This is a genomic window from Thermasporomyces composti, assembly GCF_003386795.1.
Taxonomy (GTDB): Bacteria; Actinomycetota; Actinomycetes; order Propionibacteriales; family Actinopolymorphaceae; genus Thermasporomyces; species Thermasporomyces composti.
Window position 1 is genome coordinate 4,024,898 of sequence record NZ_QTUC01000001.1, and the last position, 230,199, is coordinate 4,255,096.

General features: G+C 69.6%; 208 protein-coding genes, 4 tRNA genes and 3 pseudogenes (2 of these 215 only partly in view). 124 read left to right on the top strand and 91 right to left on the bottom strand.

All coding sequences use genetic code 11. The features are described 5' to 3' along the window. From DFJ64_RS17515 to DFJ64_RS17545, 7 genes are all read right to left on the bottom strand, one after another. On the bottom strand, positions 1 to 486 hold the 5' end (the start) of the coding sequence (locus DFJ64_RS17515; protein WP_115851417.1) for an LLM class flavin-dependent oxidoreductase. It extends 960 nt beyond the left edge of the window; the window shows 486 of its 1,446 coding nt (coding positions 1-486); it begins with the start codon at positions 484 to 486; its stop codon lies beyond the left edge, outside the window. Continuing rightward, positions 479 to 2,170, bottom strand: a complete 1,692-nt coding sequence (locus DFJ64_RS17520) for a dipeptide ABC transporter ATP-binding protein (RefSeq protein WP_115851418.1) — start codon at positions 2,168 to 2,170, stop codon at positions 479 to 481. The genes DFJ64_RS17515 and DFJ64_RS17520 overlap by 8 nt, the downstream gene beginning before the upstream one ends. Further along, entirely contained in the window at positions 2,167 to 3,045 is an 879-nt protein-coding gene (locus DFJ64_RS17525) for an ABC transporter permease (RefSeq protein WP_115851419.1), read from the bottom strand. Before DFJ64_RS17525 ends, DFJ64_RS17520 begins: the two co-directional genes overlap by 4 nt. Further along, positions 3,042 to 3,974 carry an ABC transporter permease gene (locus tag DFJ64_RS17530; protein WP_115851420.1) on the bottom strand — a complete coding sequence of 311 codons (933 nt, stop codon included), beginning with the start codon at positions 3,972 to 3,974 and terminating at the stop codon, positions 3,042 to 3,044. Before DFJ64_RS17530 ends, DFJ64_RS17525 begins: the two co-directional genes overlap by 4 nt. 2 nt (positions 3,975 to 3,976) lie before the next feature. Further along, positions 3,977 to 5,623 carry an ABC transporter substrate-binding protein gene (locus tag DFJ64_RS17535; protein WP_115851421.1) on the bottom strand — a complete coding sequence of 549 codons (1,647 nt, stop codon included), beginning with the start codon at positions 5,621 to 5,623 and terminating at the stop codon, positions 3,977 to 3,979. Positions 5,624 to 5,688: 65 nt separating this feature from the next. Further along, entirely contained in the window at positions 5,689 to 6,915 is a 1,227-nt protein-coding gene (locus DFJ64_RS17540) for an acyl-CoA dehydrogenase family protein (RefSeq protein WP_115851422.1), read from the bottom strand. 363 nt (positions 6,916 to 7,278) lie between these two features. Beyond that, positions 7,279 to 7,794 carry a flavin reductase family protein gene (locus DFJ64_RS17545; RefSeq protein WP_115851423.1) on the bottom strand — a complete coding sequence of 172 codons (516 nt, stop codon included), beginning with the start codon at positions 7,792 to 7,794 and terminating at the stop codon, positions 7,279 to 7,281. 595 nt (positions 7,795 to 8,389) lie between these two features. On the opposite strand from DFJ64_RS17545, the gene DFJ64_RS17550 reads away from it, so the two are divergent. Continuing rightward, on the top strand, positions 8,390 to 9,226 hold the full coding sequence (locus tag DFJ64_RS17550) for an alpha/beta fold hydrolase (RefSeq protein ID WP_115851424.1): 837 nt from the start codon (positions 8,390 to 8,392) through the stop codon (positions 9,224 to 9,226). Positions 9,227 to 9,264: 38 nt separating this feature from the next. Here DFJ64_RS17550 and DFJ64_RS17555 read toward each other — a convergent pair whose 3' ends face one another. Beyond that, complete coding sequence (locus DFJ64_RS17555) at positions 9,265 to 9,759, bottom strand: P-loop NTPase family protein (protein WP_115851425.1); 495 nt, start codon at positions 9,757 to 9,759, stop codon at positions 9,265 to 9,267. Between the two features lie 78 nt (positions 9,760 to 9,837). Between DFJ64_RS17555 and DFJ64_RS17560 the strand changes: the two genes are divergently transcribed. After that, positions 9,838 to 10,227, top strand: a complete 390-nt coding sequence (locus DFJ64_RS17560) for a VOC family protein (protein ID WP_115851426.1) — start codon at positions 9,838 to 9,840, stop codon at positions 10,225 to 10,227. Positions 10,228 to 10,247: 20 nt separating this feature from the next. Here DFJ64_RS17560 and DFJ64_RS17565 read toward each other — a convergent pair whose 3' ends face one another. After that, entirely contained in the window at positions 10,248 to 11,087 is an 840-nt protein-coding gene (locus DFJ64_RS17565; protein ID WP_115851427.1) for an ABC transporter permease, read from the bottom strand. Next, entirely contained in the window at positions 11,084 to 12,082 is a 999-nt protein-coding gene (locus tag DFJ64_RS17570) for an ATP-binding cassette domain-containing protein (protein WP_115851428.1), read from the bottom strand. The genes DFJ64_RS17565 and DFJ64_RS17570 overlap by 4 nt, the downstream gene beginning before the upstream one ends. A gap of 299 nt (positions 12,083 to 12,381) precedes the next feature. On the opposite strand from DFJ64_RS17570, the gene DFJ64_RS17575 reads away from it, so the two are divergent. Continuing rightward, positions 12,382 to 13,155 (top strand): TetR/AcrR family transcriptional regulator, encoded by a 774-nt coding sequence (locus DFJ64_RS17575; RefSeq protein WP_115851429.1) that lies wholly within the window; start codon positions 12,382 to 12,384, stop codon positions 13,153 to 13,155. A gap of 10 nt (positions 13,156 to 13,165) precedes the next feature. On the opposite strand, the gene DFJ64_RS17580 is transcribed toward DFJ64_RS17575, so the two are convergent. From DFJ64_RS17580 to DFJ64_RS17590, 3 genes are all read right to left on the bottom strand, one after another. Further along, entirely contained in the window at positions 13,166 to 15,187 is a 2,022-nt protein-coding gene (locus DFJ64_RS17580) for an elongation factor G (RefSeq protein ID WP_115851430.1), read from the bottom strand. A 227-nt stretch (positions 15,188 to 15,414) separates the two neighbouring features. After that, positions 15,415 to 17,997 carry a sialidase family protein gene (locus tag DFJ64_RS17585; protein WP_115851431.1) on the bottom strand — a complete coding sequence of 861 codons (2,583 nt, stop codon included), beginning with the start codon at positions 17,995 to 17,997 and terminating at the stop codon, positions 15,415 to 15,417. Positions 17,998 to 18,167: 170 nt separating this feature from the next. Then, positions 18,168 to 18,344, bottom strand: a complete 177-nt coding sequence (locus DFJ64_RS17590; RefSeq protein WP_115851432.1) for a hypothetical protein — start codon at positions 18,342 to 18,344, stop codon at positions 18,168 to 18,170. Between the two features lie 526 nt (positions 18,345 to 18,870). Here DFJ64_RS17590 and nhaA point away from each other — a divergent pair. Continuing rightward, positions 18,871 to 20,247: a Na+/H+ antiporter NhaA gene (gene nhaA / locus DFJ64_RS17595; protein WP_115851433.1), complete on the top strand. Its 1,377-nt coding sequence runs from the start codon at positions 18,871 to 18,873 to the stop codon at positions 20,245 to 20,247. On the opposite strand, the gene DFJ64_RS17600 is transcribed toward nhaA, so the two are convergent. Next, a complete protein-coding gene (locus tag DFJ64_RS17600) occupies positions 20,209 to 20,811 on the bottom strand; it encodes a DsbA family protein (protein WP_211310657.1) in 603 nt (200 codons plus the stop codon). The two genes, nhaA and DFJ64_RS17600, sit on opposite strands and share 39 nt — an antisense overlap. 142 nt (positions 20,812 to 20,953) lie before the next feature. On the opposite strand from DFJ64_RS17600, the gene DFJ64_RS17605 reads away from it, so the two are divergent. Both DFJ64_RS17605 and DFJ64_RS17610 read left to right on the top strand, forming a co-directional pair. After that, a complete protein-coding gene (locus DFJ64_RS17605) occupies positions 20,954 to 23,539 on the top strand; it encodes a wax ester/triacylglycerol synthase domain-containing protein (protein ID WP_115851435.1) in 2,586 nt (861 codons plus the stop codon). 1 nt (position 23,540) lies between these two features. Next, complete coding sequence (locus DFJ64_RS17610; protein WP_115851436.1) at positions 23,541 to 24,452, top strand: DMT family transporter; 912 nt, start codon at positions 23,541 to 23,543, stop codon at positions 24,450 to 24,452. A 22-nt stretch (positions 24,453 to 24,474) separates the two neighbouring features. Here DFJ64_RS17610 and DFJ64_RS17615 read toward each other — a convergent pair whose 3' ends face one another. Further along, positions 24,475 to 25,176 carry a hypothetical protein gene (locus tag DFJ64_RS17615; RefSeq protein WP_211310658.1) on the bottom strand — a complete coding sequence of 234 codons (702 nt, stop codon included), beginning with the start codon at positions 25,174 to 25,176 and terminating at the stop codon, positions 24,475 to 24,477. Between the two features lie 219 nt (positions 25,177 to 25,395). Between DFJ64_RS17615 and DFJ64_RS17620 the strand changes: the two genes are divergently transcribed. Next, a complete protein-coding gene (locus tag DFJ64_RS17620) occupies positions 25,396 to 26,496 on the top strand; it encodes a CobW family GTP-binding protein (protein WP_147304748.1) in 1,101 nt (366 codons plus the stop codon). Positions 26,497 to 26,519: 23 nt separating this feature from the next. Here the strand turns inward: DFJ64_RS17620 and egtD are convergent, their stop codons facing one another. The 5 genes from egtD to DFJ64_RS17645 all read right to left on the bottom strand — a co-directional run bounded on the left by egtD (position 26,520) and on the right by DFJ64_RS17645 (position 32,202). After that, on the bottom strand, positions 26,520 to 27,524 hold the full coding sequence (gene egtD, locus DFJ64_RS17625) for an L-histidine N(alpha)-methyltransferase (RefSeq protein WP_245941205.1): 1,005 nt from the start codon (positions 27,522 to 27,524) through the stop codon (positions 26,520 to 26,522). A gap of 36 nt (positions 27,525 to 27,560) precedes the next feature. Then, on the bottom strand, positions 27,561 to 28,286 hold the full coding sequence (gene egtC, locus DFJ64_RS17630; RefSeq protein WP_115851438.1) for an ergothioneine biosynthesis protein EgtC: 726 nt from the start codon (positions 28,284 to 28,286) through the stop codon (positions 27,561 to 27,563). 12 nt (positions 28,287 to 28,298) lie between these two features. Continuing rightward, positions 28,299 to 29,651, bottom strand: coding sequence for an ergothioneine biosynthesis protein EgtB (gene egtB / locus DFJ64_RS17635; protein ID WP_115851439.1), 1,353 nt, complete (start codon positions 29,649 to 29,651; stop codon positions 28,299 to 28,301). Next, positions 29,608 to 30,942: an ergothioneine biosynthesis glutamate--cysteine ligase EgtA gene (egtA, locus tag DFJ64_RS17640; RefSeq protein WP_115852209.1), complete on the bottom strand. Its 1,335-nt coding sequence runs from the start codon at positions 30,940 to 30,942 to the stop codon at positions 29,608 to 29,610. The genes egtB and egtA overlap by 44 nt, the downstream gene beginning before the upstream one ends. A gap of 81 nt (positions 30,943 to 31,023) precedes the next feature. Continuing rightward, positions 31,024 to 32,202, bottom strand: coding sequence for an acyl-CoA dehydrogenase family protein (locus DFJ64_RS17645; protein WP_115851440.1), 1,179 nt, complete (start codon positions 32,200 to 32,202; stop codon positions 31,024 to 31,026). Positions 32,203 to 32,586: 384 nt separating this feature from the next. Here DFJ64_RS17645 and DFJ64_RS17650 point away from each other — a divergent pair, with 384 nt between their 5' ends. Continuing rightward, complete coding sequence (locus DFJ64_RS17650) at positions 32,587 to 32,937, top strand: hypothetical protein (protein WP_115851441.1); 351 nt, start codon at positions 32,587 to 32,589, stop codon at positions 32,935 to 32,937. On the opposite strand, the gene DFJ64_RS17655 is transcribed toward DFJ64_RS17650, so the two are convergent. The 3 genes from DFJ64_RS17655 to DFJ64_RS17665 form a co-directional block, all read right to left on the bottom strand. Beyond that, positions 32,925 to 33,851, bottom strand: a complete 927-nt coding sequence (locus tag DFJ64_RS17655; RefSeq protein WP_115851442.1) for an SPFH domain-containing protein — start codon at positions 33,849 to 33,851, stop codon at positions 32,925 to 32,927. The genes DFJ64_RS17650 and DFJ64_RS17655 overlap by 13 nt on opposite strands. Beyond that, the gene (locus tag DFJ64_RS17660; RefSeq protein WP_115851443.1) at positions 33,839 to 34,285 is read right to left on the bottom strand and encodes an NfeD family protein; all 447 of its coding nucleotides are present in this window, start codon (positions 34,283 to 34,285) and stop codon (positions 33,839 to 33,841) included. The genes DFJ64_RS17655 and DFJ64_RS17660 overlap by 13 nt, the downstream gene beginning before the upstream one ends. A 351-nt stretch (positions 34,286 to 34,636) precedes the next feature. Next, the gene (locus DFJ64_RS17665; protein ID WP_115852210.1) at positions 34,637 to 36,397 is read right to left on the bottom strand and encodes a GAF domain-containing sensor histidine kinase; all 1,761 of its coding nucleotides are present in this window, start codon (positions 36,395 to 36,397) and stop codon (positions 34,637 to 34,639) included. Positions 36,398 to 36,805: 408 nt separating this feature from the next. On the opposite strand from DFJ64_RS17665, the gene DFJ64_RS17670 reads away from it, so the two are divergent. From DFJ64_RS17670 to DFJ64_RS17725, 13 genes and pseudogenes are all read left to right on the top strand, one after another. Then, positions 36,806 to 37,702 carry a universal stress protein gene (locus DFJ64_RS17670; protein ID WP_115851444.1) on the top strand — a complete coding sequence of 299 codons (897 nt, stop codon included), beginning with the start codon at positions 36,806 to 36,808 and terminating at the stop codon, positions 37,700 to 37,702. A 168-nt stretch (positions 37,703 to 37,870) separates the two neighbouring features. Next, positions 37,871 to 38,551 carry a response regulator gene (locus DFJ64_RS17675; protein WP_115851445.1) on the top strand — a complete coding sequence of 227 codons (681 nt, stop codon included), beginning with the start codon at positions 37,871 to 37,873 and terminating at the stop codon, positions 38,549 to 38,551. A 149-nt stretch (positions 38,552 to 38,700) separates the two neighbouring features. After that, a complete protein-coding gene (locus DFJ64_RS17680; protein WP_115851446.1) occupies positions 38,701 to 39,621 on the top strand; it encodes a universal stress protein in 921 nt (306 codons plus the stop codon). Positions 39,622 to 39,763: 142 nt separating this feature from the next. Then, entirely contained in the window at positions 39,764 to 40,276 is a 513-nt protein-coding gene (locus DFJ64_RS17685; protein ID WP_115851447.1) for a hemerythrin domain-containing protein, read from the top strand. A gap of 156 nt (positions 40,277 to 40,432) precedes the next feature. Beyond that, positions 40,433 to 41,320: a nitroreductase family protein gene (locus DFJ64_RS17690; protein ID WP_115851448.1), complete on the top strand. Its 888-nt coding sequence runs from the start codon at positions 40,433 to 40,435 to the stop codon at positions 41,318 to 41,320. After that, positions 41,317 to 42,195, top strand: a complete 879-nt coding sequence (locus tag DFJ64_RS17695; protein WP_115851449.1) for a universal stress protein — start codon at positions 41,317 to 41,319, stop codon at positions 42,193 to 42,195. The genes DFJ64_RS17690 and DFJ64_RS17695 overlap by 4 nt, the downstream gene beginning before the upstream one ends. Continuing rightward, positions 42,192 to 42,473 (top strand): annotated as a pseudogene (locus DFJ64_RS20265) (acylphosphatase); the annotation flags it as partial. The gene DFJ64_RS17695 and the pseudogene DFJ64_RS20265, both read left to right, overlap by 4 nt. A 126-nt stretch (positions 42,474 to 42,599) precedes the next feature. Beyond that, entirely contained in the window at positions 42,600 to 44,300 is a 1,701-nt protein-coding gene (locus DFJ64_RS17700) for a Kae1-like domain-containing protein (protein ID WP_425452218.1), read from the top strand. 79 nt (positions 44,301 to 44,379) lie between these two features. Further along, on the top strand, positions 44,380 to 44,853 hold the full coding sequence (locus DFJ64_RS17705) for an Hsp20/alpha crystallin family protein (RefSeq protein ID WP_170152660.1): 474 nt from the start codon (positions 44,380 to 44,382) through the stop codon (positions 44,851 to 44,853). A 437-nt stretch (positions 44,854 to 45,290) separates the two neighbouring features. Next, on the top strand, positions 45,291 to 45,560 hold the full coding sequence (locus tag DFJ64_RS17710) for a DUF1876 domain-containing protein (protein ID WP_115851452.1): 270 nt from the start codon (positions 45,291 to 45,293) through the stop codon (positions 45,558 to 45,560). Between the two features lie 202 nt (positions 45,561 to 45,762). After that, positions 45,763 to 46,509 (top strand): hypothetical protein, encoded by a 747-nt coding sequence (locus tag DFJ64_RS17715; RefSeq protein WP_147304749.1) that lies wholly within the window; start codon positions 45,763 to 45,765, stop codon positions 46,507 to 46,509. 156 nt (positions 46,510 to 46,665) lie between these two features. Next, the gene (locus tag DFJ64_RS17720) at positions 46,666 to 47,556 is read left to right on the top strand and encodes a class I fructose-bisphosphate aldolase (RefSeq protein ID WP_115851454.1); all 891 of its coding nucleotides are present in this window, start codon (positions 46,666 to 46,668) and stop codon (positions 47,554 to 47,556) included. Between the two features lie 46 nt (positions 47,557 to 47,602). Then, complete coding sequence (locus tag DFJ64_RS17725) at positions 47,603 to 48,745, top strand: baeRF10 domain-containing protein (RefSeq protein WP_115851455.1); 1,143 nt, start codon at positions 47,603 to 47,605, stop codon at positions 48,743 to 48,745. On the opposite strand, the gene DFJ64_RS17730 is transcribed toward DFJ64_RS17725, so the two are convergent. Continuing rightward, a complete protein-coding gene (locus DFJ64_RS17730) occupies positions 48,713 to 49,627 on the bottom strand; it encodes a universal stress protein (RefSeq protein WP_115851456.1) in 915 nt (304 codons plus the stop codon). The genes DFJ64_RS17725 and DFJ64_RS17730 overlap by 33 nt on opposite strands. Before the next feature lie 248 nt (positions 49,628 to 49,875). Here DFJ64_RS17730 and DFJ64_RS17735 point away from each other — a divergent pair, with 248 nt between their 5' ends. Continuing rightward, entirely contained in the window at positions 49,876 to 50,487 is a 612-nt protein-coding gene (locus tag DFJ64_RS17735) for an Rv1733c family protein (RefSeq protein ID WP_147304750.1), read from the top strand. A 157-nt stretch (positions 50,488 to 50,644) separates the two neighbouring features. Next, positions 50,645 to 52,105 (top strand): AMP-binding protein, encoded by a 1,461-nt coding sequence (locus DFJ64_RS17740; protein ID WP_170152661.1) that lies wholly within the window; start codon positions 50,645 to 50,647, stop codon positions 52,103 to 52,105. Here DFJ64_RS17740 and DFJ64_RS17745 read toward each other — a convergent pair. Both DFJ64_RS17745 and DFJ64_RS17750 read right to left on the bottom strand, forming a co-directional pair. Then, positions 52,092 to 52,976 carry an HAD family hydrolase gene (locus DFJ64_RS17745; RefSeq protein WP_115851459.1) on the bottom strand — a complete coding sequence of 295 codons (885 nt, stop codon included), beginning with the start codon at positions 52,974 to 52,976 and terminating at the stop codon, positions 52,092 to 52,094. The genes DFJ64_RS17740 and DFJ64_RS17745 overlap by 14 nt on opposite strands. A 62-nt stretch (positions 52,977 to 53,038) precedes the next feature. Next, positions 53,039 to 53,827: an HAD family hydrolase gene (locus tag DFJ64_RS17750; protein WP_245941206.1), complete on the bottom strand. Its 789-nt coding sequence runs from the start codon at positions 53,825 to 53,827 to the stop codon at positions 53,039 to 53,041. A 129-nt stretch (positions 53,828 to 53,956) separates the two neighbouring features. On the opposite strand from DFJ64_RS17750, the gene DFJ64_RS17755 reads away from it, so the two are divergent. From DFJ64_RS17755 to DFJ64_RS17770, 4 genes are all read left to right on the top strand, one after another. Next, entirely contained in the window at positions 53,957 to 54,955 is a 999-nt protein-coding gene (locus DFJ64_RS17755) for a type I glyceraldehyde-3-phosphate dehydrogenase (protein ID WP_115851460.1), read from the top strand. Positions 54,956 to 55,081: 126 nt separating this feature from the next. Continuing rightward, positions 55,082 to 56,077, top strand: a complete 996-nt coding sequence (locus DFJ64_RS17760) for an Acg family FMN-binding oxidoreductase (protein WP_115851461.1) — start codon at positions 55,082 to 55,084, stop codon at positions 56,075 to 56,077. Beyond that, positions 56,077 to 56,946 (top strand): universal stress protein, encoded by an 870-nt coding sequence (locus DFJ64_RS17765; RefSeq protein WP_115851462.1) that lies wholly within the window; start codon positions 56,077 to 56,079, stop codon positions 56,944 to 56,946. Before DFJ64_RS17760 ends, DFJ64_RS17765 begins: the two co-directional genes overlap by 1 nt. Positions 56,947 to 56,999: 53 nt before the next feature. Next, the gene (locus DFJ64_RS17770; protein ID WP_147304751.1) at positions 57,000 to 57,572 is read left to right on the top strand and encodes a CBS domain-containing protein; all 573 of its coding nucleotides are present in this window, start codon (positions 57,000 to 57,002) and stop codon (positions 57,570 to 57,572) included. Between the two features lie 22 nt (positions 57,573 to 57,594). Here DFJ64_RS17770 and typA read toward each other — a convergent pair whose 3' ends face one another. Both typA and sppA read right to left on the bottom strand, forming a co-directional pair. Beyond that, positions 57,595 to 59,454, bottom strand: a complete 1,860-nt coding sequence (gene typA, locus DFJ64_RS17775; protein ID WP_115852212.1) for a translational GTPase TypA — start codon at positions 59,452 to 59,454, stop codon at positions 57,595 to 57,597. 66 nt (positions 59,455 to 59,520) lie between these two features. After that, entirely contained in the window at positions 59,521 to 61,209 is a 1,689-nt protein-coding gene (gene sppA, locus DFJ64_RS17780) for a signal peptide peptidase SppA (RefSeq protein WP_115851464.1), read from the bottom strand. A 216-nt stretch (positions 61,210 to 61,425) separates the two neighbouring features. On the opposite strand from sppA, the gene DFJ64_RS17785 reads away from it, so the two are divergent. Then, positions 61,426 to 62,433: a TerC family protein gene (locus DFJ64_RS17785; protein WP_115852213.1), complete on the top strand. Its 1,008-nt coding sequence runs from the start codon at positions 61,426 to 61,428 to the stop codon at positions 62,431 to 62,433. Between the two features lie 58 nt (positions 62,434 to 62,491). Here DFJ64_RS17785 and DFJ64_RS17790 read toward each other — a convergent pair whose 3' ends face one another. The 8 genes from DFJ64_RS17790 to DFJ64_RS17830 form a co-directional block, all read right to left on the bottom strand. Continuing rightward, on the bottom strand, positions 62,492 to 63,442 hold the full coding sequence (locus tag DFJ64_RS17790) for a C40 family peptidase (protein ID WP_115851465.1): 951 nt from the start codon (positions 63,440 to 63,442) through the stop codon (positions 62,492 to 62,494). A 69-nt stretch (positions 63,443 to 63,511) separates the two neighbouring features. Then, positions 63,512 to 64,279: an endonuclease V gene (locus DFJ64_RS17795; protein WP_115851466.1), complete on the bottom strand. Its 768-nt coding sequence runs from the start codon at positions 64,277 to 64,279 to the stop codon at positions 63,512 to 63,514. A 39-nt stretch (positions 64,280 to 64,318) separates the two neighbouring features. Further along, complete coding sequence (locus DFJ64_RS17800) at positions 64,319 to 65,443, bottom strand: mandelate racemase/muconate lactonizing enzyme family protein (RefSeq protein ID WP_115851467.1); 1,125 nt, start codon at positions 65,441 to 65,443, stop codon at positions 64,319 to 64,321. A gap of 63 nt (positions 65,444 to 65,506) precedes the next feature. After that, entirely contained in the window at positions 65,507 to 68,203 is a 2,697-nt protein-coding gene (gene lanL / locus DFJ64_RS17805; protein WP_115851468.1) for a class IV lanthionine synthetase LanL, read from the bottom strand. 338 nt (positions 68,204 to 68,541) lie between these two features. Then, complete coding sequence (locus DFJ64_RS17810; protein ID WP_211310659.1) at positions 68,542 to 69,420, bottom strand: serine hydrolase; 879 nt, start codon at positions 69,418 to 69,420, stop codon at positions 68,542 to 68,544. A 48-nt stretch (positions 69,421 to 69,468) separates the two neighbouring features. After that, on the bottom strand, positions 69,469 to 70,449 hold the full coding sequence (locus tag DFJ64_RS17815; protein ID WP_170152662.1) for a hypothetical protein: 981 nt from the start codon (positions 70,447 to 70,449) through the stop codon (positions 69,469 to 69,471). A gap of 174 nt (positions 70,450 to 70,623) precedes the next feature. Next, entirely contained in the window at positions 70,624 to 71,625 is a 1,002-nt protein-coding gene (locus DFJ64_RS17825; protein WP_245941208.1) for a zinc-dependent alcohol dehydrogenase family protein, read from the bottom strand. 64 nt (positions 71,626 to 71,689) lie between these two features. Further along, positions 71,690 to 72,727, bottom strand: a complete 1,038-nt coding sequence (locus tag DFJ64_RS17830; RefSeq protein ID WP_211310660.1) for an NAD(P)-dependent alcohol dehydrogenase — start codon at positions 72,725 to 72,727, stop codon at positions 71,690 to 71,692. 323 nt (positions 72,728 to 73,050) lie between these two features. Between DFJ64_RS17830 and pfkB the strand changes: the two genes are divergently transcribed. The 3 genes from pfkB to DFJ64_RS17845 are packed head-to-tail and all read left to right on the top strand — an operon-like array spanning position 73,051 to position 76,584. Next, on the top strand, positions 73,051 to 74,049 hold the full coding sequence (gene pfkB, locus DFJ64_RS17835; protein WP_115851472.1) for a 1-phosphofructokinase: 999 nt from the start codon (positions 73,051 to 73,053) through the stop codon (positions 74,047 to 74,049). A gap of 3 nt (positions 74,050 to 74,052) precedes the next feature. Continuing rightward, complete coding sequence (locus tag DFJ64_RS17840; protein WP_115851473.1) at positions 74,053 to 75,090, top strand: 2-hydroxyacid dehydrogenase; 1,038 nt, start codon at positions 74,053 to 74,055, stop codon at positions 75,088 to 75,090. Between the two features lie 6 nt (positions 75,091 to 75,096). Next, a complete protein-coding gene (locus tag DFJ64_RS17845) occupies positions 75,097 to 76,584 on the top strand; it encodes an FGGY-family carbohydrate kinase (RefSeq protein WP_115851474.1) in 1,488 nt (495 codons plus the stop codon). Here the strand turns inward: DFJ64_RS17845 and DFJ64_RS17850 are convergent. From DFJ64_RS17850 to DFJ64_RS19295, 3 genes are all read right to left on the bottom strand, one after another. Next, positions 76,524 to 77,393, bottom strand: a complete 870-nt coding sequence (locus DFJ64_RS17850; protein WP_115851475.1) for an alpha/beta fold hydrolase — start codon at positions 77,391 to 77,393, stop codon at positions 76,524 to 76,526. The genes DFJ64_RS17845 and DFJ64_RS17850 overlap by 61 nt on opposite strands. A 75-nt stretch (positions 77,394 to 77,468) precedes the next feature. After that, entirely contained in the window at positions 77,469 to 77,960 is a 492-nt protein-coding gene (gene ybaK, locus DFJ64_RS17855; protein WP_115851476.1) for a Cys-tRNA(Pro) deacylase, read from the bottom strand. Positions 77,961 to 77,969: 9 nt separating this feature from the next. Continuing rightward, positions 77,970 to 78,167: a hypothetical protein gene (locus DFJ64_RS19295; protein ID WP_147304753.1), complete on the bottom strand. Its 198-nt coding sequence runs from the start codon at positions 78,165 to 78,167 to the stop codon at positions 77,970 to 77,972. Positions 78,168 to 78,466: 299 nt separating this feature from the next. Between DFJ64_RS19295 and ligD (DFJ64_RS17865) the strand changes: the two genes are divergently transcribed. After that, positions 78,467 to 79,384, top strand: coding sequence for a non-homologous end-joining DNA ligase (gene ligD / locus DFJ64_RS17865; RefSeq protein ID WP_245941209.1), 918 nt, complete (start codon positions 78,467 to 78,469; stop codon positions 79,382 to 79,384). Between the two features lie 147 nt (positions 79,385 to 79,531). On the opposite strand, the gene DFJ64_RS17870 is transcribed toward ligD (DFJ64_RS17865), so the two are convergent. Together DFJ64_RS17870 and DFJ64_RS17875 are read right to left on the bottom strand one after the other, a co-directional pair. Continuing rightward, positions 79,532 to 79,831, bottom strand: coding sequence for a hypothetical protein (locus DFJ64_RS17870; protein ID WP_147304754.1), 300 nt, complete (start codon positions 79,829 to 79,831; stop codon positions 79,532 to 79,534). A 368-nt stretch (positions 79,832 to 80,199) separates the two neighbouring features. Beyond that, entirely contained in the window at positions 80,200 to 80,856 is a 657-nt protein-coding gene (locus tag DFJ64_RS17875) for an MBL fold metallo-hydrolase (RefSeq protein WP_115852216.1), read from the bottom strand. 64 nt (positions 80,857 to 80,920) lie between these two features. Between DFJ64_RS17875 and argS the strand changes: the two genes are divergently transcribed. The 4 genes from argS (at position 80,921) to DFJ64_RS17895 (ending at position 85,229) form a co-directional block, all read left to right on the top strand. Continuing rightward, entirely contained in the window at positions 80,921 to 82,660 is a 1,740-nt protein-coding gene (gene argS / locus DFJ64_RS17880) for an arginine--tRNA ligase (protein WP_115851480.1), read from the top strand. A 72-nt stretch (positions 82,661 to 82,732) separates the two neighbouring features. Continuing rightward, complete coding sequence (locus DFJ64_RS17885) at positions 82,733 to 83,323, top strand: DUF5998 family protein (protein WP_115851481.1); 591 nt, start codon at positions 82,733 to 82,735, stop codon at positions 83,321 to 83,323. Then, the gene (locus DFJ64_RS17890) at positions 83,320 to 84,477 is read left to right on the top strand and encodes an alkaline phosphatase family protein (RefSeq protein ID WP_115852217.1); all 1,158 of its coding nucleotides are present in this window, start codon (positions 83,320 to 83,322) and stop codon (positions 84,475 to 84,477) included. Before DFJ64_RS17885 ends, DFJ64_RS17890 begins: the two co-directional genes overlap by 4 nt. Positions 84,478 to 84,581: 104 nt before the next feature. Then, a complete protein-coding gene (locus DFJ64_RS17895) occupies positions 84,582 to 85,229 on the top strand; it encodes a thymidine kinase (protein WP_115851482.1) in 648 nt (215 codons plus the stop codon). A 28-nt stretch (positions 85,230 to 85,257) separates the two neighbouring features. Here the strand turns inward: DFJ64_RS17895 and DFJ64_RS17900 are convergent, their stop codons facing one another. Both DFJ64_RS17900 and DFJ64_RS17905 read right to left on the bottom strand, forming a co-directional pair. Next, positions 85,258 to 86,601 carry a M20/M25/M40 family metallo-hydrolase gene (locus DFJ64_RS17900; protein ID WP_245941210.1) on the bottom strand — a complete coding sequence of 448 codons (1,344 nt, stop codon included), beginning with the start codon at positions 86,599 to 86,601 and terminating at the stop codon, positions 85,258 to 85,260. 96 nt (positions 86,602 to 86,697) lie between these two features. Further along, on the bottom strand, positions 86,698 to 87,621 hold the full coding sequence (locus DFJ64_RS17905; protein WP_245941211.1) for a S66 peptidase family protein: 924 nt from the start codon (positions 87,619 to 87,621) through the stop codon (positions 86,698 to 86,700). Positions 87,622 to 87,806: 185 nt separating this feature from the next. Between DFJ64_RS17905 and DFJ64_RS17910 the strand changes: the two genes are divergently transcribed. Continuing rightward, a complete protein-coding gene (locus DFJ64_RS17910; RefSeq protein WP_211310663.1) occupies positions 87,807 to 88,697 on the top strand; it encodes a sulfurtransferase in 891 nt (296 codons plus the stop codon). 55 nt (positions 88,698 to 88,752) lie between these two features. Here DFJ64_RS17910 and DFJ64_RS17915 read toward each other — a convergent pair whose 3' ends face one another. The 3 genes from DFJ64_RS17915 to DFJ64_RS17925 form a co-directional block, all read right to left on the bottom strand. Beyond that, on the bottom strand, positions 88,753 to 89,220 hold the full coding sequence (locus DFJ64_RS17915) for a hypothetical protein (protein WP_115851486.1): 468 nt from the start codon (positions 89,218 to 89,220) through the stop codon (positions 88,753 to 88,755). Positions 89,221 to 89,448: 228 nt separating this feature from the next. Beyond that, entirely contained in the window at positions 89,449 to 90,507 is a 1,059-nt protein-coding gene (gene sepH / locus DFJ64_RS17920; RefSeq protein WP_115851487.1) for a septation protein SepH, read from the bottom strand. 206 nt (positions 90,508 to 90,713) lie between these two features. Beyond that, complete coding sequence (locus DFJ64_RS17925; RefSeq protein ID WP_115852218.1) at positions 90,714 to 92,054, bottom strand: MFS transporter; 1,341 nt, start codon at positions 92,052 to 92,054, stop codon at positions 90,714 to 90,716. Between the two features lie 212 nt (positions 92,055 to 92,266). On the opposite strand from DFJ64_RS17925, the gene DFJ64_RS17930 reads away from it, so the two are divergent. Then, positions 92,267 to 93,355: a ferrochelatase gene (locus DFJ64_RS17930; protein WP_115851488.1), complete on the top strand. Its 1,089-nt coding sequence runs from the start codon at positions 92,267 to 92,269 to the stop codon at positions 93,353 to 93,355. A gap of 37 nt (positions 93,356 to 93,392) precedes the next feature. Here DFJ64_RS17930 and DFJ64_RS17935 read toward each other — a convergent pair whose 3' ends face one another. Then, positions 93,393 to 95,345 (bottom strand): ABC transporter substrate-binding protein, encoded by a 1,953-nt coding sequence (locus DFJ64_RS17935; RefSeq protein ID WP_115851489.1) that lies wholly within the window; start codon positions 95,343 to 95,345, stop codon positions 93,393 to 93,395. A 612-nt stretch (positions 95,346 to 95,957) separates the two neighbouring features. Here DFJ64_RS17935 and DFJ64_RS17940 point away from each other — a divergent pair. From DFJ64_RS17940 to DFJ64_RS17965, 6 genes are read left to right on the top strand one after another with little or no spacing between them, the layout of a single operon-like run. Beyond that, positions 95,958 to 97,037, top strand: a complete 1,080-nt coding sequence (locus tag DFJ64_RS17940) for an ABC transporter permease (protein WP_115852219.1) — start codon at positions 95,958 to 95,960, stop codon at positions 97,035 to 97,037. A 3-nt stretch (positions 97,038 to 97,040) separates the two neighbouring features. Next, positions 97,041 to 97,961: an ABC transporter permease gene (locus tag DFJ64_RS17945; RefSeq protein WP_115851490.1), complete on the top strand. Its 921-nt coding sequence runs from the start codon at positions 97,041 to 97,043 to the stop codon at positions 97,959 to 97,961. Between the two features lie 9 nt (positions 97,962 to 97,970). Then, positions 97,971 to 98,846 carry an ABC transporter ATP-binding protein gene (locus DFJ64_RS17950; RefSeq protein ID WP_115851491.1) on the top strand — a complete coding sequence of 292 codons (876 nt, stop codon included), beginning with the start codon at positions 97,971 to 97,973 and terminating at the stop codon, positions 98,844 to 98,846. Continuing rightward, a complete protein-coding gene (locus DFJ64_RS17955) occupies positions 98,839 to 99,723 on the top strand; it encodes an ABC transporter ATP-binding protein (protein ID WP_115851492.1) in 885 nt (294 codons plus the stop codon). Before DFJ64_RS17950 ends, DFJ64_RS17955 begins: the two co-directional genes overlap by 8 nt. Continuing rightward, positions 99,720 to 99,905, top strand: a complete 186-nt coding sequence (locus tag DFJ64_RS17960) for a hypothetical protein (protein WP_115851493.1) — start codon at positions 99,720 to 99,722, stop codon at positions 99,903 to 99,905. The genes DFJ64_RS17955 and DFJ64_RS17960 overlap by 4 nt, the downstream gene beginning before the upstream one ends. Before the next feature lie 49 nt (positions 99,906 to 99,954). Further along, the gene (locus DFJ64_RS17965; RefSeq protein ID WP_115851494.1) at positions 99,955 to 101,805 is read left to right on the top strand and encodes an ABC transporter substrate-binding protein; all 1,851 of its coding nucleotides are present in this window, start codon (positions 99,955 to 99,957) and stop codon (positions 101,803 to 101,805) included. A gap of 123 nt (positions 101,806 to 101,928) precedes the next feature. Here the strand turns inward: DFJ64_RS17965 and DFJ64_RS17970 are convergent, their stop codons facing one another. From DFJ64_RS17970 to DFJ64_RS17990, 5 genes are all read right to left on the bottom strand, one after another. Continuing rightward, positions 101,929 to 103,122: a glycosyltransferase family 4 protein gene (locus DFJ64_RS17970; RefSeq protein WP_115851495.1), complete on the bottom strand. Its 1,194-nt coding sequence runs from the start codon at positions 103,120 to 103,122 to the stop codon at positions 101,929 to 101,931. 85 nt (positions 103,123 to 103,207) lie between these two features. Continuing rightward, entirely contained in the window at positions 103,208 to 104,026 is an 819-nt protein-coding gene (locus tag DFJ64_RS17975; RefSeq protein WP_245941212.1) for an ABC transporter permease, read from the bottom strand. Beyond that, positions 104,019 to 104,819, bottom strand: a complete 801-nt coding sequence (locus tag DFJ64_RS17980) for an ABC transporter permease (RefSeq protein WP_115851496.1) — start codon at positions 104,817 to 104,819, stop codon at positions 104,019 to 104,021. The genes DFJ64_RS17975 and DFJ64_RS17980 overlap by 8 nt, the downstream gene beginning before the upstream one ends. A 155-nt stretch (positions 104,820 to 104,974) precedes the next feature. Next, a complete protein-coding gene (locus DFJ64_RS17985; protein ID WP_115851497.1) occupies positions 104,975 to 106,189 on the bottom strand; it encodes an ABC transporter permease in 1,215 nt (404 codons plus the stop codon). Next, on the bottom strand, positions 106,186 to 107,094 hold the full coding sequence (locus DFJ64_RS17990) for an ABC transporter ATP-binding protein (RefSeq protein ID WP_425452219.1): 909 nt from the start codon (positions 107,092 to 107,094) through the stop codon (positions 106,186 to 106,188). Before DFJ64_RS17990 ends, DFJ64_RS17985 begins: the two co-directional genes overlap by 4 nt. Before the next feature lie 428 nt (positions 107,095 to 107,522). On the opposite strand from DFJ64_RS17990, the gene DFJ64_RS17995 reads away from it, so the two are divergent. After that, the gene (locus DFJ64_RS17995) at positions 107,523 to 107,822 is read left to right on the top strand and encodes a DUF4193 domain-containing protein (RefSeq protein WP_115851498.1); all 300 of its coding nucleotides are present in this window, start codon (positions 107,523 to 107,525) and stop codon (positions 107,820 to 107,822) included. 247 nt (positions 107,823 to 108,069) lie between these two features. On the opposite strand, the gene DFJ64_RS18000 is transcribed toward DFJ64_RS17995, so the two are convergent. After that, entirely contained in the window at positions 108,070 to 108,354 is a 285-nt protein-coding gene (locus DFJ64_RS18000; RefSeq protein WP_115851499.1) for a DUF4235 domain-containing protein, read from the bottom strand. A gap of 137 nt (positions 108,355 to 108,491) precedes the next feature. Between DFJ64_RS18000 and dut the strand changes: the two genes are divergently transcribed. From dut to DFJ64_RS18020, 4 genes are all read left to right on the top strand, one after another. Then, positions 108,492 to 108,977, top strand: coding sequence for a dUTP diphosphatase (dut, locus tag DFJ64_RS18005; RefSeq protein ID WP_245941216.1), 486 nt, complete (start codon positions 108,492 to 108,494; stop codon positions 108,975 to 108,977). 1 nt (position 108,978) lies between these two features. Next, a complete protein-coding gene (locus DFJ64_RS18010) occupies positions 108,979 to 109,689 on the top strand; it encodes a DUF3710 domain-containing protein (RefSeq protein WP_115851500.1) in 711 nt (236 codons plus the stop codon). Between the two features lie 66 nt (positions 109,690 to 109,755). After that, a complete protein-coding gene (locus DFJ64_RS18015; RefSeq protein WP_115851501.1) occupies positions 109,756 to 110,157 on the top strand; it encodes an OB-fold nucleic acid binding domain-containing protein in 402 nt (133 codons plus the stop codon). Beyond that, complete coding sequence (locus DFJ64_RS18020; RefSeq protein WP_170152663.1) at positions 110,154 to 110,915, top strand: DUF3159 domain-containing protein; 762 nt, start codon at positions 110,154 to 110,156, stop codon at positions 110,913 to 110,915. Before DFJ64_RS18015 ends, DFJ64_RS18020 begins: the two co-directional genes overlap by 4 nt. A 112-nt stretch (positions 110,916 to 111,027) precedes the next feature. On the opposite strand, the gene DFJ64_RS18025 is transcribed toward DFJ64_RS18020, so the two are convergent. Continuing rightward, positions 111,028 to 111,693, bottom strand: coding sequence for a potassium channel family protein (locus tag DFJ64_RS18025; protein WP_115851503.1), 666 nt, complete (start codon positions 111,691 to 111,693; stop codon positions 111,028 to 111,030). Next, entirely contained in the window at positions 111,693 to 112,340 is a 648-nt protein-coding gene (locus DFJ64_RS18030; RefSeq protein ID WP_245941334.1) for a potassium channel family protein, read from the bottom strand. The genes DFJ64_RS18025 and DFJ64_RS18030 overlap by 1 nt, the downstream gene beginning before the upstream one ends. A 221-nt stretch (positions 112,341 to 112,561) precedes the next feature. Between DFJ64_RS18030 and DFJ64_RS18035 the strand changes: the two genes are divergently transcribed. From DFJ64_RS18035 to DFJ64_RS18070, 8 genes are all read left to right on the top strand, one after another. Next, on the top strand, positions 112,562 to 114,622 hold the full coding sequence (locus DFJ64_RS18035; protein ID WP_115851505.1) for an APC family permease: 2,061 nt from the start codon (positions 112,562 to 112,564) through the stop codon (positions 114,620 to 114,622). Between the two features lie 52 nt (positions 114,623 to 114,674). Then, positions 114,675 to 115,607: an LLM class F420-dependent oxidoreductase gene (locus DFJ64_RS18040; RefSeq protein ID WP_115851506.1), complete on the top strand. Its 933-nt coding sequence runs from the start codon at positions 114,675 to 114,677 to the stop codon at positions 115,605 to 115,607. Positions 115,608 to 115,852: 245 nt separating this feature from the next. Continuing rightward, positions 115,853 to 116,413, top strand: coding sequence for a hypothetical protein (locus DFJ64_RS18045; RefSeq protein ID WP_115851507.1), 561 nt, complete (start codon positions 115,853 to 115,855; stop codon positions 116,411 to 116,413). A gap of 185 nt (positions 116,414 to 116,598) precedes the next feature. Beyond that, positions 116,599 to 117,309: a YcnI family copper-binding membrane protein gene (locus DFJ64_RS18050; protein WP_211310664.1), complete on the top strand. Its 711-nt coding sequence runs from the start codon at positions 116,599 to 116,601 to the stop codon at positions 117,307 to 117,309. Positions 117,310 to 117,473: 164 nt separating this feature from the next. After that, positions 117,474 to 118,046 carry a copper resistance CopC family protein gene (locus DFJ64_RS18055; RefSeq protein WP_170152664.1) on the top strand — a complete coding sequence of 191 codons (573 nt, stop codon included), beginning with the start codon at positions 117,474 to 117,476 and terminating at the stop codon, positions 118,044 to 118,046. After that, positions 118,039 to 120,090: a bifunctional copper resistance protein CopD/cytochrome c oxidase assembly protein gene (locus DFJ64_RS18060; protein WP_147304755.1), complete on the top strand. Its 2,052-nt coding sequence runs from the start codon at positions 118,039 to 118,041 to the stop codon at positions 120,088 to 120,090. The genes DFJ64_RS18055 and DFJ64_RS18060 overlap by 8 nt, the downstream gene beginning before the upstream one ends. A 218-nt stretch (positions 120,091 to 120,308) precedes the next feature. Continuing rightward, positions 120,309 to 123,116, top strand: a complete 2,808-nt coding sequence (locus DFJ64_RS18065; protein WP_115851510.1) for an aconitate hydratase — start codon at positions 120,309 to 120,311, stop codon at positions 123,114 to 123,116. Next, positions 123,113 to 123,856, top strand: a complete 744-nt coding sequence (locus DFJ64_RS18070) for a sulfite exporter TauE/SafE family protein (RefSeq protein WP_245941217.1) — start codon at positions 123,113 to 123,115, stop codon at positions 123,854 to 123,856. The genes DFJ64_RS18065 and DFJ64_RS18070 overlap by 4 nt, the downstream gene beginning before the upstream one ends. 34 nt (positions 123,857 to 123,890) lie before the next feature. On the opposite strand, the gene DFJ64_RS18075 is transcribed toward DFJ64_RS18070, so the two are convergent. Further along, the gene (locus DFJ64_RS18075; protein ID WP_115851511.1) at positions 123,891 to 124,385 is read right to left on the bottom strand and encodes a hypothetical protein; all 495 of its coding nucleotides are present in this window, start codon (positions 124,383 to 124,385) and stop codon (positions 123,891 to 123,893) included. A 605-nt stretch (positions 124,386 to 124,990) separates the two neighbouring features. Between DFJ64_RS18075 and dxs the strand changes: the two genes are divergently transcribed. After that, entirely contained in the window at positions 124,991 to 126,916 is a 1,926-nt protein-coding gene (gene dxs / locus DFJ64_RS18080) for a 1-deoxy-D-xylulose-5-phosphate synthase (RefSeq protein WP_115851512.1), read from the top strand. 78 nt (positions 126,917 to 126,994) lie between these two features. Continuing rightward, positions 126,995 to 128,494, top strand: a complete 1,500-nt coding sequence (locus DFJ64_RS18085; protein ID WP_115851513.1) for an amino acid permease — start codon at positions 126,995 to 126,997, stop codon at positions 128,492 to 128,494. Between the two features lie 60 nt (positions 128,495 to 128,554). Here DFJ64_RS18085 and DFJ64_RS18090 read toward each other — a convergent pair whose 3' ends face one another. The 4 genes from DFJ64_RS18090 to DFJ64_RS18105 form a co-directional block, all read right to left on the bottom strand. Beyond that, positions 128,555 to 130,666 carry a 3-hydroxyacyl-CoA dehydrogenase NAD-binding domain-containing protein gene (locus tag DFJ64_RS18090; RefSeq protein ID WP_115851514.1) on the bottom strand — a complete coding sequence of 704 codons (2,112 nt, stop codon included), beginning with the start codon at positions 130,664 to 130,666 and terminating at the stop codon, positions 128,555 to 128,557. A 69-nt stretch (positions 130,667 to 130,735) separates the two neighbouring features. Beyond that, on the bottom strand, positions 130,736 to 131,932 hold the full coding sequence (locus tag DFJ64_RS18095) for a thiolase family protein (protein ID WP_115851515.1): 1,197 nt from the start codon (positions 131,930 to 131,932) through the stop codon (positions 130,736 to 130,738). Between the two features lie 281 nt (positions 131,933 to 132,213). After that, positions 132,214 to 133,428: an HRDC domain-containing protein gene (locus DFJ64_RS18100; protein ID WP_115851516.1), complete on the bottom strand. Its 1,215-nt coding sequence runs from the start codon at positions 133,426 to 133,428 to the stop codon at positions 132,214 to 132,216. A gap of 26 nt (positions 133,429 to 133,454) precedes the next feature. Continuing rightward, positions 133,455 to 134,039: a DUF3000 domain-containing protein gene (locus DFJ64_RS18105; RefSeq protein WP_115851517.1), complete on the bottom strand. Its 585-nt coding sequence runs from the start codon at positions 134,037 to 134,039 to the stop codon at positions 133,455 to 133,457. A gap of 100 nt (positions 134,040 to 134,139) precedes the next feature. Here DFJ64_RS18105 and hemE point away from each other — a divergent pair, with 100 nt between their 5' ends. The 4 genes from hemE (at position 134,140) to DFJ64_RS18125 (ending at position 137,959) form a co-directional block, all read left to right on the top strand. Next, positions 134,140 to 135,210 (top strand): uroporphyrinogen decarboxylase, encoded by a 1,071-nt coding sequence (gene hemE / locus DFJ64_RS18110; RefSeq protein ID WP_115851518.1) that lies wholly within the window; start codon positions 134,140 to 134,142, stop codon positions 135,208 to 135,210. A 55-nt stretch (positions 135,211 to 135,265) separates the two neighbouring features. Beyond that, entirely contained in the window at positions 135,266 to 136,705 is a 1,440-nt protein-coding gene (gene hemG / locus DFJ64_RS18115) for a protoporphyrinogen oxidase (RefSeq protein WP_115851519.1), read from the top strand. Beyond that, complete coding sequence (hemQ, locus tag DFJ64_RS18120) at positions 136,702 to 137,409, top strand: hydrogen peroxide-dependent heme synthase (protein ID WP_115851520.1); 708 nt, start codon at positions 136,702 to 136,704, stop codon at positions 137,407 to 137,409. The genes hemG and hemQ overlap by 4 nt, the downstream gene beginning before the upstream one ends. A 112-nt stretch (positions 137,410 to 137,521) precedes the next feature. Then, the gene (locus DFJ64_RS18125) at positions 137,522 to 137,959 is read left to right on the top strand and encodes a hypothetical protein (RefSeq protein WP_147304756.1); all 438 of its coding nucleotides are present in this window, start codon (positions 137,522 to 137,524) and stop codon (positions 137,957 to 137,959) included. A 127-nt stretch (positions 137,960 to 138,086) separates the two neighbouring features. On the opposite strand, the gene msrB is transcribed toward DFJ64_RS18125, so the two are convergent. Then, positions 138,087 to 138,527 carry a peptide-methionine (R)-S-oxide reductase MsrB gene (msrB, locus tag DFJ64_RS18130; RefSeq protein WP_115851522.1) on the bottom strand — a complete coding sequence of 147 codons (441 nt, stop codon included), beginning with the start codon at positions 138,525 to 138,527 and terminating at the stop codon, positions 138,087 to 138,089. A gap of 236 nt (positions 138,528 to 138,763) precedes the next feature. On the opposite strand from msrB, the gene DFJ64_RS18135 reads away from it, so the two are divergent. Together DFJ64_RS18135 and DFJ64_RS19570 are read left to right on the top strand one after the other, a co-directional pair. Beyond that, positions 138,764 to 139,228, top strand: a complete 465-nt coding sequence (locus DFJ64_RS18135) for a WXG100 family type VII secretion target (RefSeq protein WP_115851523.1) — start codon at positions 138,764 to 138,766, stop codon at positions 139,226 to 139,228. 15 nt (positions 139,229 to 139,243) lie between these two features. Further along, positions 139,244 to 140,893, top strand: a complete 1,650-nt coding sequence (locus DFJ64_RS19570; RefSeq protein ID WP_170152665.1) for a WXG100 family type VII secretion target — start codon at positions 139,244 to 139,246, stop codon at positions 140,891 to 140,893. Between the two features lie 141 nt (positions 140,894 to 141,034). On the opposite strand, the gene DFJ64_RS19575 is transcribed toward DFJ64_RS19570, so the two are convergent. Further along, positions 141,035 to 141,184, bottom strand: a complete 150-nt coding sequence (locus DFJ64_RS19575; RefSeq protein WP_170152666.1) for a hypothetical protein — start codon at positions 141,182 to 141,184, stop codon at positions 141,035 to 141,037. Positions 141,185 to 141,717: 533 nt separating this feature from the next. On the opposite strand from DFJ64_RS19575, the gene ligD (DFJ64_RS18150) reads away from it, so the two are divergent. Together ligD (DFJ64_RS18150) and DFJ64_RS18155 are read left to right on the top strand one after the other, a co-directional pair. Next, positions 141,718 to 142,764 (top strand): non-homologous end-joining DNA ligase, encoded by a 1,047-nt coding sequence (gene ligD, locus DFJ64_RS18150; protein ID WP_115851526.1) that lies wholly within the window; start codon positions 141,718 to 141,720, stop codon positions 142,762 to 142,764. A gap of 110 nt (positions 142,765 to 142,874) precedes the next feature. Further along, positions 142,875 to 144,080, top strand: coding sequence for an RNA polymerase sigma factor (locus DFJ64_RS18155; protein ID WP_115851527.1), 1,206 nt, complete (start codon positions 142,875 to 142,877; stop codon positions 144,078 to 144,080). Between the two features lie 21 nt (positions 144,081 to 144,101). Here the strand turns inward: DFJ64_RS18155 and DFJ64_RS18160 are convergent, their stop codons facing one another. The 10 genes from DFJ64_RS18160 to DFJ64_RS18200 all read right to left on the bottom strand — a co-directional run bounded on the left by DFJ64_RS18160 (position 144,102) and on the right by DFJ64_RS18200 (position 156,425). Further along, the gene (locus DFJ64_RS18160; protein ID WP_115851528.1) at positions 144,102 to 144,635 is read right to left on the bottom strand and encodes a hypothetical protein; all 534 of its coding nucleotides are present in this window, start codon (positions 144,633 to 144,635) and stop codon (positions 144,102 to 144,104) included. 115 nt (positions 144,636 to 144,750) lie between these two features. Beyond that, entirely contained in the window at positions 144,751 to 145,824 is a 1,074-nt protein-coding gene (locus DFJ64_RS18165; RefSeq protein ID WP_115851529.1) for an ATP-dependent DNA ligase, read from the bottom strand. Positions 145,825 to 145,902: 78 nt separating this feature from the next. Then, the gene (locus tag DFJ64_RS18170) at positions 145,903 to 146,622 is read right to left on the bottom strand and encodes a pyrimidine reductase family protein (RefSeq protein WP_115852225.1); all 720 of its coding nucleotides are present in this window, start codon (positions 146,620 to 146,622) and stop codon (positions 145,903 to 145,905) included. Positions 146,623 to 146,685: 63 nt separating this feature from the next. Next, positions 146,686 to 148,797: a glycogen debranching protein GlgX gene (gene glgX, locus DFJ64_RS18175; RefSeq protein WP_115851530.1), complete on the bottom strand. Its 2,112-nt coding sequence runs from the start codon at positions 148,795 to 148,797 to the stop codon at positions 146,686 to 146,688. Between the two features lie 110 nt (positions 148,798 to 148,907). Beyond that, entirely contained in the window at positions 148,908 to 150,116 is a 1,209-nt protein-coding gene (gene cobA / locus DFJ64_RS18180) for a uroporphyrinogen-III C-methyltransferase (protein ID WP_115851531.1), read from the bottom strand. Beyond that, the gene (locus DFJ64_RS18185; protein WP_115851532.1) at positions 150,113 to 150,838 is read right to left on the bottom strand and encodes a phosphoadenylyl-sulfate reductase; all 726 of its coding nucleotides are present in this window, start codon (positions 150,836 to 150,838) and stop codon (positions 150,113 to 150,115) included. Before DFJ64_RS18185 ends, cobA begins: the two co-directional genes overlap by 4 nt. Continuing rightward, on the bottom strand, positions 150,835 to 150,981 hold the full coding sequence (locus tag DFJ64_RS19580; protein ID WP_170152667.1) for a hypothetical protein: 147 nt from the start codon (positions 150,979 to 150,981) through the stop codon (positions 150,835 to 150,837). Before DFJ64_RS19580 ends, DFJ64_RS18185 begins: the two co-directional genes overlap by 4 nt. After that, positions 150,978 to 152,678 carry a nitrite/sulfite reductase gene (locus tag DFJ64_RS18190; RefSeq protein WP_115851533.1) on the bottom strand — a complete coding sequence of 567 codons (1,701 nt, stop codon included), beginning with the start codon at positions 152,676 to 152,678 and terminating at the stop codon, positions 150,978 to 150,980. The genes DFJ64_RS19580 and DFJ64_RS18190 overlap by 4 nt, the downstream gene beginning before the upstream one ends. Positions 152,679 to 153,127: 449 nt before the next feature. After that, the gene (locus DFJ64_RS18195; RefSeq protein ID WP_115851534.1) at positions 153,128 to 154,411 is read right to left on the bottom strand and encodes a serine hydroxymethyltransferase; all 1,284 of its coding nucleotides are present in this window, start codon (positions 154,409 to 154,411) and stop codon (positions 153,128 to 153,130) included. 325 nt (positions 154,412 to 154,736) lie between these two features. Next, a complete protein-coding gene (locus tag DFJ64_RS18200) occupies positions 154,737 to 156,425 on the bottom strand; it encodes an acyl-CoA dehydrogenase family protein (protein ID WP_115851535.1) in 1,689 nt (562 codons plus the stop codon). Positions 156,426 to 156,488: 63 nt separating this feature from the next. Here DFJ64_RS18200 and DFJ64_RS18205 point away from each other — a divergent pair, with 63 nt between their 5' ends. Next, complete coding sequence (locus DFJ64_RS18205; RefSeq protein WP_245941218.1) at positions 156,489 to 157,667, top strand: YihY/virulence factor BrkB family protein; 1,179 nt, start codon at positions 156,489 to 156,491, stop codon at positions 157,665 to 157,667. Here DFJ64_RS18205 and DFJ64_RS18210 read toward each other — a convergent pair. The 4 genes from DFJ64_RS18210 to DFJ64_RS18225 form a co-directional block, all read right to left on the bottom strand. Further along, positions 157,655 to 158,941: an ArsB/NhaD family transporter gene (locus tag DFJ64_RS18210; protein ID WP_115851536.1), complete on the bottom strand. Its 1,287-nt coding sequence runs from the start codon at positions 158,939 to 158,941 to the stop codon at positions 157,655 to 157,657. The two genes, DFJ64_RS18205 and DFJ64_RS18210, sit on opposite strands and share 13 nt — an antisense overlap. 42 nt (positions 158,942 to 158,983) lie before the next feature. Then, positions 158,984 to 160,567 carry a potassium/proton antiporter gene (locus DFJ64_RS18215; protein WP_115851537.1) on the bottom strand — a complete coding sequence of 528 codons (1,584 nt, stop codon included), beginning with the start codon at positions 160,565 to 160,567 and terminating at the stop codon, positions 158,984 to 158,986. Positions 160,568 to 160,954: 387 nt separating this feature from the next. Further along, positions 160,955 to 161,371: a hypothetical protein gene (locus tag DFJ64_RS18220; RefSeq protein WP_147304757.1), complete on the bottom strand. Its 417-nt coding sequence runs from the start codon at positions 161,369 to 161,371 to the stop codon at positions 160,955 to 160,957. Positions 161,372 to 161,528: 157 nt separating this feature from the next. Further along, on the bottom strand, positions 161,529 to 161,879 hold the full coding sequence (locus tag DFJ64_RS18225; protein WP_245941219.1) for an ArsR/SmtB family transcription factor: 351 nt from the start codon (positions 161,877 to 161,879) through the stop codon (positions 161,529 to 161,531). Positions 161,880 to 161,931: 52 nt separating this feature from the next. Between DFJ64_RS18225 and DFJ64_RS20270 the strand changes: the two are divergent. From DFJ64_RS20270 to DFJ64_RS18230, 3 genes and pseudogenes are all read left to right on the top strand, one after another. Further along, positions 161,932 to 162,084 (top strand): annotated as a pseudogene (locus tag DFJ64_RS20270) (SDR family NAD(P)-dependent oxidoreductase); the annotation flags it as partial. Beyond that, a pseudogene (locus DFJ64_RS20275) lies at positions 162,011 to 162,205 on the top strand (hypothetical protein); the annotation flags it as partial. The pseudogenes DFJ64_RS20270 and DFJ64_RS20275, both read left to right, overlap by 74 nt. Then, positions 162,166 to 162,687, top strand: a complete 522-nt coding sequence (locus DFJ64_RS18230; protein WP_425452220.1) for an SDR family NAD(P)-dependent oxidoreductase — start codon at positions 162,166 to 162,168, stop codon at positions 162,685 to 162,687. The pseudogene DFJ64_RS20275 and the gene DFJ64_RS18230, both read left to right, overlap by 40 nt. 225 nt (positions 162,688 to 162,912) lie before the next feature. On the opposite strand, the gene DFJ64_RS18235 is transcribed toward DFJ64_RS18230, so the two are convergent. The 4 genes from DFJ64_RS18235 to DFJ64_RS18250 form a co-directional block, all read right to left on the bottom strand. Beyond that, the gene (locus tag DFJ64_RS18235; protein ID WP_115851540.1) at positions 162,913 to 163,206 is read right to left on the bottom strand and encodes a hypothetical protein; all 294 of its coding nucleotides are present in this window, start codon (positions 163,204 to 163,206) and stop codon (positions 162,913 to 162,915) included. 247 nt (positions 163,207 to 163,453) lie between these two features. After that, positions 163,454 to 163,528 (bottom strand) — tRNA-Val (locus DFJ64_RS18240). Between the two features lie 15 nt (positions 163,529 to 163,543). Beyond that, a tRNA-Cys gene (locus DFJ64_RS18245) sits at positions 163,544 to 163,614 on the bottom strand. Between the two features lie 61 nt (positions 163,615 to 163,675). Continuing rightward, positions 163,676 to 163,748 (bottom strand) — tRNA-Gly (locus DFJ64_RS18250). A 352-nt stretch (positions 163,749 to 164,100) separates the two neighbouring features. Between DFJ64_RS18250 and DFJ64_RS18260 the strand changes: the two genes are divergently transcribed. Next, positions 164,101 to 164,922 carry an aminotransferase class IV gene (locus DFJ64_RS18260; protein WP_115851542.1) on the top strand — a complete coding sequence of 274 codons (822 nt, stop codon included), beginning with the start codon at positions 164,101 to 164,103 and terminating at the stop codon, positions 164,920 to 164,922. Positions 164,923 to 164,987: 65 nt separating this feature from the next. On the opposite strand, the gene DFJ64_RS18265 is transcribed toward DFJ64_RS18260, so the two are convergent. Continuing rightward, entirely contained in the window at positions 164,988 to 165,404 is a 417-nt protein-coding gene (locus DFJ64_RS18265; RefSeq protein ID WP_245941220.1) for an SsgA family sporulation/cell division regulator, read from the bottom strand. 343 nt (positions 165,405 to 165,747) lie between these two features. Here DFJ64_RS18265 and DFJ64_RS18270 point away from each other — a divergent pair, with 343 nt between their 5' ends. The 3 genes from DFJ64_RS18270 (at position 165,748) to DFJ64_RS18280 (ending at position 167,714) form a co-directional block, all read left to right on the top strand. Beyond that, complete coding sequence (locus DFJ64_RS18270; protein WP_211310666.1) at positions 165,748 to 166,278, top strand: TIGR02611 family protein; 531 nt, start codon at positions 165,748 to 165,750, stop codon at positions 166,276 to 166,278. A gap of 58 nt (positions 166,279 to 166,336) precedes the next feature. Beyond that, a tRNA-Val gene (locus DFJ64_RS18275) sits at positions 166,337 to 166,411 on the top strand. 502 nt (positions 166,412 to 166,913) lie between these two features. Then, entirely contained in the window at positions 166,914 to 167,714 is an 801-nt protein-coding gene (locus DFJ64_RS18280) for a GNAT family N-acetyltransferase (protein ID WP_211310667.1), read from the top strand. 350 nt (positions 167,715 to 168,064) lie between these two features. Here DFJ64_RS18280 and DFJ64_RS18290 read toward each other — a convergent pair whose 3' ends face one another. Beyond that, positions 168,065 to 169,042 (bottom strand): AraC family transcriptional regulator, encoded by a 978-nt coding sequence (locus DFJ64_RS18290; RefSeq protein WP_115851544.1) that lies wholly within the window; start codon positions 169,040 to 169,042, stop codon positions 168,065 to 168,067. 110 nt (positions 169,043 to 169,152) lie between these two features. Here DFJ64_RS18290 and DFJ64_RS18295 point away from each other — a divergent pair, with 110 nt between their 5' ends. Next, complete coding sequence (locus DFJ64_RS18295) at positions 169,153 to 169,638, top strand: anthrone oxygenase family protein (protein WP_245941221.1); 486 nt, start codon at positions 169,153 to 169,155, stop codon at positions 169,636 to 169,638. A gap of 78 nt (positions 169,639 to 169,716) precedes the next feature. On the opposite strand, the gene DFJ64_RS18300 is transcribed toward DFJ64_RS18295, so the two are convergent. Then, positions 169,717 to 170,229 (bottom strand): beta-class carbonic anhydrase, encoded by a 513-nt coding sequence (locus DFJ64_RS18300; protein WP_245941222.1) that lies wholly within the window; start codon positions 170,227 to 170,229, stop codon positions 169,717 to 169,719. A gap of 171 nt (positions 170,230 to 170,400) precedes the next feature. On the opposite strand from DFJ64_RS18300, the gene DFJ64_RS18305 reads away from it, so the two are divergent. The 5 genes from DFJ64_RS18305 (at position 170,401) to DFJ64_RS18325 (ending at position 176,338) form a co-directional block, all read left to right on the top strand. Further along, positions 170,401 to 171,942: an Hsp70 family protein gene (locus DFJ64_RS18305; RefSeq protein ID WP_115851545.1), complete on the top strand. Its 1,542-nt coding sequence runs from the start codon at positions 170,401 to 170,403 to the stop codon at positions 171,940 to 171,942. A 5-nt stretch (positions 171,943 to 171,947) separates the two neighbouring features. Continuing rightward, positions 171,948 to 173,021: a tetratricopeptide repeat protein gene (locus DFJ64_RS18310; RefSeq protein WP_115851546.1), complete on the top strand. Its 1,074-nt coding sequence runs from the start codon at positions 171,948 to 171,950 to the stop codon at positions 173,019 to 173,021. A 2-nt stretch (positions 173,022 to 173,023) separates the two neighbouring features. Continuing rightward, complete coding sequence (gene grpE, locus DFJ64_RS18315) at positions 173,024 to 173,530, top strand: nucleotide exchange factor GrpE (protein ID WP_170152669.1); 507 nt, start codon at positions 173,024 to 173,026, stop codon at positions 173,528 to 173,530. Positions 173,531 to 173,680: 150 nt separating this feature from the next. Then, a complete protein-coding gene (thrS, locus tag DFJ64_RS18320) occupies positions 173,681 to 175,684 on the top strand; it encodes a threonine--tRNA ligase (protein ID WP_245941224.1) in 2,004 nt (667 codons plus the stop codon). Between the two features lie 108 nt (positions 175,685 to 175,792). Continuing rightward, complete coding sequence (locus DFJ64_RS18325; protein WP_281268522.1) at positions 175,793 to 176,338, top strand: HIT family protein; 546 nt, start codon at positions 175,793 to 175,795, stop codon at positions 176,336 to 176,338. A gap of 63 nt (positions 176,339 to 176,401) precedes the next feature. Here the strand turns inward: DFJ64_RS18325 and DFJ64_RS18330 are convergent, their stop codons facing one another. The 3 genes from DFJ64_RS18330 to DFJ64_RS18340 all read right to left on the bottom strand — a co-directional run bounded on the left by DFJ64_RS18330 (position 176,402) and on the right by DFJ64_RS18340 (position 180,231). Beyond that, positions 176,402 to 177,364 (bottom strand): acetylxylan esterase, encoded by a 963-nt coding sequence (locus tag DFJ64_RS18330; protein WP_115851548.1) that lies wholly within the window; start codon positions 177,362 to 177,364, stop codon positions 176,402 to 176,404. A 105-nt stretch (positions 177,365 to 177,469) separates the two neighbouring features. Beyond that, entirely contained in the window at positions 177,470 to 177,883 is a 414-nt protein-coding gene (locus DFJ64_RS18335) for an HIT family protein (protein ID WP_115851549.1), read from the bottom strand. Between the two features lie 170 nt (positions 177,884 to 178,053). Beyond that, complete coding sequence (locus DFJ64_RS18340) at positions 178,054 to 180,231, bottom strand: elongation factor G-like protein EF-G2 (RefSeq protein WP_115851550.1); 2,178 nt, start codon at positions 180,229 to 180,231, stop codon at positions 178,054 to 178,056. Between the two features lie 283 nt (positions 180,232 to 180,514). On the opposite strand from DFJ64_RS18340, the gene pgsA reads away from it, so the two are divergent. From pgsA to DFJ64_RS18410, 14 genes are all read left to right on the top strand, one after another. Continuing rightward, entirely contained in the window at positions 180,515 to 181,180 is a 666-nt protein-coding gene (gene pgsA, locus DFJ64_RS18345) for a phosphatidylinositol phosphate synthase (protein WP_115851551.1), read from the top strand. Further along, on the top strand, positions 181,177 to 182,169 hold the full coding sequence (locus DFJ64_RS18350) for a phosphatidylinositol mannoside acyltransferase (RefSeq protein WP_115851552.1): 993 nt from the start codon (positions 181,177 to 181,179) through the stop codon (positions 182,167 to 182,169). The genes pgsA and DFJ64_RS18350 overlap by 4 nt, the downstream gene beginning before the upstream one ends. Before the next feature lie 7 nt (positions 182,170 to 182,176). After that, positions 182,177 to 183,373 carry a glycosyltransferase family 4 protein gene (locus tag DFJ64_RS18355; RefSeq protein ID WP_115851553.1) on the top strand — a complete coding sequence of 399 codons (1,197 nt, stop codon included), beginning with the start codon at positions 182,177 to 182,179 and terminating at the stop codon, positions 183,371 to 183,373. Further along, positions 183,373 to 183,921, top strand: a complete 549-nt coding sequence (locus DFJ64_RS18360; protein ID WP_115851554.1) for a hypothetical protein — start codon at positions 183,373 to 183,375, stop codon at positions 183,919 to 183,921. Before DFJ64_RS18355 ends, DFJ64_RS18360 begins: the two co-directional genes overlap by 1 nt. Positions 183,922 to 184,038: 117 nt before the next feature. Beyond that, positions 184,039 to 184,980 (top strand): pyridoxal 5'-phosphate synthase lyase subunit PdxS, encoded by a 942-nt coding sequence (gene pdxS, locus DFJ64_RS18365; RefSeq protein WP_115851555.1) that lies wholly within the window; start codon positions 184,039 to 184,041, stop codon positions 184,978 to 184,980. Between the two features lie 126 nt (positions 184,981 to 185,106). After that, a complete protein-coding gene (gene pdxT, locus DFJ64_RS18370; protein ID WP_115851556.1) occupies positions 185,107 to 185,706 on the top strand; it encodes a pyridoxal 5'-phosphate synthase glutaminase subunit PdxT in 600 nt (199 codons plus the stop codon). Positions 185,707 to 185,712: 6 nt separating this feature from the next. Next, on the top strand, positions 185,713 to 186,474 hold the full coding sequence (locus DFJ64_RS18375) for a YebC/PmpR family DNA-binding transcriptional regulator (RefSeq protein WP_115851557.1): 762 nt from the start codon (positions 185,713 to 185,715) through the stop codon (positions 186,472 to 186,474). Between the two features lie 106 nt (positions 186,475 to 186,580). Further along, positions 186,581 to 188,362: a serine/threonine-protein kinase gene (locus DFJ64_RS18380; protein ID WP_147304759.1), complete on the top strand. Its 1,782-nt coding sequence runs from the start codon at positions 186,581 to 186,583 to the stop codon at positions 188,360 to 188,362. 156 nt (positions 188,363 to 188,518) lie between these two features. Then, complete coding sequence (ruvC, locus tag DFJ64_RS18385; protein ID WP_115851559.1) at positions 188,519 to 189,106, top strand: crossover junction endodeoxyribonuclease RuvC; 588 nt, start codon at positions 188,519 to 188,521, stop codon at positions 189,104 to 189,106. 154 nt (positions 189,107 to 189,260) lie between these two features. After that, on the top strand, positions 189,261 to 189,890 hold the full coding sequence (gene ruvA, locus DFJ64_RS18390; RefSeq protein WP_115852232.1) for a Holliday junction branch migration protein RuvA: 630 nt from the start codon (positions 189,261 to 189,263) through the stop codon (positions 189,888 to 189,890). 37 nt (positions 189,891 to 189,927) lie between these two features. Next, positions 189,928 to 191,025 (top strand): Holliday junction branch migration DNA helicase RuvB, encoded by a 1,098-nt coding sequence (ruvB, locus tag DFJ64_RS18395; RefSeq protein WP_115851560.1) that lies wholly within the window; start codon positions 189,928 to 189,930, stop codon positions 191,023 to 191,025. Positions 191,026 to 191,269: 244 nt separating this feature from the next. Then, positions 191,270 to 191,659, top strand: a complete 390-nt coding sequence (gene yajC, locus DFJ64_RS18400; RefSeq protein ID WP_115851561.1) for a preprotein translocase subunit YajC — start codon at positions 191,270 to 191,272, stop codon at positions 191,657 to 191,659. 123 nt (positions 191,660 to 191,782) lie between these two features. Continuing rightward, positions 191,783 to 192,325, top strand: a complete 543-nt coding sequence (locus DFJ64_RS18405) for an adenine phosphoribosyltransferase (RefSeq protein ID WP_115851562.1) — start codon at positions 191,783 to 191,785, stop codon at positions 192,323 to 192,325. A 466-nt stretch (positions 192,326 to 192,791) separates the two neighbouring features. Then, positions 192,792 to 195,017, top strand: coding sequence for a RelA/SpoT family protein (locus DFJ64_RS18410; protein ID WP_211310857.1), 2,226 nt, complete (start codon positions 192,792 to 192,794; stop codon positions 195,015 to 195,017). Positions 195,018 to 195,021: 4 nt separating this feature from the next. Here DFJ64_RS18410 and DFJ64_RS18415 read toward each other — a convergent pair whose 3' ends face one another. Together DFJ64_RS18415 and DFJ64_RS18420 are read right to left on the bottom strand one after the other, a co-directional pair. Then, positions 195,022 to 196,263 (bottom strand): DUF349 domain-containing protein, encoded by a 1,242-nt coding sequence (locus DFJ64_RS18415; RefSeq protein WP_245941226.1) that lies wholly within the window; start codon positions 196,261 to 196,263, stop codon positions 195,022 to 195,024. A 20-nt stretch (positions 196,264 to 196,283) separates the two neighbouring features. Continuing rightward, the gene (locus DFJ64_RS18420) at positions 196,284 to 197,180 is read right to left on the bottom strand and encodes a peptidylprolyl isomerase (RefSeq protein ID WP_115851565.1); all 897 of its coding nucleotides are present in this window, start codon (positions 197,178 to 197,180) and stop codon (positions 196,284 to 196,286) included. A gap of 266 nt (positions 197,181 to 197,446) precedes the next feature. Here DFJ64_RS18420 and DFJ64_RS18425 point away from each other — a divergent pair, with 266 nt between their 5' ends. The 20 genes from DFJ64_RS18425 to aroB all read left to right on the top strand — a co-directional run bounded on the left by DFJ64_RS18425 (position 197,447) and on the right by aroB (position 220,421). Further along, a complete protein-coding gene (locus DFJ64_RS18425) occupies positions 197,447 to 198,187 on the top strand; it encodes an MBL fold metallo-hydrolase (protein WP_115851566.1) in 741 nt (246 codons plus the stop codon). After that, positions 198,184 to 199,455, top strand: coding sequence for a histidine--tRNA ligase (gene hisS, locus DFJ64_RS18430; RefSeq protein ID WP_245941228.1), 1,272 nt, complete (start codon positions 198,184 to 198,186; stop codon positions 199,453 to 199,455). The genes DFJ64_RS18425 and hisS overlap by 4 nt, the downstream gene beginning before the upstream one ends. 123 nt (positions 199,456 to 199,578) lie before the next feature. Beyond that, entirely contained in the window at positions 199,579 to 201,411 is a 1,833-nt protein-coding gene (gene aspS, locus DFJ64_RS18435; RefSeq protein ID WP_115851567.1) for an aspartate--tRNA ligase, read from the top strand. Positions 201,412 to 201,679: 268 nt separating this feature from the next. Then, positions 201,680 to 202,666 carry an ABC transporter permease gene (locus DFJ64_RS18440; protein ID WP_115851568.1) on the top strand — a complete coding sequence of 329 codons (987 nt, stop codon included), beginning with the start codon at positions 201,680 to 201,682 and terminating at the stop codon, positions 202,664 to 202,666. Positions 202,667 to 202,695: 29 nt separating this feature from the next. Further along, complete coding sequence (locus DFJ64_RS18445; protein ID WP_115850934.1) at positions 202,696 to 204,486, top strand: ABC transporter substrate-binding protein; 1,791 nt, start codon at positions 202,696 to 202,698, stop codon at positions 204,484 to 204,486. A gap of 99 nt (positions 204,487 to 204,585) precedes the next feature. Then, complete coding sequence (locus tag DFJ64_RS18450; RefSeq protein WP_115851570.1) at positions 204,586 to 205,578, top strand: ABC transporter permease; 993 nt, start codon at positions 204,586 to 204,588, stop codon at positions 205,576 to 205,578. Positions 205,579 to 205,580: 2 nt separating this feature from the next. Then, positions 205,581 to 206,627 carry an ABC transporter ATP-binding protein gene (locus DFJ64_RS18455; RefSeq protein WP_115851571.1) on the top strand — a complete coding sequence of 349 codons (1,047 nt, stop codon included), beginning with the start codon at positions 205,581 to 205,583 and terminating at the stop codon, positions 206,625 to 206,627. Between the two features lie 13 nt (positions 206,628 to 206,640). Continuing rightward, positions 206,641 to 207,747 (top strand): ABC transporter ATP-binding protein, encoded by a 1,107-nt coding sequence (locus DFJ64_RS18460; RefSeq protein WP_115851572.1) that lies wholly within the window; start codon positions 206,641 to 206,643, stop codon positions 207,745 to 207,747. A 44-nt stretch (positions 207,748 to 207,791) separates the two neighbouring features. Continuing rightward, a complete protein-coding gene (locus DFJ64_RS18465) occupies positions 207,792 to 209,159 on the top strand; it encodes a replication-associated recombination protein A (RefSeq protein ID WP_115851573.1) in 1,368 nt (455 codons plus the stop codon). 114 nt (positions 209,160 to 209,273) lie between these two features. Next, a complete protein-coding gene (locus tag DFJ64_RS18470) occupies positions 209,274 to 209,693 on the top strand; it encodes a DUF948 domain-containing protein (RefSeq protein ID WP_115851574.1) in 420 nt (139 codons plus the stop codon). Then, on the top strand, positions 209,690 to 209,989 hold the full coding sequence (locus tag DFJ64_RS18475) for a DUF6167 family protein (protein ID WP_211310668.1): 300 nt from the start codon (positions 209,690 to 209,692) through the stop codon (positions 209,987 to 209,989). Before DFJ64_RS18470 ends, DFJ64_RS18475 begins: the two co-directional genes overlap by 4 nt. Beyond that, positions 209,989 to 212,670 (top strand): alanine--tRNA ligase, encoded by a 2,682-nt coding sequence (gene alaS, locus DFJ64_RS18480; RefSeq protein WP_115851575.1) that lies wholly within the window; start codon positions 209,989 to 209,991, stop codon positions 212,668 to 212,670. The genes DFJ64_RS18475 and alaS overlap by 1 nt, the downstream gene beginning before the upstream one ends. A 13-nt stretch (positions 212,671 to 212,683) precedes the next feature. Continuing rightward, complete coding sequence (ruvX, locus tag DFJ64_RS18485) at positions 212,684 to 213,184, top strand: Holliday junction resolvase RuvX (protein ID WP_115851576.1); 501 nt, start codon at positions 212,684 to 212,686, stop codon at positions 213,182 to 213,184. Continuing rightward, positions 213,181 to 214,284: an endolytic transglycosylase MltG gene (gene mltG / locus DFJ64_RS18490; protein WP_147304760.1), complete on the top strand. Its 1,104-nt coding sequence runs from the start codon at positions 213,181 to 213,183 to the stop codon at positions 214,282 to 214,284. The genes ruvX and mltG overlap by 4 nt, the downstream gene beginning before the upstream one ends. Before the next feature lie 17 nt (positions 214,285 to 214,301). After that, a complete protein-coding gene (locus DFJ64_RS18495; RefSeq protein WP_115851578.1) occupies positions 214,302 to 215,165 on the top strand; it encodes a shikimate dehydrogenase in 864 nt (287 codons plus the stop codon). A gap of 43 nt (positions 215,166 to 215,208) precedes the next feature. Further along, positions 215,209 to 216,675, top strand: coding sequence for an FAD-binding oxidoreductase (locus tag DFJ64_RS18500; RefSeq protein ID WP_115851579.1), 1,467 nt, complete (start codon positions 215,209 to 215,211; stop codon positions 216,673 to 216,675). Positions 216,676 to 216,750: 75 nt separating this feature from the next. Next, entirely contained in the window at positions 216,751 to 217,458 is a 708-nt protein-coding gene (locus DFJ64_RS18505; RefSeq protein ID WP_211310669.1) for a prepilin peptidase, read from the top strand. A gap of 123 nt (positions 217,459 to 217,581) precedes the next feature. After that, a complete protein-coding gene (aroC, locus tag DFJ64_RS18510) occupies positions 217,582 to 218,763 on the top strand; it encodes a chorismate synthase (RefSeq protein WP_115851580.1) in 1,182 nt (393 codons plus the stop codon). Continuing rightward, positions 218,763 to 219,266 (top strand): shikimate kinase, encoded by a 504-nt coding sequence (locus DFJ64_RS18515; protein WP_115851581.1) that lies wholly within the window; start codon positions 218,763 to 218,765, stop codon positions 219,264 to 219,266. Before aroC ends, DFJ64_RS18515 begins: the two co-directional genes overlap by 1 nt. Before the next feature lie 48 nt (positions 219,267 to 219,314). Further along, the gene (gene aroB, locus DFJ64_RS18520; protein WP_115851582.1) at positions 219,315 to 220,421 is read left to right on the top strand and encodes a 3-dehydroquinate synthase; all 1,107 of its coding nucleotides are present in this window, start codon (positions 219,315 to 219,317) and stop codon (positions 220,419 to 220,421) included. Positions 220,422 to 220,442: 21 nt separating this feature from the next. Here aroB and DFJ64_RS18525 read toward each other — a convergent pair whose 3' ends face one another. After that, entirely contained in the window at positions 220,443 to 220,703 is a 261-nt protein-coding gene (locus tag DFJ64_RS18525) for a Prokaryotic metallothionein (RefSeq protein ID WP_115851583.1), read from the bottom strand. 256 nt (positions 220,704 to 220,959) lie between these two features. Continuing rightward, positions 220,960 to 221,442: a hypothetical protein gene (locus DFJ64_RS18530; RefSeq protein WP_115851584.1), complete on the bottom strand. Its 483-nt coding sequence runs from the start codon at positions 221,440 to 221,442 to the stop codon at positions 220,960 to 220,962. Positions 221,443 to 221,559: 117 nt separating this feature from the next. On the opposite strand from DFJ64_RS18530, the gene DFJ64_RS18535 reads away from it, so the two are divergent. The 7 genes from DFJ64_RS18535 to DFJ64_RS18565 all read left to right on the top strand — a co-directional run bounded on the left by DFJ64_RS18535 (position 221,560) and on the right by DFJ64_RS18565 (position 227,802). Next, complete coding sequence (locus DFJ64_RS18535) at positions 221,560 to 222,645, top strand: M24 family metallopeptidase (protein ID WP_115851585.1); 1,086 nt, start codon at positions 221,560 to 221,562, stop codon at positions 222,643 to 222,645. Between the two features lie 93 nt (positions 222,646 to 222,738). Next, on the top strand, positions 222,739 to 223,296 hold the full coding sequence (efp, locus tag DFJ64_RS18540) for an elongation factor P (protein ID WP_115851586.1): 558 nt from the start codon (positions 222,739 to 222,741) through the stop codon (positions 223,294 to 223,296). Positions 223,297 to 223,298: 2 nt separating this feature from the next. Next, complete coding sequence (gene nusB, locus DFJ64_RS18545; protein WP_115851587.1) at positions 223,299 to 223,709, top strand: transcription antitermination factor NusB; 411 nt, start codon at positions 223,299 to 223,301, stop codon at positions 223,707 to 223,709. Between the two features lie 449 nt (positions 223,710 to 224,158). Further along, positions 224,159 to 224,806, top strand: coding sequence for an ABC transporter permease (locus DFJ64_RS18550; protein WP_211310670.1), 648 nt, complete (start codon positions 224,159 to 224,161; stop codon positions 224,804 to 224,806). After that, positions 224,799 to 226,025: an ABC transporter ATP-binding protein gene (locus tag DFJ64_RS18555; protein ID WP_115851588.1), complete on the top strand. Its 1,227-nt coding sequence runs from the start codon at positions 224,799 to 224,801 to the stop codon at positions 226,023 to 226,025. Before DFJ64_RS18550 ends, DFJ64_RS18555 begins: the two co-directional genes overlap by 8 nt. Next, positions 226,022 to 226,804: an ABC transporter permease gene (locus DFJ64_RS18560; RefSeq protein WP_115851589.1), complete on the top strand. Its 783-nt coding sequence runs from the start codon at positions 226,022 to 226,024 to the stop codon at positions 226,802 to 226,804. Before DFJ64_RS18555 ends, DFJ64_RS18560 begins: the two co-directional genes overlap by 4 nt. Before the next feature lie 14 nt (positions 226,805 to 226,818). Next, a complete protein-coding gene (locus DFJ64_RS18565) occupies positions 226,819 to 227,802 on the top strand; it encodes a glycine betaine ABC transporter substrate-binding protein (protein WP_115851590.1) in 984 nt (327 codons plus the stop codon). 69 nt (positions 227,803 to 227,871) lie between these two features. Here the strand turns inward: DFJ64_RS18565 and bldD are convergent, their stop codons facing one another. Next, complete coding sequence (bldD, locus tag DFJ64_RS18570; RefSeq protein ID WP_115851591.1) at positions 227,872 to 228,375, bottom strand: transcriptional regulator BldD; 504 nt, start codon at positions 228,373 to 228,375, stop codon at positions 227,872 to 227,874. A gap of 357 nt (positions 228,376 to 228,732) precedes the next feature. Between bldD and pyrR the strand changes: the two genes are divergently transcribed. After that, positions 228,733 to 229,338, top strand: a complete 606-nt coding sequence (gene pyrR / locus DFJ64_RS18575; protein WP_115851592.1) for a bifunctional pyr operon transcriptional regulator/uracil phosphoribosyltransferase PyrR — start codon at positions 228,733 to 228,735, stop codon at positions 229,336 to 229,338. Continuing rightward, on the top strand, positions 229,335 to 230,199 hold the 5' portion of the coding sequence (locus DFJ64_RS18580; protein ID WP_115851593.1) for an aspartate carbamoyltransferase catalytic subunit. 119 nt of this gene lie beyond the right edge of the window; the window shows 865 of its 984 coding nt (coding positions 1-865); the start codon lies at positions 229,335 to 229,337; its stop codon lies beyond the right edge, outside the window. Before pyrR ends, DFJ64_RS18580 begins: the two co-directional genes overlap by 4 nt.

A 230,199-nucleotide genomic window follows, 5' to 3' on the forward strand; every position in this document is an offset into this window, starting at 1 on the left:
GTAGCGGTAGTCGTGAGGGACCTCCTCGTCGTAGCCGAAGTTGCGTGCCGCGTTGGGCAGGTAGGACGTGACGACGTTCCAGCCGACGCGGCCTTTGGTGAGGTGGTCGAGGGTGCTGAGACGCCGAGCCCATGCGAATGGGGGCTCGTAGGTGGTGGAGAAGGTGATCGCGAAGCCCAGGTGTTTCGTCACCGCGGCCATCGCGGGAACGATCATGGCCGGGTCGTTGTTGGGGATCTGGACGGCTTCCCGGAGCGCTGTCTCCGGACCTCCGCGGAAGCCGTCGTAGGCACCGATGACGTCGGCGAGGAACACCGCGTCGAAGAGCCCGGCTTCCAACAGCTGGGCCAGCTCCGTCCAGAACTCGATGTCGTTGAACCGGTGCCGGTTGTTGTCGGGGTGAACCCACAGACCGTGCGAGATGTGGCCAACGGTGTTCATCTCGAACAGGTTGAGATGGATCTTCTTGGGTTCGTGACTAGCCATGGCGTCGAACTCCTGCCGTGTCGAGTCGAGGGATCGCCTCGAGAAGGGCCTTGGTGTAGGGATGGCGCGGTTCGCGGAAGACCGTGTCGACGTCGCCGGACTCGACGACCACGCCGTCTTTCATCACCAGGACGTGATCGGCGATGTGGTGGACGACACCGAGGTCGTGGGAGATGAAGAGGTACGCGAGGCCGAGCTGGCGTTGGATGTCGACGAGGAGATCCAGGACCTGAGCTTGGACGGAGACGTCGAGCGCCGACACCGGCTCGTCGCAGACGATCACGTCGGGCTCGGCGGCGAGTGCTCGCGCGATGGCCACGCGCTGACGTTCGCCTCCGGACAGCTCGATCGGTCGGCGATCGAGATAGTCCTCGCCGAGGCGGACCCACTCGAGCAGCTCGACGGCACGGTGACGTCGCTCCCGTCCCCGCCGGACCCCGATCGCGCCCAGCGCCTCGTCGATGACGCGACCGACGGTGAACCGAGGATCGAACGAGCTCAACGGGTCCTGGTAGATCGCCTGAACGCGGCGGTGGGTGCGCCGACGGCCGACCCGGTCGAGCTCGGTCCACGAGCGGCCGAGTACCCGGACCGCGCCCTCGTCCGGTGTCTCCACGCCCAGCACCATGCGGGCGGTCGTGGTCTTGCCTGAGCCGGATTCGCCGACGATACCGAGCGTTTGGCCGGCGTGGAGAGTGAAGGACACTGCGGAGACGACCGTGCGGCGCCGGTGATCGGGACCGGTGAAGACCTTCGTGAGGCCGTCGGCCTCCACGATCGGTCCATCGGGTCGAGGTCGCGTCGGGTGTGTCAGCCGCACCGGAGGCGTCGGGGAGAGTCTGCTGCCCTTGGATGCCGCTGACGGGACGGCGGCGAGCAGGTTCTTGGTGTAAGGGTGCTGCGGGTCGCCCAGCACCGCGTCAACAGACCCTTGCTCGACGATCCGACCATGACGCATGACGAGCACCCGGTCGGCGATCTGGGCGACGACGGAAAGGTCGTGGCTCACCACGAGCATGCCGGTGTCCCTGGTCTTCAGCGACCGCAGGAGGTCGAGAATCTGGGCCTGGACGGTGGTGTCCAACGCGGTCGTCGGCTCGTCGGCGATGAGGAAGGACGGTCCGGCGGCGAGCGCGGAGGCGATCAGCGTCCGTTGCCGGAGGCCACCGGAGAGCTCGTGCGGGTACTGCCGGGCACGCAGCTCCGGTTCGGGGATGCCGACGAGGGTGAGCAGCTCGAGGACCTTGCGTTCGCGCTCTCGCGCGGTGAGGTCGGTGTGCAGCTTGAGCGGCTCACCGACCTCCTGACCGACGCGACGCAAGGCGTCGAGGGAGGCGAGAGCGTCCTGGAGCACGAACCCGATCCGCGCGCCGCGGATGCGCCGCCAGCGTCGCTCCGGCAGCCGCAGGACGTCCTCGCCATCGAAGCGCAGCCGGTCGGCAGTGACCGTCGCTCCCGCGCCCGTGAGCCCCACCAGGGTTCGGGCGGTGACGCTCTTGCCCGAGCCTGACTCGCCGACCAGCGCGACGGCCTCCCCTCGGCCGACGGTGAACGAGACCCCTTCGACGACCGTGGTCGGACGATGCCGAGGACCGAACCGTACGGTGAGGTTCGCCACCTCGACCAGAGGAGGGGCCACGTGGTGGGTGTCTGGACGGACGTCCGTTCTCTCGGCGAGGCTCATCGGCCCGTCCTCCCTTCCGAACGCCGCCGCAGCTCGCGACCCACGACGGTGATCGACACGACGGTCAAGGTCAGCGCGGCCGCGGGGACGATCACCAACCACGGCGCGTTGGCGATGAAGTTCCGGCCGATGGACAGCGCCGCACCCCACTCGGGGCTTGGAGGCTCCGCACCCAGGCCGAGGAAGCTGAGCGACGCGCCGGCGCCGATCATCGAGCCGACGCCGATCGTGGCCAGCACGACGAGTGGCCGGATGGAGTTCGGCAGGACGTGCCGGAGGATGACGGTGAGCCTCGTCAGCCCGAGAGTCGTGGCCGCCTCGACGTAGGTGGACCGACGTGCGAGGTGAACCTGGGCGCGAACCATCCGGGCGTAGTAGGGGATGCCGCCCACGCCAAGTGCCCAGATCGCGTTGCTCGTCCCTCCGCCGAGCAAGGTGATCACGACGAGCGCGAGGAGCAGCTCGGGGACCGCCAGCGTGATGTCGAGCAGCCGCATGATCACGCCCTCGAGGACACGGTGGCCGAGCCCGGCGATCAGCCCGACGACCGTGCCACCGGTCGCCGCGATCGCGGTCGCGGCGAGCCCGGTGAGCAGGGACAGCCGGGCGCCGTGGACGATGCGGGTGTAGACGTCGCGACCCGAGTCGTCGGTCCCCAGCAGGTGCTCACCACCCGGCGGCTGGAAGCTCCGCTGTGGATCGACCGCGAGGGGATCACCAGGGGCTAGCAGGTCCGGGGCGACGAACGCCACAGCGAGCAGGACGAGGTACCCGATCGCCAGGAGCAGACCTGGCCGTAGATTCCACAGCGTGACACGTGGCCGAGCCACCGACCGGAGCGCGCGCGTCTCGCTGGCCCTGATCTCGGCTGTCATGCTGTCACCACCCGAGGGTCGATGAGGGAGTAGGCGATGTCGACAGCGAGGTTGATGACGACGTAGACGCCGGCCGAGAGGATGACGACCCCGAGCACGACCGGGACGTCCTTGGCGTAGACCGCGTTGAGCAACAGAGTTCCGAGGCCCTGCCGGGCGAACAACGTCTCGGTGATGACAGAGCCGCCGAGCAATGCGGCGACGAGGAAGCCCGACATCGTCACCGTGGGAATCACCGCGTGCCGGAGCGCGTGGAGCACCCGCACTGACGCGTCGCGCATGCCTCGCGTTCGGGCGGTGAGGATGAACGGTTGCTCCAGCACTTCCTCGAGCTCGTTGCGCAAGACCTGGGAAAGGGTTCCGACGACCGACAGTGCCGACGTCAGCGCCGGCAGGACGACCGACGACGGGCCGCTGTTGCCGCCGATCGGGAACAGCCGGAGCGTGAACGAGAAGACGATGAGCAGCGCGAACCCGATCACGAAGGTCGGTGTCGCGGCGAGCACCACCTCGACCCCGGACACGAGCGAACGCAGCCACGGTCGACGCCGTGCGGTCAGCAGCGCGATCGTGAGCGCGAGGAGGATCGCGGTGGTCGCGGCGATCAGCGCGAGCTGGGCGGTGGACCAGATCTGCTCGCCGATCGCGTCGAGGACGGGGACGCGCAGGACGTACGACTGGCCCAAGTCCCCGGTCGCCACGCGGCCGAGGTAGTGGAGGTACTGCACGATCACCGGGTCATCGAGTCCGTACTCTCGGCGGACTTGCTCCAGCACCTCCTGCGTCGGCCGGGCGTCCGGTCCGCCGAGGATCGCGAGCGCGGGATCACCGGCGGTGAGGTGGAGGGCGGCGAAAGCCAAGGTTGCCGCGCCCCACAGCACGCCGACCCCGACCAGGAGCCGAAAGCCGATTCGCTTGAGGAGTCGCATCGCTATCCCTCGATCCAGGCGCCGGTGAAGACGGGGATGGGGTGTGAGGTGTCGATCTCGATCCCCTTGACGTAACGGTGGTAGGCCCACTGGCTGTGGTTCTCGTGAACGGGAAGACCAGGGACGAGCTCGATCAGCCGATGCTGGGCCGCGGCGTAGAGACGGGCGGCCTCCTCGCCGTCGGGCGCCTCTCGCGCACGGCGTAGCAGGTCGTCCAGTGTGGGGTCGGAGAGGTACGCCGCGTTCTGCCCGATGCGCCTCCCGGTGATCTCGGAGGAGTGATAGCGGATGAAGAGCACGTCGGGAGTGTTCGTGTGCCAGACGCCGCCGAGTGCGTCGTAGTCACCGGCGTAGCGGCGTTCGGTCAGCTGCGCCTGCGGAAGCTGCTGGATGCGCAGGTCGATCCCGACCTTGCGTACCTCGCCTTGGATCTGGACGAGCTCTGGAGTCACCGAGCTGCCCTCGGCGGTCGGCGCGTAGGCGACGAGCCGCTTGCCGTCCTTGGTGCGGTACCCCTCGCTGTCCCGGCCGGTCCAGCCCGCCTCGTCGAGCAGCCGGTTCGCGAGTGCCGGGTCGTGCCGGAGAAGGCCTTCGGTTGACTTGTCGTAGTACTTGGTCGGTGTCGCGAGGTAGTTGTCCTTCACGTGGTAGGTGCCGAAACCGATGCTCCTCGTCACGGCCTCGGTGTTGACAGCGGCGACGAACGCCCGTCGAACCCTGATGTCGTCGAACGGGGGTCTGCTGGTGTTGAAGTGGAGGATCCACGGGTTGCCCGCCCGCACGAGGTTCTCGTAGACGAGGTCAGGGTTGGCTTGAATGGCGGTCGCGTTCTGCGGAGGTGCCGCCTCGGTGATGTCGTACTGTCCGCTCACCAGGGAGTTGAAGCGGACCACGGGCTCGGCGACCACCGTGATTTCGATTCGGTCGACATGGGCAGAACCCTGGTGTCGCAGCCACGAAGGTCCCCACGTGTAGTCCTTGCGGCGGACGTACGTGATGCTCTGGTTGTGTCGATAGCTTTCGAGGACGAAGGGGCCGCTGGCGATCGGATGGTCGCACAGGGTTTCCGGCGACTCCTTGATCGCCTTCGGCGAGTTCATGCCGAGCCAGGACTGCGCGAGGTTGTAGAGGAAGGGCGTGTAGGGGTAGGCGAGGTGGACCTCCAGGGTGTACTCGTCGATGATGCGGCTGCTCTCGTAGGGGGCGATGTAGGCGGCGGCGAGCGGTGACTTGGTGGCGGGGTCGCGCATGTGCTCGAGGTTGACTTGGAATGCCTCGGCGTTCCACGGTGTGCCGTCGCTGAACGTGACGCCCTTGCGCAGGTGGAAGGTGTAGGTCGTGCCGTCGGGGGAGATGTCCCACGACTCGGCGAGGTAGGGAGCGATGTTGCCGTCCCTGTCGAGCGTGGTCACTGTGTCGTAGAGGATTCGACCCAGCAATGCCTGTTGGGTCGCTGAGATCGCGTGGGCATCCAGGCAGCCCGGCTCAGCCGAGATGGACATACGCAACGTGCCGCCCTCGACGGGGCCGCTCGCTGAGGCGGCGTTCGGGCCGGCGGCGACGGATCCTTGCTGACTCGCGCACGAGGTCAGCGCGGCCGCGAGGACGGCCGCGGAGACACCGGCCAGCGTGGACCTGAGGGTGCGCATGGGTGGGAGAGTCCTTGTCGTGTCTCGTTGCCAGGAGGGGAGGACCGTTTCACGGAAGGTGGGGCTCATCGGTAGGGAGAGGGCGCGGGAACCGCGTCTTTGAGAACGAACGCCCCCAGCTCCTCCTCCTTGTAGGCGACGGGATCGTGCAGGCTGTGTGTGCGCACGTCGCGCCAGAAGCGGTCGAGGCCGTACTTGGCTTGTGTCGAGCGCGCTCCGGTGAGGTCGAAGATGCGACTCGTCACCTCGAGCGCGACCTTGGTGGAGATGATCTTCGCACTGCAAATCAGCTCCGCCACTTCACCGCGCTCTCGGGCGGTGAGGTCCTCGCCACGGCTTTCCGCCCATTCGAGAGCGGCGACCGCCTGATCCTTGAGCGCACTCGCCGCCTGGACTCGTGCCGCTAGGTCGCCGGCCGTGCGGAGGAGGTGGAGGTCATCGACGGCCTTGTCGACAGCGGCGTGGTGCCAGGGCCGGGAGTACGTCCTGGTGTAGTCACGGGCGGCGAGGAGCGCGCCCTCGGCGATCCCGACGTAGAGGTTGACGAATGTGAGCTGGAAGCCGAACACCCCGATGGTCCGGTGAGGAGGCTGCTCGGCGGGGTCACGCGGCCAGGTGCCGACGATGTCGGACTCGGCGACGAAGTAGTCGCGAAACTCCAAGGGGCCGCTGGCCGAGAGCCGTACCCCGAGCAAGTCCCAGTCGTGGTGGATGACGGAACCGTCGTCACGCTGAGGGTCGAGGAGCGTTCGCAGCCGTACACCAGTGTCCCGCAGCGTGCCGCTGCCGAAGATGCGATCGGCGACCCTGGCACCGGTACTGAAGTTCTTGCGTCCGTTGAGCAGATAGCCGCCCTTGACCGGGCGCAAGTCCAGGTCGTCTTCCTGCGCGCTCCCGGTGCCGCCGAGGTACCACTGGTTGGTGAGGGTCTGCTCGGCGACCCAGGCACGTCGATCGGGGTCCTCGATGCGCGCGATGTGCCGGACACGCTGGTAGTGGTAGCCCAGCAGGGTGGCGGTGGAGGGGTCGACGTGTGCGATGCGTCGGACGACGCTGTAGATGGTGCGCAGCCCGCGGCCGGGACCACCGAGGCTGGCGTCGAGAGGGAGCAGAAGCAGGCCAGACTTGCGCAGCCGGCGCACTTCGTCGAACGGTGGCTGGTTCGCTCTGTCCCGCTCGACGACATCGCGGGCAAGGTCGGCTTGCAGCGCCTCGACCGCCTCGTCAAGGTCGTCGACGGTGTCGGGTGTGCCCGGTGGCCAATGGGTGGGAATGATGGAGGCGTTGGACATGGTGGTCCTCCCTGGTGGCGGTCGCGGTGGATCGGCGTTGACGTCAGGCGAGGCGGATCGTGGACAGGTCGCTGAGTAGCGAGAAAGGGTGAGCGCCTACGTCGTCGTTGACGAGGTCAGCAGAGAGCGAGAAGCGGAACGACGGATCGCCCGATGGCACGCGAAGAATCAGCGACAGAGCAGGCTCGCGACTCGCATCAGGTCGATTGCGCGTCGCGTGGTGAGTGCCGGATCCCGTGGCGTCGTCACGTTGTGAACTGTCCTATCTGAAAAGTAGGGATTCAACCGAGGGTCCGCACTCTGAGACTGAGTTTCTTGTTCTGGACATCGTGCGGACGTCTGTCGCGACCTCGTCGATATTTGTCAGTGCCATGGCGCAGTCGTGGCGACCGTCGTGTAGGACCCGGCGTGGTAGAGCAGGGGAGCGTGGTGGCGAGTGGAGGCGTCGAGGACCTCGGCAACGACCAAGTGGTGGTCACCGGTCTCGTGGCGTTGGAGGACTCGCCCGCGTAGGTGGCCGGGCACGTCAACGAGAATCGGCTCACCTGTCGCCAGCCTCGACCATCGTGTGGGCGCGGCGAAGCGGTCGATGCCGCTCGTCGCGAACCTCGCTGCAATGGCGTGTTGCTCGGCGTCCAGGAAGTTGACGACGAGGGTCTCGGCGCGGGCGATGGTTGGCCAGCTGGATGCACTTGTGGAGAGCGCGAAGGACACCAGCGGTGGCTCGAGCGAGATCGAGGCGAGGGACGTGGCGGTGAAACCCGCCGGTCCGAAGCCGGCGTCGGCGGTGATCACCACGACCCCGGCAGCGTAGCGGCGAAAGACGGCGCGATACAGGTCAGGTGTGACAGTGCTGGTCAGCTCGACGGAGCTGGTCATGCGGCACCTCCAGGCAGGCAGGAGACCTTCGTGGCGCGCCGGCGATGCGTGACAGAGGGCGCGACGAGGTCCGAGGAGAGCGGAAGCAGGCAGGCGGGGCAGCGTTGCCCACACGGTCACGTCGATGCGGGGACCTGGTTCGCCTGATCGGAGCTCACGTACGACTGCGGAGCTCAGGGGAGACTGCGGTCGCTGGACGCATGAGAAGAGACGGTGAGCCGGCTTGCGGTCAGCGACACAGCTCGCTGGCCACGCGCATCAGGTCAACGGCCCGGCGGCTGGTGAGGAGGAAACACCGGCGCATATCCCCACTATTCATGTAGGGAATGAATTGATCCAGGCCTGTCCCATGCTGTGGACGCGATTCCACGTCCGACTTGTGCCACCCAGACCGGCCATGCGCTCGGCCACGCTGACCGTCGGTCGCGACCGTGTTCAGGGGCAGAGGACACCGATCGAGGGACGAAGGTCTCCCACATCGACGCTCGACCGTCGGCAGCCTGAAGAGAAAGACGTGAGTGCAAACCGACTTGGCGGAGGTGGAGACCGCCCCGTCGGGCGAAGACCAACGGCTCACCTGCGAAAGGAACGCACCGTGCCCTACGTCACCGTCGGACGCGAGAACACCGCCGACATCCAGCTCTACTACGAGGATCACGGGACGGGCCACCCGGTCCTGCTCATCCATGGATTCCCCTTGAGCGGGCGGGCGTGGGAGAGGCAGGAGCGCGCACTGCTCGACGCGGGCTACCGGGTGATCACCTACGACCGTCGGGGATTCGGCAAGTCGAGCCAACCCAGCGTTGGATACGACTACGACACGTTCGCAGCCGACCTCTCCCACCTCATCAACGGACTGGAGCTGGACGACGTCGATCTTGTCGGACACTCGATGGGCGGGGGTGAGATCGCTCGCTACCTCGGAACGTACGGGTCGGCACGTGTGCGGAAGGCCGTCATCGTCTCGGGCGTGCCGCCGTTCTTGCTCAAGACGCCGGAGACTCCCCACGGCGTGCCGAAGGAGGTCTTCGACGAGATCGTGGCGAGCCTCCGCGCCGACCGCTTCGCGTACTTCACCGAGTGGAACAAGAACTTCTTCAACCTGGACGAGAACCTGGGGACCAGGATCAGCGAGGAGGTCGTTCGGGACGCATGGCACAGCGCGGTGAGCGCGTCGCCGATCGGGACGATCGCCTGCGTCTCCACGTGGTACACCGACTTCCGGGAGGACCTGCCGAAGATCGACGTGCCGGTGCTCGTCCTGCATGGCAGCGCTGACCGCATCCTGCCGATCGAGGCGTGTGGACAAGCCACCCACGAGGCCATCGCCGGGAGCCAGTACGTCGTCATCGACGGTGCCGACCACGGTCTGTGCTGGACCCACGCCGACGAGGTCAACGACGCGCTGCTGTCTTTCCTGGGGAGCAGCTGAGGCGACACTCGCGGGTGCCTTGTGTCACGCGCCTCATGTCACGAGCATGGCGGGCGGACCGCGGTCTCGTCCGCCGCAACGCGGGCGAGGAAGTGGTCGACGGCACGTTGGCTTCGGAGGACATGAACGTCCGCGTCGCGCGCGTGAACCTCGATCTGTCGCAGGACGTGCCGACCCCACCTGCGGCGGTACGTCCACAGCCAGTGCCAGAAGTCGGCACGTTCCCGCCCACGTCGTCGTGCCCGCCAGGCGCAAGTCAGGAGCGGAAAGTCGAGCATGATCACCGTGTCGGCGGCGCGAAGTCGGACGTTGAGGACGTCGTACGGCCCGAGATCTCCGTCCATGATCCACGCGGGGCGCCGAGCCAGCTCACGCTGCGTGGCCGCCCACTCCTCGGGCGGTGTGGCGGTGAGGCCGGGACGCCAGAACACCGTGTCGAGCTCGATGACAGGCAGTCCGGTGAGCGTGCCCAAGCGGAGGGCGAGAGTCGACTTGCCCGCCGCGCCACGACCGACGATCACCACGCGCTTCATCGGACCCCATGCTCCCACTGGCGGGCCAGGACGTCGACGTCGGCGTCGTGGGGGTGGCGCCCTCTAGGCTCCCGAGTCATGTTCTCCACGCCGCAGGTCAACATCTACTCCGCGGGCGTCGAGCGGTCGGTGGGCTTCTACCGGAGTCTCGGGTTCGAGGAGACCTTCCGAACGCCTCGCGAGGGCACACCGATCCATGTGGAGCTCAAACTCGACGGGTTCACGCTGGGCATCGCCGCGGTGACGTCGGCCGTGGCCGACCACGGACTCGAGCTGGACTTGAGCAAGCCGGGCCGTGGCATGGAGATCGTGCTGTGGACCGATGACACGGACGCCGCCTTCACCACGCTGGTGGCAGGCGGCGCCCGTGTGCTCTCCGAGCCGCACGATTGGCTGGGTCGCCTGCGGGTGGCGTGGGTCGCCGACCCGGATGGCAATCCCATCGAGCTCGTCGAGCGTCGGCGCTGAGAAGGCCGGTCGTCGATCGGTCACCTGCTCAGCTTTCGGAACGTGCGGACCGCCAAGGGCAGGAAGACCGCGGTGATGAGCAGCGGCCACGCCACGGCCATGAGCAAGGCGTTCTCCTCGATCCAGGCGCCTCCCGTCGGGAGCGGGTTGCCGAACAGCTCGCGGATGGCGTTGGCCGTCGCGGAGACGGGGTTCCACATGGCGATCACGCCGAGCCAGTCCGGCATCAGGTGCGGTGGAGTGAAGACACTCGAGATCATCCCGAAGGGGAAGGCGAGCGCGAAGAGATTGCCGACGGTCTCGACGCTGCGGGCGACCAAGCCGAGGTACACGCCGACCCAGATCAACGAGAAGCGCAGCAGGAGCAGGAGACCGAACGCCGCGATCGTGGCGAGGAGACCACCCTGCGAGCGCCAGCCGATGACGAGCGCGATGGCGGCCAGGATCACCAGATCGAGGCCCGCGTGCAGCACGTCGGAGACCCCGCGTCCGGTCACCACGGCCGAGTCGGCCATCGGCATCGAGCGGAACCGGTCGGTGACCCCCCGCTCCTTGTCGACCGCGACGGCCATGGCGGTGTTCATGAACCCGAAGGCCATCGTCATGGTGAACATGCCCGGCATGGCGTACGCCGTGTAGTCGGCGCCGCCTCCGATGTCCATCGCGCTGCCGAACACGTAGACGAACAGCAGCACCGAGACGATGGGGAAGCCGAGCTGCCAGGCGATGAGCGACGGCTGCGCGACGAGGTGAGTGAGGTCGCGACGGACGATCGTCCAGCAGTCCACGACAGCCCACGAGGCACGGCGTCCCAGGCTGTCGGGTTCGGTGGTCGACGGATTGGCGGTCGATGTGGTCACGCGCGTGCACCTTCCTGAGTGGCGGTTGCGGATGGCGACGTGTTCGGGTCGGCCTGGTGACCGGTGAGCTGGAGGAAGACCTCGTCGAGGGTCGGTCGGCGCAGACCCAGGTCTTGGACGTCGATGCCCGCCTCCTGCACACGGCGGGCGACCTCGGCGACGGCGTGGACCCGGTCGGTCGCGGGTGCGTGAACCCGCAGCTCGTCGCTGTCGACCTGGGGTTCGGCGCCATTGGAGACCTCCGCGAGCAGCTTGGCGGCGGCGGGCAGGTCGGCCGGGTCGGTGACGACGACCTCGATGCGGTCGCCTCCGATGGCGCGTTTGAGCCCGGCCGGGGTGTCCTCGATGACGGTCCGGCCGCGGTCGATCACGGCGATGCGGTCGGACAGCTTGTCAGCCTCGTCGAGGTAGTGGGTCGTCAAGAGGACCGTCGTGCCCTCGGCGGCGAGACGTCGGACCGCCTCCCACACCTCGATGCGACCCCGCGGGTCGAGACCGGTCGTCGGCTCGTCCAGGAACAGCACCTCTGGCGCCAGGATCATGCTGGACGCCAGGTCGAGGCGACGCCGCATGCCTCCGGAGAACGTCTTGGGGCGCGCGTCGGCGACGTCCTCCAGGTTGAACTGCCGCAACAGCTCTTCGGCGCGCTGCTTGGCTCGATGGGAGTCGAGGTGGAAGAGCCGGCCGAACATGACGAGGTTCTGCCTGGCGGTGAGGACCTCGTCGACGGCGGCGTTCTGCCCGGTGAGTCCGATCCGACGACGGACCTGACGGGGCTGCGCCGACACGTCGTACCCCGCGACCACGGCTCTCCCTGAGTCCATCCGGGTGAGGGTCGACAGGATCCGCACCGCTGTGGTCTTCCCTGCGCCGTTGGGGCCGAGGAGGCCGTAGACCGTGCCTCGCCGGACGGTCAGGTTGAGCCCGTCCAGCGCCTGGGTCTCGCCGTATCGCTTGGTGACACCCTCGGCTAGCACCGAGTAGTCCGAGTGCATGAACCGTTGCCTTCTGTGTTGGGCATCTCAAGAGCGACGTTTTCGTACACCGTACTACATAGTACGGTGTACGAAAACCTTTCGCGGGAGGTCGAGGCTGATGGCACGGCCGGGCATTCCGGATGGACCGGGCATGAGACCTCCTGGCGGCGCCGAGCACCTCGGCAGGGCCTCGGCGGTCAGCAGGAGCCGCGGTCCCAGGTGCGTGCCGGTCGCGGTTGCGCAGGTCCCGCGCGTGGGCGTTGTGGTCCAGTTGCCCACGAGTCGTCGAAGGGTGGTGGCACTAGGATGAAGCCGCCATGACGACCGCGCACAGTGGCAGCGGCGATCCGCGCCGGAGCCTTGAGCTGCTCTGGCGAGGACGGGAGCCCGCGGGCCGCGGACCGAGGCCCGGCTTGAGCCTGGAACGCATCGTCGGCGCGGCTGTGGAGCTCGCCGACAGGGAGGGCATCGCCGCCGTGTCGATGCGCAAGGTTGCGGCCGAGCTCGGCGTGGGCACCATGTCGCTGTACCACTACGTGCCAGGCAAGGGTGAGCTGCTCGACCTCATGCTCGACTACGTGGTCGAGGTACCCCAGGCGCCGAAGGGGAAGCGGCGTCAGACCTGGCGCGAGGTCCTGGAGACGATGGCGTGGCGTACGTGGCGTCTCTACCTCAGCCACCCGTGGTTGCTGCAGGTGAACCAGGCCCGTCCCGTCGTGGGACCCAAGGCGTTCGCCGCGCTCGAGTCGGTCGTCGCCGGGCTGGACGGGCTGAGCCTCACCGGGCAGGAGAAGATGGCGGCGATCGCGGCGGTCGAGAACTACGTGACTGGCGCCGCCCGCACGTACCTCATGCGGCAAGAGGCGAGCCAGCGGTCCACGATGACGGAGGAGGATTTCTGGGCGCTGCAGGCGCCCTACCTCTCTGAGGCGATGGCCGATGGCGCGTGTCCCCATCTTGCGGCGCTGCCCGAGGATTCCTTCCAGCTCGTCCCTGAAGACGCATTCGAGTTCGGGCTCCAGGCTCTGCTGGACGGGTTGGCGGCGACGATCGAGCGACGGAAATCCGCTCCGAGGCGGAAGACAGGCTGACCGGTCGGGCTCAGGTCCGTCGAACGTTCCGCAAGTACTCCTTGCGGTTGAGTGGGTTGTGGTCGGTGCGCGGCCGCACCGGGATCCGGCCGCGCACAGGCGCGTAGCGGTCGAAGCCGCTCTCCAGAATGCCCTCGCCGCGGGTGAGCCCTGGCAGCCTGCTCTGCAGCGCGCGCACCCGCGCCGCGGGTATGTCGCCCTCAAGCACCCAGGTCGTTCCGAGATCTCGTTGCGTCCGTGGCACCGCGTCGACCGTGGCGAGCGTCGGCAGAAGCGCTCCCACGGTGTCGGATGGGACCTCCAGGCGGAAGCGGTGGAGCGGCTCGAGGACGCCGGTGCCGGCGCGCCGCAACGCCGCCATGAGGACGAGTGGTGTCAGCGCGCGGAAGTCGTTCGCGGAGCTGGAGACTCTGGGGTCGAAGGTCACACCGCGTCGACCCTGACGGGCGGCGTACCCCGCGTGGGTCATGGTGACGAGGCAGTCGATCACCTCCCAGCCATAGAGCCCTTGGCGCAGCGTCTGGCGGACGGACTCCTCGACCGCCTTGAAGAACGCTGGCGGCATGGCGCCTGGCTCGACCTCCAAGCGGAACTGGATGCCGCTGCCGGTTGGTGCCGGCTCGACACGCAGGCCGACAGTGGCAAGGAACGGGTTGGGCTCCGCCGTCGTGGGCGCAACGCTGTGGTGCGTACTGACCCGATGGGCGCCAAGGAACTCCACCGCCGCGCCGACACCGATCGGTCGTTCGACGCAGACCGTCGTGGTCTCGCGGAACTCGACGTCGATGCCGTAGTCGTCGGCGAGGGTCGCCTGGATGACCTCCTTCTGCACGTCACCGTAGAGAGAGACGAGGAGCTCCTGGCGACCATCCTCCTGGCGCAGATTGATGAGGGGATCTTGCTCGGCGAGCTGGGACAGCGCGGCGTGTAGCCGACCTCGGTCGGCGGCTCGCCTCGGAACGATCACGGCCTCCAGGGAGGGTGGGGGGACGTACGGTCGTCGCGACCGATGACGGGTGGCTCCGATTCGGTCGCCGATCTGAACGTCGGCTAGGCCCCACACCTTCGCGATGCGTCCGGCCCGGACCAGTGGACTGGGCGACGCTGTACCGCGCTCGAAGACGCTGATCGACGTGACCTTGGCGTCCTTGTCTGGTCCGAAGCTGACGCGATCCCTGGTCCGGAGGGTTCCGGTGTGCATGCGGACGTACGCGATCTTCTCACCGCCCGCACCACGCTCGATCTTGAACACCGTTCCCGACACCGGGCCGTCGGCGTCGCCGGTCGCGGCGGGCAACAGCTCGGTCATGGCCGACATGAGCTCGGCCACACCCGTGCCCGTGATCGCCGACCCGAAGAGCACCGGATACACGAGCCCTTGTCGACTGAGCGCGGCGAACGACGTTCGCAGTCGTGCGGTGGGAATGGTGGCGCCGTCGACGAAACGGGCGAGCATCTCCTCGTCATGGTCGGCGAGCACCTCGACCAGCCGAGTCGTGAACGTCGGATCGTCACCACGGTACGGCACGACGTGAGCGTCGCGGGTTCCGCTTCCGCGGACGAGGTTCACGGGGGCGGTCGAGGGCGACAGTTTCTCGGCGATCTCGCGGAGCACGGCGTCGTCTCGGGCGCCGGTGCGGTCGACCTTGTTGACGAACAGCAAGGTCGGGACGCCCAGCCGCCGCAGTGTCCGCATCAACACACGGGTTTGCGCCTGTACGCCCTCCACCGCCGACACCACCAGCACCGCGCCGTCGAGAACGTCTAGCACCCGTTCGACCTCGGCGATGAAGTCGGGATGCCCGGGGGTGTCGATGAGATTCACGAGGACGTCGTCGATGACGAACGACACCACGGCGGACTTGATAGTGATGCCACGCTGGCGTTCCAACGCCAAGGTGTCCGTCTGGGTGTCTCCGTTGTCGACCCTGCCCAGCTCGTCGATGACGCCGGCGGCGTAGAGCAGCCGCTCGGTCAGGCTCGTCTTACCGGCGTCGACATGGGCGAGGATCCCCACGTTCAGCGTGCGCAAGCGTCATGTCCTCCAGGTAGGCGGGCTCCTGCTCGTGGGACATGGACGCCGCTGTCATCGCCTTTTCCTTGCCCGATCCGATGTAGCCGATCCGATGAGCCAGATCGGATGGCTCGATCCGATGGCTCGATCCCAGTGCGCCGACAGTCGAGCAGACCGACGCCGACGCGGGCAAGTGGTTTTCGGCTCACGAGGCGCGCCGCTGGGCGCTGCGGGCGGTGGTGTCCTTACTCCGGATCGATGGCGGAGTAGGGGTGCCACAGGACGAGTCCGTCGCCGATGGCGTCGTTGCTGTGCCGGATCCGCTCCAGCTCAGCCGGTGAGAGGGCACGTCGGTAGATCCGTACCTCGTCGATGGTTCCGCGGAAGCGGTCGGCGCCGTCGAGTCGTTGCCCGACGTGGAGGCCGTCGACGTCGGCGGCTGTCACCGATCCGCTCGGCGCGGTCGTCTCGGCGACCCGCGTGCCGTCCACCCAGAGCACGAACCGTTCGTCGGCTCGCTGGAGGACCACGTGGTGCCACTCGCCGTCGTTGTAGGCCGACGGGGACGCCACCGTCGCGGTGCCCTCAGCGGTCGCGATGAGGGCACGGATCCGGTCGCTCGCGGGCTCGGCCCGCAGCCACACCTGCGGCGTGGGACCTGAGCCTTGTTGGTGGGCCCAGAGGATCGCGTGCCCTCCCGATGTGGCGTCGTACCGAATCCATACTGTCCAGGTGAAGTCGTCCTCGCCCAGGGCGAGCGAGTCACTGTACGGGACCTCGACCCGATCGTCCTCGCCATCAAGTCCGATCCCCGTGCCGAAGCGTCCCTCGGTGAGGGTGGCACCGCCGCGCACGTACCCGTGGTTGCCGTACGACGAGAGATCCGGTGTGGTGGCTCCTGGCTCCGGCGGCGGGGTCTCGACTCGCTCGAAGGGAAGCCAGAGGGAAAGCTTTCCTTTGATGGGCGTATTGCGTGTGCGAACTCGCTCCAGCTCCGCCTCCGAGAGCGCACGCCGGTAGATCCGCACCTCGTCGATCGCCCCGCGGAAGCGGTCGAAGCCGTCGAGGCGCTGCCCGACGTGAACACCCCAGATTCCGAAGTCCTTGCCCGCCGTCACCGAGCCCGGGGGCGCCTCCGTGGCCGCGACTTCGGCCCCGTCCACACGCAACACGAACCTGCCCTTGGTTCGCTGGAGGACGACGTGGTGCCACTCGCCGTCGTTGTAGGCGCCCACCGAGGCGACGGAGCGGTTGCCCTCCTCGGTGCTGATGAAGGCGCGGATGCGGTTCTGGGAGGGCTCGGCGCGCAGCCAGACCGCCGGAGTCGCGGAGATGCCCACCCGGTACGCCCACAGGATGGCGTGGCTACCGGAGGTCGCGGTGTAGCGAATCCACGCCGACCACGTGAAGTCGCCGTCGCCGAGATCGAGCGAGGGTGAGTACGGGATCTCGACCCGATCGTCGATGCGGTCCAGGACGAGCGCGCTTCCGAACACGCCCTCGCCGCGCTGCGCGCCGCCGCGGACGTAGCCGTCGTTGCCGTACGGCGAGAGATCCGGCGTGCGCGGCCCGGGCGCGGGAGGCTCGGGGACATTGGGCGGGACGCCGTTCGGGGTCGCGAGGAAGGCCTCGTTGAAACGAGCGAACCGGATCTCCTGGTATGGGTCATTGGCGCCGTGCTCGTAGAGCAAGCCGATCGTGTCCTCACCGAGCTTCACCATGTCCGAGTACGCCGAGAAGCCCCAGTTGATGACCTTTCCTTCCTGCCAGGTCTCCCAGGTGCGAGCCTCGTCGTACGAAGACCGGACGGTCATCGCCTCGCGGGAGGCGGGGTGGGCGGGGGACGAGAACAGGATGCGGTCGTAGGCGTCGCCCTCGTCGGTGGCGCGCAGCCGCAACAGGGCGCCTTGCACGGTTGGCGCCTGCAGCTCGGGGACGGTCCGGACCGGCCCATCGAAGGTCTCGCCTCCGTCGCTGCTGGTCACGTAGCCGCGATGGCCGGGATCGGTGCCGTGCTCCCGCACGTTGACGTAGATCCGGCCGTCGGTCAGCTCCACCAGCGTCGTCTCGTTGGGTCGCACCGAGCCGTCGGAGTGGTCGACGATCGCTCCGAGGCGCCAGGTCTCGCCTCCGTCGTCGCTGTAGGCCAGGTGCACGCCGTAGACGTGCTCGCCGGTCGCGGCGTCGTAGGACTCGTGGTTCGCGCTGATCACCAGTCGGCCGGCGTGGGGACCTCGCTTGAGCTGGATGCCGTGCACCGGACCGGTGGCGTACCAATGGTTCCACTCCGGCAGCTTCAGCTCGGGAAGTTCACGTGCGGGTGACCACGTGAGGCCGTTGTCCTCGCTGATCTGGACGAAGGGGTCTCGATCGCAGCCGTTGGCGCAGGGATCCGGTCCGTTGCGGGTGGTGAAGAGGACGACGCGGCCGGTGCGCTCGTCGACGACCGGCATCGGGTTGCCGCGGGTCTCCCCATGGCCCTCGAGGACCACGCGGAGCGGCGACCAGGTGGCGCCACCGTCGGTGGAGCGTTTCACGACCAGGTCGATGTCACCGTCGTCGCCGCAGTCGGTGACCCGACCTTCGGCGAAGGCGAGCAGTGTCCCGTCGGTCGTGCGGACGATCGCGGGGATGCGGAAGCAGGAGTAGCCCTCCTCACCGCGCCGGTAGAGGACCTGCTCGTCGAAGAACGGCTCCGAGGTGGTTGTGACAGTCGCTCGGTCCGAGCCGGCGTCGGACGCGGTGGCTGGCGAAGGGTGGAGTGCGGCGGGGATCGCGGGGAGGACGAGCGCGGGAAGCACGAGGGCGGGAAGGAGGCGTCGGCTCATCGCGGGCTCCCAGAGACGGGGGAGACGACGCCGACATCCTACGTCCGACGTGGGATGTCTTCTCTCGCCATGACCTCGTTCGGTCACCAACGCGGATGTGCGCGGATGTGTCGAGAAGGTTCTCGCTCACAGGTGGACGACACCGACCGTGTGCGAGACCTCAGACGGAATCAGTCGGCGCTTTGCCCGCCTTCAGCGAACTCGTACCAATGGAGCGGTAGCCAGTCGCCGTCGACGAAGCCGTCCACAGTCGCTCCACGTCCCCGGACCACGACCGCCGTCCCCGCGGGGTAGACGACGCCGGACAGCCCGGCGACGGGAACGAGGAGAGTTCCACGGCGCGTCACTCGATCTCCCTTCGATCTCCGCACACGTGATGCCAGCGTGGACGGAGGTACATCGTGCGGGCGGATGTCTGGTCCCGGCTACGAGTTCAGGGGGTCGTGGGCCAGCCCGCTCACCAAGCTTGCCCAGGGTAATCGGTGGGCCAGACCCGCCTGTCAGGCGGCTCGGTCCGACTCGGCATCGGTGAGACTCGGCATCGGTGATGCGTGCCCACCGAGGCCGCCCAACGGCGTGCGCGTTCGTCTCCCGCGGCTCGGCGCCGGAAAGACGTAGATCTGGAGTGCGGGGAAGCTCACGCAAGCCTGGCAGCACAGGTCTTGGCGAGGAAGGCGCGCGAGTGTTCCTTTTCGCCTTTGTCGTACCGGCCCTGTCACCGACAAACCTGGCATCGGTGACCACCGTCTCATCCGGCGATGTCAATCACTCCTTGTCATGAGCGGCCGTGTCACTGCCCGGCCGCCGCATCGGACTCTCCGGGGACGAGCGCGAACAGCGCGCAGAACGCGGCGGAGGCGGTAAGAGAACGGCATGAGCGAGCCTCCCCGGCCCGGGCCGGAGTTGCGGATCCACGGCCCGTGGCTCAGCCCGTCTGTCCGGTCCTTCCTCGCCAACGAGACCGGCGGGGCGTTCATGCTCCTCCTCGCCACCATGGTGGCGCTGGCGTGGGCCAACTCGCCGTGGTGGGAGACCTACGAGGTGTTCTGGCGGACACCTGTGTCGGTGTCGGTCGGCCAGACGCACCTCGACCTCAGCGTCCACGACCTGGTGAACGACGGGGCGATGGCCCTGTTCTTCCTGGTCCTGGGGCTCGAGATCAACGAGCAGCTCACCACGGGATCCCTGCGTGATCGGCGAACGGTGATGGTCCCAGCCTTCGGCGCCCTCGGCGGCGTCGCTGTGCCGATCGCCATCTACCTGGCCATCAACCCAAGCGGCGACGCTGTCCACGGATGGGGCACCGTGATGTCCACAGACACCGCGTTCGTCCTCGGCATCCTGGCGCTCTTCGGCCCCGAGTGCCCGGACGCACTCCGGCTGTTCCTCCTCACGCTGGCCGTGGTGGACGACGTCGTGGCCATCACCTTGATGGCCGTCTTCTACAGCTCGGAGGTGCAGCCGTGGGCGTTGCTCGCCGCGGCGGTCATCGCCGTGACGATCATGGTCGTGCGCTGGATCGGTGTCTGGCGCCTCACACCCTACGTGCTCCTGGGCATCGCCCTATGGGCGGCGACCTTCCGCGCCGGTGTGCACCCCACCCTCGCTGGTGTCCTCATGGGGCTGCTCGTGTCCATGCGACCGACTGGTGTGGAGCACGCGAAGCGCCTGCGGATCTACGGGCGAGCGCTCCTGGAGGAGCGGAGCGCCGAACGCGCACGGATGGCACAGCTCGCCGTGGCGGCCACCGTGCCGGCTGGAGAGCGGCTGCAGCGGGCCGTGCACCCGTGGACGGCGTACGTCATCGTGCCGGTGTTCGGCCTAGCGAACGCGGGCGTCCATCTCGACGCGGAGCTGCTGCGCGCCGCCGCCACCTCGCCGGTCAGCCTGGGCGTCGTGGCCGGCCTCGTGGTGGGCAAGGTGGTCGGGATCAGCGGGGCGTCGGCGCTAGCGCTGCGCACCCGTCTCGGCGTGCTCCCGGGACAGGTGCGCTACAGCCATCTGGTCGGTGGCGCGGCGCTGAGCGGGATCGGCTTCACGATCTCGCTGTTCATCGCCGAGCTCGCCTTCGGCCACCCAGTCCTGCGCGAGGAGGCCACGATCGGCATCCTGATCGCCTCGTTGGTCTCCGCCGTCGCGGGATCGGCGTTTCTGCGTCTGATGGGACGCCGCTGGTCCCTGTGCTCTCCGGAGTCGGAGACCCCACCCGACCTACCGCCGCCACCATGGACGGCGCCGGAGAGACCGTGACAGACCAGTCGCCCGTTGGAGGGCGCGAAGCTCGACCCGATCGGCGTACGGCTCGTCGTTGACGAACAGGGTCGGGGTGCCGCGCACGCCCTGGCGGACACCAGCCGCGTAGTCGCTGCGCACCTTTGGGACGAAACGTTGCGCGGGCTCTCCGACGGCCAGGTCCGGGTCGGCGCCGACCGCGTCGGCGTACCCGCGCAGGGCTGCGTCGTCGAGTCGGTGCTGTCGCTTGAACAGCAGGTCGTGCATCTCCCAGAAGACACCGCTCAACTGCGTCGACTCCACGGCCAGGGCGGCGGTCAGGGCGTGCGGATGGGTCTCGAAGAGCGGGAAATTGCGGAAGACGAGACGAACCACGCCGTCGGACATCTCGACCAGCTCACGCAGAACCGGCGCGGCGGCCGCGCAGTAGGGACATTCGTAGTCGCCGTACTCGAGGACCGTCACCGGTGCGTCGAGAGCGCCCCGGATGTGCTCGACCACCTCGTCCGACATCCGTCCAGTGTGCCGCGCCGAGCGCGCGACTCGGCTCCGGTCGACCCGCCCCACCTCGAGGGCAGGCATGCCGGGAGGATGAAGCGGGAAGAGGACAACTGCCGCGCCGCAGATCGGCGAGTGTGGCAGGACGGCGGCTCCCACGGCCGGAGATCGCCACCAGCTCCGGCAGGAACGCCTGCGACGATGAACTCGGCGGAGGGATGCCAGCGTGGTCGGTGTCGCGCGATCGTTGCCGTCCACCGCGCGCCCGCGCATCTTGGTCGTCTCGGCGAGGATCGGCGGTGGCCACGACGCCGCCGCCCGCGCGCTCATCGAGGCCGTCCGTCAGCGGTGGCCGCGCGCCCACATCCGGTGGGTCGACACGCTCGACGCGATGGGTCCCGGTGTCGGGCCGGCCTTCTGCTGGACCTACGCCACGAGTGTCGAGCACGCTCCGTGGCTCTACGAGCTGTTCTACGCCGCGACCTGGCACGTCGGGTGGTTCCGTCGGGCGTCCAAGCGCTTCACGGGGAGCTGGGCGGGTCGACGGTTGGCGCCGGAGATCGACGCTTTCGCCCCCGAGCTGATCCTGAGCACCTACCCGCTCGGCAGTGGAGGCTTGGCGTGGTTGCGCCGCCATCGAGGGCTCACCGTGCCCACGCTCGCGTGGGTCACTGACTTCGCTCCCCACCCCTTCTGGGTGTACGGCGACCTCGACCTCACGCTTGTGCTCCACGAGGTCGCTGTCCCGGTGGCCAGGATTGCTGAGCCGTCCACGAACGTCGCGGTGTCAGCACTGCCCGTGCAGCGAGACTTCCGACCCGGCGACCAGGTGGCCGCCAGGCGACGGTACGGCTTGCCCAGCGATGCCTTCGTCGTCCTGCTGTCGTGCGGAACCTTCGCGTTCGGCGTGCGTGAGTCGGTCGTACGCGCGCTCCTCGACGTGGACGACCGGGTTCACGTGGTCGTGGCGTGCGGGCGCAACCGTGCCGCACTCGCTCGACTCGAGCGACTGCGAGTTCGTCTCCGTCACCGGGACGCTCACGAGGGAGGCCACCTGCGTCCCGCCTGGCGCCGCCTGCTGCCGTTGGGGTGGACCGACGACATGGCCGGCGTCAACCAGGCCGCGGACGTCGTGGTGACCAACGCCGGTGGGGCGACGGCGCTGGAGGCGATCGCCACCGGTCGTCGGGTCCTCATGCTCGACCCGATCCCAGCGCACGGCACCGCCAACGCGAGCCTCATGGCGGTGGCCGGCCTGGCGGAGGTGTGCCGTTCACCAGCCGAGCTCGCCGCCAGGGTCCGCACCCTGGTCGACGAGGCCGGGGCGGAGGCGCCCGGGCTCGCCGCTCGCGAGCCGCTGCCAGGTCAGGACCTCGCGGGTCAGGTGGTCGAGCTCGCGACCAACGCGGTGGCCGCCTCGACCGTGGACCCCGGTGAGCTCGAGGTCGGCACACCGGGGCCGGTCTGGCCCATGCGCCCGCAGGACGCCTTCTTCACCAGGGCCGAGCGTGACGGTGAGCCGCAGGAGCTCGGCGTGGTGCTGGAGCTCGAGCCTCCGGAGTCGGGACCACCTGTCGACCTCGACGTCCTCGTCCGGCTCTTCACCGAGCGTCTCCCACACCTTCCACCGCTGCGGCGGCAGCCGATGCGACGGGGGGCGAAGCTCGGCTGGTCACCCTGCGTCGACGTGGACGTGCGGGCTCACCTCGCCGAACGAGTCGTCCACTCGCCGGAGGAGGCCGCGGAGGCGATCGACGCGTTCTGGTCGACGCCGATCCCACGGGACAGGCCGCTGTGGCAGGCCCTCCTCGTCCGCCCACCGGCCGACGGCGGTTACCAGCTGGCCCTCAAGCTCCACCACAGCGTCGGCGACGGGCTGTCCGCCCTCGGGCTGCTCGAGAACCTCTGGGACGCTGAAGCCGACCCGAGCCGAGGGGCCCACGCAGGTGACCACATCGAGCGCGGAGAACGAGGGCGGATCCGGCCGCATGGAGCACGTCGGGCGCGTGGCGGGCTCGGGGAGTATGGCGGCCTCCGTACCGCGCTCCAGACGCTGCGAGGTTTGGCCCGTCTAGCGGTCCAAGGGGGCGCGCCCGCCCACCCGCTCAACAGGGTGGCCTCCACGCCCGATGGGTCTCAGACGGAACCGTCTGCGGCCTCTCGGACGGTCGTGGCGGCCGCGCTGGCGGCCGACGAGCTTCGCCGGACGGCGCGTCGCCACGGCGTCCGCACGTTCGAGCTGGCGCTCGCCGTGATGGGTGAGGTCGTGGACCGCATGCTCCGACCGGCCGGCCTGCTCGCACCCGGTCGACCCCTGCGCGCGTTCGTTCCGCTCACGGTCCGACCGCGCACACCGTGGCGGGTGTTCGGCAACTGGACCACCGCAGTCACGGTGGAGCTGCCGACCGGACCGCTGGCGCCAGCGGAGCGACTCGCTCGGATCCGAACCGGTCTCCACCGTGGCGTCGCGCGCGGCGAGCCCGTGGCGGCCGCGTTCGTCACAGGGCTCGCGGGACATCTCCCGGCCGCGGCTCATGCCTGGTTCGCTCGGCACACCTACACCAGCCGATTCCTCAACCTGGTTGTGACGTACCTGCCCGGTCCACGTGAGACACGCCGCCTCGCCGGCGCGAAGGTGCGCGCGATCTATCCGGTGGCGCCTTTGACTCGAGGGGTTCCGCTGACCATCGGAATGGTCACCACCGGCACCACGGCGGGGATCGGCCTGCTCGCTGACAGGAGGCTCGGCCTAGACGCCAAGACGCTGACCGCGACCGTCCGCGACGTCATGCAGGACTTCGCGGAGGGCTGAGGTGGGCCCGGGTGACGCGCTCGCCGTCCTCTTCGCGCTGAGCGCGGCGGCGTCCTTCGGCGGTGCCGCAGCATTGCAGGAGAGAGCCGCCCACCGAGTCCCCGACACCGGCCTGGCCAGCGTCCGGCTGCTGTTGGCGCTCCTCCGGCAGGAGGGTTTCGTGCCGAGCCTGTGGCTGGCGATGCTCGGGTTCGTCCTCCAGGCGGTGGCCTTGCGGTTCGGTCCGCTGACCCTCGTCCAGCCTTTGCTCATCACCGGGACGCTGTTCTTCATCGGCTTCACCTGCGTGATTCGTCGGCAGTCTCCCGACCTGTGGCTGGTTGTCGGGAGCGTCTTGGCCCTGGCCGGTCTCACCGCCTTCATGCTGGTCGCGCAGCCGTCCGGTCAGGCGAACGAGTTCCACCCGAGCAGGTCGATCCCGCTCGTCATCGGCCTGGTGGCGACGGTCGTCGGCTGCCTGTTCCTCGCTCGGCGACTCTCCGGCGGCGTGCGCGCCTTGCCCCTCGCCGTGGCGACGGCGATCTGCTATGGGGTCACCGCCGGTCTGGTTCGCAGTCTGGCCGCCAGCTTCGACGGCGACCTGCTCTGGCTCGTCGGGCAGTGGCGGCTCTACGCGATTGCGCTCGTAGGGGCGGCCGGCTTCGCGCTCAACCAGCAGGCCTACCAGAAGGGCATCATCGGTGTCCTCGCGGTTGCCACGATCACGGTGGGGGATCCTGCGGTCTCGATCGGCGTCGGCGTGGCGTGGCTGGGGGAGTCCATCCGGGGCGGACCATGGGCCACCTTCGGGGAGGTGGTGTCGCTGTTGGTGGTCGCGGGCGCCATCGTGCTGCTCGCCGCTCGGTCTCAGCGCCTCGGCGGGCGGATGGCCGGGAAGCCGACGCACACCGTCCAAGCGATCGATCGCGACTGACCGTGGCGCGGGTCGTCCGCCGCTAGCCTGTCCCACCCACCTTGTCGAGCACCTTGTCCCACCATGTGCGCATACCGCTCGGGTAGCGGGCTCGCGACCTGGCCAGCCGCTGGCTCCCGGGCCGGTACCACCGACGCGCCCACAGCGAGCCCGGCTTGGCCAGCCGCAGCGCCGCCACCACGGCGACGATCGGCACGACGATACCGATGATCCCGGCGCTGGTCTTGCCCTTGGCGATCGCCACGAACGCGAAGGTCAGGTTGACGGCGACCGTCACGCCGACGGCCAGCGCGCCGGTTCCGGCGTCAGGGGCCAGCGGATCAGCGCCGAGGAGCAGCAGGCCGCCGATGGTCGCAGTGACCAGCACGGCATCGACCGACGTGCGGCCCTCGTTGGTCCAGTAGACGTCCTGCAGGCGCAGCCACAGCGCGAACTCGTCCAGCGTCAGCGCAGCGCCGCACGCGAACGCCGCAGCGAGCACCTCCAGCCAGGGCGACGGCGGCTGGTAGGCGAACTCGAGCGCGCCGGTGACGAGCATGAGGAAGATCCCGTAGACCTCGTGGTGTACGTGCACGTTCCCGAGGCGGAGGTTGTGGAACGGGCCACGGTGTGCCCGGATCATCCGCGTGATGAGACGAGTCACGAGGAATGTCACGACGAAAGCGAGGAGCATCCAGGCCAGGACGCCGCGCCCGGGACCGCCGCCCAGCTCGATGTCGATCACGCCGGTGACCCCCTCCTCGTCGCGCGCCGGTGGCGACGTGGCTCGCCTCGGACTATTAGGGCCTTGACCCGCGACTCACACCGCAAACGGAGGTCTCGCCGGCAGGGGCGGAGAGCGCGACCAACCGCCCGCCTCGTGACCTTGTGCCTTGCGAATCCCTCACAGGGACAGGAGACTGAGGCCGACGACGGGCTTTCGAGCGGGGGGCGGGAGGTGCTCATGGCGGACCCGCTGCCGATCACCATCCTCACGTCGACGAGCGAGGTTCTGCGGCAGACCGCCGTCTCGGCGCTCCTGTGCGACGTCCCGCGGTTGGTCGTTCTCCAGCACGACCTTGACACCCGCCGAGGTGACGAGCCACTCCGCCGAGTGGTCTACGACCTCGAGGGTGTGGTGGAGAGCGGCAGCGTCCCGCTCGAGCACGCGTGCTTGAGCTGTGCGTTGCGGGAAGACGTCGTCCCCGCTCTCGTGCGCCTCGCGCTTCGCGGTCGGTGGGAAAGGGCCATCCTCGCCCTGCCCGTCACGGCCGAGCCGGGTCTGGTCCTCGACGCGTTGACCGTGGGCGTGGTCGCCGGACGTCCGGTCTCCTCGGTCATCCGCCCAGGTGGTGTGGTGGCCACGGTCGACCTGACCAGCGTGGTGGCTGACCTGTTCGGTGACGACTTGCTCATCGAGCGGGGTATGGCGATGACCTCCGACGACCGACGGGCGGTCGGCGAGGTCCTGGCTCACCAGATCGAATGCGCCGACGTGGTGGCAACGTCGGGGCGGCCCGTGCCGGGTGATCGCGAGGCCGCGGTCCTGCGACATCTCGCGCCCGCGTCGTCGATGGTGGGGGACGTCCACGAGCTGGACTGGATCGAGGCACTTCGCCACGCGGGTCAAGCGCAGGGACCCGCGCGTGGGGACTATCGGCGTGCGGTCCTCCCGCCCGCCACCGAGGAGCACGGCGTGTGGACGGTGGATCTCACCTCGTGGCGTCCGGTCCACCCGGCTCGGCTCCACGACCGGATCGTCGAGTTGGCCGGGGGTCGTCAACGCAGTCGCGGGTGGTTCTGGTTGCCGACGCGACCGCACGCGGTGTGCGGCTGGGACAATGCGGGTGGCCAGCTGAGCATCGGCACGGTGGGACGGTGGTCCAGCACCCCGCGGCATACCCGCATCGTCGTGACCGGGATCGACGACAGTCGTGCGAGGCTGCGAGAGGTCTTCGAAGGCGTGCTGATGACCGACTCCGAGCTCGCCCGCGGGCTAGCGCACTGGGAGGACCGCGACGACGGCTTCTCCCCGTGGCTGGGCGAGATCGACGAGGCGGCCTGAGGACACCGGCGAGGCAGGCCCGGCTAGACGGGCGCCGCGAGGCAGACGGCGAAGTCTCCGGCCGGGTCGGTCCACCACGCCTCGAGCGCGAGACCGGCTGCCGCGAGCTCCCGCTCCACACCGTCGCGGCGGAACTTCGCCGAAACCTCGGTGCGCATCTCCTCGCCTTCGGCGAACTCCACGGTGAGGTCGAGACGGGCGATGCGAACCCGCTGGCGCACGACCGAGCGCAGCCGCATCTCGATCCACTCGTGCTCGGCGTCCCAGAGCGCGACATGCTCGAACGCCTCTGGGACGAAGTCCCCGTCCAGCGCCCGGTTGATGACATGGAGCACGTTCCGGTTGAAGTCGGCGGTGACACCGGCCGCGTCGTCGTAGGCGCGGACCAGACGGTCCGGGTTCTTCACCAGGTCGGTGCCCAGGAGGAGGCGGTCGGACTCGCCGAGACAGGCTCGACAGGCGGCCAGGAACCTCGCACGGGGGCCCGGGGTGAGGTTGCCGATCGTGCCGCCGAGGAAAGCGACGAGACGGGTTCCCACGCGTGGCAGCAGGGAAAGGTGGCGCTCAAAGTCGGCGACCACGCCGTGGGTGTCGACGTCTGGGTAGTCCACCCGGAGGGACTCGATCGCCCCCTGCAAGGCGCTGTCGCTCACATCGACCGGGATGTATCGAGTGAGCGTCTGAGCGGCCCGCATGCCGTCCAGCAACAGTCGGGTCTTCGTCGACGAGCCGGAGCCCAACTCCACCAGCGTGTCCGCTCCCGCCCGCGTCGCGATCTCAGCCGCGTGGGCGGCGAGGATCGCCTGCTCCGCACGGGTGGGGTAGTACTCCGGCAACGTGGTGATGCGCTCGAAGAGGGCGCTGCCCCGGGCGTCGTAGAAATACTTCGGCGGCAGAGACTTCGGCGTACGACGCAGTCCGTCGCGGACGTCGCGGGCGAGGCTCGCGGCCAGGTCCGCGTCGGTGAGGTAGCGGGTGAGCTGGACCACCTCGCGGCAGCCGGACTGGTGGGTCACGCGGTCGGTCACCTGAGCCTCCCTTGCGGACACGCGGCTGGTCGAGTGCTAGAGCGGGGTGATCTCGACGCCGTCCTCGTTCGCCTCGACCAGTGAGCGGGGAGGAACGGCCGTCCAGTGGAGGTCATCGTGGGGCTCAGACGCCAGGACGATCGCCGTCGGCGTCTGTCGGACGAAGAGCGTGTCGCCCCAGGTCGTGCCTGCGACACGGGCGCCGTCGGTGGCCAGCAGGTTGAGCCGACCGCCGCCGACCGCCACGACGTCGCGGATCGTCTGGGCCAGACCGGTGGCCAGGTCCGCGCCGGCCTGCCAGTGCGCCACGGCGCGTCCGAACAGCAAGGCCGAGTCGAGCGGGGCGAGGGCATCCGGAACCCATGCCGTGGCCTCCGTGAGCGCCTTCCGGGCGAGCTGGAGGTCGTGGAGGACGCCGTTGTGGCTGAACAGCCAGCGGCCGTAGGTGAACGGCGCGACGCCGGACTCCTCGCAGGGGTAGCCGGGAGTCGCGGACCGAACCGCGGCGAGGACGGCGGTGGAGACGATCGTCGGGGCGAGGCTGGCGAACGACTGGTCGCTCCAGATCGGCTGCGCGCGCCGGTACCGAACCGGCTCCGGACGCAGCGGGGAGTACCAGCCCACGCCGAACCCGTCGACGTTGACCGAGCCGAACCGCTGCTGGCGAGGTGCGTACGCCTGCCGGGACAGCGAGTGCGGCGGCTCGAGCAGCAGGGCCGACAAGGTGATCGGGTGGCCGAGGTAGGCAAGGTGGCGGCACATGGTCGGGACCCGTCAGGCGTCGCGAGCGCAGCGGAAGCCGACGAAGATCTGCCGGCGGATGGGGAAGTCCCAGTTGCGGAACGTGGTTCGACAGGCAGTGGGATCGGTCGCCCACGAGCCGCCGCGCAGCACCTTGTACTTGGAGCCGAAGAACACCTCGGAGTACTCCCGATACGGGAACGCCCGAAAGCCGGGATAGCCGGTGAAGGACGTGGACGTCCACTCCCAGACGTCGCCCACCATCTGGAGTGCCCCGACCGGCGAGGCTCCGCGCGGGAACGAGCCCACCGGAGTCGGCTGAAGACGGACCTGGCCGAGGTTGGCGTGCTCGGCTCCGGCCTGCTCGTCACCCCAGGGGTAGCGGTACTTGACCTTCCGCACCGGATCCCAGGACGCCGCCTTCTCCCACTCCTGCTCGGTCGGCAGTCGCTTGCCGGCCCAGCGCGCGTAGGCCTCCGCCTCGTACCAGCACACGTGCTGCACCGGCTCGTCCATCGGCAAGGGCTCGACGCGGCCGAACCTGCGCCGGAACCACTCGCCGTCGGATCGCAGCCAGAAGGCCGGGGTGCGCTTGTTCGACCGTTGCCGCCACTCCCAACCGGCCGGCGACCACCACCGCGGGTTGTCGTATCCGCCGTCCTCGACGAAGGCGACGTACTCGGCGTTGCAGACCGGGGTGGTGTCGATCCAGAACGCCGGGAGATTGACGACGTGGGCGGGGCGCTCGTTGTCGTAGGCCCACGGGTCGGTCGACGTGCCCATGACGAACTCGCCGGCCTCGACCAGCACCTCCGCGGGCGTCGGCGCCGTCACGCGGGGAACGGGCGGCGGGTCGGTGCCGAGCAGGACCGGTTCGCCGCGGCGTAGTTGGTGGGTGGCGAGCATGGTCTCGTCGTGCTGGTGCTCGTGTTGGATCACCATCCGGTAGACGAAGCCGTCGGCGAGGAGCGGCTTGTCCGGGGAGAAGCGAACACTCGCCAAGGAGTCGAGCACCTTCCGGCGGACCAGGCCGATGTAGTCCTCCGCCTCGGTCGGGTCGAGCAACGGAAGTGAAGGCCGCTCCGCCCGAGGATGCTCGAAGGCGTTGTACAAGTGGTCGATCTCGGGGCGCATCGGAGCGACGCCGACCGCGGCACGCAGCAGCCACAGCTCCTCGTAGTTGCCCACGTGGGCGAGATCCCAGACCAGCGGCGACATCAGACGCGAGTGCTGCTTGACCAGCTCGTCCTCGTCCAAGACCCGGGTGGTGAGGGCGAAGCTGCGGGCGCGGACTCGCTCCAGCTCGCCGGCGAGGAGCTCCCTGAGTCGCTCGGTGTCGGTCTCAGTCGGCGCGTCGGAGGACGTGAGCGGTTCGGTCTCGTTCATCTGGGTCCTCCCTGTGGATCCCGGTCTTCGCGGCCTCCCCGTCACCGCCCGCCTTCGTGGTGGCCTCCGACCGCCACGCGCGTCGGGACCCGGTGGTCTCGGCGCACGCGGAAGAGCGGACGTCGTCGGCCGGGCTGCGGCCTCGGGCCACGTAGCGGTCGGTGTAGGACTCGACGAGCGAGATGAGCGCCGGATCGGCGTTCGAGGTGGTCAGCTGGTCGAGCGCGGCGTCGAAGCAGACTCGGGCGGCGCGCGCGAGGGCCGGGGAGGCCAGACCGTCTCGCGCGGCTTCCTCCCAGGCGTCCCGCACCGGCTCGACAGCGGCCTCGACCCGGTCGCCCACCGCTGGGTCGTCGACCAGCGCGCTCAGCACCGCCAGCGGAACCGGCCAGTACGCGGTCGATTGAGCGTCGAGGTAGCGGACCTCGAACCAGCCGCGGGGCCGTACCGGTGGAAAGAGGGTGGTGAGGTGGTAGGCGAGGTCCTCGGTGGTGGGTCGCGTGTCGACGCTCTCGACCCACTGCCGGAAGGTGAGTCCGGGATCGGTTCGGCGGCGTCCGTCGGAGAGCCAACGCACCATGAGAGGTGCGTCGAGCGCGTAGTCGGTCCAGGCGCGCACAGGGTTCGCGCCCTCAGGCGGGCGTGTTCGAGGAGGATCGAGGCGTAGCCACACCGCCTGTCGGGTTGACTTCCAGCCGGTGTCGCGTCCGGCGTGTCGCGACGAGTTGGCGAACGCGGCGACGAGCGTCGGTCCGATGGCGTGGAGGAGCCGCCAGCGGCGGGCGACGTCCGCGCAGTCGACTCCGACGTCCAGATTGACCTGGAGGGCCGCCGTGCCGCACATCATGACCCTGCCAGCCGGGCCGCGCCGGTCGAAGTAGGCCTCCATCGTGTCGTAGCGCGGGTTGAAGACCTGGCGTCGCGGACGTCGCACCGGGTCGGTGCCCGTCCCCAGCAACGCGAGTCCGCTGGCGGCGAGCGCGGCCTCGACGTGCTCGAGGTCGGCTGTCACGCCTTTCCAGCAGGCCACGACTCCTGGCGCGGCTGGGGAGCTCAGCTCGAGCTGACCGCCAGGTTCGAAGCTCACGCGGCTCCCACCCGGCAAGGGTTCGGCATGGTCGAGGACCGAGCGGATGGCGTCCAGCGGGACATGGCGGCTCGGATCGGACGGAGCGATGACGAACCACTCCAGTTCGACACCCACCGTGACAGCCGGGCCGGTGGGGAAGCAGGTGGTCGCGACGTACCGATGGACGTCCTCGCTCGTGCTCAGCTGTCTCGCCCCGGCCACGGCACCTCCCACGAGCACTTCGAGGTGAGGATGCCCGTGTCCGTGCGGGGCTAACTTTTGTCGGTGGTTTGCGGACCGGGCTCAGCGGAACGCGCTGAGCCCGGTGATCGCCTCCCCGAGGATCAGCGTGTGGATCTCGTCCGTGCCTTCGTAGGTTCGGACCGACTCCAGGTTGTTGGCATGGCGGAGGACGGGGTACTCCGACGAGATTCCGTTCGCGCCCAGGATGGTGCGAGCCGTCCGGGCGATGTGGAGTGCGGCGCGAACGTTGCTGAGCTTGCCCATGCTCACCTGCTCAGGCCGGAGTCGACCTTGGTCCTTGAGGCGACCGAGGTGTAGCGCCAGCAGCAGACCTCTGTTGAGCTCCACCGCCATGTCGACGAGCTTCTCCTGGGTCAGCTGGAACGCGCCGATCGGCTTGCCGAACTGCTCGCGTTCCCGGGCGTAGCGCAGGGCAGTCTCGAAGCAGGTGCGAGCGGCGCCCAGCGCGCCCCAGATGATCCCGTACCTCGCCTCGTTCAGGCACGACAACGGCGCCCGCAGGCCCCGCGCCTTGGGCAGCTCCGCATCGTGCGGGAGACGGCACTGGTCGAAGATGAGCTCGGAGGTGACCGAGGCGCGCAAGGAGAGCTTGCCGCGTAGATCCCTGGTGGTGAACCCTGGGGTATCCCGCGGGACGCAGAAGCCCTTGATCCCGTCATCGGTTCTGGCCCACACCACGGCGACGTCGGCGATGCCGCCGTTGGTGATCCACATCTTGGTGCCGTTCAACACCCAGCCCTGGCCGTTGCGCCGGGCGGTCGTTCGCATCGCACTCGGATCGCTGCCGTGGTCGGGTTCGGTGAGGCCGAAGCAGCCGACCGCCTCGCCCGAGGCGAGCCGAGGTAACCAATGATCCTTCTGCTCGGTCGAGCCGTACCGCCACAGCGCCTCCATGGCGAGGGAGCCCTGCACGGAGACGAAGCTGCGCAACGCGCTGTCGGCCGCTTCCAGCTCCAAGCAGGCAAGCCCATAGCTCACCGCGTTGGCGCCGGCACCGCCGTAGTCGGTCAGTCGCATACCGAGCAGGCCGAGCTCACCGAGCCGGGGGATGAGGTGCGTAGGAAAGCGCCCTGTCTCGAACCACTCCGCCACGAAGGGGTGAGCGGCCTCGTCGAGAAACCGTCGAACCGTCTGCTGGACCGCTCGTTCCTCGTCGCTGAGCAGGTCGCGGAGGTCCAACAGGTCGGACGGGTCGAGTGGTCGGGAACCGCTGGTCATGCACCGCATCCTGGCAGGCGCACGGTGTCGAGAGCGAACGCCCTCGTGGCCAGCGCGGATCACCCTCGGAAGAGGAGGACGGCCTTCGCGACGCGCCTCATACTGTCGGCGTCTCGAGACGGGGAGCACACGATGCGGGGTGGAAATCGGGTGGTCGGACCGCGGTCACGCGGTCCTTGGCGCGTGTGGGTGAGCGGGGCTGTGAGCCTCCTGGTACTCGCCACCGGATGCGCGGAGGAGCCGGCTCGCCCGAGTGCCGCCCACCATCGGCCCGACCCCACGCGGGCCGTCCGCACGTCAACGCCGTCGCCCACACCGTCGACGGACCGGGGCGCTCATGATGAAGTCAGCGACCCGCGAGACGTGTGCGCGCGTGCCCGAGCCTTGCAGGTATCCGTTGACGCTCTGCTGGGACTCGATCTCGCGGAGCTCGACGCGGTCGAGCTCTTCCAGGTGCCGCGGCTCGTGGGACGAGTCCAGGCTGATGTGCGGGCGTTTCGTCACGCCGTGCGGACCGAGTGGGACGCCCAGGTGGCCGCGCTGTCTGCGGACCTGGCTCGACTGCGCGAGACGATCGACCGGATCGGTGAGGCTCAGGACCCGTCGGAGGCATGGAGGGCCGTCGAGGCCGCGGGCGAGCGAGCGGTCTCGAGCGCGCGTGCGCTGCGGGACCGCCTGCGGGCCGTCTGCGGGTCGAGCACGACGCCGCCGGCCGACCAGGCTCAGGTGCGCTGATCCACGCTCGGTTGGGCGGTCGCGGGCTCGGCGGTCCGTTGCTGCGGCACCGACGCAGTGAAGGCCTTCGTGACAGCTTGCAGAGCGGCGGTGACCTCGCCTGGGATGATCACGAAGGTGCTTCCCGAACCTGCGGCGATCTGTGGCAGCGCCTGGAGGTACTGGTAGGCGAGGAGCTTGGGATCCGGGTCGTTGCGGTGGACGGCCTGGAACACCTGATCGATCGCCTGAGCCTGGCCGTTGGCCCGCAGCACGGCGGCCTGCTGGTCGCCCTCGGCGGTGAGGATGGCGCTCTGCTTCTCACCCTCGGCGGTCAGGATCTTCGACTGGCGGACGCCCTCCGCGGTCAGGATCGCGGCTCGCTTCTCACGGTCCGCGCGCATCTGGCGCTCCATCGACTCCTTGACCGACGGCGGTGGGTCGATGGCCTTCAGCTCCACGCGGTTGACCCGAATACCCCACTTGCCCGACGCCTCGTCGAGGATACCGCGAAGGGTGTCGTTGATGTGCTCCCGCGAGGTGAGGGTCTTCTCCAGGTCCAGCCCGCCGATCACGTTCCGCAAGGTGGTGACGGTGAGCTGCTCGATGGCCTGGATGTAGTTGGCGATCTCGTACTGAGCGGCACGCGGGTCGGTGACCTGGAAGTAGAGCACCGTATCGATGTGCACGACCAGGTTGTCCTCGGTGATCACCGGCTGGGGATCGAACGAGACCACCTGCTCGCGCAAGTCGATCAACGGACGGACGCGGTCGACGAACGGGATGACGACGTTCAGGCCGGCATCCAGCGTGCGGTAGTAGCGGCCGAGCCGTTCGACGTTGCCGGCGCGCGCCTGAGGGACGATGCGGATCGTGCGAAGGCCGATGAAGATCACCGCGAGCGCCACAGCGATCCAGGCCACTACCTCGACCATGGGTCCTCCTGGGGGTGTACAAGCGCGGTCGCGCCCTCGATGGCGAAGACATCCACCGTCGTCCCCGGCGGGATGACGAGCGAGGAGTCGTACGGACGCGCGGTCCACTCCTCCCCGCCGATGCGGACTCGGCCGGAGTGCCTGGTGACTTCGCTCACGACGAGTGCCTCGCGTCCGACGAGCGCGGAGACACCCGAGCGCAGCACCGGAGCTCGACGGAGCGCGTGCTGAGCGAGTGGGCGGACGAAGACGATGAGAAGGATCGCGCTGACGGTGAACGCGATGAACTGGAATCCACTGCTCACGCCAGTGCTCGCGACCAGCATCGCGACCAATGCGGCGACCGCGGCGAGACCGAGGTAGAGCGTCAAGGTGACGAGCTCGGCAACCCCGAGGAGCAGTGCGATGATCAACCAGACGACCCACGCATCCATAGCCCACCTGCCCATAGGACGTTTCAGGGCTCACTCTCGACCGTAGCTCCGAACGACCCCGCGGGCAGGCCGATACCGCCTGGATACATGGGGGCGGATCCACACAAGGCGGGTGGACTTGGGCAGCGAAACGACAGATTTTCTTGGACGGTCATCTTTTCTCGGACGGTCATCACGCGTTGACGGAACCCGGCCTCGACGCTGCTGCACCTGACGTGCCCGCATCGAGGGAAGTGAGGTGCCTGTATCGGGGGATCGGTCAGACCGTCCGACGTCGCCGGAGGTGCTGGGCTCCCCCGGGAGCGTGCAGCGGCTTCGGTCAGTGCTGCCTCGGGCCGCTCGCTGGAGCCCTCACGGCGAGAGCGGAACCTTCAGGGTCAGGACTGTCCCGCCCTTCGGACCCGGTTCGACCGAGAAGGTGCCTCCGAGGCGTGTGGCGCGTTCGGCCATGTTCGTCAGGCCGCTGTAGCGCGGCGGATTCTCGGGGATACCGACGCCGTTGTCTGTCACCCGCAGCTCGACGCTGCGATGGAGGACGTTGGCGCGGAGCAGGACCTCGGCTCGGGTGGCGTGGGCGTGCCGGACCACGTTGCTGAGCGCTTCCCGTAGCGTCGCCAGGATCTCCGGGCGCATGGGGTCCGGCACGAACGTGTCGAGCGGGCCTTCGAGGACGACCTGCGGCTCGAAGCCCAGGGCTTCTCCGGCCTCCTCGGCGATCTCGATGACCTGGGCTCGCAGGCTGCACTGGTTGTCGCGCTCCTGCAGGGAGAAGATGGTCCGCCGGATCTCTTGGATGATCGAGTCGAGGTCACGCACGTAGCCGACGACGCGGTCGGCCACGTCGACGCGATCCACCTGCCGCGAGATTCCCTGGAGCCCGAGGCCGACGGCGAACAGTCGCTGGATCACGTGGTCGTGGAGATCGCGAGCGATCCGGTCGCGCTCTTCGAACACCGCGAGTCGATCCCGCTCCTCCTGAGCACGGACGAACTCCAAGGCGAGCGCAGCGTGCCCGGCGAAGGTCGTCACCATGTGCATGTCCGGCGGCTCGAAGGCACCCTGGATGTCGCGCCGGGTCACGATCAAGACGCCAAGCGTGTGAGGACCTGAGGCCAGCGGCACCAGGAGCACTGACCCGTCCTTCAGATGTGTGGAGTTGGCGCTCCCATCGGCGAACCCCAGGGCCGCGACGTCTCCGCTGTAGACGTTCGGACGTCTCGTGCGCATGACGTCGCCAACCGCCGTGCCGTCTGTGGAGAGCCGCTCGTTGCGAAGATGCTCTGCGCCGGGCCCAGCGGCCGCCTTGATGATCAGGTCGCTCGCGTCCTCCTCTGGTTCGAGCAGAGCCAGCAGACACACGCGAGCTCCCGCGACAGCTCGTGCCCGCTCGACGATCAAGTCGAGGGTCTCACCGAGAGACGCGCCGCTGAGCAGGTTCGCGGTGATCTCCGTGGACGCCAGCAGCCAGCTCTCGCGCCGTCGTGACAGGTCGTACAGCCGCGCGTTCTCGATCGCGATTCCCGCGGCCGCCGCCAGCGCGACCACGACCTCCTCGTCCTCGTCGGTGAAGTCTCCGCCACCCTCCTTCTCGGTCAAGTACAGGTTCCCGAAGGGCAGGCCGCGCACCAGGATGGGGACGCCGAGGAACGACCGCATCTGCGGGTAGCCGGCGGGGAAGCCACAGGAGCGCGGGTGCTCCCGGAGGTCATGCAAGCGGATGGGGCGCGGCTCGTCGATGAGGAGGCCCAAGATTCCCTTGCCGCTCGGCAGGTGGCCGATGCGCTCGCATTCCTCCGCGCTCATCCCTGTGTGGATGAACTCCTGCAGCGTGCGGTCGGCGCCGATCACACCGACCGCACCGTAGCGGGCGCCTACCAGGTCGCACGAGGCACGGACGAAGTTGTGGAGTACCTCAGGCAAGGACAAGCTGCTCGAGACCGAGACGACCGCCTCCAGCAGCCGGTGGACCCGGCGCTCGTTCTCGACGAGCTGATCGGCGCGATCGACCAGTTCGCCAAGCAACGTGTGCAGGCGCAGCCGACTTAGGTCGGGCAGAACCAGGTCATGCTGAATCTGGGCATCCCCGGGACCAGGACCTGGCAGTTCGTCCATGTCCATGGGGCCTCCTACGGTGAAACCAACCATCAGGCTAGTCGACGGTTGTTCGTCACGGCGGTCAATCTGTCCCGTATTTCCCGAGTTCGCTTTTCGGTTGGACAGAAAGCGCGAGCGCCAACACCAGGGATGTTTCTCATCATGAAGGAGCGCTCAACCGGCGTAATCTCTACCGGCAATACTGTGAAGGTTGGCCTGCTCCCGAGAGGGAAGAAGGGGCGAAGGTCCCGCGACTGACGCGCGAGGTCGACATCCGGTCCGCGCTTCCTGGCCCAGGTTTACGCGGGCGGGCCCTTGGTCATCAGGACCTTGGTCCCTGTACGCGCCCAAGTGTCGCACGAAATTCTGACCGCTGGGTCGTCGTGGGTCGTCGCTGCCGAGCGGGGACCTCGAGGAGGTGTCCCGATGAGCAGGCGTCCGCCGCTGGGCGGGGTTGTCGTAGGGGTGAATGACGGGTCGTCGGCTCGTGGTGCGCTCACGTGGGCCGCTCACGCGGCGCGAGCCCGCGGCCTTCCCCTCGTGGTCTGTCACGCCTACGGAACCGACGAGACGGGGGCGAGCTTGGAGCTGGCCTGCGCCGCTCGCAATCGGGCGCTGCGCACCGCACGTTACGGAGTGGAAGTCGCCGAGTCGGCAGCTCCCGGCGTGACCGCGACGGCGTGGGCGGAGGAAGGTAGTCCTGCGCAGGTCTTGGTTGACGCGTGTGTCGACCCGTCGATGATCGTCGTGGGTTACCGCGCTCATGGTGTGGTCGCCGCGCAGGTGCTGGCGATCCTCGCCGCAGGACCACGGGGGCCACGGTGCCCAGTCGCCGTGGTACCTCCTCGGGTCGGTGGGCTGCGGCGGCTGTCGGCGAACCGGAGCGGTCGGGCCGGTGGTCCGGTCATCGCGGTGGTCACGGGAGGCGACGCGGACTGGGACGTGCTTCGAGTCGCCGCCGCCGAGGCGGAGATGCGGAAGGCGAATCTGGTTGAACTACGGTCGGGTCGCGGGCTCCGCCGCGGACCGCTGCCGACCGTGCCGAAACATGCCGAGCTGCTCGTCGTGGGTATGCCGCTGCAGGTCGCATCGGAGCTTCTCCCGCGGCCTGGCCGGGACGCACGGACGGGCGGGAACGAGCTGTCGTTGGCTGCGGTGCTCGGCTACGGGGCACTCCGTCGCTCCGGTCCGCCTGTCCTGCTCGTCCCGATCCGCAGTGGTAGTCGGCAGTTGACTGATCGAGAGCGGTATGGATCAGGTGTGGCGGCGAAGGCGTTGGCGTCGGCTGAGGATCGTCTGGTGCCGACACAGCACAGATGGTGAGCGACAATGAGAACGAGAGCGAGTTGCGTGCCCGGCGAGGTTGGCGCTTGATCGACAAGACCACGTTGACGTCATCCGACGTCAGGTCTCGTTGACAAGAGCGGGGTATGACGTCAGCAACCGCGGTGGCTCGCGACGTCGCGCGGGATGAGCTGGAGAGAGGTACGGATGGCCATCAAGGTCTTCCTGCTGGACGACCACGAGGTGGTCCGGGTCGGACTACGCCAGCTCCTCGAAGCCGAGGAGGACATCGAGGTCGTCGGTGAGGCGTCGACGGCCGCGCAGGCCCGCGCGCGCGTGCCAGCACTACGACCGGACGTCGCGGTGCTGGATGTGCGGCTTCCAGACGGAGACGGCGTGACCGTGTGCCGCGACATCCGGTCCTCGATGGACCCGCCGCCGGCATGTCTGATGCTCACCTCGTTCTCCGACGACGAGGCCCTCTTCGACGCGATCATGGCCGGCGCAGCGGGTTACCTGCTCAAGCAGGTCAGCAGCACGGATTTGGTCGGTGCCGTGCGTCGCCTCGCCACCGGCGAGTCGATGCTCGACCCGGCGTTGACCGCGGCGGTGCTCGAGCGGCTGCGACGCGGTCCGGAGCAGGAGGATCCGCGTTACGCCTCGCTGACCGAGCAGGAGAAGAAGATCCTTGACCTCATCGCCGCTGGTATGACGAACCGGCAGATCGCCCAGTCGATGTTCCTCGCCGAGAAGACGGTGAAGAACTACGTGTCCGGCATGCTCCGCAAGCTGGGCATGGAGCGCCGGACGGAGGCCGCGGTCTTCGCTGTCGAGCGCGCCCGCCGAGAGCGGGCGGCCCGGTCGCAGCAACAGCAGCATCAGCAATGACCAGCCCTCACGCACGGGGGACTGTGCGTGTAGTGCCGCCAATGTCCTAGGCCTTCGGCCCGGCACTCGGTCGACCTTGGTCCCTCCTCGGGAGAGGTCCAGCCTCCCTAGCCTGTCCGGCGATCAGAGTCGACGCGACTGGGGGACCTATGGGTGGTGGGAAGCGAGCGTCGGTCACCGTCGCGGTGGATGGGCGGCCGGAGAGCTGGACCGCGCTGCGTTGGGCCATCGCTGAAGGATGGGACAGGGGCGGCCTGCTGCGGCTGGTCCACGTCGCTGAGGCCCCCGTGGTGGATGGGTGGTACCAGCCGCACGACTACGACGCCGCCGCGATCGCCGAAGCCGCCGACCGCATCCTCGCCGAAGCCGTCGTCGAGGCCCGTGCCCGTTCCAAGGGGTTGCCTCTCGACGCTGTGCTGGCCGACGGTGATCGCGCCGACCAGCTCCTGGCTGAGTCCGAGCGAACCGACCTGCTTGTCCTCGGGGCCCGCGGAGGAGGCCGGCTCGCTGGAGCCGCTCTCGGCTCGGTCAGCTCGGTGGTGGCAGCGCGGGCGCGCTGTCCGGTCGTGATCGTCCGTGGCATCGCAGGCTACCCGGAGGGACACGTCGTGGTCGGCGTTGACGGCAGTCCTGTCACCGATGCCGTTCTCGCGTTCGCCTTCGACCACGCCAGCCGCCACCAGCTGCCCCTGCGGGCCGTGCTGTGCTGGCGGCCGTACGCGGTGAGCTCGCTGCGCCGAGCCAGGTCCGAGCGCCAGGCGCGGCAGCATCGTCTCCGAGCCGCCGAGGCGATGGCGGAGGCGATGGCAGCCTGGCAGGACAAGTACCCCGAGGTCCCCGTCGAACGCTATGTCCTGGAACGCCATCCCGTGGACGGGCTGATCGAAGAGTCCCTCCGAGCGAACCTGCTCGTGGTCGGGGCGCATGGGCGACGAGGAAGCGGACCGGTGCTGGGCTCGGTGAGCCAAGGAGTCCTCCACCACGCGACCTCGCCGGTCGCGGTGGTCCACGCCGCGACATGTCCGGGTCTCGCCACGGCAACAGCGCCCGAAGGGTCGACGACCTTCTGACAGGCCCGTTCCGGGACCTTTCGCGGATAAGAGTGGACCTCCCGCCGGCGTGGCGGGACTATCGCCCAGCCGACGACTGCCGTCGATCGCCCGCATCCTGAGATGCATAGTCGACGTCCCCCGTTCCTGTGGAGGAGCCCCCATGGTCGAACTGGCTGGTGTGCGCCGTAGGCACGAGGAGTTCGGTGAGGCTGTCGAAGCGCTGCGCGAGACAGCTGACCAGATGGAGGAGGGAACGACCCTCGAGCTCTGGGACCGCCTCACCAACGCGGTCGGCTTCCTCAATCACGAGCTGCTGCCGTACGCGGCGGTGGAGGAAGAGATCCTGTATCCCGCGCTCGCCGTCGCCGCCGACGCCGCCACGCCTGTCGACGTCCTGCGCGCGGAGCAGCTGGAGATCAGGCGGTTGACGAATGAGCTGGACGAGGCACGCCGTGGCTTGCCTCTGGGTGAGGGTGGTGCCTGGTCCAAAGTGCGCTCGGTCCTGTATGGCCTGCACGCTGTGGCGCGCATGCACTTCCGCATCCAGGACGAGGTCGTCTTGCCGCTGCTCGAGGCGGAGCTCGATCCTCGATCCGCTGAGCAGCTGGATGACGCGATCAGAGCGGTCGCCCACACCGCGGGTCGGTCGCCGGTGTACGAGAGTCTGACCTGACATCGGTCCCATCCAGCTGCTGGCGCGGCCGCCGAGAGGACTGTGTGGATCGGGGCCGAGGGCTCGCGTTCGGCGTTGCTCGCGAGGCTCTTGGCCCTGACCGCACAGACCCGAGGACTCTGTGGGGGATCCACGCCGGGTGGAGAGCGTGGATCCATGCCTCGCCCCCACACCTTGACCGCTGAGGAGCAACGGTTCGTCACCGAAGTGGCGTCCCACGCTCCCGCCATCCTCGGTACGCCCTGGCGCGTCGCCTTCGCTGCCGGCCGCGTCGAAGTGTGGGCGGACGGAGACCCGCGTGCCGAGCCTGCCCGCTTGGTGGCCCTCGCCTGCGGCACCGCGACGTACGACGCCTGCCTCGCTCTCCGCGTCATCGGCCGTGAGGCATGGGTCCATGTCCAACCGGAGCCAGCCACCCCTGCCCTGTGTGCGGTCGTGCGTGTCGGCACACGTCGCGCGGCCGGGGTGGAGGACCTCGCCCAGTACCACGCCATCGCGTTGCCGAGGATCGACGATCGACGGCACCGAAGCGGACCTCTGCCCTTCTCGCTCATCACACGCCTGGAGGGTGAGGCAGGTGTCGAGGGCGCGCTCCTCGACGTGCTCAGCACCGCCGAAGCCGACGAAATCGGACGGATCCTCACAGAGCTCCGCCGCGTCCAAGGTGGTGAGGCGACGGCTGGGCGGCCTCGGGACGGCGAGGGCGCGAGGACGGGTTCCTGGAGCGACGGTCTAGCCACGTCGTACCAGGTCGGTCGGCGAACGTTGGCTGTCCTGTCCACGCCGGGCGACTCGGAGAAGGACAGGATCCGGGCCGGCATGGCGATGGAACGCGTTCTGCTCGTCGCGGCGATGCACGGTGTCGTCGCGTCCGTGATCAACGCACCGGTGGAAGTGCTGTCCAGCGGTGGGCCGTTGCGCTTTGCCGCCTCGCCGGACTGCCCGCAAGTGGTGGTCGAGCTGGGGTATGCGCGTGCGTCGGGCGCGGAGACCGCGCGAGTACCGGTGCAGGTGACAGGGACGACGGGAAGGTCCTCTGCATGAGCGACAACGGGGCCCGGACGCCGATCGTGGTGGGCGTCCGAGGTGACGAGGTGTGTTCCGGAGAGCTGACGTTTCCAGTCGACTGGGCTGCTCGAGAGGCGGCCGCGCGAGGTGTCCCGTTGTGGCTCGCGCATGCGTTCCTCAGTGACGGCGACGAGCAAGCGGTCGAGGGCGATCAAGGGATCGCCGCCCATCGGGCGGCTCGCAGTCTGGAACGGACCGCCGCTCGAGTGGCTCACCACTACCCGGACCTCCCGGTCGCTTTGGTCGCACGCCGCGGCACACCGGTCGCGGTCCTGGGTGACCTCGCCACCGAGGCCGCACTCGTCGTTGTCGGACGGCATCGCGGAGGGCGGGTCGCGGCTGCGGTGCTCGGCGCGGTCACCCCCGGACGGCTCCCGAGCCCTTCGGGACCGGTGGTGGCGGTCCCGGCCCGACAGCCGTACGTCGCTCGGGACGCCGCCATCTGCGTGGGTGTCGCCGAGCGAGGACCCGCCGTGAGCGCTCTGGACGCGGCGTTCCAGCAGGCGTCGGCGCACGACATGCCGATTCGCCTGGTGCGCTGCGTCCCGGAGCGTCACGAGGACGGGAGGTATGACGAGCCGGTGTGGGCCGCTGTCGAGCCTTACCGGCGTGCTCATCCGTCGGTGCGAGTCGACGTCGACGTCCTCGTCGGAGAACCGAGCGAGCTGCTCGTCAAGGAGTCACTGACGGCCGGCTTGCTCGTCCTGGGTCCCCGGCCCGGATGGGGTAGGAGACTCGGCCGGGTGGGGTCTGTCGGTCGGGACGTCCTCGGCTCTGCGGCGTGCCCGGTCATGCTCGTCCGCGACGCCGAGCCCGCCATGCACGCACGACCGTTGGCAGCGCGCCGATGAGTAGCTCGACCGTCCGGCCGGCGTCGTCGGCCTCGTGGACCGCGCCTGTTGCTGGTGACTCTGCCGTCCGTCAGACACAACGCTGGGAGGTCCACGGCGACGTGCGCGGTGTCGGGTTTCGACCCTTCGTGCGGCGTGTGGCGACCGAGCTTGGCCTGGATGGCACGCTACGGACCATCGGTGGCGTCGTGCGGATCGACGTGGCCGGGTCTCCCCAAGCCTTGGCCGCCTTTCGGCGCAGGTTGGTCGGCCAGGTTCCGCCGCACGCGATCGTGACGGACGGCGAGGCTCCCCATCTGCCTGGGCCTGCTCCGGGCACTGGCTTCTGTGTGGAGCCAACCGGCCAGTCTCAGCTGGAGTCGGCGGAGGCCATCGTGTGGCACCCACCTCCTGGGGGAGGTCACGTGGCGCGCGGTCACCAGGCGATCGCCGCCGCGGTCGCGGTGGTCGACGCGGGCGCGGTGATCGCGGTGCACGACGCGGACGGTCGCGCTCTGGTCTGCGACGCCACGCGGCCACGTGCGGTCGCCGCGCTCCGTGGTCGGGCGCGTGACTGGGCCAGGCCGCTCCCTGTCATGGTGTCCGATCGTGAGGTGGCGCGTCGTCTCGCCGTGCTGACCGCCGACGAGGAACGGTTGCTCACCTCGCGCGGAAGTCCCATCGTCCTGGTGACCGCCGGACGTCCACGGCCGCCGCTGGCCGCCGGAGTGAACCCGGTGGGCGAGCGAGTGGGCCTGCGTCTGCCGTCCACAAGACTCCAGCGCCTGCTGCTCGCCATGGTGGACCGACCGCTGGTGGTGACGGCCGACGGGGCGAGTTCCCCGCACGTGAGTGGCGTGCCACTGGGCACGCTCCTCGTCGATGCGCCAGAAACACCCCGCTCTTCCTCTCCACCGTCCGTCGTCTGGCTGGTCGACGGGCGGTCCGCGTTCGTGCGGCGCGGTCGGGGCGAGGCGTCCACTCCTGTGCGCCTGCCCATCCCGGCGCGTCAACCGATCTTGGCGTTGGGGGGTGGTCACACGTTCGCCATCGCCGAGGGGCACTCGGCGCACGTGAGCGAGCCAAGCCTCGAGCACTCCGCGAACCCGGGAGCGGCCTTGGACGAATGGCTCGACGGTGCTCTGCGTCGCACCCCGCCCGCGGTCGTGGCGCACGACCTCGACCCGCAGGACCCCAGCACCCGGCTCGCGGCCCGGTGGCCGAAGGCGTGTCGGATCGCAGTCCAGCATCACCACGCGCATGTGGCCTCGTGCGCGGCCGAGCACGAGATCGACGAAGCCTTCGTGGGTGTCGCCTATGACTACCCACGCATGGGCGAGGATGGAACGCTCTGGGGTGGCGAGATCCTCGTCGGTGATCTTCGGACCTATCGGCGGGTCGGACGATTCGCGACGACACCATTGCCGGGCGGGGCGGTGGCGCTGCGGCGGCCCGCTCGTGTCGCGCTCGGGTACCTGCTCGCGGGCGAGCGGTTGGGTCGTGCCTCCATGTCACCCGCGCTCGTGGAGTCCTACGTGCGTCGGCTACCCGCATGGGAGGTCGCGACCGTTCGACGGATGATCGGCTCCGGTGTCAACATCCCAATGACGTCGAGCTCGGCCGTGCTGGTCGACGCGGTCGCGAGTCTCCTCGGACTGCGGGACGACACATCGTTCAACGGGGAAGCCGCGCTGATCCTCGAGGGGGCTACGCGAGGCCAGCGTGGAGAGGAACTACCCTGGCGCCTCGTCAACCACGATGGTGTCTGGGTCTACGATCCCACCCCCACCTTCTCAGCGCTGCTCGCCGGTCTCCGTGACGGTGCGTCGGTGAGTGTGCTGGCGGCGGGATTCCACGCGACCATGGCCAGCGTCACCGTCGCGCTGTGTGTGGAAGCCGCTCGAGCGGTCCATTCCGATGTCGTGTGCCTGTCCGGCGATCTGTTCGCCGCCAGCCATGCCCTGGCGACGTCCGTCGCCAACGCGCTGCGGTCGGCGGGTTTCCTGGTCTACGGTAACGAGCGCGTACCCAGTAGTGACGATGGGGTCTGCTACGGGCAGCTGGTGGTCGCTGCGGCCCAAATGGCATGGCAAAAGGTCACCCCACCATGGGCCGCTCGACCCTAAGGTCATCCTCGCGATCTGTGCTGAACTGGCATGGAAAGCGAGGAAGGTGGTGGCACGGATGGTGACGACTCGACGCCCGATGCGTCGCGCTCTGCCGGATCTGTTCGATTGGGTGGAGACGCTGCCTGAGCTCTTCACCTGGGCGACCTTGCCGACCGTCTCCGGCGTCCGTAGTTTCCGGGTCGAAGAGTACGTCGACGACGGCACCTACGTTGTCCGAGCGGAGCTTCCGGGAATGAGACCGGAGGACATCTCCGTCGAGGTGGATAACGGGATCTTGACAATCCATGCTGAGCGGAAGCAAGAACACCGTGAGCACGGGATGACCGAGTTCCAGTACGGAGAGTTTGAGCGACGGATCGCGTTGCCGAAGGACGGGGTGGACGAGTCGAAGATCACCGCCCGGTATGACGCCGGAATTCTCGAGGTGACAGTGCCGGTCACCCAGACCCAAAGCCAGCCGCGCGCCATCCCGGTCCAGCGCACCGAGCAGCAAAGCATCGAGGGCAGCGGCACCGCCCAGCAGCAACCGAGTCAGCAGCAAGGGAGCTGACAGGGGGAGAGAGCACCGACTACTGGGGGGCGGTCGGTGCGGCGGGTGCGGCGCCGGGAGGCGCCGCACCCGCCCTTCTCTCTTGCCGTGCCTTCACGGGCAGCACTTTCGGTTCCCACGGCCACACTGCCGGTGCCCGGGCCCTTGACCGGGGTCGCAACCGCTTCGTCAGGGGGAGGGCGAAGGACTCACCTGATCTGGCCCAACGGCCCTGTCCGACCGAGGGCGCCGACGATGGAGTGGGTAACGACAGGGGAAGCCCTTCGCGGATCTCGTGGAAGGCGGAGAGATTCGTTGACCGCGATGGTCGGGGCGGGCTTCCCCTGTCACATTTCACGCTGTCAAAGCCACGAGCTGTCAGACCGTGGCCTGTCCGGTCGACCGCTGGAGCGGGACGGTCTGCTCGGCCCAGGTGGATGTGCGACGAGGCGGTCACTATGTCGAGCACCAAACGTTGGAACGTCGACATCTTCATCGACGAGTTCGAGAACAAGACTCGCGCGGAAGCCAAGCTGGTCAAGGAAGACAAGACGCAGTTCTCAGGTGTCGGTCTGGCGCGGCGGAACCCCAGCGATGTCAACGTGCCAGAGATCGGTGACGAGTTGGCGACCGCCCGGGCGCTCTCGGAGCTGGCCCACCGGCTGCTGCACGTCGCCGCCCGGGACATCGAGAGCATGACACATCAGCCCGCACGCCTGGACCAGTAGAACGCTGTCGAGCTGATCGCCACGACTCGAGGCGTCGTTCCCTCGTCCGGGCTTTCTTAGGCGCGCCGAAGGTCCCTCCGCAGTCCTCTGCTCGCCGGCAGGGACGGGTCCTCCGGCACTGCCCGCTCCGACGCGGCGAGAGTGCAATAAGCGCGTAGTTCGTCGGGGTTGTCGGCCACTGGACGGGGGAGTGGTGACCGCGATGCGCCTGGGCAGAACCGTGCTCGTCTTCCTCGCGGCCGTCGTGGCTCTGAGCGGGTTCGGCGCCGTCGTGGTTGGGTCCGTACTCCTGTGGAGCTATGGCACGCAGCGGGACGCCGACGGCTTCCTGTTCGGTGGGGTGAACCAGTTCAGCTCCGCGGGTTATGCCGTCACCTCGACCTCGGTCGACCTGCATGCCAAGCCAGGCGAGTTGGTGTGGCTGCCCGGACAAGACCTGACCGCGGTGAGGATCGACGTCGCACGAACCGACGACGGCCCGGTGTTCGTCGGGATCGCGCCGCGACCCGACGTCGACCGGTACCTTCGCGGTGTCACACACGACCGGATCACCGATGTCCGTCTGCTGCCGTTCGAGGCGCGCTATGACCAGGTGTTGGGAGGGCACCAGCCCGAGTCGCCGACCCGCGTGGGGATCTGGATCCGCTCCGAGGCCGGTCGCGGGACCCAACAACTGACCTGGCAGGTGCAGCCCGGCCAGTGGACCGTAGTCGTGATGAACGCCGATGGACGTCCCGGGGTCTCCGCGGACGTCGCTGTCGGAGTGAAGTCGCCTCTTGTCCTGCCCGTTGCCGTCGCGGTCGCGTCGGTCGGCGTCATCGTTCTCTCGCTCGGAGTCGGCCTGCTGCTCCTCGCCACCAGGAGGAGGGCGCGGGCGGACTGGACCGAACCCTATCGACCACCCAGTGATGGCGAGCCTTCGCCAGCGACGACAGGCCGCGCGCGCTGACAGACGAACGTCCCGCCGACCTTGGGGCCAAGCGCGGACCTTCGGCCCTGTCGGGTCCCAGCTCGGACTCGAAGCCTGGGAGGTGCATGGGCGTGCCGTGGCCGCCGAACGCGCGCGGCAGGCGCACACGCACGAACTCCTACCGGAGGCTTCTCGATGACACGTCCTCAGCTGCGGGAACTCGGACTCAACACCGGCAAGAAGGCTCGCCTGCACCGGATGCTCTTCCGGCACGGCGTCGGCAACGGAACCGCGATCTTCCTGCCATACGACCAAGGTCTCGAGCACGGTCCCCGCGACTTCTTCCCGAACCCGGCCGCGGCCGATCCGGCGTACATCGTCAAGCTCGCTGTCAAGGGCGGTTTCAACGGCATCGCGATCCAGATCGGTCTGGCGGAGAAGTTCTACTGGGACTACGCGGGTGAGGTTCCGCTGATACTGAAGCTGAACGGGAAGACCGACATCCCCTCCGACGCGGAGCCCGTGTCGCCCCTGGTTGCCAGCGTCGACGACGCGGTTCGGCTCGGCGCGGACGCGGTGGGTTACACGCTCTACGTCGGATCGCCCAAGCAGGACGTGGACTTCCGGGAGTTCCACAAGATCCGCGAGGACGCCCACCGGGCTGGCATGCCGCTGATCGTGTGGGCGTATCCCCGTGGCGCTGACGTCGACGCCAAGGGCGGTAAGGACTCCTTCTACGCCGTTGACTACGCCGCTCGCACCGCGGCCGAGCTGGGCGCCGACATCGTCAAGGTGAACTTTCCGCGACCCGAGCTCAAGTCAGGCGTTCGCAAGGAGTACGCCGCTGACTTCACACCACAGCAGGCCATCGACGCGGTCGTCCGCTCGGCGAACCGCACCTACGTGCTGGTGTCTGGGGGCGAACGCGCTGGTGACGAGGCGATGCTGGAGAAGGCGCGCCAGGCGATGGACGCTGGCGCTCTCGGTTTGATCTTCGGGCGCAATGTCTGGCAGCGCAGCTACGACGAATCGCTGGCGTTCATCGAACGGTTGAAGCAGATCCTGGCGAAGTACCCCGGGTCCTAACCGCAGGACCTCCACCGCCACCCCCGCGAGAGACCTGGGAGCGACGATGATCGACGCCAAGCAGGTCATACGCCTGCTGCAGTACAACGACCCGGACAACGTCTTGCTGTCGGTTCACCTCAGCGTGCCCGCCGAGGTCCCGGGGCTGCGAGAGATGTCGGTGCGACTCGACAGCATGCTGGGAGCCTTGGACGCCCCGGCCGACCACCGCGCCCGTATGGCGCTGGCGGCCGAGGTGGAGGCGATCCGGAGCGCGGTGACCGAGCACGCTCGGGACTGGTTGGGACACGGCGTCGCGATCTACAACTCGGCCGCCCTCGGCTTCCACGAGGAGGTGGCCGTCGCGACGCCACTGCCCGACCGTGTGGTGCTGGGTCGGCGTCCCTACGTCCGCCTGCTGCTGTCAGCGCTCGCGCACGTCAAGCCCTACTTCGTGGTCGTCGTCGACCGACGCCAGGCCTGGCTGTACCGGGTGGAGGGACACGCGATCGAGCGGTTGAGCCGGTTGGTCGACGAAGGAGTCCGGGACTCCTCCTACGGGGGGTGGGCCGGTTTCGAGGAGTACCGCGTTCGAAACCGAGCCTGGGAGCTGGCCCGCAAGCACTACCGCTCGACCGCCGCCACGTTGGACTCGCTGCTCAAGGACAACGACCGGGAGTTCGTCGTCGGCGGCAACGAGGTCAACATCGTCGAGTTCATCGACCTGCTGCCGCACCCGCTTCGCGAGCGTGTCGCGGGCACGTTCGTCGTCGATCCGCACACCATGACCGCGGGGGACCTGCGCCTGCTCAGCGGTCGCGCCCTCGCCGAGCGACGGGCACGGTACGAGGCGCGCCTGCGCGCGGACTTGTCCGACTGGGCGGCCAGCGGGCTGGCGGTGACCGACCTGCAGCGGTGTGCGGAGATGGTCACCCAGGCGCTGGTGGATCTCCTCATCGTCATCGGCGACGAGGAGATCCCCGGATGGGTCTGCGACTCCACCGGTGACATCCTCGTGGACCAGCCGGTGTGCCCGACCTGCGGGCAGCGTGCTCGCCGGCTGGAGGACGTCATCGATGAGATGGTCGCCCGCGTGGTGAGCTTGGGGGGCCGCGTGGAGTTCCTCAGCGGGCCCGGACGTCCCGGCGAGGACGGTCGTCCCATCGTGGGCGCCCGACTACGGCATCGGCTCGTTCGCCGCGAGAGCTGACGCGAGCGGGGAGGGGTCCGGGACCACCGCGACCGGGCAGCTCGCTCGGTGGAGGAGTGCCCTGGTCACCGTGCCGGGAACGGAGCGCCGCGGCGGGTGCGGCCGGCCGAGGACCACGAGCGCGGCGCCGCGGGCGTGTCGACTGAGGGCGGGGACCGGGTCGGACTCCTCGACGACGGCCTTCGTCGGCGTCGTCGGGTACTTGTCTCGCCACGGGGCGAGGGCGCTCCACAGCGCCTCCTCGGCCTCCGCCCCAGACCTGCGGCCGGGGTCCCGGGCGGGTCGTGCTCCCGGTTCGGTCGGTCTCCAAAAGTGCGGTGACGCGGCGTAGACCGCGAGGATCGGCGCGGACCTTTCCCGGGCTGCCTCGAAGGCGAACTCCAGCGCCCGGTCGTGGTAGTCCGCTTCGATGTCGATGCCGGCGACGACAGGAGCGTCGGTCGGCCGGTCTCCGCTCCAGTCCGGCGGCACCACGACGACCGGAACGTCGGAGTGCACCGCCACGTGGAGTGCGGTGGAGCCGAGGACGTACGACGTGATCCGCCCGCCGCTCCGCCCCACGACGAGCATCCGCGCGCGCCTGGCGTGGTCGACCAGGACCCGACTCGGCGCTCCCGCGACGAGCGCCGTACCGAGACGCGGCGGCGTTGCGGATACGTGGGCGCGCGCATCGTCGAAGATCACGCGACCCTCGTGGTACATCGCGAGCATGGCGGCCTCTGGGCTGCGTCGCTGACGGGCACCGACGGCAGCTGCGTGGATCATCCGCACCGATGCGCCGCGCCGAGAGGCCTCCTCCACCGCCCAGTCGAGGGCGCGTCGCGCGTTCTCCGATCCGTCGACCCCGACGGCGATCACAGGTGTCGAGGTTCCACCTGGCATGCCCGTCCCCCTCCGCTCATCGACTCCCCGCCAGTGTGGGGTCTTCCCGGCACGGCGGCAGGTCGCGCGGGTGGGCGAGGGTCGCGCGTCACGTCAGGTCGGACGGCACGGGCACACCGGACCAACGACCCCTGCGGTGCTGGGCCGTTCCGCGTCAAGCTGTCGCCGGGGTTGCTCCGAGCTTCGCCTGAGTTTTCCGGGCGCGAGGGCTCGCCTGGGAGAGTCCGAGGCTCGCCGAGGAGGTTCGGATGCGTCGACGGTGGTGGCGGCGAGGGATGACGCGGGTAGCCCGTCGCCTCGCGTGGAGCCGGAACCCGCTGTATCGCACCACGGATCGGCTGGAAGGACTTCTCCTGCTGCTCACGATCCTCGCGGCGATCCTCGCCGTCCCCGTGGCCGTCGCCGTCGGACAGCGGACGCACGAGGAGGGGATGCGGACGACGCGGGCGCAGATCGCTACAGGTCGCTGGGAGAAGGCCCGGCTCCTCGAGGCCGCGCCGAGCACGGTCACATCGCTCCCGGATACTCCGACCGACCTCACCGCGCTCGCCCGAGCCACCTGGCGTGGCCCGGACGGGACGATGCGAGAAGGTCAGGTGCCCGTACGCCCTGGGACACCGGCGGGCGCGACGGTTCGTACGTGGATCGACAGCTCCGGCAGGGCGACCCAGCCTCCGTTGACGGCTTCCCAAGTGTCCGACCGAGCTGTCGCCACGGGCCTCACCACCTGGCTCGCTATCGAACTGGGTGTCGTAGTCGTCTACATCTTCCTGCGGTGGCTGTTGGATCGGCGGCGGCTGGCGTCGTGGCGCTCGGAATGGGAGCAGGTCGCGCCCCGGTGGACAGGACGGTCGCGGTAAACGCCGCCTCGCGCTGTCGTGCTGCGGCAAGCAGGGTGGGACTTTCGACCCGTCCCGGCCGACGCCCCCTCCCACAGCGGCCCCTCGGTCGACGATGGTGGCGGCGTCTCGGCCCAAGGCTCACGTGCTGACCGACGGCTCGCCGCCGGAGGTGACGATGGCATTGGAACTCGTACCCACCCGTCAGGTCGTACCGCCGGACGACGGCCGGTCCGCACACCGACTCGGCGACTACGCGCGGGCGAGCCGCGACTTCAGCTGGGAGACCGCTCGACGCTGGCTGGCGGGCGCGCCGAACGGTGGTCGCAACATCGCCTACGAGGCGGTGGACCGCCACGCCGAGGGGGATGGCGCGCAACGGGTAGCCGTGGCGTACCGGGACGCCACGGGTCGGCCGCGCGAGCTGACCTATGCGGACGCGCGAAGGGTGACGAACCAGTTCGCCAACCTCCTGCAGTCGCTCGGGGTCGCTCCTGGTGAGGTGGTGGCCTCCCTTGCCGGCCACACCGTCGACGTCGTCGTCGCCACGATCGGGGCCCTCAAGAACGCGAGCGTGTGCGTGGCACTGCACCCCTGTCTGGACCCGATCGAGATTCGTCGACGGTTGGCGCTCGCTCGCGCGCGGGTCCTGGTGACCACGCCCGAGCTGTACCACCACGTGGTCGCCCACATGTCGCCGCCGTACCTGGATCACGTGCTCGTCACCGGAGCGAGCACGGACCATGTCACCGGCGCGGGCGACAGCGTCGAGACGCACGATCTGCGGACGTCGCTCCCCCGGATGGACGAGGACTTCGACATTCCACCGACCGATCCCGACTCGGCGGCGCTGGTGCACTTCACCAGCGGTACGACCGGTGTGGCGAAGGGCGCTGTCCACTCGCACGAGGCGGTGGTCGCCTACCACGCGACGGCCGCCTACGCACTCGACGTCACAGCCGACGACGTGTACTGGTGCACGTCGCATCCCGCCGAGGTCGGAGGCCTGCCGTACTCGGTCATCGCCCCCCTCACCCACGGTGCGACGGTCGTCCTCGAAGACGTCGCCGGTGATCCGCGGCGTCTGTACGAGGTGGTGCAGGAACGGCGGGTGAGCGTCTTGTGCACGACGCCATCGGTGCTCGCCCGCGCGGAACGTGCCGGCATGGGCGCGGCGCGGGCGTATGACGTGTCGTCCCTGCGGTTCGTCGCGAGCCTTGGCGGGCAGCTACCGCCCGCGCTGGTGACGTGGGGACAAGAAGCGCTGGGCCGTGTCGTGCACGACATGTGGTGGCAGACCGAGACCGGCGTCATCGCGATCAGCAACTTCGCCAGTATGGACGTCCGACCGGGCTCGATGGGCCGACCCGTGCCCGGCGTCACCGTCGGCTTGATGACCGACGACGCCGACGAGCTCGTCTCGCCTGACGACGTCGTGATCGACCCGGACCAGGTGGGGGAGCTCGTCGTTCGGACGGACCTGCCGTCCCTCTTCATCGGGTACCTCGACGACTACGAGTCGTACGACGCGTCGTTCGCCGCTGGTTGGTACCGCACCGGTGACCTCGTCCGTCGAGACCACGACGGCTACTACTGGTACGTCGGACGCGGCTCGCGCGGGTACGTCACACCGGCTTGACGAGAGGACGTCGCCGTCCCGCGACGTCGAGCTGCGCCAGGTCACGGACCACGAGATGGGCACCGGCCCGACGCAGTTCCCGCTCATTCGAGGCCCTGTCAGTCGAGGGCCTGTCACGTGAGGTCCTCTCACCCGGGCCGGTCGAGACCTCCACCGTCGGTCCGCTGTCCACACCGACGACCAGCCCGAAGCCGAGCCGGCGGGCGGCCCTCACGCCGGTCAACGAGCGCTGCACGACCGCGGTCTGGGTTGGTGGCAGGCGCAGACGCCGGACCGACTCCGCGAGCACCGCCTCCTCGAGTTCCTGGCGGAGGTCGCGTTCCTCCCGCTGTCCGGTCCCTCCGCTCCGCACGGTCGTCGGCTGACCGTCGAGGTGGCTGCGGTCGACCCGCACATCGAACAGCGACGCGACCTGGGCCGCGGTCAACACGCGGGTGCCGATCGGGGCGGTGGACACCGCCGCTGTCGCGGCATGGCGGTCTCGCAGCTCGCGGACCAATGCGACGCACGCGCGGAAGGGCGCCACGCCGTATCGTCCGATCTCGCGAAGGAAGAGGGTGACCTGCCGTCTCGTGATGTCGTCGAGAAGGTCGACGCTCTCGTCGTCGACACCACGCGAGGCGAGGAACTCGCGGACACCGTCGGAGACCGTCCGGCCGTCGAGGTAGCGGAGGTAGTCCATCTGGACGTCGAAGGGTGCGGCCTGGACGCCTCGCGCTCGGCAGCGCCCGCGCAGGAACATGTCGAGGCTGTGCTTCCAGGCCGCCGCGTGCACAGGGGCGGTGTTGGCGACGACACCGTCGATCTCGAAGATGACCGCTCCGATGCGGTCGAGGTCAAGGGTCCGGTCGAGGTCAGGGGTGTCGGTCATCACACGCTCCCTCCGGCGACGATCCGGGCGTTCGATGGCGAGATCCGGGCCATCGGCGAGGACTAACGACGGACCAGCGACCGTTCGTGGCGCCGTCCGACGAGAACGAGGTCGGCGAGGTCGTCGACGACGACGTGTGCACCGGCCTCGTACAGCTCCCCGCGGCATCCACGCCGGTCCACCGCGACGATGGGCTCGAAGCAGCCGTGCCACGCGGCAGTGACCTCGGCGAGTCGGCTGGTCACAACCGCGGTCCGGCGGGGCGAGACGCCCAGCCGGTGCGCTACCTCCACCAGGACGCCGGGGTCGGGGGCGGGCGGTAGTCCCAGCGCTGCCACGTCGGCGCCGTCGAACGTCACGTCGAACAGGTCGGCGACGTGTGCGCTCGCGAGAAGCTGTCGTGCGTTCCGATCCCACGACACCGCGGCCGTGCGAAGACCGCGTGCTCGTAGCTCGTGGAGCAGCTCGACCGCCGCGGGGAACGGCCGTGCGCCGCGGGCCCGCAGCTCTCGGGTGAACCACAGGTCCTTCCGCGCCGCCAAGGACGCCACTGTGTCCTCCGATGGACCGGCGTCCACCGATGGGTCGGCGGGCCTCGTGCTGATCTTCACGCCTCGTGCGGTGAGGAAGTCCCGCACCGTCTCCTCGGAGGGGCGTCCCCGCGCGTAACGAAGGTAGTCGGCGGGTACCTCGAAGTCGGGCACCCGCTCGCCACTGCCGGTCCTTCTCCGCAGGAACTCCTCGAAGGTGTTCTGCCAGGCGATCGCGTGGAGCTGCTCGGCATCGGCAACTACATCGTCGACGTCGACCATGACGGCTTCGAGGCGGTCGAGGTGGAGGGTCGGTCGCACGCTCTCAGAGTGGAGGCGCACCGCCGTCACCCGCAGAGGCTTCGGTCATACAGCGCTGGGACGTCCGCCCGCTGCTCGCTGTCGGCGACCGGCGCACGCTGAGGAGGGCCCTCGGGGAGGGGAAGGTTGATGCCGGTACGCGTGGCCCTCAACGGATTCGGCCGAATCGGGCGGAGTTTCCTCCGCTGCGCGCTGGAGCGTGACCTGGACGTGGTCGCCCTCAACGAGCAGGCCCCGGTCAACGTCCTCGCGCACCTGCTGACCTACGACTCGACGTATGGGCGGCTGCCGATCCCGGTCCACCACGATGAGAGCGCCATCTACCTCGACCGCACGCCGGTCAGCGTCTCCGCTATCCCCGAGCCCGGCGAGCTGCCATGGGGCGCCTTGGGCGTCGACGTGGTGATCGACGCGACGGCACACGTCGAGAGTCGGGAGTGGGCGGCGGGGCACCTCAAGGCGGGCGCCCGGAAAGTGATCGTCGCGGCGCCGTTGGAGGACGCCGACCTCACCGTGGTCCTCGGCGTCAACGAGGGTCACTACGAGGCGATGCGCCACGACGTCATCTCCGCCTCGTCGGCGACCATCAACTGCGTGGCGCCGATCCTGAAGGTGCTGCACGACGCGTTCGGTGTCATGAAGGGCTTCGTGTCGGTCGTGCACGGATACACCAGCGACCAGACGTTGCTGGACAGCCCGCACGACGACGTGCATCGCGCTCGGTCAGGCGCGGTCAACATCATCCCCATCAGGACGAGCGCCGCCCGCTCGCTCGGGGCGGTGCTGCCCGACCTCGAGGGGCGGCTGGACGTGGTGATGCTCCACGTGCCGGTCGAGGACGGCTCGCTAGCGGAGCTCACGGTGATGCTGGAACGCCCGGCGAGCGCTGGGGAGGTCAACGTGGTGATCCGGCGCGCAGCCGAGGGAGGCCTGTCGGGGATCGTTCAGGTGACCACCGATCCGATCGTGTCGCGTGACGTGCTGGCAGAGCCGGTCTCCTGCCTGTTCGACATGTCGCTGACGCGCAGCAGCGGCGACTTGGTGCGGATGTTCGCGTGGTTCGACAACGAATGGGCGTTTGCGAACCGCTTGGCCGACCTGGTGGAGTACGTCGGCCATCGGCTCTGAACGGGACCTCCGCCGCCGCTGGTGGGACCGTTGGCGCTCCACCGAAGGTCGTGTCGCGGTCAACCTGAAAGCAACGCAGCCGAGACATGCGTGCGTGGTGCGCCGGGTGCCCAGGGGAGGTGGCGCGTGCTCGACCACGAGCTCGAGGCCATGGAGCGCGAGATTCTCCTCGAGGCCGCCGTCCTGGCGCCATCGATGCACAACACGCAGCCGTGGAAGTTCGCCTTCCGCGACGACACGATCGAGGTGCATCGGGACCCGCTGCGTCAGCTCGGGGCTGAGGATCCCGAGGGACGGATGCTCTGCATCAGCGTCGGAGCGGTCGTCTTCAACATCCGAGTCGCCGCCGCGTCGCTCGGGAGGGCTACACGCACAAGCGTCCTTCCCGATCCCGCCCGGCCCCTGCTCGTGGCCGAGGTTCGGGTAGGCGAGGTCGGCCGCGAGCTCCCAGACCCGGCGGGCTTGTATCCGTACCTGCCGCGGCGACGGACCAGTCGACAGCCGTTCGACGAGCGGGAGATTCCCTCTGATGTGCGGTCCGAGCTCGCGGAGGCGGCGGCACGGGAGGGCGCTGTCGTGGAGTGGGTCACCGAGCCCGCTCGAGTACGACGCCTCCTCGGGCTCGCCGTCGACGCCGAGATCGCCGAGGCGGACGATCCGCGCCGGCTCGTCGAGCGAATGCAGTGGGTGGGTGGGGATCGCGAGCGGGACGGCATACCGTCAGACGCGCTCGGGCCACGACCGGCGGAGGGAGTCGGACCCGTGCGGGATCTCGCCGTCGAACCGAGTGACCGGTTGCGCGCGACCGCCGCCTTCGAGCGCCACCCCCAGCTCGTCGTCGTATGGACGCCGGACGACGACCCGCCCGCGTGGCTGGCCGCTGGCCAGGCCATGCAACGCGTGCTCTTACTCGCTACAAGCCGCGGCTTGGCGGCGTCTCCGCTCACCCAGCCACTGGAGCACGCCGAGCTGCGCGAGGCCGTCCGCCAGGACGCGGAGCGACACGGTCACCCGCAACTGATCCTTCGTCTCGGGTACGGCCCGCCAGGGCCGAGAACACCGCGACGGGCCGTGGAGGAGTTCCTGCTTGACGACACGGCACCGGGAATGGGCGGTGACTAGTGGCTTCCTCCACCGCGCGAGCGTTCGTCGTCGGGATCGACGGATCGGACAGCGCACGTGCCGCGGTGGCGTGGGCCGCCCGTGAGGCTCGCGAGCGGCGCGCGCCGCTGCGGCTCGTCCACGCGTACGTGTGGCCCTTGCTGCATCTGCCGCGAGGTTTCCGGATGGGGCCGAGCGGCGGCCTGCACGCCCACACCGAGCGGCTGCTGGAGGAGGCGCGGCGAGCCGCGTGGGAGGCCGCGCCTGGTGTCGACGTCGATGCCCGCGCGCTCGTCCGGTTCCCGCTTCCGATGCTTGTGGAGGAGAGTCGGGACGCGTCCTGCGTCGTCGTCGGCTCGAGCCGCACGGGCCCGGTCTCCATGGTCGGATCGGTGGCCCTCGGTCTGATCGCCCACGCGTACTCGCCCGTGGCGATCGTGTGCGGCATCGCACCGGATCGGTCCCACCCACGGGTGGTCGTCGGGGTCGACGGATCCCCGTCGAGCTGCGCGGCGATGCGGCTCGGGGTCGATCTCGCGGCCCGCCGGCACGGCACGGTGGTGGCAGTCCACGTCGCCAGAGCGGGCCCGGCCCGGGCGAGGGCAGCCGCCAGCGGCGTGCGGTGGATCGAGGAGGCGCTCGCCGGCTGGCGGCGGTGCCACCCGACGCTCCCGATCGAGGAGCGGATCATGTCGGGCCGGCCGGCCGACGTGCTCGCCGGTCTGTCGGACCAGGCCGCCGCCGTCGTGGTCGGCACCCGCGGATATGGCGTCCTGGCCGGGCTCCTCCACAGGTCGGTGAGTCACGGGCTCGTGCGGCACGCCCGCTGTCCCGTGCTCGTCGTCCCGGAGAAGGCAGCGACCGAGCTGCCCGTCCCGGGCTCGCCGTGAAGGTGACAGAGGAGGAAGACGATGCGGACTCCGCTGTCGAAGGTGGCGGCGCGGTGAGCGCCGCCAACGAGCCCGTCTACCAGGGCGGTCTGGTGGGCACTGCCAACGGACACGGCCACCAAGGCGGCCCGGTGAGCGCTGCCGAGGTCGATCGCGACCGTCCGGTGACGACGGTCGGTCCGGCTCGTTCCGTGGTGCCGTGGCAGCTCCGTGGGGAGCAGGTCCCGCGGTCTCAGGCGTCGACGCCGGTCGCGCGGCTGATGTCCACCGCGGCGCCGACGGTGCGCGCGGACGCTCCGCTCGCGTCGGCCATCGAGCTCTTCCTGGTCTCTCGATGCCGTCACATGCTCGTGCTCCACGCCGACGGCACGTGCGCGGGGGTCGTCGCCGACCGGGACATCCTGGCGGACTGGCCCCTTGACGCCGAGCGGCTCACCGCGCGCCAGGTCCGGCACGTGCTGAGTCACGTGACGCCCATGGTCGAGACGGACTGCTCGGTCGTCGACGTCGCCCGCCTGATGGCGCGGTACCGCGTGGACGCGGTCGCGGTGGTCGACGAGGTGGGTCGGCCGGTCGGCCTCGTGACCTCCAATGAGATCGTGCGCCTTGTCGCGTCGATGTCGTGAGTCCCAGGCGCGCGGTCGCGAGCTACCGACGCCTGGCTCGGCGCTTCTCCCGCTCCGACCGGGACAGGATCGTCTTGCGGAGCCGGATCGCGTCCGGCGTCACCTCCACGCACTCGTCCTCGCGACAGAACTCCAGCGCCTGCTCCAGTGACATGTGCCGGGGCGGCGCGAGCCGCTCCAGCTCTTCCGCGGTGGAGGAACGGATGTTGGTCAGTTTCCGCTCCCGGCAGGGATTGACGTCCATGTCCTCGGCGCGAGCGTTCTCCCCGATGATCATGCCCTCGTAGACCTCCGTGCCGGGACCGACGAACAAGGTGCCGCGCTCTTGGAGGTTGAAGCAGGCGTACGCGGTCACGGTGCCGCGTCGGTCGGCGACGAGGGAGCCGCGGGCTCGAGTGCGAAGGTCGCCGGCCCATGGCTGGTAGCCCTCGAACACGTGGTGGAGCAGGCCGGTGCCTCGGGTCTCGGTCAGGAAGTCGGTCCGGAAGCCGATCAGCCCACGCGCAGGCACGAGATAGTCGAGCCGGACCCATCCGGTGCCGTGGTTGACCATCTGCTCCATCCGGCCACGCCGCGGGCCGAGCATCTGAGTGACGACACCGACGTACTCCTCGGGGACGTCGACGGTGACTCGTTCCACGGGCTCGTGGAGCGTGCCGTCGATGATGCGTGTGACGACCTGCGGCTTGCCGACGGTGAGCTCGAAGCCTTCTCGCCGCATCATCTCCACCAGGACCGCCAGCTGCAGCTCGCCTCGCCCTTGCACTTCCCAGGTGTCGGGTCGATCCGTGGGACGGACTCGGATCGACACGTTGCCGAGCGTCTCGGCGTCCAGGCGGTTCTTCAGGAGACGGGCGGTGAGCTTGTCGCCGCTCTGACCCGCCAGGGGAGAGGTGTTGATCCCGATGGTCACCGAGATCGACGGCTCGTCGACCCGGATCACTGGGAGCGGCTTGGGGTTCTCCGGGTCGGCGAGCGTCTCACCGATGGTGATGTCGGGGATGCCGGCGATCGCCACGAGGTCGCCGGGTCCGGCCTTGTCGGCTGGTACCCGGTCGAGTGCCTCGGTCATCAGCAGGTCGGTGACGCGGACCAACCGCACGTCACCGTTCGCCCGGCACCAGGCAACCGTGGACCCGCGCGTCAGCTCCCCTTGGTGGATCCGACAGAGCGCGAGGCGGCCGAGGTACGGCGAGGCGTCGAGGTTCGTCACCTGTGCTTGCAGCGGTGCGCCCTCGTCGTAGGTCGGTGGCGGGATCGTCGTGAGGATCGTCTCAACGAGCGGCCGCAAGTCGGGGCTGTCAGGGAGAGAGCCGTCCGCGGGCTGGGTGAGGCTCGCGCGGCCTGCCCGCGCGGAGGCGTAGACGATCGGGAAGTCCAGGGCGGACGTATCAGAGGAATCGTCGTCCAGCAGGTCGAGGAAGAGCTCGTAGGTCTGGTTGACGACCTCGGCGATGCGGCTGTCGGGTCGATCGACCTTGTTGACGACGAGGACGACCGGCAACCGCTTCCGCAGCGCCTTCCGAAGCACGAACCTCGTCTGCGGGAGCGGGCCCTCGGCGGCATCGACGAGGAGCAGGACCCCGTCGACCATCTCCAGAGCCCGCTCCACCTCGCCACCGAAGTCCGCGTGGCCGGGCGTGTCCACGATGTTGAGGGTGACGGGCCCGTCCTTGGTCTCCCACCGGACCGCGGTGTTCTTCGCGAGGATGGTGATGCCCTTCTCGCGTTCCAGGTCCAGGGAGTCCATGACCCGCTCCGCGACGTCCTGATTGTCCCGGAACACACCGGACTGCCACAGCAGCGCGTCGACCAGCGTGGTCTTGCCGTGGTCGACGTGGGCGACGATCGCGAGGTTCCGCAGGTCAGATCGGACGGCCATGTGGGTCATCCTGTCGGATGGCGGCGTGAGCGCAGACGACGGATCCTCGTCGTGGCGACCACGTGATCAACGAAGGTCCCACAGGACCGGTGTGGTCAGGACCCCGAGGCGCGGGACGCCGAGGAGATCGGTCAGCACGTCGAGCGGCCGCTGGGCACTTCCTGGCGGCGTCACGAGCAGGGACGTGAGGCGGGTCGTCGGCCCCACGGCGGCCGACGCGGCCAGGTCGTCCGTGGACTCCGGACCCCGCACCCGCTCGGCGAGGCTGAGGTGGGGGAGGGCGCGAACGTCCACCTCCTCACGGCTGACCCCGGCTCGGGCGCACGCGACCTCCACGGCCCGCTCCAGGCCGCCCAGCTCATCGACCAGCCCGCGCGCCTGCGCATCCGCACCGGTCCACACCCGCCCACGGGCTGACTCCTCCACCTGCTCGCGGCTCAGCCCGCGGTCGGCGGCCACCTTGGCGGTGAAGTCGTCGTATACCTGGTCGAGCCAGTGCTCCAGACGCTGCCACTCCTCCTCGGAGAACGCCCGGTACGACGAGAACATCCAGGCGTGCCGGCCCTCCGTGACACCGTCGCGGGTGATGCCGAGCCGGTCCAGCAGGTCACGCACCACGACCTTGCCGCCGAGGACGCCGATGGAGCCGGTCAGCGTGCCGGGCTGCGCGAGGATGCTGTCGGCGGCCATGGAGATGAAGTAGCCGCCGGACGCGGCCACGCTCGCCATGGACACCACGAGCGGCTTACCGGCCTCGCGGACCCGCCGAACCTCGTGGCGAATGGCGTCGGAGGCGACGTAGGAGCCGCCGCCGCTGTCGACGCGGAGGACCACGGCTCGCACTCGTGGGTCTCGAGCGGCGCGGCGCAGAGTGGCGCCGAGGGTGTCACTGCCGATGGAGGTGCTGAGCCCGCGGCGGCTGGAGCGGCCCAGGTGGATGGAACCCGCCCCATGGACGACGGCGACGACGGGGCGGTGAGCGAGGCGGGTGAGCACTCGGCGGGGTTCCATCAGCTTCGACCGCACGTACCGGTGGACGAACCGCAGCCGCACCTCACCGAGGCGCCGACGCAGGTGCTCGTAGACCTCGGCGCGATAGGCGAGCCGGTCCACCAGTCCGGCGTCCTTGGCGTCGCTCGCCGACAGGGGCGCCTCGTCGATGAGCGCGCGAACCCGCTCCGGGGCGAGACCACGACACTCCGCGATGCCCGTCACGATGTGCTCCATCGCCGAGGCCGCCAGCCGAGACGCCGCCTCGCGGTGGGCGTCGGTCATCTGGCTGGCGAGGAACGTGTCCGCGGCGCTCTTGTACTCGTGCCGGCGCGACAGCTGGGGGTGCACGCCCAGCTTGCCGAGCGCCTCCTTGAGGAACACCGCCTCGGCCACAACGCCCGTCAAGCCGACGTCCCCGGACGGCTGGAGCCAGATCTCGTCGAACGCGCTTGCGAGGTAGTAGGGCAGTGTTCCGGGGCCGAGCTCCCCGAACGTCTCGGTCCAGGCGACAGTCACCTTGCCGGTGGCGGCGAACCGGCGGACGGCGGCCCGCAGCTCCTGGATCTGCGCGAGGCTGAGGGCGTGGCCGCCGACGTGGGCGACCAGGCCCGCGACGTCGGGGTCACTGGCGGCGATCCGCAAGCCTTCAACGACGTCGTGCAGCACCGGGCGACGCCGGGCGAGGGCCGCGCTCAACGGGTCCTGGGGCGGGGTCTCGAGCAGCGGAGCGGTGAGGTCGAGCTCGAGCAGCGTGACGGTCATGGGGCCACCTTACGGGCGCCGGAAAGAGACCCGGTGGTGTCCTCGGGCGGCCGGGTAGGTAAGAATGCTCGGGCTGGGAGGGGAGTATTCCCTCGCGACGGCATCGTCATCACGGCTGTCGGGCACGAACGCCCGGACGGCCCGGTGTCGCGGCCCCACGCCGGGGCGGAAGAGACCTCCGGGGAAGTGGACATTCTCTTCTTCGGAGGTACGTGCGTGAACGTCTCGCTGTCGGTGTGGCTCGTGACGGCCGCGGCCTTGATCGTGGTCCTCGTCGCCGACATCCTCGTCATCGGCCGAAGGCCCCACGAGCCGTCGATGCGCGAGGCCAGTCTGTGGGTGAGCGTCTACGTCACGCTCGCGGTCCTCTTCGGCATCGGGATCTACCTCTTCGCCGGAGGCAGGTACGCCGGAGAGTTCTTCGCCGGCTGGATCACCGAGTACAGCCTGTCGGTCGACAACCTGTTCGTGTTCCTGGTGATCATGACCAGGTTCGCGGTGCCCCGGGCGTACCAGCAGACCGCGCTCCTGATCGGCATCATCCTGGCCTTGGTGCTGCGCGGCATCTTCATCGCGCTCGGCGCCGCGGCGATATCGGCCTTCTCCTGGGTGTTCTACATCTTCGGCGCGATTCTGCTCTACACCGCCGTCCAGTTCGTGCGGGGTGACGCTGCCGACGAGTCGGAGTACAAGGAGAACCGGGTCACCAGGTGGGCGACGCGGCACCTGCCCGCAACGGACCGGTACGACGGCATCAAGCTCATCGTCGTCGAGAACGGCCGCCGGGTCGTCACCCCGATGCTCCTGGTGATGGTCGCGCTCGGCACCACCGACCTGCTCTTCGCCCTCGACTCGATCCCCGCGATCTACGGGCTGACCAAGGAGCCCTACCTGGTCTTCACGGCCAACGTGTTCGCGTTGATGGGGCTTCGCCAGCTCTACTTCCTCATCGGTGGGCTGGTCGACCGGCTGGTCTATCTGTCGTTCGGGCTCGCGGCCATCCTCGGCTTCATCGGCATCAAGCTCATCCTGCACGCGTTGCACGAGAACAACCTGCCGTTCATCAACGGCGGGGAGCCCATTCACGCCGTACCGGACATCGGCATCGCCCTCTCCCTGACGTTCATCGTCGGCGTCCTGGCGATCACGACGATCGCGAGCCTGGTGAAGGCTCACCGAGGAGTGCGAAAGGAGCGGGCGAAGCGCGAGGTCGAGACTCGCTGAAGGCTCGCGGGCCGCCCGCGCTCGAGGGTGGGACCGAGGTCGGGCGGCGTCGGGTGGTCTAGTCGGCCAGGACGCCCGCTTGGTCGAGGAGGGTCTCGAGGCGTTCGTCGACGATCTCCTCCTCGCTCACCCGCCTGCCGTTCTGTGGCGCGTGGAGCAGGCGAAGTCCATCGCCGGTCGCGAGGCCGACGTGGTGAATCTTCTTGCCGGGATGGGCGAAGAAGTACGCGTCTCCTGGGCGGACGTCCTCAAGACCGATCCGCGTCGCGGCCTCGGCCTGGTCGTGCGCGTCACGGGGGACGATGCGTCCGAGCGCCCGGAAGCTGAGGTGAACCAAGCCCGAGCAGTCCAGGCCGAAGGCGCTCAGCCCACCCCACAGGTACTCCAGCCCGACGAAGCGCCGCGCCGCCGCGAGGACAGCGTGGCCGTCGACCTGCCGCCTGGGTGTCACCGGGTAGACCACGCAGCTGGTGGGGTCCAGCCAGCCGTCGCGGCCGCCGGGCAGGCCGACCCGAACACCGGCCGGGGTGTCCTCCAGCGCCGGCAACACCGTGGCGTACGAGACATCGTCGATGAGCGGTTCGCCGCCAGGACAACGACGGATGGGAGCGGCCTCCACCGCGACGACCGCGGCGCGGTCGGACGGGACTGGGGCGGGGCCGACGTGGGCGCGTGGGACCCACCCGGGGTAGCCGCGCGGGTGCAGCTCCGACGGCTGCCACAGGGCGACGACCTGCAGCCAGTCGCCTCGTTCCGCGATGACGTCGACCGGCTCACCGAGGAGGAGCTGGCTGAGTACCCGTCCCACCAGGTCGGCGCGGGCGGGTGTGTCGAGGTGGGCGGCCCACCCGCGTGGATCCGGTCGCGCCGCGACGATGGGAGCGTCGAGGTCTCGCACCGCGTCCGGCTCGGTCCACAACGTCGTCGCGGCGACCTGGATCGCCCACGGACCGGGTCGTGAGACGTCAGGCCCGGCGACGGTGGACGGGCGGTGTGACGGATCGGTCATGGAAAGCCACCGTAGCCGAGCGCGGACCGTGACCGTCCGAGCGCGGTTCTGTCGCCACGCGCGTGAGCGTCAGCGGTCTTTCGCGGGATCGGCACGTTCGTGCGGCTTGGACGCCTCGCTCGTGGATGAAGCGGCCGAGCTCATGCGTCCACGAGCTCTCCGCGCCAACTGGCGCGCCTCGCGGAGAGGAAGCGGCGTTCGGTACACCCGGGTCGCCAACCGGACGACCTCGACCGCGACGTCCGGCGTGGTGCGCCAAGCGGCGTGCACCACGAGCGGACGCCTGGTCGCCCGCGTCCGCATCCATGCCCCGACGACCTCGCCCTCCAGCACGACTGGACTGGTCGCTCCCGCGGTGTCGGCCGGCCACGCTCCGGTCGCCAGCAACGGACGATGGGTGACACCGACCGTCGGCAGGTCGAGCACGGCCCCAAGGTGCAGCGCGAGACCCGCGCGGCGTGGGTGGTCGCGCCCGGTGGCGTTGACGAGGAGGACGTCGGGTTGGACCGGCAGCGCCCTGACCGCCGCTTCCAGCGCGACGCCTTCCCGTCGGGCCAGTTGACCGGTGACGTACGGCGCACCCGCGTGGCCACGGTGGACGCGGGCCGCGACGCGCCGACCGGTGTCGCTGGCGATCGTGACCGCGGCCGCCCACACCTCGTCGCCGGCGTCGCCTCGCCCCTCGGTGCCTCGCGGAGAGCAACAGAAGCAGCCGCCAACCAGAATCGGTCGACCTCGCGGCGGCCACCACGGCGGCGGGGTTGCAGCGGCGAGATCGCGTTGGATCGCGGCCAGGCGCTCAGGATCCTCCGGCCACGAGACAGCGAGCGGGCCCATGTGTTCAGCACACCACGACACCGCTCCGGGGATCCCGTGCTACCGCAGGCCCGTGACCCCCAGCCCGGGCGCGTCGGGCAGGACGACCTCGGGTCCCTCGTACCTCATCCCGCCCTCGACGGGGGATTCGGCCAGCCACCACGCGGCGTCCAGGTCGCTGACCAGGGTGGTCCCACACGCGGCGGCGAGACTGGCCGCCGCTCCCACGCCGATCGGCCCTTCCACCATCGAGCCGATGAGCGTGCCCATCCCATGCGCCTCGGCCAGGTCGAGCAAGGTCCGCGCGGGGCCGATCCCACCGCACTTGCCGAGCTTGACGTTGACCAGGTCGGCGGCTCGACGGCGGATGACCTCGACGAGGTCCCGGGCGCCGTAGACGGCCTCGTCGGCCAGGATCGGGGTGGTGACCCGGTCGCTGACGAACGCCAGGCCGTCCAGGTCGGCGGCGGCGACGGGCTGTTCGACGAGCTCGACGTCGAGGTCGGCGTCCTCGAGCGCGTGGATGACCCGGACCGCCTCCCGTGGAGTCCACCCCTGGTTGGCGTCGATGCGGATGAGCGCGTCGGGCCCGACGGCGTCACGGACCGCTCGGACGCGGGCGACGTCGGCACGCGCTCCCGCCGCCGTGCGTTGACCGACCTTGACCTTGAGGACGGTGAACCCCTCCTCGAGTCGGGCGCGTGCCGCCTCGGCGAGCTCGTCAGGCTCTCCCGCGGAGAGGGTCACGTCGGTGAGCACCCTGCGGCTGGTGCCACCGAGCAGACGTACCAGAGGGATGCCGAGTCGACGTGCCGCGAGGTCATGAAGGGCGACGTCGACAGCGGCCTTGGCGTTGTGGTTGCCGACGACCGACGTGTGGACGGCGCGCAGCAGCCTGGTGAGGTCGTCGGGATCGGCGCCCACAAGAGCGTCGCGCAACGGCCCCATGACACAGGCCTGGGCGCCGGCCATCGACTCGCCGGTGACCCGCCACACCTCCGGTGCCTCACCCCAGCCGCTGTTCCCGTCGTCGTCGAGCACCTCGACGAGCAACGACTCCGATGTCGTCGCGCGGCGCAGTGCGGTCACGAAGGGGGTGTGCAGTGGGGCGCTGACCGGGTGGCACCGGACCTCAGTGATCCTCGACACGCCAGCCGACGTTACCTGCCGCTTGGGGCGCTCCATGTCCCTGGGTCAACGTCCCTGGGTCAACGTCCTCCGCGCGGGAGTGGGTGTACGGCGTGGCCGTCACCAGGGAACGGCTGGCTCCGGAACCGCTTCCAGTGACTCGTCGACCAGCAGGCTGTCGAGCAGGAACGCCCGCGCGCCACCGTGCCGCAGTCGGAGGAGGTACGACACCACCCCGGAGAGCCCGACACCGTAGTCGGCGCCGTGGCTCCGAAGACTCTCGTCTGGCAGGAGGACGCGCCCGCGGCGACGGCAGTGACGCACGGCGAGCAGCGGGACCAAGTCCTCGGCCCAGGCGCGGTAGGTGGGGTCGGCGAGCCACGCGGCGGCGTCGAGGAGGAACTCACCGTCCCCGGCCAGCCCGTGGCAGACGACAGGCGAGGCGGTCCACCGAGCACGGTGGACCGCGCCGGCGGCGGCCCGGGCGTACTCGGCGAAGCGCTGTTCTCCGGTGACGGCGAACAGCCGAAGGAGGAACGTTCCAATCCCGGAGGACCCGTCGCACCAGTGCGACCTGCGCGTCGAGTCGTGCGGTCCGACCGGCCACCACGCGGCGCCGTCGTCGTCGCTGGAGGCGGCGCGACACAGCGCGGACCCGGCCTCGGCTGCCAAGGTGAGGCACGCCTCGTCCTTGAGCGCGGTGCCCAGGCAGAGCAGGGCGTAGCCGATCCCCGCGACGCCGTGAGCGAAACCGTAGTGGCACGTTCCGGCGAGCCGAGACCGGATACCGGTGGGGACCGGCCACGTCGGCCCGCAGGATCCGGGGACCGCCGCGTCGCGCAAGGAACGCGCACACTGAGCGGCCCGTTCGAGGAACCTGCCATCACCGCCGCGGTACTCGCCCGCGCCTGCCCGGCTGACGCCGGCCAGGTGAAGGTGGGCGAGCGCCGCTCCCGCTAGCCCGTGCGCGATGCCGGGCACGGGCCAGCTGGTCGGGAGCCGCAGTGCCACCCGTTCGGCGTGAGCACGCAACTGCGGTTCGTCGAGCGCCACCGCTGCGTCGGCGAGAACCCACGCCGTACCCGCCAGGCCGTCGTACAGGCCGGGAAGGAGCGGCTGGCCGTCCTCGCAGCGGTCCGCGAGCCACGAGGCCGCCTTCCGTGCGGCGGCATCCAGACCCAACGGCGTCCGCTCTGGCGGGATGCGGGCCCGCGCCTGGAGCAGCACGGAGAGAACACCAGCGGCGCCGTGGTGGACGGAACGAGGATCCGTTCGGCGCCCTGGCTCGCTCGTCGGCCACAGCCGATCCTCGTCGGGACGCATGGTGGCGATGAGGTACTCGAGGCCGTCGGCGAGCAAGGCGTCGACCGACGGATGGTGGACCGGAGGAGGGGAGGGCGGGGTCGTGCGGGCAGCCGACAACAGCTGGCTCGCGCTCGGCAGGTCCCCGCGCTCCGCGGGATCGTCGGCGAGCAACGTCATGATCGCCGGCGCGAACAGACGCGCGGTGTCGCTGTAGCGTGCGACGAGACCCAGCCAGGGGGCGAGCCGCTCACGCATCGGTCGGTGCTCGTGGCCGTCATCGTCAGGGAGCACGGGATCGTTCCCTGTGGCGAGGAGGAACAGGAGTGCCCCAAGCCCGAACAGGTCCTGGACTGGCGTCGCTGGAACTGGCGTGTCCGGATCGTGCACCTCGGGTGCCCGGTACTCGCGGGCCCCTCGGCTGGGCGCGACGTGCCCGGTCGGCACCGCGTCGCTCACGGTGATGAGCGTCGGCCACCCGTCGGCGCCGACGACGATGTGCGACGGGTCGAGGTCCCGGAGCACGTACCCCGCCCGGTGCACTGAGGCCAGCAAGGACATCAACCGTCGAGCCACCAGCAGGGCCGCTGGCGCGGGCACGCCGCCCTCGCTCCCGGCATGCTGCTGAACCCACTGCCGCAAAGGTGTGGCTGGCCGGCTCTCACAGACCACGAACAGGTCGCCGGCGTTGGCGAACGCCTTGAGCGGACGAGGTACGGGCACCCTCCGTGCCAGGTGGTGGAGGGTGTGAACCTCTCGGAGCAGTCGAGCGCGGGCGTCGGTGCCGTCAGCGTCGACGTCGGTGTGGGCGCGAGCGTGCTTGAGCACGACGTCGGTCGACCTGGGTTCTGCAGCCAGGTCGGTGGCGAGGTACACGCCACCTGTCGTAGTGACCCGCAGAGCGGAGGTGACGAGGTATCGACCGTGCAGGAGTATCGGACTCCTGGAGCGGTCGTGATCGTCGGCGCGATCGACGTGGAGCGGCGGGCGCTCGGCGCCGAGGCGGAGGTAGGGCCTGCGCTCGGAGACCTCGCACGCCACGACGGTCGCGGACGCAGCTCGTGCCGTCGTGAGGTCCACGTCGCCGTCACCGTCACTGATGTGGACGATGCCGCCGATCCGGTAGGGCCGAGCCTGCGGGATGCGTGGTCCGGGCAGTCCTCGGGTCGCCGTGTAGAGGTGCCTGGCCAGGTCGAGCAGGTGGGCGTCGTCGCCGTCCTCGGGCGAGGTGCTCAGGAAGATCCCGAATTCGCTGGCGGCGCATGTTTGACTGCCGAGGTGACGGACATGCTCGACCGTGGGAGCGAACGCGAACGGCAGAGCTCGCTGGGCAAGGAGGGGAACCACCACCTGAAGGATCGTCAGGGCCGAGTGCGGCGCTGCCGACAGGTGCAAGCGCCACGGCCTCCCGGTTCTGCCGGTGGAGGGCACGGCGACGTACCAGGGTGTTCCAGGGACGATCCGCCACGACCCCGGGTCGAAGTCGTCGAGCAGACGCGCGACCTCGTCAGCCAAGGTACGTTCCTGTGATGCCCCTGGCAGCGCCACTGATCTCTCGCCCCCTCGGTGTCGTGTCCGCCACCCCGCCGGGGCGTTCCCGAGCAGTCGCCGACCACCGTGCCGCGCAGAGACCGGTCAGTCGCGCGGATGCCACCCACAGACGCCCCTTCTGTCGGTGCTCCGCAACTATGCGTGCACATACGACTACCAACTGGTGTTACGGGGCGCAATGACTTCGGCGAAGAAAAGTCGCGGAGTCAGGTCACGATCCGAGCACGACGTTCCACAATCGCCCGAGGTGCCCGTCGGAGGTGCCGGTCGTCTGTCGGGGCGTCGACCACCCGGACGCGCACTCAGGAGCCCGCGACCAGGCGTCGATCACTCCAGCTCGCCGCCGCGACCCGCGCCACCAGGTCGCACGCCTCCTCGTCTCCCAGTGGCGCGCTCACACAGGTCACGAGAACGTAGGCGGGCGCGTCCGGTGGAAGGACCACAGCGGCGCTGTGGCGGATGCCATCGACCCACCCGTTCTTGTGCGCGACGGCTGTGCCGGGTGGCAGGCCTCGCACCACGTCGTCGGTGACCTCCTGGGCGAGGAGGTTTGACAGCATCTCCTCGCACGCCTCCGGCGAGGCCAGGGCGCGGTCACCGTGAGCCGACCGTCGGGCGCCGAGGTAGACCGCGGCGAGGAGGGCGGCGAGGTCGCTGGCGGTCACGACGTTCGACAGCCCTGCGTCCTCCGCGGCATAGTCCTGGATGCCGCGCGCCACGGTGGAGCGTCGGGCACCGACCGCAGCCCAGACCTCGGCGACCGCGGCCATCCCGACCCGCTCCAAGACCAGGTTGGTGGCGAGGTTGCTCGACCGCACGATCATTCGCCGGACCAGCCAGCGCAGCCGGGCGGTTCGGCCGAGCCTCTCCCACGGCTGCGGGTCATTGTCGTAGTCAGCCGTCGACCGGTACGTCGTGCCATCGCCGAGGGCGGAGGGGAACTCGTCGTGCACCAGGACCTCGGCGTCCAGGTCGAGCCGCCCCGCCTCGGCGAGCCGGTAGGCCGCGGCCATGACGGCGACCTTCATCGTGCTGGCCGCGTAGTGGGGCTCGTCCGGCAGCCGCGCATAGACCGGAGGGCGTCCCGGCGGGCCGCACCACACCGACACGGTGCCGGGCACCGCGTCCAACGTGGGCTGCAACCGGGCGAGGGTCGGCGGGGTCGACGAAACCGCGGTCACCCACCCAGTGTGCCGGGCGCGGCCCGCGCGACGGATCGCGGCGTCGGCTCAACCGCTCCTTTCGCCACGCCGCCACAGCGCGGGGTGGACGAGGACGGCCACGCACAGCGCACACCCGGTCAGCACGGGCGCGAGGAACGAGTCCAAGATCTGGTGGACGGGTGGCAGCCAGCCGGGCAGGGCGGGGAAGTCCCAGGCCAGAGCAGGAGGCAACGCGCGCTCGACCCACACGTCCAAGCGAGGCATGACGATGACGGTGAGCCGACGGAGAGCGGCGATGGTGAGGAGTGCGCAGGCCAGCGCTCCGGTGCCGAGGGCGACGCGTGCGGTTCGCAGGCGCAAGACCGCATCGAGCGAGTCGTCGGGCTCCGGATACCTGAACAGGCTGAGCCACACCGCGGCCGTCGTCGCCGCCGCGACCGCGACGAGCAGGGTGAGAACCAGCCAGAGACGTGCGAATCCCTGCGGTGGCGTGGCGACGGCCCCGATCAGGTCGGCGCGCTGGGAGTACCAGGTGACCACGTGATGCGCCCACCGCTGGGCGGCGAAGCCCACCACCGCGGCGAGGAGACCGCAGACGAACAGGGCGAGAGTGACGACGATGGCCGCGAGGTGGAATGGGTCGAGCGACCGCAGGACACGACACGGCCGCCGGCGCAGGCGCCCGGTGCTCTGCCGTCGCGACGTGCTCCGCGAGACCTCGGCCACCACCAACGTGAGGAGCGCTCCCCCGACCAGACCGCCCGCCAGGCCCCAGATCAGGCTCGCCTCGCCCTCTCCGACCAGTGCCGTGAGGCCGGTAAGACCCGGTACCAGGAGGACGACCAGGACCAGGAAGATCTGGCGATGCTGGCGGAGATAGGTGGCGGCCCGCTCGCACTCCTCCGGCGTCGGCGCCGCCACACCGCAGCACTGCAGGAACGCCTCGCCACGCCGTGGGGTCGGTGACGAGAACCGCAGCCCCAGGCCCGCGGCGGCGGCCCCGGCGAGGCCGAGCCCCAGCAGCTCCGCAGGTGTCGGTGTCGGCATCGTCGCCCCTCGTCCGCGCCGACCCGACCCATCCGCGTGGCCGACGCACAAGTCCTCGCGCATGAGGTGTCGTGCCCACGAATCGCGGAGCTCATGCGTCAAGGCGCGACATGCCGCCCACCCGCCGCGGCGGGCCTGCTCACCGTGAGCCGTTGCGCAGCGGACGAGCGCCGCTCAGGGAACGACCTGGATCTTCCGGCCGATGCCGGCTTTGAACCTCTCGAGCGCGGTGGCGTAGTCGTCGAGCGGGAAGCGGTCGCTGATCAAGACGTCCGGACGCAACACGCCGTTGACGAACAGGTCGCCCGCTCGCTCGAAGCTGTGGAGCACCGCCATCGAGCCGGTGATGGTGATCTCCTGGTTGTAGATCCGGTACGGCTCGATCTCCACGCGGGCGTCGTACGACGAGACGCCGAACTGCAGGAACGTACCCCCGCGACCCACCCGGGCGAGCCCGTCCTGGATGGCCGCCGCCACCCCGGTGCAGTCGATGACGACGTCCCAGCCGCGCGGGAAGTCATCCGCGAGCTCGTCCGCGTTCGTCGCCGCACCGGAGCAGCCGAGCTCGCGCGCCGTCTCCAGGCGAGCCGGGTTGAGGTCGACGACACTGACGCTGCCCGCGCCGGCCCGCTTCGCCAGCTCGAGCATCATCAAGCCCATGGTGCCCGCGCCGTAGATGAGGTAGTGGTCGCCGAGCACGCGGGGGAGGACGTCGAACCCGCGCACCGCGCACGACAGCGGCTCGATGAGCGCCGCGTCGGCTGTGGACACCCCCTCCGGGAGGCGGTAGCAGTTGCGCACGGGTGCCACGGCGTACTCGGCGGCGCCGCCGGCGGTCGTCACACCGATCGCCGCCCAGTTCTCGCAAAGGTTGCCTCGCGCTCGCCGGCAGTAGTGGCACTCCCCGCAGTGAAGGGAGGGATCGACCGCCACTTGGTCGCCGACGCGGACCTCGGTGACGTCCTTGCCTACCGCCACGACCTCACCCGCGAACTCGTGCCCGGGCACGACGGGGAGGGTCGGGGCGAACTCGCCCTCCAGAATGTGCAGGTCGGTGCCGCAGAGCCCGCACGCGGCGACCCGGACCACGACGTCCCGAGGGCCAGGGGAGGGGTCGGGCACCGTCTCGACGCTGACCTGTCCCGGAGCGCAGATGACCGCGGCCTTCAAGGGCATGTCCTTCCAGTCGTAGGGGAGAGACCAGTCGTCGTGGAGAGACCGGTCGCAGTGGAGAGAGCTGTCATTCCTGGGGACGCACCACCGGCTTGAGGGCCGTCTCGTCCTCCGCCGTGATGGTGAGTGCCCGCTCGGTGTCGGCCAGACCCATGTGGTGGGTGACCAGGCGGTCGAGGTTGACCGCACCGGACGCGGCGAGGGCGATCGCCGCCGGCCAGGTGTTGGCATACCGGAAGGTACCGGTCACCTCGATCTCGTGGCGCTGCACGTGCGCCAGCGGGAGGGAGATCTCGTCGCCGCCCATGCCGACGAGGACCACCCGCCCGCCAGGGCGCACGCGTCGGATCGCCGGACCGATCGCCGCGGGCGCGCCGGAGCACTCGAGGAGCACATCCGCCTCGACCTCGGCGTCCGCGAGGGACGTCGTGGTCACGTCGACGGTCATGGTGGCGCCGAGCTCGGCGGCCACGGCCAGCCGCTGAGCCCGGACGTCGGTGACCACGACCTCGGGCGCGCCGAGGGCGCGCGCCACCTGCAGCGCGACCAGTCCGATCGGGCCCGCGCCTGTGACGAGGACGCGAGTGTCCGGACCGACGCGGGCCTTGCGAGCGCTCCAGACGCCCACGGAGAGAGGCTCCAGGAGGGCGGCGGCGTCGTCGGACAGGCTGTCGGGGACCGGGTGGGCGAACTCCTCGTGCAGGACCACGTACTCGCAGAAGGCGCCGTCGACCGGAGGTGTCGCGAAGAACCGCATGTCGGGGCAGAGGTTGTAGCGCCCCAGACGGCACTCCACGCACGTGAAGCACGGCACGCCGGGTTCGAGAGAGACCCGCTGACCCGGGGAGAGCCGGGTGACGTCCGCGCCGCAGGCAACGACCACGCCGCTGGGCTCGTGCCCGAGGATGAGCGGCGCACGGACCACGAAGTCGCCGATGCGACCGTGCTCGTAGTAGTGGACGTCGGAGCCGCAGATGCCCACCGCCCGGACCTGGATGAGGACTTCGCGAGGCCCAGGCACGGGCACCGGACGCTCCTCGAGGACAAGCTCGCCAACCCGACGAAGCACTGCGGCTCGCATCGTCTTCGGCACCGTGTCAGTCATGGTCAGCTCCACGCTCCCGAGTCGGTCGAAGCCCGCCAGGCGGTGGTTCAGTGGTCGTTCCGCGCCGAGCTTCCCGAGGAGGTCGGACAGCCGTCAAGGGTGGGCGGACGGATCCGGTCAGGTCGCTCGACCCTAGGCAGCGTCCCTGGGCAGCGTCGTCGCTCCCTGGAGGTCACAGCTGCTGGGTCCGCTGATGACCCGGCCTAGAATCCGGCCGGCTACGAGGCAGGCCACGCTCGGGTGGCCGGTAGGCGGAGGACAGGAGGCGTGATGGACTCCGGCACCTCGCGGAGCGACCCACCCGTGTCCCAGGTGGTGGGCCCGTGATCGTCACGGTCACGCCGAACCCGTCGCTCGACAGGACCCTCGATGTGCCCGATCTCGTCGTCGGCGGCGTGAACCGGGCCGCCGGGCGGCACGTCGAGCCGAGCGGCAAGGGTGTCAACGTCACCCGAGCCTTGGCGATCAATGGCGTGGAGTCCGTCGCCGTGCTGCCCTCCGGCGGTCCGGAGGGCGAGCAGGTGTTGCGCCTGCTCGAGGCCGAATCCGTGCGTTACGTCGCGGTCCCGATCCGCGAGCCGGTGCGGGTCAACATCACCGTCGCCACCGTGAGCGGCGTCGCCACGAAGATCAACGAGCCCGGCCCCACGCTGACCGACAGCGAGGTGGCGGCTCTCATCGATGCGGTCCTGCGGACGAGCCGTCACGGCGACTGGGTCGTCGCCTCGGGCAGCCTCCCTCCTGGGGTCGCCGCCGACTTCTACGCCGACCTGGGATCCCGCCTCCGCGCCGAGGGACGCCGCTTCGCGCTCGACACCAGTGGCGAGGCCCTGCGGCACGGACTCGCCGGCCGCCCGGAGATCCTCAAGCCCAACCTCGAGGAGCTCGCCGAGGTCGCGCATCGTCCACTGCGCACGCTCGGTGACGTGGTGGCCGCGGCAGAGGACGTCCAGCAGACCACGGGCGGTGCGGTCCTGGTCAGTCTCGGTGCGGCCGGTGCCGTCCTCGTCGACGGTGAGCCACCCCTGCACGCCCAGGCGCGGGTCGGCGAGATCCGCAGTGCCGTCGGCGCCGGGGACAACGCGCTGGCCGGTTTCCTCGCCGCGATCGACGCCGGTCGCGACCGGACGGCCGCGCTCAGGGAAGCCGTGGCCTGGGGGTCGGCCGCTGTCCGCGCCCCGGGGAGCCTCGCCCCGCCCGTGACCGACGTCGACCGCCAGGCTGTGCGCCTCCAGCCACGGCTCGACCTCGACCGAGTGGTGTCCGATCCTCGACACGCTGGCACCCCGTTCCGGCCCGACACCTCAGCTCAGGAGGACTGAACGATGCGGATCCTCGCCGTCGGCGACCACTTCATCCCAGCCTCGGCGTATGTCGAGGCGCTCGCCGAGGACGTCAACGTCGACGTCCGGACTGTCGAGTGGTCGGGGGACAAGGCACAGCAGCACGCGGCGCAACAGCTGATGGAACGTCACGGTCCCGACGCGGTCGCGGTGCCCACCGAGGTGGTCGAGGCGGTCGCTGACGCGGAGGCGCTCGTCCTGCACTTCGCGCCGGTGCCGGTCGCCGTGCTGGACGCCGGCCCGAAGCTGCGGGCGATCGTCGTCGCTCGGAGCGGGCTGCAGAACGTCGACATCGCGGCGGCGACCGCCCGAGGAGTGGCGGTCGTCCCGGTGCACGGCCGCAATGCCACCGCGGTCGCCGAGCTGGCGATCGGCCTGATGCTGAGCGAGGCCCGGGCCATCGCACGGGCGGACGCGTCGGTGAAGTCCGGCGGCTGGCGCAAGGACTTCGGCGGCCCTGGCCGCGAGGTGGGCGGAAGCACGGTGGGTCTGGTCGGCTTCGGACACGTCGGCCGGGCGCTCGCCCGACGTCTGCGAGGCTTCGACGTCCGCCTCCTGGTCAGTGACCCCTACGTCGAGGCCAGGGTGCTCGACGAGTACGGGGCGGTCGCGGTCGACTTGGACACCCTCTTCCGTGAGTCGGACTTCGTGCACGTTCTCGCCCGACTGACCCCGGAGACCGAACGCCTCATCCGGGCGGAGCACTTCGCACTGATGAAGCCGACGGCGTACTTCATCAACACCGCTCGGAGTCGCGTCGTCGACTACGACGCTCTCTACCAGGCGCTGGCGGAGGGACGCATCGCGGGCGCCGGTCTCGACGTCTTCGACGAGGAGCCGCTCCCCGTCGACAGCCCGTGGCGCCGGCTCGACAATGTGACCATCACCACCCATTTCGGTGGGGACACCACCACCACCGTCAGCCGATCCGCCGAGCTGGTGGCTCAGGCGGTTCGGGAGCTGGTGCAGACCGGACGGATCTCGTCCGCGGTGAACGCCCGCGACCTGGGGTGGAGCTGACGAACCATGACGGCTGACCTGTTGCTCGGCGTGGACGCCGGCCAGACCGTCACCAAGGCGTGCGTGTTCGATCGGTCCGGCCGTGAGCTCGGCGGTGGTAGCGCGCGGGTCGAGGTCCACAGCCCACGTCCCAGGTGGGTCGAACGCGACATGGAGGAGGTGTGGCAGGCGACCGGCGTGGCCATCCGGAACGCCTTGGCGGACGCGGGTGTGACTGGGGACCGGATCGGCGCGGTGGGCATCGTGGGGCACAACGACGGGCTCTACCTGGTCGACGAGAACGGTGCGCCAGTCCGTCCCGCTGTGACCGCGATGGACACCCGCGCTCACGAGGTGCTGGAGGAGTGGCGATCCGGCTCGGTCTGGACGCGCGCCCTCGAGCTCACCGGTCAGGTACCGTTCGCGGGCTCGCCCTCGGCGCTGCTGGCGTGGTTCGCGCGACATGACCGTGGAGCGCTCGAGCGCGCTCGATGGGTGCTGTTCTGCAAGGACTGGCTCAGGTACCGCCTGACCGGGCGCGTCGCGACTGACCCGAGCGAGGCGAGCGCCGCGTTCACCAACGTCCACACCCAGCGGTACGCGGACGAGGTGCTCGCGCTGTATGGCCTCGGCTGGCTCGCTGACCGGTTGCCACCCCTCCTGCGGAGCGAGGAGATCGCGGGGGAGGTGAGCGACGCGGGCGCGGCCGCGACCGGGCTCGCGGCCGGCACCCCCGTCGTCACCGGGGCGCACGACGTCGACGGCACAGCGGTGGGCTGTGGAGCGGTACGCCCAGGGATGCTGAGCCTGGTCGCCGGGACCTTCAGCATCAACCAGGTGGTGAGCAAGGAGCCGATCGTCGACGAGCGGTGGCAGGCACGCACCTTCGTCCGGCCGGGGGAGTGGCTCACCATGGCGACGTCTCCCTCGTCGGCCACGAATCTGGAGTGGTGGCGGGGCGTGTTCGGCCTGAGCGCCGACGGGGAGGCGTACGCCACCCTGGAACGTGAGGCGAGCGCCGTCCTCGACGGCCCGAGCCGGCTCCTCTACCACCCCTTCCTCTACGGCTCCCCGTACGGGGAGCTCGCGAGCGCGGCCCTGCTCGGTCTGCGCGGCTGGCATCGCCGCGGTGACCTCGCGCGCGCGATCATGGAGGGCGTTGTCCTCGGGCACCGCGTCCACGTCGACGCGCTGCGAGAGCGGTTCAGTCTGGAGGGACCCGCCCGGCTCTCCGGCGGCGCAGCACGCAGCGCCGTGTGGTCGCAGATGTTCGCCGACGCCCTCGGCATGGAGATTGAAGTCCCGGCGTGTGAGGAGGCCGGGGCCCGCGGTGCCGCTCTCCTCGCCGCGCTCGGCATCGGGGTGTACGCGAGCCTCGACGAGGCCGCGGCGACGGTGCCGATCGCGCGCCGACACGCCCCGGACCAGCGGCGTCGGGCCGTTCTGCAGGAGGCCTACGACGCGTTCGTCGCCGCCGCGTCGGCGTTGCGCGACGTGTGGGCTCGCTGGGGCTGACGGCCGTCGGGGACTTCGCTGGGCCGCGCGGTCGAGATGATCGCCGCCGCGATGGCCTCCGCATAGCCCGTGGGGTTGTCGTAGGCCATGGTGTGGCCGGCGTCAGGAACGACGTGGACGGTGACCCCCGCGGCGGCCAGGTCGGTGGCGTCCACGTCGCCGGACCGCTCGCCGACCAGGTAGGCACGGGGCATGGGCGCGGCGAGCAGCTGGGCGCGGAAGGTCGGGTCGCGCTCGGCCAGCAGCGAGACGGCCGCGCGGTACATCGCGAGCGGGGACCAGCGTCCTGTCGTCGCGTAGAACAGCGATTGGCCAGCCGCCCGTTCCTCTCGCTCGACGCTCGCTCGCAAGACGTCGTATCCCCGCATGACGAAACGGGTCTCAGGCTGGTCGGCGATGTGCCGGCTCAGCCTCCCCACGCCGGGGTCGAGGTTGGGCTCGCTGGTGACGAGCTGGCCCACCAGGTCAGGTCTGGTGTGAGCCAACGTGATCGCCACCGAGCCACCGAGGCTGTGGCCCACCACCACGCAGCGGTGGAGTCCGAGGCCGTCCAACAGCGCGGCGACCGTTGCCGCGTGCTCCTCGATCGTGTGTCCGAACCACCCTGGTCCGGGGTCACTCCATCCGGTGCCGAGGAGGTCGACCAGGAGGGACCTGCGACCGCGCAGCGCGGGATGGGTCACGATCTCGGGAAACTCCGCGGTGGCGGCGGAACCCAGCCCGGCAAGGTAGACGTGAGCTGGACCATCGCCGGGCAGGTCGAGATAGCGAATCCAGGCGTCGTACGCGGAGAGCCGATGTGCACGCATTGGCGTAGTTTAGGCGGCTTCGTCCGTCTACGTCTTCGCTCGCGTACGTCTCGTCACCGGTGATCGGCAACCTTCTCAGTCCCGCCGGTCGCCGATCGCCGCGGTGATCGCGGCTGTCAGCTCGATCAAGGTCGCCGGAGATGCCTCGATCTGTAGTCCGCGGCGGCCGGCGGAGAAGTAGATGGTCTCGAAGTCGAGGGCAGATATGTCGACGACGGTGGGCAGCCGCTTGCGTTGGCCGAGTGGGCTGATCCCGCCTACCACGTAGCCCGTCGCGCGCTCCGCCTGGACCGGGTCGGCGAGTGTCGCACGCTTGCTGGTGAGCGCAGCGGCGCAGGCCTTCAGGTCGAGCCGTACGGCCACCGGGACCACCGCCACGGCGAGTCCACGGTCGGTCTCGACCACCAGTGTCTTGAAGACCCGCTCGTACGGCACGCCGAGCGCGTCGGCCGCCTCCTCGCCATACGACTGGGCGCCGGGTGCGTGCTGGTAGGAGTGGAGGACGAAATCCGCGCCCGCCTGCGTCAGGGCGACGGTCGCTGGCGTCGCGTTCCTGACCTTCCGCACGCGTGCAGCCTACTGGTCCGATTGCGCAGGGTCCGTGCCGCCCGAGAAGCCGAGCCCGAGGCCCGGACGAACGAAGGCCCTGAGCGAGTCGGCGGCGAGGCGGCGCACGGCTGCTTGCCCCACCCGAAGGTCTCGGCAGTTCGTCCGGTAGACCCCACCGACGTAGCCGTCGACGTATGCCGGGTCACCGGAGTCGACGGTTACCACGAGCTTGACTCGAGCGGGGCAGCGAATGCCCGGCGAGGGAGGGGACCACGTCGAGTCGCCGACGGCGAGCGGTACCTGCTCGTCGGCCAGGTCGTCCGCCCACTGTCTGTGCCGGTGCGGTCGCCTCAGGCCGCGGTCGCTGTCGTCGACGCTGTTTGTGGACCGAGGCCGGGGGTAGGTCGCGGAATGATGGTGGGCCACGGTGATGGCACGCGGACATGACGAACCCGTTGGATCTTCTCGACGAAGGGCAGCGGCGTCTCCTGCGCCCGTCCTCTCGTGTCGAGTGGCGTCAACCTATGCTTGCCACACTGACAGACAAGCCCTTCTCTCACCACGATTGGGTCTTCGAAGCCAAGCTCGACGGCGTCCGAGCGATCGTGGTACGGACAGGCGGCGACGTCTCGCTGTGGTCGCGCAACCGCAAGGACATGTCCGCGAGCTATCCCGAGCTCGTGGACGCCTTCGCCCAGCAGGTGGCGGACAATTTCGTCGCCGACGGGGAGATCGTCGCGTTCGACGGCGACCTCACCAGCTTCGCCAAGCTCCAGGCGCGGATTCACCTCACCGACCCGAGACGAATCGCCGCTACCGGCGTCGACGTCTGCATCTACCTGTTCGACTTGCTGGTCTACGACCGCGTCGACCTGACCGGCCTGCCGCTCATCGCGCGCAAACGCGTCTTGCGCGCGGCGTTCGACTACCACGGTCGTCTGCGGTACTCGTCGCACCGGGCCACCTACGGCGAGGAGTACTACCGACAGGCGTGTGCCCACGGATGGGAGGGTCTGATCGCGAAGCGGGCGAGCTCTCGGTACCAGGAGGGACGCCGCTCCCGCGACTGGCTGAAGCTCAAGTGCGTTCGCGACCAGGAGTTCGTCATCGGCGGCTTCACCGACCCGAGCGGCTCTCGACAAGGGTTCGGCGCTCTCCTCGTCGGCTACTACGACAAGGGCCGGTTGCGCTACGCCGGCAAGGTCGGCACCGGCTACAGCGACCAGCTGCTTCGTGACTTGCGGGCCCGGCTGGACCGGATCGTCCAGCCATCCTCACCGTTCTCCGAGCCAGTTCGGGAACCCGGTGCCCACTGGGTGCGTCCCGAGCTGGTCGCTCAGGTCGGCTTCACCGAGTGGACCAGTGACGGGAAGCTGCGTCACCCCCGTTTCCTCGGGCAGCGTCTCGACAAAGACCCGACCGAGGTGGTGCGGGAGACCTAGCCGGCGCGCGGCGGAGCGCCAGCGACGGTCACCGCCCGTGCGCAGTTTCCGAGATGGGCCCCCTCGTGGAGTGTCTGCCTCATCACCGTCGACGTGGCCGACCGCACGCCCACGGCGCCGTGGCCGTTCGACGTGACGGTCGGAACGTCACGAGCGAAGGACCTTCGTGCGACGGCGCTGCTCCCGGGCCGCGTTCACGGTGGCGACACAGAATCCGATGGCGATCAGTCCACCGATTGTGCCCACGATGATGCTCCACCGTTTCTGCATCGCCGCCTGCTCCTCGTACGACCTGGCCTCCTCGTCATGCCCGATCGTGATGCAGGTGTCGTTCTCCCCCATGGACACACCGTCACACGTCACAGGGCCGTCGTACCTGATGACTGCCACTGCGCAGAGGAGCAGACCGAAGAGGACGCCAAGAAGCCCTTTGGCGATCACTTTCACAGGAGCCACCTCGTGAGGGACCGTCGGATCGGAACGCAGAAGGTTCTAGTGACCTCGCGCACGGGGTGACGAGCTCTTTCGATGCTGATCGAACGAGGTGGCAAGCGGCTGATCGAACGAGGCGGCAGGCGCCGAAAGGAACGGATGCCGACGGCTTCGGCGACACCGTGTCGGCGCACGACGTGCGCTGCGTCCTCGCCGTGGCGGTCGAAGCCGTGGCGACGATCACACAGCCGCCAGGGAGCTCCCCGGCGGTGACGTCGGCCGCGTCGCCGATCCGGACGCCGGAGATCACCCCGGCTCCACGTCGGGGCCCCGGCCGCGTGCTCGCGGTGCCCGACGTCGACGCGTCCGGAGCCGCCGGGCGCTCACCAGCCCCGGGCGCGCCACTCACCGAGGTGAGGACGCTCGGTGCCGAGGGTGGTGTCAGCTCCGTGTCCGGGGTAGACCCAGGTCTCGTCCGGCAGCCTGTCGAACAGCTTGCGCTCGACGTCGTTGATGAGGCTCTCGAAGTTCTCCCTCGACCCGTGGGTGTTGCCGACGCCGCCGGGGAAGAGGCTGTCGCCGGTGAACAGGTGAGGCCGGCCGCCGGGCTCGTCGTACAACAAGGCGATCGACCCGGGCGTGTGCCCGACGAGGTGGATCACCTCGAGCTCCGCCGCGCCCACCCGCACGTGATCGCCGTCGTGAAGCGGCACGTCGGTCGGCACCGGGATGCCGGGCGCGTCGTCGACGTGGGCTGCCGTGCGGGCACTGGTGGCCTTCACCACCTCCGCGAGCGCCTGCCAGTGATCTCGGTGCCGATGCGTGGTCACGACCAACGTCAAGGGTCCGGGGCCGAGCAGGCCGAGGAGGGTCGGCGCTTCGGCCGCCGCGTCGATCAGGAGCTGCTCGCCGGTCTTGACGCACCGCAACAGGTAGGCGTTGTTGTCCATGGGGCCGACCGCGACCTTGGTGAGCACCAGACCAGCCAGCTCACGGACCGCGGGCGGCCCGCCAACCGTCACATTCCCGTCGTACGCCACGAGCCGACACGCTAGCGCACGGGAGACCCGCCAGGCCTCCGGCCGGTTGAGCGCCCGTGAGAGCATGCATACCGTGACCGACCTTCCCCAGCTGCTCACTGAACGCCTGGCCCGCGCGTTCACCGAGGTCGCGGGCGAGCCCACCGACCCCGCGGTCCGGCGCTCCGAGCGTGCCGACTACCAGGCCGACGGTGCGCTGCCGCTGGCGAAGACGTTGCGTCGCCCGCCGCGGGACATCGCCACCGAGGTGCTGAACCGAGCGGATCTCGGCGACCTGGTCGCCCACGCGGAGGTGGCGGGCCCAGGGTTCATCAACCTCACCTTGGCCGATACCGCCCTCGCCGGCCTGGTCGAGCAGATGGCGTCCGACGAGCGCCTCGGCGTGGCGAAGGTCAGCGAGCCCGAGCGGGTGCTGGTCGACTACTCCGGCCCCAACGTCGCCAAGGAGATGCACGTCGGCCACCTGCGTTCCACCATCATCGGCGACGCGCTCGTCAGACTCCTCGGTCACCTGGGGCACGAGGTTGTCCGCCGCAACCACATCGGTGACTGGGGCACGCCGTTCGGCATGCTCATCGAGCATCTGCTCGACATCGGCGCCGACGAGGCGGCGACCGAGCTGTCGGTGGGCGACCTCGGCCGCTTCTACCAGGAGGCGCGGAAGAAGTTCGACGCCGACGAGAACTTCGCCGAGCGCGCCCGGCGTCGGGTCGTCGCCCTGCAGAGCGGCGATCCCGAGACGCTGCGGCTGTGGCGGTTGCTCGTCGACGAGTCCGCCCGCTACTTCCAGCAGGTCTACGAGCGGCTGGACGTCCTGCTCGAGCCGTCGGACATCGCCGGTGAGTCGAGCTACAACGACCAGCTCGGGCCGGTGGTCGAGGAGTTGGTCCAGCTGGGCCTGGCGGTGGAGAGCGAGGGGGCGCTGTGCGCCTTCCCGAAAGGCTTCACCGGACGCGACGGCAAGCCGATCCCGCTGATCCTGCGCAAGAGCGACGGCGGCTACGGGTACGACACCACCGACCTGGCGGCGCTGCGGCATCGCGTGCGCGACCTGAAGGCCCGGCGGATCATCTACATCACCGACCTGGGGCAGCGGCTGCACTTCGAGATGCTGTTCGAGGTCGGCCGGGAGGCGGGATGGCTCGGCCCGCACGCGACCGCGGAGTTCCACGGCTTTGGCGTCGTCCTCGGCTCGGACCGGAAGCGGCTGAGAACTCGGGCCGGTGAGTCGATCAAGCTGATCGACCTGATCGACGAGGCGGTGCGGCGGGCCGCGAGCATCGTCGCGGAGAAGGCGCCACACCTGAGCGCTGAGGAGCAGCAGGACGTGGCCCAGGTCGTGGGCGTCGGCGCGTTGAAGTACGCCGACCTGTCCAACGACCGGGTGAAGGACTACGTCTTCGACTGGGACCGGATGCTGTCCTTCGACGGGAACACCGCGCCGTACCTGCAGTACGCTCACGCCCGGATCCGGTCCGTCTTCCGTCGCGGTGAGATCGATCCCGCCACGCTGCGCGGCGCGTCGGTGGTCATCGCGGATCCGACCGAGCGGGCGCTGGCGATGCGGCTCGCTGAGTTCGAGGGTGTGCTGTACAAGGCCGCGGAGACGGTCGAGCTGCACCGGATCTGCGGCTACCTCTACGACGTGGCGACCGCGTTCACGGCGTTCTACGAGCGGTGCCCCGTGCTGCGAGCCGAGGACGAGCGGACCCGGACGAGCCGTCTCGTGCTGTGCGATGTCACGGCCCGGGTGTTGGCGACGGGCCTGGCGACGCTCGGGATCACCGCACCCGACCGGATGTAGTGGTCCTCCGGCCCGACGCACACCGGGTCGGGTGGTGTCGCTCTGTCTGCACGGCGTGGAAAGATGATTGCCATGAGTGAGTCCGCGAGTGCGGCACACGAGCTCCGCGCGGCGATCGATCGCAGTGGGTACTACCCCGACGTCGTCGCCGACGCGCTGGAGACCTGCCTGGCGGGCGAGCGGGTGGTCTCGTTCTTCGTCCACCACGAGCCGACGTTCTCCCGCGACGAGGTCACCCGGCACGTCACGGTCTTGGTGCTCACACCGACTCGGCTCATCACGGGTCACACCGACGAGCACCCCGCTGACGACACGATGCCGATGCCCTACGCCACGGCGTCGACCGAGGCCATTCCCCTCGATCGGGTGAACTCCGTCGTGGTCAACCGCGTGGTGGCCAACCCGGCTGGCTACGAGCCCGGAGGGCCGGTGCACGAGGCCATCCTGACCATCGGCTGGGGCGGGATGCATCGCGTCGACTTGGAGCCGGCCGGGTGTGCCGACCCCAACTGCGACGCCGACCACGGGTACACCGGCACGATCTCCTCCGACGACGTCACCGTGCGGGTCAGCTCCGCCGCCGAGGGCGGCGAGGCGGTCGGTCGGTTGCTCGGCTTCGCCCAGGAGCTGTGCACCCTCGCTCGGCGGCCACCGGTGCGATGAGCTCGCTCCCAGCGGCGTACGCAGCGGCGGTGTCCGCGGGCACGGTGGTCCCACCTCGCTACGGGGAGGCGTCCTTGACCGACGTCATCCCGTCGGTGCTGGCCGCGCTCGGGGTCGAGGCCATGACGAACGTGCTGGGTCTGCCATCGGCGCACCGCTACGTCGTCTTGCTCATCGACGGCCTCGGGTGGAACCTCCTCCACCGCTACGCCGACGAGGCTCCGTACCTGGCAGCTTTGGCCGCGGATGGGCGGACGGTCACCGCGTCCGTTCCAGCCACGACCTCGACGAGCCTGGTGACGCTGGGCACGGGCGTGCCCCCGGGGGTTCACGGCGTGGTCGGGTACACCATGGCGGTGCCCGGTACCGACCAGCTCCTCAACACGCTCCGCTGGGACACCACCGTGGAGCCGCTGGCGTGGCAGCCCCACACCACCGCCTTCGAGCGCGCGGAAGAGGCCGGCGTCGCGGTGACGACGGTGTCCCGCAAGGCCTTCCAGGGCACGGGATTGACCGTGGCTGGTCTCCGCGGTGGCGACTACGTGCCGGCCGACAGCGCGGGCCAGCGCATCGACCGGGCCGTCGTCGCCAGCGAGCGAGGCACCCGGAGTCTGGTCTACCTGTACGAGGGAGACCTGGACTGGACGGCGCACCGCGACGGGGCCCACTCCGCCGCGTGGCGGCATCAACTCGCCACGATCGACGCGTTCGTCGCCCGGCTGCGCAAGGCCCTGCCGGCCGACGCCGTGTTGGTCATCACCGCTGACCACGGCATGGTGGACGTGCCCTTCGACCGGCGAGTCGACGTCGACAGCGACCCAGCGCTCCGGCGTGGTGTCTACCTCGTCGGTGGCGATCCTCGGATGCGTTACCTCTACACCGAGGCCGGCGCCACCGACGAGGTGGTGGCGGCCTGGCGGAGCAGACTCGGCCCGGACGCCTTGGTGCTCACCCGTGGCGAAGCGGTGGACGCCGGCTGGTTTGGTCCGGTGGAGGACCGGGTGCTGCCCCGTCTGGGTGACGTCCTCATCGCCTCTCTCGGCGACACGGCCGTCGAGTGCCGGAACGCGTTCCCGACGGAGCCCACGCTGCTCGGCCTGCACGGCTCGCTGACCCCTGACGAGATGATCGTTCCGCTCTTGATCGCGGTCTGACGACTCGGCGTGCGGTCGCGGCCGAGGGAGCGTGGCGCTTCGGAGGTCTCGACGCGATCGACCCGCTCGCGTCCGTTCCTCCCGATGCGCAAGGATGAGGGCCCGTGGCCGAACTCGTCTTCTTCACGGGAACGATGGACTGCGGCAAGTCGACCCTTGCCCTGCAGATGGACCACAACGCGCGGCAGCGCGGCTTGAGCGGGAAGATCTTCACGTCCCGGGACCGCGCTGGAAAGGGCACCCTCTCGAGCCGGCTCGGATTGGCGGTCCCCGCGATCGAGGTCACCCACGACCTCAACTTCCAGCAGCTCGTCGTGTCCGAGATGACGGCCGGAGCCCGGATCGACTACCTCATCTGCGACGAGGCCCAGTTCTACACCGCCGAGCAGATCGAGCAGCTCGCCAGAGTGGTCGACGATCTCGGAGTGGACGTCTACGCGTTCGGCATCCTGACCGACTTCCGTACCCGGTTGTTCGAGGGCAGCCAGCGGCTGGTCGAGCTGGCCGACCGGGTCGAGACCCTGCAGGTGCAGACGCTGTGCTGGTGCGGGCGGCGGGGCACGCACAACGCCCGCACCGTCGGCGGTGTCATGGTCACCGAAGGAGAGCAGGTCGTCGTCGGCGATACCGAGGAGGAGCGCGCTCTCGACCTCGGGTACGAGGTGCTGTGCCGACGCCACCACCGGCGTGGGGTAACCGCCAAGGTCGGGGGCGCCGCCCGGCCGGAGGTGCTGCCATTCGACAGGAGCTGACGGAGGGGTCGGCGATCGCCGCCCGAGGTCAGACGGTCAGCAGGAAGCGGTCGAGCACCCGCGCCCCGAACCGCAACCCGTCGACGGGCACGCGCTCGTCGACGCCGTGTGCCATCCCGCTGAGCGGGTAGTCCTTCGGCAGCCGAAGCGGGGAGAAACCGTAGCCGGCGATACCCAGCTTGGCGAAGGCCTTGGCATCGGTGCCACCGCCCATGCAGTACGGCACGACCACCGCGTCCGGGTCCTCCGACCGCAACGCCTCCGCCATCGCCTCGAACCAGGGAGAGTCGATGGGCGCGGACACCGCCTCGGTGTAGTCCAGGATCTCCCGCTCGACGCCTTCCCCGAGCAGGGAGTCGATCGTGTCCAGGAACTCCTTCTCCTGCCCGGGAAGGGCTCGCCCGTCGAGCTTGGCGTGGGCGGTACCAGGGATCACGTTGATCTTGTACCCCGCGTCGAGCATGGTGGGCGCGACGGTGTTGCGCAGGGCTCGCGCGGCGAGCTGGCCTGCTCGGCCGAGCCGGCGGACGGTCCCGTCCACATCGTCGAGGTCGACCGGAACACCGAGCGCCGTGCCCACCCGCTCCAGGTACGCGCGCACGGTGGGGGTGAGCCGCGCCGGCCACTGGTGGGCGGCGATGCGTGCGACCGCGTTGGCCAACTTGACCACGGCGTTGTCGTCGGTCGGCCGCGAACCGTGTCCGGCCGTGCCCCGGGCAGTGAGGCGAAGGTGGATCGTGCCGCGCTCGGCGGTCGCCACGGGGTAGAAGCGGACGCCGTCCACTTCGTAGGTGTGCCCGCCTGACTCGCCGATCCCCACCACGCACCCGCGGAAGAGCTCCGGGTGCTTGTCGACGAGCCATGCGGCGCCATAGTCACCGTGGGCCTCCTCGTCCGCCACGAAGGCCAGGACGACGTCCCGTCGGGGACGCAGGCCTCGGGTGGGCCAGGAGCACACCGCCGACAGCACCATCGCGCACATGTTCTTCATGTCGATGGCGCCGCGCCCCCAGACGTAGCCGTCCTTGACCTCGCCGGAGAACGGGTGCACCGACCACTCGTGCGGGTCCGCGGGCACGACATCGAGGTGCGCGTGCACCAGCACCGCGGGCAGCTCCGCGTCCTGCCCCGGGATCCTGGTCACGACATTGGTGCGACGAGGCGCCGATTCCAGGATTCTCGGATCGAAGCCAGCTGTCGCGAGGGTGGCGGCCACGAACTCCGCGGCCTCCCGTTCGCCGACCGAGTCGCCGGGCCCGCGGTTGGTGGTGTCAAAGCTGATCAGCTTGGAGCACAGGGCAACGGCGGCGGTGTCAGGGCTGGTGGGATTCTCGGCGCTGGTGTCTGAGTCCACGGTGGTGTCTGAGTCCACGAGTCCCATGCTTTCGTGTCGTGTGCTGGTCAGTCGTGGGCGGTCCGCGGATCGGTCAGCGGGGCGCCGATGACCCGCCGAGCGGACCCGCCTGTCCTACTGGAGAGCGGCCTCGGCGAGGGAAAGATGAGCCACCGGGGGCTCGGCGACCAGCTCGACCTCCGTGCCGAGGGGGATCGCGAGCTGGCCCTCGCAGTGGCCGAAGCCGAGTTCCCAGATGATGGGGATGCCGAGGTCGCCCAGGCGATCGACGAGCACCTGGCGGACCGTCGAGATGTCGCCGCAGTCGACCCAGGAACCGAGGGCGATGCCGCCGAGGCCGTCGAACCAGCCGGCCCGGCGAAGGTGGGTGAGGTACCGGTCGAGCCGGTAGGGCTCTTCGGTGACGTCTTCGAGCAGGGCGATCGCTCCCGCCGGCGGTCGCTCGGCGTCGGGCGTGCCGAGCCCACTGGCCACGAGGCTGAGGTTGCCGCCGACCGTTCGCCCACGTGCCCGTCCGGGCACCAGCGGCTCGGCCCCCGGTCCGGTGAGCACCGTGCCCGCGTCAGGCTGGAACAGCATCCGGCGGAGGTTTGCCTGCGCGACCGGGTCGTCGACGAACGCCGAGGTCGCCACCATCGCGCCGAACACCGTCGGGATCCCCAGGTGTCGGGCGAACGCCTGGTGGAGCGCGGTGATGTCGCTGGAGCCGGCGAAGACCTTCGGCGGTGCGGCCGCCATCGCGTCCCAGTCGAGCAAGTCGAGGAGGCGCATGGCGCCGTAACCGCCCCGAGCGCACAGGACCGCCTTGGTGCGTGGATCGCACCAGGCCGCCATGAGGTCGTGGGCCCGGTCGGCGTCGTCACCGGCGAGGTAGTCGAGGGTGGGATGCCGGTCGCGAACGTGGTCGCCGGTGCAAACCTCCAGGCCCCACGACTCCAGAATCGCCAGACCTTTGTCGAGCACTGCCGACGGGACCGGGCCAGCGGGAGCGATGACGCAGACCCGATCGCCCGGGCGTAGCCGGCGCGGCTTGGTCAATCGGTCTGATGATCGCTCGTCCGCCTGACCAGACTCCGGCGTCGACATCGCCCACCCCTCCCATGCATGTCGCGCTCGCGGGTTGCTCGGGCACCACGGTAAACCCCGCACCATCGTGGGGCCTGGTGACACCGGACGCGCGGGTCCTGTCCGGTGGAGGCCGTGCGATTTGTCACACTGCCGTCGTGAGCGCACTGATCACCGCGAACGAACTTGCCGACGCTCTGCGGTCCGACCACCCGCCCGTCGTGCTCGACGTCCGGTGGTCGCTGACCGGACCACCGGGTCGTGAGCGGTACGACGCTGGCCACATCCCGGGCGCTGGCTTCGTCGATCTCGACCAGGACCTCTCCGCCCCACCTCGACCGGATCGCCACGGGGGCCGTCATCCTCTTCCGGATCCAGCTACGTTCGGGGAGGCCATGAGACGGCTCGGGGTGAGCGCGGGCCGGCCGGTCGTGGTCTACGGCGACCCGGACGGGTGGGGCGCCGCTCGGGCGTGGTGGTGTCTGCGCTACTTCGGGCACCCCGACGTACGGTTCCTGGACGGCGGGTACGACGCGTGGGTCCGCGCCGGCCTTCCGGTCGAGACAGCGGAACCGACGTTGACGCCGGGGGACTTCCAGCCGCGTCCTGGAGGGATGCCCGTGCTGGACGCCGCGGCTGCGGCGCGGCTCGCTGAGCAGGGCGTCCTTCTCGATGCCCGGGCGGCTGCCCGCTACCGCGGCGAGGAGGAGCCGGTCGACCCGGTCGCCGGCCACATCCCGGGTGCGGTCAACGCTCCCACGACCGACAACCTCGACGCATCCGGCCGCTTCCTGTCGTCCGAGGACCTCCGCCGCAGGTTCGAGGAGGTGGGCGTCGACGGCTCGGTGCCCGTCGGTGTCTACTGCGGCTCGGGTGTCTCCGCAGCGCACGAGGTCCTCGCGCTCGACGTCGCCGGCCTCTCGGCCGCTTTGTACGTGGGCTCGTGGTCCGACTGGGTCAGCGATCCGTCCCGGCCGGTGGCCACCGGTCCGGAGCCGGGCGGGAGTACCTCCGACCCCGGGCCGGGTGGCGCGACGGCCACCCTGTGACCGCGGTCACGACGTGGGTTGTCGGGCCACCCGATGCGACGTTCCTGGGCTGAGGTCACGGGCTCGGCAGGGGAGCCCTCGGAGCAGCCGACGATGGAGCTGCTCGCACGGTCGTCCCCTCCGGCTGGGTGGCGGTGAGCGCTGGGAGGAGAGCGTCGAGCAGCACAGCGGCCTCCTCGACGCGCAGGAGCCCCGCCTCATAGCCCGACCAGCCACGCTCGACCGCTCCGTCGTAAACGGCGGTCGCGATCGGCCGGGCTCCCGGGCGGACGGCGACCCGGGGCGGTGTCATCGGCGCCGGCAAGTGGCGTCCGCACCCGCACGCGCACCACGCCTCGGGCACGACCAGCAGGACATCAGCCTCCGCGTAGCGCTCGAGCGTGACTCGGGTACCTCGGCAGCGGAACTCCAGGAGCCCACCATCGGGCGGCAGGATCGAGAGACGGACGGGCACCGGATGGCTGGGCGGAACGACGTCGAGTCCGCGGTCAGAGAGCGATCTGGTCCAGGTGGCGAAGTCCATCGAGGGTCCTCAGGGCTGTGTCGCTGGAAGGCGCGGCGCGGCGGCCGCTCGGCCGAATCAGCTCAGCGGCGACAACAGCAACACAGCGGGTGCGGACCCACGGGGGACATTCTGCCATCGGTGTCTGGAGCCCAAACCACCGGGGTCACTCACCGTGGTCGGGTGGCCGTGAGCCGTCAACGCCTCACGACACCCCAGAGGACGCGGGTCCGCGGAGCCCTGCGCACGTCAGGCGTCGTTCCGTCCGCGGCCCCCGCCGAAGAGGATGTCGTCCCAGCTCGGGACGTTTCCGCGACGTCCGCTCGACCTCACGCGCCTCCGGCGGGCGTCAGCGGAGCGACGGCGAGCGGCGGTCTTGGCGTCGTCCTCGTCCGTCCGCGCGTCCACGCTCGCCTGCGCCGCGGACGCCTGGCCTGGCTCGTCCACGGCGGACGTCGCGTTGGCCGGCCAGGGCGACGAGGCGGCACGGTCGGACGCCCATCGCTGTTCTGGCGGCGCCTGCCTGGTCTGCCGCAGGGTGTGGGAGAGATCGACGGTCTCCTCGGTCTCCGGATCCTGGACGCTGGCCGGCCGCGAGGTGTCGTCGTCGAGGTCGTCCTGCTGCGGCGACGGTACGGGCGCGAGCCTGAGGTAGTGCGTGCCGTCCCGGTGCCGACCATCCGATGCCTGCTCGCTCGACTCCTCCGGCGCGGGCTCCGGCGACAGACCCGGGTAGGTGCCCTCGCCGACCAGCGCGCGAGCCTTGTCGTCAGCGGTCGTGACGACTCGGCCGACCGGGTCGTAGTGGAACGTCGCCTGGATCTCGGTGCCGTTGAGGCTGAAGTTCACGGCGACGACCCAGCGGCCCTCGGGATTGCGCCACGCGTCCCAGTGCGCCGTGCTGAGGGCACCGAGCTCCTCCAGGCGCTTGTTGACCGCCTCCTCGAGGATCTGTCCGGGGCCCTCCCGCCCGGTGCGCCGGAGGGCGCATCGGCGCCCCTGCTCGGCCATGTACTCGCGCTCGGCGAGCACCGGCCCGGCGTAGCGCAGCACCCGCTCGAGCGGGACGCCGGCCGCGGCGGCGATGGACTCGGACGACTCGCCGGCACGCAGGCGAGCCTGGATCTCCTTCGGCCGTAGCCGGCTCTGCCTCTCGCGGGGAAGCGAACCTTGACGGGCCCGATCGCTCACAACTGCCCCCCGTAGTCGGTCGTCAACGCGAAGCGCGAAGTCCTCGCCAGTGCCCTCGTGAGTAAGGACCAGATGAGTGCCGTCGTCGCTGAGTCGCACCAGCTTGACGTCGCGCATCGTCTACGCCTCCCCACATCTCGAGCCCGCCTAGTGTCTCCCGGCATGGGAGGGCGATGCCAGTCAGCACGCCGATAACTGTGCAGGTCGTTCGAAAGGTCGCGGCTCTAGCGCGCGGATCCTCTCAGACCCAGGGGTCGAACCGGGCCGATGCGGTCAGGCTACCCCGAGGCGCCGGAGAGAGGCGCGACCCGCCGGTGGCGGCCTCACCGCTGTGGCGTCGGCTCCTCTCCCGCGGGAGAGCCGACGGCGGTCTCCGCCCGCCGACGCGAGACCTGCAGCGGCACCCCCGGGACCTGGTCACCCGCGAGCGCCTCGGCGTTCGGTGCTCCGGGCTCGGTGGACGTGGTGGTCAGGACGACCGGCTGGTCAGCCCGCCCGCGTCGCCCGGCGGCCGTGACCACCGCGGTCAGGATCCCGGCGCTCACCGTCACGAAGAAGCCGGCGTGACCGCCCGCGGCGTCGATCACCTGACCGGCGAGGGCGGCGCCGGCCGCGACACCGGCGGACATCCCGGTGGAGGTCCACGCCATGCCCTCGGTGAGCCGGGCGGGCGGGACGGTGCGCTCCACCACCGCGGTCACCGCGACCAGGGTGGGGGAGGTGGCGAAGCCGGCGAGGAACACCGCGACCGCCAGGAGCCCGAGATGGTCGATGAAGGGAAGTGGGAGCGTCGTCGCCGCCAACGCGGTTGCCCCGAGCCGCAGCCGGGTCAGCGGATGGCTGCGCGGCCGGAGCATCCCGAGCACGAGGGCGGCGAGCATGCTGCCGGTCGCCCATCCCGCGATCAGGAGACCCGCGGCGGCTCGCTGCCCGGCCTCCGACGCGACCGCCACGACGACGACGTCCGCGCTCCCGAACAGCGTGCCGAGGCCGAAGCACGCCACGACGAGGGGGACCAGACCCGCCCAGCCCAGCCTGGGCTTGTCGCGGTTCCCACGGCGGACCGGGTGCGCGGGCGGCTCGGTGGCGCGCTGCGCCGCCAGCAGCAGCGTGCCGAGCACCCCGGCGGCGACGGCGACCACGAGGCCGGCGACAGGGCTCACCCCGGTGGCGAGGAAGGTCACCAACGGTGGGCCCACCATGAACACGACCTCGTCGAGGAGCGCCTCCAGGGCGTACGCGGTGTGCAGCTCTCCTCGGCCCTCCAGTAGGTGGGTCCAGCGGGCCCGGACGTAGGAGCCGATGAGCGGGCCCACGGCACCGGTCGTGGCGGCGAGCAGCTGGGGGACCGGCGATGGCGCGCCGCCACGCACGGCGACGATCAGAGCTCCCATGGCCACCGCGTTGAGGCCGGCGAGGACGGGCAGTACGCGGTGCTGACCGTGGCGGTCGACGACTCGTGCCTGCACAGGGGCGAACAAGGCACCGGCGATGACGTACGCCGCGGAGACGGAGCCGGCCAGGCCGTACGAGCCCGTCGAGGAGGAGACGAGGAGCACCAGGCCGAGGCCGACCATCGAGATCGGAAGCCGGGCGACCCATCCGGTGGCCGAGAAGGCCAGGGCCCCGGGCAGGCTCAAGATCGTGCGATAGGGCGTCGGCATGGACAGCACTCGCTCCGTGGACGGGACGACGGTGGGGACAGTGGGCAGGCAGGTACGCGGGTCGGCTGACCCGTTGAGGCTGGACGGAGGTGGCCGAACCGGCCGGTGTTCGTCGCCGCGCCCGGAGACCGGAGGGACGGGCGGTTGGTCGGCGGTCGACCAGTGCACACCCTAGCGGGCCATGGCAAACGACCGCCTGGGAATATCGGGCCATGGCGGTTGGACAAGTCGACGCGCTTCTCCTCGTCTCCTTCGGCGGCCCTGAGGGGCCCGACGACGTGGTGCCGTTCCTCGAGAACGTCACCCGAGGTCGGGGCATTCCTCGCGAACGGCTGGAGGAGGTGGGCGAGCACTACTTCCGCTTCGGCGGGCGAAGCCCCATCAACGACCAGTGCCGCGGATTGATCCGGGCGATCGAGGCGGACTTCGTCGCCCACGGGATCGATCTGCCGGTCTACTGGGGTAACCGCAACTGGCACCCCTACCTCCCGGATGCGCTGCGACGGATGCGCGAGGACGGAGTGCGTCGGGCGCTGTGCCTGTTCACCAGCGCGTACGCGTCCTACTCCGGCTGCCGGCAGTACCGCGAGAACCTCGCCGCGGCGCTGGAGGAGGTGGGGAAGGAGGGTAGTGAGGAGCTGCCCGACCTCCACCGACTGCCGCACTACTTCAACCGGGCGGGGTTCCTCGAGCCGTTCGTCGACGGAGTCCTCGCCGCGCTGGAGGAGTTGCCCGACGGCGCGCGCGTGGTTTTCGTCACCCACTCGATCCCCACGGCGATGAACGACGCGAGCGGCCCGGACGGCGGCCGCTACGTCGCCGAGCATCTCGACGCGGCGGCGAGCGTCGCCGGCCGGGTCAAGGACCGTCGGGGCGCCGCCGTGGAGTGGGATCTCGCCTACTGCAGCCGCTCGGGTCCGCCGAGCCAGCCGTGGCTTGAGCCGGACATCAACGATCACCTCGAGGAGCTCGCAGGCCAGGGCGTACCGGGTGTGGTGGTCGTTCCGATCGGCTTCGTCTCCGACCACATGGAGGTTCTGTACGACCTGGACACCGAGGCGCGGGAGACCGCGGAGCGACTTGGCCTCGCGTTCGCTCGAGTGCCGACGCCTGGGACGGCGCCCGACGCCCGGTTCGTCGCGATGGTCCGGGACCTGGTGCTCGAATATGCCGCGCAGCCCCCGCAGGAGCCGCCGGCCGAGCGACTCCTCGGCGCGTTGGGCCCGGTCTGGGGCGATTGCCCGGGGGGTTGCTGCGCCAACACCCGCGGATACCGACCGGCGTGCTGCGGCGCTGACTGATCGCCCGGACCCTGCCTGGTGTCGGGAGGCAGGGTCCTCAGTGGCGCTCCGGGTGTCGGTAGAAGAGCTGCTCCGGCCACGTCACGCCCTCGTGGCCGGTGCGGTAGCTGCCGACCGCCTCCTCCTTGACGTTGACCAGGTCGTCGGCGACGACCACGGGCTGGAACGGTGCGGACACCGTCCCGATGATCCAGACGTTCTCGTCGTGCATGGCGAGGATCTCTCGGCCGAGCCGGAGGCGGGTCTCGTCGTCCGGTGCTCGGGTGAGCTGGTCGTACAGCTCTTGGAGTCGACGCAGGAGTGGGGGAGGCTCCTCGCCGCTCCGACCACCGGACGCGTACCACTCGCCGAACAGCGGAGCCCAGTACGTCGACACGTCGGTGGGGACGAACCACCCGGGATTGATGTCCCACATGTAGCCGGCGACGATGTAGCCCGCGATGTCGAACTGGTTACGGGTGATCCGGGTCGACCACAACGAGCGGTCCATGTTGTCGACGTGGGTACGGATCCCCACCGCTTCCCAGCCCCGCTTGACGAGCATGTAGACGTCGACCGGCTCGATGCCGCTCTCGAAGGTGAAGGTCGAGATCGTGAGCCGGAGCGGCTTCCCGTCCGGGCGGAGGCGGAAGCCGTCGTCGTCCCGCTCAGTGAGGCCGACACGATCGAGGAGGCGGTCGGCGGTGTCCGGGTCGTACTCGAGGAACCGCTGACCGGACCCCGGGACGTAATAGGGGTCCTCCGGGATGGCGACCGGGTGCCCGGGCGTGCCGGCACCGTTGTAGAGGACCTGGTTGATCTCGTCGCGGTTGATGGCGTGGGAGAGCGCCGCCCGGAAGTCGAGGCTTTGCATGAGGCGCCGGATCACTGGGTCGGCGTGGGACTGGTTGGTGTAGAGGTCCACGCCGGGCGCGTCGTACTTCCAGCGGAGCACTCGGTAGCCAGCAGACTCCGCGCTGCGAGCGAGGACGGGCATGTTGCTCGTCCCCAGGTAGGAGTACTGGAAGTCGATCTCTCCGCCGGAGGCGCGCAGCACGACCACGTTCTCGTCCATGGCGGTGATCTCGAGCCGATCGATGTACGGAAGCTGTCGACCCTCGGTGTCGACTTTCCAGTAGTAGGGGTTGCGCTCCATCACCGCCCGGGTGCCGCCGGAAGGGGGTCGGCTCACCTTCCACGCGCCGAGCACCGGCCGGTCCGGGTTGTGCCACGCGTCGGCGCGGTTCGAGAAGTAGGCCATCCAGTTCTCGAAGCCGGCTTCCTCGACGAGCTTGTCGAGCTCGGTCGTCTGGGTGTGCTCGGGGTGGAAGCGTCGCAGGTAGTGGGCCGGCAGCAGGATGGACAGCCCGTTCGGTGGATACGCGAGGTAGCGGAGGAACAACGAGTTCGGCTCGGCGAACCGGAACTCCACGCTGTGGTCGTCGAGCTTGACGAGCTCGACCGGCTCCGACCCGCTCCGCAGCCAGCCGGGCACCACCGGCGTCAACTCTTCGTTGCGCAGGACGGACTCGTACCAGAACACCAGGTCGTCGGCGGTGAAGAGGGCGCCGTCGGACCAGCGGACGCCTTTGCGGAGCTGGAAGCGGTAGACCCGCTGGTCGGGGCTGACCTCCCAGGAGCGGGCGAGGGCGGGAACCGGCTCGACCTTCTCGAGGCCCCACTCGACCAGCGAGGCACGCGCGAAGACGACGATGTTGCGCCCTGTCTCCAGCGACAGCTCGCCGCGTCGGATGGCTCCGCCGTAGCGACCAACCTCCTGCACGGGCGTGACGACCAGCGGCTCCTCGGGGAGCCGTTCCTCCAGTGGTGGGAGAGCGCCGTCGGCGACCAGGCGCGCCAACTCAGGCGCCTCCTTGGTGTCGGTCGATGCCGGTGGGCTGGGTTCGGTCGACGGCTCGGTGGACAGGAACTCGCATCCGGTCAGTGACGCGCCGAGGACGGCGACTCCGGTCAAGCCGAGCAGATCCCGTCGAGCCATCCCGCGTGTCATCGGCTGCCTCCGCACTCCGCCGGCGAGTCACCTTTGTGTACGTGGACAGCCACGGAGCGTCAAGATGTTGACTCGAGGCGGACAGCGACTCCGGCGGGAAATCAGTTCGCACTCGGGCACGAGTGAGGGCGCCAGTGATGTGCGTCGGTGCCAGAGAAGTATTCCCTGTCGACTACGAACAGTGGAAATAAGGCAACGGATTGCGATCGTCACACAGATGAATCCATGGCGAGTGAGGTGTGACCATCCGCATTGGTGTGGTCCGCGGCCGTGATCATCCTCTCATCTCGCCGTGCACCCACGCGTGCCTCTTCGTGAGCGAGCCAGACTAGGATAAATCGGACGAAGAGGACAAGATAGGGACGTAACCTGCGCGAAACCGGCCACACGATGCCCTCAACGAGCACTTTTCGACAACAAATCGGGCTACAACTTGCTCCGCATGGTTCCATTCAGGGCACCCGACGGTATAGCTTCCGGGCAGTAAATCTTCCTCGCGTCGAGCGCTCGAGAGGAAGTGGGCCGAACCAGCGTGCGCTCCTGTATGGAGAGTTCCAGTCCGATCGCGTTCAGTAATTGACGCATCAGGTTGGGAGTGTGTGGGAGGTGAAGGTGGCTGCGACACAAGGCCTGGACGAGCCGGTCGACGCACCCTCGCGACCGGCAAGGCGAAGATCGACCGCGAGGTACGTCGTCGGGCGCGTCCTCAAGGCCCTCTTCACCGTCTACGTCGTGGCCACCGCGACCTTCTTCCTGGTCCGCTTGCTGCCCGGGAACCCGGTCGACGTCTACATCAACCAGCAGATCGCGCTCTACGGTCTGAGCTACCAGGAGGCCGCCAACCAGGCCGCGGGTCTGTTCGCCTTCGACCCCAACGAGAGCAAGCTCAAGCAGTACCTCGACTACCTGGCCGGTCTGCTGCGCGGTGACCTGGGGACGTCCCTGCTGTCACCGGGTACGTCGGTGGCCGACCAGATCGGCGCCTACCTGCCCTGGACGTTGTTCAGCGTCGGCATCGCCCTCGTCATCAGCTTCATCTTGGGCATCGGCATCGGCATGGCCATGGCGTACCGGCGTGGCAAGGTGTTCGACCACGCCATGACGCTGTTCGGGTCGGTCACGCACTCGATCCCGAACTTCCTGCTGGCGATGATGATCATTGTCTTCTTCGGTGTCCAGCTGAGCATCCTGCCGATCGCGGACATGCGCGGGGCCTACTCGCCAGGGGTGACCCCCGCGTTCAGTCTCGAGTTCATCCTGGACGCCGCCTACCACGCCGCGCTGCCGATGTTCGTCTACGTGCTCACCTCGCTGGGCGGCTGGATGCTGGTGATGAAGTCCTCGACGATCGAGGTCCTGGGCGAGGACTACGTGACCGTGGCGCGAGCGCGTGGTCTCACCGACCGACGGATCCAGGTCCAGTACGTCGGTCGCAACGCGATGCTGCCGTTGTTCACCAGCTTCGTGCTCTCCCTCGGCTTCGTCGTCGGTGGCTCGATCCTCGTCGAGCAGGTGACCCAGTACCAGGGCATCGGCTTCCTGCTCTACGAGGCGGTGCAACGCCGCGACTATCCCGTCCTGCAAGGAATCCTGCTGATCGTGACGGTCTCGGTGGTCCTGGCAAACCTCGTGGCCGACCTGCTCTACAGCCGGGTCGACCCACGTGTGCGGATCGCGGGCGAGGAGGCGTAGGTCATGGCATCCATCGTTGACGCCGGCTCGACCAACCTCCAGGCGCCACCGCCTCCCGAGCAGGGCAAGGAGGCCGGGGCGTTCCGGCTCGCGCTGCGCGCCCTCATGCGGAGCCGGACGGGCTTCGTCGGGTTCCTGGTCTTCACCGGCATCGTCCTGGTCTGCTTCATCGGGCCGTTCTTCACGCCCGACAACCTCCCGTCGGACACCAGCAAGATCTACGGACCGGCCAGCTGGTCGCACCCGTTCGGCTTCGACTCCGAGGGCCGCGACGTCTTCGTCCAGGTCGTCGACGGCGGTCGGACAGTCATCCTGGTCGGCTTCCTCGCGGCCGCCATCTCGACCACGATCGCCGTCGTCTTCGGCGCACTCGCGGCGTACCTCGGCGGTCGGGTCGACTCGATCATCGTCACCGCCACCGACATCGTCCTCACCGTGCCGAGCATCGTCCTGCTCGCGGTGCTCGCGGCGTTCTACCGGGTCGGCAGCGCCTGGGCGCTCGCGGTGATCCTCGGTGTCCTCGGCTGGCCCGGCTTGCTGCGGGCGGTGCGGGCGCAGGTGTTCTCGTTGAAAGAGCGGGAGTACGTCGAGGCGGCTCGTCTGCTCGACCTTGGCACGCCGCGGATCGTCCTGCGGGAGATCCTCCCGAACATGTCGAGCTTCATCCTGATGAACTTCGTCATCGGGATGACGAACGCGATCTACGCGATGGCCGGCCTCTACCTGCTCGGTCTGGCTCCCATGGAGGGCTCCAACTGGGGGATCATGATCAACTTCGCCTGGACCCGAGGAGCCATCTTCTTCGAGGGAAGCCTCGGCTACATCCTCGGCCCGGTGTTGGCGATCTGCATCCTCCAGCTGTCCCTCGTCACCATGGCGAGGTCCTTCGAGGAGATCCTCAACCCGCGGCTGCGGAACAACTAGGAGGACGCTGTGGACGACAGGAAGCAACCCTCGGGCGCTCCTGAGCCGGTGCTGTCCGTGCGGGACCTGGTGGTGGAGTACCGCACCGGGCAGCGTCCCAGCGATCCGGTGCACCGCGCCGTCGACGGGGTGAGCTTCGATCTCTATCCGGGCGAGAGCATCGCCTTGATCGGGGAGAGCGGTTGCGGCAAGACCACGCTGGGTCTCGCGCTTCTCCGGCTGCTGCCGAGGCTGGGTCGGATCGCTTCGGGTTCGATCACCTATCGCAAGCGGGACGGCTCGACCGTGGACGTCCTCGCGCTCAACGAGAGTCGGCTCCGACAGTTCCGTTGGTCGGAGGCGGCCATGGTGTTCCAGGGCGCGATGAACTCCTTCAACCCCGTCTTGCGCATCTGGGACCAGATGCTCGACACCATCCGCGCCCACGACCGTTCGATGAGCAAGAAGGAAGCCTGGGAGCGGAGCGCGGAGGTCCTGCGAGAGGTCGAGCTCGAGCCCGAGCGCGTGCTGAAGTCCTACCCGCACGAGCTGTCGGGGGGCATGCGGCAGCGGGTGCTCATCGCCATGAGCATGCTGCTTCGACCGCAGATGCTCATCCTGGACGAGCCGACCACCGCCCTGGACATCCTCACCCAGCGGGCGATCGTCGACCTCATCCACGATCTGCACGACCGGCTGGACTTCGCGATGATCTTCGTCTCGCACGACCTCGCGGTCGCCGCCGAGCTCGCGACACGGGTCGCGACCATGTACGACGGCAAGATCGTCGAGATGGGCGACGTCCGCGACATCTTCTACCGGCCCCAGCACGAGTACACCCGCAGCCTCATCAACGCCGTCCCGACGGTGACCGAGGACCGCAAGGAGGTGCCGTCGCATGGCTGACGAGCCTTCGACCGGCTCCGCTCTGGAGCTCGACCACATCACGCAGGTGTTCCATACCCGCCGCGGCGAGGTGCGCGCCGTCGACGACGTCTCCTTGCGGCTCGGCAGAGGCGAGGTGCTGTGCCTGGTCGGGCAGAGCGGCTCAGGGAAGAGCACCACTGCCAAGATCGCGTCCGGTCTGCTCCACCCCACCGCGGGTGACGTTCGCTTCGACGGGTACAGCATCCTCTCGCGCGGGCGGGAGAGTAAGAAGCGGTTCAAGGAGTTCCGCCGCGCAGTGCAGTACGTCCACCAGGACCCGTACGCATCGCTCAACCCGACCCAGGACGTGTTCTCGATCCTGTCGGCGCCGTTGCGTCGCCACCGTCTGGTCTCCAGTCGGTCCGAGGCGAAGGAACGGGTCGCCGAGCTGCTCAGCCAGGTGGGCCTCACACCGCCGGAGACCTTCCTGCCGAAGTTCCCGCACCAGATGTCGGGAGGTCAGCGCCAACGCATCGCGGTAGCCCGGGCGCTGACCGTTCAGCCGCGGCTCATCATCGCCGACGAGGCGACGTCGATGCTCGACGTCTCGATCCGAATCGGACTGCTGAGCATGCTGACCGAGCTGCGCAAGAACCTCGGGGTCGGGTTCCTCTACATCACCCACGACCTGGCGATGGCCAAGTACTTCGGTCGTGAGGGGAACATCGCGGTGATGCACCACGGGCGGATCGTGGAGTACGGGCCGACCCTGGAGGTCATCGCCAACCCGCAGGACGACTACACCAAGGCGCTGCTCGAAGCGGTTCCCGAACCCGACCCGGACCTGGCGAGGCGGAAGCGGGAAGCGCGGCTGGCCGCGCGGGCAGCGCAGCAAAGTGGGGTGCCCGCCGCATGATCAGCCCAGGCGTTGGACAGGTGGCGTTCCGGTGGGCGGTCTTCCTGATCGTCTTCTCCGGGATCCTGCTGCTGTTCGTTCAGCCTGGGACCGCCTCGTTCGTCATCACCGTCTTCATGCTGGTGGTGGGCCTTCTGTTCGCGGCGTTGGTCTTCGTCCTGGTACGCATCGACAAACGCTGAGGAGATGTCTCCTCGTGCCGCATAGACCTTTCGTTGGGGAGGAACGACGATGAACACAACACCAGGCTCGCTCGGTCGCGAGCTGTCGCGCCGACGAGTTCTTGAGATCCTCGGGCTCGGTGCCGCGGGGGCGACCCTGCTGTCCGCCTGTGGTGGCGACGGCGGTTCCGGCGGGAGCGGGGGTGGCCAGGGCGGCGGTGGCGGCGGTGTGGCCGAGTTCCACGGTGCGTACCCGTACCAGGTCCCGCCGAAGGGCCACTTCAACTTCATGAGCGGCGTCACCGACGCGATCCTGGCGGGCACGCCGTACCAGGACCTCATCCTTATTCCCGGCGGCATGTGGCTGTGGGCCGAGAAGAAGTGGGTCCCCATGCTCGCCGAGAAGTGGGCGTTCGACGAGGCCGCCAAGACCTTCACCTACACCGTCCGGCAGGGCATCACCTGGAGCGACGGGAAGCCGGTCACGGCCAAGGACGTGGTCACCACGTTCTGGTGCCGTCGCGTGATGCGCCAGGTGGAGTGGCAGTTCCTCGAGAACGTCGAGGCGACGGACGACTACACCGTCGTCTTCACCATGAAGAAGCCGTCGACGGTCATCGAGCGGTACGCGCTGCGGCAGGGCATCTTCAGCGACGCGACCTACGGCGAGTTCGCCCGTCGGGCGCAGGAGCTCTTCCAGCAGGGCAAGGACCTCGACAGCCCGGAGGGCAAGAAGCTCAACGAGGAGCTGCAGGCGTACCGGCCGAAGGACCTCGAGAACGAGGTCATCACCAACGGCCCGTACCGCTGGGACTTCAACAGCATCACCAACGCGCAGTTGACGCTGGTGAAGAACGAGAAGGGTTACCTCGCCGACACCGTGCAGTTCGACAAGATCGTGCTGTACAACGGCGAGGTTCCCACGGTCACCCCGCTCGTGCTCAGTGGTGAGGTCGACTACGCAACCCACGGCTTCCCGGTGGCGACGGAGAAGCAGCTCATCCAGAAGGGTGTCCGCATCATCCGCCCGCCGATCTACTCCGGACCGGCGCTGTTCTTCAACATGGACAAGATCCCGGAGTTCCGGGACGTGCGGGTCCGCCGGGCCTTCGCCCACGCGATCAACCGCGATGACAACGGCACCTTCGCGCTCGGCGAATCCGGTGTGGGCGTGAAGTTCATGGCCGGCTTCTCCGACAACCAGGTGCCGGACTGGCTGAGCCCAGAGGACCAGGAGAAGCTCAACAAGTACGAGTACGACCTGGAGAAGGCCGCCGTGCTGCTCGCCGAGGCAGGCTGGCGGAAGCAGGGCGACAGCTGGATCAAGCCCGACGGCAAGCCGGCCGCGTACGAGCTGATCTACCCGGCCGAGTTCGCCGACTGGTCGGCTGCCGGCGAGAACCTCGCGAAGCAGCTCACCGCGTTCGGCATCAAGGTGACCGGTCGTGGTGTCACCCACACCCAGCAGCCGATCGACGTCGACAAGGGCGCGTTCCAGCTGGCCATCCAGGCCTGGGGCTCGTCGAGCCAGCCGCACCCGCACTTCTCGTTCGTGACAGACCTGTTCACCCACAACATCCCGATCGCCGCCAACCAGGGTGGCAAGGGCATGGGCTTCGAGCTGAAGCAGCAGACCGAGGCGTTCGGCGAGGTCGACCTCGAGGCGGTCGTCACGGCGGCGGGCGAGGGCCTGGACGAGGAGATCCAGAAGAAGAACGTCACCACCGCGGCGATCGCGTTCAACGAGCTACTGCCGATCGTGCCGCTCTTCGAGCGCTACGGGAACAACCCAGCGCTGGAAGGCACGCGGGTCGAGGCGTGGCCGGACGACAGCGATCCGATCCTGAAGAACTCGCCGTACGCGGACAACTTCACCATCATGCTGATCCTCGACGGTCGGTTGAAGCCGGCGAAGAAGTAGCGCAGGCGACGTTCACGATGCGGGGTCCCCGGGACCGCGTGGTCCTGGGGACCTTCGCTGTCCCGGTCGCGCGCGGCGTGGCGGTCACGGCGACATCCGAGTCTCGAGGACGGTTCGAGGCCGCTACACCAGCGCGCACAGGAGCTTGGCGTATTCCTCGCCCAGACTGGACTCCTGGGCGCGCAGACGCGCGTTCTCTCCGAGGGTCCGCCGCAGCCCATGGTCGTGGAGGAGGCGGCGTACCGCGTCGGTCAGAGCCGAGACGTCGACTCGAGTCCCGTCCGCGCTCGACCGGACCGGGACCAGCAAGCCGTTGTGACCGTCGCCGACCCGTCCGGTGAAGGGCTCGATCTCGGTGGCGACCACCGGGAGGCCAGCTTGCAGCCCTTCCTGGAGCACGAGACCGTAGCTCTCGGCGGCCGACGGGACCAGGAGAGCGTCGACCTCTGTGTACAGCTGCAGGACTTCCTCGTGTGGGCGGTGCCCCAACCAACGCACGGGGAGCCGATGGCGGTCGGCGAAGGCGCGAAGCTCGTCCTTCTGGACGCCCCAGCCGACGACCCACAGTTCGATCGCCTCGTCCGAGAGCAGACGCACGGCTTCGAACAGCTCCCGCACGCCCTTGTACGGGATCAGCCTGCCCACGTACAGCAGCCGGAACGGCTGGTGGGGGCGGTAGTCACGCTTCTCCGGAGCGCTGTCGGGCCGCGGGTGCGGGAGGATGTGGACGCGTTCGGCACACTCGGGGTAGTCGGCGCGGATCGCGTCGGCGACGGCGACGGTGGGTGCGACGATCGCCTCGGAACGCTTCAGTCCCTCCGCCTCCAGCAAGCGAACGACGTGCCGGTCGGTCGACCGAGGGCGCGACCGACGCTGGGCCCGCTCCAGCATGCTGTCCTGGACGTGCACCGTCGAGATGAGCGGAACTCCCCACAGCTCCGCGAGTTCGATGGCCAAGGGCGTCGTCGCGTAGCTGTGGTTGTGGACCACGTCGACGCGCAGGTCGGCGCGGAGAAGCCGTTCGTACATCGCTCGGCAGAACGCCAACTGTCCCGCGAGAAGGCCGATCGAATGGTGTTGTCGACCCTCCCGGAGGACCTCCCGGTCGAAGTCGGCGTCGCAGCGCAGGACTCGCAGCCGCGGCGCGTCGTAGGTGTCGACGTCGAGGTCGGCGTTGTTGCGGGTGGTGACGGTGACGTCGCAGCCGAGGGACGCGAGGGCGTGCGCGACGGCGGTGACGTGGGTGCCCATGCCGTAGAGCGGCCGCGGACCGTAGTCGTACGACAGCTCGAGAAACGCCGGCAGGTCGCTGCTCATGCCCGTGACTTCTTACCAGCGCCACGAAAGTGGTGGAAGTTTTTGACCGTCGCTGGTCAGAGGCGCCCGCCCGTCGCTCACTGACTCAGTGGCCGGTGCTCTGGTAGTGACGCGCCTGACGATCCCACACCCACCAGGCCACTCCGAACCACACGACACCAACGGGGAAGGTGACGTACGCCAGTTCGGCGGGGACCGCGAGTCCGCCGGTGTGGTCGAGCAGGAGGCTGGCTGGGAGATAGGCGACGAAGGCGAGCGGCAGGACGAACGTCATCAGCCACTGCCAAGCGCCCCGGAAGATGCTCAGCGGATAGTTCCCGAACGTGTTGAAGACCGTGTCGGTCGCGACCTGCAGCGGGCGCGTCGACAGGATCCGGAAGGTGAACGAGGAGATGAGGAGCTGGACGGCGGACTCCACCAGCGCACCTCCGACGAGCGCCAGCAGCAGGTACACCACCGTGACGGGTGACCAGTGGACGTCGACGAGGGTGAGCGCGACGCCGAGGATGGTGACCCCGCCGATGATGTCCCCGAACGATCCCAGCCAGAAGCGGCTGGTGAGCAGCTGCAGGAGTGGGTGCAGCGGGCGGATGAGGTAGCGGTCGAACTCTCCTTGGCGCACTGTGATGTCGAGCTCGAGGAGTCGGTTGAAGGGGACCACCCACAAGCCATGGGCGGTCAACCGGAGCCCATAGAGGAAGGCCACCTCGGCGGTGCTCCAGCCGGCGATCGTCTCGAAGCGGTCGAGCACGACCCAGATGAAGGCGAACCCGGAGCCCTGATAGACCAGACCGACGCAGACCACGAACAGATTCGCGCGGTACTGCAGCTCGGCGCGCAGCGCAGCTCGCAAGAGCGCCCCGGTCACCTTGACCGTACGAACGAGACGTCGCAGCCTACCCACCTTGGATGACCACCTTGCGGAGAGCGCCGCGCCACACGATCCGCCCGACGACGTAGAGCAGGATCACCCACATGGCCTGGAGAGCGATCGCGCGGACCGCCGAGTCCGAGCTCAGGCGCCCGAGGTAGATGGACACCGGCGTGGCGGCGACCGCTTGGAAGGGGAGCATCTCCGCGAGCAGGCGTAGCCAGTCGGGCATGAACCACAACGGCACCAAGGCTCCCGAGAGGAACTGGCTGATGTGCCGGTAGACGAACAAGATGCCCCGTACTTCAAGTGTCCAGAACGCGATGAGTCCCAGGATCGCGCCGATGAGCAGGGCGATCGCGATCGCGAGGACCAAGCTGACGAGGTACCCGACGCCGGCGGCGAGCGAGGCGGGTGGCCGCATGTCGCCGACGATCAGGGCGAGTGGCAGGACCATGGCCGCCAACGGGAGCATCACGCACGCGCGCCCGAGCTGGCCGGCGAACGTCTGCTCCAGCAGGCCGATCGGCCGAAGGAGGTCAGCGGCGATCTTCCCCTCGCGGACCCGCTCCGGCACCATGCTGGTCGAGGACTGCATCAGGAACCACATCTGCAGGCTCGATAGCGTCACGTAGGCGACCATGGTCGACAGCTCGACGCCATCGACCTCATCACGACCTGCGTAGACCGCGGTCCAGACGACCTTCAGCAGCAGGATCTGCAGCAGCGCTCCGATGATGCTGGTCACGTAGTTGGCGCGATAGACCAGCACAGTCCGCGCCGAGGCAGCGGCGAGGTGACGATAAGCGTCGAGCCGTCGTCGCACCTGCTCCCCCGAGGTTGCCGAGCGTCCGCCACTGGGGCCTGTGGGGTGTGCGTTCGACGCACACCCCACGCAAACCGGCGCATCCTAACCGGGAGGCGCAGCCGAACGCCACGTCGTCGATGCCGACAGTGCCGAAGCGGCCAACGCCGCTCGTGTCAGCCGGCCCGTCCGGACACCTCGGGGGCAGCGCGCCGGCCGCTGAGCCAGGCCTCCTTGAGGGACACCTTCGCGCCCATCCGCAGGATGGCTCCGTCGTAGATGCGCGCGCCCAGGACGACGAGCGCGGCGATCGCGGCCGCCATCAGGCCGACGGCGAGACCGGTCTCCCACCACGGCACGAGCCCACCCGCCATCCGGACCGGAGCGCAGAGCGCGGAGAACGGCGGGACCACGGCCAGCAGTCGGGAGATCAGGCCGTCGGGGTTGGAGCTGACGTAGAACGTCGCGAAGAACGACACCATCAGCAGCATGGTCATCGGGCCCACAACGTTCTGCAGCTCCTCCTGGCGGGAGACGCGCGCCGCGGCGGCGGCGAACACCGCGCTGTAGAAGGCGTAGCCGAGGACGAACCAGACCAGCACGAACGCCACTGGCGTGAGCAGGTCCGAGGTCACCTCGACCATTCCGGTGACGTTGCCGACCCCCAGGCCGAACACGGCGATGAGCACGAGCTGGAGGAGTCCGAGCAGCCCGATGCCGAGGATCTTCCCGGCCAGCAACGCGCGAGTGGGGATGGCCGACAGGATCAGCTCGACGACGCGGCTCGACTTCTCCTCGACGATCCCGAAGGCGACCCACATGCAGTAGCCGATGATCTGGGCGTAGAGCAGCAGGCTGCCGATGAAGGCGACCTGACTGCGACGGTCGGCCTCGGGGTCCACCGGCTGCTGGGCCTCCACCGCGAGCGGCGGCACGTTCCGGGCCCTCTCCACCACCGCCGGGTCGAGTCCTTCGGCGCGCAACCGTTGGGCCGCCGTCACCTGCTGGTGCGCGGTCTGCAGGGCAGCGCCGAGCTGGTTGTCCAGCTCCTCGTGCACGAGGATGCGGTCGCTGGTGACGTAGGCGTCGAGGTCGCCCGCCTCGAGCGCCCGCGCGGCGGCGTCGCCGGACAGGTCCGCTTCCTCGATCGTCACGTCGAGCTGGTCCGCCGCGGCCTGAGCGGCGGCGGCGAGGCCGGGGCTGGTGTCCGGACCGTAGGCGACTCGGTAGCTCCGGTCGTCGTCGAACAGGGTGGGCAGCAACAAGACGACGGCCAAGATCACCAGGGTGACCAGCGTCGAGATCCAGAAGGACTTGTCTCGCCAGCGCTCGGTCAGCTCCCGGGCCGCCACCGTCCGGGTGGCTTGGGTGAAGGAGAGGGGCGCGCTCATGCGTGAACCTCCGAGGGCGTGACGGTGGCGGGGGAGGACGGCTGGGACACGGCCTCGCGGAAGAGCTCAGTGAGGGTGGGTGTCACCCGGCGGAACTCGCGGACTGGTCCCGCCGTGCGAGCCGCGTCCAGGACGAGCTGGTCGTCGACGCCGTCGGCCAGCTCCAGGATCGTCACCGTCGTCCACGGGTCACCCGACCGCAGGGCTCCCGCCCCATCCAGGCGGGCGACGTCGCCGTTCTCGGTCTCGTCGCGCACCACGCGAACCCCGGTCAACCCGGCGGCCCAGCCCGGCCGCGCGCCGACGACGACGCGGTACGTGCGGGGCCGGCCCCTGCTGCGAAGGTCCTCGACCGAGCCCGAGGCGATGATCTTGCCAGCTCGGATGATCCCGACGGCGTCGCAGAGTCGTTCGACCAGGTCCAGCTGGTGGCTGGAGAAGAGCACACCCACCCCACGCCGAACCCGCTCCTGCAGGCTGTGGGCCAGCGCGTCGACTCCGACCGGGTCGAGACCGGAGAACGGCTCATCGAGGACGAGGAAGGTGGGGTCGTGGACCAAAGCCGCAGCCAGCTGGACCCGTTGCTGGTTCCCGAGGGACAGCTCGTCCACCCGGTCGCGGGCCCGCTCGGCGAGCCCGAACTCGGCGAGCAGGCGATCAGCGGAGGCGGCGGCCTCGGCCGCGGGCACGCCTCGCAGCCGAGCCAGGTAGACCAGTTGATCCTTGACCCGCATCTTGGGATAGAGCCCACGCTCCTCGGGCATGTAGCCGAAGCGACGCCGGTCCGCGGGTCCCGCGGGTCGGCCCTCCCACAAGACGACCCCGGCATCCTGCTGGAGGACGCCCATGAGGATCCGCATGGTGGTGGTCTTGCCGGCTCCGTTGGTACCCACAAAGCCGAACATCTGCCCTGGTCGGACAGACATGGACAGGTTGTCGACGGCGACCCGATCGCCATAGCGCTTGGTGACACCGCGTAGTTCGAGCACGGCTCAAAGCCTGGCAGGCGCTTCTCTCGGGTCTCGTCATCCTCATGGACCGTTCCGCCTCAGCCCGGGGTAGGATCCGGGCGCCGCGTGAGACGGCGTGAAGGGGGAGAGATACATTCCGTGATCGCTTCGCGACACACGGGGTTCGTCCGTCGGGACCGGTTCTCGATGCGACAGAATCTGCGCCCCGATCGGGCACAACTCCGGGCTGTCGAGCGTTACGTGCACGACGAGCACGACGGGGTTCCATCGCCGTGAATCACGTCAGGCGAGGGGGTCAAGTAGGACAACGCGCACAAGGACGTGCGCATCGCATCACCCGCTGAACTTGGGGGAAGAGGGACATGGCCACCGATTACGACGCGCCTCGGAAGACCGACGACGAGCTCTCCGAGGACAGCATCGAAGAGCTCAAGGCGCGGCGCTTGGACAAGAACTCCGGAAAGGTCGACGTCGACGAGGCCGAAGTGGCCGAGACGTTCGAGCTGCCCGGTGCCGACTTGTCCAACGAGGAGCTCTCGGTCCGGGTTCTCCCGCGCCAGGCCGATGAGTTCACCTGCTCCAGCTGCTTCCTGGTCCACCACCGCAGCCAGCTCGCGTTCGAGAAGGGCGGCCAGCCCGTCTGCCGCGACTGTGCCGCGTAGCAGGAAGGACCGCGGAGAGCTGTCGACGCTGTGCCGATGAGAAGCCCAGCCGATGAGCAGCCGTGCCGCTGAGGACCTCCGAGCTCCTCGGCGAGCGTGCTGGCGGTGAGCTCGCGTGCGCTCCGCATGCGACGGCGCTCATCGGGCGGAAGCACAGGGAGAAGCACAGGGAAGCGTCCGGAGATGCCGACCGCGGGACGCGGCGCGTCTCCGGACGCGGTCGTCCACGCCTTGTCGATCGCGGCGGTCACGAGGACGACCGCATGCCTGGAGGTAGCTCGCCGGTCCACTTACGCCACATCCGGGCGGCTTGCCGGGTGGCCAGCAGACGCGCCACGGCGATCCCGACACCACTGGCGAGCGCCCAGCTCAGGGCTTCCTTCCAGGTGAGATCCGGGTCGTCCGGATCGCTGGGTGGCTCCTTCCCGGTGACCACCCGCCATCCCGTGTCGACCACCTTCTTCGTCAACGCGACGGCGGCGAAGGTGCTGAGCCCGCGAATCACCGACCACCCGAGTTTGGACCCTGCCACGGCATACCTCCGTTCCCGTCCAGAGTCTCGCACGCGTGGCGGCCGGCCGCAGTGCTTGCGCTGGGACGGGGCTGACGCGCCCGGTCTCCGCCACGCTCCTAGGTCGCTCGGCGAGGAGCCGAGTAGGGTCGATCACCGTGACTGACGCCGACGACATACCCGTCCTTATCCGGCGGCTCGACCCGGAGGTGCCCCTCCCTACGTACGCCCATGCCGGCGACGCGGGCGCTGACCTGGTCACGACCGTCGACGTCACGTTGAAGCCGGGGGAGCGTGCCCTCGTCCCCACGGGGATCGCGGTGGCGTTGCCCGAGGGCTACGCCGCGTTCGTGCACCCCCGGTCCGGGCTCGCCGCGAAGTGTGGGCTGTCGATCGTGAACACGCCGGGCACGATCGACTCCGGGTACCGCGGCGAGATCCGGGTCGTCTTGGTCAACCTCGACACCCACGCCCCGATCGAGCTGCGTCGCGGGGATCGGATCGCCCAACTAGTGATCCAAAAGGTCGAGCGGGCGCGCTTCGTGGAGGTCGACAGCCTCCCTGCGTCGTCGCGCGGCGAGGGTGGCTACGGGTCGACCGGTGGCTTCAGCCAGGCTGACACGACTTCACTGGAGGGGACCTGACGTGATCTTCCGGAAGCGGAAGCGCGACCGCGGCGACGACCAGGGCGATCGCCGCCTTCGGCGTCGGGATCGAGAGACCGACCAGGTGGAGACGAACCCGACCCAAGACGACGAGGAGACACGGCCGGCTCCTCAACGCCGCCACGGCCCCTACGACGCCGCCGAGGTGGAGATGCCGGACGACCCGGCCAGCGTCGGCCGAGTCGATCTCGGAGGACTCCAGATCCCAGCGATGGAGGGCATCGAGCTGCGTCTGCAGATCGACCAGGCCTCCCAGACGGTTGTGGCCGCGCTGCTGGTCCGCGGCGACTCCGCCCTCGAGCTGCGGGCGTTCGCGGCTCCGCGCAGCACCGGTATCTGGGACGAGATCCGCAAGGAGATCGCCGTGGAGACGACGCGGCGTGGTGGTGTCGCGACCGAGGCCATCGGCCCGTTCGGGCCGGAGATCAAAGTCGTGCTGCCGACGCGGACACCGGATGGTCGGCAGGTGACCCAAACCTCGCGCATCGTGGGTGTCGACGGGCCGCGGTGGTTCCTGCGAGGCACGCTCATCGGTCGGGCCGCCACCGATCCCGCCGTGGCCGGGCCTCTCCTGCACGCGATGTCGCACGTGGTCGTCGTGCGGGGTAAGGCGCCGATGGCGCCGCGCGACATGATCCCGCTGCGCATCCCGGAGGCGGCCCGGGCGCAGGTGCTCCAGCAGCGCGCCTGAGTCGGCTTCCAGGCCCTTCCTCGCCCCACGCGACCCATGAACCCGTCGGCGAGTACGCTGCCTCACATGAGCGATCGCAAGGGCGCGACGCGACGCGGTGGTGTCCTACGGCGCGCCCTCTCCCGGCTCACCAGCAGCGAGGACGCCTTGGAGGCGGAGGAGCTGCAGGACGAGGTGCGGGAATCCGGCTACCGATCGATCGCGCAGTGCGCGGACCGCGAGCGGGTTCGCGTCTGCGGGGAGGTTCGGTGCATCACCCTGCGGCCCCGGGCTGGTGTTCCGGCGCTTGAGGCCGACCTGTACGACGGCTCCGGCACGATCGTCCTGGTCTGGCTAGGTCGGCGACGGATCGCCGGAATCGAACCCGGACGCCGGCTGGTCGCTGAAGGACGGGTGTCGATCCACCAGCAGCGGTGGGTGATGTACAACCCGAAGTACCAACTCAAGCCGCTGGGAGACGACGAGTGAGCTTGTCCGAGGAGAGCCCAGCCTCCGATGCGGCACAGCCGTCGACCACCTCCGGTCCGGCTGGATCGTCGGTGCAGGGCAACCAGGTCGCCACGGCGCCGAGCGAGGAGGGGTTCTCCCTCATCCGGGCTTTCGGCGGTTGGGGCGGTCTCCTCGACGCCGGCTTGCCTGGCCTCGCCTTCGTCGTCACCTACACGGCGTTCGGCCACAACCTCCGCCTCTCTCTCGTCGTGGCGCTCACGCTCGGCGGCCTGATCGCGGTCATTCGGCTCGTGCGGCGGGATCCGCTGCAGAACGTGGTCGGCGGGTTCGTCGGCGTCGCGATCGCCGCCCTCCTCAGTAACGCGACGGGCAAGGCGGAGGACTTCTACCTGCCTGGGCTCTTCATCAACGCCGCCTACGGCACGGCATACCTGGTCGCCAACCTGCTCCGCTGGCCGCTCATCGGCGTCTTGGTGGGTCTCGCGGCCGGATGGGGCATGCTCTGGCGGCGGGACCCCGTGCTCCTGCGAGCTTTTCAGCGCGCCGGATGGCTCTGGGTGGGCTTCTTCGCCGCCAAGCTGGTCGTGCAGCTGCCGCTCTACCTCGCCGGCGAGGTGGTCGCCCTCGGGGTGGCCAGGGTGGCGATGGGTTGGCCGCTCTGGCTGCTCGTGATGGGCCTCACCTATGTCGTCGTCAAGGGGTCGGTGCCGCCCGAGCGATGGGGTGAGCTGAGGGCGGCGGTCGAGCAGGTCGCAAGGGCACGCGGCCCGTCCTGAGCGTGTCGGTTCCCGCGGGGCGTGGCGCGCCCTCCGCGGTCGTGCCACACCAGTCTCCGCCACGTGCGGGTCGCGCTCGGCCGCCCCGGATGGACGACGGTCCGCCGGAACCCTAGGTGGCGTGCGGAGCGAGCAGTTCCTGAAGGTCCTTCTCTCGCTCGGGAAGGGCGACGAAGAGCAGCTCGTCGTGCCCCTCGAGGGGGGTATCGGGCGTCGGGGTGAGCACGCGACCGTTGCGCACGATGGTGACCAAGGAGGTGTCCGGTGGCCAGGAGACGTCCTGGACACGACGGCCGATCACCCGCGAGTCCTGAGGGAGGGTGAGCTCGACGAGGTTGGCCTCGCCCTGCTGGAACGTGAAGAGCCGTACGAGGTCGCCGACGCTCACCGCCTCCTCGACCAAGGCCGCCATGATGCGCGGCGTCGACACCGCGACGTCGACGCCCCAGGACTCGTTGAACAGCCACTCGTTCTTGGGGTGGTTGACCCGGGCGACGACACGCGGAACCCCGAACTCGGTCTTCGCCAACAGGGAGACGACCAGGTTGACCTTGTCGTCGCCGGTGGCGGCGATCACCACGTCGCACCGGTGCAGCGCCGCCTCGTCCAGGGTGGACAGCTCACAGGCGTCGGCGAGCAGCCACTCGGCGTTGGGCACGGTTTCCGCCTTCGCCGCACGCGGATCGCGGTCGATGAGCAGGACCTCGTGACGATTCTCGACCAGCTCGCTGGCGATCGAGCGGCCGACATTGCCGGCTCCGGCGATGACCACGCGCATCAGACTTCCTCCGGACCCGAGGCGAAGACGTTCTCGACCTTCTCGATCGTGCCCTCGCGAACGATGACGTGGACGAGGTCCCCGTCCTGCAGAACGGTGTCGTTGTCGGGGAGGATGCCCTCACCGAGCCGGGTGAGGAACGCGATGCGCGCGCCTGAGGCGCGTTCGAGCTCGGTCACCCGATGCCCCACCCACGCGGGGTCGACGTGGACCTCGGCAAGCCGGATCGTGCCGGTCGGGTCGCGCCACTCGGGCTCGGCACCCTCGGGGAGGAGTCGCCGAATGATCTGGTCCGCCGTCCACGGGATCGTCGCGACTGTCGGGATACCGAGCCGCTGGTACACCTCCGCCCGACCAGGGTCGTAGATCCGGGCGACGACGTTCTCCACCCCGAAGACCTCGCGAGCGATCCGAGCCGACAGCACGTTGGAGTTGTCACCGCTCGAGACCGCCGCGAAGGCGGACGCCTCCTCGATCCCGGCTTCGATGAGGACGTCCCGGTCGAACCCCATGCCGGTCACCTTCCGCCCGCCAAAACTCGGCCCGAGCCGGCGGAAGGCCTCGGGAGCACGATCAATGATGGCGACGCTGTGGCCGCGGTCCTCCAGGCTGTGAGCGAGCGTCGACCCCACTCGCCCGCAACCCATGATCACGATGTGCACGGTGTCCTTCTTCGCACAGTTCTCCGGCGTAGGAATGTTCCGTCCGCCCGGTGCTTGTCCAGACGGTTTGGCCTCTCCATCGAGGGGCCGAATCTCGGACGCTACACCGCCTCGACGAACCACCGTCGCTCGGCATCACCTCCAGTCTTCAACATTCTGCCGCCGCGTCAGCGGCGTCACCACGTCGCACCTCTAGCATCCTTGCCGTGGGACTCGGCGATCTGGGCAAGCGGCTGCTGGTCGGCCGCAAGCTCCGCAGCACCCAGCTACACCAGACGTTGCTGCCCAAGCGGATCGCTCTGCCGATCTTCGCGAGCGACGCGCTGTCGTCCGTGGCCTACGCGCCTGACGAGATCTTCATCGTCTTGTCGTACGCCGGGATCGCCGCCTACACCTTCTCGTGGAAGATCGGCATCGCGGTCGCCGCCGTGATGCTGGTGGTCGTCGCCTCCTACCGACAGAACGTCCGCGCGTACCAGTCCGGCGGCGGCGCCTACGAGGTGGCGACCGTCAACCTGGGTCAGTCAGCCGGACTCGTCGCCGCCAGTGCCTTGCTCGTGGACTACACCCTCACGGTGGCGGTGTCGATCTCCTCCGCGGCGCAGTACGCCGCGACCGCGATCGAGCCGCTGCAGGGTCACCAGGCGACGGCCGCGGTCCTCGCCACGCTCTTCCTCATGATCATGAACCTGCGTGGGGTCCGCGAGTCGGGAACCGTCTTCGCCATCCCCACCTACCTCTTCATGGCCGCCATCCTCGGCACGGCCGCGCTGGGATTCGTGCGGTACGCCCTGGGCGATCTGCCGCAGGCGACGACCGCGGAGCTGCGCCTGGTGCCCTCGGCGGAGTTCGAGCACGGCCTGACCAGTCTGGCTGGGGCGATGCTGCTCCTGCGCGCGTTCGCCTCCGGGTCCGCCGCGCTGACCGGCGTCGAAGCGATCAGCAACGGTGTCCCGGCGTTCCGCAAGCCCAAGGGAGCCAACGCCGCGACGACCCTGCTCATGCTCGGGGCCATCGCGGTCACCATGGGACTCAGCGTCATCGTGCTGGCCAACCTCATGGGCGTGCGGATGGCGGAGAACCCGGCGACCCAGCTCGTCCGGCCGGACGGGACGTCGGTGGGCCCGAGCTATCACCAGCAGCCGGTCATCAGCCAGTTGGCCGCCGGCGTCTTCGACCACGTCCCCGTCGGCTTCTACATCGTGTCGGCCGTGACGGGCCTGATCCTCATGCTCGCCGCCAACACCGCGTTCAACGGCTTCCCTGTGCTGGGCTCGATCCTCGGCCGCGACGGCTTCCTGCCCCGCCAGCTGCACACGCGCGGCGACCGGCTGGCCTTCTCCAACGGCATCGTCGCGCTGGCCGGGTTCGCGATCATTCTGATCCTCGCGTTCGACGCCGAGGTGACCCGGCTCATCCAGCTGTACATCGTCGGCGTCTTCACCTCGTTCACCCTGGGTCAGGCCGGCATGGTCCGGCACTGGAACCGCCTGCTCTCCGACGAGCCGGACCCAGCGACCCGCCGGCGGATGATGCGCAGCCGGGCGATCAACGCGGTGGGGTTCGTCGTGACCGCGGTCGTCCTCGCCGTCGTGCTCGTCACGAAGTTCGTCCACGGCGCGTGGATCACGGTCGTGGCGATGGCGGTTCTCTACGCGATGATGCGGGGGATTCGCCGCCACTACGACACGGTCGCGGCGGAGCTGGCGGTCGACCCGAGCGAGGAGCTCACGCTGCCCTCGAAGGTGCACGCGATCGTGCTCGTCTCGAAGATGCACAAGCCCACGTTGCGCGCGCTCGCGTTCGCCCGCGCCGCGCGGCCCGATGTGCTCGAGGCGATCACGGTCGACGTCGATCCACCGGCGACGCGCGAGCTGCTCGAGGAGTGGGACCGGCGACGCATCCCGGTCCCGCTCAGGGTCCTCGCCTCTCCCTACCGTGAGATCACCCGGCCAGTCGTGGACTACGTTCGACACATCCGGCGGTCCAGCCCGCGCGACGTGGTCACCGTCTACATCCCCGAGTACGTCTTGGGCCGCTGGTGGGAGCAGCTCCTGCACAACCAGAGCGCGCTCCGCCTGAAGGGACGGCTGCTGTTCACGCCCGGCGTCATGGTGACGAGCGTTCCGTACCAGCTCAGGTCCTCCGAGGCCGCCAACCGCCGGGAGGAACGCCACAGCAGCATCGTGGGGGACGTCCGTCGCGGCGCCTCCTACGGACCGGCGACGGGCACCACGCGGCCTCGCCGACCAGGAGAGCGCCGCTGACGTCGACACCACGTGGCCGTGCCCACGGCCCGGTCGGGCAGGATGGCCCGTCATGGAGCTGCGCATCTTCACCGAGCCACAGCAGGGCGCGTCGTACGACACGCTGCTCCGCGTCGCCCGTGCCGCGGAGGACTGCGGGTATGACGCGTTCTTCCGCTCCGACCACTACCTGGCCATGGGGGACGTCGACGGACTGCCCGGTCCGACCGACGCGTGGACCCAGCTCGCCGGGCTCGCACGAGAGACCTCGCGCATCCGCTTGGGCACGCTGGTCAGCCCCGTGACGTTCCGGCTTCCGGGGGTCCTGGCGATCCAGGTCGCCCAGGTCGACCAGATGTCTGGCGGACGGGTGGAGCTCGGGCTCGGCGCGGGATGGTACGAGGCCGAGCACCGTGCCTACGGCATTCCGTTCCCAGCGAAACGATTCGACCTGCTGGAGGAGCAGCTCGCGATCATCACCGGCCTGTGGACCACACCGGTGGGCGAGCGCTTCAGCTTTTCCGGCGCGCACTACACCGTGGAGGACTCGCCGGCCCTCCCCAAGCCGGTGCAGACGCCGCACCCGCCGATCATCATCGGCGGTGGTGGCCCGCGTCGCACACCCACCTTGGCGGCGAGGTACGCAGCCGAGTTCAACCAGGGCTTCGCCGCGCCGGAGGCCATGCGGGCGGGCTTCGAGCGGGTCCGTCGGATCTGTGCCGAATCGGGGCGCGACCCAGACACCCTCATCCTCTCGGCGGCCTTGGCGGTCTGCTGCGGAAAGGACGAGGGCGAGGTGCGGGCGCGGGCTGACGCGATCCGGCGGGATGTCGACGAGCTGCGTCAGAACGCCCTCGCCGGTACACCCGCGCAGCTGGTCGACCGCCTCGGCCACTACGCCGAGCTCGGTGTGTCACGCGTCTACCTGCAGGTGCTCGATCTGGACGACATCGACCACATCGAGTTGGTCGCCGCCGAGGTCCTCCCGCAGGTGCGCGGTCTTTGAGCCGTGTCGCCACGACCGGCGAGGTGAGGAGACAGCGGGGGAGCGTGGCGGTGGCCTTGACCACGCTCCCCACCGTTGTCACGCCCCGCGACAACGGGATGTGAGCGCGCACCTAGACTGCTGGTCGAGGTCGTCGCGGCAAGCCGTCGTTGCGGACGGTACGGGCCCCAACACCTGGGCCTGGACACCGGAACCGGCCGTGGCTGCCGGCGAGGGCTGGACGGACCACGAGGACCGAGGAACAGATGGGCAATCCGGGCGCTGGACTACTCCGTGCCGGGCGAGGTGTCACGCTCGCGGTCTGCTGCGGCGCGCTCGCCCTGCTCGGTCACGTCTCCGGCGGCGCCCCCGCTCCGCCGCTCTCGGCGTTCCTCACGGTCACCGCGCTCCTTGGAGCCGCCTTCGCGGTGCTGGCCGGACGACGTCGACAGTTCCGCCACATTCTCGCCGTCGCGCTCGGCGCGCAGGTGGCGTTTCACCTCGCGTTCCAGCTCACCGCGGCACACTCCGCTGATCACCTCGGAGTGACGGGAGCGGTGGGACCACTCGCCTTCTGGGATCCACTCACCGCAGCGGGGCACGCGGCTGCCGCCGTGGTGATGTCCGCTCTCGTCGCGCGCGGTGAGGACGTGGTCTGGGCGCTCTACCACCTCCTGGGCCTGGTCCGGCTGCCCTCGCCGGTGGCGCCGGAGGCGTGGCCGCTCGTGCGTCCACTGCCGGTCCGTGTGGAGGAGCCTCGCCCCGAGGAGTGGCTCTGGGCCCGGGTGCACCCTCGCCGGGGACCACCGGGTGGCTGCGCGGGCTGACCGTCGGGGCGGGTCGCGCTGACCATCGCGAGACCCGCGGTCGTCCGCGTCCTCCGGCCACCACGTCGTCCCGGCACGTCGCCTCCCGTCGCCTCGGCATCGCGGTGGGCCGACGTCGCCTGTCACCAGGAGGTTCCATGCTTCCCAGCTCACTGCTTTCCAGCTCACTGCGACGGTGTGCCCAGGTGGGAGCCACGGCCACGGCCGCGGTCGTGGCGCTGGCTGGTCCGGCCGGCGCCCACGTGACCGTCAATCCGGACGAAGCCGCACGGGGCGGTTACGCGAAGCTCGCGTTCAGAGTTCCCAACGAGTCCGACAGGGCCTCGACCGTCAAGCTCACTGTGTCGTTCCCCGAGGAGACGCCGCTGGCGTCGGTACGGGTCCGGCCCCATCCGGGCTGGCAGGCGACCGTGCAGAAGACCACGTTCCCGGAACCGGTCGAGGTCGGCGACCTGGTGCTCGAGGAGGCCGTCACCTCGGTGACGTGGACCGCGGACGAAGGTGGAGGGATCGCGCCGGGGGAGTTCGATGAGTTCGAGGTCTCCGTTGGGCCGCTGCCAGACGAGGACTCCTTGGCGTTCACTGCGGTGCAGACGTACGACGACGGGGAGGTGGTGGCGTGGGACCAGCCGGTGACCGACGGCCCCGAGCCGGAGCGCCCCGCGCCTACCCTCCGTCTCGTCGACAGCGCCGATGACCACGGACACGGTCAAGCCTCCGACAGGACCGCTCAGGCCGCCGCCACGGGCGACGCGACGACCTCCGAGGCCACGTCCGGCGCCGGGCCAGCGGACCCGACCGCGCGGACGCTCGGGGTCACTGGCCTCGTCGCCGGCCTCCTGGGCCTCGTGGTGGCGGTGTGGGGACGCCTCGCGGGCAGGCGAGGTGAGACGTGACCGTGGCCGCGGCAGTGTCCAGACGAGCAATGTCCAGGCGAGCAGTCTCCAGGCGAGCAATAGCCAGGGGAGCGATAGTCAGGGGAGCGATAGTCAGGGGAGATGGTCGGGTTCGGCGGAGAGGGCACCCGGCGGCTGGAGCTCTCGTCGTCGCCCTCATCCTGGTGGGATGCGTCCTCCTGCAGGTGGCCCGACCGGCTCCGGCGGCCGCGCACAACTACCTGGTGTCGAGCACCCCGTCCGACGGCGCGGTGCTCGACACCGCTCCCTCCGAGGTGACGTTGGAGTTCAACGGGCCGGTCGGACAGAAGTTCGCCACCGTCGTCGTCGCTGGGGCCGACGGCACGACCTTCCAGTCCGGCGCGCCACGGGTGGTCGGTGGCACGGTGACCCAGCGGCTGCGTCCGATCGCGGAGGCCGGCACCTACCGGGTCGCCTGGCGGGTCGTCTCATCCGACGGGCATCCGATCTCCGGCACGTTCGAGTTTCGGCTCCGCACCGGCGACGCCACGGCGGGCGACGGCACGCCGAGCCCGGAGTCTGCGACCTCGCCCTCCGGCACGGTCTCGGCACCGTCCACGGCGCCCTCGGGGGCCACGTCGGCGCGGCAAGCCGCCGAGCGCCGGTCCGACGGTGCCGGTGCAGGGTGGCTGCTGGCGGGTGGCGCCGCAGTGGCCGTGCTCGCGGCCGGCGCGGTGGTCGTCGTTCGACGGCGGTCCGGGACGCGTGATGTCTGAGCGGCGTAGCGTCGGGTCCCGTCCGCGCGCGGTGTGGCTGGTGCCGGCCGTGATAGCGGCGGGCGCCCTCGCCACGATGGTCGTGGCCCTTCTCGTCGGAGGTGGCGCGCCCCGACCGGCGCCGCCGGGACTGCCCGACCCCGGCCCGCTGACGGGGTGGGGTCTGCCGGTGTCCCGCCTGGCAATGGACGTCGCCGCCGTGGTGACCACCGGGGCGCTGCTGTTCGCGGTCTTCGCACCCGCCCGGAGGGACAGGCTCGCCGACCGCGCCATCCGAGCGGTCCGGGTTGCGTCGGGATGGGCGTGGGTGTGGGCCGCCGCGGCGGCGCTCACCCTGGTGTTCACGCTCTCGGACTTCCTCGGCCAGCCGGTCCACCGGGTTCAGCCGCAGGAGACGCTGGCAGGCTTCGTCTTCCAGGTCTCGCAAGGGCGGGCCCTGGTGGTCGTGGTCGTCGGGGCTGTCGTCCTGGCGGCCACGGCCCGGGAGGCTCGCACCCTCAACGGGGCGGCGCTCGCGCTGGTGCTGGCGATCGCGACGACGTTGCCGCCTCCACTGACCGGGCACTCCGCTGACGCCGCCAACCACGACATCGCGACGTCGAGCCTCATCCTGCACGTCGTCGCGGTCACGCTGTGGGTCGGTGGCCTCATCGGGCTGGTCGCCTTCGACCGTTCGGCGCCGACCCTGCGGTCGATCGCGCCGCGGTTCAGCACCCTCGCCGTGTGGTGCTTCGCCGCCGCCGCGCTGTCGGGCGTGGTCAACGCACTCGTCCGGCTGGGCGGTCTGGCGGAGGCGGTCACGACCTCCTACGGCTGGCTCGTGCTCGGCAAGACAGCGGCCCTCACCGTCCTCGGTTGGTTCGGGTGGCGGCATCGTCGACGCACCCTGCCGGCGCTGGAGCGGGGGGACGCGAAGGCGTTCCGTCGGTTCGCCCTCACCGAAGTGGCGGTGATGGTGGCCACCATCGGCCTTGCGGTGGCACTGGCCCGCACCCCGACGCCCGTGCCGGAGGAGATCACGAGCGCCTCGCGAGTCGAGGCGATCCTCGGCTACCCTCTCCCGCCGTTCTCGGTGGGAAAACTGTTCACCGAGTGGCGGCCTGACGTGCTCGTTCTCGGGGCGGCCGGGTTCGGCGCCATCGCCTACCTGTGTGGCGTGCGCCGCCTGCGGCGGAGTGGGGTGGCGTGGTCACGCGGTCGGACCGTGGCCTGGCTCGCGGGGATCGTCGTCGCGGTGCTCGTGCTCTGTAGCGGCGCCGCGGCGTACGGACGGGCGATGTTCAGCGTGCACATGGCGCAGCACATGGCCCTGACCATGCTGATTCCGATCCTCCTGGCCATGGGAGCGCCGATGACTCTCGCGCTGCGGGCCTTGCCGACCCGCGGACGCGTCGCTCGTCGCCAGGGCGGCCGTTCACCCGAGGCCAGCTCGGCCGAGGACACCGACGTGCGGCCGTTGCGCGACTGGCTCCTCGCGGTCGTGCACAGCCGCGTGGCACGCGTCGCGACGCATCCGCTCGTCGCGCTCGCGTTCTACGTCATCAGCCTCTACTTCTTCTACTTCTCCTGGGCGTTCGAGCTCGCCCTGCGTTCCCACACCGGGCACCTGCTGATGGTGGCCCACTTCCTCCTTGCTGGGTACCTGTTCTTCTGGGTCGTCCTTGGGCTCGATCCCACGCCTCGGCGTCTCCCGCCGCTCGCGCGGTTGGGCGTGCTGTTCGCGTCCCTGCCGTTCCACGCCTTCTTCGGCGTGATCGTCATGACGAGCAGCACCTTGTTCGCGGCCGATTGGTACAACGCTCTGGCGCTGCCGTGGGTCGATCCCCTCGCTGACCAGAACGTCGGTGGCGGCATCGCGTGGGCCACCGCCGAGATCCCGACCTTGCTGGTGATCGGCGTCGTCGTCGCGGAGTGGGTACGCGCGGACGCCCGAGAGGCACGTCGGTTCGATCGCCGGGTCGACGCGGGCACCGACGAGGAGCTGGCGCGCTACAACGCGATGCTGTCCCAGCTCTCGGAGCGGGATCGCGGGCGGTCGCGCTGACGCCCACGGCGAGCCACCCACGCCGCCGACGCTGAGCGACGATCGACGACGAACGGCGCGACGGCCCCATTTGGGGCACGGTCCCGGGACCGTGTATCTTGATGTCGAGATAGTTTCGGGTCGCCACGGCCTACGGTGAGGTCACCCTTACCTGCGCCCGGCCGACATCGCGAGCGAGGATGGCGACGGGTCAACCGGTACGACGAGGGAGTTCTGTCATGGCGAGCGTCGACAGCTTCGGAGCCAAGGGCCGGCTCGACGTCAATGGACGGTCCTACGAGATCTTCCGGCTCTCGGCCGTCGACGGTGCCGAGCGGCTGCCCTACAGCCTGAAGATCCTGCTCGAGAACCTCCTGCGCACGGAGGACGGCACCAACATCACCGCAGACGACATCCGTGCCCTGGCCAACTGGGACGCGCAAGCCGAACCCAGCAAGGAGATTCAGTTCACCCCGGCCCGGGTGATCATGCAGGACTTCACCGGCGTGCCGGCCATCGTCGACCTCGCCACGATGCGCGAGGCCGTGCGCGACCTCGGCGGCGACCCCGCCAAGGTCAACCCGCTCTCGCCAGCCGAGCTGGTCATCGACCACTCCGTCATCGCTGACGTCTTCGGCACTCCCGACGCGTTCGAGCGCAACGTCGAGATCGAGTACGAGCGCAACCGGGAGCGTTACCAGTTCCTACGCTGGGGGCAGACCGCCTTCGAGAACTTCCGCGTTGTCCCGCCGGGCACCGGCATCGTTCACCAGGTCAACATCGAGCACCTCGCTCGTGTCGTCTTCTCCCGGCAGACCGAGGACGGGTCGGTGACCCAGGCCTATCCCGACACCTGTGTCGGCACCGACTCCCACACCACGATGGTCAACGGCCTCGGCGTGCTCGGCTGGGGCGTGGGAGGCATCGAGGCCGAGGCGGCGATGCTCGGCCAGCCCGTCAGCATGCTCATCCCGCGGGTCGTCGGCTTCAAGCTGTCAGGGGAGCTGCCGGAGGGCGCGACCGCGACCGACCTGGTGCTGACGATCACCCAGATGCTGCGTGAGCACGGGGTGGTCGGCAAGTTCGTCGAGTTCTACGGTCCCGGCGTCGGAGCGGTCCCGTTGGCCAACCGCGCGACGATCGGCAACATGTCGCCGGAGTACGGCTCCACGGTCGCCATCTTCCCCATCGACGAGGAGACCGTGCGCTACCTCCGCCTGACGGGCCGTTCGCCCGAGCAAGTGGCGCTCGTCGAGGCGTACGCCAAAGAGCAGGGGCTGTGGCACGACCCCGACCGTGAGCCGGTCTACTCCGAGTACCTCGAGCTTGACCTCTCCACCGTCGTGCCGTCGATCGCGGGTCCCAAGCGGCCGCAGGACCGGGTGAACCTCAGCGACGCCAAGCGGGCGTTCCGCGAGGCACTCCGCGACTACGTGCGCCACCCCGAGCCGGAAGGCGTCAAAGGCTACGACGAGGCGAGCGCGGAGTCGTTCCCGGCGAGCGACCCGCCGGCGTTCCACGCCACCAACCACAGCGACGCACCTCATGTCTTCCACTCCGCCGCGCGCGGCGCTCAGGGCCGCCCGAGCTCGCCGGTCCGTATCACCTTGCGCGACGGAACCGAGTGCGAGATCGACCACGGCGCGGTCGTGATCGCGGCGATCACGTCCTGCACCAACACCTCGAACCCCTCGGTCATGGTGGGGGCGGCGCTGCTCGCCAAGAAGGCCGTCGAGCGGGGCCTGTCGCGCAAGCCGTGGGTCAAGACGACATTGGCGCCCGGCTCGAAGGTCGTCATGGACTACTACGAGCGGGCCGGCCTCACGCCCTACCTCGAGAAGCTGGGCTTCAACCTCGTCGGCTACGGCTGCACGACCTGCATCGGCAACTCGGGGCCGCTCATCCCCGAGGTGAGCCAGGCCGTCAACGACCACGACCTGGCCGTGGTGTCCGTCCTGTCCGGCAACCGCAACTTCGAGGGGCGGATCAACCCCGACGTCAAGCTCAACTACCTGGCCTCGCCGCCCCTCGTCGTGGCGTACGCGTTGGCGGGAAGCATGGACGTCGACATCACCCGCGACCCGCTGGGCAAGGACCCGGACGGCAACGACGTCTACCTCGCCGACATCTGGCCGTCGGCCGCGGAGATCGAGGAGGTCGTCGAGAACGCCATCGCCAGCGAGATGTTCGCCCGCGACTACGCGGACGTCTTCGCCGGCGACGAACGCTGGCGCTCGTTGCCCACGCCGAGCGGTGACCTCTTCGCGTGGGACGAGTCGTCCACCTACGTGCGGAAGCCGCCGTACTTCGAGGGAATGACGGCGGAGCCCGCGCCGGTGTCCGACATCCGTGGCGCTCGCGTGCTCGCCAAGCTCGGCGACTCGGTGACGACGGACCACATCTCGCCGGCGGGCTCGATCAAGAAGGACAGCCCGGCAGGCGCCTACCTGATCGAGCACGGCGTTCAACCGCGCGACTTCAACTCGTACGGATCGCGCCGCGGCAACCACGAGGTGATGATCCGCGGCACGTTCGCCAACATCCGGTTGCGGAACCAGCTGGCGCCCGGAACCGAGGGCGGCTTCACCCGAGACTTCACCGCCGGGGGTGAGATCACCACGATCTACGACGCGGCCGTCCACTACCAGGAGGCCGGAATCCCCCTCATCGTCGTGGCGGGCAAGGAGTACGGCTCCGGCTCGTCTCGGGACTGGGCGGCCAAGGGCACCGCGCTGCTCGGTGTTCGTGCGGTCTTGGCGGAGTCGTACGAGCGGATCCACCGCTCGAACCTCATCGGCATGGGCGTGCTGCCACTGCAGTTCATGCCGGGAGAGTCGGCGGAGTCGCTCGGACTCACCGGTGAGGAGACGTTCGACATCGTGGGCATCGAGGCGCTCAACGACGGCGTGACGCCCCGCGAGGTGACGGTCCGAGCCGACGGGAAGGAGTTCCGGGCGATCGTCCGCATCGATACGCCCAAGGAGGCGGACTACTACCGCCACGGCGGGATCATGCAGTACGTCCTCCGCTCCTTGCTCACCCGTTGAGCGAGGCGCTGACGAGCCTCGACCCGCATGTCGTCCTCGTCACCGGCATCGCCGTCCTCGTCGGGGCGGTTGTGCAAGGTGCCGCGGGATTCGGCGTGTCGCTGGTCGCCGTGCCCGTCCTGACGCTGCTCGACCCGAGCCTCATGCCGGGTGCGCTTCTCGTCGTGGGCACCCTGCTTCCACTGTTCACGCTCGCCCGCGAGGGAGCGCACATCGACTGGCCGAAGGCCCGGCTGAGCCTGGCGGGACGACTCGTGGGCACGGCGGCCGGGGTCTGGGTCATCTCCGAGCTCTCGCCTCGGGCCCTCACCGCGGGCATCGGCCTTCTCGTCCTGCTCGGGGTGGCGCTGTCCTTGCGCGACCTCACCGTGCCGGTGACTGGTCGCTCGCTGTTCGGCGCTGGGGCGATGACGGGCATCACGGGGACGGCGAGCTCGATCAGCGGGCCGGTCATCGGGTTGGTGCTGCAACGGATGCCAGGGCCGACGATGCGCGCGACGCTCGCGGTGTTCTTCTGCGCCGGCGCCTTCATGTCGCTGGTCGGCCTGGCGGTGGGCGGACAGCTCACCGCTAGGCAGGTCGCGTGCGGGCTGGCGCTGCTGCCGTTCCTCGTGGTGGGCTACCTGCTGTCGAACCCACTGCGGCGCTACCTAGACCAGGGCTGGACTCGCGCCGCGGTGCTGGTGGTGTCGACCTGCTCAGCTCTTGTCGTCCTTGTCAAGGCCGCTCTGTGGTCCTAGCAGGCGAGGTCGATGCCGGCTCGCCCCGAGGCGCTCAGCTTGCCCACGGGACGTCGTGGGGGACGTCCTCGTCCTCGTCTGCCTGCTCGGTCTCCTCTGCCTCCTCCTCGTCGCTCGCCCGTCGGCGAAGCGCGATCGTGGCGAGGAGCAAGAGCACGATGGCGCCGACGCTGATCCACGCGCCGAGTTGGACGTCGCCGATCGCGAACTCAGCCGGCTCCAGCTCAGCGAGCACGGTCGTGATCCACAGGCCGACTGTCACCAGGCCAGCGAGGAATGACAAGACGAGCAGCGGACGCCAGCACAGCAGCGCACCCAAGGTCCCCACCGCACCCGCGACGGCAAGAGGCGCGGCCATCGACTCCCAGTACGACGGAAGCAGGGCCGTGCTTTCAGGCCGGAGGAACAGCTCGCGCAACGGCACCTGCCGAGGTGAGTCGTCGGCCAGCCAGGGGAAGTACGCGCTCGCGGCGAGGGCGAGCGCGGCGATGGTGGCGAGGACGGCCGCCCGGGGACGGACCTGTGTCATGACCCAACCTCCTCGAGTCGACGCTGCGGTCCCCCGTGGGTGCCTGTCGTGCTGGAGCCCTCCCAGCGTGAGAGCCCGAGAGCCACGGACGTGGACTCAGGTTCGTCGCGGGTTCTCGATGCGTTGTGACGCATTCGATACCCGACAGGCTCCGCCCGGCGCGCGGCGTCCGGTTTCGGACACGGTCGCTCGTGGCGCGCGACTCGTGGCGCCCACACGCTCGTCTACCGCCTCGCGCATCGACCGCCTCGTGCCCGCGCGGGCCACGATCAGCCGCTTCTGGGCGCGTGCGGCGAAGCGACGAGGTCACAGACCGCGACCGTCAGGTATCGGCCAGCTCGACGATGTCGTGAGGACTCGCCACCGCCATGTGCGCCAACGTGCAAGGACGGAGGGGCAAGAACGGAGGGGCCAAGAATGAAGGGGCATGGCGTGGGGGAGTCCTGGGGGAAAGTCTGAGGGGATCTCGTGAGGGAGTCGTGAGGGCATGGTGTGAGGGAATGGTGTGGACGTGGTGCAGACCACGTTCGATCCGTCCCCAAACGCCGGTGGACCGTGCACTCTAGACTCCAGTGAACGACGCGACGCGACGAGGAGGACCTGGCATGAGCGTGCTCGAGACGATCCAGGGGCCAGCTGACCTCGCTGGGCTGTCCGAGCAGCAGCTCGCCGACCTCGCGCGGGAGATTCGGGAGTTCCTGGTCGCCAAGGTTTCCCGGACCGGTGGCCACCTCGGCCCCAACCTGGGCGTCGTGGAGATCACCCTCGCGATCCACCGCGTGTTCGACTCCCCGCGCGACCGCATCCTGTTCGACGTCGGACACCAGGCCTACGTCCACAAGATCCTCACCGGTCGGCAGGCCGGTTTCGACCAGTTGCGTCGTAAGGGCGGGTTGTCCGGTTATCCCAGCCGCCAGGAGTCGGTGCACGACGTCATCGAGAACTCCCACGCCTCGGCCGCTTTGTCCTACGCCGATGGGTTGGCCAAGGCCTACCAGCTGCGTGGTGAGGACCGGCACGTCGTCGTCGTGGTCGGCGATGGCGCCCTGACCGGCGGGATGGCGTGGGAGGCGCTCAACAACATCGCCGCCGCCAAGGACCGTCGCATTGTGATCATCGTCAACGACAACGGGCGGTCCTACACCCCGACGGTGGGCGGTCTTGCCTCCTACCTCAACGCGCTGCGCACGAATCCTCGCTACGAGCAGGTGCTCGAGCTGGTCAAGCGGTCGCTGAACCGCACCCCGATCGTCGGCGCGCCGGTCTACGACGTCCTGCACGGCGTCAAGCGCGGTCTGAAGGACGTCCTGGTTCCGCAAGGGCTGTTCGAGGACCTGGGGCTGAAGTACGTCGGCCCGATCGACGGTCACGACCGAGCCGCCGTGGAGCATGCGCTGGAGCAGGCCAAGCGTTTCGGCGGACCTGTCCTCGTCCACTGCGTGACCCGCAAGGGCTACGGCTACCACATCGCCGAACAGGACGAGGCGGACTGCTTCCACAGCCCGCCCACGTTCGATCCGGCGACCGGCATCCCCCTCACCGGGTCAGAGCCGAAGTGGACCAGCATCTTCCGGGAGGAGCTGGTCGAGATCGGGCGCCAGCGCCCCGACGTCGTGGCGATCACCGCCGCGATGGAGCACCCAACCGGACTCGACGCCTTCGCGCGGGAGTTTCCGGATCGCTGCTTCGACGTGGGGATCGCCGAGCAGCACGCCGTCACCTCCGCGGCCGGCCTCGCGATGGGCGGGATGCACCCCGTCGTGGCGATCTACTCCACCTTCTTCAACCGCGCCTTCGACCAGGTGCTCATGGACGTCGCCCTCCACCGGTGCCCCGTGACGTTCGTGCTGGACCGGTCGGGCGTGACCGGGGAGGACGGTCCCAGCCACCATGGCATGTGGGACCTGTCGATCCTCCAGGTCGTGCCAGGTCTGCGGATCGCCGCGCCGCGTGACGGCACCCGACTGCGCGAGCTGCTGTGGCAGGCCGTCGGCATCGACGACGGTCCGACCGTGCTGCGCTTCCCCAAGGGCGCCGTTCCGGACGACGTACCGGCCGTCGATCGCGTCGGCGGTTGCGACATCCTGGTCCGGACGGGTGAGCCGGACGTGCTCGTCGTCGCGGTGGGAGCGATGGCGACGACGTGCGTCGACGTGGCCAGCCGGCTGGCCGGCCACGGCATCGGGGTGACGGTGGTGGACCCCCGGTGGGTCAAGCCGGTCGACCCGGTGCTGATCGACCTGGCTCGCCAGCATCGACTGGTCGTCTCGGTCGAGGACAACGGTCGTGTCGGCGGTGTCGGTGCCGCGCTCGGTCTCGCCCTGGCCGACGCGGGGGTACCGACACCCCTGCACGTCGCGGGAATCGCCCAAGAGTTCCTGCAGCACGGAAGTCGCTCCGAGCTGCTGGCGGACCTCGGGCTCAGCGCCCAGGCTCTGGCCCGGGATATCGTGGAGCGCGTGGCCAGCCTGGAGGGCGCACCACTCGACGCCCTCGCTGGCGGTGAGCACGATCCTCTGCCGCGCGGCTGAGACGTACCCCTCCCGATGCCCGGCCCCGATGTGGGCCGATCCCGTTTCGCCGCGCCGTCGCCGGGACAGGACCAGCGCATGGATCTTCTGCGGACCAAGACAGTCGAGGCGTCGATCGCTGACACGCTCGAACCGGAGCACCGGCTCAAGCGGGACCTGGGCGTCCTGGACCTCATCGTCTTCGGCGTCGGCGTGACGATCGGTGGCGGACTGTTCGTCCTCACCGGCACCGCGGCCGCCACCTACGCGGGTCCCGCCGTCGCGCTCTCCTTCGTGATCGCCGCTGTCGCCTGCGGTCTGGCTGCGCTCTGCTACGCGGAGTTCGCCTCGACCGTCCCCGTCGCCGGGTCGGCGTACGCGTACTCCTACGCCACGCTCGGTGAGCTGATCGCCTGGATGATCGGCTGGGACCTCATCCTGGAGTTCTTCGTCGGCGCCGCGGCCGTCGCCTCCGGCTGGTCTGGTTACCTCGCGACAGCTCTGGAAGGGACGCCGATCGCGATTCCCTCCGCGGTCGCGAACACCTCGGTCGGCTTCATGAACCTTCCCGCCGGACTCCTCGTCCTCGCCCTGACGGCTGTCCTGGTCGCGGGGATCAAGCTGTCGAGCAGGATCAACCAGGCGGCGGTCGCGCTCAAGGTCGGGGTCGCGCTCGTGTTCGTGGTGGCGGGCGCCTTCTTCGTGCGCACGAGCAACCTCGTGCCGTTCGTCCCGCCGCCGGAGCCCTCCGAGCGGGCCGGTGGTGTCGCCCAGCCACTCATCCAGGCTCTGTTCGGGGTGGAGCCCGCCGCGTTCGGCTGGGCCGGCGTGGTGAGCGGTGCGGCCGTGGTGTTCTTCGCCTTCATCGGCTTCGACGTGGTGGCCACGACCGCGGAGGAGACGCGGAACCCGCAGCGAAGCATGCCACTCGGCATCATGGGCACTCTCGCCATCTGCACCCTGCTCTACGTCGCTGTGAGCTTGGTGCTCACCGGCATGCGGAGCTACCGGCAGATCGACCCCAACGACGCGGCGCCGCTGGCCACGGCCATGGTGTCCGCTGGGCATCCGGTCATCGGCCGCCTCATCGCCGTGGGCGCGGCCGCCGGCATCACCGTCGTGGTGATGATCCTCCTGCTGGGTCAGACGCGGGTCGCGTTCGCGATGGCACGTGATGGCCTGCTGCCCGGCTTCCTGGCGCGGGTGCATCCCCGCTTCCGCACGCCCTACGTCGTCACGATGATCGTGGGCGTCGCGGTCGCCGTGCTCGCCAGCTTCACCTCCATCAGCGTGCTCGCTGAGCTGGTCAACATCGGCACGCTGGCGGCGTTCATCCTGGTCAGCGTTGGGGTGCTGGTGTTGCGCCGAACCCGACCGGACCTCCCGCGCGCCTTCCGCACGCCGTGGGTCCCGGTGGTGCCCCTTCTGTCCGCGCTGGTGTGCGTCTACCTCATGCTCAACCTCGCCATCGAGACCTGGATCCGCTTCCTGGTCTGGATGGCGATCGGACTGGTGATCTACGGGACGTACGGGCGTCTCCACTCGCGCCTGGCGAACCAGCAGGCCGAGCCACCGACGCAGACCTCCAGCCAAGGCTGAGGCACGGGGTGCGGCGAGCGTCGGCCCAGTGGACCACCCGACGACGGTCGCGGTCGGCGGTCAGCCGGGCAGGCTGGCCAGCCCGCGGGGAAGGAACCGCCGGCCGGTGACCTTCTCGGACAGGCCACTGCGGTCCAGGTACGGCGTGACGCCACCCATGTGGAACGGCCAGCCAGCGCCGAGGATCATCGCGAGGTCGATGTCCTGAGGCTCGGCGACCACGCCGTCCTCCAGCATGCGGCGCGCCTCGTCCGCGACCGCGGCCATCGCGCGTTCGCGCACCTGCTCCTCGGTGGACGCGGAGCTGCCCTGCTCGAGCAGCGCCTTCGTCTCGTCGTCAAGGAACGGTTGCCCCTGCTCGTTCCACGACCACAGGCCGGGCTTGTTGGCGGCGACGAGGCGTTGCAGGTTCGGCGAGACGTAGAAGCGGTCGGGGAAGGCTTCGTGCAGCGTCTCGGCGACGTGCAGCGCGACGGCCGGGCCGACGAGCTGCAGCAGGACGAACGGTGGCATCGGCAGCCCGAGCGGGAGGACCGCCTTGTCGGCCACCTCGACCGGTGTCCCCTCGTCGACGCACCGCATCACCTCGCCCATGAACCGGGTGAGGACACGGTTGACGACGAACGCCGGCGCGTCCTTGACCAGGATGGCGTTCTTCTTCAGCGTCTTGGCCACCGCGAACGCCGTGGCGAGGGTGGCGTCGTCGGTGCGCTCCGCGCGCACCACCTCCACCAGGGGCATCACCGAGACCGGGTTGAAGAAGTGCAAGCCCACGACCCGCTCAGGATGCGCGAGCTTGGAGGCCATCGTCGTGACCGACAGAGACGAGGTGTTCGTGGCGAGCACGCACTCGTCGGACACGATGGTCTCGAGCTCGGCGAAGACCTGCTGCTTTACCTTCATCTCCTCGAAGACCGCCTCGAGGACCAGGTCGCAGCCTGCGTAGATGGACTTGTCGGTCGACCCGGTGACCAGGGACTTGACACGGTTCGCCTGGTCGGCGCTGAGCCGGCCCTTGGCCTGCAGCTTGTCGACTTCCGCGCGTACCCAGGCGAGGCCCTTGGCCACCCGCTCGTCGTCGATGTCGGTCAGCACGACCGGCACCAGCAGCCGACGGGCGAACAGCAGCGCGAGCTGGCTCGCCATGAGGCCCGCGCCCACGATGCCGACCTTCGTGACGGGGCGAGCGAGCGAGGCGTCGGGAGCGCCGACGGGTCTCTTGGCTCGCTTCTGGACCAGGTCGAAGGCGTAGAGGCTGGCCCGGAACTCCTCGGTCATGAGCAGGTCGGCGAGCGCCTCCTCCTCCAGCGCGAAGCCTTCCTGCTTGGAGCACGTCTTCGCCGCCTCGATGATGTCGAGCGCTCGCAAGGGCGCGGGAGCGGCTCCGTGCAGCTTGTTCTCGACGAACGCTCGTCCGCGCGCCACGGCCGCGTCCCACGCCTCGCCGCGGTCGATCGTCGGACGTCGCACCTCAACCTGGCCGGTCAGCACCCGCGCCGCCCAGTCCAGGGAGCGCTCGAGGAAGTCCACCCCGTCGAACGTCGCGTCGGCGAGACCGAGCGGCTCCAGCTGGGGACCTCGGAGCATTCGGTTGTTGTTGAGGGCGTTCTCGACGATGATCTGCACCGCGCCGTCGGCGCCGATGAGGTTGGGCAAGAGCCAGGTGCCACCCCAGCCAGGGAGGATCCCGAGGAAACACTCGCTGAACGCGACGGCGGGAGCTGAGGCGAGCACGGTGCGGTACGTGCAGTGGAGAGCGATCTCCAAGCCGCCGCCGATGGCCAACCCATTGATGAAGGCGAAGGTGGGCTTGCGGCCGTCACCCAGCTTGCCGAAGACCTCGTGGCCGTAGCGGGCGATCGCGCGTGCGTGCTCGCGCGTCGTGATCCGTGGCATCCCGGTGATGTCGGCGCCCGCCGCCAGGACGAACGGCTTGCCGATGATCCCCACCGCCGCGATGTCATCCCGATCCAGCACCTGGTCGAGGGCGGCGTCGAGTTCGGCCAAGCCCCGGGGACCGAATGTGTTCGGCCGGGTGTGGTCGTGTCCGTTGTCGAGCGTGATCAACGCCATCGTGCCGGCGGCGTGCGGCAGGGTCACCTCGCGCACGTGGGCGTGGGTCACCACCTCGTCGGGGAAGATCTGGGCGAACTCCTCAGCCAGGCTGCTCACGGTGCCTCCTCATCGCTCGTCCGTCCGGCGAAGGCGTCCGGCGGTCGTCGGTCCCTCGACGTGTCGACGTCAGGTGGTGCCGTCCCAGTGGGGGTTCTCCCAGATCACGCTGCCGCCCATGCCGAGCCCCACGCACAGCGTTGTCAAGCCGTACCTGACGTCGGGCCGGTCGGCGAACTGCCGCGCCAGCTGAATCATGAGCCGAATGCCGCTCGCGGCGAGCGGGTGCCCGACCGCGATGGCACCGCCGTAGGCGTTGAGGCGGGGGTCGTCGTCGGCGAGACCGAAGTGGTCGCAGAAGGCCAGGACCTGGACGGCGAACGCCTCGTTGATCTCGATGAGCCCGATGTCGTCGATGGTGAGACCGGTCTTGCGCAGGACCTTCTCGGTGGCCGGGATCGGACCGAGACCCATCAGCTCCGGCTCGACACCGACGAAGGCGTAGTCGACCAGCCGCATCTTCACGGTGAGGCCGAGCTCCTTGGCGACGTCCGCCGCGGCGACGATGCACGCCGTGGCACCGTCGTTGAGGCCAGAGGAGTTCCCGGCGGTGACGCGACCATGCGGGCGGAATGGGGTGCGCAGGCCCGCCAGGACCTCGACGGTCGTGTCCGGTCGAGGTGGCTCGTCAACGGTCGCCAGCCCCCAGCCCTTCTCCGTGCTCCACGTGGCGACAGGCACGAGGTCTGGCTGGATGACTCCGTCAGCGCACGCCTTGGCGAACTTGCGCTGGCTCGCCGCCGCGTAGGCGTCCGCGCGCTCCCTGGTGATCTGGGGATAGCGGTCGTGCAGGTTCTCCGCGGTCTGGCCCATGACGAGCGCGGACGGGTCCACGAGCCGCTCGGCGATGAAGCGCGGGTTCGGATCGACGCCCTCGCCCATCGGGTGTCGCCCCATGTGTTCGACGCCACCCGCGATCGCGACGTCGTAGGCCCCGAACGCGATGCTCGATGCCGTCGTCGTCACCGCCGTCATGGCGCCGGCACACATCCGGTCGACGGCGAATCCGGGAACCGTGCGCGGCAGCCCGGCCAGGAGGGCGGCGGTGCGCCCCAGCGTCAACCCCTGGTCACCGGTCTGGGTGGTGGCGGCGATCGCGACGTCGTCGACCCGCTCCGGAGGGAGATTCGGGTTGCGGCGGAGAAGCTCCCGGACGCACTTGATCACGAGGTCATCGGCGCGGGTCTCGGCATACATGCCGCCCGCCTTGCCGAATGGCGTGCGCACACCGTCGACGAAGACGACGTCGCGAATCTCACGGGGCACGATGCCCTCCTCGAGTCGGGGGAGCGAGCGAGAAAGCCGCGGCTTGGCGCCCTCGAAGGCTCGCTCCGTTGTGCCGTCGCTGCGCTTGCTACTCCGATGCTACTCGCTGGTAACGAGGCGTGAGGCGCGAAACACCCGTGCCTCGCCGATGGGGGTGGCCCGTCCATCGGCTGCCCCGACTTAGGACAAATGTCAGCTTATGGTCCACCTCCGGCCGACGTCCGCTGGGTCGGTGTCCGCAACGGCGGGTCACGGCGGCCGCGACCCGATCGGGGGACCGGTCATCGGTGAGCACGGTTCGCGGCGAGGGTCTGGGCCAGGCGATCCTTGGTCAGCTCCACCTGCCATGCCCGCGCACCATGTGCACGGAGCGCCCCGGCGACCGCCTCGGGCGTGGGCTCGGCCGGCGGAGACCAGGCGAGCCGGCGCACGATGTCCGGCGCGAGCAGGTTCTCCGTGGGCAGGCGGGCCGAGGCGGCCAGCTCCTGCAGGACCGCCCGGCACGCGGCGAGGCGTTCGGCCGCCATCGGGTCACGGTCGGCCCACGCGCGGGCGGGAGGAGGTCCCTCCGACGCTGGGGAGTGCTCGGGAAGAGCGGTGTCGGGAAGGTCACGAGCCCTGCGGACCGCTGTCCACCACACGTCCAGGTCCCGCCGGGCCGTCCTGGTGTCGAACCCCGGTAACGCGGCCAACTGCGCCCGCGTGGCGGGTCGGGCGACCGCCGCGGCGATGATCGAGTGATCGGCGAGCACCCGACCAGGTGACAGGTCACGGCGCCGCGCGAGCCGGTCGCGTGCCAGCCACAGCTCGCGGACGTAGGCGAGCTCGCGACGAGTCCGAATGCGGTGGATCCCCGACGTGCGTCGCCACGGGTCACGCCGGGACTCGCGAGGTGGCTGGCGCACCAGGGCCTCGAACTCTTCGGCGGCCCAGCGGTCCTTGCCCTCCCGTCGCAGCTCCTCGGCCAGCGCGTCGCGCAGCTCCACCAACAGCTCGACGTCAAGCGCCGCGTAGTTCAGCCACGGCTCGGGGAGCGGTCGGGTGGACCAGTCGACGGCCGCGTGACCCTTCTCCAGGCTGTAGCCGAGAAGCTGCTCCACGAGGGCCGCCAGCCCGACCTTCGGGTACGCCAGCAGACGGCCGGCCAGCTCGGTGTCGAACAGTTTTCGCGGCCGAAGCCCCAACTCGGACAAGCAGGGCAAGTCCTGCGTGGCCGCGTGGAGCACCCACTCGGTATCGGCGAGCACCGCGTTGAGCGCACGCAGGTCGGGGCACCGGACCGGGTCCACGAGCGCCGTGCCGGCGCCGGCCCGGCGCAGCTGGACCAGGTAGGCGCGGTGGGAGTAGCGATAGCCGGACGCACGTTCGGCGTCGACGGCCACCGGTCCGGACCCGGCCGCGAACCGTTCGACGGTGTCCGCCAGCGCCTCTGCCGTGTCGACGACGGGCGGCAGACCGTCCCGGGGAGCGAGCAGTGGAATCGGTTGTCGAGGCATAGGTTGTGCTACCGACGGGCGGTCGGTCACCGACCTTTCACCCGGCGGCCCGGGATGGAGGCTACCCCCGCCTGGACCGGCGGCAGACCCGCGGCCGTGCACAACAGCTGGCCCCATGCCTGGGCGTGGCGTCCAATCGCGTCGTCCACGGGTGTCCAGGAGGCGCGAAGCTCGATCTCTGCCCGGGTCGGCTGGTCGGCCATCGCACCGAAGCTCTCCGACGTGACTCGCGTCACGGTTCCGCTCGGCGCGGTGTACTCGGCGCCCTCGGCCTCCAAAGCCTCGACCAGCCAGGACCACCCCACCGCACCGAGGAGCGGATCGGCCACCATCTCCGGCTCGATGTCGGCGCGGACGTACGTGACCAGCCGGAACGTGCCCTGCCACGCCTCGTGCCCAGCCGGATCGTAGAGAAGGACCAGCCGTCCCGTGGCGAGCTCGACGTCGTCGATCACCACGTCGGCGCTCACCGCAGCGGAGTAGGGCGCCACTCGCCGTGGCGCCGGAGTCTCCTCGCAGACGATCTCCTGGCGTAGGCGGGCGGCACGCAACTCCGTCACGGCCCGTTGGAACACCTCGGGCGGGGCGTCGGTATCCCTGCGCGCGGCCACGCCCGAGAGAATACGTCCGGCTACCCCTGGGACCGGGCGCACGACGCGCCGGCAATCGTGGCCGGCTCCCGCGAAGGACACGGACGAAAGAGGACCATCCATGGCAGAACACCAAGCGGTCGCCGACCCAGGGGACTCGGTCTTCGTCCGGGCCTGTCGCGGCCAACCCGTGCCGTACACCCCGGTGTGGTTCATGCGCCAAGCCGGGCGCTCACTGCCGGAGTACCGGTCGGTCCGGGCAGGCATCCCGATGCTGGAGTCCTGCACCAGACCTGACCTCGTGACCGAGATCACCCTGCAGCCGGTGCGGCGGTACGGCGTGGACGCGGCCATCCTCTTCTCCGACATCATGGTGCCGCTCAAGGCCGTCGGGGTGGACCTCGACATCAAGCCTGGGGTCGGCCCGGTGGTGGCCCAGCCCATCCGCGAGATGGCCGACCTCGCGCCGTTGCGCCCGCTCGAGCCCGGCGACGTTCCCTACATCACCGAGGCGGTCGGTGAGCTCGTCCGGGCTTTGCGGGGAACACCGCTCATCGGGTTCGCCGGTGGACCCTTCACCTTGGCGTCGTACCTGGTCGAGGGCGGTCCGAGTCGCGACCACGCCACCACCAAGGCCCTCATGTACGGGGCGCCCGACGTCTGGCACGCGCTGCTCTCGCGGCTCGCCCGGATCTCGGCGGCCTTCCTCCGCGTGCAGGTCGAGGCGGGCGCGTCAGCCGTGCAGCTGTTCGACTCCTGGGCGGGCGCGTTGGCACCCGCCGACTACGAGCGCTTCGTCCTGCCGTACTCGCGGGCGGTTCTCGAGGAGGTCGGCGAGCTCGGCGTGCCCCGCATCCACTTCGGTGTGGGCACGGGCGAGCTGCTCGGGCTCATGGCCGAGGCCGGCGCCGAGGTGGTCGGGGTCGACTGGCGGGTGCCGTTGGACGCCGCGATCACCCGCGTGCGCGGGCGCGCTGTCCAGGGGAACCTCGACCCGGCGCTCGTCCTGGCGCCGTGGGAGGCGGTGGCTGAGCGGGTTCGCGCGATTCTCGCCATGGGTCGCCACGCGCCCGGCCACGTCTTCAACCTCGGCCACGGTGTCCTCCCGCAGACCGACCCGGACGTCCTCGCCCGTCTCGTCGACTTCGTCCACGCCGAATCGGCTCGTCAGCGGACCGAGCGGGTCCGGTGACGAGCGAGGCGGGGTGGGCTGGGAGCGGGGGACGCCGGTCTGGGAAGGTGGGCCCATGGCGCACGTGGTGGTTGTCGGTGGTGGAATCACGGGTGTCTCGGCGGCATGGTTCCTTCGCCAGGCTGGTGGAGACGACCTGGCGATCACACTGGTCGAAGCCTCCGCGCGACTAGGGGGCAAGCTGCAGACCGTCGAGGTCGGCGACGTCCCCGTCGACACCGGCGCCGAGGCGATGCTCAACCGTCGACCGGAGGCGGTCGACCTCGCCCGCGCGGTCGGCCTCGAGGCGCGGCTGCGGTATCCCGGCACGACGTCGTCGAGCATCTGGTCGTACGGGGCGCTCCGACCAGTGCCCATCGGCACCGTCATGGGCGTGCCCGCCGACCTGGCGGCCGTGGAGAGCAGCGGTGTCCTCAGTCCGGACGGGGTCGCCCGCGTCGCGCGGGACCTCGAGCTCCCGGGCCCCGGCCTCGACGGCGACGTGTCCGTGGGCCAGTACGCCACGGAGCGACTCGGCCGCGAGATCGTCGATCGGTTGATCGAGCCGCTGCTCGGTGGGGTGTATGCCGGTCACGCCGACCAGCTGTCGCTGCGCGCGACGATGCCGCAGCTCGTGCCCTTCCTGCGGAAGGACCCGTCCCTGGTCCGGGCGGCGGCGCGCGCCAAGGCCACGGCTGCCGCTGCGTCTGCGTCCTCCGCGTCGGCGTCCTCGTCCGACCAGCCGGTGTTCGCGGGCCTGGACGGGGGAGTAGGCGGCTTGGTCCCCGCGGTGGCGACCGCCGCCAAGGCGACGGTGCGGGTGAACGCCACGGTCCGCGAACTGCGGCGGACGACGACAGGATGGCGGCTCGTCGTGGGATCGACGACGGACTCCGAGGTGGTGCACGCCGACGGCGTGGTCCTGGCCTGTCCCGCCCCGGCCGCCAGTCGCCTGCTGTCCGACGTGGCCCCCGGTGCCGCCGCTGATCTCGCCGGCATCGAGTACGCCAGCATGGCCACGATCGTGCTGACCTTCCCGAGGTCGGCGTTTCCATCCCCGCTGACTGGTTCGGGGTTCCTCGTTCCGCCCGTGGAACGCCGTCTCATCAAGGCCGCGACCTTCTCGTCCCGGAAGTGGCCGTGGCTGGCGGAGCGGGCACCCGAGATCGAGGTCGTCCGCTGCTCGGTGGGTCGGCATGGCGAGACAGACGACCTGGACCGTGACGACGCTGACCTGGTGCGCGGCGCGCTCACTGACCTGAGGGATGTGACGGGAGTCACGGGTCGACCTCTCGCAAGTCACGTCACCCGGTGGCGCGGTGGATTGCCGCAGTACGCCGTCGGGCACCATGACCGCGTCGCGCGGATCCGCGCCGCGGTCGCCGCGCTCCCAGGGCTGGCCGTGGCGGGCGCCGCCTACGAGGGGTTGGGGATCCCCGCCTGCGTGGCGAGCGCGCGCCAGGCGGCGACCCAGGTGCTCGGCGCGCTCACGTCGCCGGAGAGAATGCAGGCATGACGGATCCGAACACCACCGCCCAGCCCACCCCCGACCTCAACGACGTGATCCGTTACACCATGTGGTCGGTGTTCCGGATCCGCGAGCCCTTCGGTGATCGCGACCGTGGGCCGCTCGCGCAGGAGGTCGAGGTTCTCTTCGAGCAGCTGAGCAGCAAGGACGTCGTCGTCCGTGGCAGTTACGACGTCTCCGGTCTGCGAGCTGACGCCGACGTGATGATCTGGTGGCACGCCCCGTCAGCCGACGATCTCCAAGAGGCGTATAACCGCTTCCGGCGGACCGCGGTCGGCGGACTGCTCGCGCCGGTGTGGTCCCAGATGGGTCTGCATCGGCCGGCCGAGTTCAACCGAAGCCACCTGCCGGCGTTCCTCGCCGGTGAGCCGCCTCGCCAGTACGTCAGCGTCTACCCGTTCGTCCGCTCCTACGAGTGGTACGTCCTTCCCGAGCAGGAGCGGCGGGAGATGCTCGCCGAGCACGGGCGGATGGCCCAGGGGTATCCGGACGTGCGGGCCAACACGGTGGCGTCGTTCGGGCTCGGTGACTACGAGTGGATTTTGGCGTTCGAGGCTGACGAGCTGTACCGCATCACCGACCTGATCAGGCACCTCCGCGGTGCGCGTGCCCGTCTGCACACCCGGCTCGAGGTGCCGTTCTTCGTCGGTCGCCGCAAGCCGATCGTCGACATCCTGAACCAGCTGCCCTGATCGCGGCCAGCGTCGGCGCGACTCTCTCCGGACGCCCAGGCCCACTCGCGACCGCGGCTGGTGTCGCGGTCGCGCGTCGCCGCGCTTCGAGCGCGCGTTCCTCTACGCCATGATGGGCGTCGACACGGAGGACGACGAGGGGAACGCCGTGCGCTGGTTACGACGAGTCTTCAACGGCAAGGACGATCTGGCGCCACCGCCGCCGCTCACGTTGGACGTCGACCGACGTCGAGAGCAGCTCGCGCGCCTGGAACAAGCTCTCGACCGACTGGTCGACGCGATGCGAGCCAACGAGGCGCGCATGTCGAACCCCGCTTGGCGGGAGCGCATGAGCGAGTACCGCCGGCTCTCCGGTGAGACCTACCGGCTCCGAACGGGCACGTTCACCCGCGAGCAGATCCTCGACCTGGTCTTCGAGGTCCGCCCGGTGTTCTCCGGCGACCTGCCGGAGGACGTACAGGTCCTCTCCCCGCTGCAGGACGAGCTGCTCGCCGCTGCAGCCGCCCTCCAGGAAGTCCTACCTGGCGAGCGCCCGTCCGAGTCGGCATGAGGGACGCTGGTGGGCGCCTGAGGCGCGGGTGTCCGCGAGCCTGCTCGGTGCGTGACGAGCGCGGCCGGCAGGTGCCGTCACGCTGCCAGCGAGGTGGTCGAGCGAGGTGGCCGGAAGGGCGGTTGGCCTAGGCCTTCCGCTCCGACTGGTGGTCTGGCTCTGCTTGCTGGGCGGGCTCGAAGGTGAGCGCGATGGAGTTGATGCAGTAACGCTGGTCCGTCGGGGTGGGGTAGCCCTCGCCCTCGAAGACGTGGCCCAGGTGGGAGTCGCATCGGCTGCAGCGCACCTCGGTACGCACCATGCCGTGCGAGCGGTCCTCGAGCAGGCGCACCCGGTCGCCGGCCATGGGGGACCAGAACGACGGCCAGCCACAGTGGCTGTCGAACTTCGTCTCGCTGCGGAAGAGCTCCGCGCCACACGCTCGGCAGCGGTAGACGCCGACCTGCTCGTTGTGGAGGTACTCACCGGTGCCGGGCGGCTCGGTACCGGCCAGGCGCAGCACGTAGTACTCCTCCGGTGACAGCTCGCGCCGCCACTCCTCCTCGGCCTTGACCACCTTCTCGGGCATACCTCGACCCTACGTCGTCGCCCGCCGGTGCTGGTGCGTCGACGTCCGTGACTTCGACGGGGTCGTCCCCGAAGTTATCCACAATCCGATGGACCCGAAGTGCGGCACAAGGTCACTTTCGCGTACCGTCGTCCCCAGCATGGACGATCGCTACTCGGGCGGGGGCGCGCACCGTTCCCCGCGGCGTGGTCCTGCCGGCGACCCGAACCACGACGACGACGGGGAGTGTTCAGGCGATGGCGGTTGGCGACACCCAGATCGACCCAGCAGACCTCGAGCATTTCGCGAGGCGCATGGACGAGCTCGCGGACGACCTCGAGGACGCGAACCGACCGGCGTACAAGCTGGTCCATTCCGACGTTGACGTCTACGGGCCCAATGGTGCCCCCCTCTATCCGTGCGCGGGCAGTTACGCCGCGGCAGAGACGTTCCACAACACCTACAACCAGAAGATCCGAGAGATGTCGGAGGCCTTTCAGCAGCTGAGAGGGCTCCTGCGGGCACTCGGTGACGCGACCCGCGAGGTAGCCAAGCGCTACCGGACGGCTGAGGAGTTCAACAGCGCGAAGTCTCGGGACATCGAGGCGCTTCTCGGCGCGGCGACTCCGCCAGACGGTGGTCAGACTCGTGGCGGGGACCAGCAGCCGGAGGGTGACCAGCAGTCGGAGAACGACAATCCAGCGGGACCGAGGCCGGAGTGAGGGAGGGACTGACCGATGGGTGACACGCCCGCGCTGAGCAGCCTGCCGCACGTCGACATCCTCTGGCGCCTGCTGGGATTGCGCTATGAAAACGTCACGAACGCCCCCAGTGGGTGGGAGAGAGAGCATTTTCCGTGGCCGGAATCGTTCCAGAACGTTGCCGATCTGTGGGGACAGGTGGGTGAACAGATCGGTGGCGAGAATGGCATTGCCGACCAGATAAGAAGGGAGCTCGACAGGGTCCTCGAAGTCTGGAAGGGTGAGGCCGCGGAGGCGTTCAAGACCAAGGTCAACGAGGTCATCTACTACGCCTATCAGGTCGCGCGGCGGTGTGACTCCGATATCGTCATCCCTTCCTCCATCGACGCTACAGACCCCTTGGAGCGAGCGGAGTTTTCCAGGGGATATAAACAGATCTTCAACGACCTCAAGGAGGAGCTCGCCAGCGCCCTCACGTGGGAGAAGAGTCCGAGCCTGCCGTGGATCGGTGACGATCGGAAAGAGGGCGGCGAGTTCTCGCTGAGCATGAGGGGCCAAAAGCCGAGTGGGTCCTTCGGCCTCAAGTATTGGGTCCTCAAGAATGGCGAGCCGGTCGAGATCCCGAAGAAGCACAAGACGGAAATCCCCGAAGATGAAATGTGGGGATATTACTCCGAGGCGGGGATCGGCACGAGGACGGAAGACGGCCCCCTCTACCTCGTCTATGTTTGGCCTAGAGACCATTGGGACTTCACCAAGTTTTACATCTGGTGCGAGTTCAACAAGGAACATGAGGAGACTTGCAAGCAGACGGCTAGGGAGCTCGAGGAGAAGTTGAGCGAGGGCGGGCAGGACATGCCCTCACCGCCCCAGCAGGTGCCGCAGATCGGGGGACAAGGCGCTGACGTTCCGGGGGGCGGCGGCCCCACGGGGGCTGGTGGCCCCGGCGGGCCTGGCGGCCCCGGCCTTCCGGATGGCCCGAAAGGTCCCAGCTCGCCGCCAGAGACCAACCTGCCGGATCCGAAGGGACCTGGCGGTCCCACTGGGCCGGAGGGACCGAAGGGACCGGACGAGATCCCCGGGCCGGACGATACGCGGGATCCCAATATTCCGCCGACTGATCCGTACGATCCCCGACCTCAGGATCCATCTGGGCCGCACGACAAGTTCCCTGACGAGATCCCGGAGGAGTTCCCACGTCCGGACAGTGACGGGGACGGCATCCCCGATGACATCGACCCGTTCCCGAACGACCCGGACCACAACGACGACGGGATCCCGGACGGCGAGCAGTGGCCAGACGGCTACCCGGACGGCGACTACGACACCGGGACCGAGACCGCACGAGCCGGTGGACTGCCCGGCGGGCCGAGCGGCGCGGGTATCGGCGGTGGAGCCGGTCCAGGTGCGGGCGCAGTCGGTGGCCCCGGTGCCCCCGGGGTTGGCCCAGGCGCGGGCGTCGCGGGCGCTGGTGTCGGTGGTTCGCCGGGCGTCGCGGGAGGTGTCCCCGGTGCTGGTTCCGGAGCGGCGGGCCTGCGCGGCGGCATGATGCCGATGATGGGCGCTGGCATGGGCGGTCACGACGCCGGCCAGGACCAGCAGCGCAACACCTACCTCGAGGAGGACGAGGACGTGTGGGGCGCTGACGACGACGCCCCGCCGCCGGTCATCGGTGGCGGCCTCTGACGAGCACAACTCGGGCGTGGAGCCGGTGTGGGTCACGGGCTCCACGCCCGACCATGTCAGCGGTCAGCTTCGCGAGCGACTCATCGACTGCTCCGGGCCTCCTCCGAGTGGTCAGCTCCTCGTGGGTGAGTCAGCTGCGACTCACCCGTTGTCGAGGAGGCCTTGCGCATCGAACGGGATCACGGCCCCAGTCGAGGACGGGCCTCGCTCTTCCAGGGAGTGACCAAGGGCGAACCACGCCACCACGGCGCCGACGAGGACCACGACGACGGCGATGACGAGGATGATCACGACCTTGTTAGGCCCTGTCGGCGGGGATGCAGGCGTGGCCGGACCGGGGCCCGCATGGGGCCATCCGCCAGGTGGTCCCCAGCCGTGAGCCGGGGGCGCCGAACCACCGGGTGGAGGAGGTGGTGGAGGTGGACCGGCCAGTGGTCCCGGCTGGGAAGGCGGGCCGCCTGGCGGCGGAGGTCCCGCTGGCCCCCAGGTGGGTGGCGGCGGTGTCGGGTGGGGTCCAGGTCCCAGCGGGGCCAGCGCAGCCCCGGCAGCTGTCGGCGCTCCCGTGTGAGGAGGAACGGGATGGCCTGCATCCGGCGGTCCCGCCGCAGGCGCCGGCGAGGACTGCGCGTCCCCCGGAGTGGCCGCGTCGGTGTCACGGTTCTGCTCTGGTTGGTCCATGTGCTCTGGGTTGGTGCCCATCGCCGTCCCATCGTCAACGCGTCGTCGGTGCGGCTCAGTATGCCCACACGGCGATCGCCGGAAGGAGCACCTCTCGTCCGGGTGCCGTGACGCACCGTGGGGGTGGGGGACGCTAGCGTGCGGTCATGGCGACGCCCTACGAGGAGATCGAGGTGGCCGGTCGCACCGTCCGCATCTCGAACCCGGACAAACTGTACTTTCCCGAGCGTGGGTTCACCAAGCGGGACGTCGTCCGGTACTTCCTCGCCGTCGGTGACGGCATCCTCGGTGCCCTTCGTGAGCGGCCCACCACGCTCGAACGCTGGCCCGGGGGTGTGGTCCCCGGTGCCAAGCTCAGCACGCGAGGGGAGGCGCGCGGGGACGCCTTCTACCAGAAGCGGGTCCCCAAGGGCGCGCCACCGTGGGTGGAGACCGCCCGCATCACGTTCCCGAGCGGACGCACCGCCGACGAGATCTGTCCCACAGAACTGGCGGTCGTGGCCTGGGCGGTGAACCTGGGCACGTTGACGTTCCACCCCTGGCCGGTCCGTCGGCCTGACGTCGACCACCCGGACCAGATCCGCATCGACCTGGACCCGCAACCGGGCACCGACTTCTCCGACGCGGTTCGGATCGCGCCGCACGTCAGGGCGCTGTTGCACGAGCTCGGCATGGAGGGGTGGCCGAAGACCTCGGGCGGCCGGGGCCTCCACGTCTACGTGCCGATCGAGCCGCGCTGGACCTTCGTCGAGGTACGCCGGGCACTGATCGCGTTCGGGCGAGAGCTGGAGCGCCGTCTGCCGGACGCGGTGACGATCTCGTGGTGGAAGGAGGAGCGCGGGGCGAGGGTGTTCGTCGACTACAACCAGGCGGCACGCGACCGCACGATCGCCTCGGCGTACTCGGTTCGGCCGACGCCTCGCGCGCTGGTGTCCGCGCCCGTGCGGTGGGACGAACTGGAGAATGTCGTTCCCGAGGACTTCGACCTCGTCACGATGCCGAAGCGCTTCGACGAGGTCGGTGACCTCCACGAGGAGCTGACGCGTCACGCCTTCTCGATCGAACCGCTGCTGGAGATGGCCGAGCGCGACGAACGAGACCACGGGCTGGGTGACCTGCCTTACCCTCCCGACTACCCCAAGATGCCGGGCGAGCCGAAGCGTGTGCAGCCCAGCCGCGCGCGAAAGGCGTGAGATGACCAAGCGTCCCGTCGCCAGGCAAGCCGAGACTGGAGCCGACGAGGCGGCCGTGACCGCCGCCGTCCGGGAGGTGTTCGCTCGGGAGGTGGGGGCGTCTCCTCGCGTTGCTGGCCGGTCAGCTGCGCAGCCTTGACATCGCCGAGGAGTCGCTCGCGGACGCCTTCGAGCAAGCGGTCCGTACCTGGACCGACACCGGGGTTCCGGATCGGCCGGAGGCGTGGCTCTTGACAACGGCTCGCCGACGAGGGCTCGATCGGATCCGGCGCGAGACCACTTTCGCGCGCAAGCTTCCCTTGCTCGTCGTCGACACCGATCCCATGGCCGCGCCTGAGGAGGAGGTTCTCGCGGACGCGGAGGACGCCGCGATCCCCGACGAACGTCTGCGCCTGATCTTCGTCTGCTGTCATCCGGCGCTCACGATGGATGCTCGGGTCGCGTTGACGCTCCGGCTGGTGGGTGGTCTGACAACCGCGGAGATCGCACGGGCCTTCCTGACCTCCGAGGCGACCATGGCCGCTCGTCTGACCCGCGCGAAGAAGAAGATCGCGGCCGCCAAGATTCCCTACCGGGTACCCGCCGACGACGAGCTCCTCGAACGCCTCGACGGCGTTCTCGCGGTGCTCTACCTGATCTTCACCGAAGGGTACGCCGCCAGCTCGGGAGATGTGGTGCTCCGATCGAGCCTGTGTGAGGAGGCTATCCGCCTCACCCAGGTCGTGGTCTCGCTCCTTCCTGACCAGCCGGACCCTTCCGCCCTTCTCGCGCTCATGCTCTTCCAGCACTCGCGGCGCGACGCCCGTGTCGACGAGCATGGCCGGCCGGTGCTGCTCGCCGACCAGGACCGTACCCGCTGGCACCAGTCGGAGATCGTCGAAGGGCTGAGGCACCTGCGGCGCGCGATGTCCTTCGGACGTGAGACGTCGTACCTCCTTCAGGCGGCGATCGCGGCTGAGCACGCCGTGGCGCCCTCCACCGACCAGACCGACTGGACGGCGATCGCCACGCTGTACGCGAGGTTGGAGGCTTTGACCGGTTCACCGGTGGTGCGGCTCAACCGTGCCGTGGCGGTAGCGGAGGCGGAAGGACCGGCCGCCGCGTTGCGTCTGTTGGAAGGGCTGGACGCGGATCTGCCGCGCTACTACTTGCTGCCGGCTGTCCGAGCCAGTCTGCTGAGCCGGCTCGGGCACAACGACGCGGCGCGGGAGGAGTATCAGCGGGCGATCGCCTTGACGGACAACGTCGTGCAGCGGACCTTCTTCGCCCAGCAGATTTCCGCCCTGGATTCCACGATGTCGCCGAGCTCTGGATAGCCGCTGCGCGGTGCCGCAGGACTACCCACCGCGGACCGTGTCGTCGATCTGTTGGGAGGGGGAGTCGCCGTCCTTGTGCTCGATGAGGTGCAGGCAGGGGACTCCCAACCGGCGGCGGGCCTTGGACGTCCAGTCGAAGTGGAAGAATTCCGCGACCAGGTGGGGGCGGGTGAGGATGACGACCTCGGAAGCTTGGCGGGCTTCCACGGCGGCGGCCAGCGCGTCGACCGGGTCCGCCGTGGTCACCTCGCCGTCGGCGTAGCAGCCGTGCCGAACGAGCGCGTTCACGCTCTGCTCGAGCGCTGCCTGACTCCGCTCGGCGATCTCGCGTTGAATCTTCGCCAAGTCGACCTCGGGGAAGTTCAGTGCGGAGGTGGCGAGGATCTCGCTGGCGGCGAGGGATCCGAGGGCCGATTCCACCCGTGCCGACGCGTCTTCGACCGGCAGAAGGACATGGACGTGGGTGGGTTCGGCGCCGATTGTGTAGAGCCCGGCGATCTGCCGGGCGTCGGCGTCCGACAAGGGCTTCTCGATGAGGAGCACGACCTGGTACATGCGGCACCTCCTCGGGCCTCGCGGCCATCGTCTCGCGCCGAGGCGGGGTGCGCAAAGACCCGCGTGTCGCTGACCCGGGCCGTACTCGAGGCTGTGTCCTGGCCGAGCTGTCAGGTCACGGCTTGAGGCCGAGGATGGCTCCCAGGTCGAAGCGGACCGGCTCCTCCAGCTGCGCGTAGGTGCACGACCGCGGGTCTCGGTCCGGTCGCCACCGGACGAACTGCGCGGTGTGACGGAACCGATTCCCCTCCATGTGGTCATAGCGGACCTCGACCACCCGCTCCGGCCGTAGCGGTACGAACGACAGGTCCTTGCCTCGGCTCCATCGGCTGGTCTCGGCGTTGCGGGGCGTGCGAGTACCGGCTTCCTGGGCCGCCCAGGACCATGGGTGGTCGTCGAAGGTCGTGACCAACGGCTGGAGCTCGCGGAACAGCTCCCGGCGGCGGGCGAGAGGGAAGGCGCCGATGACCCCGACGTTGGCGAGGTCGCCGGCGTCGGTGTAGAGGCCGAGGAGCAGCGAGCCGATGGCGTCGGGTCCGCTCTTGTGCAGCCGGTAGCCGGCGACGACGCAGTCGGCGGTGCGCTCGTGCTTGACCTTGAACATCACCCGGCGGTCCGGCTCGTACGTGCCGTTGAGCGGCTTGGCGATCACACCGTCCAGACCGGCTCCCTCGAACTGCCGGAACCATCGTTCGGCGAGGCTTCGGTCGGTCGTCGCCGGCGTGACGTGGATCCGCGGACCGGCGTCGGCGAGCGCCTCGACGAGCGCGGCTCGCCGTTCGGCGAACGGACGGCCGCAGTAGTTGGTGTCATCCAGGGCGAGCAGGTCGAAGGCGACGAAGTGGGCAGGGGTCCGCTGGGCGAGCAGCCGCACGCGGCTTTGTGCCGGATGGATTCGCTGCTGCAGCGCGTCGAAATCGAGGCGTACGCCTTCGGCGTTGGGGATGACGATCTCACCGTCGATGACGCAGCGAGCCGGCAGGCTCTGCTTGACGGCGTCGACAAGCTCAGGGAAGTAGCGCGTCATAGGTCGCTCGTTCCGGCTGCCGATCTCGACGTCGTCGCCGTCGCGGAAGACGATGGAACGGAAGCCATCCCACTTCGGCTCGTAGGAGTACTCGCCGTGGGGGATGTGCTTGATCGGTTTCGCCAGCATCGGCGCGACCGGAGGCATGACCGGAAGTCGCATACCCCTATCCTGCCTGCCGGCACGAACCGGCCGAGCTCGCGGTGGCCGCCAGGCCGCCCCGTGGGGCCGGCCGCGACGCTAGCGCGTGACGAGGTACCGGGTGAAAAGGAACCCCTGATCCTCGAGCAGCATCGCCAGCTCGAGCCGCGCCGGCTCGGCCAGCTCCAGGCCGTTGGCGATGCGAGGCGCGAAACCAGCCTCCAGGGAGGGCGAGATCGTCAGGCACAGGTCGTCAATCAAGCCGCCACGGGCCAAGAAGGCGAAGAACGTCGGCCCGCCTTCGCAGAGGATGCGGGTGTGTCCTCGCTCCTCCAGAGCGGTCATCGCGGCGGCGGCGTCCACCCACTGACGGCCCGCCACGACGACGTCCACGCGCTCGGCCAGCCGAGCCCGACGCTCCGGATCGGTGTCGGCTGACGTGAGCACGATGGTGCGAGGGTCGTCGAGCAGCGGGCCGGGGACGTCGAGGGAGTGCGTGACGATGGCGATGGGCGGGGTGGGAGGCAGCCCGAGGGAGGCTCTGATCGGGGCGAACGCTGGCCTGATGTCTGCTGGGCGGTAGCCCTCGACTCGTGCGGTCGTGGCGCCGACGAGCACGACGTCGGACAAGGCGCGAAGCAAGGCCAGCACGCGCCGGTCGGCCGGGCCGGACAGAGAACCCGACTTGTGGTCGGGGCCTTGGGCGGCGCCGTCGACGGTCGAGATGAAGGTGGCGCGGACCCAGCGGCGGCCGGTGGGGAACCGGTAGAGGTCTGCCAGCGCGGTGTCGTCGAGCTCGACGTCGCTGTATCGAGGCATGAGCATGCGCACGAGACGATCCCACCAGATGTTCGGCGAGCCAGAACGCGCGGGGCTGGTCGGTCAGCGGGCCGTGAGCTGGGAGGAACGTTTCAGGACTACGAGAGAGCGCGAGATCAGCTTCAGGCGCTCTCCTGCGAGCAGGTGCTGACGGTCCCGCAGCTCGTCGTCGGCGGTGTCGAGAACCGGGACCCAGAGCGACCCGTAGTGGCGGGGCGGAAGGGTGAACTCCAGGTCCTCTTCGGAGGCGTTGAACAACAGCAGGAACGAGTCGTCGACGATCCGCTCACCCTGCGGCCCCGGCTCGCGGATCGCGTCACCGTTGAGGAACACCGTGAGCGACTTGGCGAAGCCGGTCGTCCAGTCCTGGTCGGTCATCTCCGTCCCGTCCGGCTTGAGCCAGGCGATGTCGCCGAGGCCGCCTCGACCGAGGCCGTCGAAGAAGCGTCGCCTTCGGAAGACCGGGTGCTCCGCGCGTAGGCGGCTCACGGTCCGGGTGAACTCCAGGAGCCGCTCGTCGACGTTCTGCCAGTCGATCCAAGAGATGGGGTTGTCTTGGGAGTAGGCGTTGTTGTTGCCGTGCTGCGTCCGGCCCAGCTCGTCGCCGTGCGAGATCATGGGGACTCCCTGGGACAAGAACAGCGTCGCCAGGAAGTTGCGGCACTGTCGGTCTCGCAGGGCAAGGATGTCCGGATCGTCGGTCGGTCCCTCGACGCCGCAGTTCCAGGAGCGGTTGTCGGAGGTGCCGTCGCGGTTGTGCTCGCCGTTGGCCTCGTTGTGCTTGGTGTTGTAGCTGACCAGGTCGCGCAACGTGAAGCCGTCGTGGGCGGTGATGAAGTTGATCGACGCGTACGGCTTGCGCCCGTCGTCCTCATAGAGGTCCGACGACCCGGTGAGTCGCATCGCGAACTCGCCGAGCGTGGCCGGACGACCTCGCCAGAAGTCGCGAACGCAGTCGCGGTACTTGCCGTTCCACTCCGTCCACACCGGTGGGAAGTTGCCGACCTGGTAGCCACCCGGTCCGACATCCCACGGCTCAGCGATCAGCTTGACCTGCGAGACGATCGGGTCCTGTTGGACGAGGTCGAAGAACGCCGACAGCCGGTCGACCTCGTGGAACTGGCGGGCGAGCGTCGCCGCCAGGTCGAACCGGAACCCGTCGACGTGCATCTCGGTCACCCAGTACCGCAGGGAGTCCATGATGAGCTGCAGGACATACGGGTGGCGCATGAGCAGGCTGTTGCCGGTCCCCGTGGTGTCCATGTAGTAGCGCGGGTCATCGTCGACGAGCCGGTAGTAGGCGGCGTTGTCGATTCCTCGGAAGGCGAGCGTGGGTCCGAGGTGGTTGCCCTCGGCGGTGTGGTTGTAGACCACGTCGAGGATGACCTCGATGCCCGCCCGGTGCAGAGCGCGCACCATCGCCTTGAACTCCTGCACCTGCTCGCCCAGCTGACCGGAGGCCGCGTAGGCGTTGTGTGGCGCGAAGTAGCCGATGGTGTTGTAGCCCCAGTAGTTGCGAAGACCTCGCTGCACCAGGGTGCTGTCGTGGACGAACTGGTGCACGGGCATGAGCTCGACCGCGGTCACGCCAAGGGACCGGAGGTGGTCGATCATCGGCGGTGAGGCCAAACCTGCGTAGGTGCCGCGCAATGCCTCGGGGATGTCAGGGTGCTGGATCGTCAACCCCTTGACATGGGCCTCGTAGATGACGGTCTCGTGGTAGGGGTGGCGCGGATGACGGTCGTCCTGCCAGTCGAAGTACGGATTGACCACCACCGACTTCATCGTGTGCGGCGCGGAGTCCAGTGTGTTGAGCGAGTCCGGGTCGCCGAAGTGGTAGGAGAACAGCGCCTCGTCCCAGTCGATCTCGCCCTCGATCGCCTTGGCGTACGGGTCCAGCAGGAGCTTCGCGGGATTGCACCGGTGGCCGGTCGCCGGCTCGTACGGACCGTGGACACGGAAGCCGTACCGCTGGCCGGGTCCGACGCGGGGGAGGTAGCCGTGCCACACCGACGCCTCTCGCTCGGTGAGCTCGACCCTGGTCTCCTGACCGTCGGCGTCGAACAGACAGAGCTCGACCGCGTCGGCGATCTCGCTGAACAGCGCGAAGTTCGTGCCCGCGCCGTCGAACGTGGCTCCCAGCGGATACGGCGAGCCCGGCCAGACCTCTACCATGCACCCTCTTCTCTCACTTTGGTGTGGAATCTTGCCAGGCTCTCACGCCTCACGTGAGGGAAGTGTTGCGGCGGGCGACTGGTGGGTCGCCGCGTGTGACGGGTCCTTCGTCAGACCGCACCGATTCTCGCCGCCAGCGACACGACCTCGCCGACGACGATCACGGCGGGGGAGCGGACACCCTGGTGGGTCGCCTCGTCGGCGATGGTGGCCAGCGTCGCGGTGATCGTGCGCTGGTCGGGCAGGGTGCCTCTCTCGATGATCGCCGTCGGCGTGTCGGGCGGCCGACCTGCCCGGAGCAGCGCCGTCGCGACCGTCTCGACGTGGGCGGCTCCCATGAGGACGACGAGGGTGCCCTCCTGAGCGGCGAGAGCCGACCAGTCCGGTCCGGCGCTGTCGCCGGCCCCGTGGGCGGAGACCACGGTGAACTGCCGTGCGAGTCCACGGTGGGTCACGGGGATGCCAGCGGCCTCGGGTACCGCGACGGCGCTGGTCACGCCCGGGACGACGGTGCAGGGGACGCCCGCGGCGGCGCAGGCGATCGCCTCTTCCGCCCCACGACCGAAGACGAAGGGATCACCACCTTTGAGTCTGACCACGCGTTGCCCGGCACGGGCACGCGCGACGAGCAGCTCGTTGATCTCCTGCTGCGACAGCGTGTGGCCGTGCGGCCCCTTGCCGGCCTCGACCACCTCGACGTCGGGGTCGAGCTCGTCGAGCAGCGCCCTGGGGGCGAGTCGGTCGACGACCACGACGTCGGCCTCGGCGAGCAGGCGCCGGCCTCGGGTGGTGATGAGACCCGGGTCACCTGGCCCTCCGCCGACGAGGGCGACGTGCCCGCCCGGCCGGTGTCGGCGCGTCGGCAGCTCGCCGGTCTGGAGTGACGCGGCGATCGCGCCGGTGATGGCCCGGGCACGGCGGGGGTCGCCGCCCGCGGAGACCGCCACGGTGATGTCGTCCACTCGGGCGACGGCGGGTGTCCACGCCGCCGACCGGGAGGCGTCGTCGGCTCGCACGCACCAGACACGGGCGTGCTCCGCGTCGGCGGCGACCTGGTCGTCGACCTCGGGGTGGCCGGTGGCCGTGTGCACCACCCAGGCGTCGTCGAGGTCAGCCCTGGCGTACTCCCTCGACCGCCAGGTCACCGCCTGGACGGCGGCCAGCTCGGCGAGCTCCTCACACAGCGTCGGAGCCACCACGAGGACGTCGGCCCCGGCGTCGAGGAGCCCACGGGCACGTCGAGCGGCGACCGGTCCACCTCCGACCACGACGGCCCGCCGACCGGCGAGGTCCAGCAGCAGGGGGTATCGCGGAGTCACGTATGGATACCGCACTCGGTCTTGGCGAGTCCTGGCCACCGGCCGGCCCGGGCGTCCTCGCCGTCCTCGACTCTGCGGGTGCAGGGCCAGCAGCCGATCGAGGGGTACCCGTCGTAGAGGAGCGGGTTGACCAGGAGGCCGTGCTCGGCGATGTAGGCGTCGACGTCGGCTTGGGTCCAGCGGGCCAACGGAGCGATCTTGACCTTGCGCCGGCGAGCGTCCCAGGAGACCACGGGCGTGTTCGCGCGAGCGGGCGACTCCTCGCGGCGAATCCCCGTCGCCCACGCGTCGTAGGGGGCGAGCGCGCGCTCGAGCGGAGCCACCTTGCGGAGCTGGCAGCACAGGTCGGGGTTCCGACGGAACAGGTCCGGGCCCAGGGTCGCGTCCTGCTCGGCCACGGTCTGCCGGGGCCGTACCGTGACGAGTTTGATGGGCAAGGTCGCCGACGCCGCGTCCGCGGTACCGAGCGTCTCGGGGAAGTGGTAGCCGGTGTCGAGGAAGACGACCGTGATCCCAGGGACGACGGAGGACGCCAGGTGGGCCAACACCGTGTCCTGCATCGAGGAGGTGACGCAGAGGCGCTCACCGAACGTCTCGGCCGCCCACCGCACGATCTCGTGTGCCGTGGCGTCCTCCAGCTCCTGACCCGCGCGCTCGGCCAAAGCCCGCAGCGTGGCCTCATCACGCCCACCTTGCTGCGGCAACGTGGCGCACAGACTCATGACCGAACTCCCAGTCCGATGAAGCGAAGCGAGAACACCCGCGTGCAGGCCCGGCAATGCCACGCGCCGTGGCGGTCCTCCGAGGGCCGCAGATCCTCGTCCCCGCAGTAGGGGCAGTAGAAGGGGGTGGCACGTTCGCTCACGTGAGCGCCTCCTCCGGAGCGCGCGTGACCCAGTGGGCGAATCGCTCGCCTGGCTCACGCTGGTCGAGGTAGCGGCGAACGACCCGCTCGACGTAGTCCGGAAGCTCGGCGGCGGTGACCTTGAGACCGCGCAGCTTGCGACCGAAGCCGGCGTCGACACCCAAGCCGCCACCGAGGTGCACCTGGAATCCCTCCACCTGACGGCCTTGCCGGTCGAGCACGATCTGGCCCTTGAGGCCGATGTCAGCGACCTGGATACGGGCGCAGGAGTTGGGACAGCCGTTGACGTTGATGGTGATGGGGACGTCGAGCTCGGGTACGCGGCGTTCCAGCTCGTCGACGAGCCGCCGCGCGAGTGCCTTCGTCTCGACGATCGCGAGCTTGCAGTACTCGATCCCGGTGCAGGCCATCGTGTTCCGACGCCACACCGAGGGGCGCGCCTCGAGCCCAACGTCGGCGAGGGACGTCACCAACGACTCGACCTTGTCCTCCGCCACGTCGAGCACGAGCAGCTTCTGGTAGGGCGTCGTCCGGATCCGATCTGACCCGTGCGCGGCCACGATCTCGGCCACCTTGCCGAGCGTGCTCCCCGACACTCGGCCGGCCACGGGAGCGACCCCGACGTAGTAGCGGCCGTCCTTCTGGCGATGGATCCCCACGTGGTCGCCTGGCACGGCTGGCGGCTCGGCCGCCGGACCGTCGAGCAGCCTGCGGTGGAGGTACTCCTGCTCCATGACCTCCCGGAACTTGGCCAAGCCCCAGTCGGCGACGAGGAACTTCAGCCGGGCGCGATGTCGGAGCCGGCGGTAGCCGTAGTCCCGGAAGACGCTGGTGACCGCCCACCAGACCTCGGGTACCTCCTCCAGCGGCACGAAGGCGCCGAGCCGCTGGGCCAGCATGGGGTTGGTGGAGAGGCCGCCGCCGACCCACAGGTCGAACCCGGGACCGTGCTCAGGGTGCCGGACTCCGACGAAGGCCACGTCGTTGACCTCGGGGGCGACGTCGTGGAGCGGGTGGCCCGTGAGGGCGGTCTTGTACTTGCGCGGCAGGTTGGAGAACTCCGGGCTGCCGATGTAGCGGCGGACGATCTCGCGGACGGCCGGCGTGGGGTCGATGATCTCGTCGGCGGCGATGCCCGCGACCGGGCTGGCGATGATGACGCGTGGACAGTCACCACACGCTTCCTGGGTCTGCAAGCCGACCGCCTCCAGCCGCTCCCAGATGGTGGGCACGTCCTCGATGCGCACCCAGTGCAGCTGGATGTTCTGCCGGTCGGTGAGGTCGGCGGTGTCGCGCGCGTAGGTCGTGGAGAGCTCGGCGATGGTCCGCAGCTGCGCGACGTTGAGCTGACCTCCGTCGATCCGCACGCGCAGCATGAAGTAGCGGTCGTCGAGCTCCTCAGGCTCGAGCGTGGCGGTGCGGCCTCCGTCGATACCCGGTCGGCGCTGGGTGTACAGGCCCCACCAACGGAAACGACCGCGCAGATCGGCGGGGTCGATGGAGTCGAACCCCCGCTTGGCGTAGATGTTCTCGATGCGTGCCCGGACGTTGAGCGGGTCGTCGTCCTTCTTGATCTGCTCGTTCTTGTTCAGCGGCTCTCGATAGCCCAGGGCCCATTGACCTTCGCCGCGCTGGCGGCGCGGTGGTCGAACCGGGCGGCGGGCACGAGCGGGCGTGGTAGACGCCTGTGTGGCCATGTCGTTCCTTGGTCGGAGCAGTCCTTGGGCGAGCGGTCCTTCGTCGGAGCGGTCAAGCGACCGGGACGGATGACACGACGAGAAGACGGAGGCGGCGCGACCGAGCGCCCGACGGATCCTGGCGGGCAGGAGACGTGGGCGCGTCAGCGCGCCCCGAGACAGAGCATGCTGCGCATGCGACCGAGGTCGACGTGAAGCCGGGCCACGAGGAGGGGGGTCACCGGCGCTTCCATGGCCTTCAGCCTGCGTGTGATCGATGAGCCGTGCAAACGACGTGTTCGGGATCCGAGACAAAGTGTCCGATCTGCGACACCGCGGTCATGGGTGCGCGGAGCGACACCGCTCAGCACGGCGCAGGTTCGTACCGAACAGGCAAGGCCCCTGAACCAGCGCAGGGCCCTCGTGGGCGTCGACGAGGGCCCTGGTTCGCGTGCGTCACCGCGACGGCGTCACGGAGTCGGCCAACCCGGGATCGGGAAGTCCTTGGTGAACTCGCGTACCTCGGCGGCGATCCGGTCCAGCGCTTCGCCGTCATCCTTGCGGGCCGCCTCCACCGCCTCGTCGATCCACGCGGCGATACGCGGCATGTGCTCGGTCGTCATGCCACGCGTCGTGACCGCGGGGGTCCCGATCCGGATGCCCGAGGGCGACCACGGCTTACGCGGGTCGAACGGCACGGTGTTGAAGTTGACCTCGAGGCCCGCCCGATCCAAGGCCTTCGCGGCCGGCTTCCCGCCGATGTCCTTGTTCGTGAGGTCGATGAGGATGAGGTGGTTGTCGGTGCCGCCGGAGACCAGGTCGAAGCCGCGCTCGAGCAGCGCCTCCGCCAGCGCGGCGGCGTTGGCGACGATCTGGTGGGCGTAGCGTCGGAACTCCTCGGTCGCCGCCTCCCGCAGCGCCACCGCGATCGCGGCGGTCGTGTGGTTGTGCGGCCCTCCCTGCAGGCCGGGGAAGACGGCCTTGTCGATGGCCTTCGCGTGCTCGGCGTCGGTCATGAGCATCGCGCCCCGAGGCCCGCGCAGCGTCTTGTGCGTCGTCGTGGAGATCACTGGCGCGTAGCCGACGGGGGAGGGGTGGGCACCGCCGGCGACGAGGCCGGCGATGTGCGCGATGTCGGCCACGAGCAGGGCGCCGACCTCCTGGGCGATCTCGGCGAACGCCGGGAAGTCGATGAGGCGAGGGATCGCCGTACCGCCGCAGAAGATGAGCTTCGGCCGCTCCCGGCGGGCGATGTCCCGCACCTGGTCCATGTCGATCCGGCCGGTCTCCTTGTCCACGCCATAGTGGACCGGCCTGAACCACGTGCCGGTCGCCGAGACCGGAGAGCCGTGGGTGAGGTGACCGCCGTGGGGGAGCTCGAGCGACAGGAACGTGTCGCCGGGCTGCAGGAACGCGAGGTAGATCGCGAGGTTCGCGGGGGAACCGGAGTAGGGCTGGACGTTGACGTGCTCGACACCGAACAGCGCCTTGGCGCGGGCGACCGCCAGCTCCTCCACCTCGTCGATGAACTGCTGGCCCTCGTAGTAGCGCTTGCGGGCGTAGCCCTCGGAGTACTTGTTGGTGAGGACCGTGCCCGTCGCCTCCAGCACCGCCCGGGAGACGTAGTTCTCACTCGGGATCAGCCGGATCTTCTCGAACTGGCGCCGCCCCTCCGCCTCGACGAGCGCGGCGATCTCGGGATCGGCGTCGGCCAGCCGGGCAGTGAGATCCAGCGGACCACTGTGTGTCGTCATCGCTCTCCTCCTGGGTCAGCGGTGGTGACGGCGGGTTTCGATGACCCAGGCACCCAGGCGCGCGGTGCCCGTGCTCGCGCGGGTCGGCACACGCCCACCCGTACGCCGCTCCCCGGTGGTTGACTCCACCTTGTCGCGCCAGTCGCGGTAGGTCCGAGCCTAGTCGAGGGCGGCCGGCCCTCCGGTCACGAGGGCGGGTGTCGGCTTCTCCGGGCGCGGGCACGATGTCCGCCGGGGCCTCGATCGGCGGTATGCGGGGATACCGGCTGGTGTTCGGCGTCGTGGCCGGTCATCCGCCGGGTGCTGCGGTGGGCGGGAGCTCCACTCAGAGCGGCGGGAGCGCTCGACGCAGGATGTTCGGTCCGTCGACGCCCCGAGGGAGCGTCCCAAACGTGCCGGACCAGTCGGGACCGAGGCGTGACGCGCAGAACGCGTCGGCGATCTCGGCCGGCGCGTAACGCACGAGCAGCGCCCCCTGGAGGACGAGGGTCAGGCGCTCGGTCAGCCGCCGAGCACGCCACTCCGGCTCGTCCAGGTCGGCGAGCGCGGCGAGGAGGTGCTCGATCGCGCGGTCGAGCCGAGGATCGGCGCCGCGGGCTGGGGCGACCTCGCCGAGGAGGGCGTCCAGCGCGTCAGGCTCACGTCGCAACGCGCGAAGGACGTCCAGGGCTTGGATGGAGCCCGAGCCCTCCCAGATCGAGTTGAGGGGTGACTCCCGAAACAGCAGGGGCATGCCCGACTCCTCGACGTAGCCGTTGCCGCCGAGGCACTCCAGCGCCTCCGCGACCAGGCTGGGCGTCCGCTTGCAGATGAAGTACTTCGCCGCCGGCAATGCCAGGCGAAGCAAGGCCTGCTCGCGTGGGCTGGTGGTCGAGGCGTCGACGGCGGCGGCGAGCCGCATGGCCAGCGTGGTCGCCGCCTCCTGCTCCACGGCGAGGTCGGCGAGGACGTTCACCATGGCCGGCTTGTCGGCGAGGGGACCACCGAAGCTGTGCCGGTGCCGAGCGTGCCAGATCGCCTCGGTCACAGCCCGGCGCATGAGCGCCGCTGAGCCCAGGACGCAGTCCAGACGCGTGGCCGCGACCATGGCCATGATCGTCGCCACGCCACGTCCCTCCTCGCCGATCCGACGCGCCCACGTCGACTCGAACTCCACTTCCGCCGAGGCGTTCGACCGGTTCCCGAGCTTGTCCTTCAGCCGCATCAGGCGGAACGTGTTACGGCTGCCGTCCGGGAGCACGCGTGGGAGGGCGAAGCAGGTGAGCCCTCCCGGTGCCTGGGCGAGCACGAGGAACAGGTCGTTCATGGGTGCCGAGCAGAACCACTTGTGCCCGGTCAGGACGTACTCGCCGTCCGGCCCGACCGGCTCGGCGACGGTGGTGTTGGACCGGACGTCGGAGCCGCCTTGCTTCTCTGTCATCGCCATCCCGGCCAAGCACCCACGCTTGGCCGCCGGTGGTCGCAGGCCCGGGTCGTACGTGGTGGCGGCGAGCCGTGGCGTCCACTCGGCCGCGAGGTCGGGCTCGGCGCCGAGCGCGGGGACAGACGCGTAGGTCATCGAGACCGGGCACCCGTGGCCGGCCTCCGCCTGGCTCCACAGGTAGAAGCCAGCGGCGCGGGCGAGATGGGCGTGCGGCTCCGTGGACGTCCAGGGTGTCGCGTGCAGCCCCCAGCCGACGGCGTGGTGGAGGAGCTCGTGCCAAGCGGGATGGAACTCCACCTCGTCCACGCGGTGGCCGTAGCGGTCGTGCGTCACGAGGCGGGGTGGATGGCGGTGCGCCTCGAACGCCCACGCACGGGCCCGGGGGGACCCGGTCAGCGCGCCGATCTCGGCGAGCCGGGCTCCGGCCGCTCCGTCCAGCGCGGGGCGCGCCCAGCGCTCCAGCGCCTCGGTGAGGGCGCGGTCGGTGGCCAGAGCGTCGTAGGGCTCGAGAGGGGGCGGCTGGTTGGTGACGGCGTGGGTCTCTCCGCGTTCGCGCTGAGGCCGGCGTCGGTGCGGCGACGTCAGGTCCATGGGCCCACGGTAGGTGGTCGGCGTCGATGAGACCGGCGTTCACCGGCTGGTTACGGTATGCCCATGAACGTCCCGTCCGCGCGGCGTGCGGGCGGGCGCCTTCGGCGAGGTCTTCGGAGCTGGCTTCCGTGGCGTCTGCTGCGCGGCACGGTGGCCTCCTGTCTGCGGTACCGCGTCACGGGTCTGGCGGCCGAAGGCGCCTTCTTCGCGATCCTGTCCCTGCCGCCTCTGGTCTTCGGTCTCGCCGGCTCCATCGGGTACGTGGTGGGCGGTTTCGGCGAGTCCACCGTGGAGACGGTCAAGGCGGAGCTGGTCGAGCTCGCGCGGCAGGCTCTCACCGAGGAGAGCGTGCAGCGCGTCATCGTGCCGACGCTGGACGCGGTGCTGGAGCGGGGACGGGCCGACGTCATCTCGGTGGGGTTCGTGCTGGCCCTGTGGTCGGGCTCTCGCGCGCTCAACGTCCTCATCGACACGATCGCGATCATGCACGGCCTTGGCGGGCGGCGGGGGATCGTGCGGACCCGGGTGCTGTCCTTCACGCTCTACGTCGCGGCTCTGGCGATGGCGGTCTCGGTCATCCCGCTGGTCCTGGCCGGGCCCTCGCTGGTTAACGCCGTGCTGCCCGAGCGGCTCGACGTGCTCAACCTGCTGTACTGGCCGACGGTCGTGGTGGCGTCGACGACGTCGCTCACCTCGCTCTACCACGTCGCCGTGCCCGCCCGCACGCCGTGGCGGCACAACTTCGCCGGCGCGGTCGTGGCGATGCTGCTGTGGATCGGTGGTGGCTCCGTCCTGCGGTGGGTCCTGGGCCATGCCATCGGGGGCACCTCGATCTACGGCCCGCTCGCGGCGCCGATCGTCATCCTGCTCTGGCTCTACCTGGTCGTGATCGCGTTGCTCATCGGAGCGGCGTTCGCCGCGACGGTCAACGAGCTCGCCCAGCACCGTGAGCCTTCCGCGCGACGACGAGCCGGGAGCCGGCAACCTGGTCCCGGTGTCGAGCCGGCCACTCCGGAGGGGGCGACCGCGGACGGTGCGTTCGCTGATCCGTACGACAGCGAGCCAACGGTGACGCCCGACGAGCGCGTGGTCGAGGCAGCGCGCCGTGCGGAAGCCGAACGCGCCCGCCCCGGCCGCCCCGTCGACCACGACGGTGCGACCGAAGCGGGCGCGTCGACCGTTCCGATGAACGCTCAGCCGAACCCGATCGCTCGGCCGGACTCGTCCGCTCAGACGAAGTAGCGGAGCCAGACGTACGGCCACGCCAACAAGGCCGTCACGGCCGTCGTGAGCAGCCCGTACCTGGTGAAGTCCCAGAAGCTGATCGGCTCCCCGTTGCGCGCGGCGATGCCGAGGACCACGACGTTGGCGCTCGCGGCTACTGCGGTGCCGTTGCCGCCGAGGTCGGCGCCGAGCGCGAAGGCCCACCACAGCGCGTTCGCCTGCTCGGGGTCCGGAACGGTGGCCACCAGCCCGGCCACGATGGGGACCATCGTCGCGACGTAGGGGATGTTGTCGAAGAACATGCCGAGGATCACCGAGCCGAACAGCAGAGCGGTGGCGGCCAGCAGGTAGTTCTCACCCACCGCGTCGATCAGGAACTCACCGACGCGCTCGATGACGCCGGTGGTGACCAGACCGCCGACCAGCACGAAGAGTCCCATGAAGAAGACGAGGGTCGGCCACTCGACCTCCTCGAGGAACTGCTCGGGCGTGGTGCGGGAGACGAGGATCATGACGCCGGCGCCGAGCAGGGCGACGATGGACGGCTCGATGTGCACCACAGCGTGGAGGCAGAAGCCGACGATCACCGCGCCGAGGACGATCAGGCAGCGGACGAGCATCTTGGGGTCCTTGATCGCCTCACGCTCGTTCAGCTCCATGACCTCGGTGGCGTTGGCCGGCTTGTGCCGGAACGTCGACCGGAACATCAGGCGGCACAGCAGCGCGAAGACGACCAGTAGGACGGCGATGATCGGCGCCATGTGGATGAGGAAGTCGTTGAACGACAGGCCGGCGCGGCTGCCGATGATGATGTTGGGCGGGTCGCCGATGAGCGTGGCGGCACCGCCGATGTTCGAGGCGAGGACCTCGGCGATGAGGTAGGGCGCCACCGGCAGGCCAAGACGCCGACACACCAGGATCGTGACCGGCGCGACGAGCAGGACCGTCGTGACGTTGTCGAGCACGGGCGACACCAGCCCGGTGACGAGGAGCAGCATCACCATGAGCCGGTAGGGCTCTCCTCGCGCCCGTTTGGCCGCCCAGATCGCGACGGCCTGGAACACGCCGGTCTGCTTGAGGATGCTGACGATGATCATCATCCCCAGCAGCAGGAAGATGACGTTCCAGTCGACCCCCGTCTCCTCCGAGAAGAACGCGGAGTGCGCGTCGACGATGCCGGCGACGGCCATGACGGCGGCACCGCCGAGCGCGGCGGCAGCCCGGTTGACCTTCTCGGAGGCGATGAGGGCGTAGGCGATGACGAAGATCGCGACTGCGAGTAGAGCGGTCATCACGAGTGGCTTGTCCTCGGTCCGGGGATGGGCACTGGCACGTTAGGCACGTCGTCGTGCGTGGGTCGGTGCGGGCTGCGGCCGTCGCTGTCGCCCGAAGAGGCGACTCGGCCGCGGGCTCGGCTGCGATGGCCGCTCTTGACCTTGCTCGCCGAACCACCGGGCGAGCCGGCCGGCACGACCGACCGCGCGCAGGCGGCGCTCGGTCTCCCCGCGCGCCGAGGCCTCGACCACCACGAGCAGCTGGTCACCCGCGGCGATCGCGGTGCTTTGGTCGGGCACGAAGGTGTGTCCGCCTCGGACGATGAGGCTCACGGCCGCGTGGCGCGGCAGCCGAAGCTCGTCGATGTAGACCCCGATGAGGCCACTGCCTTCGGGGACCGCCACCTGGAGGATGTCGGCGTGGGCTTCCTCCAGCGGCGCGGCTTCGATGTTGAGCTCGCGGGTCGGCTCGTCGGCCACACCCAGGCGCCGGGCGAGGAAGGGCAGCACCGGAGCCTGGATGAGGATGAACACGACCACGAGCACGAAGACGATGTCGAAGATCTCGTGGGCGGTGGGAATCCCCGCGCTGAGCGGAAGGGTCGACACCACGATGGGCACGGCGCCGCGGAGCCCTGCCCAGGACATGAACGCCTGCTCACGCCAGGGGACGCGGAACCAGACGGAGCAGAGGAACACCGTGAGTGGTCGGGCGACCAGGAGGAGTGCTCCCCCGACGATGAGCGCGGGGACCAGCACGCCGAGCAGGCGCGACGGGCTGGCCAGCAGGCCCAGGAGCACGAAGAGGCCGATCTGGGCGACCCACGCCATGCCCTCGGCGAAGCCCATGGTGGCTCGCTTGTGGGGGAGTTGGGCGTTACCCAGCCACACGCCCGCGACGTACGCCGCGAGCAGTCCGCTGGCGCCGGCGAGGCCCGCGCCCGCGTAGGCGAGCAGCGCGAGCGCCATCGTGGCGACTGGGTAGAGCCCGGCGGCGGGGAGCGCGCTGCGGGAGAGTACCCACTCGCCGACCCGACCGGCGACCAGGCCGACCAGGACGCCGACGACGAGCTGGTAGAGGACCTGACCGGCGGCGGCGATGGGGTTCGCATCCGTCCAGGCGTCGGACAGAACCAGGGTGACGAGGATGACGACGGGCGGGTCGTTGAAACCCGACTCGGCCTCGAGCGCCGCGGCCATCCGAGGTCGCAGGTGAAGGCGACGCAGCACGGAGAAGACAGCCGCGGCGTCAGTCGACCCCACGGCGGCGGCCACCAGAATCGCGGTGCGCCAATCGAGGCCGAGGAACAGATGGGCCAGGACTGCTGTGATGGCGACGGTGATCAGCACGCCGACCGTCGCCAGCGTCACCGAGAGCCCGAGGACGGGCCGAATCACCGACCAGCGGGTGGTGAGACCACCTTCGGCGAGGATGACGCCGAGGGCGATGAGGCCGAGTTCCTGGGTCAGCGTCGCGTTCTCGAACTCCAGTCCGAGGCCCGCCTCTCCGATCGCCAACCCGATCGTGAGGAAGACGAGGAGCAACGGCAGACCGGCACGGACCGCCAGACGCACCGCGGCCACGGCAACGAGCAGCACGAGCAGCGCGCCGAAGAGGATCGCATTGAGCTCGTTCGGGGTCACGGGGTCTCCAGTCGTTCACTACGACCCGTCGGTACCCGTTCGGCGCGCTTCTCCGGCCCCGCCTCGGCGTGTCGGCCGCACCTCGCGTCGCCGCACGGCAGGTGCGGGTCGTACGAACGACCGTCGTCGAGTGACGCTGGGGCGCCGTCGTTCCCCACACGACCACGGAGGGAGCTGACTAGGTCGCTTCGACCCACCTCCCCAGACCTCGTCCGCGAGGTCGTGGGCGATCGCGAAGTCCGGAGTGGCGGCGACTCGCCGCCGGTGAGGTTACGGAGACTGGCGCTCGAACGAGCCGCATCCCGTCCACCGCTGGACGCGGTGCGGGATCTCGCTGGTTCTCAAGGGCCGGATCGCGGCCCTTGAGGTGACGGGCAGGTTGGCTGGTCAGCTGGCGGGTGACGACGCTGGCGGGGCCCGGGAGGTGTACACGCGGGTCTCGGTGCCGCGAGGGGCGCTTGTCCCTGTGCTGATGAGGCAGCACACCGGCGTTGGCGTGTCGGACTGCAGCTGGACTGGCGGGGTGGAGTCCAGGGCGTGCGTCAACGCCGTGGTCGCGCAGCTCGCGACGACGGCGTGGTCGCCGCTGTCCGTCCGCGGCGAGGGCTGCGGAACCGGCACGGGCGGCGCGCCGTGGTCGTGGGCGACGCAGCTGCTCACAGCGCCCGACGCGGGGATGCCGCGTGTTGCCCACGCCGCTGAGGTGGTCTGCCAGCGCGGCCCGACGTCAACGATGAGGAAGATCAGCGCGAGCCCCAGCAGCAGACCGATGACCGGCCGGAGCAAGGCGGAAGTGGCACACACCAGACGTGCCACCTCCTCCAGTCGCCTTTACCGTGTCTTTACCTTAGCGGACAGTTGGTCGGAGCCAGGAACCCAGGTGTGACAAAGACCCCATCGCGGCGGTCGTCGCCACGCTTGAGCCGTCGCGGAGACAGAGCCTCCTCGACATTCGTCGTTGTCAGTGAGGCGAGTCCTCGGCCACGCTGACCTGCCCTCCGACGTCGTCTCTGTCGGCCGCGCGGAGGACGGCCTCGAGGAGCCCTGGAAACCTCTCGTGCAGGTCCTCGGCGCGGAGCCGGACGAAACATCGGGTGCCTTCTTGGCGCGTTCGGGTGAGACCCGCGTCCCGTAGCACGCGCAGGTGGTGGCTGAGCGTGGACTTGGCCACCGGTGCGTGGAGCTCGCCCCATCCCCGCTCTCGGCCGTCGGCGAGCACGCGCACTAGCCCGACGCGGATCGGATCGCTCAACGCTCCCATCACCGCGGTGAGGCTCATCTCCGCTACGTCCGGGTGACGCGCCCGCTTCACGCGACGATGCTACCTTATTCGCCGTTCATCGAACATCGAACAAGGAGTGGCGGTGGAGCTGAGCACGGACTTCACCGGCAGGGTCGTCATCGTCAATGGTGCTGGGTCAGGCATAGGTCGAGCCGCCGCTCGTGCCTTCGCCCGCGCTGGGGCTGGCGTCCTCGCGGTGGGACGCCGTCAGGCCGCACTGGCCGAGACGGCCGCCGGTCACCCCGCGATCGTCACCCATCCCGCTGACCTGCGCCGCGGACGTTCACCACACGATCGTCGACGCCGCTGTCAGCCGGTGGGGACGCCTCGACGTTCTGGTGAACAACGCGGGCGCGCTCAAGGTGATGCCTCTCGCCGAGACCACCGTCGACGGCATCGACGAGCTGGTCGGCTTGCGCGTCACGCACCGAGTCTGCTCGCCCGCGCTGCCTTACCGCACCTGCGTCGGACGAAGGGATCGATCCTCAACGTCTCGAGCACGTACGGTCATCGGCCTGCGCCTGGCGCCGCTCACGACGCCGCGACCAAGGCCGCCCTTGAGCACCTCACCCGCAGCTGGGCCCTCGAGCTGGCCGCCGACGGCATTCGAGTCAACGCCATAGCTCCCGGCCCTACCGAGAGCGAGGCTCTCGCCGCGGCGGGCCTGCCGCCCGCTGTCATCGAGCGGAGCAAAGAGGACGAGGCCGCCCGCGTCCCACTGGGCCGCCGTGGCTCACCTGACGAGATCGCCACCTGGATGCTGCGCCTAGCCGATCCCAGCGCCACATGGTTGACCGGCCAGGTGCTCACCGTCGACGGAGGCCTCGAGCTTGTCTGAGCGGCCGCGCATCGCCGGACGCTGAGCTTCGCTCGACGCGACACGGACGCGGCCATACCGAGCTTCTGGCGGAGGCCGAGCGCCCTACCCGCTGCGACGTAGGACTCGAAGTCCGCGATCGCCCTGACGCCAGAGTCGAGAACGGCTCGGTCGATCAGGTCGCTCGTGATCGTTCCTCGGCAGTGAGGATCGTCCCAACACCGCTCTTTGATGCGCAGGATCGCGTCAGGCCTCAGGCGTGAGACGGTCGACGAACTCGAGCGCCTGAGCCACGACGCTCGCGAACCGGTCGACCGCCCAGATACCGAACGTCCACGCGCCGTTCGCGAGCTCCCCAAGGCGGAGTCCACAAGCGACACCCCGCCCGGTTGTCGCCGAAGAAGGACTTCCACGCCGCTCCGTGACGTGCGCGCCGAGCTCGAAGAAGTCCGCGATGGTCACGCCTGGCGCCTCGACGGAGAGGTCTAGGTCGCGCCACACCATGAACGCGTCACCGACCTCGCTGGGACGTGGGCCCACACACCACGCTGAACTCAGGGCGCGGCGGGCGGGAGCGTCGGTGTGGCGAGCACGCCGTGAAGCGCTGCGGAGAGGGAAAGCCAGATCTGCTCGAGACGAGGGAGACCGGAGTTGGATCAGCTTTTCAAGACACGAGCCGACGGCTCTACCTGAGGCCTGTGGCGAGCAGTTTGTACATCAGTGCATCGAAACCCGGGTCAGAGGCGGTGGACCATCCGTGAGATACCGCCTCTGACCTGGTCAAATGTGGTGGGCGATACTGGGATTGAACCAGTGACCTCTACCGTGTCAAGGTAGCGCTCTCCCACTGAGCTAATCGCCCGTGTCGGGTCATTCGAGGTGGAGACGGGATTTGAACCCGTGTACACGGCTTTGCAGGCCGTTGCCTCGCCTCTCGGCCACTCCACCAGCGACAGGCCTGCGCTGCGTTGTCCTGGGAGGCAAACCCCAGACCCCCAGGCCCGCTCCGAGCGGACGACGGGACTCGAACCCGCGACCCTCACCTTGGCAAGGTGATGCGCTACCAACTGCGCTACGTCCGCCTGCGTCGCGCCGTATCGCTCGACGCGCAGAGCACTTTAGCCCATCCTCGGCGAAGCGTGCACGTGGGGGGTGGGGCTTTTTCGAGTGTGCCGCGGGTCCGGGTGGCTCGGCGCCGAGACGGACGGCCTCTGGCCCGGCGCCCGGACCTGGGCGACGATGGAGGGAAGCGTCTGGCTCGGTTCGGGCGCGACCCGTCGCACTCTCGCTCCGGCCGCCACGGCACGCTCCTCACGGGTGAGGACGAGGCGAGCCCGAGGCCTGGACAGCGACATCCGGGGCGGCGAGTAAGCCCTGGGCCGACAGGTCCATAGTGGTGCCCTGACAAGGCCACGAGAAGGGAACGAACGCGCCATGAGGGTGTGGGTCAACGGTCGCCTCGTGGAAGATCCCTCGCAGCCCGCGATCTCGCCGATCGACCACGGCCTCACCGTCGGCGACGGGGTCTTCGAGACCGTCAAGGTCGTCAACGGCGAGCCGTTCGCGCTGCGGCGGCACCTGGACAGGCTGGTCCGGTCGGCCGACGGGCTCGGGCTCGGCAAACCCGACCTCGCTGTCGTGCGCCAGGGGATCAGTGAGGTCCTCTCCGGCTGGGATCAGCCGGACGGCAGGCTCCGGATCACCGTGACCGGAGGTCCGGGTCCGCTGGCCTCCGAGCGCGGTGATCAGGGTCTGACGATCGTCGTCGGCATCGCGCCGCTCGGAACACGACCCACGTCCACGGCGGTCGTGACGGTGCCGTGGCCACGCAACGAGCGCGGCGCGCTGACGGGTCTGAAGACGACCTCGTACGGCGAGAACGTCATGGCGCTGGCGTACGCGCTCGAGCGCGGGGCATCCGAGGCGCTGTTCGCCAACACGGTCGGCAATCTCTGCGAGGGCACCGGGTCGAACGTCTTCGTCGTCCTGGACGGCCAGCTCTACACGCCGCCGCTGTCCGCCGGGTGCCTCGCCGGCGTGACTCGCGCGCTCGTCCTGGAGTGGTACGGGGGCCAGGAGAAGGACCTGCCCATGAGCGCGCTGGCTGACGCGGATGAGATCTTTCTCACCTCCACCACCCGTGACGTCCAGGCTGTGCACGCCGTGGACGGCAGGACGCTGGACGCGCCGGGGCCGATCACCGCCGAGGCGATGCGAGTCTTCGCCGAGCGGGCGGCCGAGCTCGTCGACCCCTGAGCGGGCAGCTCGTGAGGGCGCCCTGAGCCGAGGGCTGTGAGGAAGATCCGGGGCCCCAGGAGCCGTCAGAGCCCTGTTGTGGGCCCGCGGCGGAGCTCCTCGACGAGGAGGTCGAGGTCGATGTGCATGCTCTCGCCGCCCGGCGGGACGATGCCGTAGGTGCTCTGCAGGAACGCCGCGAGGGCGTCCGCGGGCGCGTGGAGGACCGCCTCACCGTCGGGCGAGCGAAGCTCGATCAGCACGATGGCCCGACCGTTGTCGTCGACGAGCGGTGACACGTGCACGTCGCCTTCGCCGGTGGGCCGGAAGAGCCCTTCGGACAGCAGCTGTCGAGCGAACACCCAGCGCACCCCTTTGGGATCGCCGGTGTGGAAGATAGCGTCGACAGCGTACGGGTCCGAGGCGTCATACCGCAGCTCGGCGGTCAGGCTCAGCGCCGTGCCGGAACCGTCGATCAGACGCAACGGCAGGGCGTGTGTCACCGAAGCAGGAAGTGCATCCATCAGGGGGCACGGGCCTTTCCGTGGGTGATCAAGGGACCGGCGGTAGGGCCATTGGGCCAGAGTCTGCTCCTACCAAGGGCCAATCCTCAAACCCAGGAGACACCTGCGTCCCGGTCTGGTGATATTCGCACCCCGAAGATTCTCATTATGTGAGACGAGATCGCGGGATCGCGGCTCGGAGCGCCACGACGCCGGGTACACAAGCGGGGTAGGCACGTCACCGGCACGGTAGTCTCACGCGCGGTGTCCGAATCGGGCCACCGGACCGTCTCCGCGCGCCCGCACGCCGCCCGGTCGGTGAGAGGAATCCAGGAGGGGTGTGATGCCTGAGGACCGGGTTCGCCAGCCTCGCGCCGAGACGCCGGAGCCTGGCCCCACGGCGGTGCACGCGTCGACGGGGACGATGGTCGAGGATCCGGCCGTGGATCCCGCGGGCGCCTCTCATCGGTGGCACCGCATCGGCGCACCGCTGCGCCGGATACGTCGCCGGGTACGACGTTCACGCACGCTGGACACAACCTGGCGGGCTGGGGTGTTCATCGTCGGCGTGACGTTCGTCCTCGCCGGGTTGGTGATGTTCGTGACGCCCGGCCCGGGATGGCTCACCGTCATCCTGGGTTTGGCGATTCTGGCGACCGAGTTCGCCTGGGCCCACCATGTCTTGGACTGGGCCAAACGTCGGGCTCGGGAGGCGAGCGCGCGGGCGTTGGACCCGAGGGTCCGCAGGCGGAACCTCGGGATCGCGGCCGTCGTCGTGCTGGCGCTGGCCGCGGCCGGCTCGTGGTGGGTAGCCCGGTACGGATGGCCGTCCCCGGTCATGTCGCTCATGGAGTGGGTGCGCTCGTGGAGATGAAGGGGAGTGCGCTAAGGTTTCCTTCGCCATCCACGGCCGAGTGCGAAGCGATGGCAGGGGGCGATTAGCTCAGCGGGAGAGCGCTTCGTTCACACCGAAGAGGTCGCTGGTTCGATCCCAGCATCGCCCACCATCAACAAGATCAACGAGCACAGTTCAGGAGCTCTTCGGGTGAGGACTCCTGAGTCGTTGACTGACCCTCGTCCTTGGCCGGAGGCAGCGCCCGGCCAAGGACGGCAACACCCGCCGATCCAGCTCAGCCCAGACGTAGGTAGCGGTTTCACCCGTTCCCGTTGTGAAGGCCCGGCATCACTGTCGTCGCCGAAACATCGGGCTGCTCGGTGATGACCTGGGGCCCGGGAGGTGTGCGGGCCCTCGAGGGCTCCGAGGGGCCTCATTCCAGGTTGCAGGGCTGGCCAGGTCGAGGCAGCCGGTGCCTCCGTCCCATACCGGAGCCGGTCGACCGCGGCACGCCGCCTGACCGCGCTTGACGTCCGCGACGGCGCCCGGGCACGGCCCCGGTCCATAACCCAGTGCGGACGACCGGCGTGGTGGTGTGTGATCGAGGCCATGGCGATCGAGTTGGACATGCCCGGGATCGAGAGCTTGAGCGAGGCCGTGGGCGCGCTGCGGGAGTGGCAGGACGACGGGGCGCCGGTGCAACTACACCGGGGGACCTGGGCTGGTTCTGGCGGTACGGGGCGGAGGCCACGGCCGCGGCGGTTCGGACGTGGAGTCGGGGCGGACAGATTCTCGCCGTCGGGCTGCTGGACGGTCCCGAGCTGTTGCGGCTGGCGCTCGCGCCGGACGCCCAGCGGGACGAAGAAGTCGCGCAGCAGATCGTCAAGGACGTGACCGAGCCGGAACGCGGCGTCCTGATGGAGGGGGACGCATTTGTTGCGGCGCCCACGGGCGCACTGGTCCGGGAGCTGCTCGTCGACGACGGCTGGAACGTCGGTGAGCCGTGGACACCGCTGCAGTGCGACCTCACCGAGCCGGTGGAGGGACCAGACGTGCGGATCGAGGTGATCGGACCGGAGCAGGCGCACGTGCGCGCCGCCGTCCAGCGGGCAGCGTTCGACAGCTCGACGTTCACCGACCAGCGCTGGCACGCGATGGCGGCCGGCTTGCCATACGCCGACGCCCGGTGCCCGGTCGCGTACGACGACCAGGGCAACGCGGTCGCGGCCGTGACGGTGTGGTCGGCAGGACCGGGGAAGCCCGGATTGCTCGAGCCGATGGGCGTGCACCGGGAACATCGCGGTCACGGATACGGCACGGCGATCAGTATCGCTGCGGCGGCGGCACTCCAGGAGCTCGGCTCGTCGAGTGCGACCGTCTGCACGCCCAGCTCCAACGTCGGCGCCGTCGCTACCTACACGTCAGCCGGCTTCCGGCGACTACCGGAGATCCGGGACCTACGCCGCAGCGGCTAGCTGGGTGACAGCTGCCGGCACACGCGCGCGGAGAAGCACGGGAAGCCAGAACACCGGCGACGGACACCAGGGCGGGAGCCGCCCGCACGTGCCTCGGCTCACCATGCGTCGCCCGCCAACCCCCAGTGAGACCTCAGCAGTCCGTGGAGGAACGAACATGCATCTGAGCGTCTGGACTATGGATGGTCTCACCGGTCGCCTGTTGGCTTGGAGCCATGGCGACGAAGATCCACCACACCACAGCCGACACGGTCCTGGTCACGGGCGGGACCGGGAAGGTCGGGCGCAGAGTCGTCGACCGGCTCGCCCGCCGCGGCCTCCCGGTCGTGACCCCGGGTGCGAGACGCTCGTCAGACGCCCAGGGGCTGCTGGGGACGGGTGGTCAGCGTCCTGCGGTACTCCAGCGGGCTGACGCCGCGCACCCGCTTGAAGGCGGCGCTCAGCGCGAACGGACTGCTGTAGCCCACGCGTCTGGCGACCGCGGCGACTGTCATGTCGGGGTCACGGAGCAGGTCCGCCGCCACCGCGAGCCGCCACTCGGTGAGGTAGTTCATCGGCGGCTCGCCGACCAGGGCGGTGAACCGACGGGCGAGCGCCGCACGGGACACGCCGGTCTTGGCGGCCAGCTCGGCGACGGTCCACGGATGGGCCGGGTTCGCGTGCATCAGTCGCAGGGCGGTCCCGACGACGGGGTCGTGCTGCGCCCGGTACCAACCGGGGGCGCCGGCTCCCGGATCGGCCAGCCAGGCGCGCAGGATCCTCACCATGACCAGGTCGAGGAGGCGATCGAGGACCAGCTCCTGGCCGGGGGCGGTCTTGCCGAGCTCGTCTTCCAGAAGCGAGACGAGGGCGCGGTCGTCCTCCTCGACGGGGCGAATCAGCAGCGGTGGCAGAGCGCTCAACAGCCGTCGACCAACCTCGCTGTGCATCTGGTAGGTGCCGCTCAGGATGACCGCCGCACCGTCGGTCGCGTTGCCCCAGGTTCGCACGCCGAGGCGCATCGACTCACTCAGCCCTTCGCCCCGCAGGGTCGTGCAGCGCTGTCCGGGATGGATCACGACGTGCGGCGCGGTGGCCGGGTCGTCGGCAATCGTGTACGGGTCCGGTCCCCGGATGAGCGCGACGTCTCCAGGCCGCAGCGGCTGGGGCTCGTCCTCGTCTCGCAGGATCCACGCCTGCCCGCGAAGCATTGTGACCAAGGACAACGGTGCGCGGTCAGCGATCCGCAATGCCCACGGCGGATCCAGGATCGACCGCAGCAGGAAGGCGCCTCTCGCTCGCGGACCTTGCAGAAGGCTGGCCAAGGTGTCGTCGGTCAGCGTGCTCATGGCGTCCTGACTGTAGACGCGCGCAATGTGGTGAGACTGATCACGTTCGATCGTCGTGCGGCTCGCTCCACAGAGCAAGACGTCTCCACGACCATCGGGAGGAGGGCCCCGTGGCCACGGGACCGTTCCGGGACGTGCTGATGGTGCTCGCCACGGTCAGCACCGGACTGGTCGCTGGGCTGTTCTACGCCTACGCCTGCTCCGTCATGCTCGCGCTGCGTCGAGTCGGCGACGAGACCTTCGTCGACGTGATGCGGCGCATCAACACCGCGATCCAAAACGGCTGGTTCGCGCTGAGCTTCGTCGGCGCGCCGCTCCTCACCCTCGCGGTCCTCGTCGTGGACGCGCTCGCCGGGCGAGGAGTGCAGGCGCTCGTCGCCGTCGCCGGTGCGGCCGACCTGTTCTGGCTCGGCGTCACCGTCCGGTCGAACATCCCGCTCAACGCCATGCTCGAGCGGGCCGGACGGGACCGACACACCGACGTGGCCGGCGTGCGGATCCGCTTCGAGCAGCCGTGGAACCGGTGGCACCTGGTGCGTACTGTCGCGGCAGTGGCCGCCTTCGCCGCGCTGTGCTGTGCCCTCGCGTGGCGGTGACGGGGAGCCGTGAGGAAGGCGCGAGCCATGGCCCCCGCGAGGCTCCGAACCTCCGCCCGGGCCGGCGCCGTGCGGCGGTCAGCAGACGTGGTGGAGGAGGCCGGTGTCCACGTCGTACAGGAAGCCGCCGACAGCCACGGACGGCGGGATGAGCGGATGGGTGCGTGCCTTGGCCACCTCGTCGTGGATGCTCGCGACCTGATCCTCGATCGCGCCGATCGAGAGCCACGACGCGTCCTGGCCGCTCGCCCGCGATATCCGGTCGCGTAGCTCCGCCTCGCTCGCCGACGCCATCGCGCACCGGGTGTGCTGGACCACGAGGACACGCTCGACGCCCAGCAGGTGCACGCCGAGGACGAGCGCGACGAGCACCTGGTCGGTGACGCGACCGCCGGGATTGCGCAAGATCTTGGCGTCGCCCGGACGGAGGCCGACCATGCCGAGCGGGTCGATGCGGGAGTCCATGCAGGTCACCATCGCGACACCGGCCCGTGCCACTCCGTCGAAGCCGGCGAGCGGGAAGCGCTCGGCGTACGCGCGGTTAGCCGCGAGGAGGTCGGCGAAGGCCGCTCGGTCACGGGGATCGCTCACCCGGGCACCCTACCCGGCCTCTCGCCACCTGCTGGCGGACGGCGACGCATCCGGACACGGCCATGATCCGTCGGCTACGTTGTGTCGGTCGGCGATGCTCACGTCGCTGGTCGGCCCCGGCGTCGTGGGGAGGCCGACAGCCAGGTTCGTGTGGCTGGAAAGGCGGGACACGTGGGGCACACGATCGGGATCGACCTGGGGACGACGTACTCGGCGGCCGCGCGTGTGAACGAGCTCGGCAAGCCCGAGATCGTGGTGAACCGGGACGGTGAGCGCCTCACCCCGTCCGTGGTGTTCTTCTCCGGCGAGACCCCGCTCGTCGGGACGATGGCCAAGCGTTCGGCCGCCGCGTCTCCGCTCGACGCGGTGCAGTTCGTCAAGCGCTCCATGGGGGACCCGACGTGGAGGTTCGAGACGTCCGCCGGCACCTCGTACCGCCCGGAGGAGATCTCGGCCATCATCCTGCGCCGGATCAAAGAGGACGTCGAGCTGGCCCTCGGCGAGGAGGTGACCGACGCGGTCATCACCGTGCCGGCCTACTTCGACGACGCTCCTCGGCGGGCCACGATGGACGCCGGACGGATCGCCGGGCTGACGGTCCGCCGCGTGCTCAACGAGCCCACCGCCGCCGCGTTGGCGTATGGGGTGGAGACCAACACCAACGGCACGGTGCTCGTCTACGACCTCGGCGGCGGAACGTTCGACGTCACGGTCCTGGCGGTCGACGGCCACGAGTTCGACGTCCTCGCCACCCACGGGGACCGCAACCTGGGCGGCTTCGACTTCGACAACCTGCTCATGCAGCTGCTCGACGAGCGGTTCCAGGCGGCGGGTGGTCCGAGTCTGCTCGACAACGCCGAGGCCGAGGCTGACCTGCGGGAGAAGGCCGAGATCGCCAAGCGCAGCCTGACGACGGTCGAGCAGACTCGCGTGGTCCTCGCCGCCGACGGAGTCTCGAAGGTCATCCCCGTCACTCGGGCGGAGTTCGAGGACGTGACGTCGAGCCTGCTGAGCCGTACCCGGGACATCGCCGAGATGGTGGTCGCTGACGCGGGGCTGGATTGGTCGAAGATCGACCACGTGCTCTTGGCCGGCGGCTCGACCCGGATGCCGATGGTGGCCCGGATGATCGAGCAGGTCTGGCGCCGCGAGCCGGTGAGGGGCATCAACCCCGACGAAGTGGTGGCGCTCGGCGCGGCCGTGCAGGCGCACCTGATCGACGCCCAATCGGCAGCCGACGACGCCCGTCGCCCTGTCCTCGCGACGGGCATGACGCTCCCCAGAATCCGCGACGTCACGTCGCAGGGGCTTGGTGTCATCGCGGTTCGCCGGGGCGCCACCTCCGAGGACGACATCGAGAACGTCGTCATCATCCCCGCCAACACCAAGATCCCGGCTCGTCGCGCCCAGACCTTCGAAACCATCCAGGACAACCAGACCAAGCTCAAGGTGGAGGTGACCCAAGGCGACGACCACGACCCCGCCTACGTGCGGCGGATCGGGGAGCAGACCTTCGACATCCCTCCCTATCCCGCCGGCGCTCCCTTCGAGGTCGTCTACGCCTACGACGAGGACCAGACCGTCTCGATCGAGGTCATCGACAAGACGGCGGGCCGCTCGATCGGCACGTTCGACGTCGACAACGTCGCGACCATGGGGGAGGCGGAGGTCGCCGCAGCCAGCGACCGGATGCGCCGGCTCGATATCGGCTGACGACGATGGACCTCGACTACTACGAGCTGCTCGAAGTCACCCAGGACGCCTCTGAGGAGGAGATCCGGGCGGCGATCACTCGGCAGCGCCGCATCTGGGTACGCCGGCAGTCCAGCCCTGACCCGGAGCGGCGCGCTTACGCCGAGCAGCGCGTGCGCGACGTGGACAGTGCGGAGCGGATCCTGCTCGATCCGGTGGCGCGGCGGGCGTACGACGACGCGCGCGCCCGCCAGGCCGTGACACCGGCCGACCACGGCGCCGCGAGCCGGCACTCACGCGCGCCGACGTCCCGACGGGAGGCCACCGGCCGTCGACGGTTAGACGGCGACCCCGCCGCCGGCTCACGACCCGACCGACCCCACCTGACCACCCACCAGGGCACCACACCGCGCGGAGGCACGCCGGAAGGCGACCTTGACGTCCACCTGCGCCGCGGGGACTCCTATCTCGACCGGGCCGCGTGGCGGCGGGCGCGGGCGGAGTTCGAGTACGTCCTGCAGCGTGATCCCGGCAACCTGCGAGCGCGCGCCGGCCTGGGCCTCGCACAAGTCGGCGCTGGTCGCGTCAAGGATGGCTTGACGATTCTGGAGCAGGTGCTCGCCGAGCATCCGGACGACGAGGACGCCAAGCTGGCGCTGGCGACCGCGCTCTATGAGAGCGCGGTCGCCGGCCTGGGTGAGGTGCGTGACGCTCGAGGGCGAACGCGCCCGATGATCCTGTCCCGTCGTCAGCTGCGCCTCGTTCGTCGACACCTGAGGCGGATCCGACGGCTCGGCCTGTCCGACTGGCACGTGCGGACGAACGTGGAGGAGCTGTCCGATCTGCTGGCGGAGGCCCGCAAGGCCGTGTGGACTCGCAGTGCGCACCTTCGGTTCTACGCGATGCTGTTCGTGGCGGCGGCGCTGGTCGCCTTCGCCTCTGACGTCGAGTCGCTGCGGGTCTTCGGGGCGTTCTGGATGGTCGTCGTCGCGGGCGTCTACGTCCTTCGGCACCGGGTACCCGCCTGGAAGTACTACCGGCGCGGCCGGGCGTCGGCCGGAGGACGTGGCCGCCTGGGTGTCTTCAGGAGAGGGGTCTGAGGGTGGCGGACGTTGACATCACCGAGCTCGCTGGCGAGGTGGCGCTGCTCCGTGAGGTGGTCGAGCGGCGGCTGCTCGAGGACGAGGCCCGCCAGCGGCTCTACGACGAGCTGTACCGGCAGCTGAAGTTCGCCCAGCGCGACCTCGCCGAGCAGTTCGTGGCCCCGATGGCCCGGGAGATCCTGCTCGTGGTCGACCGGATCGACGCCATGACAGCGCACCTGCCGCCTGAGACGGCCGAGCCGCTCACCTCGGTGCGCGAGGAGCTGCTCGAGGTCCTCCTCCGGCGCGGTCTGCGGGAGGTCGACGCGGCGGGGGAGGAGTTCGACCCGCGGGTACACGAGGCGGTGCGGCGGGTTCCGGTCGAGTCGCCTGAGCAGGTGGGGCGCGTGGTTGAGGTCCGGCGACCCGGCTACGCCCTCGAGGGACGCCTGCTGCGTCCAGCGCAGGTCGCGGTCGGCTACCTCGCGAAGGCCGACGACGCGCGCGCCGGGGGCTCGCGGGCCTAGGCGCCGGTGCAGGCCCGGGCGAGCTCGTGGGAGCGCCGGCGCCGTGGGTGGCTCCACGCGACGTCGGTGCGGTGGCTGTCCAACCCGGTGAGGTCACGACATAGGATCGGCGGGTCAGTCCTGTCCTGTCCGTACGCCGAGGAGCCGTCTGTGTCCGACAGCCGTGGTCCCGGGTCGAGCCCGGGGGAGCAGATCACCGTCCACGTCCTTCGCAGTGGCGAGCGGGTCACGCGCGAGGTCACGACGGGCGCCACGGCCGGCGAGCTGTTCGAGGGCGACCAGTCGGTGATCGCCGCCCGGATCGACGGTGAGCTGCGTGACCTCGCCCAGCGCCTCCACCCCGACGCGGAGGTGGAGCCGATCCCGATCGACAGCGAGGACGGTCGCGCGATCCTCCGACACTCCACCGCGCACGTGCTGGCGCAGGCTGTCCAGGAGCTGTTCCCCGAGGCGAAGCTGGGGATCGGCCCACCGATCGAGAACGGCTTCTACTACGACTTCGACGTCCCCACGCCGTTCACGCCGGACGATCTGGACCGCATCGAGGCCCGGATGCGGCAGATCGTCAAGGAGCGCCAGCGGTTCGCGCGGCGGGTGGTCACCGACGAGGAGGCTCGTCGCGAGCTCGCCGACGAACCGTACAAACTGGAGCTCATCACCCTCAAAGGGCAGGCGGATGGCGCTGCCGACGGTGCCGGTGTCGAGGTTGGCGCGGGCGAGCTGACCATCTACGACAACGTCCGCCCCAACGGGGAGCTGGCCTGGAAGGACCTGTGCCGCGGGCCGCACCTGCCGACGACCAAGCACATCCCGGCGTTCAAGCTGACCCGGGTGGCCGCCGCCTACTGGCGGGGAAACGAGCGCAACCCGCAGCTTCAGCGCATCTACGGCACCGCGTGGGAGAGCAAGGAGGCCCTCCAGGCCTACCTGACGATGCTGGAGGAGGCCGAACGGCGCGACCACCGGCGGCTCGGCGTCGAGCTCGACCTGTTCAGCTTCCCCGAGGAGGTCGGCTCCGGGCTGGCCGTCTGGCATCCCAAGGGCGGTGCCATCCGGCGGGTGATGGAGGAGTACTCGCGACGCCGTCACGAACAGGCCGGGTACGAGTTCGTCTACACCCCCCACCTGGCGCGTGAGGAGCTGTTCCAGACCTCAGGGCACCTGGGGTGGTACCGGGACGCGATGTACGCGCCGATGGAGGACGAGGGGCACAACTACTACCTCAAGCCGATGAACTGCCCCATGCACGTCCTCATCTACCGGTCGCGCGGCAGGTCCTACCGCGACCTTCCGCTGCGGCTGTTCGAGTTCGGCACCGTCTACCGGTACGAGAAGTCCGGCGTGGTGCACGGCCTGACCCGGGCCCGTGGCTTCACCCAAGACGACGCGCACATCTTCTGCACGCCCGAGCAGCTGCAGGACGAGCTCGCGTCACTGCTGACGTTCGTCGTCGACCTCCTGCGTGACTTCGGCCTGCAGGACTTCACCGCTGACCTGTCCACGCGGCCGGAGAAGTACGTCGGCGAGATCGAGGACTGGAACGCCGCCGAGGCGGCCTTGGAGGAGGCGCTCAAGCGGGCCGACATCCCGTACACGGTCGCGGAGGGGGAGGGCGCGTTCTACGCGCCGAAGATCGACGTCCACGTCCGCGACGCGATCGGCCGCAAGTGGCAGTTGTCGACGTTGCAGGTCGACTTCCAGGAGCCGGGGCGATTCGATCTCGAGTACCAGGCCGCTGACGGCTCGCGGCAGCGGCCGTACATGATTCACCGGGCGCTGTTCGGTTCGGTTGAGCGGTTCTTCGGCATCCTGCTCGAGCACTACGCCGGAGCGTTCCCACCGTGGCTGGCGCCCGTGCAGGTCGTGGCGATCCCGATCGCGGAACGGCACATCGAGTACCTCGACCAGGTGGCGGCCAAGCTTCGGGAGCGCGGGATCCGGGTGGAGGTCGACCGCTCGGACGACCGTATGCAGAAGAAGATCCGCAACGCGCAGACCCAGAAGGTGCCGTACATGCTGCTCGCTGGGGACCGCGACATGGAGCAAGGCGCGGTGTCGTTCCGCTACCGCTCCGGCGAGCAGAAGAACGGCGTGCCCATCGACGAGGCTGTCGCCGAGATCGTCTCGGCCGTCGAGCGCCGGATCCAGATCTGAGCCTTCCCGTGCCGGCCGCCGGTGACCGTTCCGGCGGCCGGTCATGGGGCCGACGGTGCGCGGCCGGTGCGGCACGCCCGTGAGGGCGGCGTCCGTAGGATCGGTGCCGTGGAGGACCAGGTGCGCCAAGGCGGCGTCGGAGTACCCGACGGACTCGAGCGTCTGTGGAGCCCTCACCGGATGGCCTACATCCTGGGGGAGGGCAAGCCGACCGGGAGCGGCCCCGAGGACGGGTGCCCGTTCTGCGACATCCCACAGCGGGACGACGAGGACGGGCTCGTGGTCGCGCGGGGAAGACTCGTCTACGCCGTCCTCAACCTCTACCCCTACAACACCGGCCACCTGATGGTGTGCCCGTACCGGCACGTCGCCGACTACCCCGACCTGACCGAGGAGGAGACGGCAGAGCTCGCGGCCTTCACGCAGCAGGCCATCCGGGCGCTCCGGCGAGCCTCGTCACCCGAGGGGTTCAACATCGGCATGAACCTCGGTGCTGTCGCCGGCGCCGGCATCGCCGCCCACCTACACCAGCACGTCGTTCCGCGGTGGGGCGGCGACACCAACTTCATGCCCGTCGTCGGCCGGGCCAAGGTGCTGCCGCAGCTGCTCCGAGACACCCGGGCACTGGTGGCCGAGGCCTGGCCCGACCGCTGACCGGCACCGCGAGACCCGCCGTGCTGCGTGCCAGCGGCCGGGCGAGGCGTCGCCGCACGAGCCTCACAGCCCCGACAGGAACGTGAAGATCCGATCGGCGTGACCCGGCAGGCTCTCGTGCTTGAAGTCGGGGTAGAGCAGCACCTGCTTGGAGCTGGTGATCTTGTTGTACGCCGCGAACTGGGTCGACGGCGGGCACACGGTGTCGTTGAGCCCCACGCCCATGAGCACCTCCGCCCGGATCCGGGGTGCGAGGTGTTGCACGTCGATGTAGCCCAGGCGGGTGAAGACCTCCTCCTCCCGCTCGTGCAGCGGGTCGAAGCGGCGGAACCACTCGTCGAGCTCGAGGTAGGCGTCCTTGGCCAGGTCGAGCTCCCAGACCCGCTGGTAGTCACACAGGAACGGGTAGACGGGTGCCGCCCGCTTGATCCGCGGCTCGAGCGCGGCGCAGGCGAGGGTGAGACCGCCGCCTTGGCTGGCGCCCCAGGCCCCGACGCGCGTCTCGTCGACGTCCTCCATGTCCATGACGATGCGGGCCAGCAGCGCGGTGTCGAGGAAGACGTGCCGGTAGTACAGCTTGTCGACGTTGTCGTCCAAGCCACGGACGATGTGACCGCGCAGCGTCCACCCGCGAACCCCGCCGACGTCCTCGGAGAGCCCACCCTGGCCGCGGCAGTCGAGCGCCGCGACGGTGTAGCCGAGCGCGACGTAGCCGAGGAGCTCCGACCAGTCCGGTGAGCGCCCGGCGTAGCCGTGGAAGTGCAGCACCGCCGGGTGCGGCTCGGTGGCGTTCCTCGGCCGCAGCAGCTTGGCGTGGACCCGAGCTTCGCCGGTGCCCTGGAACCAGAGGTGGAAACACTCCGCGAACGGCGCTTGGAAGGCGGCCGGTTCCAGCTCGACCTTGGGGTCGACGGCGGCGAGCTCGGCCAGGGCGGCGTCCCAGTAGGCGTCGAAGTCAGCTGGACGAGGGTTGGTGCCCTGGTAGGTCGCGAGCTTCTCCCGCGGCATGTCGAAGAGCAACGGCATGGGTTCTCCTTCTCTCGCTGCCTCGCTGTAGCTCTCACCGCCTCGCGGTGGCGGAGGGACCGGCTCCAGGCCTGAGCGGTGCGGCGCCACGCTGCGCGCGATCGGTCAGGCTGAGCGGAGCTTGGCGGCCACGCTGGCGATCTCCTCGGGGTCGCCGGGCCTGGGTTGCCACGGCAGTCGCAGCGGGTCGCCGGCGTAGCGGGGGATGACGTGGACGTGCAGGTGGAAGACCGTCTGCCAGGCCGCGGCGCCAGAGCTCTGCAGGAGGTTCACCCCGTCGGCGCCGAGGCGGTCCCGGACCAGGCAGGCCATCCGTTGGGCCAGCGACGCGCACGCCGCCAGGTCGTCAGCGGCGACACTGAACACGTCCTGGGCGTGGTCCCGGGGCACCACGAGGAGGTGGCCTGGCGTGGCGGGGTTGATGTCCATGAACGCCACCGCGCGCTCCTCCTCGGCGATCATGGTGCTGGGAAGCTCGCCGGCGACGATCTGGCAGAAGACACAACGATCCGCGGACATGGCGAGCAGCGTAACCAGCGCCGCCGCCCGATGGTGTGGCGCTTCCTCAGCCGGTCACTGTCCTCCAGCCGGCCGTGGCCGTGGGTCGACGTCACCGGCGCTGGGTCGACCCAGGCGCTCGACCGCCGTGGCCGAGCCCGGCGGTCCTGGTCCAGCTCCCTGGTGTCGCGTCAGGCGTTGACGGGCTCCTCAGTTGCCGCCTGGCGGACCCGTTCGGCGACGTTGGGTGGCATCGGCTCGTAGCGCACGAAGGTGCGTGTGAAGGTGCCGGTCCCATGGGACATGGAGCGCAAGTCGATGGCGTACCGGGTGATCTCCACCTGCGGGACCTCCGCCTTGACGAGTGTGCGTCCGCCTGAGCCGACCGGCTCGGTGCCGAGGACCCGGCCTCGACGGCTCGACAGGTCGCCCATGATCGTTCCGACGTACTCGTCCGCGACCATGACCGTCACCAGGTCGACCGGCTCCAGCAAGGTGACCTTGCCGTTCTTTGCCGCCTCCCGCAGAGCGAGGGCGCCAGCGGTCTGGAACGCCATGTCGGAGGAGTCGACACTGTGCGCCTTACCGTCGTACAGCGTCACCCTGATGTCGACGACCGGATATCCGGCGAGGACTCCCTTCTCCATCTGGGCGCGCACGCCCTTCTCGACGCTGGGGATGAACTGCCGGGGAACGGCGCCACCGACGACCTTGTCGACGAACTCGAATCCGCTGCCCTCCGGAAGAGGCTCGACCTCGATGTCACAGATGGCGTACTGGCCATGGCCGCCGGTCTGCTTGACGTGTCGGCCGTGGCCGGTCGCCTTGGCCTGGAAGGTCTCCCGCAGTGGGACGCGCAACGGAACCTGGTCGACCGTGACACCGTAACGGTTCGCGAGCCGGTCCAACGCGACGTCGGCGTGCGCCTCGCCCATGCACCACAGCACCACCTGGCGGGTCTCGGCGTTGTGCTCGATCCGCAGTGTCGGGTCCTCGGCCGCCAGCCTGGCCAACCCCTGGGAGAGCTTGTCCTCGTCGGACTTGGTGTGGGCGGCGATCGCGACCGGCAGCAGCGGCTCCGGCATCGACCACGGCCGCATCACCAGCGGTTGCTCGACGCTGGAGAGGGTGTCACCGGTCTCCGCTCGACTCAGCTTGCCGATGGCGCAGATGTCACCGGCCACGCAGTGGTTGAGCGGGCGTTGCTGCTTGCCGAGTGGGGAGGACAGGCTGCCCACCCGGTCGTCCTCGTCGTGGTCCTCGTGGCCACGCTCCTCACCGAAGAAGGCGGAGGAATGACCTGACACGTGCAGCTTCATGTCCGGACGGATGGTCCCGGAGAACACCCGCACCAGACTGATCCGGCCCACGTAGGGGTCGGAGTAGGTCTTGACCACCTCCGCCAGGAGTGGTCCGTTCGGGTCGCAGGGGAGCCGACCGTTGGACTTGCCCACCGGGGTGAAGGACTCGACGGGCTCGTGCTCCAAGGGCGAGGGGAACGCGCTGGTGATCAGCTCCAGCACCTCCAGGGTGCCGACGCCTGTGGTGGAGCAGACCGGTAGAACGGGGAAGAAGGAGCCCCGAGCGACCGCCTTCTCGAGGTCGTCGATCAACACCTTGGTGTCGATCGGCTCGCCACCGAGGTAGCGGTCCATGAGGCTCTCGTCCTCGGACTCCTCGATGATGCCCTCGATCAGGCTGCCGCGCGCCGATTCCAGCTCGTCGGCGAACGAGGCGGGCGCCTCGCCCTCGACCCGGCTGCCGGAGGAGTAGTCAAAGAGTCGTTGCGTCAGGAGGCCGACCAGGCCGGTGACGGTGCCGCCGCCGTCGACCGGTAGGTAGAGCGGCAGGACCTTCTGGCCGAAGGACGACTGCGCCTGCGCCAGAACGCTCGGATAGTCCGCACGGGGGTGGTCGAGCTTGGTCACGGCGATCGCGCGCGGCATGCCGACGGCCTCGCACTCCTCCCACAGCGCCTCCGTGGCGGCGTCGATCCCCTCGCTGGCCGCGACGACGAAGAGCGCGCAGTCGGCGGCCCGCAGCCCGGCACGGAGCTCGCCGACGAAGTCGGCGTAACCAGGCGTATCGAGCAGGTTGACCTTGACGCCGTCGTGGAGCAGGGGTGCCAGCGAGAGCCCGACCGAGCGTCCCTGGCGGTGCTCGACCTCGTCGAAGTCACTGACGGTGGTCCCATCCTCGACCCGGCCGGCGCGCGGGATGGTGCTGCTCGCGACGAGGAGGGCCTCGACAAGGGTCGTCTTCCCGGAACCTGAGGGGCCGACCAGGACGACGTTGCGGATGACGTCGGGCCGGTCGGCCGTTGGTGCCGCGACGGCCGCTCCACTGGAACTGGTGTGCTTCTCAGCCATGGACGCCGCCTCCTTGCGCGTGTCGACCTCTCACCGGACGCGCCCGGGCGGCTCACCGCCGACGACGGGCGGCGCCCTGACATGGTGGCTTCCACCTTTCACCCGGTGCGACTCGCGCACAACCCCCTTCGGGCGTATTGACTGAACTGGCCTGGCCCGCGGGGACGAGACGCGCCGTCGGGACCCCCATCGGGCCGGCACACCCCGGCGGATGAGTAGCATCGGCCCGTCTCGGCACACGAACGACCGCGACCGAGCCACCCGACGAATCGGCGAAAACCACATGCTGCGACGGTTCCACCAGTTCTGGCTACGGCTCCTGACGCCGGTGGCGAGGTTCTTCCTCCGTGTCGGCATCGGTCCGGACATCGTGACCGCGGTAGGCACCCTCGGGGTCTGCATCGGGGCCGTCGGCTTCTACCCACGCGGCGAGCTGTTCTGGGGCACGATCGTCATCACGGCCTTCGTGTTCTCCGACATGGTCGACGGCCTGATGGCGCGGATGTCGAACCGCTCGTCGAAGTGGGGAGCGTTCCTCGACTCCACGCTCGACCGGCTGGGTGACGCGGCCGTGTTCGGGGGCTTGGCGCTGTGGTTCGCCGGTGGCGGAGGCAGCTTCGTCCTCGCCTGCGTTGCTCTCTACGACCTGGTGATGGGGAGCGTGACCTCCTACGCCAAGGCCCGGGCGGAGAGCCTGGGCATGACCGCCAACGTCGGCATCGCGGAGCGAGCCGACCGGCTGGTGGCCGTCCTGGTCGCCGCCGGCCTGGCCGGTCTCGGCGTTCCGGTCGTCCTCCCGCTCGTGCTGTGGGTGCTGGCGGTGGCCAGCACGGTGACGGTGATCCAGCGGATCGTCGCCGTCCGTCAGCAGACGCACGGCACTGACCAGACCGCGGCGGAGGGGGCCTCGGCGCCTGGAGCTGGCTCGAAGGAGAAGGGTCCTCAGTGAGGTTCGACCGCGCGTCGGCGGTAGCCCGCCCAGATGTCCGTCGGGGACCGCTCGCACGGCTGAGGGACGCCGGAGTCGAGCTCGTCTACTCGCTCGGCTGGGCGCTGGTGCGGAAGCTGCCTCGGCCGATCGCGTTCGGGCTCCTCCAGCTCCTCGCGGACCTGGCGTGGATGTGTCGGGTGCGCGGGGTCCTCCAGCTCCAGCGCAACCTGCGCCGAGTGCGCCCTGAGGCCAGCGACGAGGAGCTGTGGTCCCTCACTCGGGCCGGCATGCGGTCGTACTTCCGCTACTGGTGCGAGATGTTTCGGTTGCCCGACATGACGCGGGAGGAGATCGACCGCAAGGTCGTCACCCACAACGAGGAGATCTTCTGGGCCGCCGTCGAGAGCGGACGGGGCATCGTGGCAGCACTGCCACACATGGGCAACTGGGACTTCGCCGGCGCCTGGGCGACGAGTCGTGGCATCCCGATGACCGCGGTGGCCGAGCGCTTGCGCCCGGAACGGCTCTTCGACCGGTTCGTCGCGCACCGGGCGGCGCTCGGGATCGAGGTGCTCCCGGTGACAGGGGGACCGGACCCGATGACCGCCCTCACCGAGCGGCTCGCTGCCGGCCGGGTCATCGGCCTGGTCGCCGACCGGGACCTGTCCGCGCGGGGCGTGGACGTGACGTTCCTCGGCGAGCCCACCAGGATGCCCGCCGGGCCGGCCGCCCTCGCCGTGCGGACCGGCGCCACGCTCCTCCCGGTCACGATGTGGTACGACGGTCCCAGCATGCACATTCGCTTCCACGAGCCGCTGGAGCGAACGGGAGGTCAACGGCAGGCGATCCGGGAGCTGACGCAGCGGCTCGCCGATGTCTTCGCCCAGGCGATCTTGGAGCATCCGGAGGACTGGCACATGTTGCAGCCACTCTGGCTGGCCGACCTCAGGCCGTCGCACCGGGCCAGCATCGAGCGCCAGCAGCAGCGGCGACGAGCGACCGGGTGAGGACCCGGTGAGGATCGGCATCGTCTGCCCCTACTCGCTCGACGTGCCGGGCGGTGTGCAGAACCATGTCCGCGACCTGGCGGAAGTGCTCCTCGACCTGGGCCATGAGGTCTCCGTCCTGGCGCCGGCCGACGACGACACCCCGGTACCGCCGTACGTCGTGCCGGCGGGTCGGGCCGTCCCGGTGCCCTACAACGGGTCGGTCGCCCGGCTCGCGTTCGGGCCGCTGTCGGCGGCGCGGGTGCGGCGGTGGATCCGCGAAGGCGGGTTCGACGTCCTCCACATCCACGAGCCCGCCACCCCGTCGCTGTCCCTGCTGGCTCTCTGGGCGGCGACCGGGCCGATCGTCGCGACCTTCCACACGGCGATGCCGCGCTCGCGGATGATGAGCGCCGCCTCGGCGATCCTTCGCCCGGCGTTGGAGAAGATCAGCGCCCGCGTGGCGGTGAGTGAGCCCGCTCGCGCGACGCTCGTCCACCATCTAGGCGGCGAGCCGGTCGTGATCCCGAACGGCTTGTTCGTCGATCGGTTCGCGAACGCGCGGCCGCGGCCGCAATGGCGGGAGGGCGCGGGCACGCTGTGCTTCCTCGGCCGGCTTGACGAGCCCCGTAAGGGCCTCGCCGTCCTGCTTCGCGCGTTCCCGGAGATCGTGCGACGACGCCCGGGCGTGCGCTTGTTGGTCGCTGGCCCGGGTGACGTCGAGGAGGCCCGTGCCAGCCTGCCAGCCGAGTGCCGGCCGGCGGTGGAGTTCCTCGGCATGGTGGACGACCAGACCAAGGCCGAGATGTTCGCCAGCTCCGACATCTACGTCGCTCCCCACACGGGTGGGGAGTCGTTCGGGATCGTCCTGGTGGAGGCGATGGCGGCCGGCGCTCCCGTCCTGGCGAGCGCCCTCGACGCGTTCCGTCTCGTGGTCGATGGCGGCAGGTTGGGGCGCTTGTTCGAGGTGGGGGACAGCGACGCCCTCGCTGAGGAGGCCATCGCGCTCCTCGAGGACCCGGCCGCTCGTGACCGGCTGCGCGAGGCGGCCAGGCTCGCCGTCCGCCGGTACGACTGGAGCAACGTGGCGAAGGAGATCATCTCGGTCTACGAGATGGTCGCCGAAGGCCCGGCGGGTGTCGGCGAGGCCACCGCCGTCGCTCCCGGACCCGCCGGCCCTGTCGGCGGCGACAGGCGCGACGACTCGATCGATGGAGCGACGTGATGGACTGGGTCCTGGTCGCGATCGTCGTGGTGGCCGTCATCGGGGTCTACCTGTCGTGGACGGCCGGTCGGATCGATCGCCTGCACGCCCGGCTGGAGGCGGCTCGGTCGGCGTTGGACGCGCAGCTGTACCGTCGTTCCGCGGTCGCTCTCGAGGTGGCAACCTCGGGCATGCTCGACCCGGCCACCGCGCTCCTCGTCGCGGACGCCGCGCACCGCGCTCGGTCGGGCGGCGAGGAGGAACGCGAGCTCGTCGAGTCGGACTTGTCCAAAGCGCTCGCGGCCGCGTTCCCTGATGTCGAGACCTGCCAGCAGTTGGCCCGGCAGCCGGGCGCGAGCGAGCTCCTCGCCGAACTGGGCGCCGCCTGTCGCCGAGTCGAGATGGCCCGGCGGTTCCACAACGACACGGCGGCCAACGCCCGGGCTCTACGCACCCGGTGGCTGGTGCGGGCGTTCCGCCTGGCCGGACACGCGCCGATGCCCGAGACGGTCGAGATGGACGACACGCCACCGGCCGGCTTGGTCGGGTGGGCGCCCTCGCCGTCGTGAGCTGGCCGCCGCGAGCCGCCCGATACCCGGACAAGCTCACCTGATCCGTCGCTCGACCTCCGCGGCGCCTACCATGGAAGCGCCCTTCCCGTCGACACCCTTCCTGGCGAGGTAGAAGTGACCGAAGCTCAGCCCACGCAGCCCACCGCTGGCAACACCGACGGTGCCTCCACGGCTCCCGTCACCGGCACCGCGCGGGTCAAGCGCGGCATGGCGGAGATGCTCAAGGGCGGAGTGATCATGGACGTGGTCACGCCCGAGCAGGCGAAGATCGCCGAGGACGCCGGCGCCGTCGCCGTCATGGCGTTGGAGCGGGTGCCCGCCGACATCCGGGCCCAGGGCGGTGTCGCGCGGATGAGCGACCCCGACATGATCGAGAGCATCATGAACGCCGTCTCGATCCCGGTGATGGCCAAGGTTCGCATCGGGCACTTCGTCGAGGCGCAGGTGCTCCAGGCGATCGGAGTCGACTACATCGACGAGTCCGAGGTCCTCACCCCGGCCGACGAGACCCACCACATCGACAAGTGGCAGTTCACCGTGCCGTTCGTCTGCGGTGCCACCAACCTGGGCGAGGCGCTGCGCCGGATCTCCGAGGGCGCCGCGATGATTCGGTCCAAGGGTGAGGCCGGCACGGGCAACGTGGTCGAAGCGACCCGGCACATGCGCCAGATCCGCTCGGAGATCCGACGGCTCACGACCCTCAGCGAGGAGGAGCTGTACGCCGCGGCGAAGGAGCTGCGCGCGCCCTACGAGCTGGTCAAGGAGGTCGCCTCGACCGGCCGGCTGCCCGTCGTCCTGTTCACCGCCGGCGGGATCGCCACCCCGGCTGACGCCGCGATGATGATGCAGCTGGGGGCCGACGGGATCTTCGTGGGCTCCGGCATCTTCAAGTCCGGCGACCCGGCGAAGCGGGCGGCGGCCATCGTCAAGGCCACGACCTTCTACGACGACCCCGACGTGATCGCGAAGGTCTCGCGCGGTCTGGGCGAGGCGATGGTCGGGATCAACATCTCCGAGCTGCCCGAGTCCGCTCGGCTCGCCAACCGCGGCTGGTGACGCGGCCACGGTCACCACTGACCGGTCAGCGCTGGGGCTTGGTCATCGCCGGCTCGGTTGCCTCGGGCGCCGGTCGCCCGACCAGGTCTCGCGGGCCGGCGCGCATGGCACCCGTAGGGTTGAGGTGTGGCAGCTCAACCGACAATCGGCGTCCTTGCCCTGCAAGGCGACGTCCGTGAACACGCGCGCATTCTTCGCGCCTGCGGCGTAAAGGCGGTCTCCGTTCGGCGGCCCGAGGAGCTGATGGCCGTCCACGGCCTGGTGGTTCCAGGTGGGGAGTCCACCACCATGGGCACGTTGGCCGCTGCGTTCGACCTCCTCGAGCCGCTCCGCAAGCGGGTCGCCGACGGGCTTCCGGTCTTCGGGACGTGCGCGGGGATGATCATGCTCGCCGATCGGGTCCTCGACGGCGTCGAAGGACAGGAGACGATCGGCGGCATCGACATGACCGTGCGACGCAACGCGTTCGGCCGGCAGGTGGACTCCTTCGAGGCCACGGTCTCCTTCACCGACCTCGGGGCGTTCCACGCCGTGTTCATCCGCGCCCCGTGGGTCGAGGAGGTCGGGGAGTCGTGCCAGGTGCTCGCCCGCGTGGCGTCGGGGCCGGCCGCCGGTAGGATCGTCGCCGTTCGCCAGGGCCGCTTGATGGCGACAGCGTTCCACCCGGAGCTGACCGGGGACCACCGGGTCCATGAGTATTTCGTCACTCTCGTGAAGGAGGCGTAGCCCGCCATGGCCGGCCACTCCAAGTGGGCCACCACGAAGCACAAGAAGGCCGTGATCGACGCTCGGCGTGGCAAGCTCTTCGCCAAGCTGATCAAGAATGTCGAGGTCGCCGCGCGGCTCGGTGGCCCGGACCCGGCGGGCAACCCGACGCTGTTCGACGCGATTCAGAAGGCGAAGAAGGCGTCCGTCCCCGCCGACAACATCGACCGGGCGGTCAAGCGTGGAGCGGGCCTGGAAGCGGGCGGCGCCGACTACCAGACGATCATGTACGAGGGGTACGCCCCGGGAGGGGTGGCCCTGCTCATCGAGTGCCTCACCGACAACCGCAACCGCGCCGCCGGTGAGGTGCGCACGGCGATCACCCGCTCCGGTGGCAGCATGGCCGACGCGGGCAGCGTGTCGTACCTGTTCAGCCGTCGGGGAGTCGTCATCGTGCCGCGCGAGCAGGACGGCCGGACCCTGACCGAGGACGACGTCCTCGCTGCGGTCCTCGACGCAGGGGCCGAGGAGGTCAACGACCTCGGCGAGTCGTTCGAGGTGCAGTGCCAGCCCCAGGACGTCGTGGCCGTCCGGAGCGCGCTGCAGGACGCTGGCATCGACTACGAGTCGGCCGAAGTCAGCTTCGTGCCGAGCGTGACCGTCCCCGTCGACGAGGAGACCGCCCCGAAGGTCTTCCGCCTCATCGAGGCGCTCGAAGACTGCGACGACGTCCAGAACGTCTACGCGAACTTCGACGTCTCGGACGAGGTGATGGAGAAGGTCGGCTAGCGGCGACCGTCCGCTCAGTCGTCCCACTCACGTCGTCCTCGGGTCGTCGTGTCGCCGCGTGCGCGGTGCGCCGGACATCCCGACAGCCGCCAGTTACGGTGTTGGCGTGCATCCTGACCTCGCCCACGACGCACCGACTGTCGAGCTGCGCCGTCTGGGCCGGTATGTCCTGCGTGAGCAGATCGGCGAGGGCGGGATGGGCGTCGTCTACAAGGCGGTCGATCCTCACGGCCGGGTGGTCGCCGTCAAACTGCTCCGCCCCCACGTGGCGGGCGACGCCGAGTCACGTGCCCGCTTCGCCCGTGAGGCCCAGGCGCTCGCGCGGGTCCGTGGCGAGCACGTGGCGCAGGTGCTCGACGCGGACGTGGCGGCTGCCACGCCGTACCTCGTCACCGACTTCGTCGACGGCCCGTCCCTTCAGGAGACCGTCGCGCATGAGGGCCCGCTGGAGGGCGCTGACCTGGCCGACCTGGCGGGGGATCTCGCGGACGCGTTGTGCTCCATTCACGGGGCCGGTGTCGTCCACCGGGACCTGAAGCCCGGCAACGTGCTGCTCCAGGACGGGCTGGCGGTCGTCATCGACTTCGGCATCGCGCAGATCGCCGACGACACCCGGCTCACCATGCCAGGGACGGTCTACGGCACCCCTGGGTACGTCGCGCCGGAGCTGTTGAACGGCGGTGAGGTCACGCCCGCGGCCGACATCCACTCCTGGGCCGCCACCGTCACCTACGCCGCCACCGGCCGGCCACCGTTCGGCCAAGGGCCACTGGAGGCCGTGGCGTATCGCGTTCTCCAGGACGAGCCGGATCTCGACGGCTGTCCCGACTGGCTGCTTCCGGTGCTGCGTCGCTGCTTCGCCAAGGATCCGGTCGCCCGGCCGAGCGCGCACGAGCTCCTCCACTGGCTGGAGACCGGCGAGCCGCCGCCGGAGCGGACCGTCACCGTGACGACGGACGCTCACCCGACGGTGCCGATCCGGCTTCGGCTCCCGACTCAGCCCGAGAGCGGGGACGACGCGGGCTGGTCCGAGGGGTCGGGGGTGGCCGCCACGGCGACGTACGGCGACGGCCATCACCCTGGTGGCTATCCTGATCGGATCGCCAGCTCCGCCGAGCCCGCGGTCGAGGCCTCCCGGATCGACGCGGACGCCGCGCACTCCCACCCAGCCGCCAGCTATCCGGCCGACGGCTACCCGGCTGACGGGGATGCGGCCGCTCATCCAGCCGACCTCCACCCCGCCAACGGCAGTCCCACCGACGCGGGACCGGTCGACGGAACGGCTGTCGACCGCGCGTCCCGCCCAGACTGGCGTCGCGCCCACCAGGTCGTGCTCGTCCTGGCATTCGTCACGTTGGCCGGTCTCGCGGCTGTCGTGCCCGCGGTGGCGGCATTGGGGCTGGTCGCGTGGCTGGTGCTCGCGCGAACGGTCGACCGCTCGGCACGTCTGGTCAGACGCCGCCGTGCTGCTCGTGGACGACGCCGAACGGACCTGCTCGCCGCCACGATGGCGCTGCCCTGGCACCTCGTCCGGGGCGCGCTCGTCACCGCGTTGACCTTGCCGTTCGCCGTCATCGGAGCGGGCATCCTGGCCGGGCTGGTGGTCCTGTTCTTCTACGCGGGAGCGCTGTCCCCTCGCGTCGACGTCGTCCTCGGCGCGGCCGCCCTGGCGACCGCGACCCTGGCCTGGTGGGGCATCGAAGGGGAGGGTGTGCGGCGCGGCAGCCGGCACATGCTGACCCGCGCGCTCAGGCCGCGCTGGGCGCCCGCGACGGCGGCGGGCGTCCTCGTCGTGCTGACCTTGCTGGCGCTGACCGCCGCGAGCACCGAGCCGGTGTGGTGGTGGCCGCTGGAAGGCTCGTGGTCCTGGTTCGGTTGGCCGGGCTGAGCGCGACGAGAGCCGGCTGACGCCCGATCCGGGTCCAGCCGGCGCGTCGTGAGATCACATCCGGGCGGGGATCGCTAGGCTCCGAACACGCGTTCGTGTGGGTCGGCATGTCGTGCCCGCTCGACGTGGTCCGAGCGAGCGGAGGGGTCAAAGGCGGTGCGGGTACTCGGAGTCGACCCGGGTCTGACTCGGTGCGGGCTCGGGTTGGTCGAGGGCCGGCATCCTCGACGCCTCGCTCTGGTCGCCGTCGACGTCGTCCGAACCCAACCCGACCTCGACATCGGTGAGCGGCTCCTGCGGGTCGAGCGGGTGGTCGAGGAGTGGCTGGACGAGCACGCTCCAGACGCCCTGGCGCTCGAACGCGTCTTCAGCCAACACAACGTGCGGACGGTCATGGGTACCGCTCAGGTGAGCGGGGTCATCGTCGCGGCGGCTGCTCGCCGTGGGGTCCCGGTCGCTCTCCACACGCCCAGCGAGGTCAAGGCAGCCGTGACCGGGAGCGGCCGCGCTGACAAACAGCAGGTCACCGCCATGGTGACGAGGATCCTGTCCCTGCCGACGAAGCCACGTCCCGCCGACGCCGCTGACGCGCTCGCCCTGGCAATCTGTCACCTGTGGCGAGGGCCCGCGCTCGCCCGACTGGAGGCCGCGCAAGCGAAGGCGGCGCGGCGACGCGCCGTCCACAGCGCGCGAGAGCACGAGGCGATCGGCTCCGGTGGTGTGGGCAGGAGGTGGTCCGGCTGAGGAGCGACACTCGCACGGCGTGCGCCGCATGGCAGCTGACGGCGGTGTCAGAGGCGGCTGGCAGACTGCCATCGCCGGGCGCCGCGTCGACTGGGCGGACACGCCGTTCGCCGACGCCGCTGCTCGAAGCCGCCGACTGGGTGAGGAGTCGTCGATGATCGCGTTCGTCCGTGGCCAGGTCAGCTCCGTCGGGCTTGACTCCGCGGTGGTCGACGTCGGTGGCGTGGGCATCGAGGTACGAGCCACTCCCAACACGTTGGCCGGGCTCCGGGTGGGCGCCACCGTGACCTTGCCCACGAGCCTCGTCGTCCGGGAGGACTCCCTCACCCTCTACGGCTTCAGCGACGACGACGAACGCGCGGTCTTCGAGCTCCTGCAGACCGCGAGCGGCGTCGGACCCCGGCTCGCCCAGGCGATGCTCGCCGTCTACCGTCCGGACGAGCTGCGGCGGGTGGTCGCCGCGGAGGACGTGCGGGCGCTGACCCGGGTCCCGGGCATCGGCAAGAAGGGCGCCCAACGCATCGTGTTGGAGCTCAAGGACCGGCTGGGCGCCCCGACGGGTGGCGCGGCGAAGTCCGACGCGACCGTGACGCTCGACGGCGCGCGTGAGCCTCACTGGCGGGATCAGGTCCGGGCGGCGCTGCTGGGCCTGGGGTGGTCGGCACGCGAGGCCGAGTCGGCGCTCGACGCGGTGACCCCTCTCGCTGAGGAGCAAGCCGCGACGACCGGCCCCGACGTGGCGGCGCTGCTGCGCGCGGCCCTGCGCACGCTGTCCCGAGCATGAGCGGAAGCGCACGCCACCGCGGTCGAGGTGAGGGGCGATGACGTCGCGAGACAACAACGAGAACGGTGACCTGGCCGCCGGACGGGCGCTCGTCGCCGCCGAGGCCCGAGCGGACGAGAGCACCGTCGAGGCGGCGCTACGGCCACGAAGCCTCGCCGAGCTGATCGGTCAGTCTCGGGTCCGCGATCAGCTCGGGCTCGTGCTGGAGGCGGCCCGCAGCCGCGGCCGTCCTCCGGACCACGTCCTGCTGTCCGGACCACCCGGGTTGGGGAAGACGACCCTGGCCATGATCATCGCGACCGAGCTCAACGCCCCGCTGCGGGTGACTAGCGGTCCGGCGATCCAGCACGCCGGTGACCTCGCCGCGATCCTTTCCTCGCTGACCGAGGGTGAGGTGCTCTTCCTCGACGAGATCCACCGCATGAGCCGGCCGGCCGAGGAGATGCTCTACATGGCCATGGAGGACTTCCGGGTCGACGTCGTGGTCGGCAAGGGGCCCGGCGCGACGGCGATCCCGCTGGAGATCCCGCCGTTCACCCTCGTCGGCGCGACGACGCGCTCGGGTCTCCTCCCGGGGCCGCTGCGCGACCGCTTCGGCTTCACCGCTCACCTGGAGTACTACGAGGTGGACGAGCTGGAGCAGATCGTGCTCCGGTCGGCGAAGCTGCTCGACGTGCCGGTGACGCGGGAGGGCGCGCGCGAGATCGCCAGTCGATCCCGGGGAACCCCGCGGATCGCCAACCGGCTGCTGCGCCGGGTTCGTGACTACGCCCAGGTCCGCGGCGACGGAGTGGTGCGGCTGGAGACCGCGCGGGCAGCTCTGGCGTTGTACGAGGTGGACGAGGAAGGCCTGGACCGGCTGGACCGTGCCGTCCTCGACGCGCTGTGCCGGCGGTTCAACGGCGGGCCTGTCGGGCTCGGCACCCTCGCGGTCGCTGTCGGCGAGGAACGCGAGACCGTCGAGGAGGTCGCCGAGCCGTTCCTCGTCCGGAAGGGATTCCTGGCTCGCACACCCCGAGGCCGGGTCGCGACTCAGGCGGCCTGGCGACAGCTGGGACTGACCGCGCCCGCTGACGCCGCGGCCCCGACCGAGCCGACCCTCTTCGACGTTGAGGACCCCGACGACGGCCGCTGACGGCGATGGTGACGGCCGCTGGCCCACGGCCGCCGGTCGAGCGGGACTCGGACGGTTGGGGTGGGGCAGCTCGGACTGTCGGGCGGGCGAGATGGTCGTGGCGATACCGTCGGGCCGCCCGCGGCGGTTCTGCGGGGGACGATGACCATCGCCGGCTAGACTCCGCCGGTGGCCGTGTCGGCACGGCCGCAGGCCTCACTCGACGAGGCGCCCGCCAGGGCGCCGGGGAAGGACCCACCTCGCCATGTTCCACAGCCACGCCGCCGTCGTCGCAGGCGGAATCGCCTCGCCGCCGTCAGACGCCACCGCGGCTACGGGTGGCAGCGTCTGGGCCCTGCTTCTCCCGATCCTGCTGCTCGTGCTGTTCTGGGTGGTCGCCATCCGCCCCCAGCGCAAGCGGCAGCGGGAGACGATCGAGATGCAGCGTCGGGTCCAGCCCGGGCAGCAGGTGATGACGGGCGCCGGGCTGCTCGCCACCGTGCACTCGGTCGAGGACGACGTCGTGGTGCTGGAGATCGCGCCGGGAGTCCACGCCCGGTACGTTCGCCAGGCGATCATTCGGATCATCGAGCCGTCGACCGGCGACGGAAAGGACTCCGGTCCTTCGGCATCCTCAGGTGAGACGAGCTCCTGAGCCGTACCGGCGCGCAGCGCATGGAGCTCAGCCTGATGGACCGGTGACGGGCACCGGTAGCGTGTCGCCCGAGAAGGCCGGGCACGGCAGGGGCTGACCCGGCGGTCACGAGGAACGGCGAACATGAGCGACGTGCGCGAACTCGACGATGTGGTGCGGCAGCTGGTCCGCGACGTGCCCGACTACCCCAAGCCGGGTGTGACGTTCAAGGACATCACACCCGTGCTGGCCGATCCTGACGCCTTCGCCCGCAGCGTCCAGGCTCTGGGCGCGCCGTGGCGGAGCCGGCTGCCCTCGGTGACCAAGGTGGTCGGTATCGAGGCGCGTGGGTTCATCCTCGCCGCCCCCGTGGCCCTGGACCTGGGTGCCGGCTTCGTTCCGGTCCGCAAGGCGGGCAAGCTTCCAGCCGCCACCTACTCACAGGCCTACACCTTGGAGTACGGCGAGGAGGTCCTCGAAGTCCACCAGGATGGGTTCGTCCCGGGCGATCGGGTTCTCGTGGTCGACGACGTGCTCGCCACAGGCGGGACGGTCGAGGCCACAGCCCGCCTGGTGCGAGCGGCCGGCGCCGAGGTGGTGGGCGTCTCCGTCCTGCTGGAGCTCACGTTCCTCGGTGGCCGTGATCGGGTCACCGATGCCGAGGTCCACGCGCTGGTCTCGGTCTGATCCCATCGCCCCTCCGTTCGGCGTGTCGGGCGCCGCGGCGACCGTTTCGGCGCGTCGGTCTCGGTGTGGACCTGGCCGGTCTCGTCCCGTTCGCGACGAATGGCGGGCCGGAGTGTCGGAGTAGGCGAGGGACGCGGCACCATGGAACTGGACGCGATCCACTACAGGTTCTGGTCGTGTTTGTCCACACCGAGACGTACTGGCCCGTGAGCTGCCCGTAAACTGGTGCCTTGCCGCCCTGGAGGAGGCTGTTGTGGCCGAGGAAGCCATCTCGCGCGCGTCGGTGCGCGGCGATGCCCGCCGCACGCTGCAACGCATCGTGAGCCTGCCCGGCAACTCCTCCCCACCACCGGACGTCCAGAAACCAACCGATGCTCCGTCCGGCTCGTCCACGCCTCCCGCGCGCCGTGGTGGCGGACGCTGGGGATCGGGGCAGGGCGGACCGTTCGCGGCCTCCTCTCGACGCATGCGTCAGCGGCTCGCGCGGCTGGGCCGCTCACAACAGACCAACCCGGTCCTGGAGCCGCTGTTCCGGATCGTCCGCTCGACCCACCCCAAGGCCGACCTCTCGCTGATCGAGAAGGCCTACCGGACCGCGGAGAAGTACCACCGAGGCCAGACTCGCAAGAGCGGTGATCCCTACATCACGCACCCGGTGGCGGTGGCGACGATCCTCGCTGAGCTGGGCATGACCCCACCGACGCTGTGCGCGGCGCTGTTGCACGACACGATCGAGGACACGCCGTACACCCTCGAGCAGCTACGCGAGGACTTCGGCGACGAGATCGCCATGCTCGTCGACGGGGTCACCAAGCTCGACAAGGTCAAGTACGGCGCCTCCGCGCAGGCCGAGACCATCCGCAAGATGGTCATCGCGATGGCGAAGGACATCCGCGTCCTCGTCATCAAGCTAGCTGACCGGCTGCACAACATGCGCACCTTGCGCTACTTGCCGCAGGCCAAGCAGGAGCGCATCGCCCGGGAGACGCTGGAGATCTACGCCTCCCTCGCCCACCGGCTGGGGATGAACACCCTCAAGTGGGAGATCGAGGATCTCGCGTTCGCCACGCTGCACCCGAAGCTCTACGACGAGATCGTTCGCCTGGTCGCCGAGCGCGCCCCGTCCCGGGACGAGTACCTGGCCAAGGTGATCGACCAGGTCCAGACCGACCTTCGCAACGCCAAGATCAAGGCGACGGTCACCGGGCGGCCCAAGCACTACTACTCGATCTACCAGAAGATGATCGTGCGAGGTCGGGAGTTCGGCGACATCTACGACCTCGTGGGCATCCGTGTCCTCACCGACTCGGTTCGCGACTGTTACGCGGCACTGGGCGTGATCCACGCCCGGTGGAACCCGGTGCCGGGCCGGTTCAAGGACTACATCGCGATGCCCAAGTTCAACATGTACCAGTCGCTGCACACGACGGTGATGGGCCCGGAGGGCAAGCCCGTCGAGATTCAGATCCGCACGTTCTCGATGCACCGGCGTGCGGAGTACGGCGTGGCGGCGCACTGGAAGTACAAGGAGGACGCCACCGCCGGGCGGGACACCGACCGACCGGCCGGACCCAACGACATGGCGTGGTTGCGCCAGCTGCTCGACTGGCAGAAGGAGACGGAGGACCCTGGAGAGTTCCTCGAATCGCTGCGGTTCGAGATCAACTCCAGTCAGGTCTACGTCTTCACTCCACGCGGCGATGTCATCGCGCTCCCGGCCGGGTCCACACCCGTGGACTTCGCCTACGCCATCCACACCGAGGTGGGCCACCGGTGCATCGGCGCACGGGTCAACGGCCGCCTGGTGCCCTTGGAGAGCCAACTGGAGAACGGCGACCTGGTGGAGATCTTCACCTCCAAAGCTCAGGGCGCCGGGCCGAGTCGCGACTGGCTCAACTTCGTCAAGAGTCCGCGGGCGCGGAACAAGATCCGGCAGTGGTTCACCAAGGAGCGCCGCGAGGAGGCCATCGAGCAGGGCAAGGAGACCCTGGCGCGGATGGTCCGCAAGGAGGGCCTCCCGCTGCAGCGAATGCTCACGCACGAGACGCTCGCCGCGGTCGCCCAAGACCTGCGCTATCCCGACGTCTCGGCGCTGTACGCGGCGATCGGGGAGGGCGCTGTCACCGCTCAGGCGGTGATCCGCCGACTGTTGCAGACCATCGGTCGCGGCGAGGAGGAGGCGGAGGACGTCTCCGAGAGCGTCGTCCTCTCCGGCGAGCGAGGTCGCGAGCGGCTCCCGCGCGGCGACTCCGGTGTCGTCGTCAAGGGCGTCTCCGACGTCTGGGTCAAGCTGGCCAAGTGCTGCACGCCCGTGCCAGGCGACGAGATCGTCGGCTTCGTCACGCGCGGCGCCGGTGTCTCGGTGCACCGAGTGGACTGCGTCAACATCAACCACCTGAACCGTCAGCCCGATCGCATGGTCGAGGTCGAGTGGGCGCCGACCTCGCAGAGTCTGTTCCTCGTCCAGATCCAAGTGGAGGCCCTCGACCGGGCGCGGTTGCTCAGCGACATCACCCGGGTGCTGTCCGACCAGCACGTCAACATCCTGTCGGCGTCGGTGACGACCAACCGAGACCGCGTCGCCAAGAGCCGGTTCACGTTCGAGATGGGCGACCCCAAGCACTTGGGGCACGTCCTGCGCGCGGTCCGGGGCGTCGACGGCGTCTTCGACGCCTACCGGGTGATGAACTGAGGCCTTACTCCGACGAGAGCTCGTTGAGGGTCTTCTCCACCTCGGCGAGCCACGCGCGACGGGCGGACAGCGCCTCCTCGGCCCGCCGCTCGGCCTCCGCGTCACCCCGCGCACGGGCGTCCGCGAGTTGGTTCTCCAGCTCGGCGATGGACGACCGGAGCTGCTCCAAGGTGTTGTGAGCGCGAATGCGAGTCTCGGGGTTCGTCCGTCGCCACTCGCGGGCCTCGGCGGCTCGAATAGCCTCCTCAACACGCCGCAGGCGCGCCTCGATGGAGCGGACGGCCGACCGAGGGACGCGCCCGACCTCGTCCCAGCGTTGCAGGATTCCACGGAACGCCGCCCGTGCACTGCGGTGGTCGCGAACCGGCAGGAGCGCCTCCGCCTCGGCGAGCAGCGCCTCCTTCTTCGCCAGGTTCTCCTTGTACTCCGCGTCCTGCTCGGCGTACGCCTGGGCGCGTGCGGCGAAGAAACGATCCTGCGCCGCTCGGAAGCGTTTCCTCAGCTGTTCCTCGGCCTCACGCGGTGCCGCGCCGGCGGCCTTCCAGCGCCGCATCAGCTCCCGGAAGCGAGCGCTCACCCGGCTCCATTCGGTGGAGTCGGCGAGCGTCTCGGCCTCGGCGGCGATCTCCTCCTTGATCTGCCGAGCCTCCTCGCGACGGGCGTTCAGCTCGGCGAAGTACTGCTTCCGACGCCGGGTGTAGGCGGTGCGGGCACTGGAGAAGCGGCGCCACAGCTCGTCGTCGGTCGCCTTGTCCAGCCGGGGAAGGCTCTTCCACTGCTCGAGCAACTCCCGGAACCGGCCCACCCCGTGGCGCCAGTCGCCGCCGCTGGAGATGGCCTCGGCCTCTTCGGCGATCGCCATCTTGGTCTGCCGGGCCTCTTCCAGCTGGCGCTTGCGCTCGGCCCGACGCTGGGCACGACGTTCTGCGATCAGCTCCTCGAGCTGAGCCAGACGACGCTCAAGGGCGCCCAGGTCGCCGACGGCTTGGGCTTCGGCCACGTGGCGGCGTTCCCGGCGCACCGCGGCGGCCGCCTCGTCCAAGCTCAGGATGCCGCTCTCGACGCGGGAGGCGAGGAGCTCAACCTCCAGGGCCAAGGCGTCGTACTTGCGGCGGAAGAAGGCGAGCGCTCCTTCCGGGTCGCCGACCTGCCAGGATCCGACGGCGCGCTCACCGGATTCGGTACGGACGTAGACCGTTCCGTCGTCTGCGACCCTGCCCCAGGGGTCCTCTGCCGTTCCGCTCACTGCTCGCTCCTGGTCGCAGATCACTTCGTCGTGACCTTGACATCCTTGATGACGATCGAGGTCGCCGGACGGCCGACTCCGTTGTCGTCCGAGCCGGGTGCCAATCCGCCTCGGGCCACCTCCCTCACGACGTCGAGGCCGGTCCGCACCTTGCCGAACGCCGTCACCCGGTGATCGAACCGTGAGGACTCACCATAGGTGATGTAGAACCGGCTCCCATTCCGATTCTCGCCGTCGGCGAGCACGAGCCAGCCCGCGTCGTACTGACGCCGGTCGTCGTTCTCGTTGCCGAAGACGTAGCCCGGCCCACCGTCGCCGCTGCCCGTCACGTCACCGCACTCGAGGTACCGCGCCCGCGCCGGCTCCACCGCCAGCCCGGTGCACGGGGTGTTGTCGAACGCGCCCTTGTTGGCGAGGAATGTGAAGGAATGGACGGCGCAGCTGGCGTCCTCGCCGAGCAAGTCCACGGTGATGGTGCCGCGGTTGGTGGTGATCGTGGCGACTGCGTCCGTGCGGGGCGCGCTCGAGGCGGGCAGCCCGAACGACTTCTGGTTGGGTCCGTCGTAAGGGACGTAGACGCATTCTCCAGGCTTGGTCGGCCGGGGCGCCGCGGCCGCCGCCGCGGTGGCGGTCGGGGTGCTCGACGGCGACGGGGACGCGCTGGCCGAACGGGAAGCGCTGGGCGAGGGGGAGCGAGCCGGGGTCGAGGTGGGCGTTGGCGACGCGCTGGCCGGACTGTCGTCGCTGACCAGGGCGAAGATCCCATAACCCCCCGCTCCGACCGCGAGCACGCCCGCGACCGCGCTCGCGATGATCGCGCGCCGGCGGGCTCGCTGCCGACGCAGCGCGCGGCGTGCCTGCTGGCGCTCCCACTTCTGTCGGGCGAGCTGGCGCCTGCGCTTCTTCTTCGTAACCACCGACGACCTGTCTCTCGTAGTGGTGTCCGACGATCGGCTGGCAAGTCTAAATGGCGGAGGTCACAATCGCGCCCTGCCGACCCTCATCCTCGCGCATACCAACGTGGAGGTGGTCCAGCCGGTTCGCGAGGGTCCCCCGTCGGCTCACGGGCTGTCCACCCGTGCACGGCTCGCCCTGGCCGGTGCACAGATCGGTCCGCTCCGCCGGTACGCTTCCAGCTCCGAGGTCACCACGCCACCATCGACGTCGCGAGAAGGACAACGTAGTGCTCGTCGCCGGCTTTCCGACCGGAGTCTTCGCCGCGAACTGCTACATCGTGGCGTCAGCGAGTGGCGAGGAGTGCGTCGTCATCGACCCCGGGCAGGACGCCGCGCCCGCGATCGCCGACGTCGTCCGGGAGTACCGGCTCAAGCCGGTCGCCGTCCTCCTCACCCATGGACACCTCGACCACATGTGGTCCGTTCGCCCGGTCTGCGGCAGCCACGACGCGGTGTGCTGGATCCACCCCGCCGACCGGAGGCTGCTGAGCGACCCCTTCGCCGGTCTCCCACCGGAGTGGGCGGGAGCGCTCCTCGGCGGCGGTGAGCGATTCGCCGAGCCGGACGACGTGCGTGAGCTGACGGACGGGACGACCCTGGAGCTCGCCGGCCTCACCTTTCGGGTCGACCACACCCCAGGCCATACCAGCGGGTCGGTGACGTTCCGGACTCCCTACGAGCCGGGGTCCGCGCGCGAACGCTCAGCGTTGGCGTGGAGCGCGCCGGTGGAGGACGTGCCCGAGGTGATGTTCTCGGGCGATCTGCTCTTCGCCGGCTCGATCGGACGCACCGACCTGCCGGGCGGTGACCACGCGGCCATGCTGGCCAGCCTCGCCGAGAAGGTGCTGCCGCTGGACGACCGGATCGTGGTCCTGCCCGGCCACGGCGACCAGACGACCATCGGCCGGGAACGCCACACCAACCCCTTCCTGAAGGGCCTCGTCCCCGGCCCAGCATCGAGCGGGTGACACGACTGATGACCTTCCAGGCGCCCAAGGGCACCTACGACATCGTTCCTCCGCAGTCGGCGGCGTGGCTCGCGGTGCGTGACGCCCTGTCCCGCCCTCCACGGCTGGCCGGCTACGAGTACGTCGAGACGCCGACCTTCGAGGAGACGGCGTTGTTCGTCCGAGGTGTCGGCGAGTCCACCGACGTCGTCACCAAGGAGATGTACACCTTCGAAGACCGCGCGGGCCGCTCGCTCACGCTTCGGCCGGAAGGCACGGCGGGGGTCTTGCGGGCCATCGTCGAGCGTGGCCTCCACCGCGGTCAGCTCCCCGTCAAGGTCTGGTACTGCGGGCCGAACTTCCGCTACGAGCAGCCGCAGTCGGGCCGCTATCGCCAGCACACCCAGGTGGGGGTGGAGACCGTCGGGAGCGACGACCCCATGCTGGACGCTGAGGTGATCTGGCTGGGGACCGAGGCACACCGCCTGCTCGGCCTGCGGCGAGCCCGGCTGCTGCTCAACAGCATCGGCTGCCAGGAGTGCCGGCCGCCGTACCGGCGCCTGCTCCAGGAGTTCTTGCGCGGTCTCGACCTCGATGACGACACCCGCCGGCGGGTGGAGATCAACCCCATGCGGGTCTTGGACGACAAGCGTCCTGAGGTCCAGGCGCAGCTGGGGGACGCGCCGCTGATCATCGACCACTTGTGCGGGGCGTGCAAGGACTTCCACGACCAGGTGCGCGGGTACCTGGCGGACCTCGGTGTGACGTGGGAGGACGCGCCCCGCCTGGTGCGCGGGCTGGACTACTACCGGCGGACGACGTTCGAGTTCGTCCACGACGATCTCGGCGCCCAGTCGTCGATCGGCGGCGGCGGCCGCTACGACGGCCTGCTGGCGACGATCGGAGGCCCGGACCTTCCTGGCGTGGGATGCGGCCTCGGCCTGGACCGGACCCTCCTCGCGGTGCGCGCCGAGGGCCTCGCCGTCGGCGACGAGAGCCGGTGCGACGTCTACGTCGTTCCGCTCGGTGACGCGGCACGGCGGCGGGCCGCCATCCTGGTGCGCGACCTGCGTCAGGCGGAGATCCGCGCGGACACCTCGTACGGCGGGCAGGGCCTCAAAGGCGCCATGAAGGCGGCGGGCCGGTCGGGTGCCGCGTACGCGCTCATCCTGGGTGACCGCGAGCTCGAGCAAGGCACGGTCGCGGTGAAGAACCTGCGCAGCGGTGAGCAGAATACGGTCCAGCTCGACCGGATCCTGCCGACCCTTCGTGACGCCCTGTCGATGTAGCTGGGCGGCGTGACCGGGCGAGGCGGCGTCGACGGTGTCCGCTGTCGACTTGTCGGCCAGACGTCCGGCCCATGGTTGTGGCCAGCACAAGGTAAGGCCAGTACAAGGTAAGGAGAGATTGGCGTGATCCGCTCGCACGAAGCCGGCACGCTCCGGGTCGACCAGGTCGGCCAGACGGTGACGCTCGCGGGTTGGGTGGCTCGGCGTCGAGACCACGGGGGAGTGGCGTTCATCGACCTGCGTGACGCCTCGGGCGTGGTCCAGGTCGTGATTCGCCACGAGCAGCTCGCCCAAGGCGCCGCGGGTGTCGATGTCCCCGCGTCCGTGGACTCCGGTGCCGCCGAGGTCACCCACGGGCTGCGTCCGGAGTCGTGCGTGCGGATCGTCGGCGAGGTGCGTCGCCGGCCGGAGGGGAACGAGAACCCGCAGCTGCCCACGGGTGACGTCGAAGTGGTGGCCAGCGAGGTCGAGGTTCTCAGCACAGCGGATCCGCTGCCCTTCCCCATCGAGGACTGGCAGCAGGCTCCCGTCAACGAGGAGACCCGGCTCCGCTATCGCTACCTCGACCTGCGTCGGCGCGAGATGGCGTCGCTGCTGCGGATGCGCTCGCGGGTCAACCACCTCATCCGCGAGGTCTTGGACCATCACGGCTTCATCGATGTCGAGACGCCGTACCTCACCCGCTCCACGCCCGAGGGTGCCCGCGACTTCTTGGTGCCGGTGCGTCTGCAGCCGGGGACGTGGTACGCGTTGCCGCAGTCGCCTCAGCTGTTCAAGCAGCTGCTGATGGTGGCCGGACTCGAGCGCTACTACCAGATCGCTCGGTGCTTCCGCGACGAGGACTTCCGGGCTGACCGGCAGCCCGAGTTCACCCAGCTGGACATCGAGATGTCCTTCTGTTCCGCCGACGACGTGATGGCCCTCACCGAGCAGGTGTTGAGCCGGATCTGGAAGGACGTCCTGGGGTACGAGATCCCGACTCCGATCAGGCGGATGACCTATGCCGAGGCGATGCGTCGGTTCGGCACGGACCGACCCGACCTCCGCTTCGGCTGCGAGCTCGTGGACTTCACCGAGTACTTCGCCAACACCCAGTTCCGGATCTTCCGCGCGCCCAGCGACGGAAGCGAGTCCCACTGGCACGTGGGCGCGGTGGTCATGCCCGGCGGCGCCAGCCAGAGCCGCAAGGAGCTGGATGCCTGGCAGGAGTGGGCCCGCTCGCATGGCGCCAAGGGTTTGGCCTACGTCCTCGTTGGTGAGGACGGCCAGCTCGGCGGACCGGTCGCCCGTAACCTCAGTGAGGACGAGCGCGCGGGACTCGCTCAGCACGCCGGCGCCAAGCCAGGCGACTGCGTCTTCTTCGCCGCCGGTCCGCGGGCGGAGGCGCTCAACCTGCTCGCCGCGGCGCGGCTCGAGATCGGCGAGCGCTGCGGGCTCATCGACCGTTCGCGGTGGGAGTTCTGTTGGGTGGTCGACGCACCCATGTTCGAGCGGGTGGAGACCGAGGACGGGTTCGGGTGGACACCGGTCCACCACCCCTTCACGGCGCCGACCCCCGAATGGGCCGACCGGTTCGACACGGACCCGGAGAACGCGCTGTCCCAGGCCTACGACATCGTCCTCAACGGCACCGAGCTCGGCGGTGGCTCGATCCGTATTCACCGCGCCGACATGCAGTGCCGGGTGTTCGACGTCATTGGACTGAGCCCAGAGGACGCGAACAAGCAGTTCGGGTTCCTGCTCGAGGCATTCCGGTTCGGACCCCCGCCTCACGGTGGCATCGCCCTCGGACTGGACCGGCTGTGTGCGCTGCTCGCCGGGGTGGAGTCCATCCGCGACGTCATCGCCTTCCCGAAGACCGCGTCGGGTTCGGACCCGCTCACCGGGGCACCCACACCGATCAGCGCCGCTCAGCGGCGTGAGGCGGGCATCGACGCCGAGCCCGAGAAGGCGTGAAGCTGACCTTGCGTCATCGCAAGGTCACGTATCGGGTTGGGCGACCAGTCGGCGAGGAGGCCAGGGCCAAGGGGAGGGTGTCGCCACGTCGGGTGACGGCGTTCCGCACAGGAAAATCTACGAAGCGTGACCGCAAGCGTTTACAAATCGTAATGCGGACATGCTGTCGCCGAGCGAAGTCTGTCGTCTATGGTCAAGCGTCGCAGGAATCGAGCATCGCGATCTCGATCGCTGCTGGGAGCTCTCGCAGGAAGGCATACGGCACTCCATGGCGGATCCGACCCTGCTTGAAACGGGTGCGAGCCAGTCGGTGGAGACCACACCGACGCTGAAGAGCAAGTCTCCGACCCAGATCGCGTTGGAGCGACTCCGCAAAGACAAGATCGCCATCATCTGCGCGATCGTGGTGCTCTTCTTCGTCCTGATCGCGATCTTCGCCGACGTCATCACCGCGGTCACCCACACCGACCCCTACAAGCTCAACCAAGACCTGATCGACGAGTACGGGTTCCCGACCGTCAATCCCAGTGCGGAGCACCCGTTCGGGCTGGAGCCCCGGCTGGGGCGCGACCTGTTCGCGCGGTGGATTCACGGAGCGCGTCCGTCACTCATCGTCGCCGTCAGCGCCTCGGTCATCGCCACGGTCATCGGCGTGGCGATGGGGATGCTGGCCGGGTTCCTCGGTGGATGGGTCGACCGGGCCATCTCGTGGGTGATCGACCTGCTGCTGTCCCTTCCGCTTCTGCTCGTCGTGGTCGCTCTCGCCCCGGTCATCGAGACGAGGTTCCCCTCGGATGGCGCGGTCATCTCGAAGGTGCGGTTGTGGACCCTGGTCGGCATCTTCGCGCTCTTCGGCTGGACGCAGCTGGCCCGGCTCATCCGCGCCGAGGTGCTGTCCTTGCGGGAGCGGGAGTTCATCCAGGCCGCCCGCGCGATCGGAGTGCCGACGCGCCAGATCCTGTTCCGTGAGCTGCTTCCGAACCTGACAGGACAGATCATCGTCTTCCTGTCGCTGGCCATCCCCTCCTACATCGCCTCGGAGGCGGGGCTGTCCTACCTCGGGATCGGATTGACCGAACCCACGCCGTCATGGGGACGGACGATCAACGCGGCGATCGGCTACTACGAGACGTACCCGATCTACTTCTGGCAACCGGCTCTCGCCATCCTGGTTCTCGTCTTGGCGCTGAACCTGCTGGGCGACGCGATTCGCGACGCGTTCGATCCGAAGACGCGTCGCAGCGCGGCCGGCTGATGGAAAGAAAGGCAAGGAGAGATATTTCGATGCGTTGGAGACGACTAGCGGCCGTGGCCGGCGTTGTGGCGCTGGGTGTGGCCGCTTGTGGTGGTGGGGCAACCCCATCGGAGCGGGCGAAGGAGCAGCAGGAGCAGAAGGCTGCTTCCGCGAGCCCCTCGCCTGGTGGTGGGTACGAGGTGCTGCTGGACCCGGACGCGAAGGGTCCGGCCAAGGACGTTCCTGGCGCGCAGCGCGGTGGGACGATCACCACGTTGACGTCGGCGGCTCCGGAGACGTTTGACCCCACCAGGGCCTACTACATCGACGTCTTGGCGGTTCTGCGTCTGACGGCGCGGACGCTGACGGCGATGGAGCTGCGCGAGGACGGCAAGTACTACCTGGTGCCGGACCTGGCGACGGACCTGGGCCAGCACAACGAGGACTTCACCGAGTGGCGGTTCACTCTCAAAGACGGCATCAAGTTCGAAGACGGCACCCCGGTGACGTCGAAGGACATCGCCTACGCGGTCAAGCGCTCCTTTGCGACCGAGGAGCTGCCGTCGGGTCCGACGTACCAGCAGACGTACTTCCTCGACGGTGACAAGTACAAGGGTCCGTTCAAGTCGCCTGAGCAGGGTGGCGGTCCGGACTACGCCGGGGTGGAGACCCCGGACGACAAGACCATCGTGTTGAAGATGGCCAAGCCGTTCCCGGACCTGCCGTTCTACACGACGTTCCCGGTGTTCACCCCGATCCCTGAGGACAAGGACACCAAGGAGAACTACGGCAACCACCCGCTGGCGACCGGTCCGTACAAGTTCGAGTCCTACCAGAAGGGCAAGCAGCTGGTGCTCACCAGGAACGAGCACTGGGACCCGAACACCGACCCGGCTCGTCACCAGTACGTCGACAAGTTCGTGTTCAAGTTCGGGCAGGACCCGATCAAGTTGCAGGAGCAGCTGATCGCTGACAAGGGCCCGGACCAGTACGCGATCACCTACGACGGGGTGGACGCCTCGCTGCTGCCGAAGATCCAGAACAAGGAGCCCGAGGAGCGGATGCTCACGGGACCCGGCACCTGCACCTTCTTCGTCTACCTCGACACCCGTCGGATCCCGCTGGAGGTGCGTCGGGCGCTGGCGGTGGCCTGGCCGCACGACGCGCTGCACAAGGCCGCGGGTGACAGCCCGTTCACCTACGAGCCGGCGACCACGATCCTGCCGAAGGTGACCCCCGGCTGGCAGAACTTCGACGTGATCGGCAACGGCGCCAAGGGCGATGGTGACCCGGAGAAGGCCCGCAAGATGCTGGAGGAGTCCGGTCACCTGGGCTTCGAGATCGTCTGGTCCTACGCCAACGACGACGAGATCGCGGCTCAGGTGTCGGCGGTGCGGGAGGAGAAGCTGCAGGCGGCTGGCTTCAAGACCCGCGCCATCCCGATGCCGCGTGACCAGCGCCGGGCGGACATGGACAACCCGAACTCCGAGACCAACATCCGCATTCTGGGTTGGTGCCTGGACTGGCCGTCGGCGACCACGGTGTTCCCGGCGATCTTCGACGGGCGTCTGATCGAGCTGAACCCCAACAGCGCGCCGAACAAGTCGTTCCTCAACGAGCCTGAGGTCAACTCCGAGATCGACCGCATCGGCTCTCTGCCCATCGAGGAACAGCCCGCTGAGTGGGCCAAGCTCGACAAGATGCTCATGGAGAAGTACCTCCCGGTCATCCCCACCCACTACGGCAAGACCAACTTCCTCCACGGCTCGAAGGTCGGTGGCGTCGTCCTCGACGTCTACGGCGGCGGGCCGGACTACACGAAGCTGTACGCCAAGCAGTAGGGGTCGGGCCACGCATGTTGGGGGTGGGGACGAGCGGATCGTCCCCACCCCCAATGCCAAGGTCACCGAGGGGACGGCAGCAGAGGAGAGTGGTCAGCGGTGTTCGGATACCTGGTACGACGCATCATCGCGGGCCTCAGCGTGGTGCTCGTGGTGATGGTCGTCTCGTTCGCCTTGTTCTTCCTCGGGCCCTCCCGGCCCGAGTACGCGATGTGCGGTGACCGGAACTGCACGCCCGACCGACTCGCGGACATCCGCAGGAGCCTGTCACTGGACAAGCCGGTCCCTCAGCAGTTCGTCGAGTACTTCGGCGGCATCTTCACCGGTCGCGACATCCACTCCGGCGGCTTCGTGAAGGAGTGCCCGGCGCCGTGCTTGGGCTATTCGTTCACCGCTGACCAGCCCGTCACCGACATGATCATCGAGAAGATCCCCGTGACCGTCTCGGTCGCACTGGGCGCGATGGTGGTCTTCCTCGTCGTCGGTGTCACCTCAGGGGCCCTCGCCGCCATCCACCGCGGGACGCCGTGGGACAAGGCGCTCGTCAGTGGCTCGTTGGTGATGACGTCCTTCCCCTACTACCTCGTCGCTCTCCTCGCGGCCATCTACCTCACCATCCAGTACGAGATCTTCCCGCGTACCGGCTACACGCCGCTCACGGAGAACCCGGCGGAGTGGTTCAAGGGTCTCCTTCTGCCCTGGTTGGTTCTCGGCATCGTCTACGCGACCCAGTACGCCCGATACACCCGGGCGGCGATGGTGGAGGCGCTGGGCGAGGACTTCGTGCGCACCGCTCGGGCCAAGGGCCTCAGTCGGAACAAGGTGCACTTCAAGCACGCGCTGCGCGCGGGCTTGACCTCCGTCGTCACCATCCTGGGACTTGACTTGGCCGGTCTGCTGGCCGGCACGATCTTCACCGAGCGCATCTTCGACGTGCAGGGGCTCGGCCTTCAGGCTCTCGACGCCTTCGGCGTCGGTGACCTGCCGTTGATCATGGGCTCGGTGATGTACGCGTCGTTCCTCCTTGTCGCGCTCAACATCATCATCGACGTCGTCTACAGCTTCCTCGACCCGCGGGTCCGACTCGTATGAGCATGAACCAGACCACGAACACACGCGATCCCTTCCTCGTCGTCGAGGACCTCACCGTGCAGTTCCCGACGGCCGATGGGCTGGTCAGCGCGGTCAACGGCCTCAGCTACGAGGTCGAGCTCGGCCGGACGCTGGGCATCGTGGGCGAGTCGGGATCGGGCAAGAGCGTGTCCAGCATGGCGATCATGGGTCTCCACGACCCTCGCCGCACGAAGATCACGGGGAGCATCCGACTCCAAGGCACCGAGCTGGTGGGCGTCGACGACGAGAGGATGCGCAGGATCCGCGGCAACGCCGTGTCGATGATCTTCCAGGACCCGCTCTCCAGTCTCCACCCCTTCTACACGGTCGGAGACCAGATCGCCGAGGCCTACCTCGCCCACCACAAGGCATCCAAGGCCGAGGCTCGTGCCCGTGCGATCGAGATGCTGGAGCGGGTGGGCATCCCTCAGGCGAGGCGCCGGGCCGACGACTACCCGCACCAGTTCTCCGGCGGTATGCGCCAGCGAGCCATGATCGCGATGGCCCTGGTCAACAACCCGCAGCTGCTCATCGCCGACGAGCCGACCACCGCCCTCGACGTCACCGTCCAGGCGCAGATCCTGGACCTGCTGCAAGACCTGCAACAGGAGTACGGCTCGGCCATCATCATCATCACCCACGACCTCGGGGTGGTGGCCGAGGTGGCTGACGACGTGCTGGTGATGTACGCCGGTCGCTGTGTCGAGTACGGGCCCACTAAGGAGATCCTGACGCGGCCTCAGCACCCCTACACGTGGGGCCTGCTCACCAGCGCCCCCCATCTCGACCGTGACCCGGAGAAGCGCCTCACCCCGATCAGTGGTACCCCTCCGAGCTTGATCAACCTTCCGACTGGTTGCTCGTTCCACCCTCGGTGCCCGTACGCCGAGCGACTTCCAGACGAGCGATGCTCCGAAGTCCTGCCCGATCTGCGGACGAGCACGCGAGGTCCCGGCCATCTCGTTCGTTGTCATCTGCCCAACCCGGACGAGATCTTCGTCGACGAGATCGAGCCGCGTATCAGGTGAGAGGGGAGCTGACATGACCAACACCTCGACCGCACCCTCGCAGTCGTCCACGGCCGGCGACCCGCCGCTTCTCGAGGTGGAGAATCTCGTCAAGCACTTCCCGGTCCGGTCGGGCGGCGTGTTCCGGCGGGTGGTCGGGCAGGTTCGAGCCGTCGACGGGGTGTCCTTCACGGTCGGTCGCGGGACGTCCCTCGGCCTGGTCGGGGAGTCAGGCTGCGGCAAGTCCACGACGGGACGTCTGGTGACCCGGCTGCTCGACCCGAGCAGCGGGCACATCCGGTTCGAGGGCACCGATATCGCGTACCTGTCGCAGAAGGAGCTCATGCCCTACCGGCGTGAGATCCAGATGATCTTCCAGGACCCGTACTCGTCCCTCAACCCGCGCCACACCGTCGGCTCGATCATCGCGACGCCGCTGCGGGTCCACAACATCGTCCCGAAGAACAAGATCGAATCCCAGGTGCGGGAGCTGCTGGAGGTCGTCGGGCTCAACCCCGAGCACTCCAACCGCTACCCGGGCGAGTTCTCCGGTGGGCAGCGCCAGCGCATCGGCATCGCTCGCGCGTTGGCTGTTCGACCGAAGCTGATCGTCGCTGACGAGCCGGTGAGCGCGCTCGACGTCTCGATCCAGGCGCAGGTGATGAACCTTCTGGAGGACCTCCAGAAGGAGTTCGGGATCTCCTTCCTGTTCATCGCCCACGATCTCGCCGTGGTCCGGCACTTCTGCCCGCAGGTAGCGGTGATGTACCTCGGCAAGATCGTCGAGATCGCCGATCGGGACCGGCTCTACAAGCAGCCGCACCACCCGTACACCCAGGCGCTCCTGTCGGCGGTTCCGGACATGCAGCAGGCGCGGGTCGGCGGCCGGAGAGAGCGCATCCGGCTCTTCGGTGACGTGCCCAGCCCCATCGACCCACCGTCGGGGTGCCGGTTCCGTACCCGTTGCTGGAAGGCCCAGGACATCTGCGCCCAGGAGGAGCCGCCGCTCCGACGCCTGGCCGACGGGCACTTCACCGCCTGCCACTTCGCGGCGCCGCCGACGCTCAAGGACGCCAAGGAGAGCCAAGTGGCCGCGGCCGACGCGGCCAGCAGCGGTGAGGCCGTCACGGCGCAGGTCTGACGGCATCCGTCGAGCCGGGGGATGGCCGCGGCTACCCTCGCCTTGTGGCCGAGGAGGCGCTGTTCGAGGTACCCGGCAGTGGTCCGTCGCGGGCTCGCCAGGGTGGTGGCAGTCTGGCTGATGCCGAGCATGCCTCCGCCCCGTTGGCGGTCCGGATGCGTCCACGGAGCCTTGACGAGCTCGTCGGCCAGTCCCACCTGCTGGCGCCTGGTTCGCCCGTGCGGCTCCTGATCGAGGGCGACCAGCCGATGTCCTTGCTGCTGTGGGGGCCGCCCGGGTCCGGGAAGACGACGATCGCGTCCATCCTGAGCCGCCAGACAAATCGCGATTTCGTCGAGCTGTCGGCGGTCACCGCTGGTGTCAAGGATGTCCGTGCCGTGATCGACGCGGCCCGGCGGGAGCTGGGTCGCGGTCGGGAAACGGTGCTGTTCGTGGACGAGGTCCACCGGTTCAGCAAGGCGCAGCAAGACGCGTTGCTGCCGGGCGTGGAGAACCGCTGGGTGACCCTCGTGGCGGCGACGACGGAGAACCCCTTCTTCTCGGTGATCTCACCGTTGCTGTCCCGGTCGCTGTTGCTTCGGCTGGAGCCGCTGTCCGACGACGACATTCGCGAGCTGGTGCGCCGCGCCGTCACAGACGAGCGCGGACTGGCGGGCGCGGTGACGGTGGCTCCCGACGCGGAGAACCATCTGGTTCGGATGGCAGGAGGAGACGCGCGGCGGGCGCTGACCTACCTGGAGGCCGGAGCGAGCGCCGCCCTCGCCAAAGGCGCCCGCGAGCTCGACCTGACGACGTTGGAGACCGCTGTCGATCGCGCGGCGGTGCGCTACGACCGGGACGGCGACCAGCACTATGACGTCACGAGCGCCCTGATCAAGTCCATCCGCGGAAGCGACGTCGACGCCGCGCTGCACTACCTCGCCAGGATGATCGAGGCCGGGGAGGACCCTCGCTTCATCGCGCGTCGGCTGGTCATCCTCGCCAGCGAGGACGTCGGAATGGCCGACCCCACCGCGTTGACCGTCGCGGTCGCGGCACACCAGGCGGCGCAGTTCGTCGGCCTTCCCGAGGCGGCGATCAACCTCGCCCAAGCCGTGATCCACCTCTCGCTCGCCCCGAAGTCCAACGCGGTCGTGAAGGCCATCGGCGCGGCGCTCGAGGACGTGCGGAAGGGACGGATCGGGCCCGTCCCCGCACACCTGCGGGACGCCCACTACGGCGGCGCTTCCCGCCTCGGACACGGTGCCGGCTACCAGTACGCCCACGACGACCCCCGTGGCATCGTCGCGCAGCGTTACGCGCCCGACGCCGTGGCCGGGCGGAGGTACTACGAGCCCACCGAGCGGGGCGCGGAGCGTGCGCTGGCCGAGCGTCTCGCGCGCATCCGGAAGATCTTGGCGGGGGAGGAGTGACGCCGGCCCTCGTGGCCGTGGCTGGGGGACGCGTGCTGCCGGCAGGCGAGCGATCCGACACGGCGTGTAGGGGCAGCGCCCAAGTTCTGGCGGGCCGTTATAGGTTTGGTCGCCATGACTGCCGGTGAGATCGCGGGACTGATCGCCGCTTCCGCACTGCTCCTGCTGGTCGGGGTCTTGACCTATCCGATCGTCAAGCTGGGCAAGACCTTGGAGGAGACTCGTCAGTGGATCAGTGGGGCGAAGGACCGCAGCCTGCCGCTGATCGATGAGGTGAACACGACGGTCTCGATGACCAACGCCCAGCTGGCCCGTGTGGACGCCATCACCGCCCGGGCGGAGACTGTGTCTGAGAACATCGCCGGCCTGTCCTCCCTCTTCGCCGCCACGCTCGGGGGCCCCTTGGTCAAGGTGGCCGCCTTCTCCTACGGTGTGCGCCGTGCCATCGCCGCTCGCGACCGCAAGGAGATCGAACGTCGCGTCCGAGCCGAGATGAAGGGTGGCCGACGCAAGAGGGGAGCGCATACGGCATGAAAAGGCTATTTTGGGTCGCCGTCGGCGCCACCGTCGGTGTGCTCGTCGTGCGACGGCTCTCCCGCAGCGCCGAGCAGTTCACGCCGCAAGGTCTGGCTAGACAGATCGCCGAGCTGGGTGCGGCGATCCGAGCGTTCGGGGAGGAGGTTCGGGCTGGCATGGCGGCACGCGAGGAGGAACTGCGCAGCGCCCTCGCCCTCGACGAGCCCCACCCCAACGGCTCCGCAGGGATCGACGCTGATGCCGCCGAGCGGCTCGCCCGAGACCCCAACGCGACCTGGAAGGACACCCACTGATGGAAACGGCCGAGATCCGTCGGCGCTTCCTGCGCTTCTTCGGAGAGCGCGGACACACGATCGTGCCGTCGGCCTCACTGCTGCTCGACGATCCGAACCTGCTGTTCGTCAACGCGGGGATGGTGCCGTTCAAGCCGTACTTCCTCGGCCAGGAGACGCCTCCATACCCGCGGGCGGCCAGCGTGCAGAAGTGCGTGCGGACCGCCGACATCGACCAGGTCGGCAAGACCGCGCGGCACGCCACGTTCTTCCAGATGAACGGGAACTTCTCGTTCGGCGACTACTTCAAGGAACGTGCGATCGAGCTGGCCTGGGAGCTGGTGACCAAGCCGGTGTCCGAGGGAGGTTTCGGACTGCCGGAGTCGCGGATCTGGGTCACCGTCTACCACGAAGACGACGAGGCCGCCCGCATCTGGGAGCGCAGGATCGGCATCCCGGCGGAGCGCATCGTGCGCCGCGGCATGGCCGACAACATGTGGTCGATGGGCGTGCCAGGGCCGTGCGGTCCCTGCAGTGAGATCTACCTCGACCGCGGTCCTGAGTACGGCCGAGACGGCGGCCCGGAAGCCGACGAGGACCGCTACCTGGAGTTCTGGAACCTCGTCTTCATGCAGTGGGAGCGGGGCGAGGGGCCCGCGAAGGACGGCTACCCGATCATCGGCGACCTGCCGGCCCGCAACATCGACACCGGCATGGGGCTCGAGCGGATGGCCGCCCTCATGCAGGGTGTCGACAACATCTACGAGAACGACGAGATCCGGCCCGTTCTCGACAGGGCGGCGGAGCTGGCTAACCGTCGCTATGGCGCCAACCCCGACGACGACGTGCGTCTGCGGGTCGTGGCCGACCACGTGCGGTCGGCGCTGATGATCGTCGGCGACGGCGTCATCCCCGGCAATGAGGGTCGGGGCTACGTGCTGCGTCGCATCCTCCGCCGCGCGGTGCGTCAGATGCGCCTCCTCGGCGTCGAGGAGGCCACGATGCCTGAGCTGCTCCCGGTCAGCCTGTCCCGCATGAAGGCGTCGTACCCGGAGTTGGAGCAGGACTGGGGCCGGATCAGCTCGGTGATCTACGCCGAGGAGGAGACGTTCCTCAGCACGCTCAAGTCCGGCACCCAGATCTTCGACCTGGCGGTCGAGGAGAGCAGGCGCGCCGGGAGCACGGTGCTGAGCGGCGCCAAGGCCTTCCAGCTGCACGACACCTACGGATTCCCGATCGACTTGACGCTGGAGATGGCGGCCGAGCGGGGCCTTACCGTCGACGAGGAGGGCTTCCGCCGGCTCATGGAGGAGCAGCGTCGGCGGGCCAAGGAGGACGCGGCCGCGCGCAAGTCGGCGCACGCGGACCTGTCCGCCTACCGCTCCGTCGCCGAGACCCTGGGGCGGTCGGTGGAGTTCACCGGCTACGACGAGGTGGTGTCCGAGGCCAAGGTGGCGGGCCTGCTCCTCGACGGTCGGCCGGTGTCGGAGGCGCGGGAGGGCGACACCATCGAGCTGGTGCTGGACCGGACGCCCTTCTACGCCGAGGGCGGTGGCCAGCTCGCCGACGAGGGCATCATCGAGCTGCCGAGCGGTGCGCGGATCGCCGTCCACGATGTCCAGTCGCCGATCACCGGCCTCATCGTGCACCAGGCGAAGGTGCTCGAAGGCGAGGTCGTCGTCGGCGCGGCCGCGCTCGCCCAGGTCGACGTCGAACGTCGTCGCGCCATCTCGCGGTCCCACACCGCGACTCACATGGTGCACAAGGCCATCCGCGAGGCCCTCGGTGAGACCGCGGTGCAGGCGGGCTCGGAGAACGCGCCAGGGCGCTTCCGGTTCGACTTCACCGCGACCGGGCCGGTGCCGGCGAGCGTCCTCGCCGAGACCGAGGAACGGGTCAACGAGCTCCTGCTGGCCGACCTGCCCGTCACCGCCGAAGTGATGCCGCTCGCCGAGGCCCGTGCCATGGGCGCGATGGCGCTGTTCGGGGAGAAGTACGGCGACGAGGTTCGCGTGGTCTCCGTGGGTGAGTGGGCGCGTGAGCTCTGCGGCGGTACTCACGCCGGTCGGTCCGGCCAGCTCGGGGTCGTGAAGCTGCTGTCGGAGTCCTCGATCGGGAGCGGCGTTCGTCGGGTGGAGGCGCTCGTCGGGGCCGACGCCTACCGCTTCCTCGCGCGCGAGCACGTCCTCATCGCCCAGCTCAGTGAGGCGCTGAAGGCGCGACCGGAGGAGCTGCCCGACCGCGTCGCGACCATCGTGGACCGGCTGCGCGCCGTCGAGAAGGAGCTGGAGCGACTTCGCGTCCAACAGGTGCTGGCGGCCGCCAGCGAGCTCGCCGCCAACCCCAAGGACGTCGCCGGGGTGGCCGTGGTGGCCCACCGCGCGCCCGAGGGGGCTTCGGCCGGCGACCTGCGCAAGCTGGCGCTCGACGTCCGCGGTCGGATGTCGCGGGAGCGGCCCGCCGTTGTGGCGATCGCCGGCGTCGCGGGTGGCCGTCCGTCCGTCGTCGTCGCCCTCAACGACGCGGCACGGGACCGGCAGCTGGCCGCGGGCGAGCTGGCCAAGCTCGCCGCCCGAGTCCTCGGCGGTGGAGGTGGCGGCAAGCCTGACGTCGCCCAGGGTGGCGGTACCGACCCCAGCAAGGTCGACGAAGCGCTCCGTCAGGTCGAGCAGGCGGTCCGGACGCAGGTCACCAGCGCCTGAGAGCGGTCGTGCGATGCGTGGTGGCGTCCGGCTGGCTGTCGACGTCGGGGAGGTCCGCATCGGGGTGGCCCGGTCCGATCCCTCCGGCACCCTGGCGGTCCCCCTCGAGACGATCCGGCGGGGCCCCGGCGACCTCGACCGAATCGCCGCGCTCGCCGCGGAATCGGAGGCGGTCGAGGTCGTCGTCGGCCTTCCGGTGTCGTTGTCAGGGAAGGAAGGGCCCGCCGCCAGCAAGGTGCGAGCGTTCGCCTCGGATCTCGCCCGTCGCCTCAGCCCTTTGCCGGTGCGGCTCGTCGATGAGCGGCTGTCGACCGTGGGCGCCCACCAGGCCTTTCGGGCCCGAGGGCTCTCGACGCGTCAGACACGTGGGCGCGTCGACCAGGCGGCCGCTGCCATCATCCTCCAGAGCGCCCTTGACGCCGAGCGTTCGACAGGTGCACCACCAGGCGCCGTCGTCTCCGCGCCGGAGGCGGGCGAGCGGAAGCGGACTGGGAACGGGAAGGACCGTCAGTGAGTCAGCTCGGGTTCCGTACCTCGGGTCGTGTACACCACCGCCGGTGGACTAGCTGCCTGGCGGTCCTGATCGCGATGGCGGTGCTGGGCGGCGCCGTGGGGTTCGCCACGATCAAGGGAAAGGAGTACCTCGCCCAGGCGTTCACCGTTCCGGACTACTCCGGACCGGGCGAGGGCACCGTGGTGGTGCAGGTGACGCGTGGGCAGAGCAACCGCGACATCGCGGTCACGCTCGAGGAGAAGGGCGTCGTCAAGAGCGCGGAGGCTTTCACCCGGGCGGCCCGTCAAGACAGTCGAGCGCTCGGCATTCAGCCAGGGTTCTACCGGCTCCGCGCGCGGATGAGTGCCAAGGAGGCGCTCGAGCTGATGCTCGACCCCACCAGTCGGATCTCCGATCGGGTGACGATCCCCGAGGGGCGCCGGCTGACCCAGGTGGTGGAGATCCTCAGCAAGAAGACCAACATCCCGGAGGCAGAGTTCCTCGCGGCGCTCAAGGATCCGGAGTCGCTGGGCCTTCCGCCGTACGCCAAGGGCAAGCCGGAGGGCGTGCTCTTCCCGGCCACCTATGACTTCGACCCCGGTACGACGGCGACCTCGCTGCTGCAAGCCATGGCGCGGGCGCACATCGAGGTGGCCGAGGAGCTCGACTTGGTCCGGAAGGCCAAGGAGATGGGGCGGACGCCGCTCGAGATCGTCACGGTGGCGAGCCTGGTCGAGGCCGAGGCGCGGCGTCCGGAGGACTTCGGCAAGATCGCTCGGGTGATCTACAACCGCCTGGAGGCGGGGAAGAAGCTCCAGTTGGACTCCACCGTCCACTACGCCGTCAACCAGTACGGACGGATCACCACGACCCAAGAGCAGCGGGCGAACCCGTCCCCGTACAACACCTACGTCCACGAAGGGCTGCCGCCGGGGCCGATCAACGCGCCGGGGAAGGCCGCGCTCAAGGCCGCCCTGGATCCCACGCCCGGGGACTGGATGTACTTCGTGACGGTCAACCCGGACACGGGTGAGACCAAGTTCGCCAAGACCTTGGCCGAGCACGAGGAGTACGTCCGAAAGTTCCAGGCCTGGTGCCGGGCCAACAAGGGACGTTGCTGACGGGAGGATCGCTGGACATGGGCAGTCCTTGGGGGACCGGGCGTCGCTGCGCTGTGCTGGGCTCACCGATCGCCCACTCCCTCTCGCCGACGCTCCACCAGGCCGCCTACGCCCGGCTCGGGCTCGACTGGCGCTACGACGCCTTCGAGGTTGACGAGGGTGGGCTGCCCGGCTTCCTCGACTCGTTGGACCCGAGCTGGCGTGGGCTCTCGCTCACCATGCCGCTGAAGCGGGTGGTGATCCCGCTGTGTGACGAGGTCTCGGAGCTGGCGAGGCGCGTCGGCGCGGTCAACACGCTGCTCCTCGACGAGGGTCGGCGGGTCGGTGCCAACACCGACGTCCCTGGGCTCGTGGCAGCGCTGCGGGAGCGAGGGGTGGCGGCCGCGACGAGCGCGCTCCTGCTCGGCGTGGGGGCGACCGCCTGCTCGGCGATGGCCGCGTTCGCCGAGTTGGGGATTGCCAGGGTTCACGCGGTTGCGCGGGATCCGGCCAGGGCAGGTGAGCTGTGTGCCCTGGCCGCCGATGTCGGTATCGAGGTGTCCGTGGTGCCGTGGGCGGAGGCGACCGAGGTCCCCAGCGTGGACCTCGCCGTCTCGACCGTTCCCGAGGCCGCCGCGGCGACGCTCGCTGATGTCGTGGCGGAGCGGGCCGACGTGGTGTTCGACGTGCTCTATCACCCGTGGCCGACCCGCCTGGTGGTGGCCGCGAAGGCCGCGGACCGAGCGGTCGTGGGGGGCCTTGACCTGCTCGTCCACCAGGCCGCTGCGCAGGTGGAGTTGATGACGGGATGCGCGCCGGCACCAGTCGCCGAGATGCGGGCTGCCGGTGAGGCCGCGTTGGAGGCCAGGGGCCCGACCCGGGGGGTTGTCGCCGGCGACTGAGTGACGCCGGCGACAAAGCGACAACGAAACACGGGGGGCAGCAATGACGGGGGGACGCGTAGGTCGTCGTGCCTTGTTGGGCGCCGCGGCGCTCGCGGGTGCGAGCGGTCTCGTGGGTTGCGGGACGCGGAGTGGTCTCTGGCCTGGTGACGGGGGCACCTCCGCGCCGACGCCGTTGTCGACGCCGACGCCGGGGGACTGGAACGCGCTCGCGGAGTCCATCGCCGGCAAGCTCCTGCGGCCAGGGGATGCCGGCTACGACGAGGCGCACCAGCTCTACGACCCGGCCTTCGACGGGACCGAACCGGCGGCGGTGGCGCAGTGCAAACGACCAGCCGACGTCGCGGCGGTGCTGGAGTTCGCCCAACGCTTCGGCTTGCCGGTGACCTCCCGTTCCGGCGGCCACTCCTACGTGGGTGCGTCGACCAACCAGGGTGGCATCGTGATCGACGTCCGTCCGATCAACTCGATCACCTGGACCTCCAGCGACGTGGCGATGGTGGGCGCGGGGGCGAACCTGCAGAGGGTCTACTCGGTGCTGGCCGAGCGGAACCGGCTCATTCCGGCGGGCTCCTGTCCGTCCGTGGGGGTCGCCGGTCTCACCCTCGGCGGCGGCTTCGGCCTGGGGACCCGTGCCTTCGGGCTCACCTGCGACGTGGTCGAGCAGGTGCAGATCGTCACCGCGGACGGGAAGGTCAGGATCGCCAACGAGACCGAGAATCCCGACCTGTTCTGGGCATGCCGCGGCGGCGGAGGAGGCACGTTCGGCGTCGTGACCGCGTTCTGGTTCCGCACCGTGCCCTCTCCCTTCATCGGCACGTTCCGCGCCGCCTGGGACTGGCCGCACGTCGCGACGGTCATCGAGGGCTGGCAGCGGTTCCTCAAGAACTCGTCGGACGAGGTGTGGACCGACCTCTTCCTCGAAGCCGACCCCAACGGCGACCAGTCGGTGCACGTCTTCGGGTTGGACATCACCAACGACCCCGAGCCCCAGCTGACCCGGCTGCTGAACGCGGTGGGCGTCGACCCGGTGTCCCAGAGCATGGCGAAGGACGAGACCATCGGGCCGTCCGGCAGCGACGCCCGAACCGTCTTCTACGCCGGGAGTGACGTCTTGGGCGGACCGATCCCGAGCTCCGGCCTCGACGGGGTCATCGCGGCGATGAACAAGGCCGCTGCGTCCAGGCTCGCGGCGACCGCGCTCTTCGACTCGTTGGGGGGCGCCGTCTCCAGGATCGCCGTCGACGCCACGGCGTTCCCCTGGCGGAAGGCGTTCGTGTCGATCCAGTGGTACGCCGAGCCCGGTCGCGCGACGCCTCGGGCCGCCCGGGACTGGATCGCCGTCGGGCACCGTGCCGTGGCCCCGTGGTCGGTCGGCGCGTACGTGAACTACCTGGAGGCCATCCGCACGAACGGTCGGATCTACTTCGGCCCGAACCTGGACCGGCTGCGCGAGGTGAAGGCGACGTACGACCCGAACGACGTCTTCGTGCCGCCGTACTCGTTGTGAGCAGCGTCGTCGTGAGCACCGCCGTCGCGGTGAGCGAGACGACGTCGACCACGGCACTCACTAGGCTCGCCGGCTGTGACGGTCTCCGACGTGGCGCTCGTGGTCGGCTGCGGTCTGCTCGGAGTACTCGCGGGGGCGGTCATCCCACCATGGGTGGCTCGGCTTCCCGAGCCACCCATGGTGGACGGCGAGACCAAGGTCCCCTACGCCGAGCTCGCCCGGCGACCCGGGCTCGCGGTGGCAGGGGCGGCGCTCCTGGCCCCCTGTTTCGGCCTCCTGGCCTGGCGGCTGGGCACTGACGCGGCGTTGCCCGCCGTGCTCTACGTCGCCACGGTGGGTGTCCTCGTCGGCTACGTCGACCTGCGCGTGCGACTGCTGCCGAATGCCGTCGTGCTGCCGTCGTACGGGGTCGTGATCGCCCTCCTCACCGTGGCCGCCGCGTGGTCGGACGCGTGGGGCAGTCTGCTCCGGGCGCTGGTCGGCGGCATCGCCTTGTGGGGCTTCCTGGCCTTTCTCGGCGTCCTGGCGCCCTCCGGCATGGGGTTCGGGGACGTCAAGCTGGGTGGCGTCCTCGGGCTCACCTTGGGATGGTTCGGCCTGGGCCACGTCGTGGTGGGGATCTTGGTGGCGTTCGTGTTGGGCGGCCTGGTGAGCCTCGGGATGATCCTGACCCGTCGCGCCACCCGGACGACGGCCATCCCATTCGGCCCGTTCCTCGTGCTTGGGTTCGTCGTGGCCGTGTTGGGAGGAGACCTCCTGGTCGACTGGTACCTCGGCGGGTGAGGACCCCGCCGGAGGAGGACATGCCGGCCGCCATGATCGGCGGTTGAGGTTTCCGCCGGCTCCTTCCCGCCGGCGGCGAAGGGCCGCTCCGCCGGGTCACGGCCGGCGTGAAAGACTTCGGTCATGCTCCGCTGGTTGACGGCGGGGGAGTCCCACGGCCCCGCCCTCGTTGCGATTCTGGAAGGACTGCCCGCCGGTGTTCGCGTGACCTCGGAGGACGTGGCCCGGATGCTGGCCCGCCGCCGCCTCGGATACGGGCGCGGCGGCCGGATGTCCTTCGAACGCGACGAGGTGGAGATCATCGGCGGAATCCGGCACGGCGTCACCCTCGGCAGCCCGGTCGCGATCAGGATCGGCAACACCGAGTGGCCGAAGTGGCAGCAGGTGATGGCGGCCGACCCGGTCGACCCGGCCGCGCTGGAAGGACTCGCCCGCAACGCCCCCTTGACGCGGCCTCGACCTGGCCACGCCGACCTGGCCGGCATGCAGAAGTACGGGTTCGACGAGGCACGGCCGATCCTGGAGCGGGCCAGTGCTCGGGAGACGGCGGCCAGGGTGGCGCTCGGGGCGGTCGCGATCGCCTTCCTCCGGCAGGCCTACGACATCACCATCGCCAGCCACGTCGTCGAGCTGGGGAGTGTTCGACTCGCGCCGGGGCGGATGCCGTCGTCCGTCGACGATCTCGAGCGGATCGACGCTGACCCCATGCGATGCGTGGACCCCGAGACGAGCCGAGCGATGGTCGCCGAGGTCGACACCGCGCGCAAGGAAGGTGACACCCTCGGTGGGGTCGTCGAAGTCGTCGCCTGGGGCGTCCCGCCTGGCCTGGGGAGCCACGTGCACTGGGACCGCAGGCTCGACGCTCGGCTGGCCGCGGCCCTCATGGGCATCCAGGCCATCAAGGGCGTGGAGATCGGAGACGGCTTCGAGCTCGCCCGCACGCGAGGCTCCGCCGCGCACGACGAGATCGTCCCCACGCCGGACGGCATTCGGCGGGCCTCCGGTCGCTCCGGTGGCACCGAGGGCGGGATCAGCACAGGCGAGCTCCTGCGGGTTCGGGCGGCGATGAAGCCGATCTCGACCGTCCCGCGCGCCCTGCGGACCGTCGACGTCGCCACTGGTGAGCCAGCCCGGGCGCACCACCAGCGGTCGGACGTGTGCGCGGTGCCCGCCGCCGGCGTGGTGGCCGAGGCCATGGTGGCCCTCGTCCTGGCCGACGCGGCCTTGGAGAAGTTCGGGGGTGACTCGCTCGAGGAGACCCAGCGCAATGCCCGGGCCTACCTGGAGAACCTGAGGATTCGCTGATGGCGCCAGTCGTGGTATTCGTCGGCCCACCTGGATCGGGCAAGACCACCGTGGGGCGACTGGTCGCGGAGCGCCTGGGGGTGAGCTTCCGCGACACTGACGCTGACGTGGAGGCGACGGCGGGGAAGTCGATCTCCGACATCTTCGTCGACGACGGGGAGCCGCACTTCCGTGCGCTCGAGCGGGACGCGGTCAAGATCGCGCTCGCCGACCACGACGGGGTGTTGGCCCTCGGCGGTGGGGCGATCCTCGACGACCGGACGCGGGCGGACCTGCGGGACCACCGGGTCGTCTTCCTCGACACGTCACTGTCGGACGCGGCGAAACGGGTCGGGCTGGACACGTCGCGGCCGCTGCTGCTGGGCAACGTCCGGGGACAGCTCAAGCGGCTCCTGGAGGAGCGTCGCCCGCTGTACCTGGAGGTCGCCACGGTGACGGTCACGACTGACGGCCGGCAGCCGTCGGAGATCGCCGACGAGGTCCTGCGGGCCGTCACGACGTGACGTCCCGAACCACCCACAGCCGCCCAGAGAAAGTCGAAGAGGTCTGCGATGCAGGGCACGGACTCGAGCGCGCCAACCCGGATTCGGGTCGCGACCGCGCGGCCGTACGACGTGGTTGTCGGGACAGGGGTGCTCACCGAGCTCCCGGCCTTGCTCGATGCGGGCACGCGCCGGGTCGCGGTGATCCATCCGCAGACGGTCGGCAGCACGGCCGAGGCCATCCGAGCCGACCTCGCCGCTCGTGGCTTGGACGCCCGCTTGTTGACGGTGCCGGACGCTGAAGCGGCGAAGACCGTCGAGGTCGCGTCCCGATGCTGGTCCGCGCTGGGCCAGTGGGGCTTCACCCGCTCCGACGCGGTCGTCGGCGTCGGGGGTGGAGCGACCACGGACTTGGCGGGGTTCGTCGCCGCGACCTGGTTGCGCGGCGTCCAGGTCATCCAGGTGCCGACCACGCTCGCCGGGATGGTGGACGCGGCGGTCGGCGGCAAGACGGCCATCAACACCGCCGAGGGCAAGAACCTCGTGGGCGCGTTCCACGAGCCGGCGGGTGTGCTGTGCGACCTGGCGACCTTGGCCACGCTGGCCGAGGACGACTACGTCAGTGGGCTCGCGGAGGTCGTCAAGTGCGGGTTCATCGCCGATCCCGAGCTCCTCGACATGATCGAGGCGGATCCGACGGCGGCCCGCAAGCCGGACGGTCCGCTCACCGCCTCGATGGTCGAGCGCTCCGTCCGGGTGAAGGCGGCGGTGGTCGCGGACGATCTCACCGAGAGCGTCGGATCGAGCGGGGTCCTGGGCCGGGAGGTCCTCAACTACGGTCACACCTTTGGCCACGCCGTCGAACGCGCCGAGCACTACCGGTGGCGCCACGGTGCCGCGGTGTCCGTCGGCCTGGTCTACGTTGCCGAGCTCGCCCGGCTGGCGGGCCGGCTCGACGCCGAGACAGCCGATCGCCACCGCCGGATCCTCGCGGCGCTGGGGCTTCCGACGTCGTATCGGGGAGACTGGGCCACTCTGCTCGCCGCGATGCGGGTCGACAAGAAGGCACGAGGGGACCGGGTGCGCTTCGTCGTTCTCGACGGCCTCGCCAAGCCGGCGATCTTGGACGCTCCCGATCCCGCGTTGATGCGCGCGGCGTACGAAGCGCTCGGCTGAGCTCGGCGCCCTCCGGGGCCGTCACCTAGGGTGCGCACCGACGGTGTCGCGGATCTCCTCGCCGCGTGCCACTCCAGACGAGCGGGCGCAGTGCGCGCAGCAGAAGAAGCGCCCTTCCACCTCGACTCCGTGACCGATGATGCGGCAGTTGCAGTGTTCGCAGATCGGCGCCATCGAGGTGATCGCACACTCGAAGGAGTCAAACGTGTGCGTCGCACCGCTGGCGGTGCGCACCTCGAACGCCCCCCAGTAGTCATTGCCGCAGACCTCGCAGACCGCCATGAGGAATCCCTCTTCTCTCCTCGCGCGGGTCGACCGGGGCGGCGGGCCGCGGACGCCGGCCCATCCGCCGCTCTTCGAACATGCCCGTCGCGGTCACCGCGCACACGGGCGACAGGTCCTGCGTGCCGGTCGTCGGTCCGCTCGAGGGGAGACTCGACCGGGGAGAAGGGGATCGCGGGTCACGGGATGGTGGGGACATGCGGCGCGGAACGTCGCCTTCTTGGCGGGTGTGACCCGGCGGTCCGCGTCACCAGGCTCAGGTGAGCGTGCGAACGAACGTCTCGGCCTCGGCCAGACCCATGCCGGTCTCGGCTCGGACCAGCTTGATCGCCTCGACCTCACGGCCTTGGTTCCGCAAGGCCCGCACCCGGTCGGCGAGGTCGGCAGGCCGCTTCTGCGGCGTTGGCGTGATGTCGACGGCATCGCCGCGGATCACGACGGCAGGCGGTCGGTGCCCACGCTGCATCGCCTCGACCAGCGCCTTGGCATCGGGCAGCCGCAACCCGGTGGCGTTCATGATCTCCTTGACCGCCTGGATCTTCTTGTTCCGGCTGAGCAAGGACATCACGGCGGCGACCACCATCGGGTCGACCGGCTGGGCGAGAAGGTCCTGCCGCGTGGCGCCCGACGGCCCGGTCACCCCGGGCACGTCCGGCCGTTCGAAGAGGCGGGTGCGGCGCACCAGCATCACGCCGACGATCACCAGCCCGATGAGGAGGACGAGCAGGACGTCGTTCACGCCAGGATGCTAGCTTTCGCCGGGCCCCCTGGCACCTGCGCGCGTCCGGGGACGGCCCGCACCACCTGCCGCTGAATCGACTTGCGGTACCGCGGGCTGGCGCGGTTGGGTGGAGGAATGCCCGAGATCCACGTGACTCGCCGCGACCGACTCCGTGCCCTGCTCGCGGCCCGAGACGTCCCCGCGGCGCTCATCAGCCGCCTGGTCAACGTCCGCTACTTGTCCGGTTTCTCCGGGTCCAATGCCGCCCTCCTGGTGACCGCGGAAGGCGATGCGGTCCTCGCCACCGACGGGCGCTACGCCGACCAGGCCTCCGCCGAGTGTCCCGACGTGGAGCGACTCATCGACCGACGACTGCTGTCGGTTCTGGTGCGCCGGGCGAGGGAACGCGGGATCCGACGGCTGGGCGTCGAGACCCACGCCCTCACCGTCGACGCGCTCGCGGCGATCCGCTCCGACCACCCCGACCTCGAGACACCTTCGCTGAACCGCGCGGTCGAGGGCTTGCGCGTGGAGAAGGACGACACCGAACTGGACCTGATCCGGACGGCTTGCGCGATGTCGTGCCGGGCCTTGGAGGGGTTGCTGGGCGGCCGGTTGCTCGGCCGGACGGAGCGTGAGATCGCCCGAGACCTCGAGGCGCGGATGTACGCCGAAGGGGCGGAGGGGATCGCTTTCCCGACCATCGTCGCGGCCGGGGAGCATGCCGCCATTCCGCACCACCAGCCCACGGAGAGGCCCGTCGCCGCGGGTGACTTCCTCACCATCGACTTCGGCGCTCGCCACGCTGGCTACCACGCCGACTGCACACGGACGTTCGTCGTCGGCGCCCCGCCCGCGGAGTGGCAGCGAGAGATCTACGACATCGTGCGCGAGGCCCAGCGAGCCGGACGGGAGGCCCTCGCACCCGGCGTCGAGCTGAGGGACGTCGACGCCGCCGCCAGGACGGTCATCGCGAACTCCGGGTTCGCCGAGCGGTTCCCGCACGGACTCGGCCATGGCGTGGGGCTTGAGATCCACGAGGACCCGTTCTTCGGCCCGACCAGCGACGGTAAACTAGGCGATCGCGCCCCTGTCACCGTCGAGCCCGGGATCTACCTCTCCGGACGAGGCGGGGTCCGGATCGAGGACACCCTGATCGTTCGCGACGGCGGGGTGGAGTTGCTTACCCCCACCACCAAGGAGCTCCTTGTCGTCGACTGACGATCAGACGAGTGACCGCGGCGCGCGTCGCGGACATGCGGCGAGACCACCCTGCACAGGATCGGGTTCCCTCGAGAAGGCGAGTAGACAGCAGTGGCGACCACGAACGACCTCAAGAACGGCATGGTGCTCAATCTGGACGGGCAGCTCTGGAGCGTCGTGTGGTTCCAGCACCACAAGCCCGGCAAGGGTGGCGCCGTCGTCCGCACCAAGCTGAAGAACGTCCTGTCGGGCAAGGTGGTCGACAAGACCTTCAACGCCGACGTCAAGGTCGACGTCGCGACCGTCGACCGGCGCCAGATGACGTACCTGTACAACGACGGTCAGTCCTACGTCTTCATGGACGCCACCACCTACGACCAGCTGCCCGTGCCGCCTGAGGTGGTGGGCGACGCGGCGAACTTCATGCTGGAGAACCAAGAGGTGACGGTGGCCATGCACGAGGGGACGCCGCTGTACGTCGAGCTGCCGGCGTCGGTGGAGCTGACCATCGAGTACACCGAGCCCGGCCTGCAAGGTGACCGCTCGACCAGCGGTACCAAGCCGGCGCGCCTGGAGACCGGCTACGAGATCCAGGTGCCGCTGTTCATCACGACGGGCGAGAAGGTCAAGGTCGACACGCGTACTGGCGAGTACCTCGGGCGGGTGTAGCCGTGCCGGCTCGCTCCAAGGCCCGGAAACGGGCGCTCGACATCCTGTATGAGTCGGAGCTGCGCGGTCGACCTCGGTTGACGACCCTGGCCGAACGCGTGGCGGCCGCGGATCCTCCGGTCAACCCCTACACGGTGCGTCTGGTGGAGGGCGTCGAGGAGCACGCGGAGCGCATCGACGAGCTGTTGGACACCTACTCGCAGGGGTGGAGCCTGGAGCGGATGGCTCCAGTCGACCGCAACATCCTCCGGATCGGGGCGTTCGAGCTCCTCTACGCCGACGACGTGCCTGACCCGGTTGCCATCAGCGAGGCGGTCCGGCTGGCCCGACAGCTCGGCGGGGAGGAGTCGCCGACGTTCGTCAACGGCCTGCTCGCCCGCCTGAAGGAGCTCAAGCCCACGCTGCTGGCATAGCTCGGACCGGCCTCAGGTCGGTCTTGTGGTCGTCCGGTCCTGCGCTGGTCCGGTGCTGCCACTCATCCAGGGGTCCGCGTCGGTCCCAGGGCACCGTGACCTGTGCTCGGTTTCCGTCCGGGTGCTCTGGAGGACTGGCCTGATGCGGACACCGGGCCCCACGTCCCACGCTCCACCGTGAGCACTCGGTGGCGGACTCCTTCCCTTCTGCCCACTCCCTTCTGCCCAGGACAGACGCGTTGCGGACCATGGTCTGCGGGGTACTCATCGCCTCGGGGTAAGGCGTTCCGACTCCGGCGGGACTGTTCGTACCGGTTGTCCTTTTTGTCGATCTTCGGTAGGAAAGGTCCGACCGCGGCCGCGCCCACGGGGGTGCCGCCGCGCGCACGCTCGACGCCGCCGTGACAGGTGTCGCTGACGACGCCCCGCGATCACGGGAGGAGCGCTGGATGAGCCTGTGGGAGTTTCTCGTCGATCGTCGCGAGATCGTGATCTTCCAAGGCTTCCAGCACGCGTCCATGGTGGCGCAGTGCGTCCTCGTGGCGACCGTCCTCGCCGTCGCTCTCGCGATCGCCGTGCACCGAAAGCCCCGGGCGGTCGGCCTGGCGACGGCGGCGACCGCCGTGGGACTGACCATTCCCTCCTTCGCCCTGCTGGGCTTCCTCATCGCGCCCTTGGGCATTGGCGTCGCTCCCGCCGTGGTCGCCCTCGTCTTCTACGCAACCCTGCCGATCCTCAGGAACGCGGTCGTGGGATTGGCCAGCGTCGACTCCACGATCGTCGACGCGGCGCGCGGCATGGGCATGAGCTGGGCTCACACCGTGCTTCGGATCGAGCTGCCCTTGGCCTGGCCGGTGATCCTGGCGGGGATTCGGGTCTCCACCCAGATGGTCATGGGCATCGGCGCGATCGCCGCCTATGTGTCGGGTCCGGGTCTGGGGGGACTCATCTTCAGCGGCCTGGCCCGTCTTGGAGGCGCGAACGCTGTCAATTCCGCCTTGGCGGGAACCCTCGGTGTGGTCGTGCTCGCCCTGATCTTCGACGCCGTGCTCGTGCTCATCGGCAAGCTCACTGTCCCGAGGGGGATCCGTGCCTGACCCGACGTCCGCACCTTTCGACGGCAGCCGCGCCGACGGAGAGGTCAGCGGCGTGCCGATCGACCTGGAAGCGCTCACCAAGCGCTATCCGGGCCAGCGGGTCCCGGCGGTGGAGAACGTCACGATGCACATCCCCGCCGGCGAGATCGTCGTGCTGGTCGGACCGTCAGGCTGTGGGAAGACGACCACGATGAAGATGATCAACCGGCTCATCGAGCCCACGAGTGGTCGCGTCCTCCTTGGCGGCGAAGACGTCGCCCGGCGAGACCCGGACGAGCTGCGGCGAGGGATCGGTTACGTCATCCAGACTGGTGGCCTGTTCCCGCACATGACCGTCGCGCAGAACATCGGCGTCGTGCCCGGCTTGCTCAAGTGGAGCCGGTCCAGGATCAGGGAGCGGGTCGACGAGCTGTTGGAGATGGTGGGCCTCGAGCCCGCCGCCTACCGTGACCGCTACCCGCGCGAGCTGTCGGGTGGACAGCAGCAGCGGGTGGGCGTAGCGCGCGCCTTGGCGGCGGATCCGCCGGTGCTGCTGATGGACGAGCCGTTCGGCGCGCTCGATCCGATCACCCGGCAGCGGCTGCAGGACGAGCTGCTCCGACTCAACGACGAGCTCCGCAAGACGATCGTCTTCGTCACCCACGACTTCGACGAGGCGGTCAAGCTGGGCGACCGGATCGCGGTGCTCGCCGAGCGCTCGCGGATCGTCCAGTACGACACCCCGGAGGAGATCCTCGCCAATCCAGCCGACGACTTCGTCGCGAGCTTCGTCGGCGCCGGCGCCGCGCTGAAGCAGCTGACGATCACGCGGGTCGGCAGCGTCGAGCTCGACGAAGCGGTGACGGCCACGGTGGGGGAGGACCCGGCGACCGTGGCGCGGAGGCTGGATGAGGCCGGGCGGCGCCATTGCATCCTGCTCGACACGCGCGGCCGGCCGCTGCGGTGGGTCTCCTTGCGAGAGCTGCGGTCCGGGTCGGCGGCGCTCGCCTCGGCCGACCGTGACCCCTCTCTCGAGGTGGTGACCCTCCAGTCCACGCTCAACGACGCCCTCGACACCATGCTCACCTCGAGCCACGGCGTCGTCATCGTCACCGGCCGGCGTGACGTCTACCAGGGCGTGATCCGGGTCGAGACGATCATGAACGCCATCCACTCCATGCGGTCCTCCGCGGAGTCGTCGGCATCGTCGACGGAGCAGTCCGGAGGGAGCGCGCCATGACCGCCACGGGGGCGAACCCGGACGCTCCGGCCCTCGAGGAGTCTCGAACCGGACGCGAGACGTCGGTGTGGCGGTGGGTGGGGCAACCCGTCGCCGTGCTGATCATGGTCGCCGCCTGCCTCGGCTACGTCGCCATCGCCGACCTCGACGCGGTGGCGGCACGACAGCTCACCTGGAGCGCGCTGGCCACCCGGACCTGGGAGCACATCCGGCTGACCTTCGTCGCGACGCTGGTCGTGCTCGCCATCGCCCTACCTTGTGGCGTCCTGCTGACCCGGCAACGCACGAAAGCCGCGGCGCCTCTCGTCACGATCGCGGCCAACGTCGGTCAGGCCGCGCCGGCCATCGGCTTGCTCGTGCTGCTGGCGTTGTGGCTCGGCCTCGGCTTCCGCACCAGCGTGATCGCCCTGTCGGCGTACGCCGTACTACCGGTGCTGCGGAACACCATCGCCGGTATCCGGGGAGTCGACCCGCGCCTCGTCGAGGCAGGACGCGGGATGGGGATGTCGGCGACGTCCGTGCTGTTCCGGATCGAGCTGGTGCTCGCGCTTCCCGTGATCCTGGCCGGCGTCCGAGTGGCGCTCATCCTGCTCGTGGGCACCGCCACGCTCGCGACCTTCATCGACGGCGGCGGGCTGGGATTGCTGATCACCACCGGCATCAAGCTGCAACGCACCAGCGTGCTCGTGGTGGGCGCGATCCTGGTCGCCGCGCTCGCGCTGCTCATCGACTGGCTCGGTCGAGTCGTGGAGGAGCTGGCGCGCCCCAAGGGCGTGTGAAGGGAGGCTGACCGATGACACGCCGACGTCCTCGCCGGCAGGTGGTCGCCCTCGCCGCGGTCGTCGTCTCGTCGTTGCTGGCGACCGGTTGCGGCCTGAAGAGCGCCGAGCAGTTCACCCCAGCCGCCGAGCCCGGCTCGATCAAGCCGGTCCCCGAGCTCGAGGGCGTCCGGATCGTCGTGGGGTCGAAGGACTTCACCGAGCAGCTCATTCTGGGCAAGATGGCGGTCATCCTGCTCCGCGTCGCGGGAGCCGACGCCGTCGACCAGACGGGCATCGCCGGGAGCGTGGCGACCCGCCAAGCGCTGCTCAACGGCGAGATCGACGCCACCTGGGACTACACCGGCACGGCCTGGATCAGTTACCTGGGCCAGACCAAGCCCGTCCCGGGTCGCATGGCTCAGTGGAGAGCCGTGCGCCGAGCGGACGCCCGCAACGGCGTGGAGTGGTACCCGCCGGCGCCGCTCAACAACACCTACGCCTTCGCGGTCCGCGCCCAGACCGCACGACGCCTCGGGATCAGCGAACTGTCGGACCTCGCCGGGGTGCCTCGCGAGGAGCTGACGTTCTGCGTCGACTCCGAGTTCGCGAGCCGTGACGACGGTTTCGAGCCCATGCTCGACACCTATGGGGTGCCCCTCGATGACGTGGTCCCGCGGCGCAACGTGCGCATCATGGACGCGGGTGTGATCTACGACGCGACCGCCCGCGGCCGATGCACGTTCGGCGAGGTCTTCACCACCGACGGCCGGATCAAGGCGCTGAACCTTGTCGTCCTCGAGGACGACAAGGGGTTCTTCCCCAACTACAACGTCGCGTTCAATATTCGAAGCGACGTCGCGCGCCGCTACCCACAGATCCGGAAGGTGATCGAGCCGGTGAGCGCGGAACTGACCACCGAGGTCATGCAAGACCTCAACGCGAGGGTCGACGTCGATGGGGAAGACCCCGGGCTGGTGGCTCGCGACTGGCTCCGCAGCAAGGGGTTCGTTCGGTGACAAGCACGAGGTCGGGCGGCGTAGCGCCACCCGACCACGCGTCGTGCCGGTCGCCGCCGGAGGAAGGGCTCAGCTGTCTTCGTCGGAGACAGCCTCGGCGGCGTCGGGGTTGAGAACGCCCCAGGCCACCAACCGCTCGGCGAGGACGCTGGGCCGCTCGTCGTAGATGACGGCGAGGGTGCGCATGTCCTCCTTACGGATGGACAACACCTTGCCGTTGTAGTCCCCACGCTGGGCCTGGATCGTCGCGGCGTACCGCGCCAGCGGTGCCACCTCGACGCCCTCGAGCTGGCTGAGGCGCTCCAGGTCGAGCACGAGCTTGGGTGGCGGCTCCGCCGCGGCGCCGATGGGCCCGACGCCCGGCAGCAGCTCGGTGATAGGCACGCCGTAGAACTCCGCAAGCTCGGACAGCTTCTGCACGGTTACGGCTCGGTCTCCACGCTCGTAGGAGCCGACCACAACCGCCTTCCAGCGCCCCTTGGACTTCTGCTCGACCCCGTGAAGAGAGAGGCCCTGTTGCTGCCTGATGGCGCGGAGTTTCGCACCCAGGGCCTTGGCGTAGTCGCTCGGCATCCGTGCTCACTCATCCTTGGTCTACGAGGGACACGGAAACGCCGTGTCCGTGATGGTCACGGAGCGTGACGGTAACTCTGGGCCGACCTCGACGTCAAGCCGACGCGTCGGAAGGTGGTCCCTCGCCGTCGTCGCCGAACTGGGACGTTCTTCGCAGGGCGGGTCGAAAGCGCCGGGCGAGGTCAGCTACATCACAGTCTTCGGTTGCGCTCGGTGGTGCGCCGGTGGCACGACCTGGCGCAACGCTTCGTCAGCGCGCCGGCCGGTGTGAGACCGGGCCTGGCCGACTGCTACCGTCGACACCGGTTCGACGTCCTTTAAGACCCGTCCAGCGAGGCGGGAAAGGAGGTTCGGCAGGTGTCTCCTGCCCAGGGTTCGCGGCGGTCGCCGGCGCCAGCCCGCGCCACCGCCCGTCGCGACGGGCGAGCGGTCCTCGACGAGGCCGACATCGCCCGCGCACTCACACGCATCGCGCACGAGATCCTCGAACGCAACAAGGGCTCTCGCGACGTCGTCCTGCTCGGCATCCCCAGCCGTGGGGTGGAGCTGGCGCGCCGCATCGGCCAGCGCATCGCCGCCGTCGAAGAAGGCTTCGACTCGGTCGGAGCCTTGGACGTCACGATGTACCGCGACGACCTGCGGCTGCGTCCGGCGCGTGCGCTCGGCCAGACGACGATTCCCGAGCAGGGCGTGGACGGCAAGGTCGTCGTCCTCGTCGACGACGTGCTCTACTCCGGCAGGACCATCCGCGCGGCGCTCACGGCGTTGGACGACATCGGCCGACCGCGGGCGGTCCAGCTGGCGGTCCTCGTCGACCGCGGCCACCGGGAGCTGCCCATCCGGGCGGACTTCGTGGGCAAGAACCTCCCGACAGCCGCCGACGAGCGCGTCACCGTTCTGCTGCGCGAGTACGACGGCGACGAGGCGGTCCTCATCGCCAAGGACGAGGGAGGACGGCGATGAGGCACCTCCTCTCCGCGTCGGACCTGTCCCGCGACGAGGCGCTGCTGGTGCTCGACACCGCGGAACGTCTGCGCGAGCTCGCGGACCGACCCATCAAGAAGCTGCCGACGCTGCGTGGACGCACGGTCGTCAACCTGTTCTTCGAAGACTCCACTCGTACGCGGATCTCCTTCGAGGCGGCGGCCAAGCGGCTCTCCGCGGACGTGATCAACTTCTCCGCGCGGGGGTCGAGTGTGGCCAAGGGGGAGAGCCTGAAGGACACCGCCCTCACCTTGGAGGCGATGGGCGCCGACGCGGTGGTCGTCCGCCACAGCGCCAGCGGGGCGCCGCACCGGTTGGCGACGTCGGGATGGATTCGCAGCAGCGTCATCAACGCCGGTGACGGGACGCACGAGCATCCCACCCAGGCGCTGCTCGACGCGTTCACCATCCGCCGACACCTGGGCGGGCTGGAGGGTCGTCGAGTCACGATCGTCGGCGACATCCTCCACAGCCGGGTCGCCCGGTCCAACGTGCTCCTGCTGTCCACCCTCGGCGCCGAGGTGACCCTGGTCGCGCCACCCACGCTGCTGCCGGTCGGGGTCGAGCAGTGGTCCTGCGCGGTCTCGTACGACCTCGACGCGGTACTGCCCAAGAGCGACGTGGTGATGATGCTGCGCGTCCAGCGGGAGCGCATGCCGGCTGACTCCGAGGCGCGGGCGCGGGGGACCGCGTACTTCCCGAGCGCACGGGAGTACAGCCGTCGGTACGGGCTCAGCGGGGACCGATTGGCGGCGCTGCCCGACCACGCGATCGTCATGCACCCCGGCCCCATGAATCGGGGGATGGAGATCTCCGCCGACGTCGCCGACTCGCCGCGCT

Bases quoted from the DNA above. Each gene is read 5' to 3' on its own strand.
- DFJ64_RS17520 (WP_115851418.1), bottom strand. From the start codon at position 2,170: ATGAGCCTCGCCGAGAGAACGGACGTCCGTCCAGACACCCACCACGTG.
- DFJ64_RS17525 (WP_115851419.1), bottom strand. From the start codon at position 3,045: ATGACAGCCGAGATCAGGGCCAGCGAGACGCGCGCGCTCCGGTCGGTG.
- DFJ64_RS17530 (WP_115851420.1), bottom strand. From the start codon at position 3,974: ATGCGACTCCTCAAGCGAATCGGCTTTCGGCTCCTGGTCGGGGTCGGC.
- DFJ64_RS17535 (WP_115851421.1), bottom strand. From the start codon at position 5,623: ATGCGCACCCTCAGGTCCACGCTGGCCGGTGTCTCCGCGGCCGTCCTC.
- DFJ64_RS17540 (WP_115851422.1), bottom strand. From the start codon at position 6,915: ATGTCCAACGCCTCCATCATTCCCACCCATTGGCCACCGGGCACACCC.
- DFJ64_RS17545 (WP_115851423.1), bottom strand. From the start codon at position 7,794: ATGACCAGCTCCGTCGAGCTGACCAGCACTGTCACACCTGACCTGTAT.
- DFJ64_RS17555 (WP_115851425.1), bottom strand. From the start codon at position 9,759: ATGAAGCGCGTGGTGATCGTCGGTCGTGGCGCGGCGGGCAAGTCGACT.
- DFJ64_RS17560 (WP_115851426.1), top strand. From the start codon at position 9,838: ATGTTCTCCACGCCGCAGGTCAACATCTACTCCGCGGGCGTCGAGCGG.
- DFJ64_RS17570 (WP_115851428.1), bottom strand. From the start codon at position 12,082: ATGCACTCGGACTACTCGGTGCTAGCCGAGGGTGTCACCAAGCGATAC.
- DFJ64_RS17575 (WP_115851429.1), top strand. From the start codon at position 12,382: ATGACGACCGCGCACAGTGGCAGCGGCGATCCGCGCCGGAGCCTTGAG.
- DFJ64_RS17585 (WP_115851431.1), bottom strand. From the start codon at position 17,997: ATGAGCCGACGCCTCCTTCCCGCCCTCGTGCTTCCCGCGCTCGTCCTC.
- nhaA (WP_115851433.1), top strand. From the start codon at position 18,871: ATGAGCGAGCCTCCCCGGCCCGGGCCGGAGTTGCGGATCCACGGCCCG.
- DFJ64_RS17600 (WP_211310657.1), bottom strand. From the start codon at position 20,811: ATGCCTGCCCTCGAGGTGGGGCGGGTCGACCGGAGCCGAGTCGCGCGC.
- DFJ64_RS17620 (WP_147304748.1), top strand. From the start codon at position 25,396: ATGGCGGACCCGCTGCCGATCACCATCCTCACGTCGACGAGCGAGGTT.
- egtC (WP_115851438.1), bottom strand. From the start codon at position 28,286: ATGTGCCGCCACCTTGCCTACCTCGGCCACCCGATCACCTTGTCGGCC.
- egtB (WP_115851439.1), bottom strand. From the start codon at position 29,651: ATGAACGAGACCGAACCGCTCACGTCCTCCGACGCGCCGACTGAGACC.
- DFJ64_RS17645 (WP_115851440.1), bottom strand. From the start codon at position 32,202: ATGACCAGCGGTTCCCGACCACTCGACCCGTCCGACCTGTTGGACCTC.
- DFJ64_RS17655 (WP_115851442.1), bottom strand. From the start codon at position 33,851: ATGGTCGAGGTAGTGGCCTGGATCGCTGTGGCGCTCGCGGTGATCTTC.
- DFJ64_RS17660 (WP_115851443.1), bottom strand. From the start codon at position 34,285: ATGGATGCGTGGGTCGTCTGGTTGATCATCGCACTGCTCCTCGGGGTT.
- DFJ64_RS17665 (WP_115852210.1), bottom strand. From the start codon at position 36,397: ATGGACGAACTGCCAGGTCCTGGTCCCGGGGATGCCCAGATTCAGCAT.
- DFJ64_RS17670 (WP_115851444.1), top strand. From the start codon at position 36,806: ATGAGCAGGCGTCCGCCGCTGGGCGGGGTTGTCGTAGGGGTGAATGAC.
- DFJ64_RS17675 (WP_115851445.1), top strand. From the start codon at position 37,871: ATGGCCATCAAGGTCTTCCTGCTGGACGACCACGAGGTGGTCCGGGTC.
- DFJ64_RS17680 (WP_115851446.1), top strand. From the start codon at position 38,701: ATGGGTGGTGGGAAGCGAGCGTCGGTCACCGTCGCGGTGGATGGGCGG.
- DFJ64_RS17685 (WP_115851447.1), top strand. From the start codon at position 39,764: ATGGTCGAACTGGCTGGTGTGCGCCGTAGGCACGAGGAGTTCGGTGAG.
- DFJ64_RS17690 (WP_115851448.1), top strand. From the start codon at position 40,433: ATGCCTCGCCCCCACACCTTGACCGCTGAGGAGCAACGGTTCGTCACC.
- DFJ64_RS17695 (WP_115851449.1), top strand. From the start codon at position 41,317: ATGAGCGACAACGGGGCCCGGACGCCGATCGTGGTGGGCGTCCGAGGT.
- DFJ64_RS17705 (WP_170152660.1), top strand. From the start codon at position 44,380: ATGCGTCGCGCTCTGCCGGATCTGTTCGATTGGGTGGAGACGCTGCCT.
- DFJ64_RS17710 (WP_115851452.1), top strand. From the start codon at position 45,291: ATGTCGAGCACCAAACGTTGGAACGTCGACATCTTCATCGACGAGTTC.
- DFJ64_RS17715 (WP_147304749.1), top strand. From the start codon at position 45,763: ATGCGCCTGGGCAGAACCGTGCTCGTCTTCCTCGCGGCCGTCGTGGCT.
- DFJ64_RS17720 (WP_115851454.1), top strand. From the start codon at position 46,666: ATGACACGTCCTCAGCTGCGGGAACTCGGACTCAACACCGGCAAGAAG.
- DFJ64_RS17725 (WP_115851455.1), top strand. From the start codon at position 47,603: ATGATCGACGCCAAGCAGGTCATACGCCTGCTGCAGTACAACGACCCG.
- DFJ64_RS17730 (WP_115851456.1), bottom strand. From the start codon at position 49,627: ATGCCAGGTGGAACCTCGACACCTGTGATCGCCGTCGGGGTCGACGGA.
- DFJ64_RS17735 (WP_147304750.1), top strand. From the start codon at position 49,876: ATGCGTCGACGGTGGTGGCGGCGAGGGATGACGCGGGTAGCCCGTCGC.
- DFJ64_RS17740 (WP_170152661.1), top strand. From the start codon at position 50,645: ATGGCATTGGAACTCGTACCCACCCGTCAGGTCGTACCGCCGGACGAC.
- DFJ64_RS17745 (WP_115851459.1), bottom strand. From the start codon at position 52,976: ATGACCGACACCCCTGACCTCGACCGGACCCTTGACCTCGACCGCATC.
- DFJ64_RS17755 (WP_115851460.1), top strand. From the start codon at position 53,957: ATGCCGGTACGCGTGGCCCTCAACGGATTCGGCCGAATCGGGCGGAGT.
- typA (WP_115852212.1), bottom strand. From the start codon at position 59,454: ATGGCCGTCCGATCTGACCTGCGGAACCTCGCGATCGTCGCCCACGTC.
- sppA (WP_115851464.1), bottom strand. From the start codon at position 61,209: ATGACCGTCACGCTGCTCGAGCTCGACCTCACCGCTCCGCTGCTCGAG.
- DFJ64_RS17790 (WP_115851465.1), bottom strand. From the start codon at position 63,442: ATGACCGATCCGTCACACCGCCCGTCCACCGTCGCCGGGCCTGACGTC.
- DFJ64_RS17795 (WP_115851466.1), bottom strand. From the start codon at position 64,279: ATGGGCCCGCTCGCTGTCTCGTGGCCGGAGGATCCTGAGCGCCTGGCC.
- DFJ64_RS17800 (WP_115851467.1), bottom strand. From the start codon at position 65,443: ATGGAGCGCCCCAAGCGGCAGGTAACGTCGGCTGGCGTGTCGAGGATC.
- DFJ64_RS17815 (WP_170152662.1), bottom strand. From the start codon at position 70,449: ATGCCGACACCGACACCTGCGGAGCTGCTGGGGCTCGGCCTCGCCGGG.
- DFJ64_RS17825 (WP_245941208.1), bottom strand. From the start codon at position 71,625: ATGCCCTTGAAGGCCGCGGTCATCTGCGCTCCGGGACAGGTCAGCGTC.
- DFJ64_RS17830 (WP_211310660.1), bottom strand. From the start codon at position 72,727: ATGACTGACACGGTGCCGAAGACGATGCGAGCCGCAGTGCTTCGTCGG.
- DFJ64_RS17840 (WP_115851473.1), top strand. From the start codon at position 74,053: ATGCGGATCCTCGCCGTCGGCGACCACTTCATCCCAGCCTCGGCGTAT.
- DFJ64_RS17845 (WP_115851474.1), top strand. From the start codon at position 75,097: ATGACGGCTGACCTGTTGCTCGGCGTGGACGCCGGCCAGACCGTCACC.
- DFJ64_RS17850 (WP_115851475.1), bottom strand. From the start codon at position 77,393: ATGCGTGCACATCGGCTCTCCGCGTACGACGCCTGGATTCGCTATCTC.
- ligD (WP_245941209.1), top strand. From the start codon at position 78,467: ATGCTTGCCACACTGACAGACAAGCCCTTCTCTCACCACGATTGGGTC.
- argS (WP_115851480.1), top strand. From the start codon at position 80,921: ATGCATACCGTGACCGACCTTCCCCAGCTGCTCACTGAACGCCTGGCC.
- DFJ64_RS17885 (WP_115851481.1), top strand. From the start codon at position 82,733: ATGAGTGAGTCCGCGAGTGCGGCACACGAGCTCCGCGCGGCGATCGAT.
- DFJ64_RS17890 (WP_115852217.1), top strand. From the start codon at position 83,320: ATGAGCTCGCTCCCAGCGGCGTACGCAGCGGCGGTGTCCGCGGGCACG.
- DFJ64_RS17915 (WP_115851486.1), bottom strand. From the start codon at position 89,220: ATGGACTTCGCCACCTGGACCAGATCGCTCTCTGACCGCGGACTCGAC.
- sepH (WP_115851487.1), bottom strand. From the start codon at position 90,507: ATGCGCGACGTCAAGCTGGTGCGACTCAGCGACGACGGCACTCATCTG.
- DFJ64_RS17925 (WP_115852218.1), bottom strand. From the start codon at position 92,054: ATGCCGACGCCCTATCGCACGATCTTGAGCCTGCCCGGGGCCCTGGCC.
- DFJ64_RS17930 (WP_115851488.1), top strand. From the start codon at position 92,267: ATGGCGGTTGGACAAGTCGACGCGCTTCTCCTCGTCTCCTTCGGCGGC.
- DFJ64_RS17935 (WP_115851489.1), bottom strand. From the start codon at position 95,345: ATGACACGCGGGATGGCTCGACGGGATCTGCTCGGCTTGACCGGAGTC.
- DFJ64_RS17945 (WP_115851490.1), top strand. From the start codon at position 97,041: ATGGCATCCATCGTTGACGCCGGCTCGACCAACCTCCAGGCGCCACCG.
- DFJ64_RS17955 (WP_115851492.1), top strand. From the start codon at position 98,839: ATGGCTGACGAGCCTTCGACCGGCTCCGCTCTGGAGCTCGACCACATC.
- DFJ64_RS17960 (WP_115851493.1), top strand. From the start codon at position 99,720: ATGATCAGCCCAGGCGTTGGACAGGTGGCGTTCCGGTGGGCGGTCTTC.
- DFJ64_RS17965 (WP_115851494.1), top strand. From the start codon at position 99,955: ATGAACACAACACCAGGCTCGCTCGGTCGCGAGCTGTCGCGCCGACGA.
- DFJ64_RS17970 (WP_115851495.1), bottom strand. From the start codon at position 103,122: ATGAGCAGCGACCTGCCGGCGTTTCTCGAGCTGTCGTACGACTACGGT.
- DFJ64_RS17985 (WP_115851497.1), bottom strand. From the start codon at position 106,189: ATGAGCGCGCCCCTCTCCTTCACCCAAGCCACCCGGACGGTGGCGGCC.
- DFJ64_RS17990 (WP_425452219.1), bottom strand. From the start codon at position 107,094: ATGTTCGGCTTTGTGGGTACCAACGGAGCCGGCAAGACCACCACCATG.
- DFJ64_RS17995 (WP_115851498.1), top strand. From the start codon at position 107,523: ATGGCCACCGATTACGACGCGCCTCGGAAGACCGACGACGAGCTCTCC.
- DFJ64_RS18015 (WP_115851501.1), top strand. From the start codon at position 109,756: ATGAGCGATCGCAAGGGCGCGACGCGACGCGGTGGTGTCCTACGGCGC.
- DFJ64_RS18025 (WP_115851503.1), bottom strand. From the start codon at position 111,693: ATGCGCGTGGTCATCGCCGGAGCCGGCAATGTCGGCCGCTCGATCGCC.
- DFJ64_RS18030 (WP_245941334.1), bottom strand. From the start codon at position 112,340: ATGGGTTGCGGGCGAGTGGGGTCGACGCTCGCTCACAGCCTGGAGGAC.
- DFJ64_RS18040 (WP_115851506.1), top strand. From the start codon at position 114,675: ATGGAGCTGCGCATCTTCACCGAGCCACAGCAGGGCGCGTCGTACGAC.
- DFJ64_RS18045 (WP_115851507.1), top strand. From the start codon at position 115,853: ATGGGCAATCCGGGCGCTGGACTACTCCGTGCCGGGCGAGGTGTCACG.
- DFJ64_RS18060 (WP_147304755.1), top strand. From the start codon at position 118,039: ATGTCTGAGCGGCGTAGCGTCGGGTCCCGTCCGCGCGCGGTGTGGCTG.
- DFJ64_RS18065 (WP_115851510.1), top strand. From the start codon at position 120,309: ATGGCGAGCGTCGACAGCTTCGGAGCCAAGGGCCGGCTCGACGTCAAT.
- DFJ64_RS18075 (WP_115851511.1), bottom strand. From the start codon at position 124,385: ATGACACAGGTCCGTCCCCGGGCGGCCGTCCTCGCCACCATCGCCGCG.
- dxs (WP_115851512.1), top strand. From the start codon at position 124,991: ATGAGCGTGCTCGAGACGATCCAGGGGCCAGCTGACCTCGCTGGGCTG.
- DFJ64_RS18085 (WP_115851513.1), top strand. From the start codon at position 126,995: ATGGATCTTCTGCGGACCAAGACAGTCGAGGCGTCGATCGCTGACACG.
- DFJ64_RS18100 (WP_115851516.1), bottom strand. From the start codon at position 133,428: ATGCCTCGACAACCGATTCCACTGCTCGCTCCCCGGGACGGTCTGCCG.
- hemE (WP_115851518.1), top strand. From the start codon at position 134,140: ATGGCAGAACACCAAGCGGTCGCCGACCCAGGGGACTCGGTCTTCGTC.
- hemG (WP_115851519.1), top strand. From the start codon at position 135,266: ATGGCGCACGTGGTGGTTGTCGGTGGTGGAATCACGGGTGTCTCGGCG.
- hemQ (WP_115851520.1), top strand. From the start codon at position 136,702: ATGACGGATCCGAACACCACCGCCCAGCCCACCCCCGACCTCAACGAC.
- DFJ64_RS18125 (WP_147304756.1), top strand. From the start codon at position 137,522: ATGGGCGTCGACACGGAGGACGACGAGGGGAACGCCGTGCGCTGGTTA.
- msrB (WP_115851522.1), bottom strand. From the start codon at position 138,527: ATGCCCGAGAAGGTGGTCAAGGCCGAGGAGGAGTGGCGGCGCGAGCTG.
- DFJ64_RS18135 (WP_115851523.1), top strand. From the start codon at position 138,764: ATGGCGGTTGGCGACACCCAGATCGACCCAGCAGACCTCGAGCATTTC.
- DFJ64_RS19570 (WP_170152665.1), top strand. From the start codon at position 139,244: ATGGGTGACACGCCCGCGCTGAGCAGCCTGCCGCACGTCGACATCCTC.
- ligD (WP_115851526.1), top strand. From the start codon at position 141,718: ATGGCGACGCCCTACGAGGAGATCGAGGTGGCCGGTCGCACCGTCCGC.
- DFJ64_RS18160 (WP_115851528.1), bottom strand. From the start codon at position 144,635: ATGTACCAGGTCGTGCTCCTCATCGAGAAGCCCTTGTCGGACGCCGAC.
- DFJ64_RS18165 (WP_115851529.1), bottom strand. From the start codon at position 145,824: ATGCGACTTCCGGTCATGCCTCCGGTCGCGCCGATGCTGGCGAAACCG.
- DFJ64_RS18170 (WP_115852225.1), bottom strand. From the start codon at position 146,622: ATGCCTCGATACAGCGACGTCGAGCTCGACGACACCGCGCTGGCAGAC.
- glgX (WP_115851530.1), bottom strand. From the start codon at position 148,797: ATGGTAGAGGTCTGGCCGGGCTCGCCGTATCCGCTGGGAGCCACGTTC.
- DFJ64_RS18185 (WP_115851532.1), bottom strand. From the start codon at position 150,838: ATGAGTCTGTGCGCCACGTTGCCGCAGCAAGGTGGGCGTGATGAGGCC.
- DFJ64_RS18190 (WP_115851533.1), bottom strand. From the start codon at position 152,678: ATGGCCACACAGGCGTCTACCACGCCCGCTCGTGCCCGCCGCCCGGTT.
- DFJ64_RS18195 (WP_115851534.1), bottom strand. From the start codon at position 154,411: ATGACGACACACAGTGGTCCGCTGGATCTCACTGCCCGGCTGGCCGAC.
- DFJ64_RS18200 (WP_115851535.1), bottom strand. From the start codon at position 156,425: ATGGACCTGACGTCGCCGCACCGACGCCGGCCTCAGCGCGAACGCGGA.
- DFJ64_RS18205 (WP_245941218.1), top strand. From the start codon at position 156,489: ATGAACGTCCCGTCCGCGCGGCGTGCGGGCGGGCGCCTTCGGCGAGGT.
- DFJ64_RS18210 (WP_115851536.1), bottom strand. From the start codon at position 158,941: ATGACCGCTCTACTCGCAGTCGCGATCTTCGTCATCGCCTACGCCCTC.
- DFJ64_RS18260 (WP_115851542.1), top strand. From the start codon at position 164,101: ATGAGGGTGTGGGTCAACGGTCGCCTCGTGGAAGATCCCTCGCAGCCC.
- DFJ64_RS18270 (WP_211310666.1), top strand. From the start codon at position 165,748: ATGCCTGAGGACCGGGTTCGCCAGCCTCGCGCCGAGACGCCGGAGCCT.
- DFJ64_RS18290 (WP_115851544.1), bottom strand. From the start codon at position 169,042: ATGAGCACGCTGACCGACGACACCTTGGCCAGCCTTCTGCAAGGTCCG.
- DFJ64_RS18310 (WP_115851546.1), top strand. From the start codon at position 171,948: ATGGACCTCGACTACTACGAGCTGCTCGAAGTCACCCAGGACGCCTCT.
- DFJ64_RS18330 (WP_115851548.1), bottom strand. From the start codon at position 177,364: ATGCCGTTGCTCTTCGACATGCCGCGGGAGAAGCTCGCGACCTACCAG.
- DFJ64_RS18335 (WP_115851549.1), bottom strand. From the start codon at position 177,883: ATGTCCGCGGATCGTTGTGTCTTCTGCCAGATCGTCGCCGGCGAGCTT.
- DFJ64_RS18340 (WP_115851550.1), bottom strand. From the start codon at position 180,231: ATGGCTGAGAAGCACACCAGTTCCAGTGGAGCGGCCGTCGCGGCACCA.
- pgsA (WP_115851551.1), top strand. From the start codon at position 180,515: ATGCTGCGACGGTTCCACCAGTTCTGGCTACGGCTCCTGACGCCGGTG.
- DFJ64_RS18360 (WP_115851554.1), top strand. From the start codon at position 183,373: ATGGACTGGGTCCTGGTCGCGATCGTCGTGGTGGCCGTCATCGGGGTC.
- DFJ64_RS18375 (WP_115851557.1), top strand. From the start codon at position 185,713: ATGGCCGGCCACTCCAAGTGGGCCACCACGAAGCACAAGAAGGCCGTG.
- ruvA (WP_115852232.1), top strand. From the start codon at position 189,261: ATGATCGCGTTCGTCCGTGGCCAGGTCAGCTCCGTCGGGCTTGACTCC.
- ruvB (WP_115851560.1), top strand. From the start codon at position 189,928: ATGACGTCGCGAGACAACAACGAGAACGGTGACCTGGCCGCCGGACGG.
- yajC (WP_115851561.1), top strand. From the start codon at position 191,270: ATGTTCCACAGCCACGCCGCCGTCGTCGCAGGCGGAATCGCCTCGCCG.
- DFJ64_RS18405 (WP_115851562.1), top strand. From the start codon at position 191,783: ATGAGCGACGTGCGCGAACTCGACGATGTGGTGCGGCAGCTGGTCCGC.
- DFJ64_RS18410 (WP_211310857.1), top strand. From the start codon at position 192,792: ATGCGTCAGCGGCTCGCGCGGCTGGGCCGCTCACAACAGACCAACCCG.
- DFJ64_RS18440 (WP_115851568.1), top strand. From the start codon at position 201,680: ATGGCGGATCCGACCCTGCTTGAAACGGGTGCGAGCCAGTCGGTGGAG.
- DFJ64_RS18445 (WP_115850934.1), top strand. From the start codon at position 202,696: ATGCGTTGGAGACGACTAGCGGCCGTGGCCGGCGTTGTGGCGCTGGGT.
- DFJ64_RS18455 (WP_115851571.1), top strand. From the start codon at position 205,581: ATGAACCAGACCACGAACACACGCGATCCCTTCCTCGTCGTCGAGGAC.
- DFJ64_RS18460 (WP_115851572.1), top strand. From the start codon at position 206,641: ATGACCAACACCTCGACCGCACCCTCGCAGTCGTCCACGGCCGGCGAC.
- DFJ64_RS18470 (WP_115851574.1), top strand. From the start codon at position 209,274: ATGACTGCCGGTGAGATCGCGGGACTGATCGCCGCTTCCGCACTGCTC.
- DFJ64_RS18475 (WP_211310668.1), top strand. From the start codon at position 209,690: ATGAAAAGGCTATTTTGGGTCGCCGTCGGCGCCACCGTCGGTGTGCTC.
- alaS (WP_115851575.1), top strand. From the start codon at position 209,989: ATGGAAACGGCCGAGATCCGTCGGCGCTTCCTGCGCTTCTTCGGAGAG.
- ruvX (WP_115851576.1), top strand. From the start codon at position 212,684: ATGCGTGGTGGCGTCCGGCTGGCTGTCGACGTCGGGGAGGTCCGCATC.
- DFJ64_RS18495 (WP_115851578.1), top strand. From the start codon at position 214,302: ATGGGCAGTCCTTGGGGGACCGGGCGTCGCTGCGCTGTGCTGGGCTCA.
- DFJ64_RS18500 (WP_115851579.1), top strand. From the start codon at position 215,209: ATGACGGGGGGACGCGTAGGTCGTCGTGCCTTGTTGGGCGCCGCGGCG.
- aroC (WP_115851580.1), top strand. From the start codon at position 217,582: ATGCTCCGCTGGTTGACGGCGGGGGAGTCCCACGGCCCCGCCCTCGTT.
- DFJ64_RS18515 (WP_115851581.1), top strand. From the start codon at position 218,763: ATGGCGCCAGTCGTGGTATTCGTCGGCCCACCTGGATCGGGCAAGACC.
- aroB (WP_115851582.1), top strand. From the start codon at position 219,315: ATGCAGGGCACGGACTCGAGCGCGCCAACCCGGATTCGGGTCGCGACC.
- DFJ64_RS18525 (WP_115851583.1), bottom strand. From the start codon at position 220,703: ATGGCGGTCTGCGAGGTCTGCGGCAATGACTACTGGGGGGCGTTCGAG.
- DFJ64_RS18535 (WP_115851585.1), top strand. From the start codon at position 221,560: ATGCCCGAGATCCACGTGACTCGCCGCGACCGACTCCGTGCCCTGCTC.
- DFJ64_RS18550 (WP_211310670.1), top strand. From the start codon at position 224,159: ATGAGCCTGTGGGAGTTTCTCGTCGATCGTCGCGAGATCGTGATCTTC.
- DFJ64_RS18560 (WP_115851589.1), top strand. From the start codon at position 226,022: ATGACCGCCACGGGGGCGAACCCGGACGCTCCGGCCCTCGAGGAGTCT.
- DFJ64_RS18565 (WP_115851590.1), top strand. From the start codon at position 226,819: ATGACACGCCGACGTCCTCGCCGGCAGGTGGTCGCCCTCGCCGCGGTC.
- bldD (WP_115851591.1), bottom strand. From the start codon at position 228,375: ATGCCGAGCGACTACGCCAAGGCCCTGGGTGCGAAACTCCGCGCCATC.